We start from the raw sequence: 189329 nt of genomic DNA, 5'->3' as shown, positions 1-189329 counted from the left end.
GCCAGGATCAAACTCTCCATTGTAAAAATGTAATTTGACCCCGGTCATCTTCTTATGACCGGATCGTCAGTAAATGTACTGTACGGCCCGGACCGAAAAAATTGTCTCTTATCTTACAACTTTCCCCTAGCAAGGGTACTCGCTGCGCTACATGATCATCTATCTTAAAGAACTTCTGCACCTCCGCTTCGCGCTTCGGCTATCGTAGACCGTACTTCAATAAAGCGCGGAATCTATCTCTTGTTTTTTCCCTTTCGGGATGGCAAAGGTAAGGAAGTTTAACGAAAACCAAAAATGTTTTTTCAAATTTTCCGCCTCCCGGATCACCGGGTTATTTGCCCTCCCTCGCGGAGTGGTGCAAAGGTAGAAATTTTATGCATTCCCTCCAAGCAACCCCATACTTTTTATACCATAGACAATACAATATACTGGAAATCTGAAAGATATTTTTTTAATAAAGCGCGAATTAAAACCATGACGAACTGATTAACTACTTTCTAAACACCCAATATTTCTGCATCAAAAAGTTAAAACCAAGCGAAACAAGAATTTCTACAATAATTTTCGAATAGTACGGGTTTAACAAGAGATGATCGACTAAAAAGAATATGCCCATTGATTTTAAAGATATACTACCTATAACGACCATGACGAATTTCCCTAACTGCTTACCTACAGGTGCCCCCGTACTACCAAACGTCCAACATCTATTAATCGTAAAATTAACAACGGCCCCTAACGAGCCGCTGATTATATTTGATATATAAGCCGTGAAACCTAAGACTTGTATACAAATGGTATAAACGGAGAAGTCAAATAGTCCACCTAAAAAAGCAGACACTTGTGCCTTTCCGAAAGAAAGAAGAAAATCACGTATTACTACTTTGTGCTTCTTTTTCATTTGCCGCAATCTCCTTATTTTTCTTCTCCTCCCAGTCTCGCTCATCACCCATATCTAATAGCTTCTTGGTATCTACGCAATTGATAACGAACAAAGCAATACAGATAATAATTACCAGATAATTGATGCTCCCAGCAAAAAGGACTTCACATAACAGTACTGCACATATAATGACTCGAATCTCTGTCGGCCCCAATAGTCCTGCATCAATAGTGTATTTATCCGTTATTCGATAGCGTAATTGTGAAATAATCATCGCCCAACCGTACAATGCGACTAATGCAAAACCCGAATATTTAAAATCTCCCGTCGCATAGAACACATACCCCAACCCTATCATCACCGTACTGATCCAATCCATGACAATGTCCAATGCGAAGCCATACCACTTACGTGACTTGTTGCGATAATAAGCAATACGTCCGTCTAGTGAATCTCCGAACCATTGAACAAAAAAGCCTATAATTCCTAACAGCAACCATGGACGCGCGACATACTCTGCCAAGAGAAAGCTTCCCAGTATCATCAGTGACCCAAATAGCCCAATAGCCGTAAGACCATCAGACGAAATCCAATTAGGGATACGTGGCACTAGATAAGAAATCAGTTTTTGTTCCGAAGAGCTTAAAACATTTGTCCTCTTTCGGTCTTGGAAAAGCTTTTTATTTATTTTTTGACTCATATTACAGTCTTTAAAACCAATTATTTTTTTTGTACCAAAGTAGGCTGTCCACTAACCCATTATCCAGATCATATTGTGGCTGGTACCCAAGCCTCTGCTTTGCATGTGTGATATCACAACCCCAATTCTCCGCAGTTAACTCCCTTAAACGTTCGGGATAAATTACAGGAGTCTGGGATGATTTGCGATACAACCATTGCGAAATCTGCGCCACCGTTTTGACTATAGCATACGGCACATGAATGCGAATAAGCTTTTTACGGAATGTCTTTTTAAAAATCTCCGCCATTTCATAACGGGAATAAATACGTCCATCTGAAATATTAAAAATAGTTAATCCTTCTTGCGGAGAAATGCACGCACGTAATAAAACATCGGCTAAATCTTTTACATATACAAAGGAAAGCTTTTGGGGTGCTCTTCCCACATACGCATCCAATCCCTTGTTCATCGTATCAAACAAAATAAAAAGATCTTTTTCACGCGGGCCATATACCGCTGTAGGTCGGATAATAGAAACAGGCTTTTCAATAAATTTCGTACGGATCATCTTTTCCGCGTCCCGCTTACTTCGCCCATACATAGTCACGGGATCATATGGCGTATCCTCTGTTATTGGCTCATCGAGGTAACCTACCGGCCCAATAGCCGCTAAGCTGCTCACAAAGACAAAACGAATAGGTGGTTGTGGAGCTCGAAAAGCCGCTTCCAACAGTCGCTCGGTTACCCCCACATTCATAGCAATCATTTCTGCTTCCGATTTTGCTTTTGTCATCGCTGCGGCGTGTATAATATATGCATACGCTTCTAAAGAGAAAAGTGCTGCTAATGAACTTATTTGATTAAAGTCGGGGTAAAGGAATTTTTCAACGAATGGTTCGATATCGGCAATTTGACTAGATCGACGCACAGCGGCGTGCACTTCGTAACCGGCTTCGAATGCTGCAGAAACTAAATGAAAGCCAACAAATCCGCTAGCTCCAGTTATTAATATTTTCCTCTTCATATCGCTTTCTCGTACAGACGATAGCGCTTATAGAACTCGGCGTTAATCTGTTCAATGGCATGGTTCATCATATAATTATCGTCCAACATCCAGGAACATTCTGCGCCTTCAATTCCCGCGGGAACTGCATTTTTTATAATGCGGCCGTATAGGCACGCTTCTATACCCAATTTTCGATACTCCTCTAGCACCCCGAGCATCAAGACCCGAATCATGTTGACTTTTTTCAAGCCAAAAAGCAATTTGAATATACCAAAAGGCAATAACCTACCTTTCTTTATATGAATCAAAATTTCGTTAATATTCGGAATCCCTAGAGCAAAACCGACAATTTCCCCTTCTTTCTCCGCTACGATACAATATTTTGGATCCACGATCATCTTCAATTCTTTAGCTGTATAATCGAACTCGTCATCCGTCATCGGAACGAAACCCAGATTTTTGTCCCAAGCTTTATTATACACCGTCTTTATTTTCTTCGCTTCGTTCGCAAAATCTTTTAAATTTATCTGCCGCAAAATAATGCCCGATCGCTTCAACCGGCCCTCTAATTTTTCCAACAGAAGTACCGAACGCTGATTGGCTGTTTTCGTCTTAACGAGATAAGCACGCAAATCTACTTTTTTACTGTAGCCGGCATGTTCAATCAGTTCTAAATAGTAAGGAGGATTATAAGGCATCATGACCATGGGCGGTCTATCAAAACCCTCCACCAAAAGTCCACAAGTATCATTCGTAGTAAGGTTAACAGGCCCTATGATACGAGTTCCTCCTTTAGACTTCACCCATTCGGCAGCCGTGTCGAGCAACTTCTTCGCTACCGCCAGGTCATTAATAGATTCAAAGAAACCAAATTGCCCTTCAGATACGTTGTTAAAAGCATTATGGTTAGCATTCCATATCGCTAAAACCCGCCCTGCAATATGTCCATCTTTATAGGCAAGAAAAGGTTGCGCTGACGAGTGCTTATAAAAAGGGTGCTTATGAGGAGAGAGTAAGTCCTGTTGCCCTAAAAATAATTCGGGGACATAATTTTGATCTTTTGCATACAAATCATGTGGCAAATCAATAAATTGAGCGATTTGCTTCTTTGTTTGAACAGGAATTATCTCTATCATTTCCCTAATTTATGAAAGACTCTACTTCCAATGTCTTGAATACTTTAGACATCTTGTCTACAGCTTCTTCTATTTGTTCAAAAGTATGTGTTGCCATCAGTGAAAAGCGTATGAGCGATTCCTCGGCAGGTACTGCCGGAGCAACAACGGGATTGACGAAAACACCATTATCCTGAAGCATTTTCGTAACATAGTATGTTTTATCGTTGTTACGGACAAAAATTGGCAAGATTGGACTTTCGGTAAAACCTAAGTCGAAGCCCTGCTCAAGCAAAAGTCTTTTTGCGTAATTCGTATTTGCCCACAGCTTTTCTATATGTTCCGGCTCAGTCTGAATTATCTCTAATGCTTTTAGCGTTGAAGCAACTGAAGCAGGTGTCATACTAGCACTGAACATCAACGAACGAGCTCGATGTTTTAGATATTCAATGGTATCCGCATCTGCTGCCACGAAACCACCCAAGGAAGCTAGCGATTTGCTAAATGTTCCCATAATTAAATCGACTTTGTCCGTCAACCCGAAATGAGAAGCTGTACCGGCTCCTTTTTCACCTATCACACCTAAACTATGGGCATCGTCACATAAAATAGCGGCATCGTACTCGTCGGCTACGGCAACCAGTTCTGGAAGCTTTACAATATCACCTTCCATACTAAAAATACCATCTGTCGCAATGAGCTTAAAGCTATCTTCCGGAAGCCGAGCTATTTTGGAGCGCAAATCATCCATATCGTTATGCGCATATTTGACGACTTTAGAAAAAGACAATCTACTACCATCAATAATAGAAGCATGATTTCTTTCGTCTAGTAAGATATAATCATTACGCCCCGTTAAGCACGATAACGGTCCCAAATTAGATTGAAAACCCGTACTGAATAATATCGCTGCTTCTTTACCTACGTAGCTTGCCAGCTTTTCTTCTAATTCCACGTGGATATCCAGCGTTCCATTAAGAAAACGAGATCCCGCACAGCCTGTACCGTACTTTTCCAGTGCGTCCTGCGCGGCCTTTATAATTCTCTTATCTGTTGTCAAACCTAAATAAGAGTTTGATCCGAACATCAGCACACGTTTGCCATCGATCAAAACTTCCGTATCCTGTTTTGATTGAATAGGTCTAAAATAAGCGTAAAGATTATTAGACTTAATTGGCTCTAGTTCACTTTTCAGGAACTTAGACGTTCTTCCACTTAACTTTCCCGTACTCATGCTGTAGGTGTTTGTATTTTATGTGACATAATTTCTATAACGCAAGTTAATTTAACTTTTGACCTTTTTCAATCAATCGTCAAAAATAAATTAAAAAAAACAAAAATATACAATTCCCTTCCCATCAAGCCATTAACATATTATGTTATTATTTGACAACTCTATAGGACTCCTCTTGTATATTTTCAGTCCAAAAAAATCGGAGCAAACATACAAAATTCTCGCGAACGAATAATATTTAAAAACCATATAAATATCATAAAATTAAATTATTGTTAAGATATTACCAACAGTTTATCACGAAAAGTTCAATAAACTTATAAAATCGCTATTTTTGCGTTTAAATCAATTTGAAATGGCAATATCAGCAAATATAAATATTAAGAATAAACGTGCATCCTTTGAATATCACCTGTTAGATAAGTATATAGCAGGCATCGGTTTGCTAGGTACCGAAATCAAATCTATCCGACAAGGAAAAGCAAATATTAACGACAGCTTTTGTACATTTTTTGAAGATGGCTTATACATTCGGAATATGCATATTGCCGAATATTCATTTGGATCTTTCTACAACCACGAAGCAAAAAGGGATCGCCAACTTTTGTTGACCAAAAAGGAGCTGAAAAAATTAAAAGAAAAGGGGGAAGAAAAGGGCTTTACTATCGTCCCCCTGCGTATTTTCATCAACGAAAGAGGCTATGCCAAAGTAGAAATAGCCTTAGCGCAAGGTAAAAAAGATTTCGATAAACGAGACACTATCAAAGAACGGGAAAGCAAAAGGGAACTCGACCGTGTGATGAAAAGGTAGTAGTTCCTTTTTATACGCCGGCGTATTGCCTATGTGTCGTTACCGGAAGCTCCAATTGCTTTCTGGCGTATGCCGGTCGCTCCCGTATGACGCTTCGAACTGGCTAGCCTATTGTTCGTAGACCTTACTCCAAATCCAATCCCTGCACAACCGGAATAGGCTGTTTGTTATCATCCAAAGCCACGAAGGTAAACATCCCCTGAATAGCCAATTCACGGCCATCTTCATACATCTTTTCCAAGAAGACCTCTACTTTCACTTTTACACTTGTGTTGCCCACGCTATACACGCGTGCGATAGCTTCAATGATACTTCCGTTCGGAATCGCCTTCTCGAAGTCAATACGATCAGTGGAAACCGTTACCAAACGTTTACGACAAAACCGAGTCGCTGCCATAAACGATACTTCATCCATAATGGCCATTGCCTTCCCACCAAATAAGGTGTCGTGATGATTGGTCAAAAACGGAAATACGGTCGTACATACGCGTGTTTCTGACGTTTTAATTCTCTCTTCTACTGTCATTTTATAATGGTGAGTAATATCAAATCGACTCTACATCAATCCCAATACCTTTCAATAATAGTGATGCATTGAAAATTGTACAACGGCCGTTTTTCAATTTATAATCAAAAAGCATTTCTCCCTCCTCTACGCGAATATCGAAATGGTAGTTTTGTACCCTGCCTATATTTTCCTCTTCGAGTGATGCCAATTGCAAGTCATGGGTCGCTACCATTCCCTTACCTTCCATAGCGATTAATTTACGGATGATCGCTCGGGATCCCAAGTATTTATCTACCGAATTGGTTCCACGTAACATCTCATCAATAAGAAAAAAACTATCTTTATCCTGTTTCACAGTGTCTAATATAAACTTCATCCTATCCAATTCTGCTTTAAACGTAGATGTACTCTCATTTAAAGAGTCTCTGATCCGCATATAGGAAATAAGATTATAAATAGGCAATTTAAATACGGTAGCACACGTTACTGCTCCTGCATACGCCAATACCGCGTTGATACCAATCGTTCGAAGAAATGTACTCTTGCCCGCCATATTTGAGCCGGTAATCAAGGCAATACGATGCTGTTCGTTACTATAATCATTCGCTACAGATTGTACTGCCGGAATTAACGGATGTGCAATTTCCACTGCTACAATTTTGTCGTTCGTCGTATTGCTCAATAATTCGGGAGTCGTCCAAGAGGGATGATTACGCTTTAAAATGGCCAATGAATTTAACGCTTCAAATTCCGCGATAATATCGAAGGCTTCCAAAATATCCGCCTCATACTTCGATTTCCATTCTACAATTTTCATCACGTATTTAAAATCCCATAGCAAAATAATATTGAGGATAGCTCCCATGAGCATATTATTTCGCGCATCTAGATTGTTGATTAGTTTGGACAATTCCCGAAAGGCTCCAGACAACGGCTTCCCGTCAACACTTAACTGTTGTTGCAAGCGTTGGTTTTCCGTTGCCACAAACGTCCTTTCTTCCACCAAGGCAAGGCCTTCCGCATAAGCTGCTAAAATTTGCCCCACTTTATCTATCCTACTGGAAAACAAGCCTACCTTTCCTGCTAGTCCTAATGTCCAGAACAAATGGATTAATCCCAGCAAAAGCAAAACCGTCCATATCGGCATCACAAATAGTGAAAACAATACGCCCACCAACAATATAAAGGGAGCGATAGGCACATATAGGCGCATAAATCTCCCCCCAAATGTCAAGCTTGACCCCTCAAAATAACGCAATAAAAAAGATTTCACTTCTATTTTCTGGCCAATATTAAATAGTAACCTTGATTGAAATTTCTGACTCCAGTCCAAATCTTCTGTAATTTCCGCTATTGCTTTCTGTCTTTCTTCAATTTCGACTTTAGTTGTAGCACATTGCAACCAACCCGCTAACTTATTTATACCCAAGGACGTAGCACATCGATTCACTAATGAAAACAAAGAAAATTGACCAAAAACATCTAAATCTGCCGTATATTGATGGCCGCCGTCTTCAAATTCTGCCCCATCATTGTAAATCGTGCGACGCGTATTCCTCAGCGTTATTTCATTTTCATTGACCCGTAGAAAAGCCTCTGCATCAGCGTGTACTTTCTCCAGCTTACTCTGCCGCCTTACTAAAAACGCAAATAGGAATACAATGGTCAAAACAGCCAAAAATAACAGCAACAGATTCTCCTTCTGAACCAAATAAAATAGTAATGCACCACCGCTAATAATCACAAATAAACGGGCGAAACTATTTTGATTAATGGCTTTATTTAGACGCAGAATTTCTTCTTTCGTCCTTTGAATACGGTCTTGATATTTGTTATAGATCATCTTTATTAATAATTCTTAGCGTACTACCACGCTTGGTCTCCTACTAATGGAACAAAGCGGAAGGTGTCCAGCTCTATACGTTCAAAATCATTCTCTCCAACACGTAAGATAGTCACCATTTTTTGAGATTTCTCATCCCCTACCGGGATAACCAAGAGCCCTCCGTATTTCAATTGTTTCAGCATGACTTCGGGTACAAATGGAGCTCCGGCAGTGACAATGATTTTATCATACGGTGCATGTTCAGGAATACCTCGCGAACCATCCCCTAGGAAAAAATGTGGCTTATATCCCATATAAGGCAACACTTGAATGGTTCGACGATACAGACTTTCCTGACGCTCAATCGTATACACTTCCGCTCCCAATTCCATTAAAACACAGGTCTGATAACCTGATCCTGTTCCGATCTCTAGTATTTTATCTCCTTTTTTGACGTGGAGCAATTCCGATTGGTAAGCAACGGTATAAGGTTGCGAGATAGTTTGTCCATCACCAATAGGAAATGCGATATCTCGATAGGCTTGGTTCCAGAATGTCTCGTCAAAGAAAAAATGACGAGGCACTTTTCCAATAGCGTTTAATACACGCTTATCCTCAATTCCTCGTTTTTCCAGATGCTTTACGAGTTGCTTTCTTGCGCCTCTTTCCCGATAATTATCTACAAACTTATACGCCATTATATCCCAAAAATACCATTGTTAATAGACATTTCATCTATTTATTTTTCTTTTTTATGGCTGATGAGAGCTCGAGTAAATAACCATTCTCACGTGTGTTAATGCTTATTTACATTTCGGTTTCGTGTATTAAAGTGCAAAATATTTACGTTCAATACGATAAAAAAATATAGTTTTTTTATATTCGTAGAATAACCGTTTCTAAATAAATTGGAAATTAAGACAAAAACATAATTAAATAAAGATGAGAAAATCTAGTCTGTTACTATTTGCAGTCTTCATACAGTTAGTGGCTATCGCGCAAGTGTCGCCGAAACAAGATCATGTCATTAAAATCCTAGCGATAGGCAATAGTTTTTCAGAAGATGGTATTGAAAACTACTTATATGATTTAGCATTAAGCACAGGTAAAAAGATGATTATTGGTAATCTCTATATCGGCGGAGCACCGCTGTCCTTGCATGTAAAGAACGCCAATGACAACGCGGAGAATTATCAATACCGCAAAATAGGACTCGACGGAATAAAAGTAACAACAAAGAACGTTAGCATCTCACAAGCACTAGAAAATGAAAGCTGGGATTATATAAGCTTTCAACAGGTCAGTTCACTTTCCGGTAAGTACGATGTGATCATGGAAAACTTACCTGTGCTCGTCAGCTATGTACGCAAAAAGGTAAGTCCCGAAACACAATTTGTTTATCACCAAACATGGGCTTACCAACATGATTCGGACCATAAAGGTTTCGCAAACTACGAACGTGACCAGCTGACCATGTACAATGCGATTGCTAACGTCTCCAAAAAATTATCCAAACTGGGCGATTTTAAATACATTATTCCCGCTGGCACGGCGATTCAGAATGCACGAACCAGCTCCATCGGTGATACGTTTACCCGTGATGGTTATCATTTACAATTAGATTACGGTCGCTTTACAGCTGCATGTACGTGGTATGAAAAAATTTTCGGCGACGATGTGCGTAAGAACTCTTATAAACCAGAGAAAGTAACGGAACTGCAAGCAAAAATAGCTAAGGAAGCAGCCTATAAAGCGGTTAGGAAACCGTATAAGGTTTCTAAAGTTAGATTGTAAAGGTTTTAGGTTGATCCGTTTCACATCAAAAACGGATCAACCTATTTTTACGTATTTACTTCAATACCGTAACCAAAACATCATCTAGAAATATACGGTTTACATTTCTCGCTCCCGACCAGCCACTCTCGCTGCGTAGATCATAATCACCACCCAAAAACCATATTTGTGTTTCGGCGGTTGCTCCTTCAATCGTAAAAGAACGCGCGGTTCTTTCCTCTGTCCAGATAATCGTACAATTCGGGTCAACGTCATAATCCGGCCAGTTATTAATATCAAACTCATCAACGCTGACAACACCAGGTCCCGCCACACCAACCTTAAGAAGTGTAACATCTTCAGCTCCTCCAGCAGTTTTATAAGGCACAGCCTTGAAAGTCACCTTCACATTTTGTGTTCCCTGTATAGCCGACAATTTAGGGCTAAGGATATCGCCTCCATAATTTGTCCTTCCCAATTTCAAAAACCCTTGACGCGCATAAGTCGAAGGAACACCCGTGGGATCCAGTTGATGATATCCCCACCCCCTTGCTAACTCATCAGAAGTCCAACGATCCAATCTAGTTTCGTCGGTGTTGGTATAGAAGATCGCACTACCGTATTGCAACCAATTAAAATCTTCCTCCAGGATAACCTGCACGGCCATGCCTTCTTGCAAGACACGTAAAGGGTTCGGCTGCAATACCTCATCAAGATAAAAGTTTAAGTCGACCGAGCGCTCGTCATCCCTGTTCGCTGCTATGCTTAACTCTACCGGCGTATCGCCTGTCCCCATCATCGGTTCGACACTGATCCAATCCGCTTCTTCTGACAATTCAATTCGCCATGTCCCCGTAGCACGTACCGTATAACGACCGGAGATACCTTCTTCCGAAATTAAGACCTCTTTGTCAGGGAGTCCATCGACCCGCATATATTGTTCCTCGTTGCCAACACCATTTTCACTTGCTGCCTGCACAATTTCCAGTATATGCTCCTGACGGCGTCCATTCATCAAGAACATAAGTACTTCTCGGCGGTCTTCGAGGGTTGAATTTCTGTCCACTGTGATCAAGATACTTCCATCTCCATTTCCGAACATGGGCTCAATTTTCAACCAATTCTCATTGTATAACGGCTCCACCTGCCAATACCCATCAGCGCGTAGGGAATAAGTTTCGGTTGCTCCTTGCGGCAAAGGTTCATAAAGGTCTACGTTATCTTGTAATTCAAAATAGCCTTCGTCATCGTTATCCTTCTTACAAGCGACAAAGAGCGTAACAAACGTAAGAAAAAAGGTAGTCCAATGTAATTTCATTTAATGCTCCTTTAGTAGTTTACTTCCATTCTTAATTCTTCCTTCATCACTCGTGTTGTACCGTTTACCGTATATTCATACGAGAGCAAAAAGGAATTGTAGGTTCGACCGAACACAGTTTCCCTGTGGAAGGTATTTGGAAAACTGGGGTCATTGTTCAGTTGATTCACCTCGATATCCCTATAAGGTTCTATCGACACCGTATTATCCTCATTAACCACGAGTACAATGGCCGTTTTGTTAATATTGGATATCGTCGATTCGAAGGGTTCTGTTCCCGCAATTACCCGCACACTGTTTTTTGTAAGCGGAAATAGCGCTTTATTCCCTGCCGTGACGACTCCATCGACCATGCCGCTCATACTGTACAAGGCATCATCAGCCTGAGAGGCGTATTCGTTGGCGATGAGCACTTGATAGAGTATGGTGTTTTTATTCGCATTAATCTCTACATCAGCGATATCCGTCGCCTTCAAGGCTATAAAATAAGTAGAATCTGGCGACAAACCTTCTGGTCGTAACCGAACCAAAGTCCGACCGGTTCGCTCTCCAGCATTGATCTGGATCTGGTAGTCCTTAATTTCATATTTATCGACTGGCAGGAGCTTCGCGTATAAACTTTCGTCCTCATCATAGAGGGATCTATTGTAAATCTCCAGCGGTGTGGGATCTTCTTCCAAGCCGATGACAATATCTTGTGTCGTGGCATCTGTCCCCCCTACGGACGCCGCGATATACCCGATTACTTCGTCGCCCGTCAACGGAACAACCTCCTCAAAGGTATTGTGATAGTCGCTACTGATCAAGGAAACGACATTTTTATACATTTCTCGTTCAAACAATTCATTGTCCTTACAGGACATACACATCAAGACGATGACTAGAGCTGCTATTTGGTATTTCTTCATTTCGTTCTTCTTTATAGTTTGGCCTAATTGTATCCTGGGTTTTGATCAACTGAAGGTAGCCTTCTCATTTCGGCACGTGGAATGGGTACCCAAACCGAACGTTTGTTGACGATTCGTGTCAAAAAGGAAGAGGTACCCGGGATAACACGTCGATAATAGGTTTCTCTGGTCGCGCCGTCCGGATTCATCCCACGGATAGGCTCGCGCTCGGTTTCTTCATATATCCCCCACCGGCGCACGTCGTAGTAGCGCCTGTTTTCCCATAAAAACTCGACCATACGTTCCCGCTCGATTTGTGCTTGAACTTGCGATGATGAGGCCAACTGCGTATCCGTAAGTCCGGGTAGCCCGGCACGGTAGCGTACTAAGTTAAAAGCATTTTTGATCTCGTCTACGTTCCTAGAAATGGTATGCTGTTGATCGCCTAGCTGTACTGTATGGCTGCCTGTCAGATTGTTTAGCGCCTCTGCATAGGAAAGTAAAATCTCCGCATAACGGATAATAGCATAGGCTTTCTCCATGTGCCGCGCCCCCGTTCCGTTAAATGCATCCATTGGGTGGTTAAACTTTTTAATGACATAACCGGTAATCGGGTAATTCGGTGATGTCGCCGTCACCCCTCCACGGCCATCCACATCCTGATAGTAATATTTAGCGGTGTGGTTGTTCAAGGTACTACTGGACAATGCTTGCCAAATCGCTTCGTTGAAACCGATAGAAGCATAGAAGCGCATCTCCCGATTCGCGTACATATTGTACACGCCAGCATTCATCGGGTAGCCCGAAAAATTTCGTGGCTCCGTCGTAAAGCCAGTTTCAGAATAGTAGCCATCCCGTGTTGCTTCTTCCTTCGTCCTGCCATCATCCATTAGATAAGCATCCACCACTTTCTGTGTTACACAAAAGCGCCCCCAACCACCTAGTGATGGCGGAAACGACCCTTTACTAATATATTCATTGATATAGGCTGTACTTCTACCCCAAATAATCTCTGGATTGATACGTGCCACAGCTTCTCCAGTAAAGATATCCGAATAGGAATGAAAAGCATCAATACCGCCGGCTCCGTTCGGATAGATATTATAGAAATTCGGATCCGAGGTTACACCCGCAGGAAGTGGCGCCGTCGCGTCATCGGCTTGTACAGTATATAGTCTGTATTGCCCCATATTCATTACCCGTTTAGCCGCCGCCGCCGCAACTGCCCAACGACTTTCATCGTACTGCTGCGATACATAGTGCACACCATCCGTCTTCCGAGTCCAGTTACCGTAATACGAAGCGGCAACAGGTCCTCCATTGAATAGCGGGCTAGCATGTATCAAGCGTAAACGTGCTATCAGTGCAAACGCAGCTCCTTTTGTAGGGCGCCCAAAGTTCAACATATTTCCTTCCTTGGGAAGCAGGTGCGCCGCCTTTTCGAGTTCCTCGCACGTATAATCCATTGTCTCGTCATAAGTTGCTCGGGGGCGGTCATAGTATTCGAGCGGTTCGTTCGTATTAACGACCTCATCACCAAGCAGAATCGCGGGCCCGTAATCCACTAATATATTATAGTAAGCGTAAGCGCGAATAAAGCGCGTATAGCCTTCAAGGCGGAGTCTATCCATATTGGTTAGATCCTTTGGTGTGTCCAAATTTTGCAGAATCGCATTACATTTTCGAATAATCTTGTAATATCTTCCCCATTGGTTAAGGTTATAATTTTCGCCACTCGCTCCCGCTCCGTAAAAATCTGGAGTGATATTTCCCGTTACGTAATCCATCCCATAATACACGTTATTGGATCCGCCACCGGTAAGTCCGTTAAAGCCTTCGTCTGTCGCCATTGGTCCGGGCGTATAGCCAAACCGAACCGTATTAGATTCGTCGGGGAACATCGCCGCCGCCCCCCACATGTAAGCTTCCATATAACGTGCATTGGTAAAAACCGAGTCAATATTATACTCATCATCGAAGTAATTATCGATATTTAAATAATCCTTACAGGAGCTCGCTAATACCACTACCTGAATAACCAAAGCTGCTTTTATTATTCTTTTTATGATCGAAGTTCTCATCTTTTGTCTTTCTTTTTCTATACTAAAAATTGATATAGGCTTGTAGGGAATAGGTAGACGGAATTGGATATTTACGCCCGTTCCAGGCTGCCTGTTCCGGATCAAAAATCTTCACATTGTCCCATATATAAAGGTTATTTCCCACAAACTGTAAATCCATGGACGAAACTCCTACCCGTTTCAGAAAATTGGGGCTAACACGGTAGTTCAAGGTAACTTCCTGTAAACGCAGATAACGCGCGTCGCCTTCCCAAAAAGTCGACAACTGACTGTTGTTAGCGTTGTTTCCATATTGCAGACGTGGGAAACGGGCATCAGGATTTTCGGCTAAAGCCAGATCGATACCATGCTCCAAAGCATACTCTCTAGGTATCCAGCGATTGCTCGGATCGGCAGCCAAAGCCAACACATTACCCGTATTACCCTGAAAGAAAGGAAAATACCCCATCCCGTTTGTAACATTTCGATATTCACCTTCCCATTTGTCCCAAGATGCTGGCGCTTTTTCTCTCAATGACTGCCCTACGTAAAAGAAGGACGTTTTACCGGTTGCTTTAAATAATACGCCTAAAGTCAGGTTTTTGTACCGGAACTCTCCCCCAAAACCATACATCGTCAGCGGGTAGTTACTATGTGTTAGTGGCACTCTGTCTAATTCATCAATGACGCCGTCTCCGTTTACGTCCTTGTATTTAATATCTCCCGGAAGCACTTCTCCCCAAGATTGCTGCGGGCTGTACTTAATATCATCTTCGTCTTTAAATAGTCCGATAGCCTGATAACCGCGAAGAGAATTGTGCGGAAAACCATTCCGTTCCAAATAAGGATACTCCAAATAGGCTTCCTCCCAATTCTGTACCATATTCTTCGAGTAGGTAAAATTACCCCGTAACGTAAAACCGAAATCCGGCGAAAGATCGGCCGAATAACTGATACTCCCATCAGCACCCGAGCTTTTCATACGGCCTACATTCGCAAAAGGGTTGGATATAACGCCAACATATTCCGGAACCTGAACTCGCTGTTGGAAAATTCCGTTACGCTGATCCTCAAAAAGGTCCACTACAAACTCCAATTTATTATTCAGGAATTTTCCTTCGATTCCTATGTTCGATTTGATTGCTCTTTCCCACGCTAGATTATCCGCTCCGATGCGAGTTTCAGTAATCGTTTCAACACCGTCTATTCCCCAGACATTTTCGGTGTCTTGATCAACCTTCGTCAAATAAGGAAAACGGATGTCCGTAATCCGATCATTACCCACCGAACCGTAGGATCCTCTAATTTTAAAATAGTTCAACCAAGGCATATTTTCTTGCACGTATTTATATCCAGTAGGCACCCACCCCAATGCAATCGAGGGGAAAAAACCATATTGTCTCCCTGGCTGGAAGTTCTCTGAACCCGTGTATCCGAAGTTCACATCCAGTAAGTATGTATCCCTATATCCGTAGGTAAAGCGACTGGATACTCCTTGATAGCGTAACGGAATAGCCTCTAGACTACTTTTTGCGTCCTTCGTGTCCTTAGCGTCACTGATATAATAATACACCAAAGCCGATGCTCGGTGATCCTCATTGAATACTCTGTCGTAGTTCAGCACGGATTCCAGGTGATATTTACGATACTGACGCGACATTGGATCGGCATATCTTGCAGCTTGTTCCTGCACGGTTTCCTGCATAATAAGCGCTCCATTGTAATCCCTTCCCTGGGCCATAAAAAGAGCAGGTTGTATGTATCTCCGTTCCTTAAAGTAACTATGTATATCATAAGCACCTTGTGCACGGAATTTCAGTCCATCGAGCACAAAGGAGAGATCCTGATTTAAAGCAAGCGTAGCTTTCCCTTTATAGGCCTGTTCGGAAGCTTGTCCCGTGCGATTGATCATGACATAAGGTGATGACCGGTCTTCTCCCCCCAGTCCCGGCAACAGTCCATTTGAATACTGTGTAGGAATTGCTAAGGGTGTGAGTCTAGATTGTGCTCCCCATATGTAATCCGTATTAGCTATACCAGGTTGGTTCAGTACAGAAAGGAAACCGTCGGATCCGAGAAATACTTCCGTAGTAGGGGTCAAGTTCATATTTAAGTTAATCCGATAATTATACGTATTGAACCCAACATTCGAACTATATACACTATTCTTATCCACTTTATAGGCGGCAGTTTCACTTCTCCCTCCTAAACTCAAGAAATAACGTGCTACTTCTGATCCGCCCCGACCACTGACATAATAGCTCTGCTTCCAAAAATGATTGTTCAAAATTTCGTCTTGCCAACTCACATCTGGATACATATCCAAATCCAGTCCGTCACGAATAATCCCCATCTCCGTCTGGTTATATAGGGGTACATCTCCACGAATCACACTTGCTTCATTAGCTAATTGTGCATAATCATAGGCTCGCAAATATTCCGGCATGCGGGTAAGACTTGATAAAGTGGTGTTTGCACGTGCGGTAATCTGTATACGGTCAACCAAGCCTCGCTTGGTCGTTACCATCACGACACCATTGGCACCACGCACGCCGTATACAGCGGTAGCCGCAGCATCCTTTAAAATGGAAAAGCTTTCGATATCCGCAGGGTCGATCGTATTCAAGTCACCTTCCAGACCATCGATCAGTACTAAGGCGCTGGCATTTGCCCCGAAGGTACCGATTCCCCGAATCCAGAAGTCAGCAATATTTGCTCCGGGTTCACCACTTGTTTGTAAGGAAATGACTCCGGGTGCCCTTCCTCCCAAGAGGTTGGTCAAAGAAGGTGCTGGAGACTGTAGATCTTTCACGTCTACTGTCGTAATCGCACCGACCGAACTAATTTTCCGTTGTACGTTCTGCAAACCGACAACCATCACCTCTTCAATGTCCTCAGTAGTTTCCACAAGTGTAATCGTCAAACCAAGATTTATATCAACCACTAGATGTTCAAAGGTCTCATAACCTACATAAGTAAATACCAGCTTGTCTCCATATCTGGCTTCCAAACTGTAGCGGCCGTTATTGTCTGTTGACGCACCGCCCGCCGGACGGTCTTTGATATATATCGATACGTTTGATAAAGGCTGACCAGCCTCGTTGACCACGGTACCGGCAATGGTTAACTCTTTGGTTTGCTGCGCATATGCTTCCCTTAGCCAAAGACATATGGAAAGCAGGCACAAGATCTGTATAACTCTTATTTTCATTATTTTACGATAGCAGTTTTATTATTCGATAACTAGTTTACGGATTCTCGCGTTACTCCAGTCCGCGATATAGATATCCCCTTGTTCATTGACAGCGACACCCCAAGGCTGATTAAAAAGGGACTCTATCGGTCCACCGTCTTTATAGCCTGCCGTACCCGGCTGTCCTGCGACAGTTGTCACGATATTATCCGCCGATACCATACGGATACAATGATTGCCATAATCGGCTACAAACATATTTCCATCGTTATCGAACTTGATGTCTTTCGGGTAATTGAACAAAGCCTCTTCCAATGGACCATCACGAAAGGCACTACCGCCAGGTGCATTCAGGCGCTTAAATCCCTCGTCGATATACTCTGGACGAAGATCTAGTACAGAAATTCCTTGTCGGTAGTCCGTCGGGCTCGCGTTCGAATGCAGAGTCATATACAATAACCAGGGTTTCGTGGGGTTAATCGCTTGCCCGTACTGTGACCCCGTAGGCCCCTGGTGAACAATAGTCGCTTCTAAAGTCTCGGGATTGATTCTTGCCACTTTTCCGTCGCGAAAGCGCGTATAAAGATTCCCATCCCATGGTGAAAAAGTTATAAAGTTATTGTAACGGTCAGCATCAACAATAGAGTTCAGTTCAGTCCTAGAGAACTTCATGTTTTTCTGACGTGGGTACCAAGCCTCTCGTGGGTCAAAAGTAAACATCACTTCCTTTACCGACTCGTGAGCAGCGGTCAACATACCGGTAGCCCTATCCACTGTCAGTCCATTAGCATACAATACCCGTTCGGAAGTAGTTTTCGCCTCAATAAGTGGAGTCACTATATTTTGCTGCTCATTGATACGAGCCACACCCCAGCTTCCCCCATCCCGCCACGACATAAATATATTGCCTTCGGCATCCAACTCTAAGTATTTACCATACACCTGCGCCGCCGATAGTGGACCGGGCAAAAACGCTTGTTCTCCGTTTCCTGTGACCGTAGTTACCTGTGCTTGGGTATGGTAAACAAAAGAATTTTCGTAGATCACTGAATCTTCACCAATCACTACTGATATGCGCGGATCTTTCCCCGGAAGACGTGGTACAATAGCGTAGATACGTTCGCCGCTCGAAGAAATCACCGATGCCTTTGCGTTATTGAAATACACTTTGATAGCCTTCGAATCCGTTCCGAAATTCTCTCCATCCAGAAGAATTTTATCCCGGGCTCCGCCTTCTAAAGGATAAAAGGATGTCAGCACAATCGGTTTTGAGGGATCGTGCATTTTTTGCACGGTATGCTCATTATTGTCTTTACACGAAATGAAAAACAAAATCAGCGTAGTCGATAAATAAAACAAAAGAACGTTGGATCGACAGGAAGAGAATGTATGCTTCATAATATTTATTGAATTGTTAGTGTGTATAGACACTATCGTTTGTATGAGCGCAAAACTAGTCTTACATTATTAACTACATATTAACCATTTATAAAGAATAGATTGCCTTTTCTCCAATATTCTAAGTAAACGACAATACAAAAACACCAACTATATCGAGTAAAAAGACAACAAAAAAACCTGCTAATCAGCAGGTCAATTACTATTTATACATTATAAAAAACAAGGAATCAAATAATTGATAACTCCTCCAATATTTTTTTCACTGCACACTCAAATACCTTCAGCCCCTTGCGTTCCTTATTAATAAAGTCATTATCCTCCAAACGGCCAACGACTTCTTCCATCTCTTCATAGGAGTCGTAGACCATTTGTTTAAACGGATTTTGGTAATCCTTAGCACGCGATCCCTCAATCTCATCGAAGATCCAACGACGGGTGTCTAATGCCTCTTCGATGAGTTGTTTTAGATATTGCTTATCCCAAGAAATTGGGTTGACACCACTTAGTTCCGCCAAGGAAGCAATCGCATGTTGTAACTTATCTTCCAGATAGACATCACTCCATGCATGATAACGCGCATGAGCATCCTTCCAGGATAAAATCTTATTGTCACGAATATCCGCTAATAAGGTGTCCAATTTTGTTTTCGGGACTAATTGTCCACCGATATTTTCAAATGCGCTACGTGATGTTGAAAACGACGAGATAAGCGTCTGTAAGTCAGCCAACGGTTTACTTTCCAAGAAACTAATAATTTGCGTCGCAGCATAATAACGGATCATACGTCCGTATATCACATACGCCTCTTTAGGTTTAGCCAATACAACTTTTCGTCTAGAAAATTCTACGTTGTCCAGTAAAATATCTTTTCCTGTAAGCTGCTGATCAGATAATAAGATTTCTTTGCCCAAAGCTTGTGGGTCTGCCGATGTACGATCATTACTGTACGTCTTGCCTACCGCCTTTTCAATCTCCAATAATGCATCAAACATCTCGTTCACCGTGTCTGGCGCCAATACGTCGTACTCGATATATTGGTTCTTAAATTTTCGCTTGTCACGTGATTGGAATTTCGACGTATTGCGCATCATGGCGTACATATTATACAAAAACCAGTATGCCGGCAATACAATCAAACGATTAGTATCCGCTTCATTGCTTACCAAGCAGAACGGAAATCGGACATTCAACTCATGCAGGAAATCTCCCTTCACGATAAGCGTATAGGAGGCAAAACGGGAATTATGTTTAAGGCTGACGCATAAACCCGGCCAAAACCCGCGTCCAGCAATAATTTCACCATCTGCTGCCCGAGAATTATGGTTAGATCCGACCGTAGCGCCTGCAGCCATATTGCTTTGCCCCTTCACCAGCGCAGCACAAAGGAATGAATTGTTATGGTGCTGTTCATGTGCCGGAAAAATCAATGAATTTAAAACTTCACAACAGGAAATCGTAGAATTATCCCCTAAAAAAGAGTTAATCAATCGAGCACCATATTTCAGCTGAGAGTTGGAAGACAGGATAAAGCGAACAGCCTTTACCCCATAGAAAATCCGGCATCCATATCCGATAATACCATTAACCAGCTCACAACCCTCTCCTATTTGTGTGTAAGACTCCGCCGAAGAGTTGATGGTCAGGTTCTTCAGTTTATTTACCCCCTTCACATAAGCGTGTGAACCCATTTTAATATCTTTAATGGTATGGGTGTTCTTAACCACGGAATGATGACCAATTTCACTATAAAAACCATGATGGGGCGAGAATTGTGCCTCCATCATTTCTTGGAAACGCCGTTGTAGCTCATAGTCGTTTCGATGGCGGGACCATAGATAAACATCGCCTGCTTGCATCCCATCAAAAGGGAATACAGAGCGTCCCCCATTTTCGTTACAGAGCTCTAATCGAATCCGACGTTCTTCGACGTCATCCGTTTTAAGAATACCATTTCCAAATTTAGCGCTATTGCTAGTTTCCATTTCACTGATATTGGCTAACATCACCTCTTCACCAATAATAAAATGCGCCATATAGCGCACATTATGAACGGCTACGGTACTTCCAAAATCACTGCTGATAATGGTAGAATTATAAATACCGCAGGGTAAACGAAGATCTCGGAAATCGAGATAAACATCCTCCATGTCACCTATGCGGACAAGTCCATAAAATTTGGAATGTTGAATCTGCTCGGGAAGAAATTTATCGGTCACCAAAACATGATTCCAATTATTGGAATAGTTGTCGTTCCTGACCAGAATCTTAATTTCTTCTGTCGTCAGATTTCGGAATTTTCTGTCATCGGGAAACTGCTGGTTACGAAAATAGTATTCGTCTCCATTTTGCAAATAAGCCTCGGGAACGAAACGATACCCTAGGTCGGTTAGTTTTTCTTTTATTATCTTTGACATCCCCCCTTATTCAACGGTTACCGATTTTGCCAAATTTCTTGGCTTATCCACATCTAATCCTCTATATATTCCGATATAGTATGACAGCAACTGCAATGGGATAACAGATAAAACAGGAGCGATTATTTCATGCACTTGCGGCACAACCATCACGTCATCAGCTAACTCCGTAGCAACGATATCGCCGTGTGACACTACAGCAATGACTTTTCCTTTTCTGGCTTTAATCTCCTGGATATTACTGATTATCTTTTCGTGATAACTATCTTTTGTGGCGACGAAAACGACAGGCAATTGTTCATCAACCAATGCAATAGGCCCGTGTTTCATCTCTGCTGCAGGATATCCTTCTGCATGAATGTAGGAAACCTCTTTCAACTTTAGTGCTCCTTCCAATGCAATGGGGAAGTTATATCCCCTTCCTAGATAAAGGAAATCTCTGGCGTCACTATACTTTTTTGCAATCGCTTGAATGACGGCATGCTGATCGTCCAAAATTTCTTTTACATATGCCGGAACGTTGGCTAGATCTGCCAACAATCTATTGAACAACGTAGCCTCAATAGCGCCTTTTAATTGGGCGATTTTCAAAGCGATCAAATAGAGTACGGTTAATTGTGCCGTAAATGCTTTTGTACTTGCCACACCAATTTCAGGCCCTGCGTGTGTATAAGCCCCTGCGTCAGACATCCGGGCAATGGAAGAACCTACAACATTGACCAATCCGAAGATAGTAGCGCCTTGCTTCTTGGCATTTTCCAAAGCCACTAGTGTGTCGGCGGTTTCACCGCTTTGGGAAATCGCAATGATGACATCTTGATCGGTTATGATCGGATTTCTATACCTAAATTCAGAAGCATACTCAACTTCTACATTAATACGACACAGTTCCTCAATTACATATTCTGCTAATAAACCGGCGTGCCAACTTGTTCCACAAGCAACAATAATGATCCGGTTTGCACTTAAAAACTTCTCAGCAATTTTGTCCACACCGCTTAACGTAATCGATTGCTGCTCGGCGTCCATACGACCACGCAAAGAATCAAAAATAGTCTGCGGTTGTTCGAAGATTTCTTTTAGCATAAAATGATCGAAGCCACCCTTTTCAATCGCCGCCAATTCCATATCTAGTTTTTGCACAAACGGCGTAATGCGCTCGTTGCCCAGATTTTTTAAAATCAATTCATCTGGACGTACGATCGCCAACTCGTAATCATTTATATACACCACTTCTTTGGTATAGGCCAACATAGGTGAAGCATCGGAGCCCAAATAATGTGCTTTCTCCCCGACACCTATGACCAAAGGACTTCCTTTTCGGGCAGCAATGATGGTATCTGGCAGATCTTTATCGAGCAATAATATCACATATGCTCCCACAACCCTTTTCAACGCTATTCTCACCGCTTCTTCAAGCGAACATTCATTATTAATTTTAATATCTTCGATGAAATTCACCAATACTTCGGAATCAGTATCGCTTTTAAATGTGTACCCCTTTTGCAGGAGCTCGCTTTTAAGCTGGGCGTAGTTTTCGATGATACCATTATGTATCATCGCTATATTTTTCGAATTAGAATAATGTGGATGGGCGTTTCGATCGGAGGGTTCACCATGCGTTGCCCAACGAGTATGTCCAATGCCTATTGTTGCTTGGACATTTTTTCCGTAAACGGATTCTTCCAACGCAGCCACCTTTCCCTCTTTTTTGTAAACTTCAATTGAATTTCCCATATGCAGCGCGACCCCTGCACTGTCATACCCTCTATATTCCAATTTCTTTAATCCGTCAATAATTACCGGATAAGCTAGGTTACTACCGACGTAGCCGACGATTCCACACATATTTTTTTAGTTTGTTTTTAAATAGGATATAAATATAAAAAAATTACGAATGCAATCGATTGATTAACGATTTTTTAGCGGGGGGGGCCTTCGGCGAGCGCTCATTGATCGGTTTCGCTTTCAAAAAGATTTCGTACTTTTTCAGGTTGACTCTTTTGTCCACCCCGCGACTGGTGTTTTTATTTTATTTCTTTGAAGGTTTATCGTTTTCCCAATGTCCCTGATAGCTAATATTGCCATCACGGTCGTACAATGTGCCTTCGCCGTGTCTCTTATTATTCAACCAACTTCCTTCATAACGCTCGCCACTGGACCAACTGTACGACCCGAAACCTGTGCGCTTATCGTTGTTAAAAGCCCCCTCATAACGTTCGCCATCCTTCCATGTATAAACCCCTTTTCCGTGTCGTTGGTTGCGCCTCCATTCACCTTTATAAACACCTCCCGAATTTTCCCACATACCTGTTCCGACACCGCTGGCCATACTGTCAACCACCTCTCCTATGTACTGAACAGCAACGCCCTCTGCATTTATAAATTCAAGCTTATTCAATTGTTCCTTTTTCTCTAATACCCGATTTTGGACATGTACTAGTCGATTCAATTCCGTTATATTCTCAGCCAAGCTATCCGTTGAACGTCCGTAGGTGGTTTGCATACTATCGATACGCTGCCTTAATAGGTTAACAGAATCCGCTGTCAAGTCCACCAACGAATTACTATCTGGTTCGCCGTTCATGGTGCTACCCAGCTCTTGCAGTCTCGACTGAACATAGGATATTCTGCTTTGAATAAGACTATCGGATATTTCATGCAAAGAGGTTCTCAGTTGACCGTAGCCCTGCAAGGCTTGTAAGTATTGTTGATTAAAAACTTGATTATCCAGCTCCAACAAACGACGTAGCTCCTCTCTGAGATGATCGTCCCCTGTCGCTTTGACTTCAGCATGGTGCAAACTTTTCCATTTTGCCGCATCTCTTCGCGCGCCAACATAGAGCACTGTCACTGTCACTATTAAAACTAGTAAAAGTACGATAAGTATTGAGATTGTTTTGTTTGTTTTTTTACGCTCTTTAGCCATTTTTTTGTATTCTAAACAGATTAATCAAACAAGCGCACCCCAGGTATCCGGGATTGCTTTTTACGAAAGTCCAATGACAAATAAATATTCGTACGCAAAACCCAACGAGACGTATACATATATCCTGCGCCTAACGTCTGACCCGTGGTATACATCATTCCTACGCTATATTTTAAACGCGGACTATGAATATAGCCTATGGACGGGTTAACCCGAAAGTCTTCCAACGGACTATCAATAACCGGCTTTCCGCTTTGCATAATAATCTCCACATCTGGGGTAAACATAAATGTGCCAGGGATAAGTTTGCGATTATTTAAAGGAATATTCATATAAAACTTGTAACGCCAACGATTCCGAAAAATCCAATCTGCTCCGACATCATTGGAACGATTCCACCGATGCTCAATACGGATACGATGATATGCCATTCCAATGTTAAAAGGCATGGCAAATAAATACTCGTGCCATACGCGGGGTTCCAGTACCATATCCTCAAAAGCTGGGTTCCCGGGGTCTGGTGTAAAATTCAACCGTAAAACACCACCCAACGCCACCGCTAATCGATCGTTTACCTGATAATTCAGCGCATGCCGATTGTATATTTGCCCCATTCTGCCCACAAGCGGCGTATCATCCGAGCTCACTCTGCGATAATGGAACTGCGCGTCCCAATAAAGGCGATTCCCGAGGCGAAACTTCCCATACAGTCCATTCCAGGTGGCCGTTGTTGTGGGTTGTGTGAGGGATTGGTCAGGTCTTTCGGATTGCCCTATAGCGGGGTGAAAAAAGCCGGCGGTCCATACCAAACAAAGAAGTAAATAGTTGAAATGTATTTTTTTGATCACTGCAATGCACATACGTTTGACATTCAATTTAATGAGCGTTCTTATCATTTAATCTGCTGGCGCAAACCAAGAATTTCCAGACTAGTGGGTATATCTTTACGCGCTCGCCTAAGCTTCCGTTCCATATCTTTGGTGTCTTTCCATCTCAAATCTGTCATCCGACCTAAAAGCGCGTCTAATTGTTGCAGCTTACCAGGGAGCGTGTCGCAGGAAATATTTTCTCGAATGTCATTCCAAAAGAAGGGCAACAGGAGGCTTTCAAATACATCGTACAGTCTACTCTTCACACGTTCTTCCATGTGCGTAAATGTATAAGGGTTCCATACACTCCGGGTGTACTCCTGATCTAACTTTTCTAGTTTCTCCTGGTAGTTAGCTATGGTTTCATAAATCGTAAGAAAATAGGTATAGCAATCCTGCACAGCATCTATATTTGCTACGCGCTCACTGCTTGATTGTTTAGCATATCGAGCAAAAGCGTATTCCATAAAATACTGCACGCTATCTCGCAAATACCGATGAAATTCATTGTAGTCATCGTTCGAGTCAACATCCATAAAAAGGCGGATAACCGAATCCCGCACCCCAATCAGATGACGTTCTTTACGTGCTAATTCACCTTGTATTTCATAGTCTTGCACGGCTTTCTCTAAAATTTCCAAAATCCTGTTTACGTCCGTATAAACGATGTGGAGATGCGTATGAAGCACCCTCGTGTCCGTTGCCTCCAACTCTGGAGGAAAAGCATATTGCCTGGTTTGAGGTTGATCCTGATATTGGAATTCAACCGCGTCAGGGTAGCTAATTTGATGTATATTATGGAAAAGGATCGCATCGTGGTCAATATATTCAGCTGCTGTGTCGGCCAAAAAACGTACTACAGGGCTTATCTTTTCGAGATTCCGTTGATATATCCCCAACACTCCGTAATAAAAACCCACTTCTGGATTCACAAAGCGGCGTACCTCCATAGCTGGATTATCAATAACCGTACGGATTAAGCTTCGGGTTTCTATCAATAATTTCTCGTTTTTCTGATTTAAGGAAAATTCATCCGGTGAAAACGCAAACTCTCTGACTTTCAACTTCACCGGCAATACCGATTCGCTCCCCCCTATTCCTTTCCATATGTCTTTTCCCCGATGCATCGCGGGTTCGACAAAAACTCGTTCTAAAAAGAGATTTCCTTGTACGATACATGCCTGAACGGTATCCAAAGGGATTACCTTCCCCTCCGTATCATCAAAAGCATGTTCTATCACAATAGGGGTGTAATCCAAAGCTCTAAAATAGGTAGGATTGGCTCGAAGATGGGTGAGTAACCCCAACCCACTCGTCACAACCGTATCGAAACCGGCATGTTTGATTTCAACTAGCTCCTCATTCGATTTGTAGAAATGCTTACTAAAAAAGCCATGGTCATATCGTCTCATCTCACGCATTTGCTCTCCACTATCCGAGCAGTGGACAAACAACCAGTCACCATGTGGGAAACCGTCCTCATCAAACTGTCCGCTCACTTTTAAATTTGGCGTAAAGCCAAGAAAGGTACCTGTTGACGTTCCGTCAGTATACTGTAATCTGGCATAAAATAGCGTATCAGCCGGATTTGATTGTCTAACCGTCCGTCTCAGCAATTCGTATATACCGTGTATTTTTCCCTCGCGAAAAGAAGCATTGATTAGAAATTCTGTACCATTAGCATCGTAGTTTACCCCTAAACCTTTGAGCTTAGCAATACCGGTAAGCTTTAGTTTTTGATGGGTATAGGTCCACGCACCGTCTTTCCGATTATTGCTATAATTACCAGTTAACGAGATCCCTTCAACAATGTGACTCTCTTCAAAATGTTCTTCAGTGGATTCAAATTTAAATTTTCCGTGTTTTATAGTGTCGTCCGCCTGCATCAGGTATTGATAAGCAGCGTTGCCCAAAATGGAGTCAGCATACACGTATTTTCCCTCAAAATTTAATGCGGGAGTCTGCGCTATTGTAAATCCAGAGGTGAAAAGTATCGAGAAGGATAAAAGAAAGTAAAATAGATATCTTCTGGCACGGATGTCATAAGAAAGCATGAAAAAATAGTTTGAAGTTAAAAAGGGATACAAATACCCTGCATATAACCGCTAAGATAGTAATTTTATTGTGACAATCGCACGTTCAAGGAAATATTTCTCACAATATTTTAACTATCAAACATCCTTATTCAACCTAGAGTGTTTATAGCCATACATAAAATAAAGTACCAATCCGATCGCCAACCAGATTAAAAATATAATCCAGTTACTTGCTCCGAGCTGACTCATTAAATAAAGATTAATCAAAATTCCGGTGACAGGCAATAGGGAAAATCTATATTTAAATCCCATTACGGCCAATATCAGCCAGGCTAGCCAGAAAACCACAAGCAGTGATTTGTGTTCAATTATTTCCAACCAAGGCAGTTCTATCCATTCTTTTAGCGTGTCTTGGCCATATCGATATAGGATAACCCATGCGGCAATAAAACCCAATCCAATTAAATATTTCCCGTTGATATACGGTACCCTGAACTTCGATTTTGCAGATAAACCAGCATAATCCATATACAGCACTCCGGCGCAAACAAGGATAAAAGCGAAAAATGTCCCCACACTAGTCAAATCGACAAAAAAGTCCATTTTAAAGAACAACGACGGCACTGCCACGACCACGCCCGTTACGATGGTAGCGAAAGAAGGAGTCCTATATTTTGGGTGCACACGAGCAAACTTTTTCCAAAGCAAACCATCCCGGCTCATTGTCATCCATATTCTTGGTTGTGCAAGCTGATACACTACCAATGCACTCGTAATGGCGACAACCGACGTAATCGACACAATACCTGCCATCCGGTCGAAACCGACGTATTTAAATACAAATGCCAACGGGTCTTTCACGTTCAACTCGGTATAATTCACCATTCCTGTCAGCACCAATGTGATGGCCACATACAATACCGTACATATGACCAAACATAAAATCATTGCCCGCGGCAAATCACGTTGCGGATTTTTGCATTCCTCCGCTGTTGTGGAAATAGAATCGAACCCGATAAAAGCGAAGAATACAGCAGCTACAGAGCCCATCACACCGGGGACACCATTAGGCATAAATGGTGTCCAGTTCTCCGGTTTCACAAAGAACATTCCGCCCGCTATCACCAGTAAAATAATTCCGATTTTAACGGCAACCATAATATTACTTGCCCGCTGCGATTCCTTAATACCTACATATACCAACCAAGTGACAAGCACCGTAATTAAGCCAGCTGGCAAATCAAAAATGATCGGCACATCACCCACTCGAGGAGCGGAGAGATAAGCATGTAGTCCGACCTTATCCGAAGCACTAAGGGCAGTCATTCCCGCTGAAAGAAACTTTTCATGAGCATCGATTGCGTATCCCGGAGCCATAGCCAACCACTTCGGAATATTTATGCCAAACCCCTCCAGCATCGAAACAAAATATTGAGACCAAGAAATCGCAACGACCGTGTTGGATACGGCGTACTCCAAAACCAGTGCCCACCCGATAATCCAGGCAAAGAGCTCCCCAAAAGCGACATAGGCATAGGTATAGGCACTTCCCGAAACAGGAACCGTGCTGGCAAATTGAGCGTACGCCAATGCCGTAAACACACAAGCAAAAGCCACAAAAACGAAAAGTAAGGAAATCGCCGGCCCTCCCTCGTAACTGGCTAGCCCAATGGTGCTAAATATTCCGGCCCCGACGATCGCTGCAATCCCCAGCGAAACCAAATCGCGGACGCCCAACACTTTAGCAAGTCCCGTTCCTTCCTGAGCATCTGCAATTATCTGGTCGACACTCTTCTTACGGAAAAGTTTATTTATCATATACAGTGGAGTGTGTTGCAAAAATGACAAAAATAAACCAAACTAAGGTAGTTTACTTTGTATCTCGTGGAAAATATACATGTAGTTCGATAGGTGCTCTTCTTTATACAATCGCAAACATGCTGTTAGCTTATCCCGATCTTCGCCGGTGCTTTCAAATGTCCAAACACGTTTACAAATATTAAAGAGTGCATAAGAAAGATTGCTGATATCGACATAATCCAAAATATACCGGGAAGTCACAAAGCGTTTAAAAAAAACAGAAAATTGTTCCGTATCAACCTCTCCTATGGTCCGTAAATACTTGTCTATGGTCACTTTCTGAACATGCTCTAAATGCTCGTATAACCTACTAGGGTTGACTAATGTATGATCGATTAGCAAATGATCCAATAACAGCTCGAGTGCGATATGCGCTAAAAAGGATGCCCGTACCGGAAGGTGTGCTACAACAGAATCTAGTCTGCGTCGCAATGCATGTGTATGATCGAGGAAGAAGTCGGATGTATGGAAGAGCCTATCGACCTCTACATGCCTGTACCAGCCTTCCGATATCCACATCGTTTTTGGATGAGCAAAAAGTACATCTTCAAACCGCTGTGGATGAAAATTATATCGCTTATCCACATTCTTGAGTAAATCCGGAAGCAGCGCGCCTAATATCCTTTCAGAATGTGGGCTATAGCGTTCAAAATAATAATGCGACAAAAAATTCACGAACCCAAACATCTTATTAATTATCGTAAGATACAGCTTAATCTTGTATCTTTGCAATCTTAATTAAAAAAATTTAACCACAAAAAAATGAGCTTTGTAGAAGAACTACGTTGGAGAGGGATGTTACAAGATATCATGCCCGGAACAGAAGAATTACTTAATAAAGAAAAAGTTTCGGGCTATATCGGCTTCGACCCAACAGGAGATTCACTGCATGTAGGACACCTAACACAGATAATGACCCTCATCCACTTTCAAAACGCAGGACACAAACCCGTGGCATTAGTTGGTGGGGCAACAGGAATGATCGGCGACCCATCCTTTAAGTCTGCCGAACGCAATCTGTTGGATGAAGCCACATTACAACACAATGTTAGCAGTTTAAAAACACAGCTCGCCAAATTCCTACATTTCGGAGATGGTGACAACGACGCGAAAATGGTTAACAACTATGATTGGTTTAAGGATTTTAAGTTTTTGGACTTTATCCGTGACGTTGGCAAGCTGATCACTGTAAATTACATGATGGCGAAAGATTCTGTAAAAAAACGTCTTGAAGGAGACAATGGTCTTTCCTTTACTGAATTTACCTATCAACTGATACAGGGGTACGATTTCTACTATCTATGGAAGCATCACGACTGTAAAGTACAAATGGGAGGTTCAGACCAATGGGGAAATATCGTGACTGGAAGCGAAATGATCCGTCGTCAAGACCAGGGAACAGCTTATGCGATTACCACCCAATTGATCAAAAAAGCAGACGGACAAAAGTTTGGCAAAACGGAGTCGGGAGCTGTTTGGTTAGATCCAAAGAAAACATCGCCGTACAAATTCTATCAATTTTGGTTGAACACAACAGATGATGACGCCAAAAGTTGGATTAAGATCTTTACACTCAAGACAAAAGAAGAGATTGACGCTATCATTGCGGAACATGATGCCGCACCGCATACCAGAACGGTACAAAAAGCACTGGCAAAGGATATCACGATACGTACGCACTCGAAGAAAGATTACGAAACGGCAGTTAAAACTTCCGAATTTTTATTCGGCAATGGTTCTTTGGAATTTTTGGCTGAATTAGCGCACGATGGTGTATTAGAGGTTTTCGATGGAGTCCCACAGTTCGAAGTTACTGCCGGCCAGTTGACGGAAGGCATCAATGTATTGGATTTTCTCGCGGTTCATACGCAAGTTTTCCCGTCAAAGGGTGAAGCACGAAAAATGCTGCAGGGAGGCGGTGTCGCTATCAACAAAGAGAAAATCAATGACGCTGAATTAACGATTAACACCACACATCTGATCAGCGGCAGGTACATCGTGGCGCAACGTGGCAAGAAAAATTACTTTCTAGTTATTGCAAAATAACTTCATCAGCAATAATAATGAGCGCGTTCCAATAGAAATGGAGCGCTTTTTTATGTATTTCGTAAACCGCCTGTATGTAGACGATATGAAAGGAAAATACATTTGAGTGACAACCGCTTTTTACGAGGTCAACATTTCTTTTATTTTTCCTAAGTTTGTAATTAGGAAAGTTATCTAATTTTCATGTCAAATAAAGGAAATACATTTAAAAATACCGGCAATGCAAGCAGTGTTAAACGTGCTCCGCGTACCGCAGGGAATGTCACATATAGTAAGAAGAGACGCTTTAGTTCATTTGAAAGCATCAATTTTTCAGAAGGACAGCGTAAAGCCCTGAAGATATTTGGCATTTTTCTGCTATTTGTTTCTTTCATTATGGCCGTTTCATTTGTTTCGTATCTTTTTACATGGAAACAAGACCAAAGTTACATAACGGAAACAAACGGCGGCTGGTCTACCTTATTTCGGAGCGCCGATGAAATAGCAGATGACGCTATAGAACTTCCTGTTGTTGAAAATAAGCTGGGAAAGCTAGGAGCCTTACTCGCCAATCAGTTTATTTACGAATGGTTTGGCGTAGCTTCCTTCGTTTTTACATTCATACTTTTTATTGTTGGATATAAATTTCTATATCGAAAATCTCTTCTGCCGGTATGGAAGACGATCATTTATTCAACCACAACCATCATTTACTTATCAGTAACATTAGGGTTCTTACAGGATTTCCTAACAGATTCTCCTCATATACTTGAAGGAAAGTTTGGTTATTGGACAAATCAGCTACTCAAAATTCAGATAGGTAGTACCGGCATTGCCGCTCTCCTAGCTTTTGCCTATTTGGCCGTACTCATCCTGGTTTACAATTTAGATTTGCGGTGGACTTGGTCATCAAAAAAGATAGATGAGGACTTAGAAGACGAGGAAGAAGATAACTTTGAACCGTTTACGGACAAAATAAATTCCACTGCAAATACTTCGCAAAACACCCTTCATACCCCCATACAGGAGGAAGAAGTAGAAGATATAGCCCAAGAAGACTTTATTGCCTCTGCACAAACAACCCTTAATATGCAAGTGGAAAATAAAGAAGAAAACAAACATGAAATTACCTTTACGGTGGATGTTCCTGAGGTCATTGAAAAGCCTGTACACCATGAACAGAAACCGATGGCTGATGGACCCGCGCTTAGTGTAGAGAAAGTGGTAGAAGAAAAAGCGATTACGGCTAACGACCTTGTTGCCGAATTTGGAGAATACGATCCCAAATTAGATCTTTCGGGCTACCAATACCCTACGCTGGATTTGCTAAAAGAATACGGAAGCGGCAAAATTACCATTAACCAGCAAGAGCTAGAGGCCAATAAAAACCGTATCGTAGAGACATTGCGCAACTACAGCATTGAGATTGAACATATCAAGGCGACAATCGGCCCAACGGTAACGTTATATGAAATCATCCCAAAGCCAGGCGTACGTATTTCTAAAATAAAAAACTTGGAGGATGACATTGCTTTGAGTCTTGCGGCCTTAGGTATACGTATCATTGCACCTATGCCTGGTAAAGGAACTATTGGTATTGAGGTGCCCAACAGCGCCCCAGAGATGGTATCGATGCGCTCCGTGCTGGCAACAGAAAAGTTTCAGAAAACGGACATGGATTTACCTATAGCGCTAGGTAAAACGATATCGAATGAGGTATATATAGCGGATTTAGCAAAAATGCCTCACTTGTTAGTTGCAGGGGCGACAGGACAAGGAAAATCTGTTGGTATCAACGCAATCCTGACTTCTCTTTTATATAAGAAACACCCTGCCGAACTAAAATTTGTCATGGTTGACCCCAAGAAGGTCGAACTCTCTCTTTTCAAAACGATAGAGCGTCATTTCTTGGCGAAATTACCGAACGAAGACGAAGCTATTATCACAGATACCAAAAAAGTAATCAACACGCTCAATTCCTTATGTATCGAAATGGATCAACGTTACGACTTGCTGAAGAATGCGGCGGTACGTAACTTGAAAGAATATAATGCGAAATTTGTTAACCGGCGATTAAACCCTGAAGAGGGTCATCGATTCTTACCCTATATTGTTCTGGTAGTTGACGAGTTTGCAGATTTGATGATGACAGCGGGAAAAGAAGTAGAAACACCTATTGCACGATTGGCACAATTGGCTCGTGCTGTTGGGATACATTTGGTCATTGCTACACAAAGACCATCGGTAAATATTATTACAGGTACTATTAAAGCGAACTTCCCAGCACGTTTGGCGTTTAGGGTTCTATCCAAAGTAGACTCTCGCACAATCTTGGATGCTGGAGGTGCGGACCAGCTGATTGGCCGTGGGGACATGCTATTAGCGACTGGAAGTGATTTAACCCGTATCCAATGTGCCTTTGTGGACACTCCAGAAGTAGAACAGATATCGGAGTTTATCGGGAATCAGCGTGGATACCCATCTGCTTTTATGTTGCCGGAATATGTAGACGAAAACGGAGAAGGGAGCGGTGGTATGGAGTTTGACTCGCGTGATCGTGACCAACTTTTTGAAGAAGCTGCCCGGTTGATTGTCATGCACCAACAAGGCTCGACCTCATTGATTCAACGCAAGCTAAAACTTGGATATAACAGAGCAGGGCGAATAATCGATCAACTGGAAGCCGCAGGGATTGTTGGCCCTTTTGAGGGGAGTAAAGCACGTGAAGTACTTTATCCCGACGAGTATTCACTGGAACAGTATTTGGAAACGTTAAGAAATAGCGAATAAGATGAAGAAAAAAATAGCGTTTTTCGTTGCTTTCATTTGTACAGCTGTCGTAGCATTCGGACAGGTGGATGCCAAAGCAAAAAAATTGTTGGACGAGGTCTCTGCAAAATACGACGCCTATCAGACTATACAGTCTGACTTCAGTTTTTCAATGCAGCAAGCACAGGGAGGGAGCCATGTAGATAAGGGAACTTTGTTCTTGAACAAACCGAAGAACCAGTTCCGTATCGAGTTGCATGAGCAAGATATTATCAGTGATGGTAGAAGCACTTGGTCCGTTCTCAAAGAAGATCAGGAGGTACAAGTGAGCGAGTCAGACAATAACACCGAAAGTATTAGCCCTAACAATCTTTTTACGTTCTACAAAAAAGGATTTGACTATAAAAGCACAAAGGACGAAGTGCAAAACAAAGGCGTATTGAACGTCGTAGAATTGACACCTACAGATACGAAGACAAACTATGCTAAAATCAAGCTGCGAATAAATCCAAACAAACATATTCAAGATGTTACCGTGTACGATAAATCGGGATCTCGATATACCTACACCATTAACACGCTCTATGTAAACCATCAAATTCCCGCAGCAAGGTTTACATTCAAAACGTCAGATTATCCTAATTATGAGATAGTTGACCTTAGATAAGATTTATAATGGCGAAGACGACACTTAAAAGTTTAGCCCAGGCATTAAATATGTCTGTTTCGACAGTATCAAAAGCATTGAATGATAGCCACGAAATTAGCGAGGTAACCAAACGAACGGTGCAAGCGTTTGCAAAAAAGCACAACTATCAACCTAATGTTCTTGCCAAGTTCCTTAAAACGGGAAAAACAAATACTATTGGTGTTGTTCTCCCCAAGATGACAGGACCTTTCGAGGCGCAGATTATCGCAGGAATGCAAAATGCTGCCGCTACGCATCATTACAGGATTATCATTATGAACACCATGGAAAATGAAGAGCTTGAAGAATTAGCTCTCCAATCCATGTTAGACAAATCGGTAGATGGCATTCTTTTTTGCCCTATTCATGAAGGATCAAATATATCATTGGCCAAGCAGATCCTCAGAACTACGCCTCTCGTTATATTTGACAGAACGTATTATCCCATCGAAACACACAAAGTAGGTGTGCTAAACTCGGAAGGAACTTATAACGCGTGTAAACATCTCCTGGACATCGGTCGAAAAAAAATAGCCATATTCTGTGGAGCGCATCAAGGTATCACAACCAAACGACTATCTGGGTACATCGATGCACACGAAGATTTTCAAATACCCGTCACGCAGGAATATATTGTACATTGTAACGTGAAAAGCCTAGCAGATTTGCAAGATGACATGGAAAAACATGTGAGATATTTACTGCAATTACCAAGTCCACCAGATGCTATTATCGGCGTTGCCGACACCATCACCACCCATCTATTGGGTATTTTGGCTAAGCTAGAAATAAAAGTACCGGAAACCCTAGCGATTATCGGTTTTGCCAATACCGACCTGGCCTTGTCTTTGAATCCTGCGTTAAGCACCATTCGGCAACCAACGTCGGAAATCGGAGAAATCTCAGTAAACAAGCTCGTCGAAATTATGCACAAAAAGAATCGAAGCCAAATCGAGTGGGAAGACATTAAGCTTCCCACTGCCATTCAACTTCGACGCTCTACTATTGGATAATAGTCTACCTACTACGTATTATTCCCAATTCTAGTCCACGCAATTCTGCCAATCCTCGTAAGCGACCAATCGCTGAATACCCTGGGTTAGTAACTTTATTCAAATCGTCCAACATTTGATGTCCATGATCTGGTCGAAATGGAATGGGTTTCTCCCGTATTTGGTTTTCAGCAACCAGCTCTTTCATAACGGCATACATATCGACGTCGCCGTCCAGATGATCTGCTTCATAGAAACTCCCTATAGCATCTTTCTTTACATTACGTAGATGCACGAAATTAACACGGTGCTGTACTTGCTTAAATATTTGCACCAGATCGTTATCAGGCCCCGCACCTAGTGAGCCTGTACAGAAACAAACGCCATTAAACGACTTGTCTACCGTTTGGATAATATACTTAAAATCCGCTAAATTACTCGCAATTCTCGGTAGTCCTAGGATGGCATAAGGAGGATCGTCAGGATGTATTGTCATTTTTATGCCATGCTCCTCACAAACATCCGCAATAGAAGAAAGAAAATAAGTTAGATTCTCCCGCAGTCCATCGAAGCCTATCGCCGCATAAATATCAATACTGCGTTGCAAATCTTCCAGTGACGGATCTTTCTCCCCAGGAATACCCATTAATACATTAGAAAGCAAAAATTTCTTCGCCTCGTCATCGAAAGTAGCGTAACGACTTTCTGCTTGTTGCACAATTTCAGCTGAATACGACGCGCTAGCATCAGGGCGTTCCAAAATAAATATATCAAAAATGGCCAAATCAATCCAATCAAAATAAAGTGCTTTGGATCCATCATGCATCACCTTATCTAGTTGCGTTCGTGTCCAATCCAGTACCGGCATAAAATTATAGCATACTGTTTTGATTCCACACTCCGCTAGATTAGTCAGTGTTTGACGATAATTATCTAAATAAAAATCCACCTGCCCCGAACGTGTCTTTATCGCTTCGTGTACCGTTACACTCTCCACTACTGACCACACAAGTCCTGCCTCCTCTATTACTTTCTTCCGCTCCAAAATATCCGCTTTTGGCCATACATCACCGTGCGGAATATGGTGCAATGCAGACACAATTCCCGTTGCTCCAGCCTGCTTTACATCTTGTAGGGATACCGGGTCATTGGGTCCATACCAACGCCACGTCTGTTCTAAAAAATTTTTATTCATATTATAAAACCTAAACTCCACACCAACTATTAAAACCACCGTCAACAAAGATGGTTTCACCTGAAACAAATGCCGAGGCATCGCTTAACAAATACACCAGTGTACCTTCCAATTCTGATGGATCTCCTAAACGGGAGAAGGGTGTGCCTTGTACAAACCTACCCGCCCGTTCCGTATAGCTACCATCTGGATTGGTCAGCAATGTACGATTCTGTTCCGTTAGAAACACACCTGGCGCGATGGCGTTTACACGTACCTTATCACCATACCGCAATGCCAATTCTGTCGCCATCCACTTCGTAAAACCTTCTACACCGTGCTTCGCCACCGTATAACCTAAAACGCGTGTAATCGGCAGGCTCGCAGCCAAAGACGATATATTGATAATGGAGCCTTTTCCTTGCTTTGCGATAACCTCTCCAAAGACGAGTGTGGGAACGATGGTACCATATAGATTCAGTTCTATAGCCTTAATAGTATCCCCAATTTTGTTATCAAATAGGTCATCATTCGGTCCGATAGTAGCTCCCGGAATATTTCCTCCCGCCGCATTCACTAATCCGTCAATGGTATCCCATTTAGCCAAAATCTGCTCTTTAGCTTTTCGAACAGAATCTTCATCCATTACATCTGCAACAACGGCTAACGCCTCGGCGCCTAATGTCTCTACCATTTTTACCCGCTCATCCGCTTTCTCTTGGCTTCTTCCAATAATACAAATTTTAGCTCCGGATTCTGCTAAGGCTTTAATAAAAGCTTTTCCCAAAATGCCCGTTCCGCCGGTTACCACGATAACTTTCCCTTTTAACGAGAATCTCTCTAAAATATTCATGCTATTATAGTCGTAAGTTTATAACTTTCAATTTTAGCTATTTTTTTAGTCATTCTCAACGGTTTACACCATAATATTCACGATAACGATTTCGTATACACTAAGTCATAAGGTGTTTTAGTTGTTTTTTATCGAGTATAATTCTTAAATTCGTTAACAGAAAGATATTGACTTAACAGTTTTGATAAAAAAATTCAGTGGTCGAAATAAGAACAATACATTCAAGAAAACACCATATGATAAGAAGTGAAAATTTTCAATTTGAAAAACAAGGACAGTGGGAAGATCTTGGAAATGGAATAAAACGTCAGGTGTACGGTTATGATGATACCATTATGCTTGTAAAAGTACAATTTAAAGCTGGTGCCGTAGGCGAACTACATAGCCACATTCATGCACAGGTGACTTATGTAGAGAGTGGTTCTTTCAAAATGACGATAGATGGTGAGGAGAAAATAATAAGTAAAGGAGATGGATATTATGTTCCGCCGCATTCGGTACATGGATGTATTTGCATCGAGCCAGGTATGCTAATCGATGTATTTTCTCCCTTCCGGGAAGACTTTTTACCAAAGAAATAACGCGATGAAAAAGCATACAATAACAAGAGGCAGTCCACAATGGACTGCCTCTTGTTATTGCGTTCTTTGATCGGCCGTCGTATTTGATGATAAACTTTTATTACGGTATAGCGGCCCCCATAGCTGCACCACTACGCGACTTACCGTTTTGATCATACGCAGTCACTTCAGGTGGTATAGCAGGATTAAACGTGTTGCCTAAATTTTCCAGCTGAGTAGCGGACATTCCCAATGCTGCTGCAGGCGAACTTGAAGATAGCACTGCAGTCTCAGCATACCCTCCATTGTTCGTAAAATTACCCAACATTGTTTCAAAATCAAATGTCTGCGCATCGATGACAGCACCGTTGTTATCCAACAATTGGTTACCGCGAACACTCGAAGAAAATGATGGATTAGCACCAGAACCCGCAAATATATCCCCTCCGTTGCCAGCAGTATTACCCGAAACGATGGAATTAAAGATGTTAAGTGTTGTATTGGCCGTCAACTCTACACCTCCTCCATTATTAAAGGCTTGGTTGCCTGTAACCGTACTACTGATTACATCCATTCGCGATGGCGCCGCAGCTGTTCCATATAAGCTGATACCTGCTCCATGACCACCGGTATTCCCGTAAAAGGTAGAGTTGACAATTATTGTCACCGAACGTTCTCGTCCATAAATCCCCCCTCCTCTTCGGGTCTGACTAACATTGCCAATATCATTATTATTATGGGCTACCGTGGTATTATAGATGTAAGTATATGTAGGTTCTGACGACGAAAATGCATAAATCCCCGCACCAACACCACTAATGGTATTGCTCGATATCTCGCAGTCATTAAAATAGACCGTTGCCGCCTCATTAAACACCCCTCCGCCATTGCCGCCGTTATGGGTACCATTATTCTTTTTAATGGTACTGCGCTCAAACCGGACAATGGCACCTGAAAAGACAAACACACCAGCCGCATGGAAGCCCGTTGTATTTTCCGATATTTCGCAATCGATAATGTCTACAACCGATCGAGCCACTATTAATCCTCCGCCATAAAAGCGATAATATTGGGCACCATTAAGAGTAATATGTCCAGTACCACTATTGGCTGCCTGTCCATACTTGATGGAAAGACCTTGCAAGACAACCTTTTGGTCTCCCTGAACAGGAGCTGTTATGGCTACGGTATGATACACCTTTCCGGAAGCGGTATTTCCACTCAGGACTGTTTCGTGCAAGGTCGGATCAGACACCTCCCCCTCTGTCGCATCGGCCGAATATCCACCGATCAGGCTGATGTTACTATGTATCTCGAAGGTCTTATCTGCTGAATTACTCGCACTGCCACCCGTAATCGTCTTTGTAGGCGTATAGGTGCCTGCTGCAATGTGGATAACATCGCCCGGAATCACTTCGTCTAGTGCCTTTTCCAACGTTGTTGCCTCGTTCCAAGATAATCCTGAATTTTCGTCCGTTCCAGAAACCTTTACATAGTAATGTGTAATCAGGTCGCTAAGCTCCGCAGGTGCCTGGATAACACGGATTTTCTTTTCATAATCCTTAGTAATCCATACAGTTATCTCTGCGCTCCTTTGATCTGTACTCCTATTTCGTGCAGCGTTGAATGCGATCTCACCGGTAGCTAACGCATTCTCCGACGATAAACTAATCCAGTCCGCACTACTTTTCGCACGCCACGGTAAATTGGATTCCACGTTGATGGTAAACGCTCCACCGTCCTTACTCACTTCTATGACGTCTGTTGCTAAAGACAGATCAGGATCCTGCGGATTAAAATCACCTAAATCATCGATTTTTGAACAGGAGAAGCAAATACCCAGTAACAACAGCAGAAGTACGCCAATCCTATAATTCATATATCTGTTCATATTATTTTCGTTAAAACTGTTCTTATTCAGAAATAATCAATAACCCGTTCGCAACCGAGCGCTCCTGTCCTCCATTGTCTGTAGGCCAGTTACGCACTTTAAAACGATCCTCAGTAAAATCAGGCGAATGACGAACGAAAAATGTGGTAGAACCTCCACCATCCAGATTGATACCATTTTCGGCACCCAGTGCTTTCAAACAGTGTCCCAACTCCTCGAATAACATTCCATTAGAATACCAAAAGTTCCGACCATCCACGGCCATCATGAATACCCGCTTGCCGTCAGCGGAAACACCAATACAAGTACGCGGTTCTATGGTATTATCAGTATGTGTAAGCACATTTCCTTCACGTAGTAGCGTTACGCTACCGCCCACCGCTTCTTTGATAACACCTGCCGCGGCAATATCTGGATACTCTTCTCTAGTCGCCACAAACGCAAGACCATCATCGCCGATCGCAAAAAAGCTTCTATCTCCACCATCAAACGTTGTACGCAGCGCAACACCCTTTTTATAAAACACCCCCCGGGGAGTACCGTTATCCATATTGTAAAAATCTCCATTTATACCAGCCCACACCCGGTTAATCTCATTATCTGCATGGACAGCTTGTTCTGTCATACGCTGCATGGCAAAGGCATTTGCATTGTTTGGGGACGAAGCCACGATATCTACGTTTGGATGACTAAGGTCAACATCAAAGATAAAAATCTTCATCGCCAACCCCTTTTGTGATAGGTATTCTATTTCGCTAGCGACGACACCATCCGTTACCGTATACATCGTATCGGTGAATATTTGCGCAAAAAGATCCGTTCCGTCCACGAGTTTTCTGCCGGTTTCAGTTTTGGGTTCTGCCTTATACTCGAAATGATACTCTTTTTTATCACAACTGTATTGGAGGAGGACGAGCGATATCGCTAACGTCATCCACCATATATTTTTTGTCTTGTTCATCTGTTTAAATTTTAATTCGATCTCCGGTTAAACTTGTATACGATTAATAGCCTGGGTTAGGTACCAGATTAGGATTCAACTGCAGTTCTCTGCCCGGAATAGGCAATACGTGCTGATGATCGAGCAAAAATAATTCCTCTTGCGCCCGTCCTGTCCTTACCAAGTCGTGATACATAAAGTTTTCCCCTAAAAGCTCGCGTTTTCTCTCTGTTAATATTGCAGTCAGGTAATCCTCATCGCTAACTGGAAAGATATCCGCTAAACCTCTGAATCTTCGCAATTCATTCAATCGCTCCACACCTAATGATCTTCCCTGTGCTTCGGCACTAATGAGGTACATTTCAGCAATTCTAGAAACGATAAAAGGGTCGCGGCCGGTCTGTCCACTTGGATATTTGTTGATACATTCCGTACCCGCAATATTGATTAACGATATCGCCTTTCTATTATCCTCGTCGGCAAACAGTGCAATGGTTTCAGCCGTAGGTTTATATGACCCCTGTCCTCTATTGGGATGACCATAAGTATAAAACAAATCACTGATATTGATACTCGATTCCTCCGTACGGTTCTCGAATGCAAAAATAATCTCCGTATTCGCTCCGCTACGGAATATACGCTCGAAAGCATCCAGTCGATACGCCCCACTAGTAATTAATCTTTCGGCCAAATCGGCGGCCTGCTGTTTTTTCCCTTGGCTAAGCAGAACCCTTGCTTTGAGGGCAATAGCGGCGTCGCGAGACACGTAATAGTAGCTTGAAGCCGTCCCCAATAGTGTAGCAGCAGCATCCAATTCTTCCTCAATAAATGCCCAAACATTTGCTATTGGATCCCGAGATATCCGTTCCATTGTATTACTACGTAAAATAGGCACATCGCCCCAACGTGTTGCTAAACAGAAATAGATGTATGCGCGAAAATAGTGAGCCTCTCCCCTAGATAAGAATGCGAGCTCGGCTTCTGGAAAATGTTCTGCCACAGCAAGCATATTATTGACCTGATAGAGCGCGCTAAAGTAGCCATTCCAACTCGATCCAATAGTAGCGTTCAGCGGGCTTAACGTTGCATTTATCAGGTCCCGGGATGTTCCCGAATTGGTCTGTAGCGTTCCGCCGAGCATATCAAAAAGGATAAACGAGCGTACAGTGGGGTCATTTTGCACACTATTGTACATACCGTTCCGCACAGCCGGAATATCTCGTATATCCACCCCATCGGGGGATATTGCCGTAAACGAATACTGTTCCAATTGGTTAGCGCATGCATTACATAATGCCAAAACGATCATTGCTATTATATATTTCTTCATTGCTATATATTTAAAAGTTTGCATTGAGTCCTACCGTAAACGTTCTTGGTTGTGGCACATTGAAGGTGTCTACGCTAAAGAAACGTGGATCCATATTGTTGCTAACTTGGGGATCCCATCCAGGATAATTTGTAATCAAAAATAAATTATCTCCTTGGAGGAAGGCTCGTAAACCTTTGATGTGATATCTGCTCAACATTTGTGTAGGAAAATTGTAGCTTAGCATCAATGTTCTCAGGCGAATAAAGGAACCGTCTTCCAACCAACGATCGGAGTTACGTACATTATTAATGTCCCCATTCAGCGCACGCGGAAATTTGTTCGTTGAACCGGGGCCTGTCCACCGATTTTCCGCATGTTCCGTCATAATTGCACTGTTATGTCCTAGCCGAGCAACCTCACCCTGCCATTGTGCGAAGACATCGTTTCCATATCCATACGACAAAAACACATCCAATGAAACCCCTTTATAGCGGAACGTATTGTTCCATCCGCCGAAGAAATCTGGATTAGAAGACCCCATAACCACACGATCATTGTCGTTTATGATACCGTTTCCATCGACATCTTTCCATTTCACGTCACCGGCACGTATCCCAATATCATATTGCTCCTTAGGTACTTCCCCATCGTATTGATAAATACCTTCCATCTTGAACAAATAATAAGCACCAATCTCCTGTCCCACCTGTAACGCCCTGTTCCCGCCGATACTAATCGGCTCGTCGTCTCCAATGAGTGAAGTAATTTTATTTTTATTCGTAGCGATGTTAAACTGGGATAGCCATTGGAATTGACCGAAATTGAAATGTGTATTCAAAGTGAATTCGCCCCCTCTGTTTCGCATCGATCCTATGTTCGTAGTAATTGAAGTGACACCGGTTGTCGCATGTACAGGCATCGAGTAAATCAGATCGGTCGTATTTTTCTGATACCAGTCTAACATCATATTTACCCTTCCGTTGAATAGTCCGATGTCAAATCCAATGTCGTATTGCCCGGCTTTTTCCCAGGTCAAATCCCGATTTCCGAAAGTTGTCACAGCAATACCGCTATTGGCACCGTAATTAAAACCACCCTCCATCAACGCTTGATAAACATAGCTCCCCAGACCATCTTGGTTACCAGTTCGCCCGTAGCTCATTCTGAATTTCAGATCGGTACCACTTCCCCGCATAAATTCCTCTTCCGAAATATTCCATCCGGCGGATATTGACGGGAACCATCCCCAACGGTTATCTCTATGAAATCTCGATGATCCGTCTGTACGCAAAGTACCTGTTAGGATATAACGGTCCAAATACGAAAGCGTGGCACGGCTAAAATAGGACTCCAACGTATAAATACCGCGCCCCGACGACGACATTGTCTCTGCCGCTGCGCTTGCCACCACGAAAGACGGAGAAGGAAACCCCCGTGCGTCAATATATGTAGTTCGGGTATCTATTTTCTGAAAAGAGTGGCCCGCTATTGCGTTCAATGAAAAATCGCCAAACTTTTCATTGTAAGTCAAGACGTTCTCAAACAAATAGTTTCGAATCAATCTATTGCGATCCAACAATCTTCCTATCCCCACGCCATAAGGGTGGTTCTCATTGTAATAAGTATGATCATACGTCTGCGTAACATCTGCGTTGAATGACGATTTCCACGAGAGCTTATCTTTCCACTTTAAGGTTGCATAGAAATTCCCTAAGTACCGTAAATCCTCTATATAAGCCGTCTGTTCGTTGAGAATTTGCATTGGATTATGATATACCAGTTCATTTGTTCCACCCACGTAATAGTCACCATTTGGCTTATAAGGACGGTCAAACGGACGTTGTTGAATCGCGCGACCAATAATGGTCGTTCCCAGCGTGGCTCCCGGAATCTGGTTATTTCTAACGTAGTTTCCAGAGTTGTTCGTTCCAATTTCCAACCAAGGTGCTACCTCATAATTCATCTTGCCCCGCAGATTGATTTTATCCATTGCGTTCGTTTTGATGACACCTTCCTGCGTCGTATAGGCGACGGCAAAATAGTTTTTCATCTTCTTTGTTCCCCCCGAAACGGCAGCATCTACGGTGAAAAATGAGCCTGTCTGCGTAATGATGTCCATCCAATCTGTGTCGGGTAAATTTCCAAATGGATTAGAAATAGGCATTTTGTATCCCGAATCGCCTATTTGCAATCCATACTGTTCATTGTAATTGGCAATCCCTTCGTTCATGCTCCTTACATACAGTTCTGAATCCGCTATTTTAATCTTATTTAGGTAAGGGAATTTCGTCATTCCGCCATTGACATTAAGCCGTATATCCGCACGACCTTCTTTTCCCGATCGGGTAGTGATCACCACTACGCCATTTGTCGCTCTGGAACCGTAGATAGCCGCTGAAGCAGCATCTTTCAGTATTTCTACAGACTCGATATCTGCGATATTCAGCGTAGCCAGCGAGCTCATCGATTCGCCGAAATTGTAGAGATTACTATTCGAATTGGTAATAGGTACACCATCGATTACATATAACGGCTCATTACTTGCACTAAGCGAGGATATTCCCCGTATGCTGACGCGTTCCCCACTTCCAAGGTTGCCTGATCCCGTCGCCGTAGAGACACCTGCAATTCGGCCGTCCAACAACTGAGCTGGGCTACTTACTGGTCGCAAGGTCGACTCATCGACATTCATTTTACTAATCGCGCTCGTAACAAGTGCTCGTCGTTGCGTACCATATCCAACAACCACGACCTCATCTACTTTTTCACTACCTGCTGACATTCTTACGAGCAAAGAGTTATTGTCGCCCGCCCGGACTAAGAAACGACGCTCGACATACCGTTCATACCCAAGTCTACTAAACAGTACATCATACGATCTATCCGAAGACAATCCCCCTAGGAAAAAAATCCCGTTGGCGTTGGTAGATGCTTGAAAACGTTGATTTTTGACAGAATCTACCGTTTCTACCGTAACTCCTGCCAACGGTTGTCCCCTACTGTCCATTACCGTGCCCCGTATGACCGCAGCCTGTTGAGCGATAGAGGTTAACGGTATCATTAACAACAGTATGATCACGTATTTCTTCATCATACCTAATAATTTGTTCTTTTGCTTCATAACATCTATTTCATTTTTTAAACATTAAAATTGGACAAAACGGTTCCGTCCGCTCCTTTCGGACCGATTCACACTTTTTATTCATAAACATCCTTTATTTGTTAATTTTCTCTATCCGAATCGTACGTTTCTCTTCATGATACATTAAATCATTCATGTTGCATATAATACTGACCACGACATCAAGGGAATCTGTTGGATGAAAATCGCCGGTAAATGACAATTGACTCACATCGACACCAGATAAATCTATCTTTACATCAAACTGTCGTGAAATGCGGTGAAATACTTCATTCAGAGGAGTTTTATCAAACACCAATAGTGTGTCTTCGGAAGCTTCCGATATTTCCTCCTTTTTCCTTCGCGGCACCTGCTTGTTAGCGAGCGGCGTAGGCAACAACTTCTTATCAGAAACAGCCCACCGTCCACTTAATGGATTGACACGAAGCTCCTCCCCCGGCTCTAGATAAACGTCCGAAAGGGTTACCGGACTTTTAGACGAAGAGCGTACAACGACTTTGCCTGAAATCAGATTCACCTTAAACACTTTTGTATGATAAGCACTAACAGAAAAGGTAGTTCCCAAAGCCGTTGTTGAATATCCGTCTGCCCAAACTGTAAATGGCCTCAACGTATCTTTCGCGACGTCAAATGTGGCCTTCCCATCTAAAAACACTTCACGTTTGTTTACATCAAAATGAGACAGATAAGTAATCGAACTTCCTGATGTCAAGAACACCTTAGAGCCATCTTCCAACCGTAGGATAAGATCTTCTTGGTTCAGGTTTCTATGTACGATGGTATCTAACTTTGGAATAGACGTCGATACCATCATCTGCTTCGGTCTACTATCCATCAAATAGACGGACATTCCCCATCCGAACAGCATCAATACGATTATTGCTACCGCGATCCGCACATAGGGACGAATACGGTGTATACGCGTGATCGGCGTCTTCTCTTTAATGTGGGTGATCGATTCTATTTGTGCAAAGACATGTTCGGCACGTTCAACTCCCAAATCATCCTCAGATGGTTCATCTGCAAAAAAAGCTTGCTCCATACGGCTTCTCCATTCAGGCTTATGCTGTTCAAGATAACGGAGTATCTCTTTCTTCTCTTTTTCGGTCGCTTCTCCTCGCCAAAATTTTTCAACCAAATAGGTTATTCTATCCATGGACATCTACGCTTAGACACGACATTTTAGTCAGAGTTATACATTTATAATGACGTATTGCAGGAGCTAGGTTTATCCAAGCCTCTATAATTAAATACTCCTATCGGTAAAAAAGGGGATGGTTTTTCTACAAAAAAATTAAAAATTATCTGAAAAAGCCTTTGTAATGACAATAATGGTATAAAGATGGGGGTATTTCAGTGTGATATAGTCTCTGATGGCACGATTGGATTGCTTGAGGTAATCGCCCACAGAGACCGTAGATATTCCCATTATGGACGCTACTTCCTCTTTTGCCTTTCCTTCAAAACGACAAAGTCTAAACACCTCCTTTTTACGGGCGGGAAGTGCATTGACCGCTTCTTCAACAATCGTCCATTGGGAGAGGTATTCCTCTTCGTTGACAGTTTCCTCGGGAAGCATATGTTCATAATCGGTGTATTCTTCTATATAATCGAGAGACTCTTTCAGTCTTTTTTTCAAGAAAGTCGTTGCTTTGTTAAAACTTACGACAAACAGCCACCCCCCTACGGATCGATCGGCCTTGATCCTAGATCGATGTTCCCACAAAGCAACAAATACCTCTTGGAGAATATCCTCAGCATGCTCAGGCTGTTTTACTATTTTCAGAATGTTGGCGTAGACCGGTCTGCGGTATCGGTCATATAGCGAACGAAATGCCTCTACAGATCCTTCAGCAAGGGCACTGGCCAGCTCTTCATCAAACAGATTTGAACGCATCATAAAGTTAATAGGTGTACCAAACAAATGTACAAAATCCAACATTAGTCACAAAAGTATTTAAAAGCCTTTGGGTCTCAGACAAAAATGATGTTATGAAATTATGAATTTTGACAGGCATCCGGTGATTGGATACGAGATGGAATGGCAACGATTTCGTAGACAACACTATAAAGTTTAAAAAAATAGCGCTATTTTCACTTCCAAAATAAATTTTATTCATGAATCTTATATTATCTTTTGGCGAGATATTAGTCAGACAACAGAGTCTCGGAAACACATTCTTTGACAAAACGAATAACCGTTTAGAGATTTTTCCTGGCGGATCGGAGGCGAATGTAGCCGCCTCATTGGCACAAATGGGGAGTAACGTAGCTTATTGTAGTGCGTTACCACAAAATGCTTTATCCGATGAAATCTTAGCTATACTTGGTAGTCTCGGTGTACATACTAGCAAAGCACTGCGTATCGGCGATAGGCTAGGTACCTATATTTTGATGTCCGCGAATGGTTTATCCAAAGGCGAGGTCATTTATGACCGTAAATATTCCAGTTTTAGCCAGTTAACTAAACAGGATATCGACGTAGATAAGTTGCTCGAAGGCGTTTCCTGGTTCCATTGGACAGCGCTTACGCCGGCCCTTAACCAAAACATGGCGGATCTCATGGCTGTCTTGCTTCAAGAAGCATCTAACCGTAATATTACGATCTCCGTCGATTTGAATTACCGGAACCGTTTATGGCAGTATGGCAAAGAGCCTATCGATATTATGCCTCAACTCATTGCGCATTGCGATGTCATTATGGGAAATATTTGGGCTGCGAACAAAATGCTGGGGACAGCTGTTGACGAGTCTTTTGACAGAAATACACCACGCGAAACATATCTCGCCGCCGCAAAAGAATCCGCTAATGAAATTTTCCAGAAATATTCGAAGTGCCAACATGTAGCTTATACCTTTCGCTTCATGGATAGCCCGAATCATAACTTATTTTACGGGACATACCATACGCCTACAAAACACGTCAGTTCTGACGTTATGGAAACTTTCGAGGTGATTGACCGGATAGGCAGTGGGGACGCGTTTATGGCGGGATATATACACGCCTTGGTCAACAAGATGGCACCACAGGAGGTCATCGATGCTGCAACAGGAGCAGGTTATCATAAGTTGTTTGTGAAGGGTGATTTTGGTGACGGAAAGATAAAGCAATAAAAAAGGCAGCGATTTTGCTGCCTTTTTTATTGCTTTATAAAATCTCGCTAGTCTTCTTCTTTCGAAGCCAATAGCTGATCGTACTCTTCACGCGAACCGACGATAATATTGCTATACTCACGTAAACCAGTTCCTGATGGAATCAGGTGACCTACGATTACGTTTTCTTTCAATCCTAACAAATCGTCACGTTTACCTGCGATAGCAGCTTCGTTTAAGACTTTTGTCGTCTCTTGGAAAGACGCAGCCGAAATAAATGACTTCGTACCTAATGACGCGCGCGTGATACCCTGTAATAATGGGCTTGAAGTTGCTGAAATAGCATCACGAACCTCTACTGTTTTCAAGTCCTGACGACGTAAGCTGGAGTTCTCCTCACGAAGTTTACGCATGGTTACAATTTGACCAGCTTTCAACTCTTTCGAATCTCCCGCATCAACGACAACTTTCTTATCAAACAACGCATCGTTTTCTTCCATGAAGTCCCATTTGTTAACAGCTTCTTTCTCTAAGAAACGGGTATCTCCTGGATCCTCAATATTCACTTTTTGCATCATCTGGTGAACGATAGTTTCAAAGTGCTTATCGTTGATTTTTACCCCTTGTAAGCGATAAACTTCTTGGATACCATTTACGATATACTCCTGAACGGCCGCTGGACCTTTAATGGAGAGAATATCTACTGGCGAAATAGAACCATCTGACAATGGCATACCTGCTTTTACAAAATCATTATCCTGTACTAAGATATGCTTAGAAAGTGGCACCAAGTATTTCTTGATCTGTCCATCTCTGGATTCTATCGAAATCTCACGATTACCGCGTTTCACACCACCTAACGTAACAACACCATCAATTTCGGTAACAACAGCAGGATTAGATGGATTCCGTGCCTCGAACAACTCGGTTACACGAGGAAGACCTCCTGTAATATCACGCGTTTTACCGGTAGCTCGAGGAATCTTCGCTAAGATAGTTCCTTCTTTGATTTTTTTCCCATCCTGAACCGAGACGTGCGCTCCCACCGGAATGTTGTATGAGCGTAAGGTATCACCAGCTAAGTCTACAATCTTAACCGTCGGGTTTTTGGTTTTATCCCGTGTCTCAATAATAACCTTCTCTTTGTGTCCGGTTTGTTCATCAGATTCGTCGCGGAAGGTTACGCCTTCAATAATGGCTTCGAATTCGATTTTACCCGGGAACTCAGAGATGATTACCGCATTATACGGATCCCAATCTGCTAATACCTTACCCTTTTCTACCTTATCGCCTTCATTTACATATATACTTGCACCGTAAGGGATAATTTGGTTATATAATACTTTTCTATCATCGCTTACGATACGAAGTTCTCCAGAACGTCCTATGGCTATTTGGAAAGGTCCTTCTTCGCCTTCTTTAGCGACAGAACGTACATTTTCAAACTCAACTTTACCATCGTATTTCGCTATAATACTGGAGTCAGCCGCAATATTCGATGCCGTACCACCCACGTGGAATGTACGTAATGTCAACTGCGTACCTGGTTCACCCACTGACTGTGCAGCAATAACACCGACTGCTTCGCCCATTTGGACACGCTTGCCAGAGGCAAGGTTTCGTCCATAGCACGCAGCACAAACGCCACGCTTAGCTTCACAAGTCAATACCGATCGAATTTCAACGCCCTCAATACCAGCCTCATCAATCGCCGTCGCAATCTCTTCTGTAATATCTTCGTTAGCCGAAACAATCAGATCGCCCGTTGTCGGATGATACACATCATTTAATGGTGTGCGTCCTAAGATACGGTCGTACAAAGGCTCAACAATATCATCATTTTCTTTAAGTGCCGTTTTATATAAACCACGCAACGTATTACAATCTTCTTCTACGACGATCATATCTTGCGCAACATCATGTAAACGACGAGTCAAATAACCCGCGTCGGCTGTTTTCAACGCCGTATCGGCAAGACCTTTACGCGCACCGTGGGTAGAGATAAAGTACTCCAATACCGACAAACCTTCTTTGAAGTTTGACAGAATCGGGTTCTCGATGATCTCGCCCCCCGAAGTACCCGACTTCTGCGGTTTTGCCATCAGACCCCGCATACCACACAACTGACGAATCTGTTCTTTGGAACCACGGGCACCAGAATCTAACATCATATAAACAGAGTTAAATCCTTGGTTGTCGTTGGAAAGAATATCCATCACGTATGCTGTCAATCGGTTGTTGATACGTGTCCAAATATCGATAATCTGATTGTAACGTTCGTTGTTCGTAATGAAACCCATATTATAGTTGTTCATTACCTCTTCAACTTCGCCAGTTGCTTGCTCAATTAGATCTGCTTTCGCCGCAGGAATATTCAGATCTTGTAAATTGAATGACAAACCACCTTTAAAGGCTGTTTGGAATCCTAGCTCTTTCATATCATCCAAGAACTGTGCTGCACGAGCCATACCCGTGTTCTTCACAATATCGCCGATGATATTACGCAATGATTTTTTGGTCAGGAGTTCGTTAACGTAGCCCGTCTCATCAGGCACGATCTGGTTAAAAATAACCCGTCCAACCGTAGTTTCAAGAATACTTTCAACGATTTCACCGTCCTTATTTCTAGTTTTCGTTTTTACCTTGATAAAAGCGTGCAGATCAATTTTATTCTCGTTCAAGGCAATGATAACCTCTTCCGGAGAATAAAACGTCATTCCCTCACCTCGTACCTTATGATCTTCTGTAGATTTACGGCCTTTTGTAATATAATAAAGACCCAATACCATATCTTGCGAAGGAACCGTTACCGGCGAACCGTTTGCTGGATTAAGAATATTATGCGAAGCCAACATCAATATCTGAGCTTCCAAAATAGCTGCATTACCTAAAGGTAAGTGGACCGCCATCTGGTCACCGTCAAAGTCGGCGTTGAACGCTGTACACACCAACGGGTGTAATTGAATCGCTTTACCTTCTACCAACGTAGGTTGGAAAGCTTGAATACCCAAACGGTGAAGCGTAGGCGCACGGTTGAGCAATACAGGGTGTCCTTTCAGTACATTCTCTAGAATATCCCACACCACCGGATCCTTGCGGTCAACGATTTTTTTCGCCGATTTTACCGTCTTTACAATACCTCTCTCAATCATCTTGCGAATGATAAACGGCTTGTAAAGTTCTGCTGCCATATCTTTAGGAAGACCACACTCGTGTAATTTCAAGTTCGGACCAACGACAATTACTGAACGTGCTGAATAATCCACACGCTTACCCAATAAGTTCTGACGGAAACGTCCTTGCTTACCTTTCAAAATATCTGATAACGATTTCAAGGCGCGGTTACCTTCTGTTTTCACCGCGTTCACTTTACGCGAGTTATCGAACAAAGAGTCAACTGCTTCCTGAAGCATACGTTTTTCATTACGTAAGATTACTTCCGGTGCTTTGATTTCGATCAAACGTTTTAAACGATTGTTACGAATAATGACACGACGATAAAGGTCATTCAAATCCGACGTCGCAAAACGACCACCGTCCAACGGCACTAATGGACGCAATTCCGGTGGAATAATTGGAACGATTTTTACAATCATCCACTCCGGACGGTTTTCAATACGCGTGTTGGCTCCTCGGAAAGCTTCTACTACGTGAAGACGTTTCAATGCCTCATTTTTACGCTGTTGCGAAGTTTCATTCGCGGCTTGATGGCGTAAATCGTATGACAATTGATCTAAGTCGATACGTTTCAAAAGTTCCTCCATCGCCTCAGCCCCCATCTTGGCGATGAATTTCTGAGGATCGGTATCATCCAAATATTGGTTTTCTTTTGGTAGTGTATCTAAAATATCTAGATATTCTTCCTCCGTCAAGAAATCCATGTAGGAAATGCCATCATCTTCTTTGATACCCGGCTGAATAACCACATATCTTTCGTAGTAGATAATCATATCCAACTTCTTGGTTGGAAGCCCTAATAAATAACCGATTTTATTAGGAAGGGAACGAAAATACCAGATGTGTGCAACAGGAACCACCAAATTAATGTGTCCCATACGCTCACGACGTACTTTCTTCTCGGTTACTTCGACACCACAACGGTCACATACGATACCTTTATAACGAATACGTTTGTATTTACCACAGTGACATTCATAGTCCTTTACCGGACCAAAGATACGCTCACAGAATAAACCATCACGCTCAGGTTTGTAGGTACGATAGTTAATCGTCTCTGGCTTTGTAACCTCACCGCTAGAGCGCTCCAAAATCGTTTCCGGAGAAGCCAAGCTGATCGTAATCGACGTGAAGTTACTTTTAATTTTATTATCTTTTTTGTAAGACATACTTTATAAAAAGTTAAAGCTGTATGCTTGATTAATCTAATGTGATATCTAATCCTAAACCGCGTAATTCATGTACCAATACGTTGAACGATTCCGGTACGGATGGTGTCGGAAGGTTGTTACCCTTAACGATAGCCTCGTAAGTCTTCGCACGTCCAACAACATCATCTGATTTCACTGTTAAGATTTCTTGCAGGATATTTGATGCACCAAATGCTTCTAATGCCCATACCTCCATCTCACCGAAACGCTGACCACCGAATTGTGCTTTACCACCTAACGGTTGTTGTGTAATTAACGAGTACGGTCCGATAGAACGTGCATGCATTTTATCGTCTACCATGTGACCTAATTTCAACATGTAGATCACACCTACTGTAGTGGGTTGGTCAAAACGCTCTCCTGTTAAACCATTGTATAAGTAAGTTCTACCTGACATTGGCAATTTAGCTTTAGCGATCCACTCTTCCACCTCGTCCATTTCAGCACCGTCAAAGATTGGTGTAGCGAATTTCATACCCAATTTCTGACCTGCCCATCCCAGAACAGTTTCGTAAATCTGTCCTAAGTTCATCCGTGAAGGCACCCCTAATGGATTCAACACAATGTCTACGGGCGTTCCATCTTCCAAAAACGGCATATCCTCATCGCGAACGATACGAGCAACAATACCTTTGTTACCGTGGCGTCCAGCCATCTTATCACCAACTTTCAACTTACGTTTTTTAGCCACATAAACTTTCGCCATCTGAACGATACCCGATGGGAGCTCATCTCCGACAGAAATAGCAAATTTCTCTCTTTTAAACGCACCAAGCTCTTCGTTGATTTTAATATTATAAAAGTGAAGTGCTAACTTGATCAGCTCGTTCTTATCTTCATCTGTAGTCCATCCCGTTGGATTGATGTGTGCATAATCCAAATCCATCAAGATCTTCTGTGTGAATTTAGCTCCTTTAGGTACGAGCAATTCTTTATACACATTATACACCCCTTGACTGGTTTTACCATTCACCACAGTGAACAATTTCTCTACCAAACGATCCTTCAGTATTTTTACAGCTTTATCGTGTGCGACTTCTAATTTGTCTAATGCTTTTCTTTCCGCTTCTTTAGACATTTTTTTCGCACGAGAGAATAGCTTCGTATCGATAACTACACCTTTCAAAGAAGGTGATGCTTTCAATGAAGCGTCTTTAACATCACCAGCTTTGTCTCCAAAGATAGCGCGTAATAACTTCTCTTCCGGTGAAGGATCGGATTCGCCTTTCGGCGTGATCTTACCAATTAAAATATCGCCACCATTCACTTCGGCGCCAACCCGGATAATCCCATTCTCATCCAAATCTTTCGTTGCTTCTTCTGAAACGTTAGGGATATCGGATGTTAATTCTTCCTCACCACGTTTCGTATCACGAACCTCCAATTCAAATTCCTCAATATGCAAGGAAGTGAATAAGTCTTGCGATACAACACGTTCAGAGATTACGATCGCATCCTCAAAGTTATATCCTTGCCAAGGCATGAATGCCACTTTCAAGTTACGACCAAGTGCCAACTCGCCATTTTCGGTTGCATAACCTTCACACAATACTTGACCTTTGGTTACTTTTTGACCTTTCGTAACGATTGGCTTCAAGTTGATACACGTATTTTGGTTTGTTTTCTTAAACTTCGTAAGTGTGTATGTTTTTACATCATTATCAAATGATACCAAACGGTCGTTATCTGTCCGCTTGTAGCGGATTTTAATCTCATTGGCGTCTACATATTCAACCACACCTTCCCCTTCGGCGTTGATTAACGTACGAGAATCGGATGCTACACGAGCTTCCAAACCAGTACCAACGACAGGTGCCTGTGGTTTCAATAAAGGAACAGCTTGACGTTGCATATTCGATCCCATCAATGCTCGGTTGGCATCATCGTGTTCCAAGAAAGGAATCAAGGATGCCGCAATGGATGTAATCTGATTCGGTGCAATGTCCATATAATCCAGACGCTCCGGCTCAATAATCGGGAAGTCACCCTCATATCTCGCTTTAACTTTGGGATCGATAAAGTTACCCTTATCGTCGTATTCCGCATTCGCCTGTGCAATGGTTTTGTTATCCTCGTCTTCGGCTGATAAATAAACTACGGGTTCATCAACCACAACTTTGCCATCTCTAACTTGGCGGTAAGGAGTTTCGATAAAGCCTAAGTTATTGATTTTCGCATGTACAGCCAAGGAAGAAATCAAACCAATGTTCGGACCTTCTGGTGTTTCAATAGTACACAAACGACCATAATGCGTATAGTGAACGTCACGTACTTCGAAACCTGCACGCTCGCGAGAAAGCCCCCCTGGCCCTAAGGCTGACAGACGACGCTTGTGCGTAATCTCTGCCAATGGGTTGGTTTGATCCATAAACTGAGACAACTGGTTCGTACCAAAGAACGAGTTGATAACGGACGACAGTGTACGTGCATTAATCAAGTCCGTTGGCGTAAAGACTTCGTTGTCACGAATATTCATCCGTTCACGGATAGTACGCGCCATACGAGAAAGACCAACTCCAAACTGCGCATATAACTGCTCGCCCACCGTACGTACACGACGATTGGACAAGTGGTCGATATCATCGACTTCCGCTTTGGAGTTAATCAAATTAATCAAATACTTAACGATGGCAATAATATCCTCGCGCGTCAATACTTTCGTATCATCTGCTGTATCCAATTTCAACTTGCGGTTGATACGGTAACGACCTACATCCCCCAAATCATAACGCTTGTCTGAGAAGAACAAACGATCAATGATACCCCGTGCTGTTTCTTCATCAGGTGGTTCTGCGTTACGCAGTTGACGGTAGATGTGTTCTACAGCCTCTTTTTCAGAGTTTGAGGTATCTTTCTGTAAAGTATTATATATAATCGAGTAGTCCGCATTGTTAGCGCCATCTTCTTTCGCTAGGATAATGGATTTTACCCCTGCATCGATGATCATCTCAATGTGGTCTTCCTCTAAAACAGTTTCACGTTCTAAGATGATCTCATTACGATCGATGGACACTACCTCACCTGTATCCTCATCTACAAAGTCCTCGATCCATTTTTTCAATACCCTAGCCGCCAAACGACGACCAACGTATTTCTTAAGACCAGATTTACTTACTTTAACCTCATCTGCAAGATCGAACAGCTCCAGGATGTCCTTATCGGAATCGTAGCCGATCGCGCGCAACAAAGTAGTAACTGGGAATTTCTTTTTACGGTCGATATAAGCATACATCACGTTGTTTACGTCCGTTGCAAATTCGATCCAAGATCCTTTAAAAGGAATTACCCTTGCAGAATAAAGTTTTGTACCATTTGTGTGTCTACTCTGACCAAAGAACACGCCAGGGGAACGGTGCAACTGGGAAACAATAACGCGCTCAGCACCATTGATCACAAAGGTACCTTTTGGTGTCATGTAAGGAATTGTTCCCAAATATACGTCTTGCACAATCGTTTCGAAATCCTCGTGTTCTTCATCATTACAAGATAACTTCAATTTTGCCTTGAGTGGGACACTATACGTCAATCCACGCTCAATACACTCTTGTATATCGTAGCGAGGCGGATCGATGAAATAATCCAAAAACTCGAGCACAAAGATGTTTCTTGAATCAGAAATAGGGAAGTTTTCCGAGAAAACCTTGAACAGCCCTTCCTGATGGCGGTTGTCAGAAGTAGTTTCTAGTTGAAAAAACTCCTTGAAAGATTGCAATTGCACATCCAAGAAATCCGGATAATCGATAACCTTCTTACTTGTAGCAAAATTTACTCTTTCGTTTTGAATATTATTGTTTGCCAAGGGAATAAGTATTTTAGTTTAAAAAAACTGAGCCAACTATGCTGTAATCATGTTCTTATCAGATGTCAGCACCCATCTGATACATGTAATAATATTATAAACAGGAATAGACTCTGACAACGTATTGACAGAGTCTAAACCCTTAAGGCGCTTTTTTATGCTGAGATTATTTGATCTCAACAACAGCTCCAGCTTCTTCTAATTGTTTTTTCAAAGCTTCAGCTTCGTCTTTTGAAACACCTGTTTTCAATTCCTTAGGAGCACCGTCAACTAAATCTTTAGCTTCTTTCAAGCCTAAACCAGCTAAGTCTTTAACCAATTTAACTACTGCTAATTTCTGACCACCAGCTTCTTTCAAGATAACGTCAAATGAAGTTTTCTCTTCAGCAGCAGCAGCTTCGCCACCAGCAGCAGGACCAGCAACTGCAACAGCTGCAGCAGCAGGCTCGATACCATACTCATCTTTTAGGATATCAGCTAATTCTTTAACTTCTTTTACTGTTAAGTTAACCAACTGTTCAGCAAGTTGTTTTAAATCTGCCATTTTATTTTGAATTTTTGAATGTACTTAATAAAAATTGTTAATTAAAAATACACGAACATTTTATACGAGGTGTCCGTTAGCCTCTTTCTTCTAAAGCTTTTACCAAACCTGAAATTGTATTTCCACCTGATTGAAGTGCGGAAATAACATTCTTCGCAGGAGATTGAAGCAAAGCAATAACGTCTGCGATAAGTTCGTCTTTGGATTTAAGATTAACTAGTGCTTCTAGTTGGTTATCTCCTACGAATGCAGTTTCTTGGATGTAAGCCGCTTTTAGAACGGGCTTGTCACCTTCCTTACGTAATTGTTTGATCAATTTCGCCGGGCCGTTTCCGGTTTCAGAGAACATCATTGTAGAAGCACCTTTAAGCACGCTACGCAATTCTTCTGAATCGATTCCTGCTTCGATAAGGGCTTTTTCAATCAAGGAGTTTTTAGCTACTTGAATCGTAATACCCTGCTCAAAACATTTACGGCGGATGTTATTTACTTTTTCAACAGTTAAATCAGCAGTATCAGTAATGTAGAAATTACCGTAAGATTTAATCTGTTCGGCCAAAGCTTGAACAATTGCTTGTTTTTCTTCTTTTCTCATGATTAAATTCCTGCTACTGATTTAGTCTCCACATGAATACCAGGACTCATGGTTGAAGAGATGTGAATACTTTTGAAGTATGTTCCCTTAGCAGCGGAAGGTTTAAGACGTGCCAGTGTTTGTAACACCTCTAATGCATTGTCATAAATCTTATCTGCTTCGAACGACACTTTACCCACTGAAGTATGGATGATACCTGTCTTGTCGACTTTGAAATCAATTTTACCACCTTTCACTTCCGTTACAGCTTTACCTACATCCGTAGTCACTGTTCCAGTTTTAGGGTTAGGCATCAAGTTTCTTGGACCCAAAATACGTCCCAATTTACCCACTTTAGCCATAACACTAGGCATAGTAATAATGATATCAACGTCAGTCCAACCACCTTCAATTTTGCTGATGTACTCATCGAGACCTACGTAATCCGCGCCTGCAGCCTTAGCTTCTTCCTCCTTATCAGGAGTACACAATACTAAAACACGCACAGTCTTACCTGTCCCGTGAGGTAACGTAGCGATACCACGAACCATTTGGTTTGCTTTACGAGGATCCACGCCTAAACGAACGTCGATATCCACAGAAGCATCAAATTTCGTCGCTGTAATCTCTTTAACCAAAGCGGCTGCTTCTTTTAAAGAGTACGCCTTACCAGCTTCAATTTTGGATAGTGCCGCTTTTTGATTTTTTGTTAATCTAGCCACTTTCTTAAACTGATTTCGTTAAATTAATTGTTCCAAGGAGCGTTACCAGAAACGGTAATGCCCATACTACGTGCTGTCCCAGCCACCATTTTCATAGCAGACTCTACAGTAAATGCATTCAAATCAGGCATTTTATCTTTAGCAATAACCTCAACCTGCTCCCAAGTAATAGAAGCAACTTTTTTACGGTTAGGCTCACCCGACCCACTTTTCAGCTTAGCTACATCTTTTAACTGAACAGCTACCGGTGGTGTCTTGATGATAAAATCAAATGATTTGTCGCTGTAAACTGTAATGACAACAGGAAGTACTTGCCCTGGTTTGTCTTGCGTACGAGCGTTAAATTGCTTACAGAAGTCCATGATGTTCACCCCTTTAGCACCCAATGCAGGCCCTACAGGAGGAGATGGATTTGCAGCACCGCCCTTTACTTGTAATTTTACTAACGCACTGACCTCTTTTGCCATTTTGTTTTGAATTTAATTGTTAAATGTTTGTTAGTAAGGTGGAAGCATTATAACGTAACATTTATTATCTTTCGTAGACTATATAATAAAAGCAGTATATAATCAAACGAGGTGCAAAGATAATAAACATTTTGGAAATAAAAAACATAGAAGATAATTTAATAAACAAAACCAATATGGCATCGAGATTATCGATAGTAACTAACATCTACGTTAACGTATCTTTGATTGTAAAGACCATAGTAATAACATCAATGAAAAATAAAATAAATTAAATCAATAAATAAAAAATGGAAAACAACAGTAATGACATTAGCAAATGTCCTTTCCATAGTGGAGGGCAACATCACGAAAAAAAAGTCGTCTCTACGGGAGGCGATGGCACTAAAAACAATGACTGGTGGCCAAATAGACTAAAAACCAATCTTTTGCGCCAGCACTCCTCCTTAACAAACCCAATGGACAAAGATTTTAATTATGCCGAGGCATTCAAAAGTTTGGACTATGAGGGTTTAAAAAAGGATCTGCATACCCTCATGACAGATTCTCAGGAATGGTGGCCGGCGGATTTTGGGCATTATGGTCCCCTTTTCGTCCGTATGGCCTGGCACAGTGCGGGCACATACCGTATCCAGGACGGTCGTGGTGGTGGAGGAAGAGGACAGCAACGTTTTGCACCACTAAATAGCTGGCCAGACAATGTAAGCTTAGATAAAGCACGGAGGCTACTTTGGCCGATCAAACAAAAATACGGCAATAAGATTTCGTGGGCGGATCTGCTAATTCTTACGGGGAACGTAGCTTTAGAGTCTATGGGCTTCAAAACATTCGGGTTTGCTGGCGGACGTGAGGATGTATGGGAAGCAGACGAAGACGTTTATTGGGGCAAGGAGACGACCTGGTTAGGTGGTGACGACCGTTATGCACGCGGCTCTGAAGGCGTAGAGAAAGACCACGGCGTGCTGGTATCTGACGATGACGCGGATGGGGAAATACACAGTCGTAATCTGGAAAATCCACTTGCAGCTGTACAGATGGGACTCATTTATGTGAATCCTGAAGGGCCCGACGGTAATCCCGATCCGGTCGCTGCTGCTTACGACATTCGCGACACTTTCAAACGGATGGCGATGAATGATGAAGAAACCGTGGCACTGATTGCCGGTGGACACACCTTTGGAAAAACACATGGTGCTGCACCCGCGGACCACGTCGGTGCAGAGCCTGAAGCAGCCGATTTAGAATCCCAAGGACTAGGCTGGGACAACAGTTATGGCACGGGTAAAGGCGGAGATACGATTACCAGCGGACTCGAAGTGACCTGGACTTCTTCACCAACCAAATGGACCAATAATTTTTTATGGAACCTGTTTGGTTATGAATGGGAGTTGACGAAAAGTCCGGCAGGAGCACACCAATGGGTACCGAAGCACGGCATGGGTTCTAATACAGTTCCGGACGCGCATGACTCAAATAAAAAGCATGCCCCTGCTATGCTTACAACAGATCTTGCCTTACGTTTTGATCCTGAATATGAAAAAATAGCCCGACGATTTTTAGAAAATCCAGACCAATTCGCGGATGCATTTGCACGTGCGTGGTTTAAGTTGACGCACCGAGACATGGGACCGCGATCCCGTTATTTAGGTCCCGAAGTACCAGCGGAAATCCTGATCTGGCAAGACCCTGTTCCTGAAGTTGATCATGAACTCATTAATGAAGAAGACGTATCGGCATTGAAATCCGAAGTCCTAGATTCCGGTCTCAATATTTCCGAACTGATCTCAACTGCATGGGCTTCTGCCTCTACATTTCGAGGTGGTGATAAACGAGGTGGTGCCAATGGTGCCCGTATTCGGCTGGCTCCACAAAAAAACTGGGAAGTAAATAATCCGACACAATTAGCGAAAGTGTTGGAGGTATTGGAACATATCCAAGTGGCGTTTAATAACAGACAAAACGGCAACAAAAAAGTATCAATTGCGGACTTAATCGTATTAGCGGGAAATGCAGCGGTCGAAAAATCGGCGCAAGCGGCAGGCGTTCATATTACGGTACCCTTCTCACCTGGCCGAACCGATGCTTCACAGGAACAAACAGACGTAGAATCGTTCGAGTATCTTGAACCCAAAGCTGATGGATTCCGCAACTATCTAAAAACAAAATATGCTACACCTACAGAAGCTTTCTTGATTGACAAAGCGCAATTGCTGACATTAACCGCGCCTGAACTGACTGTTTTAATCGGTGGTCTACGTGTGCTAGAGACAAATTACGATAACGCTAAGCATGGTGTATTCACAACCCGGCCAGGCGTACTAACCAACGACTTCTTTGTCAACCTCTTGGATATGAATACCCAGTGGAAAGCACAGTCAGATGAAAAAGAAGTCTACGAGGGTTATGACCGTAAAAGTAAAGATCTTAAGTGGACGGCTACTCGAGCGGATCTGGTGTTCGGATCGAATTCAGAGCTAAGAGCAATCGCTGAAGTATACGCAACAGCTGATGCACAAACTAAATTTATTCATGATTTTGTTGCAGCGTGGAATAAAGTAATGAATTTAGATCGATTTGATCTATAATAAACAAAAACGAGGGGCTCGATTATCGGCCCCTCGTTTTTATTTATTATAGTAGTTTTTTATTCCTTCTCTACCTGCATATAATTTAACTCCAGTGGTGTCTTCCGCCCAAAAACCTTCACCATCACGGTCAATTTCTTCTTATCTTCGTGCACCTCTTCTATTTCTCCGGTAAAGCCATTAAACGGTCCGTCATTCACTTTAACCGTTTCACCCACGTAATACGGAACATTCATGCTTTCCCCCTGTTCCGCCATCTCGTCTACTTTACCTAAAATTCGGTTAACTTCAGCAGGACGCAAAGGGATCGCATTACCTTCTTTATCACCCAGAAATCCGATCACACTATTCAAATTCTTAATTGCGTGCTCAATCTCTCCATCCAGCGCAGCTTCGATCAACACATATCCGGGATAGTAGTTACGTTCTTTAGCAACTTTCTTCCCGTCACGCATCTGGTAATATTTTTCCATAGGAATCAATACCTGAGGTACCAGATGTTGGATACCCAAACGGCCAACTTCTGCCTCGACGTATTGCTTCACTTTCTTCTCTTTTCCACTAACGGCACGAACTACATACCATTTTAACGATTGATCTGCCATAAAATTTTTAATGATAAATTTAGGAAGTAATTCCGTACAACAACTCCAATAGATTACTTGAAGCTTTATCCATCACAAATATCAACAAAGCAATAATGACAGACGCTACAAGTACCACTACCGCCGAGTTTTGTAATTGCGCCCAAGTAGGCCAAGTTACCTTCTCTGTAACCTCGACATAGGAGCTTTTTAAAAAATCAAGTACTTTAGCCATTTTTAGTTTACCTAAATTATTTTAGCAGGGATACCAGGATTCGAACCCAGACCAACGGTTTTGGAGACCGCTATACTAACCATTATACTATATCCCTTGGTTTTTTTGATGACGCAAATATAGTGTTTCAACGCTATTAGCGCAAATATTATTTACTTTTTTTCTACTTTATACCCTATTGGATAACCGGAAAAAAAACAAGCTAACCAGCATCAGCCAATTAGCTTGTTTTGTTATACTAGGATAATCTTAAAGATTACGCTAAGATTTCAGTTACCTGACCAGCACCTACCGTACGACCACCTTCACGGATAGCGAAACGTAGACCTTTTTCCATAGCGATTGCGTTAATCAACTTTACTGTGATTGTTACGTTATCACCAGGCATAACCATTTCAGTACCTTCTGGTAACGCGATTTCTCCTGTTACGTCTGTTGTACGGAAATAGAATTGAGGACGGTATTTGTTGAAGAATGGTGTATGACGACCTCCTTCAGCTTTTGACAATACATATACCTCAGCTTTAAAGTCTGTATGAGGAGTTACTGTACCTGGTTTACAGATTACCATACCACGACGGATATCTGTTTTCTCAATACCACGTAGCAATAAACCTACGTTATCACCAGCTTCACCATAATCCAAAATCTTACGGAACATCTCTACTCCAGTTACAGTAGATTTCAAGTTCTCAGCACCCATTCCTAAGATATCAACAGGGTCACCAGAGTTGATTACACCTCTTTCGATACGACCTGTAGCAACTGTACCACGACCTGTGATAGAGAATACGTCTTCGATCGGCATCAAGAAAGGAAGCTCAGTCAAACGTGGAGGAATTGGAATGTAGTTATCTACAGCATCCATCAATTCCATAATTTTATCAACCCACTGCTCTTCGCCATTCAATGCACCTAGAGCAGATCCTTTGACCACAGGGATATCATCACCTGGGAATTCATAGAATGACAATAGTTCACGAACTTCCATCTCAACAAGCTCTAACAACTCTTCGTCATCAACCAAGTCAACTTTATTCAGGAACACTACTAACGCAGGAACACCTACCTGACGAGCCAACAAGATGTGCTCACGAGTTTGAGGCATAGGACCATCAGTCGCAGCAACTACGATGATAGCACCATCCATCTGTGCAGCACCAGTAACCATGTTTTTTACATAGTCAGCGTGACCTGGACAGTCAACGTGCGCATAGTGACGGTTCGCTGTTTGGTATTCTACGTGCGCTGTATTGATTGTAATACCACGCTCTTTTTCTTCAGGAGCAGAGTCAATTGAATCAAATGAACGAGCCTCTGAAAAACCTTTGTCAGCCAATACTTTAGTGATAGCAGCTGTAGTAGTTGTTTTACCGTGGTCAACGTGACCGATTGTACCGATATTTAAGTGCGGCTTACTCCGGTCAAATTTCTCTTTTGCCATGTTTATGCGAATTAGTAATTATAAAATGTTTCTTTATTAAATCCTTTACAAAAGTAATAAACTTCCATATTTTTTGAGCCAAAGATGGGATTTGAACCCACGACCTCTTCCTTACCAAGGAAGTGCTCTACCCCTGAGCTACTTCGGCTTATCAAAAGCCTATCTACAGATGATAGCCTCTACCTTATCAGAAAAATTCATCAAAAAAGACAGAGACTTAAATCAAACGTTAAAAAAAGAGCGGAAGACGGGCCTCGAACCCGCAACCTATAGCTTGGAAGGCTATCGCTCTACCAATTGAGCTACTTCCGCTGATTGATTTTAGATTACTCGATTTGTAAAAAAAATTCAAATCGACATACTACATATCTAAAATCGGATGGTGGAGGGAGAAGGATTCGAACCTTCGAAGCCGAAGCAACGGATTTACAGTCCGTCCCATTTGACCGCTCTGGAACCCCTCCAAACCTGCAAATTAATTGCATTTAGAGCCTCTTATCGGGATCGAACCAATGACCTACTGATTACAAGTCAGTTGCTCTACCAGCTGAGCTAAAGAGGCAATATCTATTTTTTTTTAAAAACTCTCCAAAGAACACCTACCTTTCCAGATAGCGAGTGCAAAAATCCAACTTAATTTTGATATTTGCAAGTTTTTTAAAAACTTTTTTATCGTGTTAAAGAACGCTAATCATCAGCCTCAAACAACATTAGCTCATTTGATTTTGATGAGGCAAAGATAGCGACTACATCCAAACTACAAAAATATTTCACGAAAAAAAATGGCTGGTTACATCATATACTTGATATGCAACGAAATAATTTACATCTTGCACCGCATTTTTCAAGAAGATACTTATGTTCATCAAACAAAATCGGCGTTTCGGAAATATATTGCTATTGATTTCGTTGTTCACGATATCCTTTTTTTCACCTATTTATGCACAAGAACAGACGTTTATCAAAAAAATGGCAAAAAAGTTTCTCGCTGCGGAACGTGACTCTACACGCAGTGCTAGTTTGATTGTTTTGCCTGCGCTAGGCTACGCCCAGGAAACCGGGGTAGAGTACGGTATCGCCGGAACCTATAATTTTTATCTGGATAAAGCTGATCCGGACAGCCGCACATCCAACATAACACTTATGGGGACACTTACCACAGAAAAGCAGAAAAACATCAAACTGCTAACCGATATATGGACAAAAGACAACGATTATCATATTTTAACTGAACTGCGTTATAGGGATTGGCCCTTTAACTTCTATGGCTTGGGATCAGACACCTGGTTGGCGGATGAGGATTTTTTGGAACATCAACTCGCGCGGGCAAAAATAGATATAGAGAAGAAAATTGTCCCCAGATGGTATGCCGGTGTAAATGTGGAATACGAAAGTTTCAAGTTCAAGGATCGTGAGCCTGGAGGCATTTTTGCACAACCCGAGGTATTGGGGAAGACAGGCGGCCAGTACTTGGCTCTCGGAGTTTCTTCCCTATATGACACGCGAAATAACACCACGTATACAACCAATGGTCTCTACTCCCGACTGAAATATGCTTATGCGCCTCACTTTTGGGGCGGAGATAATTTCAGGGGTAGCCAGTTGGAAGTTGATATCAGAGGGTTTCATGCGATTTCGCCGAAGATAACCCTTGCTGCACAAACCCTTTACCGAGGCACTTTCGGGGAAAATGTCCCTTTTTATGCTTATCGTGACCTAGGAGGTGACATGACCATGCGCGGTTATTACCTAGGACGATACAAAGACAAGAATTATGCTACCGCACAATTTGAATTCCGGTACCGATTTATGCCACGTCTGGGTGTCGTTGGGTTTGGTGGAACGGGTAGCACATTTTCCCAAAAACACAATTTCCGTCTGGTACCGAGCTTCGGCGGGGGCATCCGATACTTCTTTAGCTTAGAACATAACAGTACTGTCCGTTTTGACTATGCCATCGGCGAAAAAAGACCAGGCGAAAAAAGACAAACGGGATTTTATTTAAGTCTTAGTGAGGCTTTTTAGTTTAGGGTTTCCTCCAACATCTTTAATACTATATTCGGACATGCTTCGGAACTTCTTCGCTCATTAACCAAGGATTTACCGTGTGGTTACCGTGTATTTACCGGGGTCTACACGGTAAATGCACGGTAAAACGTCATTAAAAACACGGTAATTGTCCGAAGCAGGTGCGAACAAGGTCTAAACAAAAAGCGAAGAGGTCTTGAAATAACCTTACAGCGAAAGTGATTGTCGTTCCAGCGTTTCAAGAGCGGAATACACCTTTAATAAAGCTCTTGGAACATGGAAGCATCCTTTCCATTTCCCTCCTTTCAAGCTAAGCAATGGCTGTCCTTGTCTATTTAAATAGCCATACCACTCACCATACTCCGGATCTGAAAAATGACGGAAAGCATATGTATCCAACCTTTGAAACCATTCTTTACAACGCGTATCACCCGTGTATGCATAACCTTTTGCCATGCACACCAATGCCTCGAGATGTACCCACCAAAGTTTTTGATCCCATTCCAATTGTTGCAGAGGCTTATTTAGAATATCTTTAAAATACACTATGCCATCAAATTCATCGTCCCAACCAAACGCTAATGCCCCGAGTGCTATCTCAACACACTTCGCCATAAGCGCACTATCCCCACGTCTTCCTGCCAGATCCATCATAAACCACATCGCCTCTATAATATGACCAGGGTTCACCAATCGCCCTTCAAACGAATCGGAAAACGACCCATCTACGTTCACGTTTTCCATAATCAGCCCCGTATCTGGTTGATAAAAAACTTCCATGATGTCGTGAATGATTTCATCTATCAGCGATTCCACCGTATTCGTCCCCACTATATGTTCAAGCTCTAAAGAAAGATTGCTTAAGATCATCGGTAATGCAAATCCTTTGAGAGACCGGGTACCGGGATATATTTTATTATATTGATCTTTCGGGTTCTCCCGACGATCCAATATTCGGTCAAATGTTTCGTATGCCACTTGTGCATGTTCATCTTTTCCCGTTATCTTGTAAAGCGCCCCCAGCCCCATACTGGCAAAACAGTCTGAAAAGATATTGTAGGGTTGCACCAGCGGACGACCTGCCCTATCGAGCGAAAAATACCAATCACCATGTTGGTTCCGTCCATTCTTTAAGATAAAAGCAGATCCTTGTTCTGCCATTTCTCGCCAGGTTTCATTTGGTTCGACGCTAAGATAGAGCATTGACAGTGTCCAAATCTGTCTACCTTGTAACCACATGAATTTATCCGTATCAAATACTGTCCCATCCCTATCTAAGCAAGTTAAAAAACCACCATATTCCCTATCATTGGAATATTTTACCCAAAACGGCATAACGTTCTCCAAAAGCTCCTTTTTATACCGTTCAACAAATCCTTTCATTTCTACGCTAATTATTTCAATGTTTCTAAATATTCCTTATACCTATTGTATAAATGTCCTGCTTGTAAATAGGCGGACTGAGGACTCATAAAATGAGAAAACTCAAATGTAATCGCCTTATCATATCCGGCTTTTCTTGCGGCTTCCAGTTTCAAACGAAGTTTCTCGAATTTAATCGGCAAAAACTTAATTGGCATATCCCGATCAAAAGATTCGGCATTAGTCCAACACTGCATATTATATTTGTCGGCTAGTTTCTTGTTGACCAGAAAAAAATCATCTAGTTCGTGATAATCGATATGCCCATCCTGAAACGCGACCGCGTCGATCACATTATGTATCTCATGAAATATGTCATTCCATTCGTTCTCATGCTCCTGTATAGATACGAAATCTGCTTTGACAAGACCAGAAGACGCTGCCATTACCGCTTTTTTACCATCGATCCAAGGAGAAATAAATGTAGGCAAATTGTTGCTCACTGCTTTGCATTGTTCACCTAAAATACGAAAGGCACTGGACGCCCCCTTGGTTTGACGACTGATCTCCATGCTCAGATACCAACCTCCGAAACTCGCGTAATGACCATATCGCTGCCACACTTCGTCGATTACAAAGCGGTTAACATCTATTTCATACTGCATATTTCCAGTATCCCAATATTTACCGCTATCGTAAAGACCAAAAAAGAATTTCATACCGTGCTTTTCGGTCAATTGCAGAAACATATCTACCAAGTCCACTGGAGGCGCATAGCATCCCATTTTATCCTGTAACCATGCTGATGGATAGGTAATGAATCGTCGATATCCGCTACGAATCATAATAACCGTATCAATCCCTATTGCCTTCATATATCCAAAATCACGATCCCACTCCTCTCTACCCCAATTTTGATGCGGTATATCATGACTAATCTCATCTAAAAAAGTACCTGTAATCTTCATCTATAAATATTGTTTCTCTTTTAAATACTCAACCCAACGGATGTAGGCATCTGTATTGAGATGAATGCCATCCGTTGTATATTCCGTCTTCAATACATAACCATCAGCTAAAGCCTCTTTGACATCAACATAGATTAAATCATACTTTTTTGCCAAAGCCAATATCCCCTCGTTTAAATCTCTCACTAAGTTTTCCTTTCCAAACAAATAATCATATTTCAGCATCTTTTCATTGAGAGGCAACGTGCTTTGGAGATATATTTGTGTCCCAGAACTTTTTTTTTGAATGATCTTAATGATAGCTTCATAATTTCTCAAACTCCATTCGAGAGGCAGGCCCCGCCCCACATCATTGATCCCCATCATCAGGAATATCTTTTTTGGTTTCGACGCCACGACATCTGCAATACGCGCCTTCATACCAAACGTATTATCTCCTCCTATCCCTCGGTTTCCGACCTTGTATTCACGTCCCAACAATTCTTGCCAAGGGCCTCTCTCCGTTATACTATTCCCGAAGAAAATGACATGGTACGCTTTCTCCTTCAATGCCTGATACAACTTTTCCCGTCCTTCGTAATACCAATTATTATAAGTACTATCTTGCGCATGCAGGTGCATGATTCCGAGCATTCCCGACAATATTATGGTGATTTTCTTCATCATTATAACACTTCTATTTTTTTCAGATAGTCAACCAGTTCCACATACGCAGCTACCTCCAAGTGTATACCATCGGGTGTTATTTCAGCACGAAGGTTGCCCAGCCGATCGGCCAATATAGTATGCAGGTCAACAAAGTATACACCGTTTTGAGTCTGAGAAATACGTTTCAAGCCGTCATTCAATAATTGGATATCATCGTTTTTCACTGCCTTGAACGACGCTATCAATTTAGCTGGATTAACAGGTAATACACTGTGAAGATAGACCCTCGTTATGGGTGATTGCTGTTTCACCTTACGTACAATTCTGGTATAATTTTCTATAATATGCGTTGTCGGTATACCCCGCTTTAGATCATTTACGCCAATCATCAGAAATACTTTCTCGGGTTGATGTCTGGTTATTTCGTCCAGTCGGGCCAATACACCGTAAGAAATATCCCCGCTAATACCTCGGTTCAATACCGGCAACTCCGGCAAAATATCGTTCCACCGACCAGCGTCGGTAAGACTATTCCCAACAAATACTATTGCATTTGGAAGAACCGGCATCTTCCGGAATTCTGCCAATTTTTCGGTATAACCCGAAAAGATGTAATTACTATCAATTGCAGAGGTTACTTGCGCTTTTAACGCTGGTAAACTTCCCGACATAATAAGCAGGGCTATAAATCTAATTTTTATCATCACTATTATCTAAAAATTTATGATCGCCAAAACCACTTCTTATTTGTGGCATAGTTCGTTAGCAAAATCATCAACAACATATATATACCAGTCTTCACTAACCCTAAATAAGGGCTACTTACAGACAATGAATCAATAGCCGGCAATACATGCAATAGCCCTAAAACGGGTGTAATGCAGAATGCGGAAACGCAGTAAGCAATCATTGGGTTTTGTCCACTTTTAACGATCGAAGACACCACAAAATTTTCAGGAAAACGCTTTGTCAAATAATCAGAGAAAATATAAAAGATGAAAGCCAACCCACTTGTTAAAAGCCAATAGCTAAAAGACGAGGGGTCTTTCTTGATCCCGCCATCCAACGGCTCAAAGAATAAGGCTATGGAAGCCAAAACAAATCCCCAACTAACCAACGTTTTGTAGAATGCAAATTGCCCTTGATGGTTTTTCGTAAAAAAGAGAAAAAAAGCTATTCCAAAAATGACATGCCCACATAGATTGAGCTGTAGCAGACGCATATACAAGGTAACCACATGAAAAGCCACAAAAGTTACACCGAGTACAGCTAACCATCTCGCGTTTCCTCGTTCAGAATTCGTATACCGGTAATTAGTCACGTCTTTATTCTGCACCAACAGATCACCCAATATCGAACCGGGTAATACAATGCAGAGGTATTTCAAAAATGACAAACTATAGAACCACCGCAAATCAGGGTGGAAGTTCCAAAGCACTTGTGTCCAGCTACCCGTAATGTCTTTGGTAAACCATATTCCCATAAAAGCGATGAGTACAGCTATGCGTAACAGAAAACTTTCGGAAGTCAGCAACCAAAATACGGACCCAAATATCGCCATATTGGCCAACACCAGGATGATGATATTACTTTTGAATCTATCAAATGTGTTCCCGAGTATTTCGCTATGATACCATACCAATAATCCTATTATCAGAAAACCCAACAGCTGCAAGCCATACCTTCTTAGCTCCCTTCCTTCAAAGCGCATGAATACAAGGAAAAAAGCAACAAAGGTGAGCAAGGAGGTCGCGTAATTTAACCATTTAGGCCCTGTTAGGTTTTCCGGAGTAAGATAAGCCAACGTAATCGCAAAAAACACAAGCAAAACTCCCCGCCTTAACAGCCCTGAAGCAATTACTCCATATTGCCTATTGACCAGTTTATTTCGCAATGCCAACGGAAAAGCAGCTCCCATAGCAAATAGAAAAAAAGGAAAGACAAGGTCCACCCATGTAATACCCGGGTTATCTGGATTGAACGTAAAATCCGGCGGTCCGACCTGGGCGTGATACATCCATGCAGGAAACGCTGAGCTCCATGGAATCACCGCAGCCAAAACCATTCCTAAAATTGCTACCCCGCGCAATAAGTCTATACTATGGTTTCTTTTGATCATTGAACTTTCTATTCGGCCTATAAATCTATTGGAACCAATACCAAGGGAGTTGGCAAGCAGGATGCCCCCGGAGGTGAATACGTAAAATTTATCTCTTGAATATCTTTCGACAGATCTGGCTTATAAATCCCAATCAAGATAGCTTCTGGCGCCGCTTTTGTTACCAATTGATTGGATGGATATTGAATAACGCTCTTTTTCATATGCTCATCAAACATCTCCATTGTTAAACCCATTCCGCCACACCACTGGCTGTCTTCCGATCTACAGTTCCAAGTAATCAAAGCCAGACCTTTTCCTCCTGTGCTTTTCCATTTGATACTTGTATGGTATAACACACCATAATTCCCTACGTTTCGTGCAAGCTCCGCTTTTTTTCCGATTGTTCCTGTAATCCACGGATCATCGCTCCCATCAGCTACGATAAGCTGCGACACGCCATCGTTGGTGTCTATTGTATCCTTACTCGTAACCTTATAATTAGCTATCGGAAATATCCCCCTCCCAGCATTAACATGACTAAATGGTATAATAGTATCTATCTCATGGAATGCCTTAGGACCTTCTTTATCAGGTGATGTTTGAAGCACGCTAATCAATGCTGGCTGATCTATTACAAACTCATAGAAACCGTGCACCAACTCGTCGTACATTATAACCTGCTTTTCCAATCGCTCGTCTATAGCGATCACCTCCCCTGGCTTGATTGTCCTGACATTATTCGTTTCACGCGACGAAAAATAGTCGTACAACCCTTGTTTTCCAATCTGAAAGTAATTCATACTAGGCTTTTGTGAAGAATACCGGAGCATTCTCAAATGCATATTCTCCTCACCGAGATTTTTTATTACTGCGGATATTTTTCTGGGCATTTTCTCGGGTTCCTTTACACCATTGACGTTATATACATATAACCGCACCGCGCCTGCATCTGTCCGTTCCTGCATAACAATAGCTTCGGGAATACGAATATACTCCGGGTCATCGGATATCATAAATTGCGGACCTGGCATAACCGCTTTATCATAAGCAATCTTTGGAAAGTCCGTCGTTAAGAAATCTTCTAAAATCACAACATCCCCCTGCTTAGCCGAGCTTAAGGTTGCGGAAATAACTTCGGATTTACTTTGCGCCCGGCAATTCCATATAAAAACGGATAACAGAAATAATAATACACTTGCTTTCATTCGTTGTAATTTAATTGTTCAAACCCTCTTTAACCTGATCCCACCATCCATAATTAATAATATGCACAATATCGAATATCATAGCGCCATGCGATTTCTGACGACACATCTTCAGTGCTTTTATAAATTGGTCCGGGTGACCTTTATATTGTTCTACATATAAGCCTGCGTATACTGGTATTTTTCCCATGGTGACTTTTTTGACCAGCTCCGTTGATCCTTCTACCGTATACCAGTCTTCTTTTTTCACAACCAATCCAGATTCCAATGTCTTTTCGGTCGTGTTAGCCTGTGTAAGCAACTCGGATTTCTCTACTTCAAAATAATAATTCCCCGTCGTAAACAAATCTAAAGCTTCCGCATAACCATATTCTCTATACTTAACAGTAGCCCAATTAAATTCTTCGCTAGGATCATATTCTTTGCTCGCGAAATTTACGCCGACGTCAAAATAAAGTGGATACCATGACCCTGTATAATCTCCGAAGATAATATCCGGATGAATGGCTTTTAATTCCCCCCTGGCTTTATAGATAAAATCATGAATGACTTTAGCCCTCCATTCCAACCATTCCTTAAAGAGCGGGCCATCTTGTCGTTCCGTTCCCTGAAATGTATAAATATCGGCTGGAAAATTTTCTACACTTTCTCCTCTATATTGTTCGAACAGCCGTTTACTTTGTTCTGAAAAATCAGCGTTCAAGTTGTCAAAACGGACACGATCCAGAATTATACCGTCCAATCGAGGATACATACCGACAAGTTCTTTTAAAATAGACAATTCGTATTCCTGTACTTCCGGTAATGCAGGGTTCAGCATCGTTGAATATTTGTTTTTTTGCTCCGAAATCAACGTCATGCCTTCCGGCAGGTAGGATAATGTCTGCCACCTAGCCTTTGATGGATCATCATATACAACACCCCTATCAAAATAATTGTGTCCCGCGACAAATACATTTGCCGAAGCGTGTACCTTCAGACCGAGTTTATGACCCTCCTCTATAAAATAGCTCAGCATATCCCATGTGGTATCTTTAACCGTTTCACTTTCTCCCCAAGAACTCATCACCGGAGCTATTTTACTTGGATATAGGACCTCACCGGTAATGGGTTTTACGTCAACTACGATGTCTGTTACACCTACCCCTTTAGATTTTTGAAGATAAAATAAAATGGAGTCCTTCTCACAAAAACGATCAAAATTCGCCGTTGCATCAAACCATAGGATATTTCGATGAACAAAATAATCTGTATTTCCATCTGATGCACTATCGACATTATTACAGGAAAAAAAGAAAAACGTAACAGCAAGAAAAAAATTAAATAAACGCTTCATGTTTTATAAAAAATAAGTTAATCTTCAATACCTGTTTTTATTGCATCAAAAAGAGGCTCTTTCAATTGATTGTATTGAGGTGCGTACATGTGCACGACATCAAACAACATGATTTTACCTTTGGTTTTAGATAAAATATAGCGAACAGCCTTTGTTATCTCACCTTTATTGGCATATGCGACATTCCCCACATCAATACTACCATACAACGGGACCTTGTTCTTTGTAATATAGCTGGCTCCGTTTAAAGATCCTTCAATACTCCACCAATGATACTTCATCCCAGCTGTTGCTGGATTATCAGCCAACATGATTTGGGTGAAATAATTACCCGTCATAAGTATATCCAATTCTTCTGCATAACCCGTTGCCCCATAACCGGGTGACGCCCAATCAAAACGAACTTCAAAATCTTGAAAAGGGTCGTAATCTTCACTCGCCCAGTTCACACCAACCTGATAATATGTTGTATACCATGCACCAACGTATACGCCGAATTCCACGTCAGGTTTAATTGATTTTACAACAGCCCGAGCTTTTGTCATAAAATCTTTTATTACCTGTGCACGATAAATAAGCCATTGTTTGTAGTACTTACCCGTGGCAGAAGGTAATATTTGGCTCGAGCTCTCTCTCCAAGAAGAAACAATGTCCGTTGGGAAATTCATGTTTTTTGCCTGGGTATCGTTATACTTTGTTTCTAAAAAAGAGATAAATTGTTGTTTGCTCAATTCAGAAAAATCAGCCGTAATATCCGTGTATCGACCATAGTCGAGAATCATCCCGTCCAGATCAAACTTGCCTACGATCTCTTTGATAATATTGAGTGCCTTTTCCTGTACTTCGGGTGCCGCAGGATTAACAAAAACGTTTTTGCCCGTTTCAGAAATGGGTCCCAAAATGCCGGAAGTATTCTTTACAACAATAGATTCATATTTGCTACGGTACGTTGGGTTATCGAAAACATATCCAAATCCTCTTCGGTCGCCATCTACGAAAGTCACCATGGACAAATAAACTTTAAAGTTTCTTTTCTTCGCCTCAGCGATCACAAAGGGGATATAGTCACTCAACCGTGTCTTACCATCCCTTTCTGTCATTTCGCCGGTATAGCTGCTTGAATACATCGTATAGCCTGAGCTCCCTTTAACATCCACAACGAGTCCCGTCACACCAACATCTTCCAACTTATCCAGTATCTCGATTATCCCCTCTTTTTGACTAAATTTCCCATAAGTTCCAAACACATTCGAGTTTGCATCTACCCAAACCAATACTTCCTTATTATTTTCTTCTTCGTCAGGATTTTCGATATCAGGATCTTTCGGGTCCGGAGTCGATCCACTGTCTTTCTTACAGGCGTGCAGGGCAAAAAATACGATTGCCAAGACAATTATTTTATACTTCATACGCTATTTTTATAAGGGCAATACGAGAAATCTCGTATTGCCTGGTCCAAAATTAATGCTCGCTGTTGTTACTCTATATCCACACAATCAAACTGTACACCAACCACATATCCGTTAGTAAACATAAAGTATAGATATAAGTAGTAGCCATTCTCCGATACAGTCATAGCGACGTCTCCCGTACCATTTCCATTTTTCGCGCTGAGCGCCGCATTCGCTCCATATTTCCCTTTATCCGGTGACCAAATAAGTCCCGGGGTGGTATTGGCCGACGGGTTCCCGGAGAAACCTCCTTCCGTATCAATTAAGAACACTTGGTCAGCCGACCCCCACTCAAAACCGTTCACATGGTTGTAGGCAACGAATTTGGCATTGTTAAATTCAATATAATCTACTGAATTAGCGATAAAGTTAGCTTCTAATTGGTCCAGCTGCGCCATGATGCTATTCGTAGAACCGTTAACTCGTGTAAGGCGATTGTTGGAATATCCAATAACATAATAATCGCTGCGCATGTCGGATGGTGAAGTATAAATAACATCGACATTATTATTACTCCAAGAGTATCCTGAAATCGACACCATCTCCGGTGTTTGAGACACGAGATTTCCGTTTACGACCTGCCATTTCGCAAAACTACTTGACAAAACACCGACGACAGGAACTGTAATGATCGCATTGGTGTTTACATCCCCGATAATGGAGAACTTCCGTCCAAACGACGTGCTTCCCGAATTCCACTGGATAAAAGGCTGAGGCGTGCCTGTCACCGAAGATATTTTCCATATATTGAATGTATTCCCGTCATTCGGAACGAGATTACATACGAAGATATTTCCTGCATCATCCGCAGTTGTATAGAAATTTCGAAGACCACCTCGAATAGACCCCAAATCAATTTCCCCTACTTTCGCACCGGTAAATGCATCGATATATATACTGTTTTGATTTCTCGTATTCAACACTACATGTGAGCCTGTGGCCGCTATACCTCCTGTGACATCATCAACGGTTATTCCCAAATCGTGTCGTAACCTTTTAGCAAACATGATTTTGGCGCTGCCCGGACGAATACCTTTAGCCAACTTGACAGCCTCGATAACTTGGATGGTATAATCGCGTTGCGCATTTCCAGGGGCTGTTACTACAAACGGTTGTGGCGTTGCCAAATCTATATCGGTTTCATTAGGAAGAGATCCAGAAGCATGTCTATTGATTGTATAGGACAGCGTAGCATCGTTCAAAACTGTCCCCGGAACCAAAGAGAAATTGATTCTGTCGCCAATGATAATTGCCTGAACCTCTTGTGGGTTGCCGCCTTCATCATTATAACGTAGGGTAGCATTGGAAACGTCGGTATTACCTTGTTTGTTGGCAATAACAGTGTATGTCCTTTTTTCACCGCTTCCTGATGTAACAGTCAACTCTTTTGGCGATGTTAGATCCCAAAAATCACTAAGCGATGGTGAAACGAGAGCGTCCGATGGCACAGTCGCACGAATCAATACCTTCGACAGATCTACTTCATTATCCGAATCTATCGGATGATAATAGTCTATGTCCAGATAAATTTTATCGTCGACAATCCTTGCCTCAAACAGACGTTCTCTACCCTGCCCTTCATACGTAGCATATATATCGCTGATTTCATTCAATTCATATCTTTCTCTATATTCAACTTTCTGACAAGAGATTGTACATAACGCACCTAAAAAAACTAAGAACGCTATATAGGTTTTATAAAATCTTTTCATCTTATTCGGTTAAAGTATTACCATCCCTTTATTTGGTCCAATGCATTGTTTCGTTGTACCTCCGCTTCGGGAATAGGCAGATAATACAATGCACCGATAAAGCTACGGTCTGTATTATCTGCAGATACAACTTCGTAATCAAATCCCGTATATTTATGCCCCGTAAACTGGACACCATTTAGTACGGTATGTGCTTTCCGCCACCTTCTTAGATCCCAGAAACGGTGCCCTTCGAAAGCCAGTTCAACCATACGCTCATGTTCTATCAATGCCATCACAGCGGATTTAGTATTCGCATAAGCGTTAGGCAACCCTCGGACACCACGCAGTTTATTGATGGTCGAAACGGCATCTGTTAACTGATTAACGCCCGTCTGTGCTTCTGCTAAAATCAACAACACTTCCGCGTATCGTAATTCAACCCAACTCTGCGTACTTCCATTGACAACGAAGTCAGTATTTTGTGGATCGAGCATCTTTTTAGCGTAATATCCGGTAACTGTCCGTTTCGGATCACCCATAGAGCCGTATGGTATGAAACCCTCGGAGTTTGATTCAGAAAGGTTTAAAGTTCTTCCTTTCCAGTTAGCTCCATGATACAGCACTGTCGCGTAAAATCTAGGTTCTCTGTTTTCATACGGTTCGACACTGTGCACAGAATTAGACCAAGAGAATTTTGTTCCATCTGCCATTTCAAATTCATCGACTAGCTCCGCGGTGGGAACGCCATATACCAATGTATTCCCTGGTGCATCTCCCGGAGGCGCAAATCCTAAATCATATTGATGCCGCATTAGCGGTGCCGAAAAATCAACCCTAAAAATCGCCTCTTTTGTATTTTTATTTGTAAAAATCGATGCAAAATTCGCATCCAGGTCATACAATCCCTCATTGGCTAGTGCTACTACTGCACTAGCCGCATCCATTGCATTACTGTAATAAGCAGTAGCTTTTTCTTGTGGAATCCCTGTCAGTGGATCGTCATTAAACCGTTTGCGATCGTTATCCGCTATAGATGCAGCATAAATCCAAGTACGGGCAAGCATACCGTACGCAGCACCCTTAGTTGCTCTTCCATCTAGGTTCGTCTTATCCAGGTGTTCCGCGGCGAAGGCGAAATCGTTCGCAATATAATTCCAACAATCATCTTCACTCGAACGGGGGTGATCTTTTGTTGCGTATTGTTCTAGATTTTCATAGATGATAACACTACCATGAATACGCGTTAACCAAAAGTAAACGTAACCTCTAATGAAACGGGCTTCAGCCTCATACGTCAATTTTTGTTCATCACTCAGCGTTGATTTCGTTTCCAACCCATGTAAAAATTCATTCACCCGTCGGATACGCTCATACCCTGCCCCCCAATAGTTAAGCCCCACGCTTCCTGCGTTAAATTGGTTAGCATTTGACACTAGGATATTCACCGTACCGTTTCCCGCTGTCGTAGCTGTATATTTCATAATATCTGACAATGCGTCTGTTGCGTTATCGTAACCCAAATTCGGAAACAAGCCGAACTGAAATTTCTTAAACTCCGCATATAATCCGCTTACATACAGTTCTGCCGACTTAGGATCATTCCACACAGCTTCTTCTGTATATCGATCTTGTAGAGGTATATCGATTTTACACCCCTGGAATACGACGACTGTCGACAGCACCATAGCTCCAGCGATCCATCTTTTTATTTCTTTTATCTTTTTCATTGTTCTCATGGTTTTAAATAGTCCTTAAAAGGTAACATTCACACCAAAAGCATAAATTCGCTGCTGAGGATAGAACCCATTGTTTACGTTTGGCATTTCAGGATCTAGGTATTTCAGGTAATCAAACGTCATTAAGTTTGATCCGGTTGCATAGAAACGTACCTGCTGTAATTTGGCGCCCGCAATCCACCTTTGGGGCAAGGTATACCCTATCTGCACAGATTTCAACCTTAAATAATCACCTTTACGCTCCCACCCGGAGTTTTTATGAGCGTTGTGAGCCGACAACTGTGCTTTATAGGCGGTCAGTCTTGGAAACTCAGCATCTGGATTATCCGGTCTCCACGCATTTTCGACTAAAAAGTAGGGTGAGTTTCCATAACCATAGAATGTGCGTGTAAATGGCGTATTGTCATCAACTCCGCTGGTACCACTTGATCCTTCATAAGTACCCGCTAAATTAACGCTAGATAATCCAGCACCCTGCAATAGGGCAGAAAAATCAAATCCTTTATATGCCAAATCGATATTCAATCCATACATTAATTCTGGCAAATTTGACCGACCGATATAGGTCATATCATCATTTCTGGTGATACGGCCGTCACCGTTTAAGTCACGATATTTGAAGAAACCAGGAGCTACAATACCGCCCGATGGGGACGGCGTATCTGCCGCCTCCTCCCAGCTTTGTACCATACCGTCTACTACGAAACCGATCTTCGTACCGATCGGCTTTCCAATCAAGCTTTGCCAAGACGGAATATTATCACCCTCATTTAATTTTAGGTAACGGTTGCGTGCCCAGTTGATATTTCCCGTCAACCGTAACTGAAAATCGCCAAAACGTTCGTTATAGCGTAACTGTGCATCAAAACCACGGTTATCCGCTTCTCCAATATTTGCTATAGCCGGAAAATAACCTCCGACAGACGGCGGATATAAGTTACCCACCTGTCCCAGTATATCCTTTGTGAGCTTGTAATACCACTCAAAATCCAACCCAAATTTTCCGTTCATGAATATGGACTCAAATCCGACACTTCGGGTGTACGTTGTTTCCCATCTGACGTCGGGATTTGCTATCGCATTGGTATAAAGTGCTTTGACGGGTTGTCCATCCATCACGACGACGGGACGATCATTTAACGACAACGTAGCTAGATATGCGAACCGCGCATTACCGACCTGATCGTTACCTGTTTTACCGTAAGACCCTTTGATTTTTAAGAAATCAATAAACGAGACATTATCCTTAAAAAACTGCTCATCACTGGCAATCCACCCCAATCCGACACTTGGGAAAATGTCCCAGCGGTTATGCGGAGCAAACCAGACAGACGCATCCCAGCGAGAAGCAACTTCTAATAAATAACGGTCTTTGTATCCATACGTGCCACGGAAAACATAACCTGCTTTGGACTCCGGTGTGTTTGTACCTCCGGTAGGCGCGATACGGTCGTCATCTTCCGCACTTCCAAAATCAATATCCTGGATGATGTCTATGGGTAGGTTACTCGCTCCTGCCGAAAAGATAAATCCTTCTAACCGAGAATAATCGTATACAGCTAAAAGTCCTACAGCATGATCCTCTCCGAACACCTTATTATATTGTATCGCTGGTTGGAACGTTTTGCGCTGAGTATTCTGATAACTTTGCCTGACGGAATTCTTAGTGATGCCAGGCAACGTGGCTAGATGAGTAAAATCTCCCGTTACCTGTTCGCGTACACGACCCATCGTCTCATAAGGCGTTAACCACCCCTTTGTAGACCGGCCCGTCCAATCGAAGGACGTAATAACGCGTGCCTCCAGACCAGGTACGCCAGGCACCTTAACATTGATATTTGCTGTCCCTTCTAGTATATTCCTAGTCCATTTTTGGTATCCCGAGTTTTGGACAGCCGCTATCGGGTTTACCCATCCTGCATTTGAATTATAACTAACGGGCAATCCATTTTCGGCATACATCGGCATGTTGGGCAACATACGGACCGCTTGGTAAAACGGATTCATATAAGCAGTATTGTCCGGTGCAATACCCGGTGTATTCGTCAGTTCCTGGCGGAGTCCGATATTAATTCCAGCCGTTATATATTCATTAATTTTAGCCTCTACATTGGAACGCACGTTATAACGTTTAAAGTTGGTGTTTTCTACAACTCCATCTTGATGCATATGCGACACGGCACCGAAATAACTTAGGCGCTCCGTTCCGCCGTTCATGGTCAAACTATGGTTTTGGGACACGCTGTTTCTACCAACCAACATCCCGATCCAATCTGTATCACCAAATAAAGGATTCGTATTGGTACCGTTGCGTACTGCTTCAATCAAAGCGGGGTCATACAAGATGGGCTGTGCGCTCGAGCCGGTGTGGATAAGATAATCATTATCTACCTCGACTCCTTTGTTGTACCATTCCATATAATCTGGACCATTCAAGAACTCAGGAAAACGTGTATTCTGTCCGATATTAACCCCCGCATTATAAGCGAATTTAGGCTTGCCTTGCTGTCCTTTTTTTGTGGTAATCATAATGATTCCGTTGGAACCTCGCACACCATAAGGAGCCGTCGATATAGCGTCTTTCAAGAAACTTAAGCTCTCTATTTCTGTCGGATCCAAATAACTGAACGACGCCCGTTCCACGCCGTCAATAATAATTAGGGGTGCAGCATTGCCGTAAGTCGAAACACCTCTAATCCGTAGTGTCGCGTCATCCGCCCCGGGGCGACCGGACTGCTGTAATGTGGTTAACCCAGGTACTCGTCCTGCCAAAGAGTTCGTTATGTTCATCGAAGGTGCTTTGCTGAGTTCTTCTCCTCCTATCTGCGCAACAGAACCTACGATGTTTCGTCTTTTTTGCGTGCCGTAAGCTACGACCACTACCTCATCCAATTTTGATCCACCGGAAGTCATCGTTACCGTAATAGGTTGATTGGATGATACGGATACCGAGGTCGTTTCGTACCCAATGTAGCTAAGCTCCAGCACAACAGGATACTTTTCTACGCTTAGCTCGAATGCGCCTTTCTCATCGGTCGAGACAACCTGCGCCCCTCCTCTCGTCTTTACCGTAACGCCCGTGAGGGGGGTCTTTTGATCGTCTAGCACAATTCCACTTACGGGCGACTGCCCCTGGACGGCTATCACCTGTACAAGCATGAAAAGCAAACAACTTATCCTAAATAAATAGGGTTTTATGAAGTTTAAATGTCTCATAATTTGGGGTTTAAAAAAATTATTAATATAGTATTAAATGATGTTTCCTTCAAAATCGATATCTCTTTCAAACAATTGCAGGTGAGCATTCAACAAAACAGACGTCCACCGACGGCTTAGCTTCGTATCGGAATGCACCTTTCCCGGATATCCCACACCGGATAGCGTCTGCTTCACATCAGTAATGGAAATCTCTTTGTTTATAGATTTCGCAATCTCCTGATAACCTTTTATAGTTAAGGATTCTCCCGAAGCCGTCCAGTTGTTCTCCAACTGTGGAAAATAATCCCTTAAACCAACCAGAAGTTCGTATTCGCTGATTTCACGCTCCGGATAAAACCAAGTTTGGTTAGCCCATTTAAACGGAATTCCCACACCTTTTAATACACCCGTAGCTCCCACCTTGTGCAGTATCTTGAAATGCGGATCTGACGCAGGCACATCGATATAGGGCATGATATAGGCTTTATGGTCTAACAGGGTTGATTGAACGTCGCGGATCCCTACCTGCGATGGTGCTATTCCTTTTTCGACTGAGATTGCCGCAATTACACCGGCGGCCTGTCCAATACCCAGGACAACCGGCTGTAGACGGGTAGCGCCGTTCACAATATTGCTCACACCGATACTTTTTTCCGCTACAATTAATCCCTCATAATCTCTTGGTATCAGCGATCCCATAGGGACATTATAAGACGGAACGCGAATTTTGACGAAATCGATTTCCGGCGCATTACCATATTTATAATGATGATGATCGATCGTATAATCACCTACAACTACACCAGTGCGATAATATGCTTCCGGCGTATCAAAGGGTGTAATCAGGTGCTGTAATGAAAATAGAGATTTAGCCTGCAATCGCCGTGATTCACGGTGATATGGTATCATCGGGAAACCATCCTTTGTAGGATATTCATCATAGGCTATTCCTAAGTTTTTAAACCCTAGTTCCGATTGGATGTAATAAACGAACCGCAGGGTCATCTGTTTGGCTTCGTCCAATAGTTTAATGCGTTCCGCTGGTGTTTTTTTAACAATGTTCAGATAAATATCATTTCCTTTCTTGGGCCAGTTGATCATGAACTTGTTGTTAGGCAACCGACCGTAGGTCAACATCTTGAAACAATCGTTATTGTCTTTATTAAATGTAGCCGGATCAGATACATCGCAGCAGCCGGCAAACTCTTCTTTGTTGTAGTTTTTTGGTTTCTTTATCGTTTTGTCTGTTCCTTTGCCAAAATCTTTGAGTGTGATGACATAGGTCAAATCCTGTACGATATCATTTGCTTCATCCAAGGCAAAAGGCTCTCCAGTCAGCGATTTACTGTCCATCCCCAAATAGTAAGGCACGTTCAAAAAAGCGAAGACATCACCTAATTCCGTTGCATCGATAAGAACTTTTCCTTGGACAGTGGATCTCTTGCCAGCTTTAGATTTAATTTCCACGAACCAGTTACCGTTTGTTTTTCGCACGTCGCTCCAGGAGGTCTCAAACAATACTTGGATGCCTTTCTCTGCACTAACCATCCTATGGAGAATGTCATTACCTATAGCGGGCTCGAATAGTGTATTGCTCACCCAACCCGTTTCCACGGCTTTCGGTCCGCCGTAATAATCATATAAATGTTGACGAAATTCGCCCCAAAGACCTGATGGCAGCTTATGGTTACCGTCTATCGCCGACACCCCCGCCGATGTCAACATGCCTCCTAACCAAATCGTCTCTTCGATTACGGTCACGTTGGCCCCCAAACGAGCAGCTTGAATTGCGGCCATAGTACCACTAGCTCCTCCACCAACAACAATAACATCTGTCTTTGTTTGCGCGGATAACTGCGCGATCCATAACCATAAGAAAACTGACAAAAGCGCTATGTAACGTATCTTGATCATAAGGTGCTAGGTTTCTGATACACGAAATAAGAAATAAAATTTTAAATAAACAATATATTTTTAATATATTTTAATAATACTGGTGTATTTATTTTATTTATTCACAAACTACTATCGGCATCCACCTTTTCCAGTGGCACTAACCAGGTCACTACGAAAGCCGGAATAGTTGCGATTAACACCCAGATAAAAAATTCTTTATAACCCAAATAATCACTTAATAGTCCGCTGACCATCGAAGGGATCATAAAGCCTAAGTTCATCAAGCCACTTCCAAAGGCATAGTGTGCCATCTTATAGGGGCCAGGTGCAATATGCTGCATCATAAATAGGATGAGTCCCACGAAACCAAAACCATACCCAAAATATTCTGTGACCACAGCAGCCCCGATCGTTAAAAGGCTTGTCGGCATACCTATGGCTAAAAATGCGTAAGCTGCAAAGGGCAAATTAAAGGCTGCGCACAGCATCATCAATGTCTTCCGGGTGAGTCCCTTATTAGACACGTAATGGCCTGCCACGATAGATCCCAGCACAAATGCTATGGAGCCAAACACCCCATATAGCAGCCCAATTTGAGAAGTGCTCAGCTCCAGTCCTCCCTCGGCGCGGGGCGCTTTAAAAAACAACGGGATAATCTTGATAGCCTGTCCTTCGGCGAAGCGATATAACACAATAAAACATAAGCTATATACTATATTCTTCTTTTGAAAGAAAGTGATGATGACGTCCTTTAACGTAACGAATCCCGCTTTTAACGAACTTGTGTTCGCCGCCCGTTGTGTAGAAGGTAATACACGCATATTATACACGCCCAGTATCAACATGATTATACCATAGACAAACATGACGATCATCCAGGCGTTCCGTATGCCTAATTCTTCTTCCAACTGCCCTGCCAAATACACCAATGCTCCGCCCGAGAAGACTTTAGCTATATTATAGAAGGCACCTTGCCAGCCGACATACTTTGCCTGCAGCTTGGCATTCAGTTCATTTAGATATACCCCGTCGGCAGCCGTGTCATGAGTAGCGCCACTAATAGCAATAATTGTTAGTACAGCTATCGAAAAACTAAAAAAATGATCGAGTTGTAAAGTTAGTCCAACCAAGCCAAATAGCACGCCTGTAAACATCTGCGTGATGAATACAAAGAATTTCTTGGTTTTATACATCTCTAAAAATGGTCCCCACAATGGTTTTAACGTCCACGGAAGCATAATAATAGACGTCCAGAACGCAATCTGCGTATCTGATACTCCGAGATTCTTATACATGATGGAACTCGCTCCTGATAGCGCAACAAATGGTAGGCCCATAGCAAACCACGTGGCCGGGATCCAGTATATAGGATGGATAGTTTTTTTATTGGTATTTCTCACAGTATATTGAAGGATATATAATTTGTTAAGGTTTCATGTTTAGAAAATTCCAAACGCTCAATATTATTAAAAAAATTAGACAATTCAAATATATTATTAAATTTTTTTAATAATTAGTCACCTACAAAAAATGACTCCAGACTAATATCACGTTATTAGAGAGTTTTTTTCTAACTTAGCTTGTTAATTGAATAAAGTTTTATTAACAAGATGAGCTCGAGTTTTCTGAAAGATTTACATAATGCTAATATCAGCGGTGTGGCGTATAAGAACGTCCAACTAAAGAAGAAGATATTGGCTTATTTTGCGACACATGAATTAGGCACTATTGCTGAATTAAGCAAAGCGTTTAACGTCAGCATTCCGAAAATCAATGAATCGATTAACGAACTGATAGAAGAGAAACTGGTCAAAGATTATGGCAAACAAACGTCCAATGTAGGAAGAAAGCCCAACAATTACGGGCTAGAGGCGAATTCCGCTTTTTTTATCGGTGTTCAGGTAAGCGATGATTATATCTCTATCGCCATGATCAACATGAAAAAGGAGTTGGTCGCCCATAAAGATGAAATCCCATTTTTACTGGAGAACAACGAACGGTCTCTTCAACATTTATGTAAAGAGATAAAAGATTTTATCACGAAGATTGCTATCAAACAAGAGAAGATATTAGGTATTGGCGTTAATTTGTCTGGAAGGATAAATTATCGGACAGGCTATTCCTATAGTTATTTTAATTTTTACGAGGATCCGTTGTCTAACTTTTTCGAGCAGCAACTCGGCATACATACGTTCCTTGAAAATGACACCAAAGCGCTGTCGTACGGTGAATTCACAAACGGGGGCTTGAGTAACGAAAAAGACGCCTTATTCATCAACGTCGATAATGGGATAGGTTTGGGGATTATGATCAACAAACAACTTTATTATGGAAAATCTGGTTTTTCAGGCGAGTTTGGTCACATTCCCATTTTTGACAACGACATTATCTGCCGGTGCGGAAAAAAAGGTTGTTTGGAGACAGAGGCTTCTGGACACGCTTTACGCAAGAAGATTATAGAAGCAATCCAAAACGGAGCCACCAGTATTCTGACAAAAAAATTCAGTTCTATTGAAGATGTCCGGCTTAACGATATCATGCAGGCTGCAAAAAAAGACGATACACTCGCTATTGAGGCTATTAACGAAATAGGTGAAAAACTAGGCCGCGGCATGGCTGCGCTCATTAATATATTCAACCCCGAATTAATTATTATAGGCGGTATCCTTGCTAAATCAGAGGAATATTTAAGCCTTCCCCTCAAAAACTCCATAAATAAATATTCTTTATCTGTCGTTAATAAGGATACCAAAATTGTTCTTTCTACCCATGGAGAGAAGTTTGCCGCAATAGGCGCTTGTTTACTTTTAAGAGATAGACTGCTATCTATCACCGAATAATCCGATATTTGCATGTTTATCGCTCATCTCCAAAACGGATAGCGTAACCTAAAATTTTCCTTTTGCTGTTCTTTACGATACATCAACAGACCAAAGTGGAATAGGTTAATAGATACCACGACGTCCTTACTTTGCACTAGTTGTTGCCATAGTCGTTTCGTTTTGATAGTTTGGAAAGGCTCGTGTACAATGATCACCTTTCCTTGACGAACAGCTTCGATGATATTCGGAACTGGCATTGATGTTTCTTTCAAATCTACCCAAAGCACATCGGCATCTGTCGCTTTTTGAAAATAAGCAACCTCCTTCTTCTCCATACGTTCCAAGATACGTAACAACAATTTTTTATAACGCGGCTTAAGACCTAGGGGGACATTGACATGGTGCGTATACACAGATGAAACCGCATAAACTGCGTTTACTGCCAGATCGTAAACAAACGGCGAATGCGTACCGTGTCGGCTATTGGCGATAAAAAAATGTCGTATCAGATCCCAGTAGTAACGCATGTTACAAAGGTAGTAATTAAGAGCTAGCGACTATTCTTCTTTTTTGAAATCCGGTTTGTAGATAAGTTTAATAGTACTGGACTGTATCGTATCCCGGTTAAAGTTCAACAAAGCAACTTTAAAATCAACTTCCTCCTCTCCTTTAAATTTCAAAATTCGATCGATATCTTGTTGTAATAAAACTTCTTTGATGTAAAGAACGCCAGACCGTGTTGGAATATTCTCGCTTTTTCCGCCCGCATCTGCTTTTACTGACCAAGCGAGCGGGCTATTAATTGCTTTATTTCTCAAATCCAGCTTTCCTTCACATGTACCCAGTACAAATTCAGCATATTCATATTTTAACTCAAAGATATTTTCTTCCAGCTTTCCATAAAACTCGCCTTTGTTATTGAGAAGAATAGTGTCTGGCCATATTTTGTAAATATTATCTTCTTGCGGACACGCAAACTCTACATAGGCAATAGGGTCAATGATCGGTTGGGGAGGTGTAGGATCTGTGCTACTGCAGGATAGCAAAGACAAAAACGACGCATTAAGAAACGGAACGATTAGTCTTCTCTTCATTATTCAAGCTTAATATAATAATTTAAATGTTTGTCATAGAAACGGTATTCATATTGTGCATGCTACACACATCAGTATATTTTTGATACACATTGTGATTAACGACACAATTTTAGGATAAAAACTGCAACGAAAATGTGCTCCCTTTCCCTTCTTCACTTTCCACAAAAAGGTTTCCTTTATGCAGGAGCATAATTTGCTTGCTGAGCGTCAACCCTACTCCACTGCCCGATTTCTTGGTCGTGAAAAACGGCGTAAATATCTGCTCCTGAATATCGGGAGACATCCCTCGCCCATTATCTTGGATTTTGATAAACAGGTGGTCGTCTCTTTTCAGCCCCGCTATACTAATATAAGGCTCAGCGCAATCTTTGACCGCTTCCATTGCGTTAAGTAGCAGATTAATCAGAGCTTGTTCCACTAAGTTAATATCTGCCCGGAGAACTAAACGCGTATCCTTCAAAATGATATCCAAATCAATGTTTTTTTGTAGTAGCGTAGGTTCCAGTAACTGGTAGATATTCTCGAAGAGCATCTTTAATTGTATATCTACAAAATTGGGCTGATCTACCTTATTAATTAACCGATAACTCTTAGCAAATTGCAAAAGCCCCTCACTGCGCCGCTTTATTGTATAAATGCCAAGTTTAATATCTTCTATATCTTCTTCCTCATATCCCTGCTCTAAGCGAGCGTGCAACGTCTCTGCCAACGAGCTGATCGGCGCTATGGAATTCATAATTTCATGCGTCAACACGCGAAGTAGTTTATGCCAAGCTTTGGTTTCCGTCTCGTCTATTGCTTCGCTGATATTTTGGTAAACAACAATGCGAAATGTCCCTTCTTGCGTTGAAAACGTGGAACCATGCATGAGTAGTTTAACCTTCCCCATCGCGAAGCTTATCGATTCCACTTGTTGCTTTCCAAGTTTCAAGTGAATTGTTTTCTCATACAACTCAGGTTGGCGTTTTGTCAAACCACGGATATTTCCGACGTGAGGCGTTCGAAAGAGCTGTTTGAACGCCTCATTGATCCACATCACTTTTCCGGTATCTTCCTGGTAAAAGATAATAGCGGAATCCAGCATATTGAGAACCTTATTGAGATACTGATGCTGAATTTCCTTGTCCATACTGATACGCTTATACACCTCGTTAATGTTGTTGAACGCCGCAAACAGTCTTCCCTCGGTGGATTTTGGATGCTTGATGACGAACCGTCGCGTAAAATCCCGGTAGCGCACCGCCTCGGAAAAATCAAGTACTTCCCCGACTAATTTACGCTGTTTGCCGAACCATCGAAAAGCGAGCAGGAAAAGTCCAACAAAACTTACCACTGCAAGTAAATACCATTTTAGAAAGCATAGATAGGCTATTCCCACCGCAGCCGATAGTAATAATAGTATTTTCCAAAAGAAAAAATCCCGCAATCGCCCCATTTATCAAATGTTATATTTCTCCATCCGCCGATACAACGCAGCCCTTGTTAATCCCAGCTCGCGTGCTGCTTTGCTGATATTGCCATTATAACGTTCGATTGCGGATTGAACAGCATGACGTTCCATTTCTTCCAGACTCTGATTGGCATAAGCGGGTTCGCCCAGCTTACTATTCTCCTGCATCGCCTGCTCGATAGGAGAAAACAAAATGTCGCTATCCCGTATACTTTTTTGCTCCGCCATAATAACGGCACGTTCTATACTGTATTGAAGTTCACGAACGTTACCTGGGAAATGATAGGCCTTTAATTTTTGGATAGCATCGCTTTCAAAGCCCTCCATATGCTTATGATACTTCCGGTTGTAGAAGTCTAGAAAGTGATTTGCCAATAGCACAATATCCTCCCCTCTTTCCCGTAACGGCGGCACCTGTATCTCTACCGTATTGATACGATATACCAAATCTTTACGAAACCTGCTTTCATCAGCCAGCGCTTTTAAAGGTACATTAGTCGCACTCAACAATCGGATGTCCACCGCAACAGGTTGATAAGAGCCTAACGGCACGACTTGACGGTTTTGCAGAACGCTCAATAGTTTTGCTTGTTGCTGTAGGCTGATATTGCCTATTTCGTCCAAAAACAAAGTACCACCGTTTGCTGCCTCAAAACGCCCCTGTCTGTCTTCTCTCGCATCTGTGAAAGCACCTCTCTTATGCCCAAACAGTTCACTTTCGAAAAGTGTTTCGGTCAAGGCCCCTACATCCACTTTAATATACGTTTGCTTTGCCCGCAAGGAACGCCGATGTAAAGCCTGCGCAATCAAGTCTTTTCCTGTCCCGTTCTCGCCTAATATTAAAATATTTGCTTCTGTCGGTGCGACTTTATCTATTTTATACTGGAGGTCTTCCATAATTGCCGAGCGGCCTATCAAATCATCTTCTTGGCGATGGACTTGGGTGGGTGTTTTGTCTCGTCCTTTTGTTTGTTTTGCTTCCTCAAAAGCGGCCGTCAACGTCTGCAATAGCTGCTCGTTCTGCCATGGCTTTACGATAAAATCAGATGCTCCCTGTTTGAGCGAACGTACGGCAAGGTCGACCGCGCCATAGGCCGTAATCATGATCACCTTGATATGCGGATATTGGCTTTTGATTTTCCCCAGCCAAAACAAGCCCTCGTTACCCGTATTGATGGCACTTTTAAAATTCATATCCAGCAATACCATATCAATGGCATTCCGCTCCAGCGTACGGAAAATATTTTCAGGATTGGGCTCGACTATGATCTGCTTTACTTTGGGTCTTAACAAGATGCGAACGGCTGTTAGCAAATCCTGGTCATCATCAACTACTAAAATAGCGGCTTTTTTCATCACAAACTAAGGTAATCTTTTTCTAAGTTACAAACTTAATGTTCCTGCGTAATAATCATTGATATATTTTTGCATTATCCACTCGTACTGCTTAATCACCAATGCATTTCGGGTGTTGTCCAATTTGTTTTTCGCTGTCAAAAAAATCACAGAGTTACTATTTCCGGCATCAAAATGTACTTGCGCAATGCGGAAAGCTTCTTGATAACTTTGCTCTTGTTCACGCAGGTTATTTACATTCTCCCGAAGTGTTTTCATGCTAAACACCGCTTTGGCAGTTTCTTCCCGTAATGCGTTTTCTTGAATTTCTTGTTCCCATTTCACCTCATCCAAGTCTAATTTCGCCAGTTTTACTTGTGTCCTTATCCGCATCTTACTAAAAATCGGAATGCGTAAATTCAGCGAAACGCCTTTTGCAGGATAGTTTCTGAATTGTTGCCCATAATTAAACCCCGATTCATCAATACTGGAAAAACGAGACTGGATAGAAGCAGCTAGCGATAATGATGGGTAATAATCGGATTTTGCCACTTTGATTTGTTGTTGGGCTTCCTTGATGCGCCAATTCAAGGCCTTAAATTGTGGTAAGACGTCCATCGCGGTATGATACAGCTCGAGGCCGGAATAACGTTTTTGATCGATAGCGAATGGTAATGGTTCGAGTTCTGGCAATTCATCAATAGTCCTATTCAATAAACCGGCTAAACGCAGTCGCCGATCGTACAACACCTGCTTGTTTGTTTCCAACATATTCTGATCAGTACGCAATTGTCCCTTTAAGTCGTAGAAATCTCCCGGATCAGCGGCTCCCTCCCGTTGCATAATTTCCATCCGGTCTACATTTTCTCGTGTTACGGCCAATTGCCCCTCTGCCTGCAGCAACATATCCTGCGCCGTTAACACCAACACATAGGCTTCTATAACATCCAGCTTCAATTCATTCACGGCACCTTCAAATTCAAACTTTCCCGCTTCCCTAGCACTAGCCCTGCGCCGGATGTCATGCAAAATTTGAAATCCGTTAAATATCGGCGCACTGAGATAAAGTGACTGTCCTCCGGAGAAGAAACTCGTGTTCACAAACTGATTGGTCGTGGCGTTCACACTTCGTCCTTCATTATATCCATGTTCTATATTTCCTTCTAAAGATGGTAATCGATTATAGCGCGCTTGCTTATAATTTACCTCATTCCGATATAGGTTCAATTCAGTTTGCTTCAAGGTTGGATTATGCTCCACCGCCAACCGCACACATTCGCCAAGAGACAAACGGGCCGGAGTTTGTCCCACCGCAATAGTACTATAGCTGATTGTAAAAATGACAATAAGGATAACAAAATTCTTCATTCACCATGTATTTTACTATTCTTTCCATAGCACGTGCCAAAAACATAAAAGCCTATAATATAACACAATAGAATACATAAAAGAGATCACGTGTCCGCTATCGAACAGTTGTTGTTCGTCAACGAACATCCTTGTCTTTCTTTTCCCTTGATGGAAAAGAAATAAAAGATCAAGACTGAATATAGTTCTGCTATTTTCTTCGTCTATTCCTAAACAAAATAAACTCGCTCCGCTCAGACAGTATTTTGTTCTCTACGGAATAGCCTTCAGAAAAATGGTCGCAGAACAATATAAGGTCATTTTAATCCGCGGCATCGGTATCAATTATTGAAGGCGTTCATTTACGCATTTGCACTATCCTTACCTTAACCCCACATGTCGCATCAAACCTTTGGCGAATGTAGAAACACTAATTTTGCACTATTCCCAATGCCAAAGGTTTTCAGCGACGATTTTTTTGATTACTTTTTTGAGGTAAAAAAAGTAATACCCCTCATTATTTCCAATTCTTAAACAACAATTTCCTTATGCGTCATATTTTGTTTGGATTGCTTCTAAATAACAAGCATCTTTACATCAGTTTAAAATGATTCTAAATAATCATAACAAAATACACTTTTCTATTTCTCTCTCTATTTCTACTGGCTTCCGTGCTCCGCTCAACTAGCATGGGAGCCGTAGAAATTTTCTCTTTGCTCACGCGTTTGTTCCCTTGTTCACCACCGAACAGCTAACTGTCCGTATACGGACACCTTTTGTGAAACAAGCAAATTAAAATACTATGAATAAGCCGATTACAATATTGGCACAGCGTTGTATAGTAAAAAGTGGACAAACATAAATCTCTAATTTTTTAATGGACAGACCAATACAGCAGAAGAAATGGAACAGTAAGCGGATTTTAACGCTCGTCGGTATTGTTGGAGTTATCTCCTTAATTGGAGCAAGTTATTATTTCACCAGCGGAAACAGCCGTTTGAATGTTGATGCCGACCGCATCAGTATCGCCGAGGTAAAAGAAGGTACTTTTCAAGAATTTATTCCAATTAATGGAACAGTGCTTCCCATTAGCAGCATCTATTTAGATGCTTCGGTTGGCGGTCGTGTAGAAGAAAAATACGTGGAAGATGGTGCGATCTTAAAAAAGGGTGATCCGATTATGCGACTGGCAAATACAGATCAGGAACTGAGTCTCGTTCAGCAAGAAACCCAAGTGCTCAATCTCTTGACACAGGCGCAGATTGCACGCACCAATGCGGAGCAAATGACCATCAACAACCGCAATCAAATGGCGGATGTGCAGCAGGCGTTCCGAGAAGCGGAGCGCGTGTATAATTTAAACCAAAAATTATATAAGGAAAAAGCTATCGGTTCGCAGGAATACGAAAAATCGGCTAACGAATACAACTATCAAAAGCAACGTGTGACATTGACCCAGCAAATCCTTCGCCAAGATTCCATTTCCAATAATCAAAAAGCGCTACAAGATCAAAAAACGTATGAGCGTACACAAAGTGCATTGGAGCTTATGCGGAAGAAAGTAGATGATCTTATCGTCCGGGCACCGGTCGACGGGCAGCTCACTTCTTTTGATGCTGAAATCGGTCAAAATAAAAACGCCGGCGAACGGCTTGGACAAATCGATGTTTTGACCGGTTTTAAAGTACGTGCTGACATTGATGAACATTACATCAATCGTATCTTTACGGAACAGATTGGCGAATTCACCTTGAGTGGGAAAGTTTATAAGCTGAAAATCAAAAAAGTGTATACACAAGTAACCAATGGACGTTTTCAAGTCGACATGGAATTTGATGGAGAAACACCTTCCAGTGTACGTCGCGGACAGACTTTGCAGATCCGCTTGGCATTGAGCGATGAGACAAAAGCATTGCTATTGGCAAAAGGCGGTTTCTATCAACAAACGGGGGGAAATTGGATTTTCAAATTGGATAAGAACGGAAGCACCGCCTATCGGGCGGATATACAGCTCGGGCGCCAGAATCCAGAATATTACGAAGTAATTGGAGGTTTACAACCTGGCGATAGAGTTATCGTGTCGAGTTATGAAACGTATGATAAGATACAGGAATTGAATGTTAGATCGAACTAGTTATTATAAAGCATGATAAAAATAACCAACCTACAGAAATATTACCGCACCGAAGAGGTGGAAACAGTCGCATTGAACAATGTGAGCATCCACGTAAAAGAAGGCGAATTTGTGGCGGTCATGGGGCCTTCCGGCTGTGGCAAGTCAACCCTGTTAAATATCGTCGGATTATTAGATGATTTGGACGAAGGGAGTTATCTATTCAACGGCACGGAAGTGGCTAAATTCAAGGAAAGCAATCGTTCCAATCTGCGCAAACATAATATAGGCTTTGTATTTCAAAGTTTCAATCTGATTGATGAACTGACTGTATTTGAAAATGTGGAACTTCCATTGGTGTACACAAAAGTACCTGCCGCAGAACGCAAACGCCGTGTAGAAGAAGTATTAGAAAAAGTGCAGATCATGCATCGGCGCAATCACTTCCCACAGCAGCTATCGGGTGGTCAACAGCAACGTGTCGCCGTCGCCCGCGCAGTTGTCAACAATCCGAAGCTCATTTTAGCCGATGAGCCGACTGGAAATCTTGACTCAAATAATGGTAACGAGGTCATGCAACTGTTGACCGAATTAAACGAGGCTGGTACGACCATCGTGATGGTAACACATAGTGAACACGATGCTAAATTCGCCGACCGTGTGATCCGTATGTTGGATGGGCAGGTCATTATGGAGACAGTAGGCTCTTAAAAGGATATCGATTATACTATTAAACGGTTAAACACATGCTAAGGAACCTAAAAACAATCTTTCGAGGCTTGAAGAAAAAGAAATTCTACACCATTATCAATATATTGGGGTTATCGATCAGTCTCGCCGCGTCCATATTGATCCTAATATGGGTGCAGGATGAGCGGAGCTTTGATAAATTCCATCCGGATTATGAACGCGTATATAAAGTCAATTCTCATTTAGACCCTGAACATAATGGTTCTATATGGGGGAGTTCCCCCGGTCCTATCGCTAACTACGCCCGGAATATTCCAGAGGTGGAACATGCAACCCGCGTATCTCAAGATTGGAATGTAACATTGGTCAATGATGAGCAGAAGCGCCCTATAACGGGTATGACGATCTGTTATGTTGACAGCAATTTCTTCAGCATGTTTAATTTTCCATTGTTAGAAGGCTCACTCAGCGGCTTTCAGGCAAATTATACCCATGCGTTCATCACGGAGTCAACCGCGGAAAAACTATTCAGTACGCAACAGGTTATTGGTAAAACTTTCCGTTATAACGAAGACCTGTTTTCTGTTGCGGGTGTTTTAAAAGATGTACCACAGAATTCTTCAATAGAATTCGATGTTGTCATCCCATTAGCGTATCATGCACAACGTTTTACGCAATGGGGTGGCAACGGTAAATGGAAAACTATCGATGAGGATTTAGGAAATTATAGCTTCTCGACCTATATCAAAGTGAAGCACGATGCCGTTCCCAGTTCGATCGGCGAATTGATAACGGACTCCTACACGAAGGCACGCGACGGTGAAAACTCAACTGTATTCGTATTAACCCCACTGGAAACGATACATTTAATTGCGCCAGACGGAAATAAATCGGGGCTCCGGATGGTACAGATTTTCAGCATTATCGCCATCCTACTGTTGGTCATAGGGGCTGTAAACTATGTGAATCTCAGCACCGCTAGAGCACTAGATCGGGCCAAAGAGGTTGGTATACGAAAGGTCGTCGGTGCCAGCCGAAGGCGCTTATTCTTACAATTTGTCACCGAAACAGTTGTTGTCGTCTTTTTCGCTTTGCTGATTGCATTTTTCCTTATCTTTTTGCTGCGCTCGGGGTATAATCAAATCGCTCAAAAGTCCATGAGCTATTCCTTCCATAACGGATTGATATGGTTATACATCGGATTGGCGATTTTTGGCACACTATGCCTATCGAGTATCTATCCCGCCGTGCAACTGTCTTCATTCAGCCCTATAACGTCCCTGAAAGGAAAATCATTAACACGGTTTTCCTCGAATACCATGCGAAAAATATTGGTCGTTTTCCAATTCACTATATCCGTCACGCTTATCGTATGCACATTGGTCATCAAAAACCAGCTGGCTTTTATCCGACAGATTAATCTCGGATATGACAAAGACCATGTATTGACTCTCGGTCTTCCCAATGAGGCATATAAACATATCGATGCTATCCGCGATGAGCTCAACGGCAACAGTGCTATCCAGGGGATCTCTCTCACCGGTATATGGAATCTTACAGATTATGGTCATTCCACCGGTGATATTGACTGGCCGGGCAAATCCAAAGACAACAAATTAATTGTATCACAGGCAACCATCGACGACAATTTCATTCCGCTGATGGACATCGAATTGCTTGAAGGGAAAAACTTTACTGGGCTACCTGCGGATTCGTCGAGCTATATCATCAACGAAACATTGGCCAAACAAATGGGATTAACACCGCCTTATGTGGGCGCAAGTATGAGCTTCCATGATTTTCCCGGTCAGATTATCGGCGTGGTGAAAGATTTTCATTTCAAATCCGTTAAAGAGAAAATAGGTCCGATGGTATTCTGGACACGTTGGGGGGCAGGTACCTTATACGTTAAAACAACCACCTCACAAGTACAACAAGCCATCAACGCTCTGGAAACCATATACAATCGTTATCCTTCGGATTCGCCTTTTAGTTACACATTCGTTGATGAACAATTTGACAGCGTATATAAATCCGAACAGCAGACAGGTGTATTATTCAATATTTTTTCCGGTATTGCGATCTTCATATCCGCACTTGGCCTGTTTGCCTTAGCAACCCACGAGGCACAAACGCGGGTAAAGGAAATAGGCATCCGGAAGGTATTAGGCGCAAGTGTATTCGGTGTTGTCCGGTTATTAGGAAAAAACTTCGTTATGCTTATTTGTATCGCAATTCTGATAGCCTGTCCTATTGCACTTTATCTGATGAATGAATGGCTTGGAAACTTCGCCTATAAAACAGATTTAAATGCGTGGACATTTGTTGTTGGTGGTGTATTAGCTATGATCATAGCCGTGATTACTATAAGTTATCAAGCTATACGTGCAGCCAGAGCAAACCCGGTGGATAGTTTAAGGGATGAGTAATTACGATTTAAAATATAAATCATGATAAAAAACCATTTCAAAATAGCTTGGAGAAACCTTTTGAAAAACAGAGGGAATTCCACTATCAATATTCTTGGTTTAGCGCTGGGTATGAGCATATCGCTCATCATCGGGTTATGGATAAACGCTGAAGTACAATACGATCGCTTTTACTCCAAAACCGACCGTCTGTCGCAAGTGTATACGCTCGATACATTTGAGGGTAAATCCCACACATGGGGTGCGACGCCCGCAATACTTGGTCCGATCCTAAAACAGGAGCATCCAGATCTAGAAGAAGTCGTTAGAACCGCTACCGTCAATCACCTTCTCCATGACGACGAAAAGCGTTTTAAAGCTTCCGGTACGGTAAGCGATTCTGGATTTTTCAAATTATTTGATTTTCCGTTTTTAGCAGGGAATCCAGAGACCTCCCTTACAAGGCCCGATGCTATTGTACTGACGGAATCCTTAGCAAAAAAAATGTTTGGGCATACGCAAGTGATAGGAGAAACAGTACAAATAGATACATTAGCTTCCCTGACTGTGCAAGGCGTTATCCAAGATATCCCACGCAATTCTACATTTCATGGAAACGACTTCTTCTGCTCGTGGGATTTTCTAACCACCGTCGGTTGGACATTCAATGATTCCTGGACAAGCTACAATCACCAAACATATGTCTTGTTAAAAGAGGGTGTTTCCCTGTCATCTACCAATCAAAATATCGCCAATCTTGTGAGGAATCACACCAACAATCAGGTAAAAGCGAGCATTTATCTCTATCCAGCAGACCGTTGGCACCTGTATAATAAATCGGAGAATGGAAAGATGGTAGCTGGTCATATTGTCAACTTACGTATGTTTGCTTTAATCGGATTATTCATTCTGCTCATCGCCTGTATTAACTTCGTAAACCTCAGCACCGCGGGGGCGGAAAGAAGAGCTAAAGAAGTTGGTGTCCGCAAAGTCGTCGGCGCCCCAAAGAAGACACTTATTCAACAGTTTTTATTGGAGTCGTTTATGATAACACTCCTGGCAGGCATCATAGCCTTGTTACTCACCGCCGTAGGGCTCCCTTTCTTCAACAGCCTTATCAACAGCGACATCAGCATAGACGACCAGCCTATCGTATTTTGGGTGCTTTTTGCGACTGTGATTGGTGCTGCCACGCTTGGTGCCGGTATATACCCCGCTTTCGTATTGTCTGCTTTTGAGCCAATCAGGACCCTGAAAGGTAATCACGTTACGGCCAAGGGAAATTTCAAACCTCGTAAGGTATTAGTAACACTACAGTTTACCATCTCCATCTGTCTAGGCATTTGCACTATTATTATCAGCCAGCAGATACGCTACGGGCAAGATCGTGACAGTGGTTATGACCGAAACAATTTGGTTTACATCGCTTTGGACGGCGATTTAAGAAAGAACTATGAAGTCGTACGCCATGAACTGATGCAGCAGGGAATAGCCAGTAGCGTTGTTAAATCGGCCGGACGTATCACATCTTACAACAGCAATAGCTGGGGTTATTCTTGGCCCAATGCACAACCGGAAGACTTTGACGTAACCTTTAACACCATGAGTACAGATGCCAGTTTCACGCAAACGATGGGTATAAAATTGCTAGCTGGACGAGATATTGACATTTACACACACACCTCCGACTCCAATGCCGTATTATTAAATGAAACTGCTGTTAAGCGTATGCGGCTCACAAATCCGCTAGGCACACCTATTATAGAGGGCAAAGGAACGATATACGAGAAAACGTGGAACGTAGTCGGTATCATAGCGGATTTCATATTGGAATCACCGTATCGGGAAATCGAGCCGATGATGGTGAAAGGCCCCGCCAGCTATTTTAGCTATATACATATCCGGTTGAATACCGCGAACAGCCTGCTCTCCAACATGGATCGACTCCAAACGATACTAAAAAAATACAATCCAGATTATCCGATAGACATTCACTTTGCAGATGGAGCCTATGCGCTAAAATTTGTTCAACAAAAGCGTACCGCAACATTAACGGCCTTATTTTCCGGATTAGCTATTTTCATCGCTTGTTTGGGTCTCTTCGGGCTAGTTGCCTTTGCTACGATACAACGGCAAAAAGAAATTGGTATTCGAAAAGTATTAGGCGCGTCGGTCGCCACCATCGCCACCATGCTTTCCAAAGATTTTTTAAAATTGGTCATCTTGGCCATTGTTGTCGCCTCTCCTATTGCCTGGTGGATTATGCATCAATGGCTACAGGATTTTGTCTATCGGATAGACATACCATGGTGGACATTTTTCTTCGCTGGCATCCTAGCTATTTTAATTGCTTTGTTTACAGTCAGTACATTAGCCATTAAGGCAGCGCGGGCGAACCCGGTGGATAGTTTAAGGGATGAGTAAGTAAGAAGGATGATCTAAAGTATAAACCATGCTAAAGAATTACATAAAATTCACTTTTCGTACGCTCTGGAAAAACAAGGGTTACGCCGCCATTAATATCTTAGGACTATCAATAGGGTTAACCAGCTTTTTAGTGATTCTACTTTATCTTAATTATGAGCTAAGTTATGACCGTTGGGATCCGGAACTTGAAAAAGTCTTTAAGGTTTCCATTCGTGATGCCGACGACGATATTTCCCCGAATACACAGGCACCTTTAGCAGCTTTATTACGAGATAACGCTTCCCAGATCGAGAGCGCTACAAAAATTTCTACTGATGTAACATTTGAAATACCTTTATCTGTGGAAGATAAAGTAATATCGCAAAGTGGGACGATATCTGCCGACTCGTTATTTTTTCAAGTGTTCCCCTATAAAATCATCGATGGTGATCCGCTTACCCCGCTGCACAAACCGAATGCCATGGTCATCAGTGCAGCTATCGCAACGAAACTGTTTGGACAGGAAAATCCTATCGGAAAAACGATTAAAGTATTCAACTCTTTCGAACGCGAGGTAACCGCTGTCATGGAACCTCCCCAAGGACCTACACATCTGAATATTCAGATGGTATATCGTTCGCCATATGAAACCGACAATTACCACTGGGGAAACTGGTCCTATTACACGTATGTCAAAACCAAAAGTCTTATATCGGGCGAGGAGGTGGAATCTGCAATCGATCGGATTTACTATACCGATAGACTAATGAAAGACAAAAATATGACCTATGAAGCGTTCCATAAATCGGGAGGTCAGGAGGGTCTGTTTGTCGACGCCGTACATGATATCCACAATTTTCCAAAATATGGAAACAGCAATATCGCTCATATTTCCATTTTGCTGGTATTGGCAATATTGCTCCTATTTGCAGGAGCCGTTAATTTCAGTAATCTGTCCATTGCTTCTTCCTTAAAACGGGCTAAAGAGGTGGGTGTGAAGAAGGTATTGGGTTCTAGCCAAGCAAGATTATTCTGGCAGTTCATGGGCGAAATCGCTATTCAGTGTCTTATTTCATTAGGAATTGCTATCCTGCTTTTACATATCGCCTTACCCTATTTCAACCGGGAATTCCAGATATCCTTACGTCTTTTCGATGCGCAATTTTCATGGGATATCGTTACACAGGTTATATTATGCTTGATTGTCGTCACTTTACTTTCTGGTTTATATCCCGCCGTCTTCCTTTCTCGTTACAATACGACCAAAGTGCTGAAAGGAGATTATTCTAGTGGAAAGAAGGGGGGTACCCTCCGCAACGGATTGATTGTAATACAATTTGCCGTCGCTGCTTTTTTTATCATCGGGATTGTTATAGTCGATCGTCAACTACATTACATGCAGCGATTTGACAAGGGGTTTTCCGGCGAACAGGTATTGCGCATACAGGCGCTAATGATGAAGACGAGAGAAGATAATTTCGAGCAAGTCAAGAACAGCCTTCTAAGTATACCTGGTGTACAAACCGTAGCAAAGACTACCAAGGTTCCCGGCGACCAATTCTCCGACACATCAACGATGAATTTTAAATATAGGGGCGAGTTACACCGTCTTGGATCAGTCAAAGTAAGTAAAGATTATTTTGAGACATTGGACATCAAGCTTATCGACGGCAGACTGTTCACGGATAGCTACAACGATCAACATACGCGCTCGGCCATTATCAACGAAACGGCAGCGATGAAGCTCGGACTTCAACACGCCGGTGGCACCTATATTACTTATCCCAATTGTGACAGCATTCCGATGGAAGTTGTAGGCATCGTGAAAGATTTTAACGTACTTGGGCTGGAACAGCAGATACAACCAGCCGTTTTTACGATCGGAAATGACGCTTGTATTTTTCAGTCGGGCGGAGCGATACTAGTCAAATTGGAGGGCGGTGATATCGGAAAACAGGTGACAGCAATAGAGCAGCTCTGGAAAAGTGTCGAGCCGGGATTCGGTATCCGGTTTTCCTTTTTAGATGAAAATTTCCAGCAACTCTTTAGCAGCCATATTCGTTTGCAGCGTATCGTCGCTTTTTTCGGGTTTACGGCGATTGCTATCGCTGTTATGGGGTTATTTGCCCTTACTGCGTTTTTGATTGGACGACGTACGAAAGAAATCAGCATCCGAAAAATACTAGGTGCTAATGCAGCCGATCTCGGTCTTTTGCTAGGGAAAGATTTTATGCGGCTCATTACCGTTGCTGTCGTGGTAACTATTCCATTGGGCTGGTGGGCCGCTGATGTGTGGTTACAGAGCTTTGCCTACCGTATCTCACTCAGCGGATGGCTGTTTGCCGTAGCAGCGGGCAGTGTCCTTATCGTCGCCGCGTGTACGATATGCATCAACATCCTAAGAGTATCCCGGACAAATATTGCTGAAAATTTAAGGGCTGAGTAAAAATCAAAATCATGATCAAGAACTATATAAAAATCGCTTGGCGGAATATAATACGACACAGATCTTTTGCTTTTTTGAACATTGCGGGTCTTGCGGTCGGTCTCGCTGCCAGCATACTGATATTGTCATGGGCACAGCACGAACGCAGCTATGACAGTTTCCACGCTGATATCGATCAACTCTACCGTGTAACATCAACACTAGACCAGGAAAATTTTAGAGCTGCTGTTTCGCCCTCTCCTTTAGCTCCTGAACTCAAAGAAAGAATGTCTGAGGTAGCGGACTTCGTACGTATAACTTTACCACGAACCCATTATTTCGAATATAACGATGGTCGGTATGAAGAAAAAGCCGTTATCTACGCTGACACCAATTTTTTAGATGTGTTCACTTTCCCGCTTGTTGCCGGCAATAAAGCCTCTGCCCTGCAACGTCCCGACGGCATTGTGATTACAGCCCGTATGGCTAGGAAATATTTCAACGACGAGAACCCCATTGGCAAGGTCTTAAAGATTGACCATACACAGCAGGTCACGGTAACAGGTGTGCTGAAAGATATCCCCAACAATTCGCATCTGCAATTTGATTATGTTCTTCCGCTAACTTTTCTAAACAAAGACCATTTCCTCTATCCTCATGACGATTGGGGACACTTTATCTATTACAGTTATCTGCGGCTCCAACCCCTTCATTCCACCATGAATACCGAACTTAATACTTTGGAACAGCATATCAACGAAATCTATCGCGAGCATGTAGAAGGTACTTTGCTTAAAACAACCTATCAATTACAGCCCTTAAAAGATATCCATCTTCATTCCCAAAACTTGCAGGTGGAATTAGCTGGACGGGGCAATTATCAATATGTTAACACGCTGTTCTTTGTCGCTATTTTCATACTTGTCGTAGCTTGTATTAATTTCATGAATTTAGCAACTGCTCGTTCTACACGACGCGCCAAAGAAGTCGGCTTACGTAAAGTCATCGGGGCGAACCGTCTGCAACTCATTTTTCAGTTCTTGGGCGAAGCGTTAATGATTGCCTATTTTTCCTTTGCCTTGGCTATCGGCATGGTATGGATTTCGCTCCCCCTATTTAACAACCTAGCGAATACCACCTTTGGCGCTGCTTTTTTCAATCTTACGTTTTTCCTTTCCGCGCTAGGCATTGCGACATTTATGGGATTTGTAGCCGGTATCTATCCGGCAATATATTTGTCAAGTTTTATACCTATAAAAGTCCTTAAGGGTATATTCGCTGGTTCGGGAACTGGAAATTTAGTATTCCGCAATACACTTGTTGTTATACAGTTTGTTGTTTCCATCATGCTATTAGTAGGCACCCTATTAGCTTATCAGCAGCTGAATTACCTTAAAAACAGAAATCTCGGTTTTGATAAATCGGGACTGGTGTACGTACCGATGGTGGGCGATATCTGGGGACAGCAACAAGCCTATAGGAACGCACTACGTGATAATCCGCTAACAGCTAACTTCTCCGTGACGGACGATGTGCCTACCAATCTGCGTAGTGGCACTATAGATTATTATTTTGACGGAAAAGACCCTAACTCGTCCCTTATCCTACCAACCATGGATGTCGATGAACATTTTCTAGATGTTTTTGACATGCAATTGATAGCCGGTCGCAGCTTCTCTCCTCAATTTGGTAACGATTCAAGCAATTATATAGTTAACAAAACCTTGGTAAGCCATATGGGCTTATCACCTCAACAAGCCATCGGTAAACCCTTTACGCTTTGGGATAAAAAAGGAATGATTATCGGGGTAGTGAAAGATTTCAATTTTAAACCCGCTAGTCAGATTATTGAGCCCATTGTCCTAAAATACAATGATTGGGGAGGGATGGTTGTTATCAAAGCGCCAACAAACCAATTGGAAGCTACACTTAAAGCGCTGAGGAAAATTAACACACAGTTAAATCCGAATTTCCCGTTCTCTTATGGCTTTGTAGATCGGGATCTGGAGGAGCTCTATCTTGGGGAACAACGCTTAAGCAACTTGTTTAATTTTTTTGCTTTACTGGCTATTTTTGTTTCCTGCCTCGGCTTATATGGCCTATCATCATATGTTGCCGAACGACGTGCCAAAGAAATCGGTATCCGAAAAATATTAGGCTCTTCCTCGTTTAGCATTTTCTATCTATTATCTAAAAATTTCTTAGTCTTGGTGGCGATCGCCATGTCTATTGCCCTGCCTTTTTCATGGTATGCCGGAAAAACTTGGCTGGCATCCTTTGCTTACAGAATAGACATCCATTGGAATATCTTGATATTAGCTGCTGGAATAGCTACGTTAACCGCAATGTTAACGACAAGCTACCAAGCATGGAAAGCAGCCCGCACTAATCCAGTTGATAGTTTACGTGATGAGTAAAAATTAAGATCATGATCAAGAACCATATAAAAATCGCTTGGCGTAGCCTTTTGAAAAATAAAGGCTTTTCTACTATCAATATCATCGGACTGGCTATCGGTATGGCAGCCGTGCTGTTGATCGCCTTATGGGTACAGAACCAATTCTTGTATGACAATTTTTATAGTAACAAGGAGAATATTTATAAGCTTTGGAACCGTACAGATAAAGACAACGAGATACGTGTACACGACATTACCATGGGGGCGCCGGCAAAGGCACTCAAGACAGGGTATCCTGAAGTGGAACATGCTGCCCGTATGTATTGGTCCAGTGACGATCTATTCACATACGGAGAACAGCGTATCAAATCGAAAGGTAATGAAGTAGATCCTGATTTCCTAAATATTTTCGATTTCCCGGTCGTACAGGGAACAGTCGGCCAAATGTTGGACGAGCCAAATAATATTGTCCTCACGGAAAGCCTTGCAAAGAAACTGTTCGGTAATGAAAATCCCATGGATAAAATCGTGATTATGGGCATAGATGAACCCTATAAAGTTAGCGGAATCATTGAGGATTTGCCCAGCTATACTGATTTTGACTTTACCTATCTGATTCCGCTTATCAAGGAAAAGCTATATGGTAATGACTGGAATACGAGCACGTACTACACTTTTGTCTCTCTTCGAGATGGCACTGATGTGAAGGATTTCAACAAAAAGATACAGTCTTTATTGCAAGCAAATGCGCCAGAGAAAAAATGGATGTCTATATTTCTCTATCCAATGTCAAAGATGCATTTGTATTCCCGCTTTGAGAACGGCGTAGCTGTGGGTGGAAAGATTGAACAGGTTCGTTTAGTTGGCGGCATTGGCTTGTTAATCCTGCTGATTGCTTGTATCAACTTTATGAACCTCAGCACGGCGCGGAGCCAAAAACGGAGTAAGGAGGTGGGTGTACGCAAAGTAGTAGGTGCAAGAAAGAAAACATTAGTCAGCCAGTTTTTGTTTGAATCTATTCTATTAGCTTTTCTTGCAGGCATAATTGCTATCGTTTTAACAATTTTCTTTTTACCTCTTTTTAACACCCTCTTGGATAAACCATTGGTAGTAGCGTGGACTAATCCGATGATCTGGGGAACGGGACTTGCTTTTATTCTTATCACGGGATTTCTTGCAGGCGTTTATCCTGCTTTTGTACTTTCTGCATTCCAACCCATAAAAACCTTAAAAGGAGTTGTCCGCAAACCACAGCATTTACTCAATCTCCGTGAGGGGTTGGTGGTCATGCAATTCGCCATTGCGGTCTTTCTAATTGTTGCCACTTTGGTCATTCGGTTACAAATCGACTTCGCAGGAGAACGGCAAATGGGATACAATGCATCGCAATTAATAGAAATACCTACAGAAGGTGAAATGGACAAAAATTACGAAGCTATTAAAGCAGAACTACTACGGAACCAGCTGGCAAGCAATGTGACACGCACGGGATGGACTATCACCGGAGATTATGCATCTGATGCCGGAAGGTTTTCCTGGGAAGGAGCTACGCCGGAACAAGAGAGCAATAGCTCCTTTGCGCTCGCACGTGTAGAAAGTGATTTCGTAGAAACATTAGGGCTTACCCTACTTGAAGGACGTGATATTGATTATGCCCGCTTACCTGCGGACAGCGCCTCTGTCCTGCTTAACGAAACGGCTATCAAGCGCATGGAACTTGAAAACCCAGTCGGTAAATATCTGAAATGGGGAGACGAAACCTACACTATCGCAGGTGTTATAAAAGATCATATTATCGGATCACCTTATGAAGATATCAAACCGCTATTGGTTTATCCTTCGAAACGCTACTTGTTAAATATTGTTGTGCGTACCAATCGCCAGCTTTCCATGGCACAAAATCTGCAAGGTATTGAAAAAACCATCAAGAAATTTAATCCTGCCTATCCGTTTAGTTATAGATTTGTTGATGAGCAGTATACCCAAAAATTCCATAAACAGAAGCAAATGGGAACTTTAGCTCTTGTGTTCTCCCTACTGGCAATTTTCATTTCTTGCTTGGGGCTATTCGGGCTGGCTTCCTATATTGCAGAAACACGCATGAAGGAAATCGGTATCCGTAAAGTGTTGGGCGCTTCCGTAACCGGCATCAGTACCATGCTGTCCGGGGATTTTGTCAAATTGGTAATCATTTCCTTGCTACTCGCCTCTCCTATTGCTTGGTGGGCGATGAATAATTGGTTGGAAGATTATACTTATCGCATTGATATGCAGTGGTGGATATTAGCTCTTGGGGGCGGAATAGCGGTTGTTATAGCACTGTTCACTGTCAGTACACAAGCCATACAGGCTGCACGCACTAATCCAGTAGATAGTTTAAGGAATGAGTAAAACCTAAAATCATGATCAAGAACCATATAAAAATCGCTTGGCGGAATATCAGCAAGAGCAAACTATTAAGCGGAATCCATATTTTTGGATTGGCCTTTGCCATCGCTACGGCTACATTGCTCTATCTCACAGCTATGTTCGAACTGTCGTTCGATGATTTTCATGAAGAAAAGGAGCGTATCGGTCTAGTTTATTTTAAAACGCAACCCGAAAGTGGTCTGCGGTATAGTTCGACAGTATCTACCCCATTTGCGCCGATGCTGAAAACAGCGCTGCCCGATATCGAACGGATTAGCCGTTATTACAATGCAGGCATCGTGTTGCGTCAGGGCGATAGGCTATTTGAGTCGAATAACAAATTTGTCGACGCAGACTTTCTCTCCATCTTCAGTTTTCCGATATTAGCAGGCGACCAGCAGGCGCTGGAAGGCTTGGACAACATCGTGCTGGATGCGGTTATGGCAAACAACCTGTTCAACAATACCGATGTGGTCGGAAAAGACGTAGAGGTCTATGTCAACGGTGAGTGGGAATCCAAAACAGTCTCTGCGGTGGTAGAGACACCTCCGTCTAACTCTAGTCTGACGTTCAATACCCTGCTGCGGTTCGAACAAAAACCGAATTATGTAGCCCAAATTGACGACTGGGAGCATGAAGACCATGCCGTATTCGTTAAATTAAGTTCCTCTAAAATAGATGACGCTGCATTTACCGCCACTAGCCGTCCTTTCATGCAGCTACACTACAAGAATAGCAGCGATATGTTAAAACGAGACGGCGCTGTAGCGGATGAAAACGGAGATTATATCTCGTTGCATTTGTTGCCACTGGATCGCTATCATCTCAACGACCTGGGGCTGGGCAATGGTGGCTCACCCTTGTTTCCATGGATACTACTTCTTATTGCAGGGCTTATACTTTTTATCGCCTGTTCTAACTTTATCAACCTTTCTTTAGCGAATTCGCTCGCACGCAACAAAGAAATCGGCACCCGCAAAACACTAGGTGGCTCGACACGGCAACTCGTTAGTCAGTTGTGGACAGAATCTTTTTTACTCTGTCTTATCGCCTTGGCTATCGGCTTAGGTTTCGCATGGGTCATTCTCAAAGAATACAATGCCCACATGAATTACAAGCTGACGATACTGCAATTGTTTACATCGGCCAATCTTACCATTTTTTTATCGGTATTTTGCGTGGTGACACTGGTTGCAGGCGGGTATCCGGCTTTGCGCATTGCCCGCATCAACATTATACAAACATTAAAAGGTACTGCCAGTATAAAAAGTGGATTACTGCGTAATAGCCTAACCATTTTACAATTTTCTATCGCTATCGTGCTGATTGTCGCCACCATCGTAGTGAGTTCCCAACTAAATTTTCTGAGCAACCGTCCGCTAGGTTTCAATAAATCGGAAGTTATCAGTATTCCTATCGGCAACGGTATAGACGCCGAGCGTGCACTTTCACAGATGCGTTTCGAGCTAGCGGCACAGCCCTGGGTTAGGGGCGTCAGCGCATCGGATGTTAATATAGGCCGGGGACGGGATGGCAGTGTCACCACGAGCCGTTTCGGCTTTGACTACGAGGGAAGACAAGTGTATACCAACTTTATGCGTGTAGACTACGATTATTTGAAGACGTTAGGTATCAAATTAGTAGCCGGACGGGATTTCGACCGTGCTTTTTCAACAGACACAGCCGCGGTATTAATCAATAAACAGATGGCGGAACAATTAGGTGGCGTAACGAATGCCCTAGGGAAAAATATCGAGATAGACGGAAACCCGCAGGTAATAGGCGTCATCGATGATTTTAATTTTCAAGATTTGCGAAACAAAGTTAACCCCTTAACACTGTCCATAAATCCCAATATATTCTCGATTGCCTATATTTTTGTACGGGTAAACACGGATAACCTTGCTGCAACCATTCAAGAGGTAGAAGATAGCTGGAAAAAGATAAATCCCAAAGCAAATGTATCTCCCTCTTACCTAGATGAGAATACGCAAAACCTCTACCGAAATGAACAACGCTTCTCCCGTATCGTCATCAGCGCGGCGCTTATTGCGATTGCCATATCTTGTTTGGGTCTTTTTGCGTTGGCGTTATTAACGATAAACAGACGGATAAAAGAAATTGGCATCCGTAAGGTATTGGGCTCTTCGGTTTCGAGTATTGTGTTGCTGCTTTCAAAAGACTTCGTAAAATTGGTGATGCTTGCTTTCCTGCTGGCTGCACCGCTCTCCTGGTGGATAATGAAAAGTTGGCTCCAGAATTTCGCCTATCACATCGATTTGCAATGGTGGATGTTGGCATTGGCCGGCCTTGCGACTATTGTTACAGCACTGCTCACGATCAGCTTCAAAGCCATACAGGCTGCTCGCGCTAATCCAGTAGATAGCTTGAGGGATGAGTAATCCTTCCCGTTTTTTATAAAAGAATAAAACTAGGAAAATGATCACGATATATATTAAAACGGCTCTCCGTCAAATCGCGAAATATCGGTTTCATTTCACGATAAATGTAGTGGGTCTCGGTTTGGCTATAGCTGTTTGTCTATTTATTTATACGTTCAATAGTTACCAGCTGGGTTTTGATCGATTTCACCTTAATGCCGAACGCACCTTTATCATAGTGCAAGACTTGCACCTCGACCAGACCGAGCATAGTAAGGGTGGTTCTTATGCAATGTACAACGCTATCCGACAAGAATTACCCCAAGTAGAAAAAGCGGCACTATACATGGACAAGCAGGATTTTACGTTAAAAATAGGCAAGGAACTTAGAAAAACAAACGGTAAAGCCAGCTTCACCTCTTCTGATTATTTTGAAATCATGGCTTTTCCATGGTTAGCAGGAAGTCCCGAACAGTTGGACGAGCCCGGAACGGTAGCTTTAACAAAATCCATGGCAAAAAGCTTTTTCGGTAACGAGGAAGCTATGGGACAAACGATTTGGGTAGAAAGTAAATTCCCTGTAACAGTGGTAGGCATTATCGACGATAGTCGGAAGAACTCCGATTTTCGGTCCGAGATATATTTTTCACTCGCCTCCGCGAGCGAACTTCGACAAATCCCTCAAGATGATGGTTTCTTTCATAATTGGGGGAATACCAATTCAACCAACAATATCCTTTTGACCTTACGTCAAGCCGAGGACAAAACGAGGGTAGAAGCGGGTATCCGAGAACTGATAGCAAAGCATTGGCATAAAGATGTGCTGGAATATTATACGTATAAACTGCTTCCTTTGACAGCTTTCCATTTCGATATGGATTATGGAAAGGCTACGCAATTTTCCCTTTTAGGGATACTGACCGTGATCGCCATAGGCATCCTATTTATGGCAGGTATCAACTATACGAATATGGTTTCCGCCCAGCAGCTCTACAGAAGTACAGAAATGGGAATCCGAAAGGTGCTGGGAAGTTCAAAACGACAATTATTCCTCCAGTTTCTGATAGAGTCGTTACTGATTTCCTTCTTTGCTTGGTTATTGGCCTGGCTATTTCTATGGTTAGCCATTGACTGGAGCAACCATTATCTGTTCGCCAACGAACCGTTACAGATATTATCGGTATCCAAATTATTCTTTATTTCCTTTGCCGCCTGGCTTTCCATCTGTGTGATAACAAGCATCTTTCCCGCATTTTTTCTCCATAAAACGCAGATTCAGGCTGCATTAAAGAAACAGGTCGTGGGCTACTGGGGACTAGGACGAAAAACATTGATCGTATTTCAAAATGTTCTTGCTTTAACATTAATCGCCTCTACCATTGTTATTGTTAGTCAGGTCCGTTATCTCAAAAACACCGATATGGGTTTTGATAGGGAAACCGTGCTTGTCTTTCCGTTAAAGAACGAAATGCAGGACGATACCGAAAAGATGAGTGCCTTTCTCCGACGTCGTAGTGACATTCAGGCTTTTACGTTTTGTGATAACCCACCATCAAACGATAAAGTTTGGGGAGGGACGTTCAAGTTTGATGGCAGGGCAGAATGGGAAACCTGGGCACCGCGCTATGCCATTGGGGATTCCTGCTACATCAAAACATTCGGCATACAATTGTTGGCCGGGCATAATTTCAAAGACAATGAACAGCATCCCGAGTTTTTGATAAACGAAAAGATGGCCAAAAACCTAGGCTACCAAAATTATCACGAGATCATCGGAAAAGATTTACATGCCGGCGGTTTGAATGATAAATACCAGGGAAAAATTGTCGGTGTGGTTCGCGATTTCAACACCAATTCTTTAAAAGAAGGTATATCGCCTACCGTTATCGGATATAATAGGGTACGTATTAAAAACATAGCGATAAAATATCTTGGGAATCGTCCGGATCAATTACTCGATGATTTGGAACAAGAATGGAAAAAATGGTATCCAAACGAGCTTTTTGATTATAAATTTTATGACGATCAGATTGGCAGTCTATACCAAAAAGAAGCCTTATTGGAAAAACTGATATGGATAGCTGCCGCTATTTCTATTATCATAAGTTCTTTAGGTTTTCTAGGGTTATTATCGATTATGGTTGTTAAACGCACCAAAGAAATAGGTATCCGGAAAGTATTAGGCGCGAGTATCGCTGGTATTACGCTTTTATTATCAAAAGATTTCGTCAGATGGGTTTGCCTGGCGTTTCTTTTCGCCATGCCCGTGGGTTGGTATCTGATGAGTAGATGGTTGGACGATTTCGTTTACCGGATAGCATTGCAATGGTGGATGTTTGCCCTTGCGGGCTTTATCGGCTTATTGATTACGTTGGTAACGATCAGCGTTCAAACTGTCCGGGCAGCAAAAGCTAATCCAGTAGATAGCTTGAGGGACGAGTAATATGATTCACTCATGCTTCGATACCGAGAGCAGATGAATCCGTATTCTCTCCTTGCTGAGTCCGTGTTAAGTCTGAGTCTAACATGACGACAAAACAGGCAGATTTATGATAGATATGGCTATGGAAGATATCGTCCAAGCCACAAGTTTATCCGTTGATGAAATAGAAGAACGAAAACAATCCTTAAAAAAATCAAAGCCTGCAGACGCAGGCTTTGCTAACTAAACTAAACATCGGGAGATATCTCACGACATGTCCCCTATTGAAACAAAAATCTAAAGTTTCCTATGGATAGGTCGTTTCCACTTTGCTTACTTTCCAACCGTCTTTGCCTTGGTTCAAGGTAATATAGTCTACGCGGGTGAAGTTATCGAATACCATCGTTGCCTTCGCCATGCACACCTTTCCATCCTGCGATAGGATTTCATAGTTGCTCTTGCAGTTATATTGCCTATTTTTGTTGGCCTTTAGGAACTTGATATATTCCTTTTTGCCTGCGCGGTCGTTGTTGTTCACATTGCGGTACTCAAAGTCGTCTGCGAAAAGGAATTTGTTTAGGTCGATGCTACCCACGGTAACAGCTTCCAGATAGGTACCTATCACCATATTTGATTCAACGTCTTTCAAAGGGTTGGCCTTCGTCGAAGCAAAGGAGCTTAGGGATGTTACCATGATCAATGCCGCTGCGATAGTTTTTAATGTCGTTTTCATATGTCTGTAGTTTTTTAATGTTTTATATTTAATCTCTGTTATTTCTTATTTGATATCTCAAAGGTAGGTCGGCGTACAGATTTACCGAATAACGATTAGACCAGGCGCCTACATTTCTCGGTAACTACGGCAAAAAAATCGGTGAATGGATTACCGCTTTGCGAACAACGGCGAACAGAAACTGGCCGTAATGAAATAGAAGAGCTGCCTAAGGCGATTCGCCAAGTCCTTAATAATAATAGCAAATATTGAACAGCAAACTATTTGCGCAAATAAAAACTATAAAAATAAATTCATTTAATTTGCTTTAAAATAAAAACTGTTGTATATTTGACCATGAACCAACTAACTTTATTGTATGACAACCAAGTTTAGTTACAGAAATATTATCAAGTCTCCGGTTTAATAAGCAACAACCGGTTTCAGTATTTTTTGTCCTATATGCATGCAAAGCGTATGTGCATAAGTAGAAAACCAATTAGAAACATATAGGATTCCATAACGTATTTTTCGATTCTCTTGCCATATAAAGTGGCGTGACTTGGGTATGCCTTTCATTATGGCAATAGCCATATCGGGAATCACGTTGTTCTTTGACGTATTGGTGTTTTATTTATTTATAATATTGTGGGAGTAAAAAAAAATGAAAGCTGTCCGCTGTCAAAAGATTCTCAGGTCTAAAGTTGCGCCCACATGCTTCTGAGCTATTGAAAAAGGTATGCGCAACGTGGTGATACCTGATGGAGACAAGGAGAAGGGAAGGGCACAGATAACAATTTGAAAGGCATGCACAACGTTAATTGAAAAAGCGACACGTAGGGTAGTGGTGTTACTGACCACATTTTTTGAAAAGCTGTTTAGGGATTAGGAGTTAGGGACTAGGAAACTAAAAATACAAATTTTCGAGCATGAAGCGAATAACATACAAGCTAGGCGTATCGCATAGCTATTAAACAACAACGAGGCTCCTTGTAGCGCCGTAGGGTGAGGGCATTTCCCACTCACTAAATACCTTTTCTTTACGTAATTATCTTTCAATGTTTTGAAAGGTATACACAACTCTGCTAAACCGACCTTGAATATCAAAACAGCCGTCACAGACCACAATATGAAAGGTATGCACAATTGTCAGTCTTTGTGGAACTGTACACTCCTTGTATGTCAATATTCGGCAAGAGGTCGGCGTGAGTCAATAATCATATTTTGAAAGGTATGCACAACCAGGCTTTATTTATGTTGTCAATACTAAATGGTGTTACTAACCACATTTTGAAAGGTATACACAACTTACGGGGCAATGTGGCGGAAAGTGGTACAGGTGTTACTAACCACATTTTGAAAGGTATACACAACTCAATCATGGCGTGGCAGGCATCATGGAATGGTGTTACTAACCACATTTTGAAAGGTATACACAACTAAAGTGTTCGCCAGAATAACGTTACTGACGGTGTTACTAACCACATTTTGAAAGGTATACACAACTTGGTTAACTTTTCGGAAGGAGTGAACTCTGGTGTTACTGACCACATTGTGAAAGGCTATTTAGGAGTTAGAAATCAGGGGTTAGGAGTTAGGAACTAAAAAATACAAACTTCCGAGCATGAAACGAATAACATACAAGCTAGGCGTATCGCATAGCTATTAAACAACAACGAGGCTCCTTGTGGCGCCGTGAGGTGAGGGAGATTTACCACTCACTAAATACCTTTTCATTTTAAAGTTTTCTTGCTGTTGCAAGCGTCTGGTCTTTAACCGATAACCATGCAATGGGTATACGCAACAGAGTCTTGCCGCTACACTTCTAGGGGTAAGAGCTGTTTTTGCATGCCGACAGAATTGTCTGTCAGACCAAAAGCAATTTTTTATAAACAAGAAAGAAATTTTGTTAGTTCATTATGTTTCTATTTCTGGAGCAACAATCGCTTTATATGTCATCACCTTTATTTGTTAAAGTAAAAGAACATTTTTGTAAACAAGAAAGAAGTTTTGTTAGTTCATTATGTTTCTATTTCTGGAATACGAATCAGTTTATAGTTCATCACGTTTATTTGTTAAAGCAAATGAACATTTTTGTGGACAATAAAGAAGTTTTATTAGTGAAAAAAGTATTTTTTGTGGTGAAAAAAATAAATTTGACAAACTTTTAAAACCTGCGTTTCTGACCCCTAAAGCCACAAAATCACCTTGTTGCGTTAATGAGGGGGTCAAATTGTGACAAAAATATGGGCAAAAGCGTAAAAAAATGGCACGATTTGACCCCCTGTTTGCTACCATTGCATGGTATATTTGCGGTTGCGCAATGTTATACCGTTACATTTTTTTGTGCTCAGAGAGGACGCTGGCAATACGCGAAAGCAAGAAATAATATCAAAACGAGGCTCCTTGTGGCGCCGTAAGGTGAGGGCAATTCGCCACTCACTAAATACCCTTTTACGATCAAGTGACTTACAGTGAGTATCCGATAGGATTGGCATTTTTATTCTAGCGTTACAAATACCATTGTTCCCCACGATGGTTTCTTTAGACTCGCAGTGACCACCATTTGAAAGGTATGCACAACATATCTTTAACGATATCTGAAGTTGCTCTAGAGGGGGTACAGACCATTATTTGAAAGGTATACACAACAGATTATGAAAACGAACAAAACCACCACGGTGTTACAGACCACAATCTGAAAGGTATACACAACTATACGCTTTCCCAGATACTCCGGTGTTACAGATCACATTTTGAAAGGTATACACAACTCCGTTCGCCGGATTAGCACTTTAATAACATTTATAACCAACCACACTTAAAAAGTGCACACACAACAAGAACGTGATCCGTTCAAAAACAGATTTTGACAATCACAGGTAAAAATGTACACACAACAACATAAGACAGTCCTGAATAGAAAAACACCAATACGCATCGAACGCATAAAAACAGCCTACGCAGTCCTGCCTGAAAACGACTAGCAAAGACCACCGGGACTGCGGAAAGCTGTTATAGGATAGGTTACTAATCAACAACAGAACGATGCATAAACCAAACAAATTAAACAGCACAGCCATACATCTGGCTTTATTACAAAATGGCCAAGAGAAAGGGCTGGATTTCTTTTACAAAAGATATTACGGCTATCTCGCTTTCCGTACCGAAAAAGCAACACAGGATGTGTGCGTCGCGGAAAGCATCGCGCAGGAAGCATTCCTCCGATTATGGTTGTTTCGGGAAAACTTATAATCCGAAGAAGAGCTTTTTCAGTTTCTGAAGACACAGGTGAAAGCCGCCATCAATGCTTTCTATAGCAAAACCAGAAATCGATTCCACCGCAGCCTCCTACGGCTTGACGGTATCGAGGATTATCAAGAATTCTTATTAGGATACGAGCTAGAGAACGAGGAGGAAGAACAAGATCTCGTCTATCTCGAACAGCTGGAAGAAGAAAAGAAAGAAAAACTACAAAAGATCGAAAAGATCCTACCCCACCTGCGAAAAGAACAACAGCTCTTTCTGCAACTCTGTTTGAAATATAGCTTCAATTATGAGCGTATCGCCTATTACTTGGGTGGTATCTCTGATTACGAGGTGAGCCTCCAGGTCGAGAAAACCATCGAAACGCTACGGCATATTTTTCAAAGTGCTGAAAAAATGGAAAAGCTAAGCAGTTCTTCCAAGTATGTGGTCCAAGGTGAAATCAATGAACAGCAAGAAGAAATATTCCGCATGCGCTACGATCTACAATTTTCCTTCGACCAAATAGCTGAAACCTTGAATTTAAATCCCGCTGTCGTAAAAAAGCTCTTTATAGAAGCACACGCAAAAATAAAGCAAACCAAAAAGACAGCATAAAACACACACCCATATGGCTACAGATACGATCATTTTGACCCGAAAAATACAGGTGTTTGTCGATTGCGACGATAAAGAGAAACGCACTGCCTATTTTAAGAAATTGTTTACCTGGCAGGATATGGTGTACCGCGGTTCTAACTTAGTATTGACACACCAATACATCCAAGAAAACATCAAAGATTTCATCTATTTAAAGGAAGATATCAAAGTTAAACTCGCCGATAACAATAAAGATCCCGAAGGGATATTGAATACATCCCGTATGAACACCACATACAAGATCCTATCCCGATACTTTAAAGGCGAAATTCCGTCTGATATCCTTTCTAACATCAATATGTCGCTCATCAAAACCTTCAATACAGACCGCTCGGCCTATTGGAAAGGAGAAAAGTCAATACGCAATTTCAAGAAAACCATGCCTATCCCCTTCTCCGGTAAACAGATCAATTTAAGTAACGACGAAAAAAGTAAAGACTTTAAATTCTCCTTGTTCAAGATTCCATTTCGTACCTACCTCGGCAAAGACCGATCGGACAAACGCGTATTATTGCAACGGGCACTTATTGGCCAGATAAAGATCTGTGCCAGCTCACTACAGATTGTGAAAGGCAAATTATTCTTATTACTTGCGCTTGAACTCCCAAAGAAAAACCATGAGCTTAAGGAACACGTTATCGCGGAGGCATCGCTCTCCGTAGAGCATCCAATCACCGTGCAGATTAACAAAGACCAGTTTCAAATCGGTAACAAAGAAGAGTTCCTCTACCGACGGATGGCTATCCAAGCAGCACGCCACCGTATCCAACGAGCAGCAGCATTCAATAAAGGTGGAAAGGGGCGAAAGAAAAAGCTAAAAAGCCTCGAACAATTCAATAAAAAGGAAATCAGTTACGTGGATAGTCGTCTACATCTCTACAGTCGACGTCTTATCGACACCTGTATAAAAGCACAGGCAGGCACTTTACTCTTAGTCAACCAAAGCAGTAAAGAGGAAGTCGCGAAGGAGGATGAATTCTTACTTCGGAATTGGAGCTATTATGGTTTGGTTGAAAAAATTAGGTATAAAGCCGAAATGGCGGGGATTAATCTGATCATAGAATAATTTTATTTTAACAACTTTTTTTAGAAAAAAGTTTGCCAAAAAATCGCCGCTTCGTATGATTGAAATAGTGGATAGTGCAAAAACAGTATTTCTACATACTTCAATCATCCGGATGCGGCCTTGGATGTTAAGGAAGGGATGGTGCAATTGCGTAGTTGAAAGCGAAAAATTATTGATTGTGATCAGGTGGAATAAAACGACCTTGTGTTTTTTTGTGTCCATTTTTACGAAGGTTATTCCGTTAAAACAAATTACAAAGTAATCATGAATGCCATTAAAAGCAGACGCTAATGAATAAATACTGTTTGAGCGATAGCGAGTTTATTTTGTTTAGGAATAAACAAGTAAAAATAGCAAAAACACACTCAGTCTTGATTTTTGTCTCCTTTTTATCAAGAAAAAGGAGTATAAGAAAGATTCATCAAGAAAAAAATGAAGAAGAGTAATTCCTTAAGTTTGTATAACAACAACAATAAGGAAAACTATACTATGACTTATAATTTTGACGAAATCATTGACAGAACAAACACGGGTAGTGTAAAATGGTCTAAACCTGACGTCCTACCGATGTGGATTGCCGATATGGATTTTAAGACAGCTCCTGAAATAACTCAAGCCTTAGTAGACCGTGCTTCACATGGCGTGTTTGGCTACTCCGAAACACCAGCCGCTTTTTATGACGCAATTATGAATTGGTGGAAGAAAAGACACGAACTACAGTTGGAAAATGACTGGATCGTGGCTACACCTGGGGTCATGCCGGCACTTGCTGCGGCCGTGGAAGCGTTAACTTCTAAAGGTGACAAAATCATTGTCCAACCTCCGGTATACAATCATTTCTTTATAACCGTTGAACAAAGCCACAATGAACTCGTGGAGAATAACCTCCTGTACGAAAACGGAAATTATAAAATTGATTTTGAAGATCTCGAACAAAAAGCCGCCGATCCGGCCGTAAAAGTACTTTTATTTAGTAACCCCCATAATCCTGTCGGCCGCGTATGGACCCGGGAGGAACTCCTAAAGCTTGGTGACATATGCATCCGCCATAACGTCGTTGTGCTGTCCGATGAAATCCATTCGGATTTGGTGTATGGAGATTTCAAACATGTCCCGTTTGCTTCTTTAGGGGAAGCTTACGCCAGAAACTCCATGACGTTCTCCTCCCCTACCAAAACCTTTAACTTAGCGGGCTTACAAGTCGCTTATTTCTTTACCGAAAACGAGTCTTTCCGTAAGATGGTAAAGCATACCTTAACGAAATGGGAAATGACGATGTTAAATATATTTGCCATCGACAGCCTTATTGTAGCTTATGAAAAGGGAGAGAACTGGTTGGAGAGTTTAAAAGAATATATATATGAAAACTTTCAATACCTAAGGGACTTCTGCCAGACGCATCTTCCCCAACTCCGGGTCATTCCGCTACAGTCGACCTATCTGGTTTGGCTTGACTGCGCTGCCTTGGATATGCCGTCATCCACGATTACCGATAGGCTGCTTGAACAGGAAAATTTGTGGTTACAGTCGGGGATAAAGTACGGCCAAGCGGGAGATCATTTCGTCCGCATCAATATTGCCTGCCCCAGAGCGCTACTAGAAGAGGGTTTGAGTCGGCTAGCACAAGAATACAGGCGGATATTGAACACGTAATTGTGTTTTCTAGCTGTCCGACATCGAACAACCACTGTCCGATATCGAACAGCTTCAATACTCACAAAAACGACTTAAAAAACTAACAATCAATACTTTAATTTCATGGCGTAGGTATTGTCTTGACAGAAACAGACATGACGAATCAAGATGATTAAGAACTTTTTTAAAATTGCTTTCCGTAACCTGGTAAAGAACCGAATGTTCACCCTCCTCAATATTATTGGGCTTTCATTCGGACTTGCCGGCTTTATATTTATCACGACCTATGTTTTTGACGAACTTAGTTATGATAAGTTCCATACCCAGGCGGATCGTATCGTTCGTCTAAATACACATATCCATATCGGTGAAAGCAAAATGGATATGGCCCTTACGAGCGATGGGATAGGTCCTATATTAAAAAACGAATATACGGAAGTTGAAGACTTCACTCGGCTATATACATCCGCTGGTGCAAAATTAATAAGAAAAGCAGGCAAATGGATAAATGAGACTCACGTTGCCCATGCTGATTCCTCATTTTTCCGTATATTTTCCTACCAAGTTCTCCATGGCCACCTTGACCAAGCCTTGACGGAACCTAATAGTGTTGTATTAAGCCGCTCAGCCGCTGAACGTTACTTTGATTCGACAGATGTTGTTGGAAAGACACTGGAGACCAACGACGCCGGAAACACCGTTTATCAGATCACCGCAGTAATCGAAGATATGCCTAGAAACGGTCATTTCAATTATGACTTTCTGTTTGCTATGGAAAACGCCCCTTACTGGAATTGGGGCGAACTCCTCTCCCATAACTTTACGACATACATATTGTTGAGAAACGCGACCGATCGCTCCCTATTGGAAACCCATCTCGAAGCGTACGTTCACAAACACGGCCTTCCGGCAGCCAAACGGTATATGGATGTCACTGATATCGAATCATTCAGAAAAGACGGAAACGTATTCCATTACGATGCCATTCCGATCACCGACATCCATCTGCGTTCCAACCTGAGGGGAGAACTTCGGCCTAACAGCAGTTTTCAATATGTTTATATTTTCAGCGCTATTTCGTTGTTTATTTTGCTTATCGCCTGTGTCAATTTCATAAACCTGTCTACGGCACGGTCGGCCAACCGAGCAAAAGAAGTGGGTGTCCAAAAAATATTGGGCGCTTCGAGAAGTAGTGTAGCTGGTCAATTCCTGGCAGAGTCATTGTTATTAGCGCTTGGAGGGATTATTCTCGCCATTGTACTTGTTGCATTGAGCGTACCGTTATTTAACGAACTATCCGGCAAGGAATTTAAAATAAACGATATCATCAATTTCAGATCACTTCCGCTATTTGCACTTCTTTTATTATTCGTTGGGCTGGTAGCCGGTTACTATCCAGCTGTTTATTTATCCGCATTTAATCCGCTACAAGTATTGAAATCGCATACCGTGATTTCCTCCGGAAAGAGCGTCTTCCGAAGTGGTTTAGTGGTTTTTCAATTCACCATATCGATTGTGCTGATTGTGGGCACGTTCATCGTGACCGCACAGCTGCGCTATATCCAACATAAAAAACTAGGGTACGAGCGGGAGAACATTCTTGTAATTAACGATTACCACGCGCTGGGAAATCAGACGAAAGCCTTTCGGGACGAGATTTTAAATCTCCCGAACGTTAAAACAGGTACTATCAGTGGCTTTCTCCCGGTTTCCAATTCGAGCCGAAGTGACAATCCTTATTCCAAGGAGACAGTCATGACGCCCAACAATACAGTACAGCTACAAACATGGCATATCGATGAACAATATATCCCTACGTTAAATTTGGAGCTGGTATCGGGACGTAATTTCGCTGTCGCTCGACGGGCTGATTCTGCGGCGGTTATTTTAAACGAAACCGCTGTTAAGCATTTTGGTTTAGGGGAAGATCCTATTGGCCAACAAATACATTTCCAATTTGGTGATGGTATGGAATCATTTCACGTCATTGGTGTGATCAAAGACTTTAACTTTGAATCTCTCCGAGATCCGGTTACTCCACTGGGTTTTTTCTTAGGCCATAGTCCTTCACAGGCAGCATTTAAAATAGAAACCACCGATCTTCCGCTATTGCTCAGCCGTATCGAAAACAAGTGGAATAAGCTAGCTCCCGGATTTGCATTCGATTATCGGTTTATGGATGAAGCCTTTGATAGTATGTACAAATCGGAGCGGCGTATGAGCCGGCTAAGCCTAACATTTGCGGCTATGGCCACCGGTATTGCCTGTTTAGGATTGTTTGGACTTGCAGCTTTTATGGCAGAGCAACGCAGTAAGGAAATCGGTATCCGGAAAGTACTCGGCTCATCCGTTACGGGAATAGTAGCCATGCTTTGCAAGGATTTCGTAAAACTAGTTTTTATTGCGATTATTATCGCTGTTCCCATTGCATGGTGGGCAATGAACAAATGGCTAGAAGATTTCACCTATCGAATAGATACATCATGGTGGATATTTATATTGACTGGCATAATAGCAGTTATCATTGCGCTATTTACGGTCAGCACCCAAGCGATACGTGCGGCTCGCGCTAATCCCGTCGATAGTTTAAGAAACGAATAAAGAATAAAACAAAATGATCAAACTAGAACATATTTTTAAATGGTATAATGTAGGTGGTACACGCTCTTTTGTCCTGAAAGATATTAATCTACAAATTGAAAGAGGCGATTTTATTTCCATAATGGGTCCATCTGGCTCCGGAAAATCTACGCTTCTGAATGTTATCGGTTTGCTTGATGAACCCAACGAAGGGCATTATTATTTTATGGACGAAGACGTATTGGCTTTAAAACCAAAGAAGCGGACAACATTATTCCAATCGCATATGGGCTACGTTTTCCAGTCTTATCATCTGATAGACGAACTAACGGTATACGAAAATATCGAGACACCCTTAATTTATAAAAATCTATCCGCTAAGGAAAGAAAAGCTATCGTCGGCGATATGCTGGACCGCTTCGGCATTGTGGGCAAGAAAGATTTATTCCCGGCACAACTATCCGGCGGGCAGCAGCAAATCGTGGGTATTGCCCGGGCCTTGGCTGCCTCACCAAAATTACTGCTAGCAGACGAGCCAACAGGCAATCTCAACTCCAAACAAGGCGAAGAGATCATGGCACTTTTCAAGCAACTTAACGAAGAAGGCATGACCATCATACAGGTCACGCATTCAGAAAAAAATGCGGAATATGGCAAGCGGATTATTAATTTATTGGATGGGCAAGTGAAGTAGTTTCTTCTCTTCATTTTTTTCCTTGATGAAAAAAACGAAGCAAAAAAAATCAAGACTTGCATTGTTCCGCTACCTTTACTTGCCTATTCCTAAACAGCATGAAACTCCCTTCGGTCAAACAACATGCTGTTTTAACGGAACAGTCTGCGTAAAGCTGGCCACGGAACAATGCTAGGTCGTTTTAACTCCGCACAACCGCTAAGCAATATTGATCGCTTTCATTTACGCATTTGCACCATACCTCCCTTAACAATATGGGTCGCCTCAAAAGCTTTGGCAAATGTAGGAGGATTATTATTGTACTATCCCAAATGCCAAAGGTTTTCAGCGACGAGTTTTTTTCTATCTTTTTTTGCGGAAAAAAAAGATAAAAGAAAACCCGTATCTTAGTACAGATGAACGAGCAGGAGTTAAAGGCGCTGATTTCGCTCTTGGATGATCCGGACGCGGAAATCTATCAGGCTTTGGAAGATAAGCTGATTACTTGTGGCCCCGAGGTGATACCGTTGTTGGAGGAATCTTGGGAACAGTCTTTTGATGTGTTATTACAGGAACGCGTTGAGCAGATCATCCACAAGATACAATTCAATCAGGTCAAACACGACCTTCAATTATGGAAGTTAAATAACGAGGAGGATCTGCTTGACGGACTACTTATCGTAAACCGTTATCAATATCCCAATTTAAGCGAGGACGAAGTATACGAGAAATTTGCCGAACTACGTCGCAACGCTTGGTATCATTTGATGTATGACATGAGCCCGATTGAAAAGGTAAAGCTGTTAAACAATATCCTATACCGTGAGTTTGGCTTGTCTGGCAATACATCTGATTTTCACGCGCCGCAAAACTCTTTTATCAACAAGGTGCTGGAATCAAAAAAAGGAAACCCTATTTCACTCGCTTGTGTTTATAGCATCGTTGCACAACGATTGGACATCCCCATCTATGGCGTTAATTTACCAAAGCACTTTGTGCTGGCCTATATGAATGAGGAAAAACCCGATGAGGTACTTTTTTACATTAATGTATTCAATCGCGGGCAGATTATGCGAGAAGTAGATATTATTGCTTTCCTACAACAACTAAATCTGCCTCCCACAGATGATTATGTGAAGCCGTGCCGTAACTTGGAGGTTATCAAGCGTATTCTACGTAATCTCATTGCCGCTTACGAATACGTAGACAATCTCGAAAAGCGTGAGGAGGTACAATTATTGTTGGATCTCATCGACCAAGCGTAGAATCGTCGCGCGCATCCAGTGCTAAGCCAACGGGTGTTTCACCAAATCGCAATACCGAAGTGTCAATTACATCTTCTGGTTCTACATTTCCGTCGTCTGTATACCTAAATCGTGATACCTTTTTCGCCGCACGATCAGCCACATATAAATATACACCACTCGCACGCATGTCAATGACCACATCAACAGGTGAAATTAAACCGGTATTAACGCCCGTAATCACCCGGGAGGGTCTGATTACATCCGCCGTTCCCTGTATCAAATTGGAAAAGTTATCGAATAGGAGGATTCGTCCGCTACCGACTGTCCCGTCTCCCATTTCGGCAATAGCCATGACATTCTTAATGGTATCGTAGCATAACCCGCGCAGATTAGCCGTGGCATTCTCAATTCGTAATGTACGGACGGGATTAAGCGTCGCAACGGAATCACTCGCCCTTACCGACATCGTCGTCAAATTCTGGAACATGTAAATACCCTCCGGCGCACTTATTTTGGAGGTAAAAAGCCTATCGTTTGCATAGGCGGCTCCCCACATGTCAAGGCCCGAATTGATTAACTTCTTATAAGGTTGTTTTTGGTTCCCTGTACTGCTTGGGTTATCGACTATATATATTCCTGCGTCTGCGCCTGCACCATTGACAACCAAAAGAGATCGCGTAGCAGCGTGGTATGCAAAGCCTCTCACCTTATTGTAGAATCTGCTCCGAAGTCCGTTTCCGGCATTATTTAACAATCCTGTTTGTTGCACAGTAACAGCAGCAATGACGGTATCAAGCCCATTACTGATTTCCTCGCTATTAGCACTCGCTTGGAAAATAGTCTTCGCAAATGGACTGAAATAAATTGGTCCGCCACCCTGCACTTGGGATACGTGGCTTTCCCTAAAAGCAAACACGGATGAATCTGCCGGCTGAATGATACGGATATTCGAATCTGCCCGCTCATCCGTCGTACCATATTCTTCAAAAGAAACGTAAAGGCGGGAAATCTGCCTAATTTCCAGTCCTGGTTCTACATTCTCATCTTCACAGGCATAAAACCCGAGGACTAACGCTAAAGCGAGGACACCGTATATGATTGAGGTTCTGAACATAACGAAGTGTAATATTACAAATATATAAAATAGCTAAAAATCATCACTGCTCATGCTCCCTTGTATCCAAGGTAATGCTGACAGGTGTCCTGCCATCTTTTAAATTGGAGGTATCAATCACCTTGTCAGGCGCTACGTTGCCATTATCGGTATATAGAAAGCGGGATATTTTTCGTGCTGTGCGGTCAGCAACGTATAAATAGACTCCTGTTTCCCTTGTATCGATAACGACATCAACAGGTGATACCAAGCCTGTATTGGCCCCCGTGATTATGCGCGTGGGCGTAATCGTGCCTTCTTCCTCTACCAGATCAGAAAAGTTCTCAAATATAAGGATACGGCCACTTCCTGGCGTTCCGTCTCCCATCTGTGCAACCGCCATGACATTCTTAACGGTATCGTAGAATAGACCGCGCAGATCTGTAGCATCTTCAATCTCTAAAATGCGGCTATAGTCTAATCTCCCGATAGAGTCCTGGGGGTTTACCTCTTTACCTGAAATGTTGTCAAAAACATAGATTCCTGCCGGTGATCCCTCCGTTGCAGTTGTCTTCGAAGTAAAGAGCTTCTCATTTTGATAGGCTGCCCCCCACATGGTTAAGCTGTTATTTCTTAACTTCTTAAGGGGTTGTTTCTCCCGGTTTGCATATCTTGGACGATCCATAACATATACACCCGCATCCGGCCCGCTGCCGTTGACAACATAGAGTACATTCGCTCGCTCATGAAACACCATTCCCCTTACGTTATTGTAATATCGACTTTTGGGAAGTCCGGCATTATTCAATGCTCCCGATGACCCCATACTCAGGACAGCGATCGATGTATCATTTGTACCTGCGCGGTTGACACTAGCTTGAAAGATGGCATTGACACTCGGATGGGATTCATAATAAATCGGCCCGCCCCCCTGCACCTGCGATATATGTCTACCATTGAATGCAAAGACAGAGGAGTCTGCAGGATAAATAATACGAACAGTGGTGTCGGGAGGGTTTTTCCCTGGCGTATATTCTTCAAAAGAAACATACAAACGGGTAAACTTTCTCATCTCCAAGTTTGGCTCTGCATCGTCTCGTTCACATGCATAAAAACCAAGGATAACCGTTAGAACGGCAAACACATAATATATGGGTGAGATTTTATACATAAGATTATCGTATCATGTATCACAAAAGTAACAAATAATGGTGGGGTTTTGTAAAATCTGGTAGTTTTCCGTAAAATTGCATTATATTTAAATGCGGTGGTATAATGGACAACAAGGAATTCAAACGAGAAAAGTTAAATTTGCCCGATAATGGCAAGAAATTGCTATTGCATTCCTGCTGTGCCCCCTGTTCGGGCGAGGTGATGGAAGCATTGATCGCGTCAGACATTGACTTTACGATTTATTTCTACAATCCGAACATCCATCCGCGCAGCGAATATGATTTACGCAAGGAAGAAAATATTCGTTTTGCCGAGAAGCACGATATTCCCTTCGTTGATGCCGACTACGATGTAGACCATTGGTTTGAGTTGGCTAAAGGAATGGAAAATGAACCAGAACGTGGTATTCGCTGCACGATGTGTTTCGATATGCGTTTTGAAAAAACGGCTGAATATGCCGCAAAACATGGATTTGACGTCATATCGAGCTCTTTAGGCATTTCCCGTTGGAAAAACATGGAGCAAATCAACGATTGCGGGCTACGGGCAGCTTCCCGTCATCCAGATATGGCGTATTGGACGCTCAATTGGCGGAAGAAAGGTGGCTCGGCACGGATGCTCGAAATCAGCAAACGGGAAAAGTTCTATATGCAGGAATACTGCGGTTGCGCTTATTCGCTACGAGATACAAACCGCTGGCGAATGGCAAACGGCAGGGAGAAAATAGAACTTGGCAAGTATTACTATGGAGACGAGGAGCAATAATTTGCAAAAAGTTTCCTTTTTACCGAAATAATAATTAATTTTGCACGCTCGAATGCAGATTGTGAAACATCTAAAATATTACAGGATCCCTTTTTCAGGTTTAACTACTGGAAAGCACAATTTCGAGTTTGAGATCGATAATAAGTTCTTTGATTGTTACGAACACTCGCTTGTAAAGAAGGGACAGCTCAAAGCTGATGTAGAACTGCAAAAGCAGGAAAACATGTTGATCGTCAATTTCCATATATACGGCACAATCCGATTGACGTGTGACGTATGTTTAGCGGAGTTTGATGCAACGCAAGACTTTCAAGAAAGGGTACTGGTCAAGTTTAGCGACGATGACTGGAACGAGGAAACAGAAGAGGTGTTGGTATTGTCCAAAACAGATTACGAATTGGATATCGCAGGATTACTTTACGAATACATCAACGTTCGTGTTCCTTATTATAGCAAGTGTTCAGAGCAGGGCACAGCCGCCAGTTGTGATCCGGAGATGCTAGCAAAATTGAACGATTCAACGGACTTAGACACAGAGACGGATACAGAAGAAAAAACAGACCCACGTTGGGATATATTAAAGAAAATTAAAAATAACTAAAACAGAGATACGAGATGGCACATCCAAAGCGTAAGACTTCTAAATCAAGAAGAGACAAAAGAAGAACACATTATAAGGCTGAAAGACCTACGTTAACTGTATGCAAAGAAACAGGTGCAGTACACACACCTCACCGTGCATACACAGTAGATGGTAATCTATATTACAACGGAAAATTGATTATTGAAAACACCGCTGCTGTCTAACGACATCATTCAACGAAATTAAACATCCCAAATAGGTGTAAAATTCAATTTTTATACTTTAATTTGGGATGTTTTTGCGTATTATTGATGCTAAAATAATAACGAATGAAGATTGGTTTAGACGTTTTAGGTGGGGATTATGCCCCCGACTCCACAATAAATGGGGCGATTGAAGCCCAAAAAGCGCTACAGGAGGGACAACGTCTTGTTCTTATAGGTGATCAGCAAGACACCGTAGAACGGTTAAAACAAGCTGGAGCGGATCCCGAAAAATTTGAATACGTCCATGCTCCGGAAAACATAGGCATGCACGAGCATCCTACCAAAGCTATTTCTCAAAAGCCCAACTCTAGCATCGCTAAAGGTTTTGAATTGTTAAAAAACGGTGAAATTGACTCTTTTGCTTCGGCTGGTAACACAGGAGCTATGCTTGTTGGAGCAGTATTCAGTGTAAAAGCGATTCCTGGCGTTCTTCGTCCTGCTATCGCAACCAATGTTCCGAAGATTAAAAGTGGCTATGGTATTTTGTTAGACGTAGGTGCAAATGCGGACTGCAAACCGGAAATGCTGTCGCAATTTGCGACCTTGGGAAGCCTATACATGGAATATGTTTATGGCTTGCAAAATCCAAAAGTCGGCCTGCTCAATATCGGCGAGGAAGAAGAAAAAGGAAACAACTTAACCATATCAACCTATCCCCTACTCAAAGAGAACAAAAAAATAAATTTTATTGGCAATACAGAGGGACGCGATCTTTTTACAGACGCGGCTGACGTATATGTATGTGACGGGTTTACGGGTAATGTGGTATTAAAACTTGCTGAATCCTTTTATGTAGTTACGCTAAAAAAGGGGTTTAAAGACGAATTTTTTGATAGATTCAATTACGAACGTTATGGGGGAAGCCCGATTTTGGGTGTAAACGCACCGGTTATCATCGGGCACGGTATCTCGACACCAGAAGCTATCAAAAACATGGTTTTACTATCAAAAGACATGATTGAGTCGCAAATCATCGATAAAATCAAGTCTGCTTTCAATTAATTATATATGTCAAAAATACATGCTGCAATTACTGCTGTAAACGGGTATGTTCCTGACTACGTCCTGACTAACCAAGAGTTAGAAACGATGGTTGACACCAACGATGAGTGGATTGTGACACGAACAGGAATCAAAGAGAGGAGAATCCTAAAAGGGGAAGGCAAGGCTACATCAGACTTAGCGGTTCCTGCAGTTAAAGGATTACTTGAAAAACGCGGCATTTCTGCCGATGAAATTGAATTGATCATCTTTTGTACCAGTACACCAGACATGCTGTTTCCTGCTACCGCAAACATTTTAGCGGATAAGATCGGTGCCAAGAAAGCATGGGGGTATGACCTCCAAGCAGCTTGTTCGGGGTTTTTATTTGGTTTGACTACAGCAGCACAATTTATAGAATCGGGCAAACATAAAAAGGTCTTGGTTGTAGGTGCCGACAAGATGTCGTCCGTGGTTAATTACGAAGATCGTAATACCTGTATCCTATTTGGTGACGGCTGTGGGTGTGTGTTACTGGAACCAAACGAAGAGGATAACGGCATTATCGATGCTGTTTTGAAAACAGACGGTTCAGGAGGTCCATATTTGAACATAAAAGGTGGAGGATCATTGAATCCAGCGACCCACCAAACAGTAGAAGCTGGCCTTCATTACGCATATCAAGAAGGGCGTACCGTATTCAAATTCGCCGTCACCAATATGGCCGATGTGGCTGTAGAAGTAATGGAAAAGAACCATTTGACATCAGAAGACGTGGATTGGCTTGTGCCGCATCAGGCGAATAAACGGATAATCGACGCCACTGCTGAACGCGCAGGTCTTTCTGAGGATAAGGTTATGGTTAATATTCATAAGTACGGCAATACGACCAGCGGTACCATTCCCCTTTGTCTGTGGGAGTGGGAAAACCAATTAAAAAAAGGAGACAACTTAATATTAGCAGCCTTCGGCGGTGGGTTCACCTGGGGAGCCGTTTATCTAAAGTGGGCTTATACAAAAGCATAAAATATTATTAACTTTGCTCCAGTTTATGTCTTACGCTTGGAGCAAGAATCTATCGTAAGAATTTATACAGGAGATATCCACAGTTTCAACATGTAAACACACATGAAAAACCGGATACTCCATGTGGTCTTAAAAAAAAGTTATTTACACATGAAACCTACTAAAAATATGAGTATGGATATTAAGCAAATTCAAGACTTGATTAAATTCGTTGCCAAATCAGGTGTGAATGAAGTCGCTATCGAAGAAAAAGACTTTAAAATCACGATAAAAACGAATCAGGAACCCACCTATGTTACAGCAACTGTTCCAAATCCGGTAGCGCAACCTGTGCCAGTGCCAACGAGTACAACACCGGCTGTGCCGGCCTCCAGTACACCTGTGGCTGAGTCGTCAAACCTGTTAACCATTAAATCACCAATGATCGGAACTTTTTACCGTGCCTCAGGTCCTGATAAACCATTGTTTGTAAATGTGGGTGACGAAATCGTTCCTGGTAAGGTACTGTGCATCGTGGAAGCTATGAAGCTTTTCAATGAAATTGAATCGGAAGTTTCGGGCAAGATTGTGAAAATCTTTGTAAATGATGCAGAACCTGTAGAATTTGATCAACCGTTATTCTTAGTTGATCCATCATAGTTTAGATGTGAGGTATAGAAGATGTTCAAAAAAATATTAATAGCAAATAGAGGGGAAATTGCACTTCGTATCATTCGCACTTGTCGCGAAATGGGCATTAAGAGCGTTGCCGTTTATTCCACAGCGGATCGCGATAGCCTACATGTACGCTTCGCTGACGAGGCTGTCTGTATCGGTCCCCCCGCAAGTAAAGATTCTTATTTAAGCATTCCCAATATCATTTCGGCAGCCGAATTGACGAATGCAGATGCCATCCACCCCGGATACGGATTTTTATCAGAAAACGCAAAATTCTCTGCCATTTGTACCGAATACGGCATCAAGTTCATTGGTGCTACGGCTGAGCAGATAGAAAAAATGGGCGACAAAGCATCGGCAAAAGAAACCATGAAACGGGCGGGTGTTCCCACTGTACCAGGTTCTGAAGGTTTGATTCCGGACGTGAAAACAGGTATTAAACTGGCCAATGAAATCGGTTACCCCATTATCTTAAAAGCTACCGCTGGTGGCGGTGGACGAGGGATGCGTATTGTATGGAATGACAACGAATTTGAGCCTGCATGGGATTCTGCCCGTCAGGAAGCCGGAGCTGCATTTGGCAACAGTGGCATCTACCTTGAGAAGTTTGTCGAAGATCCCCGTCATATCGAAATACAAGTTATCGGAGACCAGTATGGAAAAGTGTGTCACCTATCAGAACGTGATTGCTCTATACAGCGCCGTCACCAAAAGTTGGTGGAGGAAGCACCTTCTCCATTTATTACGCCGGAACTTCGCGAAAAAATGGGAGAAGCAGCTATCAAGGGAGCACAAGCCGTAAATTATGAGGGTGCAGGTACGATCGAGTTTTTGGTCGATAAACACCGTAATTTCTATTTTATGGAAATGAACACTCGTATTCAGGTTGAGCATCCGGTTACAGAAGAGGTTATTAATTTCGACCTTATCAAAGAACAGATTAAGGTAGCCGCAGGCATTCCAATTTCGGGAAAAAGCTACGAGCCGACCATGCACGCCATTGAATGCCGTATTAATGCGGAAGATCCGTTCAATAATTTCCGTCCGTCACCTGGTCGAATTACGAACTTTCATTCGCCCGGAGGACACGGTGTTCGGGTAGATACACATGTGTATGCAGGATATACAATTCCACCGAATTATGATTCGATGATCGCCAAATTAATTTGTGTCGCGCAAACACGTGAAGAAGCAATCAATACAATGGAGAGAGCACTGAGCGAGTTTGTGATAGAAGGCGTAAAAACGACCATTCCGCTGCACATACGTTTAATGCGCGATCCAAACTTTAGAGCAGGTAATTTTACAACAAAATTCATGGAAACATTCGATCTTACGGAGTATCCAGACGAAGAGGTTGAATAAAATTTCCTTTACATACGCTTAAAATACCATTCTTCAAAATAAGAATGGTATTTTTGTTTTGTTTCAGAAACAACATTTAGGATGTCAACATCAAACGATTTAATTAAAGCAATAAAACAGAAGGGAAAGAATCTCGAAGGAGAGATGTCGTTCTTTGAGCATCTAGAAGTACTCAGATGGCATATTATCCGCTCAGTTATCGCCATAGCGGTATTTGCTATTCTTTCATTTACATTTTACGATTTCGTTTTCAACAAGATTATCATGGGTCCAAAAAACCTTGACTTTTGGACGTATCGGATGATGTGCAAAATGGGTGATTTGTTCAGTTTGGATGGCTTTTGCGTAGAACGTATCCCTTTTAATATCATTAACACGGAGATGGCTGGGCAGTTTATGCTTCAGATCAATTCCTGTCTATTGATGGCGGTTGCATTGGGTTTCCCTTATCTTCTCTTCGAAATCTGGCTTTTTATAAAACCAGCTTTAACAGATGTAGAAAAGAACTCTGCACGGGGATTTGTATTCTATGCGACTGTGCTGTTCATCGTTGGCGCACTATTTGGTTATTATATTGTCGTTCCGCTCTCCGTCAATTTCTTGACCAATGTATCTTTAAGTGACGAAATCACCAACCAGATTACCATTGATTCTTATTTATCGCTGATCGCGACGTTGACATTAGGCTGTGGGATAATTTTCCTCTTGCCTATCGTTATCTTCATATTGTCCAAGCTGGGTTTAATGACGCCTGCTTTTATGCGGGCGAGCAGACGATACGCGGTTGTCATTATTTTAATTATCGCCGCCATCATCACCCCTACGGCAGATGTAATCACCTTATTGACCGTTAGCGCGCCTATGTTCGTACTTTATGAGTTGAGCATCATGGTTTCTGCCAATGTGCATAAGCGAAAACTGGAAAAAGAAAAAGAATTTTATAATCAAAAATAAAACAAAGGCCATGTCTAAAAAAATTGCAATAGGAAGTGACCACGCTGGATTTGAATATAAAACGGCTGTGCTTGAATTTCTCAAAGATGAGGGTTATACCGTAGAAGATTTCGGCGCTGCAACGGCCGAGTCTGTAGATTATCCTGATTTTGCACATCCAGTAGCTACTAGTGTTGAAAAAGGTCAAAACGAATTAGGTATATTGATCTGTGGCAGTGCCAACGGCGTAGCTATCACAGCAAATAAACATCAAGGTATTCGGGCAGCGATTGCCTGGCAAAACGAAATATCAGCCCTAGCCAGGCAACATAATGATGCGAATATCGTGTGTATTCCTGCGCGCTTTGTCGACCTTGAACTGACAAAAAAAATTGTAAAAACATTCCTGACCACCGATTTTGAAGGAGGCAGACATGGCACACGTGTAAATAAGATTGCTTGTACGTAGTGTAACCATTGGTAGCTATATTGGATACTAAAAGATATTTATGTTGACTATGATAAAAAATTGGATTACCGCATTTTTATTTGTCCCTGTACTCCATAGTTGTGCAATAGCCCAGCAAGATCGGGTACAGCTCAAATACGCGGACCTCGTGACAGAAGAAACCGCAAAGGCACATTTGACGTTGTTGGCGTCGCCGGAATTTGAAGGACGAGGAACCGGTCAAAAAGGAGGTGAAAAAACCGCACATTATCTTGCTGAACAGTTTAAGTCTTACGGCTTGACGGCCCCGGTTAACGGCGACTATTTTCAACCGGTAAACCTAGCAAGAGTTTCCTATCAGGTACAAAATTTTGTCGTGGACGGAACGGCTTATGAAAATGGCAAAGATTTCTTTATACAGGGTGATAACAAACAGACCATCTACCATGCAGATGACATCGTATTTGCTGGATACGGCATTCAAGACAAAATACATAATGACCTAGCCAATATCGATATCCGTGATAAAGTGGTTTTAGTCATCAATGAAGGAGAACCGAAAGATGCGAACGGAAATTCCATTGTTACAGGTACCAAGAAGATGTCGGAATGGGCCAGTAGCCGATTTAAGCGCGTGCAGGAACTTCTCAAGAAAAATCCAAAAATGATTTTGGCGACGGGCGATTACGTCGATGAAAATATGGCGCGGTTCGGGAAGCGCTTAACAAGTGGCCGATTCTCGTTGGATGATGGAAATGATGCTGTATCAGGCACTAGCCAAGCTCCGGTGGTCAACATTTCGTCAAGGATGGCAAATGAGCTATTGAAAAAACAGCAAACCAGCCTTGAACAACAAAAAAACGATCCTTCGACTTTCACCATCCCTGCAAAAGTGGATGCCGAAATGGGAATCACGAAAGAAAAATTTGCAGATCCCAATGTACTTGGCTTATTGGAAGGTTCGGACTTAAAAGATGAGATTGTCGTCGTCGTAGGGCACTATGACCATGACGGGATACTACCTGATGGTACATTTTTCCCAGGAGCCGATGATAACGGTTCGGGTACAGTAGGCGTTATGGAACTTGCCCGTGCCTTTGCACAAGCGAAGAGGGACGGCCAAGGTCCGCGTAGAAGCTTGTTATTTATTGGTCTTGCTGCCGAAGAAAAAGGGCTGCTTGGTTCAAAATTTTATGTTGAAAATCCCGTTTTCCCACTTGAAAATACCGTAGCTTGTATCAACATGGACATGATTGGGCGGATAGATGACAAGCATTTGAACGGAAACCACAATTACATGCACGCCATAGGCCTAGATAAATTGAGCTCCGAATTAAAACAGATTACAGAAGCCGCAAACAATACGTACACCCAAATGGAATTGGACTATATGTATGATGATCCGAACGATCCGATGCGTTTATATTATCGCTCAGACCATTATAACTTTGCCGAAAAGGGTATTCCGTCCGCGTTCTTTTTCTCGGGGTTGCACCCACACTATCACACACCGGAAGATACAGTTGACAAAATCGACTTCCCGATGATGGTAAAACGGGCGAAATTGATCTTCCATGTTGCTTGGGAAATAGCGAATCGTGACAAGCGATTACCCGTTGATTCAAACAAGCGTTAAGCGAAAAAACAGACAGATATGCTATATAGAAACTTAGGCAATAGTGACTTGAAAGTGTCTGCCATTACCTTTGGAGCTTGGGCGGCCGGAGGATGGATGTGGGGCTCGACCGATAGAAAAGAAGCTATAGAAGCAATTCAAGCTTCCTATGATGTGGGGGTAACTTCTATCGATACCGCCCCTATATATGGACAAGGGACGAGCGAAGAGATCGTTGGTGAGGCGATACGAAATATATCTCGTGATAAGATACAGCTCTTGACGAAATTTGGGATGCGGTGGGATTTAGCTTCCGCCAAAGGTGATTTCGCCATGCACACACAGGACAACGACGGAAATGCGTTGGACGTCTATAGATATGCCGGAAAAGAGAGTGTTATATATGAATGCGAACAAAGCTTGAAACGTTTGGGGACAGACTATATCGATTTGTATCAAATTCATTGGCCGGATTCGACTACACCTATTTCAGAAACTTTTGAAGCTGTCTCTCGATTAATAGAGCAGGGAAAGGTTCGTTACGCCGGTGTATGCAATTATTCCAGCGCGCAAATGGCGGAAGCGGAACAAATCGTACATCTGGTTTCCAATCAAGTTCCTTTTAGTATGGTTAACCGCGGTATTGAAATGGAAACGGTCCCATACTGTATAGAACATAACAAATCCATTTTAGCTTATAGTCCGCTTCAACGCGGACTATTAACTGGTAAAATCCATCCAGGTTATACCTTTCAGGAGGGTGATCATCGTGCAACTTCACCGCATTTCCAGCCTGAATTTATCGATAAAACAAATGTGCTATTAGAAAAGATAAAACCTATCGCCGACAGCAAAAATACTTCTTTAAGCCAATTAGTATTGCGATGGACGATTGAACGGCCAGGCATTACCATAGCATTAGCTGGCGCAAGGAATGCACAACAGGCGCTCCAAAATGCCAAAAGTATCGACATTCGATTAACGACCGACGAAATCGAAACGATAAATCAATTCGTGGATGCCTTCCAGTAAAAAAACAAAAAACTGCTCCTCTTGTTATGTTAACTACAACATAATAAGTGTATGGCTTTTGTAGATTATTATAAAGTATTGGGGATAGAGCGAAATGCCTCCCAAGATGATATTAAGAAAGCGTATAGAAAGCTCGCCCGAAAATACCACCCCGATCTGAATCCAAATGACGAGGATGCTAAAAAGAGATTTCAAGAAGTCAACGAGGCAAATGAAGTCTTAACCGATCCGGAAAAGCGGAAAAAATATGATCAATATGGCGAGCATTGGAAGCACGGAGAAGCTTATGAACAAGCGCAGCAGCAACAGCGTAGTCGTGGCGCCAGCGGAGGATCGACAGGAAATCCGTTTGATGGTTTTGATTTTGACTATTCGGGGAATTACGATACCGGTGAGTTTTCAGACTTCTTCGAGCAAATGTTTGGGAGCCGGCGGGGCGGTGGCAGACAAACCAAGTTTAGAGGGAACGACTACCATTCCATACTGGAACTGACCTTACAGCAAGCCTATACTACGCACCAACAAACGTTTACCGTAAATGGTAAAAATATTCGGATTACGATTCCTGCCGGTGTCGAAAACGGACAAAAAATCAAACTCAACGGACAAGGTAGCGAAGGGGTTAACGGTGGCCCGAATGGCGACCTCTATATTGAATTTAGTATTTTATCAGATCCTCACTTTCAGCGTAAAGGGAATGACCTTTACACCACACAGAATATCGATTTATATACGGCGCTCTTGGGTGGGGAAACCGTGGTGGAAACATTTGCAGGGAAGATCAGAGTTAAGATTAAACCGGAAACGCAAAATGAGACTAAAATTCGTCTAAAAGGGAAAGGTTTTCCTCTATACAAAAAAGACGGACAGTTTGGGGATTTGTATGTAACGTTGCATGTGAAACTCCCTACTAATCTCAGCGATAAAGAAAAAGAACTGTTTCAACAATTGGCCAATCTAAAGAAATAAGCTATGGAAAGAACTTTAATAAGGATAATAGATGTTTGCCAATCCCACAAAATAGAGCGACAGTTTATTCAAAATCTTTCTCGAAATGGTTTGATTGAAGTAGTGGTGCAAGACGAGGAGGAATTCGTTAAAGAAGAAGAACTAAAAGCGTTGGAGCAATTTGCTACTTGGCATTACGAACTGGAAATCAACCTACAGGGTATAGAGGTTGCACAACATCTTTTACATAAAATTGAACAACTGCAAGAAGAAATTAGGTTGTTACGCATCGAAATACGCGAGTAAATCTCTTCCTCAGAATAAAAAATCCAAGATCAAGATGGGATGCCCTATCTCGATCTTGGATTTACCGGACCTTGATTCCCCTACTCCATCTTATAGCGACGTGAGACGGAATACACTATTTTTGAAGATTCATGTTTATAGGTAAAGTATAAGCGACACGCACTTTTCGACCATTTTGTATTCCTGGCCGCCAAGCCTCGGCTTTCTTAAGAATCTTGATTGCCTCCTCGCCCGTCCCATAACCAAGATCCTCTACAATTTTAAAATCACTTAGCTGGCCATCGGCTTCCACAATAAAAGAAATGACAACCCGCCCTTTTACACCTGCATCTATTGCGACTTGAGGATAATGATAATTTTCGCCTACCCATTCACGAAAGGCTTTTAGGCCTCCCTTTGGTTCTGGATTAACTTCGACGGCCGTAAATACCCGCGCCGTATCTTCCTTCTGCTGCGGAACTATAGTAACTTCTGCAACGGTTCGCTGGTGTTCCGCTTGACTGAAGCTTCCTTTGGGTATTATTTCCCCTGAGCGACTCACTACTTTACGTTTCGTTGTACCCCGCTGCTGGGTAATATCATCCATCACCTCATTCAAAGAGGTTAGTGGTTCATTAGGTGATATATTCTCCAACTGTTCCAAATGTTCTATCTTAGCCTCCATTGTGTCTCTGATAGAGACGTTGAATGCCACTGCCACCCCACTTATCAATAGCAAGGCAGGCAGGATCATCATGTAACTAATTCGGTTTATTTTCTTCGATTTATTTTTGAATAACATCATAATACGTTGTTTTAAAAATGATTTATTGGAAAACTCGTGCACCAATACACTACGAGAAACACGCATCGCATTCGAGACCAAGAGTTCAGCGTAAGTTACCTTGTCTCTCGCACAAGCCTCATCAGCGATACATTCATGTTGAAACTTAAGTTCTTTCAAGTAGAAATAAAAAATCGGGTTGAACCAATTGAATACGCGCACGACTTCCAAAAACAGAATGTCATAACTGTGACCCTGCTTTATATGGATACGCTCATGCGAAGCGATAACATCCCGACGTTGCATATCCTCGGCAATGAACACCCGGTTGAAAAAAGAAAAACTCCGATGTTCTGAAATGTTACCTCCGAAGGCGCTCAACACGCGATACAACCGGATACCTAGCCAGAGTAACATCAATCCTGCTCCTGCGATATAAACCAGTCGAACCCAGTCCATAGGCGACCAAGAATGGTTATGTGCCGCCTCATCCGCTAGGCTCACGGTGTCCATTTCTGCAAAGTCGATCATTGCCAATGGTCGATATACTTCCCTGTGATGGCTCAAATCTACAAATTGTAACAGCGGTATCGCGAATGAAACAACTATTGCGCTCAGTAAATAGATCCTGTTCCACTGAAAAAACGTAAGGCGTTTCAGCACTAGTATGTATATTCCAAAGAACAGCATCAACGATAAGTTTGCTAAAATCAAGTACGTCATAGCTTAAATTTTATTTCTTATTCCGCTGGATGATCTGCATGATCTCATCCAATTCTTTTACATTCATTTTCTTTTCTTCCAAAAAGAAAGATAGCATACTCGTTGTGGAATTATCGAAATAATTCTGCAAGAGTTTTCCTGTAATTAACTTCTTATATTCTTCTTTGCTAATCTTAGGCAAATAGCGATGGCTTTTGCCAAAAGACTCATGTTCTACGAAACCCTTGGTTTCTAGAATACGAATGATGGTAGATACTGTATTATAAGCTGGCTTAGGATCTGGCAATCGGACTATGATTTCTTTCACGAATCCTCCCCTCATGTTCCATAGTTCCTGCATGATCTGTTCCTCCGCCTTTGTAAGTTCTTTTATTTCGTCCATAACGCTATTTATTAAAAAGACAATATTGCCTGCAATCGATTGTAAGAACAAACTTATAACTATTTTTTTAGTTATACAACTAATTTTTTAGTTTTTAAAAAATAGTTGTGTAAAATCCTCTGTATTTGAACAATCAATCTAGTTGAGACGTCGGCTGCAATAAAAATATTCCATTATCTTTGTCATCTGTAAAAATTATTATACATGGGTTTTATACGTAACCAGCATCGTTATCCGCTAAAGTGTTGGATTCAGCGTAGCGTAGTATTTTCACTTTGTATCGTATCCATATCGATTATCGATGCGCTGCTATATCAGGATCAAGCTCATTTTTGGCTCAATACGTGCGCAGGATTTGCAGCATTTTTTGGAATTATTGTGAGTAATCTCGCACTTCATGTGCATTTTGACGTCAAGGATCCCATTAAGTCCCCTTTCAAGGTGAAAATACTAAGTTTTATTATCACCTTTACTATATCTTTAACGCTAGTAGTCTTTTTCCTTCACTCAGGCTTGCTGACACCCCAGGAACGCAAAATTATCACGGGCTCTATCTTTAATCTCTTTCTTCTTGCAGGTTTTAGGGCTGTTATCTTGAATTTTATCGTATTGCTTTGGTTATATTTTTTAATGACGGATTATTTTAAAAACCAACTCGAGCTAGAACGATCGAAATTGGATAAACTAAAAGAACGGGCAGTCAACCAGATGTTACGTCAACAGGTACAACCTCATTTTTTATTCAACGCCCTTTCCAGTTTAAAATCGCTTATAAAAAAAGATAGCGCTAAAGCAGAGCCTTATTTATTGCAATTATCAGATTATTTACGGGGAAGTTTCATGACCTCTGAGGATGGGCTGGCAACTGTCAAACAAGAACTCAAACTCTGCGAAGATTATATGTCCATGCAAAAACTTCGATTTAACGATGCGATACAGTTTGATATTCAAGTTTCAGAGCATGTTTACCAAGACCTACTTCCGATTTTTTCCTTGCAACCATTGGTTGATAATGCACTGAAACATAATTTTTATACGATTGATCGTCCGCTATTTATTACAATTCGTGAGCGAGCAGGCTGGGTCGTGGTCAGCAACAACACCTGTTTACGCAAACCATCTATGGACGACAATAATAATTATGGACTGAACAACCTCAAAGAGCGGTTTAGCTATTATCTTCAAGATAGTGTAATTATCCACGAAAACCGAACTACTTTTGAGGTACGGCTTAAACTTATCCAACATGAGAACGATCATCATTGAAGACGAAGATTTGACGGCTGAAGATTTATGTTCGACACTGAAACGTTTAGAACCGAACATGCAACTCTCTGCCCGCTTAACAAGCGTACGGGAGGCGATAACCTATTTTAAAACTGCGCAACCCGTCGACCTTATCTTTAGCGATATTCAGCTTGGGGATGGCGAATCTTTCGATATATTCAAAACCATTCCTCCCACTGCTCCCATTGTGTTTTGCACCGCTTATAACCAATATATGATGGAGGCTTTCCAACATTTTGGACTAGATTACATTTTAAAACCATTTTCTGACGAAAGCATCCATAAGACATTAGAAAAGTACCGTCTCTTACGGCAGACGTTTAATAAAACTACGTTAGATCTGGTTCATTCGGTAAGCAATACGCATAAAATAACCGAAAGAACCAAAAAGTCTTTGGTTGTCATACACGGAGACAAGATCATTCCCATTCAAATCGCTGATATCGCCCTTTGTTACATCGAGTTCGACAATGTTTTCGTCAAAACACACAGTGGCAAGGAATACCTCATCAATAAGTCGCTAGAAGAAATGGAACATTTACTTGGCGACGATTTCTTCCGAGTAAACCGGCAACATATTCTAAATCGTGTTGCGATTGCTTTTGCGAACCTAGGACTCTCCCGTAAACTTGTCCTCAATTTGCGTGTTAACCATTCCATTAAGATTTCGGTAAGTAAGGAGAAGTACCATGCTTTTATCCAATGGCTGGAGGGATAATTTGAGATTCTGGCTATAATGAGTTGGTTCGCCGAAGAAACGGACGGTTCAGCCGATATTTTGTCCGTTTCGACCGAATTTCCTTAAAAATTCCAATACGTTTCATGCATATTTGTTTTGGTTGTTGGGTAGGTTAATCTGGTGGTATTCATATTCAAAAAAAAATAGTCTACTGATGAACAAGTATGTATTGATTTTCAAAACCTCAATTCGGACAATTTTAGAGCGTTCTCACTTAATTGCTAAACTCTATCAAGTGTCAAAGGACATCAAATTTGCGACAGTGGATTTGGACGATGAAGATTTTATATTACGCATAGAATCAACCCAGCGTAATGAGGATTTCATTTCTAGATTCCTGCATTTGGAAGGACATAAAGTGGCCTTTTTGGCTGCCTTTGAAAAAGATGAACATGGGCGGCCGCTCACTGTAAGTCATTTCCGGGAATAGGAGATATGCTGTTGTTAATCAAAGTTGAGTTTCTTTCTACGATTCTGCTTCTTTTGAGATTGTTTTTTCTTTCTATCTAGTCGATCCAGAATTTGAGATTTAGGAATTTTGGTTGCTACCCGTTTCTTTTCTCTTTTTAACGCATGATGGAGAAGATCAAAGAAACGGGCGGTGACGATCTCCTTATTCTTCGTTTGGCTTCTTTCGGTTGAAGCCTCCATTTGCAAAAAGCCTTCTTTATTCAATCGATTCGTTAATTTTTGGCGAACACGTGTTTTCTCATCTTCTGTCAGGGCTTCTGATTCATTGACATTCCAGACAAGTGTTACTTTTGACTCCACCTTGTTTACATGCTGTCCCCCTGCCCCTCCCGAACGAGAAGTTCTATATGATAGCTCTTTCTTTAAAGATTCATTGTCCATAATTTTAAATTTAATCATTTTCCCCAATTATTGCAAAGCAATTATAAAAGCATCCTTATCTTTGCGCTGTATGTTTACATACCGTTAAAAAACAAATTTATACAGATGAAAATAGGTATTGTATGTTATCCTACTTTTGGCGGAAGCGGCGTAGTCGCAACAGAACTTGGCAAAGCACTTGCTTCCAACGGACATGAAATCCACTTCATAACTTACTCTCAACCCGCTCGGTTAGATTTCTTTTCAGAAAACCTTTACTATCATGAAGTTGCTGTCGCTCAATATCCCCTATTTGACTTTTCGCCCTATGAATCTGCTTTAGCAAGCAAACTGGTAGACGTGGTCCGATTCGAAAAACTGGATTTATTACATGTACACTATGCGATTCCACATGCGTCGGTCGCCTATCTAGCGAAACAGATATTAGCGTCATACGGCATTCATGTTCCTGTAGTGACGACCCTGCATGGGACAGATATTACCTTGGTAGGAAAAGATAAAAGCTTCAATCCGGTAGTTACGTTTTCAATAAATCATTCTGATGGGGTGACGGCCGTTTCTGAGAATTTACGCGAACAGACATTGGAATCTTTTGAAATTACCCAAGATGTGCGTGTAATTCCCAACTTTATAGATTTTTCTCGTTTTCATAATAAGAACAGATCGCACTTTAAACGTGCCATAGCTCCTGAAAATGAGCGAATCATTATCCACACCTCCAATTTCCGGAAAGTTAAAAACACCCAAGACGTTATTCGCATCTTCCATAAAATCAACGAGGTTATTCCGAGTAAACTTTTGATGGTTGGTGACGGGCCCGAGCGGCGAAACACAGAAGAGCTAGCGCGTCAATTAGACGTTAGCCAAAACGTACGCTTCTTGGGAAAACAAGATGCTATTGAGGAAATATTATCCGTTTCGGATTTATTCCTAATGCCCTCTTCCTCGGAAAGTTTTGGCTTGGCAGCTTTGGAAGCTATGGCCTGCCATGTCCCGGTTGTTTCTTCTAACACCGGAGGGCTACCCGAACTAAATATTAACGGCGTAAGTGGATTCTTAAGCGATATTGGTGATATCGATGATATGGCAAAGCATGCAATTCACATCTTAGAAGACTGTGACCGCCTACAAGTTTTCAAAGACGCTGCCTTTGCTCGAGCGAAAGAATTTGATTTAAGCAAAATTCTCCCGCTTTATGAATCCTATTATGAAGAGGTAGTGGAAGCGGCGAAAGACAAATTATGAACGTGAAAAAAGGGTAATATAAACGCGGGAGGCAAGAAAAAAAGTTTTATCTTTGGCTTTTGGAAATATTCCAAAAAACGATCATGAAATACAAACGTATCCTACTCAAACTCAGCGGAGAAGCCCTAATGGGCGAACAAAGTTACGGCATCGACATCAATCGGGTGATGCAATATGCGAACGATATTCAAGAAATTCATAGCCAAGGTTTAGAAATCGCCATCGTTATCGGTGGGGGTAATATTCATCGGGGATTAAGCGCTGAAAAAGCGGGTATGGATCGCGTACAGGCCGATTATATGGGTATGTTGGCAACGGTTATTAACAGTATGGCTTTGCAGGATGCGCTGGAAAAAGTAGGTTTAAAAACCCGTTTACTGACAGCGATTAAAATGGAACAGATTTGTGAACCTTTTATTCGTAGACGTGCAGTGCGGCACCTGGAAAAAGGACGAATCGTTATCTTTGGAGCAGGTACAGGAAACCCTTATTTCACGACTGATACGGCAGCATCGCTACGTGCGATCGAAATCAACGCCGATGCTGTACTCAAAGGCACGCGTGTTGATGGGATATACACAGCCGATCCAGAAAAAGATCCTTCTGCACAACGCTATGATAAGATTTCTTTCCATGAGGTTTACGAGAAAGGTTTAAATGTAATGGATATGACTGCCTTTACGTTGTGTCAAGAAAATAGCCTCCCTATCATCGTTTTCGATATGAATAAACCGGGAAATCTGAATAAATTAGCCAATGGTGACCATATCGGCACGGTGGTTAGTTAATCTAATGCAAAAGAAATACAAAAGATATGAATGAACTGATATCCTTAGAATTAGACGACTGTAAAGAGAATATGAGCAAGGCCGTTGCTCACACAGAGTCTGAACTGACTAAAATTAGAGCTGGGAAAGCATCTCCGGCGATGTTAGATGGAATTGTCATCGATTATTACGGCAGTATGACCCCCCTTTCTCAGGTAAGTAATGTCAATACTACCGACGCTAGGACTATTGTTATCCAGCCTTGGGAAAAAAATTTAATTAGCACCATTGAGAAAGCAATTGTTGATTCGAATATCGGATTAAACCCACAGAATGATGGCTCTATTATTCGCTTGGCTGTACCCCCATTGACAGAAGAACGTCGTCGCGATCTGGTAAAAAAAGTAAAGGAAGAAGCTGAAAAAGGTCGTGTAGCGATACGGAACATTCGCAAGGATGCTAACGAATCTATTAAGAAATTAAAAGGAGAAGGGATATCCGAAGACGAAATCAAAATAGGAGAAGGTGAAGTACAGAAGTTAACGGATGCTTTTATTGTTAAAGTTGACCAACTTGCCGAGGTAAAAGAAAAAGACATTATGACTGTATAAGCCATAAGCATAATCGATAAAAAAGGATTCTAGTCAACAGAATCCTTTTTTTGTTTATTTTTTATTAACTTTCCTTGCAGATTAACATTCTTAAAATAAGGTATGTACAACAGTAGAAGAACATTTCTTAAGCAAGCTGGTCTAGGTTTATCCGCGGCTTTTCTTAGTCCATATTTATCTTCCTGTAAGGGGACTACATTAACGGACGACCCTTTTAGTAACATAGGTATACAATTATACTCCATCCGTGATTTAATCAATGAAGATCCTATAAACACGCTCAATACAGTCGCAAAAATCGGATATAAACACGTGGAAACATTTGGTTTTGACGCCGCCCAAGACACTTATTGGAAGCTTCCGATCCCGGAGTTGAAAAAAGTATTGGACGACAATAACCTGAAGACACATAGTGGGCACTATGATATGTCCAAATACCTCAACCGAAAGTTAACCGAGTATGAAAATATTGAAAAATATATCGAAATTGCCCATCAATTAGGGCAATCCTATATTGTGGCCCCCGTAACGCCAATGGATGACTTAAATAACCTAAAACCCGATGATTACCAATATGCAGCAGAACAGCTCAATAGATTTGGCGAAATGGCTAAAAAAGCAGGCATTAAAGTCGGTTACCACAATCACTTCTGGGAATTTAGGCATTTTGCAAACGGGACAAAGGGGCTGGATATCCTTATCGCTTTTACCGAGCCAGACCTCGTCGATTTCGAATTAGACCTTTTTTGGATAGAAAAAGCTGGGCTTAACCCGCAATCTTATTTTGAAAAATATCCAGGTCGATTTCCGATGTGGCATATAAAGGACATGGACAGACAGTACACCAAGCCCGTTGTGGGAGAAGGATACGATGATGCCGATTTTTTAGATATCATGAAAGAAGTCAGGTATACGGAAGTAGGAGCCGGAGCAATAGACTTTATCAGAATTGCAGACTATGCTGATAAATCAGGGTTAAAATACGCATTTGTGGAACAAGATGATATCTATCTCCCAAATAAGTTTGAAAGTATAAAGAAAAGCTACGACTACATAACGAAGCGTCTAGTGAAATAGGGAGGATCAAATATGGAAAGAAAGTCGCTGTATATCGTTCGACACGCAAAAGCTGAATTACCTACTTTCAGCAAAGATGACTTCCACAGAGACTTAACTCCCAGAGGAATCCATCGTGCCGAAGATATTGCCAAAAAGCTTAAAATGCACCTACCGACTATAGATGAAAAAACACTTGTCATCTCCTCGACCGCTAACCGCGCGATGCAGACAGCAAAAATCTTCTGCAACATTTTAGGTTATCCTGTGGAACGCATTGTATGGGAACCAAAAGTTTATGAAGCGCACCATCTTTTTCTGATGAAACGCCTTAACGATATACCGGCATCTTACGTTCGTGTATTGTTATTCGGCCATAATCCGGGTATTTCTGACCTTGTTGGGTATGCCACCGACCAGTTAATTAACCTTAAAACGTCTCATATAGCGTATTTGGAACTAGAAGAAGAAATGGATTATTCGTTATTATCAGCAAATACGGCGTCGTTAAAAAACATAATTACAGAAAATTCGTAGTGGATAAAAGCAATATGGCCAATAAACTTCAATACGAGCACTCTCCTTACCTAAAACAACATGCATATAATCCAGTTAATTGGATGCCATGGGGCGACGAAGCTCTACAGAAAGCTAAAGACGAAAACAAACTAATCATCGTAAGTATAGGTTACTCTGCTTGCCATTGGTGCCACGTCATGGAGCGCGAAAGCTTTGAAAACGAAGCCATTGCACAAACAATGAATACCTTTTATGTGCCTATCAAAATCGACCGAGAGGAACGTCCCGACATTGATCAGATCTATATGATTGCCGTACAATTGATGACCAATGCGGGCGGATGGCCGTTGAATTGCATTTGCTTGCCTGATGGTCGTCCCATATATGGAGGCACGTATTTTAGGCCACATGATTGGCAACAGGTATTATTACAGATTGCGCAAATGTGGGAAGATACACCCCAAGTAGCTTTCGACTATGCAGAACGCTTATCAAACGGTATCCATCAAGCAGAACGTCTTCCTATTGCTCCTATCCCCGAAAAGTATACCGTTACCGATTTACACCATATTGTGAACCCCTGGAAAGCACAATTTGATACGACAAATGGGGGATACAGTAGGGAACCAAAATTTCCCTTACCGAATAATTGGTTGTTTTTTCTCCGCTATGCAGTACTTGCGAATGACCAGCCCATATTGGAACACGTGCACTTTACTTTACACAAAATAGCAAATGGCGGTATTTACGATCAAGTAGGGGGCGGATTTGCTCGTTATGCGGTAGATGGTCGATGGCATATCCCCCATTTTGAGAAAATGCTATATGACAATGCGCAACTTATTTCCTTATACAGCGAAGCTTACCAACAAAATCCTGTCCAGCTATACAAAAGGGTTGTCGAGGAAACTGTCGCTTGGGCAACGCGGGATATGCTCGCCGAAAATGGCGGTTTCTATGCGGCATTGGATGCGGATAGCGAGGGAGTAGAAGGAAAATACTACACTTTTCATCAGGAAGAACTTGAAAACCTTTTTGATGAAGATGCCCCTTTTCTGATTGATTATTTTCATGTTACAAAATCCGGAAATTGGCATGAAGAGGGCACCAACGTGTTATATTGTGTCGTCGAGGGAGATAAAATGGCTTTTGAAAGTGGATTTTCCGAAGATCATTGGGAGAAATATCTACGTGAAGTAAAAAAGAAGCTTCTCAGCTATCGCGAAAAGCGAATAAGACCAGGCTTAGATCATAAACAACTTACATCGTGGAATGCGCTTTTTTTGAAAGGACTCGTTGATGCATATCGTGTATTTGATAAACAAATGTATCTTGATCTCGCCCTCCAAACCGCACATTTCATCAAACAATATTGTTTTTCTGATAAAGATAGCTTACTCCATCAACCTGCAGACCACAACCGACAGATTTTCGGCTTTTTGGATGACTATGCTTTTACCATTGACAGTTTTATAGCATTATACGAGGCTACATTTGAAGAGAGCTGGCTTGATGAAGCTCATAGTTTAGCTGAAAAGGCTATCAACCTGTTTTATAGCGAGGAAGACAAGACATTCTTTTATACCGCGCACGATGCAGAAGAATTGATAGCTCGAAAAAGTGAAATTATGGATAATGTCATTCCTGCGTCTTCGTCTGCGATTGTACGTGTGCTCTATCGATTAGGCGAGCTATTGGACACAGAAAGATATATGACTACTGCTGATCAAGTATTTGCTAATGTTTTTCCGCATATCAAACAATATGGATCGGCCTATTCCAATTGGGCTATCCAGCTATTGGAGCACGTGTACGGAAACAACGAAATTGCCTTTACGGGTACGGAGGCCGTGTCGTGGAGAAAACAGCTGGATAAGCATTATATTCCTAATAAAATCACCTTAGGGGGAACAAAAAGTAATCTACCGTTGTTAAAAGATAAAGCGGGTATGGAATCAAAATCCTACCTTTGTAAGAATAAAGCATGTAGTTTACCACAAAATTCCGTGGCAGAACTGCTAGCATTAATAAATAATAACAGGGATTCGTCCCAAAAAAATTAAACAAAAATGGCAATAGAAAACAACAATGTCGTTGCACTGAATTACAAGCTTCACACCTTAGAAGCAGATGGAGAGAGAGCGTTTGTAGAAGAGACCACAACTGAAAACCCCCTGACCTTTTTATATGGAGTGGGCATGATGTTGCCGAAATTTGAAGAAAACATCGCAGAATTGAATATCGGCGATAAGACTTCATTTACGTTAGAGCCAAATGACGCCTATGGCGAAAAAGACGACCGTGCAGTTGCACAACTACCGGCTGATATGTTTAAGGAAACAGGACTTCCTCCTGTGGGTGAGGTTTTACCTTTACAAGATAACGAAGGCAATCAGTTTCGTGCCGTGGTTGTTGAGGTGACGCCAGAAGCGGTAGTCGCCGACTTGAACCACCCTATGGCCGGTAAAACGTTGAACTTCGACGTAGAAATTTTAGCCGTACGTCCTGCTACTGAAGAGGAATTGGCACATGGGCACGCACATGGCATCGACGGCGAGTCGGGTCATTAACATTCTGGACAAGGATACTCTTTCTGAATATCCACGTTATAAGTGAAGGGTTGATGTATTTCAACCCTTTTCCATTGGGCAGACAGATATCTGTCTTTTAATCATCATCAAATCAAGATGTTTTAACAGCCCGCAACATCTCTCGTTTACCGGGGGCGCCCGGCGCCTTTTCAATAGCAAAACCTAACGCTTTCATCGTACGCTTTAAATTTCCGGTAATAGCATACGTAACAAATACTCCTCCCGGCCGCAAAAAAGAACATACATACGCCAATGTTTCTACTGTCCACATTTCAGGTTGATGCACAGCCGCAAAAGCATCGAAATAGATAACGTCAAACCTCCGCGTGTCCCCGACTTGGAAGTTTAACACTTTTTCGTGCGCAATAAACAAGCTAATGGAATCCGTGAAAGAAACTTCCTGCATTTGCGCCTTTTGATAGTTGCGCTGAAAGTTCGACCAGATTTTTTGCTTGACGAAGCTTTCATATCCAGTTTTAAATATAATTTCTTCACTAAGGGGATATGCCTCTATACCAACGTATTCCAGAGAAATATCATGATTCTCCGCATAGTCTGCCGTCAATAGAAAATTCAGCCCAGTACCAAAACCGACTTCCAGCACAGCTGCATTGGATGTTTTACTCTTTTGCAAGAAAAATGCAAGTCCCGAACGCAAAAAAACATGTTGACTTTCTTGTAATGCACCATGTTTGGAATGATAATGCTCTCCGACTTCGGGATGATATAGCGTGGACGAGCCGTCAGCTGTTGTTACAAATTGCATAATAACATTTGTTTTTACAAATTTATTATAAAAAGCAACACATAAACGTAGAATGATTCTAAATAACTTACAAAGTTTGGCAAATTACTATCTTGCAAAAGCATTTTGTAATTTTGTATTTTATTTAGAGATAGTGCTATATGAAAAAAAGCTCCATTATATTAATTGTTATCATCGCAATAGCGATTGCGATGATTGTTGTTATTTATACGGATTCGAGCACGTATGCTACTTTCACCGAGGCAAAGGAGAAAAAGACAGAACTTTACGTTGTTGGCGTGCTGAATAAAGAAAAAGATTTATACTACGATCCTGTCAAGGACGCCAACCACTTTTCCTTCTATATGTACGATAATGATAGTACAGAATGCCAAGTTGTATTCAGGGGATCTAAACCTCAAGATATCGAACGGTCTGAACAGATCGTACTGACCGGTAGAATGGACGGTGATATATTTCATGCAAGTAAGATATTGATGAAATGCCCGTCTAAATACAATGAAGATGAGGTTGAAGTCATCGAAACGAGCGTAGCACGTGCAACGACATTTTTGGATGGACAATAATACCATTCGGCTATAGGACAAGCCGTTTAAAAAGCCCCCCTCACTTGAGCGGAACATCTATAATAATTTTTACTTTAACTAGAATAATGGACGTTAATTACGTTGGAGAACATCTTTTACCGGGAAAAATCGGTCAGTTTTTTGTGATTCTATCCTTTGGTGCCGCTCTTTTTTCACTGATATGCTATTTCTTCGCAACACGGGAGCCGGAGGTTAAATCTTGGAAAACACTTGCTCGAATTGGGTTTTGGACCAATTTAGCATCGGTTGTGGCGATCGGCACGATTCTATTCTATCTCATCTACAATCATTATTTTGAGTACCACTATGTTTGGGCACATTCGTCGAAGTCGCTTCCAACACATTATATTATTTCTTCTTTTTGGGAAGGACAAGAAGGAAGTTTTTGGCTATGGATGTTCTGGCAAGTGATATTGGGCGTCGTCATAATATTCAATGCTAGGAGTTGGGAAGCACCGGTCATGACATTCGTGATGCTCTGCCAAGTGTTTTTGGGCTCCATGTTGATTGGCGTCGAAATATTTGGCTCCCGTATCGGTAGTTCACCCTTTATCTTGTTACGGGACGCCATGCAGGGTCCCGTTTTTAGCCGGCCAGACTATTTAACTATGATTACGGATGGGAGTGGATTAAACCCGCTATTGCAGAACTATTGGATGGTTATCCACCCTCCTACTTTATTTCTCGGCTTTGCATCCATGATCGTTCCTTTTAGTTATGCAGCAGCAGGCCTTTGGCTTAAGCGTTATAAGGAATGGATGAAACCTGGTTTACCTTGGGCACTTTTTGCCGTAATGATTTTGGGAGCAGGGATTATCATGGGTTCTTTCTGGGCATATGAAGCATTAAATTTTGGGGGATTCTGGGCTTGGGATCCGGTAGAAAACGTGTCAATTATCCCTTGGCTAACACTTATCGCGGCTGTCCATGTAATAATCGCTTATCGTAATTCCGGTCATGGTTTCTTTACCGCCACACTCTTGACGATGATCAGTTTCGTACTCGTTATATACGCTTCCTACCTCACTAGAAGCGGAATATTAGGAGAAACGTCAGTTCACTCGTTTACAAGCCTAGGCATGTCGGGCCAACTCATCATTTTCAATATCACTTTTTTTATATTAATGATGGTGATGCTCGTGTGGAGAAATAAAGAAATGCCATCTTCCAAACAAGAAGAGGACGTGTACTCACGCGAGTTTTGGATGTTTATTGGTGGTTTAGTTCTTACGGTCGCTTGTATACAGATGATAGCAACTACATCTATTCCAGTATTTAATGCATTGTTTGGTACAAAGGTGGCTCCTCCTGTAGATCCAATCCCGCATTACAATAAATGGCAAGGCGCATTTGCAGTTGTTATTATGCTTGTAACGGCTTTCACCCAATTTCTGAAATACAAAAGAACGGACTCCAAAAAATTTTGGATATCCACAATAGCATCTTTTCTATTCGCTGTTATACTTAGTGCTATAATCGTTTATTTCACGAAGACATACACGAATGTAATGTATATCCTGTTGACCCTAACTTGTACGTTCTGTCTGTTGGCAAATATGCGTGTGTTGGGAGACGCTTTGAAAGGTAAATGGCGATTAGCTGGATCTGCTGTTGCACATATCGGGTTCGCGCTTTTACTTCTGGGAGCCCTTATTGCGGCAGCTACCAATGAAGTTATCTCCGTTAACGAAAGCCGTTATATCCAAGTCCAAAATTTCGGTCAAGATGGAGACAAATTTTCTGATCCCGGTGAAAACTTATTTTTAACCGAGGGAGAACCCGAACAGATGGGCGACTATAGAATTACCTATACCGGAGATAGCGTTGCACCGCCAAATGTGTATTATAAAATATTATATGAGCGTATTGATGAAGAGACTGGAAATGTAAAGGAATCTTTTGTGCTTCGACCATTTGCACAGCATAACCCGGAGATGGGCGGTCTAATCGGGACTCCGGATACAAGGCACTATCTCACACATGATATTTACACGCTGATTACAGCCGCAGCGGCAGAATCGCAAGTACAGGCTGAAAACATCCCTGCTGAAGAACAAACAGGATATGAGGATTACGATGAACCCGCAACTTATCAGGTCAGCATTGGTGATACCCTGCGCTATCGAAATGGATATTATATCATTGAGGGAATCAATAGGGATGCTACCTTAAATAATATTCCTAAAGGGAAAGACGATATTATTGTCGGATTGAAGATTAAAGTCGTTGCGACTGATGATAAGGAATATAACGTAGAACCCGTTTTCTTGATTAAGGATGGGCATAGCTACGATTTCAATAAGGATGTTAGCGATCAAGGGTTGCGTTTCCGTTTCACCAACATCTTACCGAAAGAGGATAAACTGGAAATCATGCTGTATCAAAAGCCGCTACCGGAAAAAAAATGGATCGTTTTTAAAGCGATTAAGTTCCCTTATATCAATTTCTTTTGGGCCGGTACGATTATTATGACTATTGGTTTTATCATGGCTATCTATCGCCGTTTAAGGGATGCAAAAATAGCCAAGCGAAAGCCTTTATAATGAATATTGTCATTTTAGGTAGCGGTAATATTGCCTCCCATATCGGGAAAGCGTTTCATACCCTTGGACATCAAATTTTACAGGTATACAGCAGAAATTGGGCAAATGCACATGCATTGGCTTCGGTTTTAAACGCTGACGCGCTAGATACAATCGAAGAAATAACCGACAGGGCTGATTTGTACTTTATTGCTGTTACCGACCAGGCCATACAACAGGTAGCAGACCAGCTCCCAGAACCTCTTCACGGAATTGTGGTACATTGTTCCGGAGCAACAGACATTAATATCTTAGCAGGTTTTCCGTTGCATGGTGTCATCTATCCGGTACAAGGTCTTAGCAAAGATGTTACCGCTTCCTTGCGCGACATCCCTTTCGGAATAGAAGGTAGTGATCAAAAGATCGCAGATAGTCTCCTGCGGTTAACGCGGCACATTTCTGCCAAGCCGTTTTTATGTAATACGGAACAACGCTTGGCATTACATTTAGCTGCAGTGTTCGCCAATAATTTCAGTAATGTGCTGTTCCAGATCGCTTATGAAATCCTTAAAGAACAAAATTTAACTTTTGATCTGCTAAAACCTATCATTTTGGAAACTGCACAGAAAGTACAAAAGCAAATCCCGAAAGATGTCCAAACGGGTCCTGCTAAACGAAGAGATATGGAAACTATTCAAAAGCATTTACAGTTTCTTATGAAAACTCCGCATTGGCTTAAAATATATCAAGAACTAACCCAAGAAATCACAAGAAAAAAACATTAAGGGTGAAAACATTACCAAACAAGCAAATCTTTCATAAAACGGTTTCTTTTTTCGCTTTCATCCAACAACTTCCTAATTTTGCACACAACCATAAAGTCATGGTGAGTAATGGCGCGCACTTTGCTTGTCATTGGTGGTTACGCAATGTAGAACATATTATATAAAGCTATGGCCGTTAGAAAACTAATTCTGTTAACGATAATTGTTGTCAATATCGTCATCCTCTCATTTGGAGTCGTCTTTACGCCGCGTTGGTTTTGGTTACTCATAATCCCGTTTCCGCTAATGATATTGGCTTTCTATAACAGTTATCAAAACAAACACGCGATTTTACGTAATTATCCTATTTTAGGTTATTTTAGATTTTTCTTTGAAAGTATCCGCCCCGAAATGCGACAATATTTTTGGGAATCGGATACAGACGGGCGTCCGTTTAACCGGAGACAACGCTCTATTGTATATCAACGTGCTAAAAATGAACGAGAAACGGTAGCATTCGGGATGCAGTCAGATCCGCAGGCCATAGGAAACGAATGGGTCGCTCATTCGGTGTTTCCGTGTCATATCGAAAACCACGACCTTCGAACGACTATTGGTAATGATTTTTGTAAACAGCCCTATAGTCTTAGCGTATTTAACATTTCCGCTATGAGCTATGGTGCACTCAGTAAAACAGCGATCACCGCACTTAATAGAGGCGCGGCATTACAGAATTTTGCCCATAATACAGGAGAAGGAGGTATCAGCCCTTATCATATAAATGGGGCAGATTTGATTTGGCAAATCGGTACGGGATATTTTGGCTGCCGTAATGAAATGGGAATGTTTGACCCCGAGCTATTCGCGGAAAAGGCGACACGCCCCTATGTGAAGATGATCGAGTTAAAATTATCACAGGGTGCAAAACCTGGTCACGGAGGAATATTACCTGCAGCTAAAAATACTCCTGAAGTTGCTGCTATTCGTCATGTCGTTCCCGGTACAGATGTGATGTCTCCACCTGCACATAGTGCTTTCAATTCCCCTGAGGGTATGATACATTTTATCCAACAGTTACGCGAACTATCTGGAAACAAACCGGTAGGTTTTAAATTGTGTGTAGGAGACAAACAGGAGTTTATTGACATCTGTCATGCGATGCTAACGACACAGCTATTTCCTGACTTTATCGCTATAGATGGTTCAGAGGGAGGAACAGGCGCCGCACCATTGGAATTTACAGACAATTTAGGTATGCCTTTATATGATGCGTTGTCTTTTGTTACCACAACGCTCATCAAATTCGGTTTAAAGAAGCATATAAAAGTGATTGTTTCAGGCCGCATTGTTACAGGTTTTGATTTATTGAAAGTAATTGCTTTGGGTGCAGATGCTTGTTACAGTGCAAGAGGAATGATGTTTGCGTTAGGTTGCATTCAGGCGTTGAAATGTAACGAAGACGTGTGTCCAGTTGGTGTTGCTACCCAACGACCGCATTTGTATAAAGCACTTGATGTAGAAGATAAATATATAAGAGTGGCACAGTTTCACCGCAACACCCTGCGTGCTACGGCAGAGATCATGGAAGCCTGTGGGTTTAAAACCTTAGACGACGTTTCAGCGGATAAGTTTTTTCGTAAAGTCGACAGTGTAACTACACTGAGTTTTCAAGAAATTTACTTTAGAGATACCGGTAAATTAGTGAATAGCCACAGCGCGTTTGAAACGCAGGAGTTATAATTCTGAATTCGTGCTATCGATGGTCGAGAAGGTTAATCACGACAGGTTGCTATACAATACATCTAGTGTATTGCGTGCTTTTATCATGTCTTCCCTACTAACTCCCTCTAGTGCTTGATTGATAGTTCGTTTTGCTTGACGCAAACAGGCTTCTTTCATTTGTCTTCCTTGTTTTGTCAAAAAAATGAGATTGGTGCGCTTATCCTCTTTGTCGGTGACCCGGATGACCAATTTAAGCCTTTCTAAATTATTGATTAAACGAGATACGCTTGGTTTATCACGAAAAGTCAAACAAGCAAGTTCTTGTTGGGTTCGTCCTTCTTCAATCCACAAATAATATAGAACCGACCATTGTTCTGAGGTAATCTTTATTCCTTCTTCTTTTAGATTTCGTTGTAGTCGCCTCCCTAATGCAGCATAGGCTTTTCCGGTTAAAAAAGAAAAAAATTCGTCCGTATCTTCAAAATTGTCATTCATATCGGATAATATTGGGTTAGAATAATTGTATATACAAACAAACCAAAAAACTAAATACTATGCAAATAAAATTTAATATTTCATCATTTTTTCTAAATTTTGATTAGATTTACCCTTATGGAGAACTTTCTGCCTGCATTATTGATTATCGGCGCTGTAATTTATAAGATCTATTCTGAATATCAGAAGGAACAGGAGAAAGCGCGTCGACGTCTGCCACAGGCACCACCTCCGACACCTCCTGTAATATCCGAAGCCGAGCAAAAAATGCAACGTAGAGTTACAGAATCAACGACACCCGCCCATATCCCAATTCCCGCTAAAAAAGTAGAACGCTCGCTGGGTAAACCAGAAGTCGTGAGAAAGACAAGGGAAGAGAGGTCAGCAGACGCAAAGCTTCTTAAGAAAATTCCGTCAAAAGTCGTACCCGAAATAGAGGAAAAAGGCGAGGTATCTTTCAACTTACGCGAGGCTATTATACAATCAGCTATATTGAATAGGCCTTATCAATGATTTTTTATTGAAAAATCGTCAGCATCCGCTAAAAATGGAAATTGCTCTCGCGCTTTAATCAAATCTGCAGGATTTAGTGTAAATGTGTACAAATCTTCATCCTCAGGTTTATAATACACGACATCCCCAATAGGCGAAATACACATCGACCCACCTGAATAATAGATTTCATTACCATCATATCCTACACGGTTCACACCTATTACATACGCTTGATTTTCAATAGCACGAGCAGGGATGAGTGCCCGCCAATGGGCAGAACGTTTATCTGGCCAACAAGCGGTATAGACTAATAAATCGTAAGCGTTTCTTAAATTCCGAGACCAAACAGGGAACCGTAAATCATAACACACCATAGGACACACTCGCCAACCTTTGAGATTTAAAACAATACGGGAATTCCCAGGAGTAAAAATTTCTTTCTCTCCTGCCATTCCAAATAGATGACGCTTATCGTAATGCACAAAACTACCATCGGAAGACATCCATATAAAACGGTTATAATAACGTCCTTCCTCTTCAATGATTAGCGTCCCTGCGATAACACAATTATAGGCTTTTGCATGTTCATACATCCAATGCATTGTTGCCCCATCCATCTTCTCTGCACATTTTTCGACATTGGTCGTAAAGCCGGTATTAAACATTTCAGGCAATAGAATTAAATCTGTTTTTTCTTTCAATCCAGATAGACGCAATGATAGATTCTTTAAATTTTTTTCTACGTTTTCCCAAAATAAATATGCTTGAAATATCGTTATTTTTACCGGTTCCATATCTGCCATGCGCAATTTTTATTTTTGTTTGTATTAATGTTTTGACAATTTACTAAAAAGCTAGCGTTTTATCAATTTCTAACAGCAAAACACTATCGTACTCGATGCATCAGTGCATTCGCAAGAGAAAAAAGAGCTTCCTTTTGGCCTGCTTCCACTTGAATTTCCGTTAGTTTTTCGTAAGCAATAGTCGTGAATTTTTCCTTTTGATATATAGCTAACGTCTGAATATCATATTTAGCATACAAGTTCATCATTTTCTCTACTTTTTTCGGTTCGACATCAACGGACTGTCTAAGCAAACAATCCAATTCTTCCTGATCTGTTAGAGAAATAAGCTCTTGTAGCTTTATGAAAAGAATTGTTTTCTTATTTGACAGGATATCGCCGCCTACCTGCTTACCAAAACTCTTTGGATTTCCATATACGTCCAATATATCGTCTTGCAATTGAAAAGCGATTCCCAGATTTACACCAAAGTCGTAAAGCAGGGTTTGCGATCGCTCATCTGCTCCAGCAATAATAGCTCCCATTTGCAGGGCGCAACCAAGCAATACCGAGGTTTTCAGCCGTATCATGTCTATATATTCCGGTTCACTTACTTGTGTCCGCATTTCAAAATCCATATCATACTGCTGTCCTTCGCAGACCTGCAACGAAGTAACGTTGAAAAGGTGCAATAAAGACGGAATTTTCTCGGTGGGGCATTTCGCTAGTTCTTGATAAGCTTTGATAAGCAACGCATCACCCGATAATATAGCTACATTATCATTCCACTTCTGATGTACAGTGGGCTTCCCTCTACGCAAGGGCGCGACATCCATAATATCGTCATGAATTAACGAGAAATTGTGAAAAAACTCAATTGCCGCACTTGCCGGTAATGCTTGTTCTACAACGGATTTATCAAAAAGCTCCGCACCCATTAATACCAATAGCGGGCGTATTCGTTTGCCTGACAAAGATAATATATAACGAATTGGGTCATACAGATATTGAGGGGCCTGTGGAAAATGGGCTTTTTCTAAATAATTCTGAAAAGCTTTTGCGTGTACTAACTCTTGGAACATAGCTAAAAAATGATACGCGAAGATAAGGATAAAATGGGAAATACTATCTTTGTAGAAACCCAATGGCACATGCGCATCCTTGTTATCCATAATTTCTATCAACATGCCGGCGGAGAAGACACCGTGTTCCGGCAAGAAGTCGAGGAATTAAAAAAAGAGCATACTGTTAAAATACTAACCTTTAACAATAAAAAAGGTTGGCGAGGCGCCTTACAATTTCTAGCCTATCCTTATAATATCCACGCTATTTGGAAAGTAAAAAAGTCTATCAAGAGCTTTGCTCCGGACATCGTACATATTCATAACCTATATTATGCTTCAGGTCCTGCCGTTATTAGAACCATAAAAAAACAGCATGTTCCGGTGATCGTAACCTTGCACAACTTTAGACTGCTTTGCCCGTCAGCAACGTTATTTTTCCAAGGTAAGCGATATGTAGATAGCATCCAGAAAACCTTTCCATGGAAAGGAATCAAATTGGGGGTATTGGACCAATCTCCTGCTAAAACATTTTGGACAGCATTGACTCATTTTCTACATTGGCGATTAGGCACATGGCGATCTGTAGACCGCTTCATCACGCTTACAGATTTCGCTAAACAACTCTTTCTCTCTGTGGGTAAAAAATTTGCTCCCGAACAATTTATTGTTAAACCCAATTTTGTCGACCTTTCGATAAATGGTCTACATACAGGTAACTACTACTTATTTGTCGGCAGGCTATCTTCGGAAAAAGGAATCATACCGTTGATTGAATCTTTAAAAGGAAGCAATAAAATACTAAAGATAGTTGGCGAAGGCCCCCTTACAGAAAAGGTGCAGAACATGATCAAAACTTGCGATAACATAACGCTGTTAGGACCGAAAAACAAACAAGAAACTATGCAGTTATTAGCAAATAGCAAAGCACTAATTGTACCATCGGTATGTTACGAGGGGGCTGTTCCTTTAACAATCCTGGAAGGAATGGCTACCCACACGCCCGTTCTTGCTAGTAATCTAGGTGCCATTCCTTGCGTCATCATACCTGACAAAACCGGTTGGCTATTTGACCCCTATCAATCGGAAAGCTTATTATTTGCCATTCAGAAATTTGAAAATTCGGATAAAAAAGACGACATTGTTAAAAACGCATATATAGTATATAAGGAAAACTTCACAAAGACTGCTGTCATGAATCAATTGACTGATCTTTATGAGAAAACAATAAAAACATGAGCAACATTATTATCATGGACAAGCTGAATCTCGCAACTGCGATACAGCAACAACTGGAAACAGTATATGATCCCGAACTTAAGCCTGCCAATATCATTGATTTGGGGTTAGTATACGAAATTATCACCAAAGAAGATGGCATAGCAAAGATTGTCATGACATTGACTGCTCCGGGATGTCCTGTTGCAGGTGATATTATGGAAGAAGTACAGAGAAAAGTAGCGGGTGTTCCGGGTATTAAGGAGGCGCTCGTAGAACTTACCTTCGATCCGCCTTGGACCAAGGACATGATGAGTGAAGAAGCTAAACTGGAGCTAGGATTTCTCTAGGTCGAACATCGCTGCTATTATTACCTTAGGTTATATGGATTTAATCAATACCATAAAAGAACGTGTTGAGGCACATTTTAATGAGGCTGTGCATAGAAGGCAGGAGCTGCATCAACGTCCAGAACTGTCGTTTCAGGAATATCAAACAGCTGCTTACATTAAAACAGTCTTGGATAAACTAACTATCCCATATTTACCAGTTGCCGAAACAGGTGTAATGGGGTGGATAACGGGAAAAAAAACTATATCCGATGATGTCATCGTTTTGCGAGCAGACATTGACGCATTACCCATCCAAGAACTGAACGAGATTTCGTATAAATCCAATAACGACGGCGTAATGCATGCCTGTGGGCATGACTTCCACACGAGTAACTTACTGGGGGTCGCGACGGTGTTGCAAGAACTGGAGCATCTGTTTTCAGGCCAGGTATTATTGCTTTTCCAACCCGCAGAAGAGCGTATTCCCGGAGGGGCCCAAGAAGTATTGCGTTCAGGAGTCTTTGACGAATATGAAGGTCGTATAAAAGCTGTCTTGGGATTACATGTGAGTCCTCAGCTTGATGTCGGGGAAGTAGGGATTTGTCCTGGAAAATTTATGGCATCGAGCGACGAGTTTTACGTTCGTATCAAAGGCAAGGGCGGACATGCAGCAGAACCGCATCGTGCTATTGACCCTGTGTATATCGGTGCACAATTGGTTTCCTCGCTGCAACATATTATCAGTCGGCGTGCAAATCCGGCAGTTCCTTCGGTTCTTACATTTGGCCGTTTCATCGGGAATGGCGCCGTCAATGTCATTCCAGACGAAGTATGTATGGAAGGTACTTTTCGAACTATGGACGAACAGTGGAGAAAAGAGGCACTTGAACGAATTGAACATTTAACCCGAGAGCTACCACAATCGTTTGGTGCGGAAGTCGAGTTGACCGTAAAAAATGGCTATCCATTTTTATATAACAATCCGTCCTTATCCCAAGATGTGGGTACTTATATGGCAGAAATATTATCCAAAGAAAATGTCAAAGATATTGGCATATGGATGGCGGCAGAAGATTTCGCCTATTATTCGCATCGATTTCCGTCCTTGTTTTTTTTAGTGGGTGTTCGGAATGAGCAGCACGCACCTCAATACGGACTGCACAATGCAAAATTTAATCTGGACGAAGATTCGTTTAGAACCTCTATGCAGGCAATGGCGTATGTTAGTATCCGCTTGCTGATGGGTTGATTCGGAACGCTCTAAAAGTGAGAGAAGCTTCTTAATGTAAAGGCAAATTATATAGAGGTAAGAAAAATTTAAAAAAGTTATGGGATTTTCTTTATGATCGGGGTCTTTATTTAAATGGCAGCTGTGGTACTCCATAGCACATTTAATAATATAAAGACTATGAACAAATCGTTTTACTTTATTTGTTTGCTATTGATGATCGCAACGACGTCGTGTGATTCTCAACGGAAGAACGAGCTCCTAATAGAAAGAAGCTTTGATACGGCTATACCACTTTATGAAAATTTGCTAAAAACTACGACAGAAAACCTAAGAAATTATCCACACTCCCTCCATCCGGACGGATCGATAAAATACCTCCAGATTGATGAATGGACAGGCGGCTTTTGGCCGGGTATTTTGTGGTATATATATGAATATACCGAAGACGAAAAATGGAAAAAAGAAGCCATCAGCTGGACAGAATCGCTAGTATCTAATCAATATAACACGGCACATCACGACATAGGCTTCATGATGTACTGCAGCTATGGTAATGCCATCAGGTTTCTAGACACCCCAAGCTATAAGGAAATTTTAGTACAGTCTGCCAAGTCACTCTGCGAACGCTACAACGAACAGGTGGGTAGCATCCAATCTTGGAATACACGAAAATCAAAAGGAGATATCAATATCTGGGAATTTCCGGTCATTATGGACAATATGATGAATTTGGAGTTATTGTTCTACGCCAGCAAGGTTACGAAAGACTCTTCCTTTAGAGACATTGCCATCAGCCACGCATTGCAGACACTCGCCCACCATGTGCGACCAGACTACAGTTCGTTTCATGTTGTCAATTACAACCCCGATACCGGGAAAGCACTACATAAACAAACACTGCAAGGTTTTTCTGACAATTCTACATGGGCACGTGGACAAGCTTGGGGTATTTATGGTTTTACCATGGTATACCGCGAAACAGGGGATAAACGATTTTTAAGCACAGCGGAAGGTATGGCAGACTTCTTTTTAGACCATCCACAGTTGCCGGAAGATAAAATTCCATATTGGGACTTTAATGTAGGTGAAGAAGGATACCATCCGGACTGGGACTACCAGAAAGGCATGGAAATACCTAGAGATGCCTCAGCTGCTGCTATTACCGCATCCGCCCTATTGGAGCTGCGTGACTATGTGGATACCGATAAGTGTCATAAATATGAACAAGCCGCTTACAATATGTTGTCTACATTGGCATCTGAGCCTTATTTGAATATAGAGCATGCGAATCCGTATTACCTCCTCAAACATAGTACCGGCAACTTTCCAAGTAACAATGAGGTCGATGTACCGCTAATCTATGCAGATTATTATTTTCTGGAAGCACTTCATCGCCTGCAACGAAAAAAAGATCATACGGGATGAACAGGAAAGAAAAGATATGATTTAACAATAGTGTTACCATGTTTGAACCTAAAGGAGAAAAAGAAGAAGAAAGAATACTCGTAGAAAAGCTAAGGGGAGGCGATACACGAGCATTTGAAGCCATTTATCAAAAATACTGGAGCTTGATTTATGCTGCGGCATATAGACGTACAGAAGATGAAAATGTGGCTCGCGATATCGTTCAGGATATCTTCTTGCAATTGTGGTTACGCAAGGAAGAACTATTTATCAACAACCTAAGCGCCTATCTCTACACTGCTGTCCGTAATCGGGTATTAAAACACATAGCTGTTTCGGGTCGGTTTGTGCCCATACCGGAGCTTTTAGATCAACTTGCCCTAGCGGATAACCAAGCAGATGCCTCGATCCTTAAAAAGGAATTCATCGTACATTATGAATCGCTCATTGCTAAATTGACAAAAGCACAACAGCAGATTTTTAAGTTAAGATTTCACGAAGATCTATCGACCATCCAAATTGCAGAACGTCTGGCGATCAAACGAAAGACAGTACAGAACCAGCTGGGAAAGAGTATCGCTCAATTACGCGACATGTTGTATGCTATACTTAGCTTCTTGTTTCTGGAAATTTGGTGAAAATTTAAAAAAGACATAGGAATACTGGAAGATTAGCGGTCTTATTAGGTAAAAGAGAGCTCGTTCTCTAATTAAATAGAAAATGGAAAAGGAAACGTTTTTAAAAATTCTGGACAAATATATCAAAGGGGCGGCTTCGGACGAGGAAGTACAATTTCTCTATGCATATTATCAACTTTTCGAGCTAAAGGAAGATGTATTTAATCGCATCGACACAGATGCCAAAAAGGAATTGGAGAATGCCATCAAGCTAGATATTGATAAAAAACTAGGTGAACTGGAGAATACCCCTAGCTATCCTACATTAACCAAAGTGCATAGAACAATAATTTATAAACTAGGTATTGCTGCTGTATTAGCCGTTTTGATCGGTATCGGTGCATTTTGGCTTGTTGGAAGACAAAAACAAGATATAACCAAACAAAAAGAAGCGCATCAAATGCCTTCATCACCTCCCATCACACCGGGAAAAGATGATGCTATCTTGGTTTTTGCAGACGGAACATCCATTGTACTCAATGAGGTACAACAAGGAACGGTTTCGCACCAGCAAGGTGTACAGATCGAAAAAACGGCAGATGGAGAATTGCGATACCGTGCGGCTTCAAATAGCGAAGCTGTTGAAAACACCATTTCTACACCCAAAGGAGGACAATATCGATTGGTATTGGCAGATGGCACAAAAGTTTGGCTAAATGCCGCTAGTTCCCTACGTTTTCCTACATCCTTTTCTGCCGGTGAACGTGTCGTCAACCTAGATGGAGAAGCCTATTTTGAGGTGATGAAAGGTGATAAACCTTTCAAGGTCATATCCGACAATCAGGTTGTCGAGGTATTGGGAACACATTTTAACATCAATACGTACAAAGAAGAGACAATGTTCAAAACCACCTTGGTGGAAGGCTCAGTACACATCACTAAACTCACAGATGATGCACGTAAGTTGTCACATACGAGCAAGGTTTTACGCCCCGGACAACAGGCAACTCTATCTGCTTTAGGCGATAAAATCATTGTTGAAGCAGTGGATATAGAAGAATTTATAGCCTGGAAGGACGGATATTTCAAGTTCGAAAAAGCCAACATCCAAACCATCATGAGGCAAGTGGCGCGCTGGTATAATGTAGAAGTAGAATATCGAGGTGCTGTAAGCAACGATTTGTTTGTGGGTGAAATAAATCGCTCAGAAGATATTGAAGAAGTGCTGCGGGTATTGAGATTAGGAAAAATAAACACTTTCATAGAAGGAAGAAAGGTGATTATTTCAAACTAGACAATATATACGATGATATAAACCTAACATTGATATAATATGAAAAGATAAAATTCAAGCAATTTATACAAGCGTTATGATAATATGGGCTGGACGAAAACTGACCGTGTTCGCAGCACGGTCAGAAGAAATGTTCGGCTAATCATACAAGCTAAATAATGTGTGTGTATTCAACTATCTATTAACCCAAACATTACAAAAATATGAATTTAAATGTTTCTGGTGAAATCCGACAACATTTCGGATACGGCCTCCTCAAGTTATTCTTAGTTATGAAACTAACCATACTATTAATTATCGTTTGTTGTTTCGGTGTCAGCGCAAATACGTTTTCGCAAACCATCACCATAAACGCAAAAAACAAACCATTGGAAGATGTGCTTAAAGCGATCGGTAAACAGAGTAAGCACTTCTTCTTTTACAGGTATGACGATGTAAAAGAAGCTACCCCTGTTACTGTCAATTTGAACAATGCGACACTGGAAGAAGCCCTTCGTGCCTGTTTAAGAGATCAGCCGTTTGAGTACGAGGTAGAGAACAAGACCATCGTCATCAATAAAAAAACAATACCCACATCGCAGTTCATACAGCAACAATCGTCGGTTAATGGTCGGGTTTTTAACGAATCAGGACAGTCTTTGGCCGGCGCAACAATAAGGGTCAAAGGAACCGACAATGCAACAGTATCAGATGGAGATGGTAACTTTACACTACATGATATCCCTACAGGAGCGGTTTTAGAAATTGTCTATACAGGATATAAAAGTCAAGAGATTGCGATCACTGGGCGAACACAAATACAGGCCACACTCTCATTAGATAACCAGAGCTTAAATGAAGTGGTTGTAGTCGGATACGGTATCCAGCAGCGAAAAGATATCACGGGATCTATTAGTTCGTTAGAAGCTGAGAAAATAGAAAAACAGGTTGTCGTTTCGTTGGATAACGCCATCGCCGGTCAATTGGCTGGCGTTCAGGTTAACCAAGCCACCGGCGCTCCCGGCGGAGGTTCATCTATACGCATAAGGGGTGCTGGATCGCTCAGTGCAGGGAATGATCCATTATACGTGATAGATGGTTTTCCAGTAACGAACGACTATAACCAGACGAACAACCCTTTAAACACCATCAACCCGACGGACATCGAGAATATCCAAGTCTTAAAAGATGCCTCTGCCACCGCTATTTATGGTTCACGCGGCTCAAACGGCGTTGTACTTATCACGACAAAGTCTGGGAAAGCCGGTGTTTCAAAAATTGATTTTTCTCTAAATTCGGGTGTACAAAATGTAGAACGCTATCTGGATCTACTCAATGCCAGCGAATACGCACGATATGTCAACGAGGCCCGCAACAACGCGTGGATAAATTCTGGCCCCGGAAGATTAGCTTCTGATCCTAATGCTGACCGAATCAATAATGTCATGTATCTATTGCCGGAGATGACCAGTAATCCAGATGCTTTGGGCAAAGGAACTGACTGGCAACGTGAAATATTTCGCTCGGCCATGATGCACAATTACCAACTGAATTTCTCCGGTGGAAATGAAAAAACTAAGTATTTCATTTCCGGCGGCTATCTATCGCAGGATGGGATTATCCTAAACTCGGGAATGGACAGGTATTCTTTCCGTATCAATATTGAATCAAAAATACACGATAGGGTGCGGATCGGAGCGAATCTAACGCCTTCATACACCTATAACAATTTAGTCAATGCCGAGGGGAATTGGCAAGTGGGGGGAATTGTACAGTCGGCCATAACAGCTGCTCCATTCCTGACACCGTATGATGAGTATGGTGATTACACCAAAATAACCGGGTTGGGCATTGGCACCAGTGAAGTGGATAACCCGGTAAAACTTGCGAAAGAATCGTATTATAAGCAAGGAACATTACGCTTATTAGGTACTACGTTTGCTGAAGTCGATATCATAGACGGACTCCGGTTCAAAACCTTGCTGGGAACAGACTTCAGAAACTTCAGGGAAAATCAGTTTAGTCCTTCCATTATCAACCCTAATAGTGTCAACGCCGTTAAGGTACCTACAGCGACAGCTATTACAAACGAGACCAAAAATTGGTTGGCAGAATTTACTGTAAATTACTCCAAAACAATCCAGAAGCATCGTTTCGATGCCCTATTGGGGTATACCGCACAGAAAGAATATATAGATTACAGTAGCATGGCTGGTACGAACTATGCCAATGACCACATCAAGACAATCAATGCTGCAGGATTGATTACCAATGCCCTGACCACACAAGAAGAATGGGCACTGCTGTCTTACCTGGCACGCATCAACTACAGCTATAACGACCGATACCTTTTAACCGCCACCATGCGAAGAGACGGTTCTTCACGCTTCGGTGTCAACAATAAATGGGGCTCTTTCCCCTCGGTGTCCGTAGGATGGCGTCTTTCTGAAGAAGCATTTTTACAGGGTGTAAATTGGCTAGACGATCTCCGTCTACGGGCGAGTTACGGTGCAACCGGGAATAATTTCATTAGCAATTATGGGCACATAGGCCTCACCGGAATAGAAAATTATGTATTTGGCGGAGGAAGCGGCACTTTGGTAAACGGAACACGGTTGGCCAATGTTTCGAATAGCATACTGGGTTGGGAGAAAAACCATCAGCTGGATGTCGGACTAGAGATCTCCACTTTCCGAAACAGACTTTCATTAACAGTAGACTATTACAACAAAAAAACATCAGACCTCCTATTGAATGTACCGATCCCTACCTTGACTGGTTACGGAAATGCACTCCAAAACATTGGAGAAATACAAAACAAAGGGCTAGAGTTTACCGTATTGAGCCGCAATATGGTCAATGCATTCAAATGGACGACCGATTTCAACCTATCTACCAACAACGTGGAGGTTCTACGCTTAGGCCCTGATGGATCACCTATTATTTCCAGACAGTCCACTTCAGCCAATGCTCCAACCCACATTACACGTCTTGGGAACGAGCCCGGTAGTTTTTATGGCTACAAGGTGGTTGGGGTTTACCAGAATGAGACGGATGTCGCCAACAGCCCATCGATTGAGGGACAATCTAAGCCAGGGCAGCTCAAGTTTGCGGATATTGATGAAGACGGACGTATCACTAGCGCAGACAGAACTATCTTGGGTAGCCCATTTCCAGATTTCACCTACGGCATGACCAATACATTTTCATATAAAAACGTCGATTTTTCGTTTACCCTGCAAGGTGTTCAGGGCTTTGAAGTATTAAATATGGCGAGACGGTACTATGGCAATTATGCTGGTTCATACAATGTTTTGCGTAGCGCATCCCAAGGGTGGCGCTCCGAACAAGAACCGGGCAACGGGATGTCGCCGATGGTAAACCGTAATTTTGGTGCATTCCCCGGAAGTAACCTCGTAAACAATGTGACCTCGCTGTTTGTCGAAGACGGTTCGTATTTGCGCTTGCGCAATATCACATTAGGCTATACGCTGCCGGTATCGTTGGTGCAAAAAGCCGGATTAACTCGGGCGCGATTAAGTTTTACGGTGCAGAATGCATATACCTGGACAAACTACGAGGGATACAATCCTGAAGTAAGCATCCAAGGGGGCAGCACGCTGGTGCCTGGTGTCGATGCTGGAGGTTACCCACTGGCACGTACGTTTATGTTTGGTTTAAATGTTGGATTTTAAATACCCGAATGACATGAAAAGTATCAAGAATCTTTTTATTGCAGGAGCAATGATAATATACACGTTGAGTGGCTGTAAAGACTTTTTGGATCTAGCACCTATCTCACAGATGAACGGCAACACCTTTTATAAAACCGGTGAAGACATGAAAAATGCGCTCACCGCCGTATACGGATCATTGCAGTATGGCGGAATGTATTATTCATCTATGCACGTCATCGGAGATTTGCGATCGGACAATACATGGATACCGAATCCCAATGCCGGGGCAAACCTACAAGAAGTAGACGAATTCAAAAACAACGCCTTCAACACCATCAGCAGCAGTACATGGAGTGCCCATTACCAGGGTATTCAATACGCAAATATCGTCGTTGAAAAGATTGCTGCAGTCGAGATGGACGAAACATTGAAAAAGTGCTATACCGGAGAAGCGAAATTTCTTCGGGCACTCATGTATTTCAATATGGTTCGTATTTTTAGTGATATTCCCTTGGTATTGAAGGTCATCGAAAATCCTCAGGAGGGCTATAACTACAGGCGAACGCCCTCCGAAACGGTCTACGAACAGATTATTGCAGACTTACGGGATGCCGAAGAAGCTTTGCCTTATGAATATGACAATGTCGATATCGGCCGTGCGACAAAAGGTGCTGCCATGGCCCTACTTGGAAAAGTATATATGACACAAAAACGTTGGGATCTGGCGGCACAGAAACTGAAGGAGGTTGTTGACGGGACGGCGCAAAACAAATATCAACTGCTGCCAGACTATGCGAGTATATTTGATGTCAGCAATAAGAACAATAGAGAGTCTATATTTGAAGTACAATTCAAGAAAAGTGCCTCAGGAGAGGGAAGCCCGTTCACCAATCAATTTGCTCCGATCGGTTCGGGCACCGCTGTGACAGTGGTAGGAAATCCACTGGGGCAAAATATCCCAACCGACGACATGCGGAATGCCTATGAAGACGGAGACTCCCGCAAAGATGTATCTATGCGGACGAGCTATGTGCTGAACGGCAATTACGTCGCGCATAACTACGTGGCGAAATATCTTGGCGCACCGGCTGCTTATCTCGATGGCGAAAATAACTGGATCGTGCTTCGCTATGCGGATGTCCTCTTGCTCTATGCCGAAGCACTTAATGAGCAGAGCTATGTAGCTGATGGGGAAGCATTTAATTACCTCAATCAGGTCAGGGAGCGTGCCAACCTTTTAGCAAAAAGCAGCAACCATACTGATCCCGCACTTCGAATTCCCGATCAGGCATCCTTCCGGTTGGCTATTGAACAAGAACGACGAGTAGAGCTTGCATTTGAAGGGCACCGTTGGTTCGATTTGATTCGGACAGACCGTGCATATCCTGTATTACAGTCGCTCGGTATGCAACCCTACCATGCGCTATTCCCGATTCCGAACAGCCAAATAGAAATTAATCCCGATCTAATGACACAAAATCCTCAGTACGACTAAAAAAAGATTTTGGTATGCGTATTTTTTTGTTTCTTTCCACCCTGTTCTTAAGGTACCATATTTCCTTTGCCCAAGAAGTAGAAACCTTAAACATTCCAGACGTCGGCTATCGTGGTATATGGTACAGCAATCAGCCTTCTGGAGATCAATATGTATATAAGTACAGTGGAGGCCTGGGAACATACCCGGCGAACCACTACCCTTTTTCGGTATATGTAGAAAAGGCTAACAAAACATTCTTTTGTTACGGAGGAACAGATAAAGAGGGGAAAACCTTGCTGCATATGGTCTCTTATTATGACCATGAAACCCGTATGGTACCTCGCCCTACCATTGTCTTGGATAAACAAACAGATAATGCTCACGACAACCCAGTTATGAATGTGGATGACGAAGGATACATATGGTTATTTTCTACGTCAAACGGCACCAACCGGCCTTCGTTTATCCATCGAAGTGTGCACCCCTATGATATTACGGCTTTTGAACTGGTACAACCCATCAAGATAGTTGATGGTACTCCCCTACCCCTCGACAATTTCTCTTATCTGCAAAGCTGGTATCAAAAGGGCAAAGGATTTTTGAACCTATTTACGCATTACGATGTCAACGTGGTGCCTGATCAACCGGATAAAATACGTCGTACCATTAGCTTCATGCGCAGTAAAGATGGAGTATCTTACGGTACATGGAACGACATTGCTTTCATTGAAGAAGGACATTATCAAACAAGTGGACACGCAGGCGACAGTATTATCGGCACCACGTTCAACTACCATCCGTATAAAGTCGGTGAAAGTGGTCTCAACTACCGAACCAATCTGTACTATTTGGAGACCAAGGATTTTGGAGAGACTTGGCAGACAGCCGATGGTACCGTCGTTTCCTTACCTATTGATGCTGTCGACCACCTAGCGTTGGTAAAAGACTATGCGCAGAAGAGGCTTAATGTGTACATTAATGATCTGACTTACGACCAACAAGGTTATCCGGTTATCCTCTATGTGACGAGTAAAGGGTACCGTTCTGGCCCTGTAAGTGGTAAGCGGAAGTGGTACACGACACGGTATACAGGTCAAGATTGGGTTACCCGACGGGTAACATTCTCCGACAACAATTATGATATGGGGTCACTTTATATCGATCATGAAGGAATTTGGCGTATTGTTGGCCCAACGGATAAAGGACCTCAGCACTATAATACCGGAGGAGAGATGGTCATGTGGACAAGTCTCGATCAAGGCAAACGCTGGCAGAAGAAAAAGCTAACGGAAAAAAGTAAATATAATCATACGTATGCAAGACGTCCAGTAAATGTACATCCGGATTTTTATGCCTTTTGGGCCGACGGCCATGGACGGAAAAAATCTATTTCCAGACTTTATTTTGCCGATAAGCAAGGAAACGTCTATCGCTTACCTTTCGACATGGAAGACGATTTTGCATTTCCCGAACGAATAAACCCTTAATATTATAACGTATCATCATGAACAAAACAAGATGGCTTTCTTCAACGAAACGGATGCAACATCTGTACTTCACGATGTTCCTCTGTATGATGCAGCCGTTGATGGCGCAAAAGGGAAAATTGGAGAATTTAGGCCCTCAATTGAATGCTGCAATGATTCAAGGCAGTATGTTTGTTACAGACAGTAAAGGGAATGACTGGCTATATACAGTCGTTCGAGGTGAACCTGCTCATTTGCTTGGATACGATTTGAACAGTAAAGCGTTAACGATCGACTTATCGCTACCGCACACCGACGGCGCCTGGGATATGGTGAGTACAGACAACGATGTGCTGTATATTCCAGGTGCCAATGGTGCACTTTTCAAACACCTAATCGGTAGTCCGACCGTCGAAGATTTAGGTAAAGTACTTCCCGGTCAAACTTATGTTTGGAACCTCGCTGTTGGGAAAGATGGAGAAGTATTTGGTGCGACCTATCCCGGTTGTAGGGTTTTCCGTTATCATCCCCGCACGGGCTTCTCTGATGTAGGAGAAGGCCCGCTTGTATCGGGTGAAAATTATGTCCGAAGTTTGGTTTACCATGAGGATACCGACAAGTTGTACGCCGGGATAGGTTCACGAGCCCATCTCTTAGAACTGGATCCGCGTACAGGCAAAACCCGGAGCTTATTGCCTCCTGATTATCAAAACAAAGAGTTTGTTTATAGTCTGCAGCTTCTCCCTAATATCGAGGGCGGCGACCGTTTGCTCGTATTGCTGACATCTGGCCGTGAGACGCTGCTATACAATCTCCGTACCCATACCGTAGAACAGGTGATCAAAGGAATGGATCTGAAAGCAGTGGCTATCGATATCAACAGGCACATTTATTATACAAGTTCAGGTGAACTTCGCTTCTTTGACCCAAAACAATCGGCGGAGAAAGCAAAGCGATTGCTTGGGGAGGTTGGAAGTGCTAATGCTTTTCGGATGAAAGACGAGGTACTTTATATGTTAAATGCTGAGGGAGAATTATGGAGTTACAATACGGTCAGTGAAAAGGCGACAAAGGATAAACTTCCGATTTCTAGCCAACCGATACCTATCCAATCGATACACGCGGGTCCAGATGGTAGCATATGGACGGGAGGCTATCTGGCGGGTGGACATGCGGCGTACAATCCCGAAACAGGCGTAACAACGGAATACAAGGGGTTGGAGCAAACAGAAGGGATGGCAACCATGGGGAAGCATATTTTTTTTGGGATTTATCCTAAAGGTGGAATATATCGTTTTGACACGGGTAAACCCTGGGATCTGGAAGCCGACAACCCAGTAAAACTGGGAGCTATCGAAGGACAAAGCCGTCCTTTTGCCATCACAGAGGCCAAAGGCCATCAAAAGATGTTCTTTGGCTTGATACCGGAATATGGAAAGCTTGGCGGAGCACTACTGGAATTTGACACCTTGAAAAACACCTTGCTCTCGCACGGGATTCCCATAGCAGAGCAAGCTATTAGTAGCTTGCTCTATTCAAAAGGCAAACTGTGGATAGGAACGACGATTTCGGGTGGATTGGGCGTAAAACCAAATACGAAAGAAGGAATTGTTTTCTGCTGGGATATCGATCACGCCGAGGTTGTCTATCAATTTGTCCCCATACCGGGTGCACCAGCAATTACCGGATTAACCGAAGGGCCTGATGGTTGTCTCTGGGGTGTTGCCGGGGGGAAATTATTTATCTTCGATCAACAAAAAAAACAGCTTATAAATATCTACGACCTATATGAACAGGGACCTATGGGGACCCATATATGGCGCAGTGCTTTTATCGTTGTTCATCCATCGGGAGATGTATATGGTACAGTAAATAATCAATTATTTAAGGTAGATGCGCAAACGAAGGAGGTTACCTATTTACACGAAGGGGCCGGGCTTTTGGTCATGGATCCTCACGGACATTTGTATTTTCGGAACCATACAGACTTATGGCGATATAAGCCATAAGTCTAAAAATATCTAACATAAAAATACAGTACCAATACTGTGATGATTAACCACCAAAGTGTCGGATTACGCACTCCGCGGTTCTGTATCTTTTCGACTTCGGAAAGCTGAAAGCTCCCTTTCGTTAGCACCAAGTGATGTAAGCGTGCCTTTGAAACGGCCGGGGTAAATAAACTAACGACAACGCATGTCATCATGCATGCCCAAAATACAATACCCGTTCTATTAAAAAAAGGCATATCGGGGAATGCAAATTCCATTGCCAATGATAAAGGTATTGTCAACAACCCGGCAGCTAATGCGCCCTGAGAAGTTGTGCGTTTCCAGAATACACCCATGAGGAACATCGTCGCGATACCCGGGGTAAAAAGTCCATATAGATTCATGAGATACAGGAATACCGGTTTGTCTGAATAGCCAATCAGGATAACGGCACTTAAGATCCCCAATACGATAATAGCCACACCCGAACGTTTGCCAAATCGCACAGCTTCTGCGTCTGTCGCATTTTTGTTTATGTATTGATTATAAACATCTACTGTCAATATCGTCGTGCATGAATTTATGGCTCCTGAAATGTGCGACATGATTGCCGATATTAATCCGGCCATCACCAGTCCTACCAATCCCTTTGGCAACAGGGTTTCTACCAATGTAGCAAACAGCAAATCCGGCTGATCGAGCGGTGGTAAGAATTTAGGTGCGACCAGCGCGGGAATAGTAATAATTAAAGGCACTAGGAATTTAAGATAATCCCCAAAGATGACTCCCATTTTTCCATGCCACTCATTTTTCGCTGCCAACACACGCTGTACAATAAATTGGTTTGTTGCACAATAAAATATGCTGATACACAGTAGCCCGCCTAGATACATGGTCCACGGGAAATCCGGATCGGAAGCGGGATAAAACATCTTCCAATCTTGTGACGATTCTACTACCGTCTGAAACCCTCCGGCGGCATTTATCGTCGCAAACGTGAGCACAACCCCACCAAGCACCAATATCACAAGCTGCACCATCTCTGTCCAGATCACTGCTCGCAAGCCTCCCAATACCGTGTATAACCCCGTTAAAACGGCCATTCCGAAAATACTATGTAGAATAGGGATCCCAAACAGGGCGTGTAGCGAAAGCCCGCCTAGATAAAGTACCGCTCCGATCTCGACAAATACGTACGTAAACAGGATTAAAATAGCATATAAAACACGTGTCGCATTTCCGAATCGTTTTTCTAGATATTCGGGAATCGTATAAAACCCATTTCGAATATAAAAAGGCAAAAATACCCACAATAAGGCGTTAAAACCGATCAATATCGCTCCCCATTCCAACGTAATGGCCACAAATCCGCGGCTATAAGCGGCCCCCATCGCCCCTACTAGATGGTGACTACTAATATTTGCTGCGATAATACTGCCTCCGATCATCCACCAGGGGAGTTTGTCTCCTGCTAAAAAGTAATCCCGTTTTGAAGTGGAGGCATGTTTCGAAGCATACAACCCCAACAATACGATACCGACAATATATACAACAAATATGGTGATGTCAATCCATTCCAGTTTCATACGCTAGCAGTTTTAAGATTGCTTTTTGTGTTTCTTCTATCAATATTTCCAAACTACCGCAGTCGTAGGGACTCTGCCATACCGCGTAAATATCTTTTTCATACAACTCTTTCGGCGCGAGGTAACCTACATAACCATTTGCGATATTGACAAAGGCAATACAGTGATTAGGGAATGCTTTTCTTATTTCCATCTGGTAAACGGAATAGGCTTCATTTGCCTGTGCCACCAAAATGGCATTACCCATTTTCCAGATCCAAACGGGTATCTTTGCCGTCGGTTGATCGCCTATCGTTTTTCTGGTGTTGTATTTTCGCCAAAGCCTATCTTTTAATACCCTATCCTTACATTGCTGATATTCCGCCAAGATCGACGCTGCGCTACCCAACTTTTTATAAGGCACTTGCACTTGTAAGACTACTTTCTTAAAATCGACAGGGGTATGTTCATCTTTGAATTTCCAACAGGCTAGAGGTGCACCGGAAATCAGTGCTTTATCATACACCCAATTCTGTTCTCCATTACCCATTTGTGTCAACGTCGCCAGCACAGCATACCCCAACTGCCTGCCGTTCGCTTCCACAAGTTTTGGGTCCTTGACATATTGTTTTTTTGGTGCAAGATCTCCGGAAGCACCTTGCAAAAAGAGACAGGGCACATGGAGATCCCGCTCGATCGTTACCCGTAACTCGCCCACAAAATCCGGTGATAGCAATTCGTTTTCATGTGCAAAGCTTGTTGGATGGCAAGCATAATTACAGATTACCCCTCGCAAGATATTGGAAGTATCACGTAATTGCCCTACCAACAATGTATGGTCCGGCTTTTCGATGGGATTGAAACCAATCAAGTAGTCGTCTCCAACCTGCAGATCACGATTACACGCTAAATCACAAACACCATATCCCCAAGTCAGTCGGCCATCAAATATCGCTAACTTCGCTTCTGCTATGCAGGCAATTGCCTCGTCTTTTAAAAAATCAAGATAAGGTGCGATAAAAGCTCCTCCTGGCCGGTCCTCGTCCGTCGAACAAATACTTGGTCCGGCATGCGTGTGCGAAAGTGCCAGTATCAAATCCGTCTCTTCCAAGTTAAAACGCGCCAGTAATGCCTGTCGAAGTCGCTTCTCATCATCTGCATTTTTCCACCAACCGAGATCTGCGGTCAAGACAATAGCTACCTGCCCTTCCGCCGACTCGGTATATAAGCATTGCATCAAAAGTTCTTGATGTATTCCGATGGCTTGGTCAAATTTTGCTGCGCCCCAATTTCGTGTATAAATACCAATAGGAGGTGTTATATTCCGTGTCCCCAATCCAAATCGTGCTCCTAGGCCAGCGTAAACATCCCGTAAACTGTCTTTCTTTGCTATCATATTAGGGTCTGATTAAGGATAGTCCACCATCCAATACGATGGATGCACCTGTCAAATGTTTACAATGTGACGAACACATCCATAATACTTGCTGCGCAATTTCATTGGCTTCCAATATCGTACGCAAGGGAACGGTAGCCACTGCTTTTTCGTGTAAATCAGGGTTTTCAGCCCAAACGACTTTACTTAGCCCCGCATTTACATAACCCGGTGCAATTTCATTCACCCGGATACCATATGGCGCATATTCCAGTGCCATGGATTGGCACAGCATGCGAATAGCTGCTTTTGAAACACTATATGCAGGAAGATTTTTATGAACCGCGTGAGCCGCCCAACTTCCCAAAAACACAATATTGCCCGATATGTTGTCTTCCACAAAGTATTTAGCACAAGTATTTGCCATAAAAAAGGAGCCGTGGAGATTAACCTCCATCTCCGCTTTCCATTCTTCATGCTCCAGTACTCGATAATCTTTAAGCGTGACGCGGGCGGCATTTGGAATACAGATGGATATCGCCCCGAAACGTTCCCGGCAATTTGATAACCAAGCATCTACCTGATTGGGATTGGTTACATCGACTTGTTCATAATGCAGGTTTGCTGTCGAAGACGCCAGCAATGTCCATTTCTCATAGGCCGTCGAGAGATCGAATTGATCCCCAGCACAAACTATTGCTCCGCTATCTAAAAACGCTAGCGCTAGCGCTTGACCGATATCACCTAAACCGCCACTGATTACGATTACTTTATTCTTATATTCCTGCATATCTTAAGTTTACCAATCGCCTACACTTCCATCCTTATAAAAAGTACGCTGCAAAATCTCTTGTTGGAAAGGATGTTTTTTCACTTCTTCCTCATTGATCTCGATACCTAGCCCCGGTTTCTTGTTAGGTAATACAATACGGCCTTTTCCCTGCACGGTAAACCCTTCGGAAACCACATCTTGACGCCACTCTACATCCTTATGTACACTTTCACATATAATATAAGAAGGCGTAGCAAAGCCCAACTCTATCGACGCTGCCGTACTAACAGGTCCTTGCGGATTGTGTGGTGCCATAGAAACACGATATGCTTCAGCTAACGCACCAATCTTACGGGCTTCAGAAAGTCCGCCACAATGCGTGATATCTGGTTGAATGACACTGACGGCACGTTTTTCCAACATGTCCCGAAACGCGTGGACACCTATTAACCGTTCACCCGACGCGATGGGTGTGCTCACCGCTCGCTGTATGAGTGAGATATCTTCCATCGTTTCCGGCCAACATGGCTCTTCAAAGAAATACAAGCCATAAGGCTCTAATGCTTTCGCAAACTGCAATCCCATCCGTGGGCTTGGGCGGGCGTGGCAATCCACCATAATATCGATATCATCCCCAACGGCCTCTCGCATTGCTCCAACGCAAGCCTCAGCATACTTAATCGGACGGAGCCCTTCCAACGACATGGTTTCAGGTACGGCCATCGATTTAAAGGCTGTAAATCCTTCCTCCACTGCCTGAAGTGCCAGGTCACCAAATCGCTTCGCATCATCTGGCGCAGTTTCGTAAAAATCTTCCATACGTCCTCCGCCCAAATGACAATAGAGCCTGATATAATCACGTACGCGTCCACCCCACAGTTCATGACAAGGCACGTTGTGAATCTTACCCAAAATATCCCATAGGGCAATATCAATTCCGCTGATGGCAGTTCCCCGAACAACCCCGTTGCCATGCCAAAAATGCTGACGGTACATCATTTGCCATAAATGCTCGATACGTCGCGGGTCTTCGCCGATTAATAGTTGTGATAAATCTTTAATTGCGCCGACCACACTTTGGGTGTGCCATTCTAACGTAGCCTCTCCCCAACCCCATAATCCAGGTTGGTCTGTCATGACCTTAACAAAAATCCAATTTCGCATGCGGGCATGACATACTAGCGTTTCAATTGCTGTAATTTTCATCGTTCGCTATAAGTTTTTAATGACACGTTCAGTTGCTTCCAACGTTCTGTTAATATCATCTGCTGTATGGGCAAAGGATATACTTCCTTGCTTAATCGCCGAAGGGAAATTAAATATACCCTCTTGAATCAATTTTTTACGGTATCGCAAATCCAGTTCAAAATTGTGATGATCTAAAATATCGTGAAAATTGACAGGTGCGTGGTCCATAAAATATGTACAAAAAGCAGAGCCTTGACGGGCTACATAAAACGGTATGCCCAATTTAGGAAATATTTCGTTATAACCCGCTTCTAATTGCTCTCCCAACCGTTCTACATGTGCATAGACCTGATGCGCCGCACTACCAAGTTTTCGTAGCGTAGCTATTGCCGCAGCAGTGGTCAACGGAAAGGCATTAAAAGTACCCGCAATCATCACCCGTTTTTCCTTATCCGGATGGACAAAATAATCCATATACTCCTTTTTACCGGCAATGACACCTAAAGGATAGCCATTCGCCACCGCTTTCCCAAATGTCGAAAGATCAGGCTCAACGCCACATAAAGACTGGTAACCTCCAAGTGCATGTCTGAATCCGGTTTTCACCTCGTCAAAAATCAATAAAAACCCGAGTTCGTCTGCCATTTCCCGAAGTCCTTCCAGATAGCCAGCAAGCGGCTTTACAATCCCTACATTCTGAAGAATAGGTTCCAAAAGTACACAGGCAACTTCATGTTTTCCAATGACATTGCGAATGCTCTCTAAGTCGTTAAAATTAACCACATGGATTAAATCACTGTGATTTTTAGGTACGCCGGCACTCAACGCGTCGAAAGGATACTCCTCTCCTATACGCATAGGACCTACATCTTCTTTTCGGCTGATAACATTACAGGCGACATCGTTGTGCCACCCATTGTAACCGCCTTGCATCACAATAACATGATCCCTGCCAGTAACCGCCCGGGCAATTCGTATAGCATGATAGGTCGCTTCGGAGCCCGTGGTTGTTATTTGCATACTCGCCGCATTGGGCACTGAAGAGCAAAAAAGCTCGGCAAACTCTCCTTCTAACAAGGTAGGCCCCGCTCCCATCAATACCTGGTGCTCTTGCAGTGTTTTTAACACCGCTGCATTTACATCTGGATCATTGTGCCCCAAAAAAGAAGCGGCAAATCCCGCTTGATAATCGATGTAACTGTTCCCATCAATATCTGTTACTTTACTGCCCAATCCTTTTACAAAACAAATATTCGGATCAGATTTCCGGTTTAAAGACACTACCCCTCCCGGTATCCATTCTGAATTTTTCCGCAGGATGGCGGACGATTTTTCATTTTCTAGCATGCTCATTTTACTCTTTACTATTATTATTTTTTATAATTGGACAATTTATGATGTCAATAAATATGATTTAAGTTAGTGAAAACATAATATCAATCCTTATTTTTTATGTATACTAATTTATGATATTTTTGTATACATTTAAAATAAATTTTAAAATAATTTCATGCACATAGTAATTGAAGGTTTAAATTTTCCGGAAGGCCCTGCGTTCGATGCAACAGGCGGGCTGTGGTTAGTCGAAAAAAATGCCGGAAACCTGGTTTACTATCGTCATCAGCAGTATTCGCGGATCTTCGTGGACGGCCATCCAAACGGAATTGCTATCGATCCACAAGGGAAAGTATGGTTTTGCGACGCAAAGCAAAACAGCATTCGCCAATATGACCCCTTGAGCGGCGAATGTGTAACACTGGCACATCAAATAGCGAGGGTTCCCCTCAAAATGCCGAACGATCTCTGTTTTGACCCTAGCGGGAACCTTCTTTTTACCTGTCCGGGAAGCGATCTTACAGACGGAGAGGGCTACATCTGCTGCTTATCCAAAGAAGGTGTCTTAAAAAAAGTGCATACTGGAATGTTCTATTGTAATGGACTAGCTTTTGGAAGAAATAGTGCGCATCTCTTTGTAGCAGAAACAGGTACAAAATGGATTTGGAAAATGACTTGGAATTCCCATACACATACGGTTAATCGGGCTAAAAAGTTTGTTTACGTCGGTGGCGACGTGGGACCTGACGGCATAGCAGTAGACCAAAATGGATTGCTGTATGTTGCCCTATACGGCTCTGGAAAAATAGCCGTATTACATCCCGATGGAAGGCTTGTTAACGAAATCGACATAATTGGCAAAAATCCGACTAATTGTGCTTTGGATCCGCTAGGGAAACACGGAGTTTTCATTACAGAGGCCGAAAAAGGCACGTTATTGCAATGGGAAACCACCAAAAAAGGCTTATTGTGGTGACAACAAGCCTTTTTATTTTTTCCCTTCGAAGATTACATCCACTCCAATGCGGCCTGCTCCCCTCTATCTAAATGATGAACCAGTGTATTATACGCTTTTTCCCAATTACCTGCTTTAAGTGCTTCCACCAATGCCCTGTGCTCTGTATCCGTATCTTTATAGTCTTCCATCTGTCCCATAATGGCACCCAACTTCATATGAAACAAAGGGATGTTACTGTTTTTATAAATATTGATTAATCTAGAATTATCCGTACCCTCCATAATTTTTTCGTGAAACTTCACATCAGCTTCACAAGCCCCACCATAATATCCTTTATTGACCATATCCGTAAAATCGTCACAGATCAACTCCAAATCCTTCACCAACTGCTTGTTCTTTTTTTTAAATAGGAGTTTTAAAGCCCCGACTTCGAGCAGCTCTCGCAATTCTCGGATCTCCTTCACATCTTCAGCGGTCATATCTTTTACAAAACACCCCCCCTTTTCTCCGAACTCCACCAAACTTTCTCCGGCCAGCCGCATAAAAGCTTCCCGGACAGCTACTCTGCTTACGGCTAATTTTTCTGCCCACGCACTTTCCACTAAACGAGCTCCCCCCGCTAATTGACTTGACAAGATTTTTTTACGCACTTCCGTATAGACCTTGTGGGCAAGCGAATCTTCCTTCATATTGTATACAATTTATTCAACAAACTAATACGCTCCTTCCTGAGCTCCATACTCTCTCACTGGTTCTAGTCGAATAATCCCGGCAGTTGACTTCCAACTGATCGTATGATTGTCCTTCATAATATTCAGGTTAAAGCTACTATTTTTTACGGTATTTTTTACATTCCAGAATCCCTGTTTTAGTCCTACGAGAATAATTTCATATTCCTGATCTTCGGGAATAACTAGCTGAATCGATTCATCTAAATACCGGTCAGCTTTTGCCATAACAACAATCCGGTTGGCAAGTTTAAAAAGATAATAACTTTCCGCTTCCACAAATTCTACTGGAAGCTTAGCTTCCGATTCTTCTGCCATTTGAAATACAGTGACATAACTAATGTGTGTATTTTTTTTCTTCGGACGAACCATAATACGTGTACCCTTTGCCTCCGGCCAACGCGATTTTACTTGGTAAAGATCCCCAAATACATAAGCAGAAGAATCGCCACCATGCAAAATAACGTCACGGTCCGTTGCTTTTGGTTTTAGCATATCGACATAAGTGGTACCGGATTTACCTTGAAATTTACTTGTCAACATAAATCCTGTCGGATGGACCGTTGGTTTTTCCAATGTATTAATTTGCCAATAGGATTCAAATTCTGCACGGTTCGTCTCTAATTCATCTAAGAGAATAATAGCAGCAGGAACGTCTTTACGATTAAGGTTCAAGAATAGAAAGCTCTTACCATACGATTTGACTTTTGCTGAATACGCGGCCGTTAAGTCGACATTGAAAAAACTATAACTTGGACGGATAGGATCTGGACCGAATGCCGATGCACGTACTTCCCCGGTATGGTACCAAGAATCATGCAAAACCTCATCTACTGTTCGTGGAAAACGTTGGCTAAAACGCGTTCCGCCATCATTTGTTTTTGTACGGAACAATAACGGTTCATTGGGATCACGTACTAACATCATGCTGTGCGCGGCTGAACGCTTATTAAAATTAAAGTCATAGGGAGAACCATAGGAAAGGTAAAGTCCTAAATCGCCCACTTGAATACCGTGATGGTATATCTGTAATGCTCCCGCATCGGCATGTTGATGATTTCCGAAATGATATCCCCCTCCTTTTATCTCTGCAATGACATTCCCGCTTTCTTTTTCAGTACTCCAGCCTGTACGCGCTATCATAGATCCCAAAATCTTACCGAAATCTTTTGTTAACGGAAGCGAGGTCAAATCGTGGTCTGGCATTAAATTCGGATCATTCAATAGCAAAAATAACACTGGATTACCTGACAAACCTCCTTGCTTATAGAATTCGCCTTTGATGATCCGATCACCTGAAAAAGCGTAGCATAGTAACATGGTTTGCGGATTTTTCCAATAGAACCCTTCACCATCCGAATATTGCACATTGAACATATCGCCATCTCGCAGCATTTTACCGTCCGGTGTACGCATATACAACCAGTAATCGGTCATATTCTTGATATTATCGTCAAATACCGAATACCCCAACATCCGGTAATATAGCCATACGGCATGCATCTCCCAACCAAACCTATAACCACCATAATCGATTCCCTGATTATGTCTGGGGGATTGGTATTCGAATTTACGCATAGGCACCAGCTGCTCTAATACAGTATAGGAAACATACCTATAGTGTTCTGGTTCCTCATCGTATACCGCTATACTCCAGGACAACATATCCCGACAGATCTGCGCTTCATTCCCATGCCCATTGATAATACTTTCCAACCCATAGAAAGGCGGCCAGCCGATCTCCATATCCCGAACAAGACGCATTAAATCTTTTCTTAAAGCAGCTTTAGCATCGAAGTCGATAAGCGAATAACACCAGTCGTATACCAGGGCACCCGTATAAATCGCCCGACCTAACTCTCTCGTAATATCTCCATAACGCACATTCCCAAACTCCAAAACCGACAGATACTTAGCCATCAAACCAACAGCTTCCTTACCTATGGCTTCATCTTCCGTCATTAAATAATAGAAAGCTTTCTTTTCGATCACCTGCTCCAACTTCTCGTCATAAAATATCTCCTTCTCCGGATCGACATCAAATGGATAAGGTGACAGGGCAACCGTTTTTATATCCTCCCAAGCTTGCGTGTGTTCTGACGCCCGTAACCTCTCGCGCACGATTGGCAAACTTTCGCTGTTCACCCATAGTCTCGGCCTCTCTTTACTAGGCAGTACCTTAGGCACATATTCTTCCGCTTCCCGAGGTGCGGAAGGTGGCACATATGGCTTCACACGGATAGTACTCAAAATCAAGCTATTTGGAAGCCAAATTTTTAATTTTTGCTTTTTGTTTGTTATCTCAAATCTGCCCAGTTCTTGTTTACTGCCTCTATGACTGTCGTAGACAATCCGTTTCGTAAGCCGTGTCGAACCTAATTGGAAATAAGCATAACGTGTTAATCTCCCCGTGCTATCTTCTTTTTTCAACCGCTCCATATCTTCAGGGAGAGCGTCTGTCTCCAATACATACCAACCGGCTTCGGGCACTATAATACCTACCTCTATGTCCGCTGGTCGATTTGGATAACCTTCATCAACCTGCGCACGAAGTGTTACACCTTGTTGTTTATCTGTTTTTCTAACAACTGCGGTTTTTTTATTTACCTTTTCCTTATGCAAAGGAATCACAGTGGTAGGTTCCTCCTGTCCATTAGACAACAGTACATACAGCAGAAACGGGAATATTAAAACAAACCTACTAACCATTCTTCTTACAGCAAGAATTTATAAAATTAAATAAAAGGGAGTAGTTTTCTACTCCCAGCCTGGATTTTGCGTCAAACTTGGGTTCAGATCTCTCTCTGAAATCGGAATTGGCCATAAATAATAGCGATCCGGAAATCCTCTTTGCCGTATTTGTACGCCCGTAAATTCCGTCATCCATACCTTATCGACCACATCTTTGGCAATGCCCCAGCGTCGTATATCAGAATAGCGCTGACCTTCACCACATAGCTCCACCATGCGTTCATGCCGTATCCTTTCCCGCATTTGTTCTTTGGTCAAACCAACGGGTAGATTCGGCATACCTACACTTGGACGGCTACGCACCGCATTTACCGCATTATATACGCTTTGATCCGGTGAGCCCAACGCCTCATTTTGTGCTTCTGCATACATAAGTATTACGTCTGCCAGACGGATAAGCGGAAAGTTCTGCGGCATATTATCCTGCAAAGTATAAACGGAACCTGTTTCTACAAATTTTCGCCAAGCATAGCTTCCATTCGTCCAGATCGGCACATAAGCATTCGGAGCGTTGCCATCGACCGGAAACCGGTAGAGATATTCCACCCCTCCCCTTCCGACGAACGTCGACCATGGTACCACGATCCCTTGATGCATACGCGGATCACGATTTTCAAACAATTTCCGCACGGATGCTCCGTCATGCCAGTCACTGGCATTATTCGGATTGAATGGTCCCCCATTTGCATTCTGAAAATTTGCAAAGTCAAACGGTGTTCCGTCTACCATTTCATAAGCATTGACCAATTTAGGGGTAGGTCGTGTACGCTGCGAACCACTTGTTGGCCCCATGGCGTTTCCATAGTTACGATCTGTTGCGATACCATGCCCCTGTTCGGCGATATATTGTACGTCAAAAATAACTTCACTATTATTATTGCCCGCTACGCGGAATAAAGTATGGTAGTCTGGAAGCAATGATCGATCGCTATTTTCCATGAGGTATTTGAAATCTGCCGCTGCCTTTTCATACTCCTTTGCCCATAGATGCGCTTTTCCGCGCATGGCCAATGCCGCCCATTTAGTTGCCCGACCTTTATTGGACTGATCATAACTCTCCGGCAATAGTTCATACGCACTCGTCATATCCTTCACGATAAATTCGTATACTTCTCTATCCGTATTACGTGGCTCATAAGCTTGATCGACATTGATCGGATAATCATATAAAGGCACACCTCCAAAATAATCCCATAATTTAAAATAGAAATATCCGCGGAGAAACGTAGCTTCACCCAATACGCGATTTTTTGTAGTTTCGCTCATTTGGATAGATGGTACTTGCTGCAATACCGTATTTGCCCTATAGATACCTTTATAAAAGATACCCCAAGAAGTGGAATAAAATCCTGCATCAGCAGGAAATAAGCCCGTAGTCAACCCAGTAGCCCAGGATTGATAGGAGATATCTGTAAAGTCGTCCATCATCCCATAAATAACGATGCTATTTACAAATTCACGGTTGGCGTGATAGATCGCATTTACCCCCATAATGGCATCATCCTCCGATTTCCAGAAATCACCTTCAGATAGGCCGACCAATGAGTTTCTATCCAGAAAATCACTACAAGATCCCAGCATACAAACAGTCATTGTTGCCAGTATCATATTGTATATCTTTTTCATCATGACTTTTCTTTTAAAATGTAACATTTAAACCAATTACCCATTGTTTCATGAGCGGATAAGCCACTGCTGCGTTTTCTGGATTGTACCCTTCAAAATTTGTAAATGTGAAGAAGTTTTCCAGATTTGCATATAACCTTAGCCGATCCACCGAGAATTTGGATGTCGTGGTTTTTGGCAATGCGTAACCAAACTGCAATGACTTAATTCTGAAAAAGGATGTGCTATGCAACCAATAATCGCTGTTTACGGCATTCAACGCTGACCCCGAAGTACGTAAGCGCGGATATTCCGTAGATTTATTTTCCTCCGTCCAGCGATTTAGAATTTCTTCACGCTGCAAGAAGCCTTCATTGATATTAAATGTGTTAAAACCGTCATTACCCCAATACTGCCGTACACCGCCGATACCCTGACCGACAACATTCAAGTCAAAACCTTTATAAGCAACACCGAAATTTAATCCATAGGTGACCTTGGGGAGTGCAGAATAATCTTTCACGACGCGATCTTCTTCATTGAAGTTCTTATCGCCATTTATATCCTTATACAGCATATCTCCCGGTTGCGGACGACCTCCTACATACGCGCCGAACGTGTAACCGTCATCAATTAAAGCTTGAATTTCTGTTTCGTCCTGTAATATCCTATCAAATTCCAACAAATAGAAACTATTGAAAGGGTTTCCCTCCTGGGTAATGGTCGGACCACTGATAGATCGGTCGCCATTGAATTTTGTCACTTCATTCTTGTTGGTGGAGAGGTTAGCACTTACATTGTATGACAGATCCGCACCAACGTTTCCTCTATAGCCGACTTGAAATTCCAATCCTCTATTTTTCATTTCGGCAATGTTCTGCCATGGCGGCGCAAAATTTCCCAAAATCAATGGAATAGGGATTTTGGTTAGAATGTCAGAAGTTGTTTTATCAAAGTATTCCGCTGTCAATGTCAATCTATTTTGTAACATCGTCAAATCCAATCCGATATTAGCAATGGTGGTTGTTTCCCATTTGATTCTGCTGTTTGCCAGCTCCACCGGGCCCACGCCTTGTGGGAGTTGGCCACCAAACGGATAAAGATAAGATCCGTAGACCACTTGCCAGGTATAATCCCCGATTCTATTATTTCCGAGCGAACCCCATGAACCTCTTATTTTCACATCGTCAAACACGGTCTTCAAGGGACTTGCAAAGGATTCTTCCAATATTCGCCAGCCTGCAGAGAACGATGGAAAAAATCCCCATCTATTTTCTGGCGAGAATCTGGATGAGCCATCATAACGGGCATTGGCTTCAAAAAGATATTTACCTTTGTAATCATAATTCACTCGTCCAAAATAAGATTGCAAAGCATCGTCTGTTCCTGATCCTCTGATATATTCCATATTGGCTGCGGCATCCATGATATAAATGGCGTCGTCTCCTAAAACATCATTCTTTCTGGCATTAAACAGATCCATGCGATTATATTGCTGATCAAAACCCAACAACACGGAAAGGTTATGGCTATCATCAAAGGATTCTGTATAGCGCAAAAGAGTATTCAACACAGTAGAGTAATCCCTACGACTACCATTGAACAGACCGTCAATAGCTGGCCTTAGTGGATATTGAAAATCGGTTTGTAAATTCCAAAGGGAGTATGGTCTTGAGTACTCCCAGTTTCGGTCATTCCCATAGTTAAAACCAAAACTACTCTCCCATTCCAAATTCTTCAGCAAATTAACAATACCGAAGAATTTCATCCCTAAACGCTGTCTTTCGTAATTTCCCCGTATATTATCCACATACGCCCGGGGGTTGTTACCTGGCGGCAAATCAGGGAACATTTCACCTCCGTAGCGCCCATCTTCATAACGAGGAATCACGCCCGGTGTCGTGTTCCGTATATTGTTAAAAAAACTGGCTACATCAAGCGGATCTCTGTCAGACCAGGTACCAAACACATTCCCCCCTAAGGTCAGGAAATTTTTAACCTTAGCATCCGCGTTGATACGAAAATTATACCTTTTATAAGTAGAGTTATCGATGACCCCCTTATTATCCAGATATCCCAGTGACATCGCAAAGTTTCCTCTTTGACCGCCTCCTCGCATGGAAACATTATGCTCTGTCAATAAGGAACTATTTAGCATTTCATCGTACCAATCGGTATTCGGATATAAGGGGTTACCGGCAGCCGATTCTTTTCGCCATTGACCGATTAAATCGACACTATATTTATCCCGCCCTTCGGATTCATTTACCAATTCCATGTGCGTCGCCATATCGGTGATAAATGCAATATCTTTTGCAGTATTCTGCTGCCCCATATACCCGTTATAAGTGACCGTAAAATTCCCCTCACTACCGCGTCTGGTTGTAACCAAAATAACACCATTAGCCGCTCGTGATCCGTAAATGGCGGCCGAAGAAGCGTCCTTAAGAATCGAAACGTTTTCTACATCATTAGGGTTCACATCGTTTAGCGCTCCTGGCACACCATCGATAACCACTAAAGGCGAAGCATCATTCATTGTCCCCATTCCTCGCACCATTATATTAAAGCCTTCCGCACCAGGAGCAGCAGACGTTTGCGCGATATTTAACCCGGAACTCATACCGACCAAAGCGGACGATAAATTCATCGTTGGGCGACTATCAGTAGCTTCGTCGAATCGTACACTTGACACCGCACCTGTTAGATTTATTTTTTTCTGGCTTCCATATCCCACTACAACGACTTCGTCCAGTGCCGTCTCCGAAGATTGGAGCACAACCATCTGCACATCTTCGCCATTGAGCACCTGATTATTAAATCCAAGCAATCGAAATTGCAATCTGTCAGAAGCTGAACCGTTCAGTTCGAATCGACCTTCTTGATCTGTCACCGCAAAGGCGTCTGTATTTAAATTGCGTACTTCCACACCAGAAAGAGATTGACCGCTGGCATCTGTTACCCGCCCAGTCAGTTGTTGCTGAAAATACATTGGATTTTCGGAAGAGGCATCGGCATGCAACGATAAGGATTTAGAAGCACCAAGTGTTGCTGATGGTGTATTTACCAAAACACCTAATGACATAAAAGGAATACCTATCAAAAGACAATTCCTGTTTACGACATCCCTGATTTTAAACTGCTTTAGTTTCATTGATCGTCAGGTTTAAATGAATAGTTAATTATTTAGTTTCATCTGGTATTAATTAAACGAACCTGCAATAGATTTCTTTCTATTTTTTTAAATTCGCATCATAATGAATACAATAATAGCAATATTATGTATACAACCAAATTATTTTTCTATTTTTTTTATATATTTATTTATAATCCAAATAAACATCACTTAGTTAAGGAATCGTTATTTTGATTAAGCCAAACCGATAACAACTAATATTTGTATACAAAAAATAATGTTTTTTGTATATTAATTTTAAATATTATAGATTTGGTTAAATTAATAAAAATAGAAACACACCATACAAACCAACACACAAAGCAATAACAAAAAAATAAAAGGTATGGGATTTTCTTTTTGTTAGGGGTCTTATTAAAACCAACATATGAAGCCACAAAATATATATATTGGATTCACTACCATAATCTTGTTTCTTTTCTCCTGCAGGCAGGGATCTGAAAAAGAGCTCCCTGTAATGAACAGCATTCAATTGGAGAATAGCATCCTATCATTAACAAAAGAAGCAACAAACCTCAACGTCCCTTGGGATCTACAATATGACCGTATTAACGATGCCATTTTATTTTCCGAGATTGGAGGAGCTATCCGCAGACTCGACATAAAAAGTAAACAGGTTTTATTGATAGATAGCATACCAGATGTTTACCAGCAGCGGACATTAGGCCTATTGGGCATGGCGCTTTATCAACCAGAAAACGAACAGGCCTATCTATACCTTTCCTATACCAGTAAAAAAGATAGTTCAATTTTTTCAAATCTTTATCGTTATAACTATAACCCGACTGGCAGATTATCAAATCCTGTACAGTTATTGCAAATTCCGGGAAATACCGGACATAACGGTTCCCGAATAGTCATATCCCCCGACAAAAAGGTTTATTGGGCTACCGGAGATGCAGCAACAGATACATATGCCCAAGATAGCACATCTCTTAATGGTAAAATACTACGACTTAATCTGGATGGCAGTATCCCAAAGGATAATCCTATTGCCAACAGCTATGTATACGCATGGGGCTTTAGAAACATGCAAGGTTTGACGTATAGCACTGAAGGCATCCTTTACACCTCGGAACATGGTGATGCAATTGAAGATGAAATCAATCTCATCCTTCCACTTAAAAATTATGGCTGGCCACTCGTTGAAGGGACCGTAGATACGGATGAAGAAAAAGCAAAAGTCAAATCATTGGCAATCGAAGAACCGATTAAATCCTGGACACCGGTCATTGCGCCGGCGGGCATCGCCTATTATGGATCAGATGCTATCCCTGAATGGAAAAACAGCTTATTGCTCACGACATTGAAAAATCAGTCACTCCGTGTCCTAACCCTCTCAGACGACGGGCGGGACATTATTGGCGAGCAGATTCTATTTCAAAATATACTCGGTCGATTAAGATCAGTAGTTACTTTACCGAATGGCGACATTTATTTTTGTTCCAGCAATAGGGATTGGAATCCACAAAAGGGGTTTCCAACGCAAGAAGACGATGTGATTTACCGATTACGTATTAGCGATAAGGCCTATGCCCCTATTCTACATGCGCAAATCCCCCAAACACAGCCGGAAGCTAAAGACGGCCAGGCATTATACGAGGCTTATTGTACGTCTTGTCACAAAAGTGACGGTGAGGGGCTTACAAATACGTTCCCGCCACTTGCTAACTCCAAAACCGTCAACGGTGAGGAAAAAGCCCTTCTACAGATTGTCCTACATGGGATGCAGGGGAAAACCATTGAAAGTATCAAATACGAAGGTGTTATGCCAGGTTTTTCTTTCTTAACGGATGCGGAGATCATCACAATAACCAATTATATCCGCATCAACTTTGGCAACCATGCAAGCGAAATCAAATCCACTTCATTAAAATCTCTACGGTAGTCCATCATGGAAAACAACAGCAGTAAAAAAAGGTATTTTTTTAAAACTTGGCTATCCATCTTAGGGCCTGGCATTATTACGGCAGCACTTGTCTTTGGCCCAAGCAAAATGACCATCACTTCCAAAATGGGAACGGATTACGGCCTTTCTCTTTTATGGGTTGTCGCCATCGCCATCTTTTTTATGATGGTGTTCACCGATATGGGTACCAGAATTGGGATAGCTCGAAACGAAACACTATTGACCTTAATTCGCCATAAATTTGGCAAGATTGCCGCTATTGTTATTGGTTTAGGCATCTTCCTGGTCGCCACATCTTTCCAATCGGGAAATGCGACAGGAGTTTCCATAGCCATTGCTGAAGGCACGGATACAAACCCCAAGTTTTGGATTGCGGTTTTTAATGTTATTGGCATTACTTTATTATTCTTCAAATCTTTCTACGCAATCCTAGAGAAATTGATGTTGGCACTCATTATATTAATGTTATTCGCTTTTTTATCTACAGCCATCATCGTACAGCCACCAATACTTTCTTTGATAGGGGGTTTTATACCGTCCGTTCCTCCGGCCTCTCTAGGCTTGATCATCGCATTTATCGCTTCATGTTTCTCGGTGGTCGGTGCGTTTTA

143 protein-coding genes and 5 tRNA genes (1 of these 148 only partly in view) are annotated in these 189329 nt (G+C 42.1%); 69 read left to right on the top strand and 79 right to left on the bottom strand.

Going from position 1 to position 189329, the window contains the following annotated elements; genetic code table 11:
- Positions 1 to 490 precede the first annotated feature (490 nt).
- From C5749_RS16310 to spt, 5 genes are read right to left on the bottom strand one after another with little or no spacing between them, the layout of a single operon-like run.
- Positions 491 to 901: a GtrA family protein gene (locus C5749_RS16310; protein WP_105727285.1), complete on the bottom strand. Its 411-nt coding sequence runs from the start codon at positions 899 to 901 to the stop codon at positions 491 to 493.
- Entirely contained in the window at positions 870 to 1583 is a 714-nt protein-coding gene (locus tag C5749_RS16305) for a CDP-alcohol phosphatidyltransferase family protein (protein WP_105727284.1), read from the bottom strand. Before C5749_RS16305 ends, C5749_RS16310 begins: the two co-directional genes overlap by 32 nt.
- 10 nt (positions 1584 to 1593) lie before the next feature.
- Positions 1594 to 2589: an NAD-dependent epimerase/dehydratase family protein gene (locus C5749_RS16300; protein WP_105727283.1), complete on the bottom strand. Its 996-nt coding sequence runs from the start codon at positions 2587 to 2589 to the stop codon at positions 1594 to 1596.
- Complete coding sequence (locus C5749_RS16295; protein WP_105727282.1) at positions 2586 to 3707, bottom strand: hypothetical protein; 1122 nt, start codon at positions 3705 to 3707, stop codon at positions 2586 to 2588. The genes C5749_RS16300 and C5749_RS16295 overlap by 4 nt, the downstream gene beginning before the upstream one ends.
- 4 nt (positions 3708 to 3711) lie before the next feature.
- On the bottom strand, positions 3712 to 4920 hold the full coding sequence (gene spt / locus C5749_RS16290; RefSeq protein ID WP_105727281.1) for a serine palmitoyltransferase: 1209 nt from the start codon (positions 4918 to 4920) through the stop codon (positions 3712 to 3714).
- A 355-nt stretch (positions 4921 to 5275) separates the two neighbouring features.
- On the opposite strand from spt, the gene smpB reads away from it, so the two are divergent.
- Positions 5276 to 5731, top strand: coding sequence for an SsrA-binding protein SmpB (gene smpB / locus C5749_RS16285; protein WP_105727280.1), 456 nt, complete (start codon positions 5276 to 5278; stop codon positions 5729 to 5731).
- Positions 5732 to 5855: 124 nt separating this feature from the next.
- On the opposite strand, the gene C5749_RS16280 is transcribed toward smpB, so the two are convergent.
- From C5749_RS16280 to C5749_RS16270, 3 genes are read right to left on the bottom strand one after another with little or no spacing between them, the layout of a single operon-like run.
- A complete protein-coding gene (locus C5749_RS16280) occupies positions 5856 to 6257 on the bottom strand; it encodes an acyl-CoA thioesterase (protein ID WP_105727279.1) in 402 nt (133 codons plus the stop codon).
- A 19-nt stretch (positions 6258 to 6276) separates the two neighbouring features.
- On the bottom strand, positions 6277 to 8082 hold the full coding sequence (locus C5749_RS16275) for a MutS-related protein (protein ID WP_105727278.1): 1806 nt from the start codon (positions 8080 to 8082) through the stop codon (positions 6277 to 6279).
- Between the two features lie 23 nt (positions 8083 to 8105).
- Complete coding sequence (locus C5749_RS16270) at positions 8106 to 8762, bottom strand: protein-L-isoaspartate(D-aspartate) O-methyltransferase (RefSeq protein ID WP_105727277.1); 657 nt, start codon at positions 8760 to 8762, stop codon at positions 8106 to 8108.
- A 244-nt stretch (positions 8763 to 9006) separates the two neighbouring features.
- Between C5749_RS16270 and C5749_RS16265 the strand changes: the two genes are divergently transcribed.
- Complete coding sequence (locus C5749_RS16265; protein ID WP_105727276.1) at positions 9007 to 9858, top strand: DUF4886 domain-containing protein; 852 nt, start codon at positions 9007 to 9009, stop codon at positions 9856 to 9858.
- Between the two features lie 55 nt (positions 9859 to 9913).
- Here the strand turns inward: C5749_RS16265 and C5749_RS16260 are convergent, their stop codons facing one another.
- The 12 genes from C5749_RS16260 to C5749_RS16205 form a co-directional block, all read right to left on the bottom strand.
- Complete coding sequence (locus C5749_RS16260) at positions 9914 to 11155, bottom strand: BACON domain-containing protein (protein ID WP_105727275.1); 1242 nt, start codon at positions 11153 to 11155, stop codon at positions 9914 to 9916.
- A gap of 11 nt (positions 11156 to 11166) precedes the next feature.
- A complete protein-coding gene (locus C5749_RS16255; protein WP_105727274.1) occupies positions 11167 to 12063 on the bottom strand; it encodes a BT_3044 domain-containing protein in 897 nt (298 codons plus the stop codon).
- Between the two features lie 23 nt (positions 12064 to 12086).
- Positions 12087 to 14123, bottom strand: a complete 2037-nt coding sequence (locus tag C5749_RS16250) for a RagB/SusD family nutrient uptake outer membrane protein (RefSeq protein ID WP_105727273.1) — start codon at positions 14121 to 14123, stop codon at positions 12087 to 12089.
- 22 nt (positions 14124 to 14145) lie between these two features.
- Positions 14146 to 17313 carry a SusC/RagA family TonB-linked outer membrane protein gene (locus C5749_RS16245; RefSeq protein ID WP_105727272.1) on the bottom strand — a complete coding sequence of 1056 codons (3168 nt, stop codon included), beginning with the start codon at positions 17311 to 17313 and terminating at the stop codon, positions 14146 to 14148.
- A 21-nt stretch (positions 17314 to 17334) separates the two neighbouring features.
- Positions 17335 to 18693 carry an IPT/TIG domain-containing protein gene (locus C5749_RS16240; protein WP_105727271.1) on the bottom strand — a complete coding sequence of 453 codons (1359 nt, stop codon included), beginning with the start codon at positions 18691 to 18693 and terminating at the stop codon, positions 17335 to 17337.
- Positions 18694 to 18923: 230 nt separating this feature from the next.
- Positions 18924 to 21110, bottom strand: coding sequence for a DUF4954 family protein (locus tag C5749_RS16235; protein WP_105727270.1), 2187 nt, complete (start codon positions 21108 to 21110; stop codon positions 18924 to 18926).
- Positions 21111 to 21116: 6 nt separating this feature from the next.
- On the bottom strand, positions 21117 to 22958 hold the full coding sequence (gene glmS, locus C5749_RS16230; RefSeq protein WP_105727269.1) for a glutamine--fructose-6-phosphate transaminase (isomerizing): 1842 nt from the start codon (positions 22956 to 22958) through the stop codon (positions 21117 to 21119).
- Positions 22959 to 23142: 184 nt separating this feature from the next.
- Positions 23143 to 24039 carry an MORN repeat-containing protein gene (locus C5749_RS16225; RefSeq protein ID WP_105727268.1) on the bottom strand — a complete coding sequence of 299 codons (897 nt, stop codon included), beginning with the start codon at positions 24037 to 24039 and terminating at the stop codon, positions 23143 to 23145.
- Positions 24040 to 24059: 20 nt separating this feature from the next.
- The gene (locus C5749_RS16220; protein WP_219848013.1) at positions 24060 to 24887 is read right to left on the bottom strand and encodes a DUF2490 domain-containing protein; all 828 of its coding nucleotides are present in this window, start codon (positions 24885 to 24887) and stop codon (positions 24060 to 24062) included.
- Positions 24888 to 24931: 44 nt separating this feature from the next.
- Entirely contained in the window at positions 24932 to 26962 is a 2031-nt protein-coding gene (locus tag C5749_RS16215; protein ID WP_105727266.1) for a hypothetical protein, read from the bottom strand.
- A gap of 117 nt (positions 26963 to 27079) precedes the next feature.
- Positions 27080 to 28762, bottom strand: a complete 1683-nt coding sequence (locus C5749_RS16210; RefSeq protein ID WP_105727265.1) for an amino acid permease — start codon at positions 28760 to 28762, stop codon at positions 27080 to 27082.
- 42 nt (positions 28763 to 28804) lie between these two features.
- Complete coding sequence (locus C5749_RS16205) at positions 28805 to 29479, bottom strand: hypothetical protein (protein WP_181151492.1); 675 nt, start codon at positions 29477 to 29479, stop codon at positions 28805 to 28807.
- 87 nt (positions 29480 to 29566) lie between these two features.
- Between C5749_RS16205 and tyrS the strand changes: the two genes are divergently transcribed.
- The 4 genes from tyrS to C5749_RS16185 all read left to right on the top strand — a co-directional run bounded on the left by tyrS (position 29567) and on the right by C5749_RS16185 (position 35299).
- A complete protein-coding gene (gene tyrS / locus C5749_RS16200; RefSeq protein WP_105727263.1) occupies positions 29567 to 30850 on the top strand; it encodes a tyrosine--tRNA ligase in 1284 nt (427 codons plus the stop codon).
- A 183-nt stretch (positions 30851 to 31033) separates the two neighbouring features.
- Positions 31034 to 33619 (top strand): FtsK/SpoIIIE family DNA translocase, encoded by a 2586-nt coding sequence (locus C5749_RS16195; protein ID WP_105727262.1) that lies wholly within the window; start codon positions 31034 to 31036, stop codon positions 33617 to 33619.
- 1 nt (position 33620) lies between these two features.
- Entirely contained in the window at positions 33621 to 34265 is a 645-nt protein-coding gene (gene lolA1, locus C5749_RS16190; protein ID WP_105727261.1) for an outer membrane lipoprotein periplasmic chaperone LolA1, read from the top strand.
- Between the two features lie 8 nt (positions 34266 to 34273).
- Positions 34274 to 35299, top strand: a complete 1026-nt coding sequence (locus C5749_RS16185) for a LacI family DNA-binding transcriptional regulator (protein WP_105727260.1) — start codon at positions 34274 to 34276, stop codon at positions 35297 to 35299.
- 4 nt (positions 35300 to 35303) lie between these two features.
- On the opposite strand, the gene uxuA is transcribed toward C5749_RS16185, so the two are convergent.
- Together uxuA and C5749_RS16175 are read right to left on the bottom strand one after the other, a co-directional pair.
- Positions 35304 to 36473, bottom strand: coding sequence for a mannonate dehydratase (uxuA, locus tag C5749_RS16180; RefSeq protein ID WP_105727259.1), 1170 nt, complete (start codon positions 36471 to 36473; stop codon positions 35304 to 35306).
- A gap of 10 nt (positions 36474 to 36483) precedes the next feature.
- Positions 36484 to 37305, bottom strand: a complete 822-nt coding sequence (locus C5749_RS16175; protein ID WP_105727258.1) for an SDR family oxidoreductase — start codon at positions 37303 to 37305, stop codon at positions 36484 to 36486.
- Positions 37306 to 37541: 236 nt separating this feature from the next.
- Between C5749_RS16175 and C5749_RS16170 the strand changes: the two genes are divergently transcribed.
- Positions 37542 to 37886: a cupin domain-containing protein gene (locus C5749_RS16170; RefSeq protein WP_105727257.1), complete on the top strand. Its 345-nt coding sequence runs from the start codon at positions 37542 to 37544 to the stop codon at positions 37884 to 37886.
- A 100-nt stretch (positions 37887 to 37986) separates the two neighbouring features.
- Here C5749_RS16170 and C5749_RS16165 read toward each other — a convergent pair whose 3' ends face one another.
- The 6 genes from C5749_RS16165 to C5749_RS16140 all read right to left on the bottom strand — a co-directional run bounded on the left by C5749_RS16165 (position 37987) and on the right by C5749_RS16140 (position 47092).
- Positions 37987 to 39756, bottom strand: a complete 1770-nt coding sequence (locus C5749_RS16165; protein ID WP_105727256.1) for a BACON domain-containing protein — start codon at positions 39754 to 39756, stop codon at positions 37987 to 37989.
- A gap of 22 nt (positions 39757 to 39778) precedes the next feature.
- Complete coding sequence (locus C5749_RS16160; protein ID WP_105727255.1) at positions 39779 to 40717, bottom strand: phosphodiester glycosidase family protein; 939 nt, start codon at positions 40715 to 40717, stop codon at positions 39779 to 39781.
- 43 nt (positions 40718 to 40760) lie between these two features.
- Positions 40761 to 42026 (bottom strand): RagB/SusD family nutrient uptake outer membrane protein, encoded by a 1266-nt coding sequence (locus C5749_RS16155; RefSeq protein WP_105727306.1) that lies wholly within the window; start codon positions 42024 to 42026, stop codon positions 40761 to 40763.
- Between the two features lie 10 nt (positions 42027 to 42036).
- On the bottom strand, positions 42037 to 45129 hold the full coding sequence (locus C5749_RS16150) for a SusC/RagA family TonB-linked outer membrane protein (protein ID WP_105727254.1): 3093 nt from the start codon (positions 45127 to 45129) through the stop codon (positions 42037 to 42039).
- Positions 45130 to 45223: 94 nt separating this feature from the next.
- Complete coding sequence (locus C5749_RS16145; protein ID WP_181151491.1) at positions 45224 to 46306, bottom strand: FecR family protein; 1083 nt, start codon at positions 46304 to 46306, stop codon at positions 45224 to 45226.
- A 138-nt stretch (positions 46307 to 46444) separates the two neighbouring features.
- Positions 46445 to 47092, bottom strand: coding sequence for an RNA polymerase sigma factor (locus C5749_RS16140; RefSeq protein ID WP_105727252.1), 648 nt, complete (start codon positions 47090 to 47092; stop codon positions 46445 to 46447).
- A gap of 176 nt (positions 47093 to 47268) precedes the next feature.
- On the opposite strand from C5749_RS16140, the gene C5749_RS16135 reads away from it, so the two are divergent.
- Positions 47269 to 48264 carry a sugar kinase gene (locus tag C5749_RS16135; protein WP_105727251.1) on the top strand — a complete coding sequence of 332 codons (996 nt, stop codon included), beginning with the start codon at positions 47269 to 47271 and terminating at the stop codon, positions 48262 to 48264.
- 47 nt (positions 48265 to 48311) lie between these two features.
- Here C5749_RS16135 and rpoC read toward each other — a convergent pair whose 3' ends face one another.
- The 6 genes from rpoC to rplK form a co-directional block, all read right to left on the bottom strand.
- Positions 48312 to 52589: a DNA-directed RNA polymerase subunit beta' gene (rpoC, locus tag C5749_RS16130; protein WP_105727250.1), complete on the bottom strand. Its 4278-nt coding sequence runs from the start codon at positions 52587 to 52589 to the stop codon at positions 48312 to 48314.
- Positions 52590 to 52620: 31 nt separating this feature from the next.
- Positions 52621 to 56430: a DNA-directed RNA polymerase subunit beta gene (gene rpoB, locus C5749_RS16125; protein ID WP_105727249.1), complete on the bottom strand. Its 3810-nt coding sequence runs from the start codon at positions 56428 to 56430 to the stop codon at positions 52621 to 52623.
- 166 nt (positions 56431 to 56596) lie between these two features.
- Positions 56597 to 56974 carry a 50S ribosomal protein L7/L12 gene (gene rplL / locus C5749_RS16120; protein ID WP_105717082.1) on the bottom strand — a complete coding sequence of 126 codons (378 nt, stop codon included), beginning with the start codon at positions 56972 to 56974 and terminating at the stop codon, positions 56597 to 56599.
- Between the two features lie 76 nt (positions 56975 to 57050).
- Complete coding sequence (rplJ, locus tag C5749_RS16115; RefSeq protein ID WP_105717081.1) at positions 57051 to 57569, bottom strand: 50S ribosomal protein L10; 519 nt, start codon at positions 57567 to 57569, stop codon at positions 57051 to 57053.
- Positions 57570 to 57571: 2 nt separating this feature from the next.
- The gene (gene rplA, locus C5749_RS16110) at positions 57572 to 58270 is read right to left on the bottom strand and encodes a 50S ribosomal protein L1 (protein WP_105717080.1); all 699 of its coding nucleotides are present in this window, start codon (positions 58268 to 58270) and stop codon (positions 57572 to 57574) included.
- Positions 58271 to 58293: 23 nt separating this feature from the next.
- Positions 58294 to 58737, bottom strand: a complete 444-nt coding sequence (rplK, locus tag C5749_RS16105) for a 50S ribosomal protein L11 (protein WP_105727248.1) — start codon at positions 58735 to 58737, stop codon at positions 58294 to 58296.
- A gap of 290 nt (positions 58738 to 59027) precedes the next feature.
- Between rplK and katG the strand changes: the two genes are divergently transcribed.
- Positions 59028 to 61322: a catalase/peroxidase HPI gene (gene katG / locus C5749_RS16100; protein WP_105727247.1), complete on the top strand. Its 2295-nt coding sequence runs from the start codon at positions 59028 to 59030 to the stop codon at positions 61320 to 61322.
- A 59-nt stretch (positions 61323 to 61381) separates the two neighbouring features.
- On the opposite strand, the gene nusG is transcribed toward katG, so the two are convergent.
- The 8 genes from nusG to C5749_RS16060 all read right to left on the bottom strand — a co-directional run bounded on the left by nusG (position 61382) and on the right by C5749_RS16060 (position 64147).
- A complete protein-coding gene (gene nusG / locus C5749_RS16095; protein WP_105717077.1) occupies positions 61382 to 61927 on the bottom strand; it encodes a transcription termination/antitermination protein NusG in 546 nt (181 codons plus the stop codon).
- A 19-nt stretch (positions 61928 to 61946) separates the two neighbouring features.
- Positions 61947 to 62141 (bottom strand): preprotein translocase subunit SecE, encoded by a 195-nt coding sequence (gene secE / locus C5749_RS16090; RefSeq protein ID WP_105717076.1) that lies wholly within the window; start codon positions 62139 to 62141, stop codon positions 61947 to 61949.
- A gap of 25 nt (positions 62142 to 62166) precedes the next feature.
- A tRNA-Trp gene (locus tag C5749_RS16085) sits at positions 62167 to 62238 on the bottom strand.
- Positions 62239 to 62397: 159 nt separating this feature from the next.
- Positions 62398 to 63585 (bottom strand): elongation factor Tu, encoded by a 1188-nt coding sequence (tuf, locus tag C5749_RS16080; RefSeq protein ID WP_105727246.1) that lies wholly within the window; start codon positions 63583 to 63585, stop codon positions 62398 to 62400.
- Between the two features lie 76 nt (positions 63586 to 63661).
- A tRNA-Thr gene (locus C5749_RS16075) sits at positions 63662 to 63733 on the bottom strand.
- Between the two features lie 91 nt (positions 63734 to 63824).
- Positions 63825 to 63897: transfer RNA gene (locus tag C5749_RS16070), tRNA-Gly, on the bottom strand.
- Between the two features lie 68 nt (positions 63898 to 63965).
- Positions 63966 to 64049 (bottom strand) — tRNA-Tyr (locus C5749_RS16065).
- A 25-nt stretch (positions 64050 to 64074) separates the two neighbouring features.
- Positions 64075 to 64147 (bottom strand) — tRNA-Thr (locus tag C5749_RS16060).
- A gap of 407 nt (positions 64148 to 64554) precedes the next feature.
- Here C5749_RS16060 and C5749_RS16055 point away from each other — a divergent pair.
- Positions 64555 to 65610 (top strand): BamA/TamA family outer membrane protein, encoded by a 1056-nt coding sequence (locus tag C5749_RS16055; protein ID WP_245893814.1) that lies wholly within the window; start codon positions 64555 to 64557, stop codon positions 65608 to 65610.
- Positions 65611 to 65820: 210 nt separating this feature from the next.
- Here the strand turns inward: C5749_RS16055 and C5749_RS16050 are convergent, their stop codons facing one another.
- The 13 genes from C5749_RS16050 to C5749_RS15990 form a co-directional block, all read right to left on the bottom strand.
- Complete coding sequence (locus C5749_RS16050; RefSeq protein ID WP_105727244.1) at positions 65821 to 66996, bottom strand: n-acyl-d-glucosamine 2-epimerase; 1176 nt, start codon at positions 66994 to 66996, stop codon at positions 65821 to 65823.
- A gap of 11 nt (positions 66997 to 67007) precedes the next feature.
- Positions 67008 to 67943, bottom strand: a complete 936-nt coding sequence (locus C5749_RS16045; RefSeq protein ID WP_105727243.1) for a DUF4434 domain-containing protein — start codon at positions 67941 to 67943, stop codon at positions 67008 to 67010.
- On the bottom strand, positions 67944 to 68609 hold the full coding sequence (locus C5749_RS16040; RefSeq protein WP_105727242.1) for a GDSL-type esterase/lipase family protein: 666 nt from the start codon (positions 68607 to 68609) through the stop codon (positions 67944 to 67946).
- Positions 68609 to 69295 (bottom strand): GDSL-type esterase/lipase family protein, encoded by a 687-nt coding sequence (locus C5749_RS16035; protein WP_105727241.1) that lies wholly within the window; start codon positions 69293 to 69295, stop codon positions 68609 to 68611. Before C5749_RS16035 ends, C5749_RS16040 begins: the two co-directional genes overlap by 1 nt.
- A gap of 17 nt (positions 69296 to 69312) precedes the next feature.
- Complete coding sequence (locus C5749_RS16030; RefSeq protein WP_105727240.1) at positions 69313 to 70710, bottom strand: DUF5009 domain-containing protein; 1398 nt, start codon at positions 70708 to 70710, stop codon at positions 69313 to 69315.
- A gap of 17 nt (positions 70711 to 70727) precedes the next feature.
- Positions 70728 to 71897, bottom strand: a complete 1170-nt coding sequence (locus tag C5749_RS16025) for a copper amine oxidase (protein WP_105727239.1) — start codon at positions 71895 to 71897, stop codon at positions 70728 to 70730.
- Between the two features lie 10 nt (positions 71898 to 71907).
- A complete protein-coding gene (locus C5749_RS16020) occupies positions 71908 to 73233 on the bottom strand; it encodes an alpha amylase family protein (RefSeq protein ID WP_105727238.1) in 1326 nt (441 codons plus the stop codon).
- Positions 73234 to 73250: 17 nt separating this feature from the next.
- Positions 73251 to 74642 (bottom strand): family 10 glycosylhydrolase, encoded by a 1392-nt coding sequence (locus tag C5749_RS16015; protein WP_105727237.1) that lies wholly within the window; start codon positions 74640 to 74642, stop codon positions 73251 to 73253.
- Between the two features lie 68 nt (positions 74643 to 74710).
- Positions 74711 to 76396: a DUF5018 domain-containing protein gene (locus tag C5749_RS16010; RefSeq protein ID WP_105727236.1), complete on the bottom strand. Its 1686-nt coding sequence runs from the start codon at positions 76394 to 76396 to the stop codon at positions 74711 to 74713.
- 17 nt (positions 76397 to 76413) lie between these two features.
- The gene (locus tag C5749_RS16005) at positions 76414 to 78105 is read right to left on the bottom strand and encodes a RagB/SusD family nutrient uptake outer membrane protein (protein ID WP_181151490.1); all 1692 of its coding nucleotides are present in this window, start codon (positions 78103 to 78105) and stop codon (positions 76414 to 76416) included.
- Positions 78106 to 78129: 24 nt separating this feature from the next.
- Positions 78130 to 81330, bottom strand: a complete 3201-nt coding sequence (locus C5749_RS16000; protein ID WP_105727234.1) for a SusC/RagA family TonB-linked outer membrane protein — start codon at positions 81328 to 81330, stop codon at positions 78130 to 78132.
- 33 nt (positions 81331 to 81363) lie between these two features.
- Entirely contained in the window at positions 81364 to 83226 is a 1863-nt protein-coding gene (locus tag C5749_RS15995; protein WP_181151488.1) for an FAD-dependent oxidoreductase, read from the bottom strand.
- A 101-nt stretch (positions 83227 to 83327) separates the two neighbouring features.
- Positions 83328 to 84608, bottom strand: a complete 1281-nt coding sequence (locus tag C5749_RS15990) for an MFS transporter (protein WP_245893813.1) — start codon at positions 84606 to 84608, stop codon at positions 83328 to 83330.
- A 210-nt stretch (positions 84609 to 84818) separates the two neighbouring features.
- Between C5749_RS15990 and C5749_RS15985 the strand changes: the two genes are divergently transcribed.
- Positions 84819 to 86048 (top strand): ROK family transcriptional regulator, encoded by a 1230-nt coding sequence (locus C5749_RS15985; RefSeq protein ID WP_105727232.1) that lies wholly within the window; start codon positions 84819 to 84821, stop codon positions 86046 to 86048.
- 23 nt (positions 86049 to 86071) lie between these two features.
- Here the strand turns inward: C5749_RS15985 and C5749_RS15980 are convergent, their stop codons facing one another.
- From C5749_RS15980 to C5749_RS15960, 5 genes are all read right to left on the bottom strand, one after another.
- A complete protein-coding gene (locus tag C5749_RS15980; RefSeq protein ID WP_105727231.1) occupies positions 86072 to 86557 on the bottom strand; it encodes a hypothetical protein in 486 nt (161 codons plus the stop codon).
- A 30-nt stretch (positions 86558 to 86587) separates the two neighbouring features.
- Positions 86588 to 87124, bottom strand: a complete 537-nt coding sequence (locus C5749_RS15975; RefSeq protein ID WP_105727230.1) for a hypothetical protein — start codon at positions 87122 to 87124, stop codon at positions 86588 to 86590.
- A 112-nt stretch (positions 87125 to 87236) separates the two neighbouring features.
- Entirely contained in the window at positions 87237 to 88562 is a 1326-nt protein-coding gene (locus tag C5749_RS15970; RefSeq protein WP_105727229.1) for a sensor histidine kinase, read from the bottom strand.
- 3 nt (positions 88563 to 88565) lie between these two features.
- Entirely contained in the window at positions 88566 to 89933 is a 1368-nt protein-coding gene (locus C5749_RS15965) for a sigma-54-dependent transcriptional regulator (protein ID WP_105727228.1), read from the bottom strand.
- A 27-nt stretch (positions 89934 to 89960) separates the two neighbouring features.
- On the bottom strand, positions 89961 to 91280 hold the full coding sequence (locus C5749_RS15960; RefSeq protein WP_105727227.1) for a TolC family protein: 1320 nt from the start codon (positions 91278 to 91280) through the stop codon (positions 89961 to 89963).
- Positions 91281 to 92136: 856 nt separating this feature from the next.
- On the opposite strand from C5749_RS15960, the gene C5749_RS15955 reads away from it, so the two are divergent.
- From C5749_RS15955 to C5749_RS15915, 9 genes are read left to right on the top strand one after another with little or no spacing between them, the layout of a single operon-like run.
- Positions 92137 to 93393: an efflux RND transporter periplasmic adaptor subunit gene (locus tag C5749_RS15955; RefSeq protein ID WP_105727226.1), complete on the top strand. Its 1257-nt coding sequence runs from the start codon at positions 92137 to 92139 to the stop codon at positions 93391 to 93393.
- Positions 93394 to 93405: 12 nt separating this feature from the next.
- Entirely contained in the window at positions 93406 to 94083 is a 678-nt protein-coding gene (locus tag C5749_RS15950; RefSeq protein WP_105727225.1) for an ABC transporter ATP-binding protein, read from the top strand.
- Positions 94084 to 94118: 35 nt separating this feature from the next.
- Positions 94119 to 96491 (top strand): ABC transporter permease, encoded by a 2373-nt coding sequence (locus tag C5749_RS15945; protein ID WP_105727224.1) that lies wholly within the window; start codon positions 94119 to 94121, stop codon positions 96489 to 96491.
- 21 nt (positions 96492 to 96512) lie between these two features.
- Positions 96513 to 98894 carry an FtsX-like permease family protein gene (locus C5749_RS15940; RefSeq protein ID WP_105727223.1) on the top strand — a complete coding sequence of 794 codons (2382 nt, stop codon included), beginning with the start codon at positions 96513 to 96515 and terminating at the stop codon, positions 98892 to 98894.
- Between the two features lie 28 nt (positions 98895 to 98922).
- On the top strand, positions 98923 to 101322 hold the full coding sequence (locus C5749_RS15935; RefSeq protein ID WP_105727222.1) for an ABC transporter permease: 2400 nt from the start codon (positions 98923 to 98925) through the stop codon (positions 101320 to 101322).
- Positions 101323 to 101333: 11 nt separating this feature from the next.
- Positions 101334 to 103718 carry an ABC transporter permease gene (locus tag C5749_RS15930; RefSeq protein ID WP_105727221.1) on the top strand — a complete coding sequence of 795 codons (2385 nt, stop codon included), beginning with the start codon at positions 101334 to 101336 and terminating at the stop codon, positions 103716 to 103718.
- An 11-nt stretch (positions 103719 to 103729) separates the two neighbouring features.
- Positions 103730 to 106090, top strand: coding sequence for an ABC transporter permease (locus C5749_RS15925; RefSeq protein WP_105727220.1), 2361 nt, complete (start codon positions 103730 to 103732; stop codon positions 106088 to 106090).
- 11 nt (positions 106091 to 106101) lie between these two features.
- Entirely contained in the window at positions 106102 to 108510 is a 2409-nt protein-coding gene (locus C5749_RS15920; protein WP_105727219.1) for an ABC transporter permease, read from the top strand.
- A 37-nt stretch (positions 108511 to 108547) separates the two neighbouring features.
- The gene (locus C5749_RS15915; protein ID WP_105727218.1) at positions 108548 to 110932 is read left to right on the top strand and encodes an ABC transporter permease; all 2385 of its coding nucleotides are present in this window, start codon (positions 108548 to 108550) and stop codon (positions 110930 to 110932) included.
- 286 nt (positions 110933 to 111218) lie between these two features.
- On the opposite strand, the gene C5749_RS15910 is transcribed toward C5749_RS15915, so the two are convergent.
- On the bottom strand, positions 111219 to 111644 hold the full coding sequence (locus C5749_RS15910; protein WP_105727217.1) for a nuclear transport factor 2 family protein: 426 nt from the start codon (positions 111642 to 111644) through the stop codon (positions 111219 to 111221).
- 1233 nt (positions 111645 to 112877) lie between these two features.
- Here C5749_RS15910 and C5749_RS19985 point away from each other — a divergent pair.
- The 8 genes from C5749_RS19985 to C5749_RS15870 all read left to right on the top strand — a co-directional run bounded on the left by C5749_RS19985 (position 112878) and on the right by C5749_RS15870 (position 122748).
- On the top strand, positions 112878 to 113066 hold the full coding sequence (locus C5749_RS19985; RefSeq protein ID WP_425443449.1) for a hypothetical protein: 189 nt from the start codon (positions 112878 to 112880) through the stop codon (positions 113064 to 113066).
- Between the two features lie 1605 nt (positions 113067 to 114671).
- The gene (locus tag C5749_RS15900; protein ID WP_105727215.1) at positions 114672 to 114878 is read left to right on the top strand and encodes an RNA polymerase sigma factor; all 207 of its coding nucleotides are present in this window, start codon (positions 114672 to 114674) and stop codon (positions 114876 to 114878) included.
- 36 nt (positions 114879 to 114914) lie between these two features.
- Complete coding sequence (locus tag C5749_RS15895; RefSeq protein ID WP_105727214.1) at positions 114915 to 115487, top strand: RNA polymerase sigma factor; 573 nt, start codon at positions 114915 to 114917, stop codon at positions 115485 to 115487.
- Between the two features lie 13 nt (positions 115488 to 115500).
- On the top strand, positions 115501 to 116595 hold the full coding sequence (locus tag C5749_RS15890; protein WP_105727213.1) for a hypothetical protein: 1095 nt from the start codon (positions 115501 to 115503) through the stop codon (positions 116593 to 116595).
- A gap of 432 nt (positions 116596 to 117027) precedes the next feature.
- Positions 117028 to 118248, top strand: coding sequence for a MalY/PatB family protein (locus C5749_RS15885; RefSeq protein WP_219848012.1), 1221 nt, complete (start codon positions 117028 to 117030; stop codon positions 118246 to 118248).
- Between the two features lie 150 nt (positions 118249 to 118398).
- Positions 118399 to 120831, top strand: coding sequence for an ABC transporter permease (locus C5749_RS15880; RefSeq protein ID WP_105727211.1), 2433 nt, complete (start codon positions 118399 to 118401; stop codon positions 120829 to 120831).
- A 13-nt stretch (positions 120832 to 120844) separates the two neighbouring features.
- Complete coding sequence (locus C5749_RS15875; RefSeq protein WP_105727210.1) at positions 120845 to 121504, top strand: ABC transporter ATP-binding protein; 660 nt, start codon at positions 120845 to 120847, stop codon at positions 121502 to 121504.
- 395 nt (positions 121505 to 121899) lie between these two features.
- The gene (locus C5749_RS15870) at positions 121900 to 122748 is read left to right on the top strand and encodes a transglutaminase-like domain-containing protein (protein ID WP_105727209.1); all 849 of its coding nucleotides are present in this window, start codon (positions 121900 to 121902) and stop codon (positions 122746 to 122748) included.
- Here C5749_RS15870 and C5749_RS15865 read toward each other — a convergent pair.
- Together C5749_RS15865 and C5749_RS15860 are read right to left on the bottom strand one after the other, a co-directional pair.
- Positions 122732 to 123844 carry a hypothetical protein gene (locus C5749_RS15865; protein WP_105727208.1) on the bottom strand — a complete coding sequence of 371 codons (1113 nt, stop codon included), beginning with the start codon at positions 123842 to 123844 and terminating at the stop codon, positions 122732 to 122734. The genes C5749_RS15870 and C5749_RS15865 overlap by 17 nt on opposite strands.
- A 43-nt stretch (positions 123845 to 123887) precedes the next feature.
- Complete coding sequence (locus C5749_RS15860) at positions 123888 to 124994, bottom strand: hypothetical protein (protein WP_105727207.1); 1107 nt, start codon at positions 124992 to 124994, stop codon at positions 123888 to 123890.
- Positions 124995 to 125098: 104 nt separating this feature from the next.
- Here C5749_RS15860 and C5749_RS15855 point away from each other — a divergent pair, with 104 nt between their 5' ends.
- From C5749_RS15855 to C5749_RS15795, 13 genes are all read left to right on the top strand, one after another.
- Positions 125099 to 125761, top strand: a complete 663-nt coding sequence (locus C5749_RS15855) for an epoxyqueuosine reductase QueH (protein WP_105727206.1) — start codon at positions 125099 to 125101, stop codon at positions 125759 to 125761.
- A 52-nt stretch (positions 125762 to 125813) separates the two neighbouring features.
- A complete protein-coding gene (locus tag C5749_RS15850) occupies positions 125814 to 126362 on the top strand; it encodes a YceD family protein (protein ID WP_245893812.1) in 549 nt (182 codons plus the stop codon).
- Between the two features lie 14 nt (positions 126363 to 126376).
- A complete protein-coding gene (gene rpmF / locus C5749_RS15845; RefSeq protein ID WP_071790457.1) occupies positions 126377 to 126568 on the top strand; it encodes a 50S ribosomal protein L32 in 192 nt (63 codons plus the stop codon).
- 105 nt (positions 126569 to 126673) lie between these two features.
- A complete protein-coding gene (gene plsX / locus C5749_RS15840; RefSeq protein ID WP_105727205.1) occupies positions 126674 to 127612 on the top strand; it encodes a phosphate acyltransferase PlsX in 939 nt (312 codons plus the stop codon).
- 6 nt (positions 127613 to 127618) lie between these two features.
- Complete coding sequence (locus tag C5749_RS15835) at positions 127619 to 128617, top strand: beta-ketoacyl-ACP synthase III (RefSeq protein ID WP_105727204.1); 999 nt, start codon at positions 127619 to 127621, stop codon at positions 128615 to 128617.
- Between the two features lie 168 nt (positions 128618 to 128785).
- On the top strand, positions 128786 to 129256 hold the full coding sequence (gene accB / locus C5749_RS15830; protein ID WP_105727303.1) for an acetyl-CoA carboxylase biotin carboxyl carrier protein: 471 nt from the start codon (positions 128786 to 128788) through the stop codon (positions 129254 to 129256).
- A gap of 21 nt (positions 129257 to 129277) precedes the next feature.
- Positions 129278 to 130639, top strand: coding sequence for an acetyl-CoA carboxylase biotin carboxylase subunit (gene accC / locus C5749_RS15825; RefSeq protein WP_105727203.1), 1362 nt, complete (start codon positions 129278 to 129280; stop codon positions 130637 to 130639).
- 81 nt (positions 130640 to 130720) lie between these two features.
- Positions 130721 to 131593, top strand: coding sequence for a twin-arginine translocase subunit TatC (tatC, locus tag C5749_RS15820; RefSeq protein WP_105727202.1), 873 nt, complete (start codon positions 130721 to 130723; stop codon positions 131591 to 131593).
- A 10-nt stretch (positions 131594 to 131603) separates the two neighbouring features.
- Positions 131604 to 132041 (top strand): ribose 5-phosphate isomerase B, encoded by a 438-nt coding sequence (gene rpiB / locus C5749_RS15815; RefSeq protein ID WP_105727302.1) that lies wholly within the window; start codon positions 131604 to 131606, stop codon positions 132039 to 132041.
- A gap of 49 nt (positions 132042 to 132090) precedes the next feature.
- On the top strand, positions 132091 to 133656 hold the full coding sequence (locus C5749_RS15810) for a M28 family peptidase (protein WP_105727201.1): 1566 nt from the start codon (positions 132091 to 132093) through the stop codon (positions 133654 to 133656).
- Positions 133657 to 133674: 18 nt separating this feature from the next.
- Complete coding sequence (locus C5749_RS15805; protein WP_105727200.1) at positions 133675 to 134667, top strand: aldo/keto reductase; 993 nt, start codon at positions 133675 to 133677, stop codon at positions 134665 to 134667.
- Between the two features lie 51 nt (positions 134668 to 134718).
- A complete protein-coding gene (locus C5749_RS15800; protein WP_105727199.1) occupies positions 134719 to 135636 on the top strand; it encodes a DnaJ C-terminal domain-containing protein in 918 nt (305 codons plus the stop codon).
- Positions 135637 to 135639: 3 nt separating this feature from the next.
- The gene (locus tag C5749_RS15795; protein ID WP_105727198.1) at positions 135640 to 135921 is read left to right on the top strand and encodes a chaperone modulator CbpM; all 282 of its coding nucleotides are present in this window, start codon (positions 135640 to 135642) and stop codon (positions 135919 to 135921) included.
- Between the two features lie 115 nt (positions 135922 to 136036).
- Here the strand turns inward: C5749_RS15795 and C5749_RS19855 are convergent, their stop codons facing one another.
- Both C5749_RS19855 and C5749_RS15785 read right to left on the bottom strand, forming a co-directional pair.
- The gene (locus tag C5749_RS19855) at positions 136037 to 137407 is read right to left on the bottom strand and encodes a M56 family metallopeptidase (protein WP_105727197.1); all 1371 of its coding nucleotides are present in this window, start codon (positions 137405 to 137407) and stop codon (positions 136037 to 136039) included.
- A 10-nt stretch (positions 137408 to 137417) separates the two neighbouring features.
- On the bottom strand, positions 137418 to 137789 hold the full coding sequence (locus C5749_RS15785) for a BlaI/MecI/CopY family transcriptional regulator (RefSeq protein WP_105727196.1): 372 nt from the start codon (positions 137787 to 137789) through the stop codon (positions 137418 to 137420).
- A 204-nt stretch (positions 137790 to 137993) separates the two neighbouring features.
- Between C5749_RS15785 and C5749_RS15780 the strand changes: the two genes are divergently transcribed.
- The 3 genes from C5749_RS15780 to C5749_RS15770 all read left to right on the top strand — a co-directional run bounded on the left by C5749_RS15780 (position 137994) and on the right by C5749_RS15770 (position 140245).
- Positions 137994 to 139055 (top strand): sensor histidine kinase, encoded by a 1062-nt coding sequence (locus tag C5749_RS15780; RefSeq protein WP_105727195.1) that lies wholly within the window; start codon positions 137994 to 137996, stop codon positions 139053 to 139055.
- The gene (locus tag C5749_RS15775; protein WP_105727194.1) at positions 139036 to 139794 is read left to right on the top strand and encodes a LytR/AlgR family response regulator transcription factor; all 759 of its coding nucleotides are present in this window, start codon (positions 139036 to 139038) and stop codon (positions 139792 to 139794) included. Before C5749_RS15780 ends, C5749_RS15775 begins: the two co-directional genes overlap by 20 nt.
- A gap of 175 nt (positions 139795 to 139969) precedes the next feature.
- Positions 139970 to 140245, top strand: coding sequence for a hypothetical protein (locus C5749_RS15770; protein ID WP_105717025.1), 276 nt, complete (start codon positions 139970 to 139972; stop codon positions 140243 to 140245).
- Positions 140246 to 140259: 14 nt separating this feature from the next.
- Here the strand turns inward: C5749_RS15770 and arfB are convergent, their stop codons facing one another.
- Entirely contained in the window at positions 140260 to 140685 is a 426-nt protein-coding gene (gene arfB, locus C5749_RS15765) for an alternative ribosome rescue aminoacyl-tRNA hydrolase ArfB (protein ID WP_245893811.1), read from the bottom strand.
- An 87-nt stretch (positions 140686 to 140772) separates the two neighbouring features.
- On the opposite strand from arfB, the gene bshA reads away from it, so the two are divergent.
- The 7 genes from bshA to C5749_RS15730 all read left to right on the top strand — a co-directional run bounded on the left by bshA (position 140773) and on the right by C5749_RS15730 (position 147435).
- A complete protein-coding gene (gene bshA / locus C5749_RS15760) occupies positions 140773 to 141912 on the top strand; it encodes an N-acetyl-alpha-D-glucosaminyl L-malate synthase BshA (RefSeq protein WP_105727300.1) in 1140 nt (379 codons plus the stop codon).
- Between the two features lie 83 nt (positions 141913 to 141995).
- Positions 141996 to 142700: a UMP kinase gene (gene pyrH / locus C5749_RS15755; RefSeq protein ID WP_105727193.1), complete on the top strand. Its 705-nt coding sequence runs from the start codon at positions 141996 to 141998 to the stop codon at positions 142698 to 142700.
- Positions 142701 to 142726: 26 nt separating this feature from the next.
- Positions 142727 to 143290, top strand: a complete 564-nt coding sequence (gene frr, locus C5749_RS15750) for a ribosome recycling factor (protein ID WP_105727192.1) — start codon at positions 142727 to 142729, stop codon at positions 143288 to 143290.
- A gap of 102 nt (positions 143291 to 143392) precedes the next feature.
- Positions 143393 to 144367 carry a sugar phosphate isomerase/epimerase family protein gene (locus tag C5749_RS15745; RefSeq protein WP_105727191.1) on the top strand — a complete coding sequence of 325 codons (975 nt, stop codon included), beginning with the start codon at positions 143393 to 143395 and terminating at the stop codon, positions 144365 to 144367.
- Between the two features lie 12 nt (positions 144368 to 144379).
- Positions 144380 to 144883 carry a SixA phosphatase family protein gene (locus C5749_RS15740; protein WP_105727190.1) on the top strand — a complete coding sequence of 168 codons (504 nt, stop codon included), beginning with the start codon at positions 144380 to 144382 and terminating at the stop codon, positions 144881 to 144883.
- A 14-nt stretch (positions 144884 to 144897) separates the two neighbouring features.
- Positions 144898 to 146928, top strand: coding sequence for a thioredoxin domain-containing protein (locus C5749_RS15735; RefSeq protein WP_105727189.1), 2031 nt, complete (start codon positions 144898 to 144900; stop codon positions 146926 to 146928).
- 6 nt (positions 146929 to 146934) lie between these two features.
- On the top strand, positions 146935 to 147435 hold the full coding sequence (locus C5749_RS15730; RefSeq protein WP_105717018.1) for an FKBP-type peptidyl-prolyl cis-trans isomerase: 501 nt from the start codon (positions 146935 to 146937) through the stop codon (positions 147433 to 147435).
- Positions 147436 to 147547: 112 nt separating this feature from the next.
- On the opposite strand, the gene mnmC2 is transcribed toward C5749_RS15730, so the two are convergent.
- A complete protein-coding gene (gene mnmC2 / locus C5749_RS15725) occupies positions 147548 to 148222 on the bottom strand; it encodes a tRNA (5-methylaminomethyl-2-thiouridine)(34)-methyltransferase MnmC2 (RefSeq protein ID WP_105727188.1) in 675 nt (224 codons plus the stop codon).
- Positions 148223 to 148362: 140 nt separating this feature from the next.
- Between mnmC2 and C5749_RS15720 the strand changes: the two genes are divergently transcribed.
- From C5749_RS15720 to C5749_RS15705, 4 genes are all read left to right on the top strand, one after another.
- Complete coding sequence (locus tag C5749_RS15720) at positions 148363 to 148788, top strand: cytochrome c maturation protein CcmE domain-containing protein (protein WP_105727187.1); 426 nt, start codon at positions 148363 to 148365, stop codon at positions 148786 to 148788.
- An 86-nt stretch (positions 148789 to 148874) separates the two neighbouring features.
- Complete coding sequence (gene ccsA, locus C5749_RS15715; protein WP_105727186.1) at positions 148875 to 151352, top strand: cytochrome c biogenesis protein CcsA; 2478 nt, start codon at positions 148875 to 148877, stop codon at positions 151350 to 151352.
- Positions 151352 to 152116: a Rossmann-like and DUF2520 domain-containing protein gene (locus C5749_RS15710; RefSeq protein WP_105727185.1), complete on the top strand. Its 765-nt coding sequence runs from the start codon at positions 151352 to 151354 to the stop codon at positions 152114 to 152116. The genes ccsA and C5749_RS15710 overlap by 1 nt, the downstream gene beginning before the upstream one ends.
- A gap of 168 nt (positions 152117 to 152284) precedes the next feature.
- A complete protein-coding gene (locus tag C5749_RS15705; RefSeq protein ID WP_105727184.1) occupies positions 152285 to 153835 on the top strand; it encodes an FMN-binding glutamate synthase family protein in 1551 nt (516 codons plus the stop codon).
- A 36-nt stretch (positions 153836 to 153871) separates the two neighbouring features.
- On the opposite strand, the gene C5749_RS15700 is transcribed toward C5749_RS15705, so the two are convergent.
- Positions 153872 to 154312 (bottom strand): MarR family winged helix-turn-helix transcriptional regulator, encoded by a 441-nt coding sequence (locus C5749_RS15700; RefSeq protein ID WP_105717014.1) that lies wholly within the window; start codon positions 154310 to 154312, stop codon positions 153872 to 153874.
- Positions 154313 to 154429: 117 nt separating this feature from the next.
- Between C5749_RS15700 and C5749_RS15695 the strand changes: the two genes are divergently transcribed.
- Positions 154430 to 154825, top strand: a complete 396-nt coding sequence (locus C5749_RS15695; RefSeq protein ID WP_105727183.1) for a hypothetical protein — start codon at positions 154430 to 154432, stop codon at positions 154823 to 154825.
- On the opposite strand, the gene C5749_RS15690 is transcribed toward C5749_RS15695, so the two are convergent.
- On the bottom strand, positions 154819 to 155601 hold the full coding sequence (locus C5749_RS15690) for an amidohydrolase (protein ID WP_105727299.1): 783 nt from the start codon (positions 155599 to 155601) through the stop codon (positions 154819 to 154821). The two genes, C5749_RS15695 and C5749_RS15690, sit on opposite strands and share 7 nt — an antisense overlap.
- Positions 155602 to 155693: 92 nt before the next feature.
- Complete coding sequence (locus C5749_RS15685; protein WP_105727182.1) at positions 155694 to 156671, bottom strand: polyprenyl synthetase family protein; 978 nt, start codon at positions 156669 to 156671, stop codon at positions 155694 to 155696.
- A gap of 9 nt (positions 156672 to 156680) precedes the next feature.
- On the opposite strand from C5749_RS15685, the gene C5749_RS15680 reads away from it, so the two are divergent.
- The 10 genes from C5749_RS15680 (at position 156681) to C5749_RS15635 (ending at position 171354) form a co-directional block, all read left to right on the top strand.
- Positions 156681 to 157889 (top strand): glycosyltransferase family 4 protein, encoded by a 1209-nt coding sequence (locus C5749_RS15680; protein WP_105727181.1) that lies wholly within the window; start codon positions 156681 to 156683, stop codon positions 157887 to 157889.
- A complete protein-coding gene (locus tag C5749_RS15675) occupies positions 157886 to 158218 on the top strand; it encodes an iron-sulfur cluster assembly protein (RefSeq protein ID WP_245893810.1) in 333 nt (110 codons plus the stop codon). The genes C5749_RS15680 and C5749_RS15675 overlap by 4 nt, the downstream gene beginning before the upstream one ends.
- Before the next feature lie 34 nt (positions 158219 to 158252).
- Positions 158253 to 159449 carry a M20 metallopeptidase family protein gene (locus C5749_RS15670; protein WP_105727180.1) on the top strand — a complete coding sequence of 399 codons (1197 nt, stop codon included), beginning with the start codon at positions 158253 to 158255 and terminating at the stop codon, positions 159447 to 159449.
- A 159-nt stretch (positions 159450 to 159608) separates the two neighbouring features.
- Positions 159609 to 160856: a glycoside hydrolase family 88 protein gene (locus C5749_RS15665; RefSeq protein WP_105727297.1), complete on the top strand. Its 1248-nt coding sequence runs from the start codon at positions 159609 to 159611 to the stop codon at positions 160854 to 160856.
- Between the two features lie 38 nt (positions 160857 to 160894).
- Positions 160895 to 161473, top strand: a complete 579-nt coding sequence (locus C5749_RS15660) for an RNA polymerase sigma factor (RefSeq protein WP_105727179.1) — start codon at positions 160895 to 160897, stop codon at positions 161471 to 161473.
- 82 nt (positions 161474 to 161555) lie between these two features.
- Positions 161556 to 162746, top strand: a complete 1191-nt coding sequence (locus tag C5749_RS15655; protein WP_105727178.1) for a FecR family protein — start codon at positions 161556 to 161558, stop codon at positions 162744 to 162746.
- Between the two features lie 203 nt (positions 162747 to 162949).
- Positions 162950 to 166420, top strand: a complete 3471-nt coding sequence (locus C5749_RS15650) for a TonB-dependent receptor (protein ID WP_105727177.1) — start codon at positions 162950 to 162952, stop codon at positions 166418 to 166420.
- A 13-nt stretch (positions 166421 to 166433) separates the two neighbouring features.
- On the top strand, positions 166434 to 167897 hold the full coding sequence (locus tag C5749_RS15645) for a RagB/SusD family nutrient uptake outer membrane protein (RefSeq protein WP_105727296.1): 1464 nt from the start codon (positions 166434 to 166436) through the stop codon (positions 167895 to 167897).
- A 14-nt stretch (positions 167898 to 167911) separates the two neighbouring features.
- The gene (locus C5749_RS15640; RefSeq protein WP_105727176.1) at positions 167912 to 169366 is read left to right on the top strand and encodes a BNR-4 repeat-containing protein; all 1455 of its coding nucleotides are present in this window, start codon (positions 167912 to 167914) and stop codon (positions 169364 to 169366) included.
- A gap of 17 nt (positions 169367 to 169383) precedes the next feature.
- Positions 169384 to 171354 carry a ligand-binding sensor domain-containing protein gene (locus C5749_RS15635; RefSeq protein ID WP_146113771.1) on the top strand — a complete coding sequence of 657 codons (1971 nt, stop codon included), beginning with the start codon at positions 169384 to 169386 and terminating at the stop codon, positions 171352 to 171354.
- A gap of 2 nt (positions 171355 to 171356) precedes the next feature.
- Here C5749_RS15635 and C5749_RS15630 read toward each other — a convergent pair whose 3' ends face one another.
- From C5749_RS15630 to C5749_RS15610, 5 genes are read right to left on the bottom strand one after another with little or no spacing between them, the layout of a single operon-like run.
- Positions 171357 to 172922, bottom strand: a complete 1566-nt coding sequence (locus tag C5749_RS15630) for an SLC5 family protein (protein ID WP_105727174.1) — start codon at positions 172920 to 172922, stop codon at positions 171357 to 171359.
- A complete protein-coding gene (locus C5749_RS15625) occupies positions 172903 to 174297 on the bottom strand; it encodes a hypothetical protein (RefSeq protein ID WP_105727173.1) in 1395 nt (464 codons plus the stop codon). The genes C5749_RS15630 and C5749_RS15625 overlap by 20 nt, the downstream gene beginning before the upstream one ends.
- Before the next feature lies 1 nt (position 174298).
- Positions 174299 to 175066, bottom strand: coding sequence for an SDR family NAD(P)-dependent oxidoreductase (locus C5749_RS15620; RefSeq protein WP_105727172.1), 768 nt, complete (start codon positions 175064 to 175066; stop codon positions 174299 to 174301).
- Between the two features lie 9 nt (positions 175067 to 175075).
- Complete coding sequence (gene dgoD / locus C5749_RS15615) at positions 175076 to 176254, bottom strand: galactonate dehydratase (RefSeq protein WP_105727171.1); 1179 nt, start codon at positions 176252 to 176254, stop codon at positions 175076 to 175078.
- A 6-nt stretch (positions 176255 to 176260) separates the two neighbouring features.
- Entirely contained in the window at positions 176261 to 177589 is a 1329-nt protein-coding gene (locus tag C5749_RS15610) for an aspartate aminotransferase family protein (RefSeq protein WP_105727170.1), read from the bottom strand.
- A 157-nt stretch (positions 177590 to 177746) separates the two neighbouring features.
- Between C5749_RS15610 and C5749_RS15605 the strand changes: the two genes are divergently transcribed.
- Positions 177747 to 178547: an SMP-30/gluconolactonase/LRE family protein gene (locus tag C5749_RS15605; RefSeq protein ID WP_105727169.1), complete on the top strand. Its 801-nt coding sequence runs from the start codon at positions 177747 to 177749 to the stop codon at positions 178545 to 178547.
- A 32-nt stretch (positions 178548 to 178579) separates the two neighbouring features.
- Here C5749_RS15605 and C5749_RS15600 read toward each other — a convergent pair whose 3' ends face one another.
- The 4 genes from C5749_RS15600 to C5749_RS15585 are packed head-to-tail and all read right to left on the bottom strand — an operon-like array spanning position 178580 to position 186767.
- A complete protein-coding gene (locus tag C5749_RS15600; protein ID WP_105727168.1) occupies positions 178580 to 179218 on the bottom strand; it encodes a GntR family transcriptional regulator in 639 nt (212 codons plus the stop codon).
- 24 nt (positions 179219 to 179242) lie between these two features.
- A complete protein-coding gene (locus tag C5749_RS15595) occupies positions 179243 to 181966 on the bottom strand; it encodes a hypothetical protein (protein WP_105727167.1) in 2724 nt (907 codons plus the stop codon).
- A 48-nt stretch (positions 181967 to 182014) separates the two neighbouring features.
- Positions 182015 to 183637 carry a RagB/SusD family nutrient uptake outer membrane protein gene (locus tag C5749_RS15590; protein WP_181151486.1) on the bottom strand — a complete coding sequence of 541 codons (1623 nt, stop codon included), beginning with the start codon at positions 183635 to 183637 and terminating at the stop codon, positions 182015 to 182017.
- A gap of 10 nt (positions 183638 to 183647) precedes the next feature.
- Positions 183648 to 186767 (bottom strand): SusC/RagA family TonB-linked outer membrane protein, encoded by a 3120-nt coding sequence (locus C5749_RS15585; protein ID WP_105727165.1) that lies wholly within the window; start codon positions 186765 to 186767, stop codon positions 183648 to 183650.
- 499 nt (positions 186768 to 187266) lie between these two features.
- Here C5749_RS15585 and C5749_RS15580 point away from each other — a divergent pair, with 499 nt between their 5' ends.
- Positions 187267 to 188697 carry a PQQ-dependent sugar dehydrogenase gene (locus C5749_RS15580; RefSeq protein WP_245893809.1) on the top strand — a complete coding sequence of 477 codons (1431 nt, stop codon included), beginning with the start codon at positions 187267 to 187269 and terminating at the stop codon, positions 188695 to 188697.
- Between the two features lie 6 nt (positions 188698 to 188703).
- Positions 188704 to 189329, top strand: the 5' portion of a protein-coding gene (locus C5749_RS15575) for an Nramp family divalent metal transporter (protein ID WP_105727163.1). The gene runs 607 nt beyond the window's last position; the window shows 626 of its 1233 coding nt (coding positions 1-626); it begins with the start codon at positions 188704 to 188706; the stop codon falls past the right edge of the window.

This window comes from Sphingobacterium gobiense, assembly GCF_002980575.1.
GTDB classification, from domain to species: Bacteria; Bacteroidota; Bacteroidia; order Sphingobacteriales; family Sphingobacteriaceae; genus Sphingobacterium; species Sphingobacterium gobiense.
The sequence above is the reverse complement of the archived record's forward strand: the minus strand, read 5'-3'. Positions and strand labels throughout refer to the sequence as shown.

Excerpts from the sequence above, each read along its gene's own strand:
- C5749_RS15775 (WP_105727194.1), top strand. The coding sequence starts at position 139,036 with ATGAGAACGATCATCATTGAAGACGAAGATTTGACGGCTGAAGATTTA.
- C5749_RS15660 (WP_105727179.1), top strand. The coding sequence starts at position 160,895 with ATGTTTGAACCTAAAGGAGAAAAAGAAGAAGAAAGAATACTCGTAGAA.
- C5749_RS16225 (WP_105727268.1), bottom strand. The coding sequence starts at position 24,039 with ATGGCTAAAGAGCGTAAAAAAACAAACAAAACAATCTCAATACTTATC.
- uxuA (WP_105727259.1), bottom strand. The coding sequence starts at position 36,473 with ATGAATAAAAATTTTTTAGAACAGACGTGGCGTTGGTATGGACCCAAT.
- C5749_RS16255 (WP_105727274.1), bottom strand. The coding sequence starts at position 12,063 with ATGAAGAAATACCAAATAGCAGCTCTAGTCATCGTCTTGATGTGTATG.
- C5749_RS15590 (WP_181151486.1), bottom strand. The coding sequence starts at position 183,637 with ATGATGAAAAAGATATACAATATGATACTGGCAACAATGACTGTTTGT.
- rpiB (WP_105727302.1), top strand. The coding sequence starts at position 131,604 with ATGTCTAAAAAAATTGCAATAGGAAGTGACCACGCTGGATTTGAATAT.
- katG (WP_105727247.1), top strand. The coding sequence starts at position 59,028 with ATGGAAAACAACAGTAATGACATTAGCAAATGTCCTTTCCATAGTGGA.
- arfB (WP_245893811.1), bottom strand. The coding sequence starts at position 140,685 with ATGATTAAATTTAAAATTATGGACAATGAATCTTTAAAGAAAGAGCTA.
- tyrS (WP_105727263.1), top strand. The coding sequence starts at position 29,567 with ATGAGCTTTGTAGAAGAACTACGTTGGAGAGGGATGTTACAAGATATC.
- C5749_RS15850 (WP_245893812.1), top strand. The coding sequence starts at position 125,814 with ATGCAGATTGTGAAACATCTAAAATATTACAGGATCCCTTTTTCAGGT.
- C5749_RS16265 (WP_105727276.1), top strand. The coding sequence starts at position 9,007 with ATGAGAAAATCTAGTCTGTTACTATTTGCAGTCTTCATACAGTTAGTG.
- rplL (WP_105717082.1), bottom strand. The coding sequence starts at position 56,974 with ATGGCAGATTTAAAACAACTTGCTGAACAGTTGGTTAACTTAACAGTA.
- C5749_RS15925 (WP_105727220.1), top strand. The coding sequence starts at position 103,730 with ATGATCAAGAACCATATAAAAATCGCTTGGCGTAGCCTTTTGAAAAAT.
- C5749_RS16145 (WP_181151491.1), bottom strand. The coding sequence starts at position 46,306 with ATGGATAGAATAACCTATTTGGTTGAAAAATTTTGGCGAGGAGAAGCG.
- C5749_RS15675 (WP_245893810.1), top strand. The coding sequence starts at position 157,886 with ATGAGCAACATTATTATCATGGACAAGCTGAATCTCGCAACTGCGATA.
- C5749_RS15695 (WP_105727183.1), top strand. The coding sequence starts at position 154,430 with ATGGAGAACTTTCTGCCTGCATTATTGATTATCGGCGCTGTAATTTAT.
- C5749_RS16000 (WP_105727234.1), bottom strand. The coding sequence starts at position 81,330 with ATGAGACATTTAAACTTCATAAAACCCTATTTATTTAGGATAAGTTGT.
- C5749_RS15935 (WP_105727222.1), top strand. The coding sequence starts at position 98,923 with ATGCTAAAGAATTACATAAAATTCACTTTTCGTACGCTCTGGAAAAAC.
- rplK (WP_105727248.1), bottom strand. The coding sequence starts at position 58,737 with ATGGCAAAAGAGGTCAGTGCGTTAGTAAAATTACAAGTAAAGGGCGGT.
- C5749_RS15645 (WP_105727296.1), top strand. The coding sequence starts at position 166,434 with ATGAAAAGTATCAAGAATCTTTTTATTGCAGGAGCAATGATAATATAC.
- dgoD (WP_105727171.1), bottom strand. The coding sequence starts at position 176,254 with ATGAAAATTACAGCAATTGAAACGCTAGTATGTCATGCCCGCATGCGA.
- C5749_RS16245 (WP_105727272.1), bottom strand. The coding sequence starts at position 17,313 with ATGAAAATAAGAGTTATACAGATCTTGTGCCTGCTTTCCATATGTCTT.
- C5749_RS16250 (WP_105727273.1), bottom strand. The coding sequence starts at position 14,123 with ATGAGAACTTCGATCATAAAAAGAATAATAAAAGCAGCTTTGGTTATT.
- C5749_RS15700 (WP_105717014.1), bottom strand. The coding sequence starts at position 154,312 with ATGAATGACAATTTTGAAGATACGGACGAATTTTTTTCTTTTTTAACC.
- C5749_RS15630 (WP_105727174.1), bottom strand. The coding sequence starts at position 172,922 with ATGAAACTGGAATGGATTGACATCACCATATTTGTTGTATATATTGTC.
- C5749_RS16055 (WP_245893814.1), top strand. The coding sequence starts at position 64,555 with ATGGCAAAAAAGTTTCTCGCTGCGGAACGTGACTCTACACGCAGTGCT.
- C5749_RS16175 (WP_105727258.1), bottom strand. The coding sequence starts at position 37,305 with ATGAATATTTTAGAGAGATTCTCGTTAAAAGGGAAAGTTATCGTGGTA.
- C5749_RS16195 (WP_105727262.1), top strand. The coding sequence starts at position 31,034 with ATGTCAAATAAAGGAAATACATTTAAAAATACCGGCAATGCAAGCAGT.
- C5749_RS16025 (WP_105727239.1), bottom strand. The coding sequence starts at position 71,897 with ATGAAAGCAAGTGTATTATTATTTCTGTTATCCGTTTTTATATGGAAT.
- C5749_RS15580 (WP_245893809.1), top strand. The coding sequence starts at position 187,267 with ATGAACAGCATTCAATTGGAGAATAGCATCCTATCATTAACAAAAGAA.
- C5749_RS15640 (WP_105727176.1), top strand. The coding sequence starts at position 167,912 with ATGCGTATTTTTTTGTTTCTTTCCACCCTGTTCTTAAGGTACCATATT.
- C5749_RS16275 (WP_105727278.1), bottom strand. The coding sequence starts at position 8,082 with ATGATCTATAACAAATATCAAGACCGTATTCAAAGGACGAAAGAAGAA.
- C5749_RS15860 (WP_105727207.1), bottom strand. The coding sequence starts at position 124,994 with ATGTATAAAATCTCACCCATATATTATGTGTTTGCCGTTCTAACGGTT.
- C5749_RS15805 (WP_105727200.1), top strand. The coding sequence starts at position 133,675 with ATGCTATATAGAAACTTAGGCAATAGTGACTTGAAAGTGTCTGCCATT.
- C5749_RS16160 (WP_105727255.1), bottom strand. The coding sequence starts at position 40,717 with ATGAACAAGACAAAAAATATATGGTGGATGACGTTAGCGATATCGCTC.
- C5749_RS15875 (WP_105727210.1), top strand. The coding sequence starts at position 120,845 with ATGATCAAACTAGAACATATTTTTAAATGGTATAATGTAGGTGGTACA.
- C5749_RS15625 (WP_105727173.1), bottom strand. The coding sequence starts at position 174,297 with ATGATAGCAAAGAAAGACAGTTTACGGGATGTTTACGCTGGCCTAGGA.
- C5749_RS15930 (WP_105727221.1), top strand. The coding sequence starts at position 101,334 with ATGATCAAGAACTATATAAAAATCGCTTGGCGGAATATAATACGACAC.
- C5749_RS15970 (WP_105727229.1), bottom strand. The coding sequence starts at position 88,562 with ATGGGGCGATTGCGGGATTTTTTCTTTTGGAAAATACTATTATTACTA.
- C5749_RS15740 (WP_105727190.1), top strand. The coding sequence starts at position 144,380 with ATGGAAAGAAAGTCGCTGTATATCGTTCGACACGCAAAAGCTGAATTA.
- C5749_RS15985 (WP_105727232.1), top strand. The coding sequence starts at position 84,819 with ATGAGCTCGAGTTTTCTGAAAGATTTACATAATGCTAATATCAGCGGT.
- C5749_RS15655 (WP_105727178.1), top strand. The coding sequence starts at position 161,556 with ATGGAAAAGGAAACGTTTTTAAAAATTCTGGACAAATATATCAAAGGG.
- C5749_RS15880 (WP_105727211.1), top strand. The coding sequence starts at position 118,399 with ATGATTAAGAACTTTTTTAAAATTGCTTTCCGTAACCTGGTAAAGAAC.
- C5749_RS16040 (WP_105727242.1), bottom strand. The coding sequence starts at position 68,609 with ATGATGAAGAAAATCACCATAATATTGTCGGGAATGCTCGGAATCATG.
- secE (WP_105717076.1), bottom strand. The coding sequence starts at position 62,141 with ATGGCTAAAGTACTTGATTTTTTAAAAAGCTCCTATGTCGAGGTTACA.
- accC (WP_105727203.1), top strand. The coding sequence starts at position 129,278 with ATGTTCAAAAAAATATTAATAGCAAATAGAGGGGAAATTGCACTTCGT.
- C5749_RS16015 (WP_105727237.1), bottom strand. The coding sequence starts at position 74,642 with ATGAAGTATAAAATAATTGTCTTGGCAATCGTATTTTTTGCCCTGCAC.
- C5749_RS15945 (WP_105727224.1), top strand. The coding sequence starts at position 94,119 with ATGCTAAGGAACCTAAAAACAATCTTTCGAGGCTTGAAGAAAAAGAAA.
- C5749_RS16020 (WP_105727238.1), bottom strand. The coding sequence starts at position 73,233 with ATGAAGCGTTTATTTAATTTTTTTCTTGCTGTTACGTTTTTCTTTTTT.
- C5749_RS16045 (WP_105727243.1), bottom strand. The coding sequence starts at position 67,943 with ATGAAGATTACAGGTACTTTTTTAGATGAGATTAGTCATGATATACCG.
- C5749_RS15770 (WP_105717025.1), top strand. The coding sequence starts at position 139,970 with ATGAACAAGTATGTATTGATTTTCAAAACCTCAATTCGGACAATTTTA.
- C5749_RS16235 (WP_105727270.1), bottom strand. The coding sequence starts at position 21,110 with ATGTCAAAGATAATAAAAGAAAAACTAACCGACCTAGGGTATCGTTTC.
- C5749_RS16010 (WP_105727236.1), bottom strand. The coding sequence starts at position 76,396 with ATGAAAAGATTTTATAAAACCTATATAGCGTTCTTAGTTTTTTTAGGT.
- C5749_RS15975 (WP_105727230.1), bottom strand. The coding sequence starts at position 87,124 with ATGAAGAGAAGACTAATCGTTCCGTTTCTTAATGCGTCGTTTTTGTCT.
- ccsA (WP_105727186.1), top strand. The coding sequence starts at position 148,875 with ATGGACGTTAATTACGTTGGAGAACATCTTTTACCGGGAAAAATCGGT.
- C5749_RS19855 (WP_105727197.1), bottom strand. The coding sequence starts at position 137,407 with ATGACGTACTTGATTTTAGCAAACTTATCGTTGATGCTGTTCTTTGGA.
- C5749_RS15900 (WP_105727215.1), top strand. The coding sequence starts at position 114,672 with ATGCATAAACCAAACAAATTAAACAGCACAGCCATACATCTGGCTTTA.
- C5749_RS15720 (WP_105727187.1), top strand. The coding sequence starts at position 148,363 with ATGAAAAAAAGCTCCATTATATTAATTGTTATCATCGCAATAGCGATT.
- C5749_RS16215 (WP_105727266.1), bottom strand. The coding sequence starts at position 26,962 with ATGCTTTCTTATGACATCCGTGCCAGAAGATATCTATTTTACTTTCTT.
- C5749_RS15795 (WP_105727198.1), top strand. The coding sequence starts at position 135,640 with ATGGAAAGAACTTTAATAAGGATAATAGATGTTTGCCAATCCCACAAA.
- C5749_RS15855 (WP_105727206.1), top strand. The coding sequence starts at position 125,099 with ATGGACAACAAGGAATTCAAACGAGAAAAGTTAAATTTGCCCGATAAT.
- C5749_RS16300 (WP_105727283.1), bottom strand. The coding sequence starts at position 2,589 with ATGAAGAGGAAAATATTAATAACTGGAGCTAGCGGATTTGTTGGCTTT.
- C5749_RS15995 (WP_181151488.1), bottom strand. The coding sequence starts at position 83,226 with ATGATCAAGATACGTTACATAGCGCTTTTGTCAGTTTTCTTATGGTTA.
- C5749_RS15690 (WP_105727299.1), bottom strand. The coding sequence starts at position 155,601 with ATGGAACCGGTAAAAATAACGATATTTCAAGCATATTTATTTTGGGAA.
- C5749_RS15835 (WP_105727204.1), top strand. The coding sequence starts at position 127,619 with ATGTCAAAAATACATGCTGCAATTACTGCTGTAAACGGGTATGTTCCT.
- plsX (WP_105727205.1), top strand. The coding sequence starts at position 126,674 with ATGAAGATTGGTTTAGACGTTTTAGGTGGGGATTATGCCCCCGACTCC.
- C5749_RS16240 (WP_105727271.1), bottom strand. The coding sequence starts at position 18,693 with ATGAAGCATACATTCTCTTCCTGTCGATCCAACGTTCTTTTGTTTTAT.
- C5749_RS15940 (WP_105727223.1), top strand. The coding sequence starts at position 96,513 with ATGATAAAAAACCATTTCAAAATAGCTTGGAGAAACCTTTTGAAAAAC.
- C5749_RS16035 (WP_105727241.1), bottom strand. The coding sequence starts at position 69,295 with ATGATAAAAATTAGATTTATAGCCCTGCTTATTATGTCGGGAAGTTTA.
- C5749_RS16310 (WP_105727285.1), bottom strand. The coding sequence starts at position 901 with ATGAAAAAGAAGCACAAAGTAGTAATACGTGATTTTCTTCTTTCTTTC.
- C5749_RS16185 (WP_105727260.1), top strand. The coding sequence starts at position 34,274 with ATGGCGAAGACGACACTTAAAAGTTTAGCCCAGGCATTAAATATGTCT.
- C5749_RS16150 (WP_105727254.1), bottom strand. The coding sequence starts at position 45,129 with ATGAAGCAAAAGAACAAATTATTAGGTATGATGAAGAAATACGTGATC.
- nusG (WP_105717077.1), bottom strand. The coding sequence starts at position 61,927 with ATGGCAGATCAATCGTTAAAATGGTATGTAGTTCGTGCCGTTAGTGGA.
- C5749_RS16305 (WP_105727284.1), bottom strand. The coding sequence starts at position 1,583 with ATGAGTCAAAAAATAAATAAAAAGCTTTTCCAAGACCGAAAGAGGACA.
- C5749_RS15635 (WP_146113771.1), top strand. The coding sequence starts at position 169,384 with ATGAACAAAACAAGATGGCTTTCTTCAACGAAACGGATGCAACATCTG.
- C5749_RS16050 (WP_105727244.1), bottom strand. The coding sequence starts at position 66,996 with ATGAAAGGATTTGTTGAACGGTATAAAAAGGAGCTTTTGGAGAACGTT.
- C5749_RS15585 (WP_105727165.1), bottom strand. The coding sequence starts at position 186,767 with ATGAAACTAAAGCAGTTTAAAATCAGGGATGTCGTAAACAGGAATTGT.
- rpmF (WP_071790457.1), top strand. The coding sequence starts at position 126,377 with ATGGCACATCCAAAGCGTAAGACTTCTAAATCAAGAAGAGACAAAAGA.
- C5749_RS15980 (WP_105727231.1), bottom strand. The coding sequence starts at position 86,557 with ATGCGTTACTACTGGGATCTGATACGACATTTTTTTATCGCCAATAGC.
- smpB (WP_105727280.1), top strand. The coding sequence starts at position 5,276 with ATGGCAATATCAGCAAATATAAATATTAAGAATAAACGTGCATCCTTT.
- C5749_RS15595 (WP_105727167.1), bottom strand. The coding sequence starts at position 181,966 with ATGGTTAGTAGGTTTGTTTTAATATTCCCGTTTCTGCTGTATGTACTG.
- C5749_RS15670 (WP_105727180.1), top strand. The coding sequence starts at position 158,253 with ATGGATTTAATCAATACCATAAAAGAACGTGTTGAGGCACATTTTAAT.
- C5749_RS15910 (WP_105727217.1), bottom strand. The coding sequence starts at position 111,644 with ATGAAAACGACATTAAAAACTATCGCAGCGGCATTGATCATGGTAACA.
- accB (WP_105727303.1), top strand. The coding sequence starts at position 128,786 with ATGAGTATGGATATTAAGCAAATTCAAGACTTGATTAAATTCGTTGCC.
- C5749_RS16005 (WP_181151490.1), bottom strand. The coding sequence starts at position 78,105 with ATGAAAAAGATAAAAGAAATAAAAAGATGGATCGCTGGAGCTATGGTG.
- glmS (WP_105727269.1), bottom strand. The coding sequence starts at position 22,958 with ATGTGTGGAATCGTCGGCTACGTCGGTAGTAACCTAGCTTATCCGGTA.
- C5749_RS16295 (WP_105727282.1), bottom strand. The coding sequence starts at position 3,707 with ATGATAGAGATAATTCCTGTTCAAACAAAGAAGCAAATCGCTCAATTT.
- C5749_RS15915 (WP_105727218.1), top strand. The coding sequence starts at position 108,548 with ATGATCACGATATATATTAAAACGGCTCTCCGTCAAATCGCGAAATAT.
- C5749_RS16270 (WP_105727277.1), bottom strand. The coding sequence starts at position 8,762 with ATGGCGTATAAGTTTGTAGATAATTATCGGGAAAGAGGCGCAAGAAAG.
- C5749_RS15745 (WP_105727191.1), top strand. The coding sequence starts at position 143,393 with ATGTACAACAGTAGAAGAACATTTCTTAAGCAAGCTGGTCTAGGTTTA.
- bshA (WP_105727300.1), top strand. The coding sequence starts at position 140,773 with ATGAAAATAGGTATTGTATGTTATCCTACTTTTGGCGGAAGCGGCGTA.
- tatC (WP_105727202.1), top strand. The coding sequence starts at position 130,721 with ATGTCAACATCAAACGATTTAATTAAAGCAATAAAACAGAAGGGAAAG.
- C5749_RS15600 (WP_105727168.1), bottom strand. The coding sequence starts at position 179,218 with ATGAAGGAAGATTCGCTTGCCCACAAGGTCTATACGGAAGTGCGTAAA.
- lolA1 (WP_105727261.1), top strand. The coding sequence starts at position 33,621 with ATGAAGAAAAAAATAGCGTTTTTCGTTGCTTTCATTTGTACAGCTGTC.
- C5749_RS16135 (WP_105727251.1), top strand. The coding sequence starts at position 47,269 with ATGAATCTTATATTATCTTTTGGCGAGATATTAGTCAGACAACAGAGT.
- C5749_RS16155 (WP_105727306.1), bottom strand. The coding sequence starts at position 42,026 with ATGAAGAAATATATAATAGCAATGATCGTTTTGGCATTATGTAATGCA.
- C5749_RS15865 (WP_105727208.1), bottom strand. The coding sequence starts at position 123,844 with ATGTTCAGAACCTCAATCATATACGGTGTCCTCGCTTTAGCGTTAGTC.
- pyrH (WP_105727193.1), top strand. The coding sequence starts at position 141,996 with ATGAAATACAAACGTATCCTACTCAAACTCAGCGGAGAAGCCCTAATG.
- C5749_RS15800 (WP_105727199.1), top strand. The coding sequence starts at position 134,719 with ATGGCTTTTGTAGATTATTATAAAGTATTGGGGATAGAGCGAAATGCC.
- C5749_RS15885 (WP_219848012.1), top strand. The coding sequence starts at position 117,028 with ATGAAGAAGAGTAATTCCTTAAGTTTGTATAACAACAACAATAAGGAA.
- mnmC2 (WP_105727188.1), bottom strand. The coding sequence starts at position 148,222 with ATGCAATTTGTAACAACAGCTGACGGCTCGTCCACGCTATATCATCCC.
- C5749_RS15810 (WP_105727201.1), top strand. The coding sequence starts at position 132,091 with ATGATAAAAAATTGGATTACCGCATTTTTATTTGTCCCTGTACTCCAT.
- C5749_RS15870 (WP_105727209.1), top strand. The coding sequence starts at position 121,900 with ATGAACGAGCAGGAGTTAAAGGCGCTGATTTCGCTCTTGGATGATCCG.
- C5749_RS15950 (WP_105727225.1), top strand. The coding sequence starts at position 93,406 with ATGATAAAAATAACCAACCTACAGAAATATTACCGCACCGAAGAGGTG.
- C5749_RS15705 (WP_105727184.1), top strand. The coding sequence starts at position 152,285 with ATGGCCGTTAGAAAACTAATTCTGTTAACGATAATTGTTGTCAATATC.
- C5749_RS16170 (WP_105727257.1), top strand. The coding sequence starts at position 37,542 with ATGATAAGAAGTGAAAATTTTCAATTTGAAAAACAAGGACAGTGGGAA.
- rplJ (WP_105717081.1), bottom strand. The coding sequence starts at position 57,569 with ATGAGAAAAGAAGAAAAACAAGCAATTGTTCAAGCTTTGGCCGAACAG.
- C5749_RS16140 (WP_105727252.1), bottom strand. The coding sequence starts at position 47,092 with ATGTTGGATTTTGTACATTTGTTTGGTACACCTATTAACTTTATGATG.
- C5749_RS15920 (WP_105727219.1), top strand. The coding sequence starts at position 106,102 with ATGATCAAGAACCATATAAAAATCGCTTGGCGGAATATCAGCAAGAGC.
- C5749_RS16165 (WP_105727256.1), bottom strand. The coding sequence starts at position 39,756 with ATGAACAGATATATGAATTATAGGATTGGCGTACTTCTGCTGTTGTTA.
- C5749_RS16280 (WP_105727279.1), bottom strand. The coding sequence starts at position 6,257 with ATGACAGTAGAAGAGAGAATTAAAACGTCAGAAACACGCGTATGTACG.
- tuf (WP_105727246.1), bottom strand. The coding sequence starts at position 63,585 with ATGGCAAAAGAGAAATTTGACCGGAGTAAGCCGCACTTAAATATCGGT.
- C5749_RS15785 (WP_105727196.1), bottom strand. The coding sequence starts at position 137,789 with ATGGACGAAATAAAAGAACTTACAAAGGCGGAGGAACAGATCATGCAG.
- C5749_RS15955 (WP_105727226.1), top strand. The coding sequence starts at position 92,137 with ATGGACAGACCAATACAGCAGAAGAAATGGAACAGTAAGCGGATTTTA.
- C5749_RS16260 (WP_105727275.1), bottom strand. The coding sequence starts at position 11,155 with ATGAAATTACATTGGACTACCTTTTTTCTTACGTTTGTTACGCTCTTT.
- C5749_RS15665 (WP_105727297.1), top strand. The coding sequence starts at position 159,609 with ATGAACAAATCGTTTTACTTTATTTGTTTGCTATTGATGATCGCAACG.
- C5749_RS15620 (WP_105727172.1), bottom strand. The coding sequence starts at position 175,066 with ATGCAGGAATATAAGAATAAAGTAATCGTAATCAGTGGCGGTTTAGGT.
- C5749_RS15965 (WP_105727228.1), bottom strand. The coding sequence starts at position 89,933 with ATGAAAAAAGCCGCTATTTTAGTAGTTGATGATGACCAGGATTTGCTA.
- C5749_RS15735 (WP_105727189.1), top strand. The coding sequence starts at position 144,898 with ATGGCCAATAAACTTCAATACGAGCACTCTCCTTACCTAAAACAACAT.
- frr (WP_105727192.1), top strand. The coding sequence starts at position 142,727 with ATGAATGAACTGATATCCTTAGAATTAGACGACTGTAAAGAGAATATG.
- spt (WP_105727281.1), bottom strand. The coding sequence starts at position 4,920 with ATGAGTACGGGAAAGTTAAGTGGAAGAACGTCTAAGTTCCTGAAAAGT.
- C5749_RS15780 (WP_105727195.1), top strand. The coding sequence starts at position 137,994 with ATGGGTTTTATACGTAACCAGCATCGTTATCCGCTAAAGTGTTGGATT.
- C5749_RS15890 (WP_105727213.1), top strand. The coding sequence starts at position 115,501 with ATGGCTACAGATACGATCATTTTGACCCGAAAAATACAGGTGTTTGTC.
- C5749_RS15685 (WP_105727182.1), bottom strand. The coding sequence starts at position 156,671 with ATGTTCCAAGAGTTAGTACACGCAAAAGCTTTTCAGAATTATTTAGAA.
- rpoC (WP_105727250.1), bottom strand. The coding sequence starts at position 52,589 with ATGTCTTACAAAAAAGATAATAAAATTAAAAGTAACTTCACGTCGATT.
- C5749_RS15680 (WP_105727181.1), top strand. The coding sequence starts at position 156,681 with ATGATACGCGAAGATAAGGATAAAATGGGAAATACTATCTTTGTAGAA.
- C5749_RS15960 (WP_105727227.1), bottom strand. The coding sequence starts at position 91,280 with ATGAAGAATTTTGTTATCCTTATTGTCATTTTTACAATCAGCTATAGT.
- C5749_RS15650 (WP_105727177.1), top strand. The coding sequence starts at position 162,950 with ATGAATTTAAATGTTTCTGGTGAAATCCGACAACATTTCGGATACGGC.
- C5749_RS15605 (WP_105727169.1), top strand. The coding sequence starts at position 177,747 with ATGCACATAGTAATTGAAGGTTTAAATTTTCCGGAAGGCCCTGCGTTC.
- C5749_RS16210 (WP_105727265.1), bottom strand. The coding sequence starts at position 28,762 with ATGATAAATAAACTTTTCCGTAAGAAGAGTGTCGACCAGATAATTGCA.
- C5749_RS19985 (WP_425443449.1), top strand. The coding sequence starts at position 112,878 with ATGTTGTCAATACTAAATGGTGTTACTAACCACATTTTGAAAGGTATA.
- C5749_RS16030 (WP_105727240.1), bottom strand. The coding sequence starts at position 70,710 with ATGATCAAAAGAAACCATAGTATAGACTTATTGCGCGGGGTAGCAATT.
- C5749_RS15710 (WP_105727185.1), top strand. The coding sequence starts at position 151,352 with ATGAATATTGTCATTTTAGGTAGCGGTAATATTGCCTCCCATATCGGG.
- C5749_RS15610 (WP_105727170.1), bottom strand. The coding sequence starts at position 177,589 with ATGAGCATGCTAGAAAATGAAAAATCGTCCGCCATCCTGCGGAAAAAT.
- C5749_RS15730 (WP_105717018.1), top strand. The coding sequence starts at position 146,935 with ATGGCAATAGAAAACAACAATGTCGTTGCACTGAATTACAAGCTTCAC.